Annotated in this window: 204 protein-coding genes and 6 pseudogenes (1 of these 210 cut by a window edge); 122 read left to right on the forward strand and 88 right to left on the reverse strand. The window is 66.6% G+C overall.

Going from position 1 to position 230686, the window contains the following annotated elements:
- Positions 1-379: 379 nt before the first annotated feature.
- Positions 380-850 carry an ATPase gene (locus KVT39_RS25455; protein ID WP_217590580.1) on the forward strand — a complete coding sequence of 157 codons (471 nt, stop codon included), beginning with the start codon at positions 380-382 and terminating at the stop codon, positions 848-850.
- 188 nt (positions 851-1038) lie between these two features.
- On the opposite strand, the gene KVT39_RS25460 is transcribed toward KVT39_RS25455, so the two are convergent.
- The 8 genes from KVT39_RS25460 to KVT39_RS25495 all read right to left on the reverse strand — a co-directional run bounded on the left by KVT39_RS25460 (position 1039) and on the right by KVT39_RS25495 (position 12076).
- Positions 1039-1725, reverse strand: a complete 687-nt coding sequence (locus KVT39_RS25460; RefSeq protein WP_131949425.1) for a DUF429 domain-containing protein — start codon at positions 1723-1725, stop codon at positions 1039-1041.
- Between the two features lie 9 nt (positions 1726-1734).
- The gene (locus tag KVT39_RS25465; protein ID WP_034182569.1) at positions 1735-2259 is read right to left on the reverse strand and encodes an HD domain-containing protein; all 525 of its coding nucleotides are present in this window, start codon (positions 2257-2259) and stop codon (positions 1735-1737) included.
- 121 nt (positions 2260-2380) lie between these two features.
- Positions 2381-5851 carry a YhaN family protein gene (locus KVT39_RS25470; protein ID WP_217590466.1) on the reverse strand — a complete coding sequence of 1157 codons (3471 nt, stop codon included), beginning with the start codon at positions 5849-5851 and terminating at the stop codon, positions 2381-2383.
- Positions 5852-5854: 3 nt separating this feature from the next.
- The gene (locus KVT39_RS25475) at positions 5855-7105 is read right to left on the reverse strand and encodes a DNA repair exonuclease (protein WP_131949423.1); all 1251 of its coding nucleotides are present in this window, start codon (positions 7103-7105) and stop codon (positions 5855-5857) included.
- A gap of 54 nt (positions 7106-7159) precedes the next feature.
- Complete coding sequence (locus KVT39_RS25480; protein WP_162631812.1) at positions 7160-7252, reverse strand: CbrC family protein; 93 nt, start codon at positions 7250-7252, stop codon at positions 7160-7162.
- 386 nt (positions 7253-7638) lie between these two features.
- On the reverse strand, positions 7639-8418 hold the full coding sequence (locus tag KVT39_RS25485) for a hypothetical protein (RefSeq protein ID WP_034182566.1): 780 nt from the start codon (positions 8416-8418) through the stop codon (positions 7639-7641).
- A 375-nt stretch (positions 8419-8793) separates the two neighbouring features.
- Positions 8794-9357: a hypothetical protein gene (locus KVT39_RS25490; protein WP_217590467.1), complete on the reverse strand. Its 564-nt coding sequence runs from the start codon at positions 9355-9357 to the stop codon at positions 8794-8796.
- A gap of 733 nt (positions 9358-10090) precedes the next feature.
- Complete coding sequence (locus KVT39_RS25495) at positions 10091-12076, reverse strand: gamma-glutamyltransferase family protein (RefSeq protein ID WP_131949422.1); 1986 nt, start codon at positions 12074-12076, stop codon at positions 10091-10093.
- On the opposite strand from KVT39_RS25495, the gene KVT39_RS38540 reads away from it, so the two are divergent.
- Positions 12013-12468, forward strand: coding sequence for a DUF2165 family protein (locus KVT39_RS38540; RefSeq protein ID WP_279608111.1), 456 nt, complete (start codon positions 12013-12015; stop codon positions 12466-12468). The two genes, KVT39_RS25495 and KVT39_RS38540, sit on opposite strands and share 64 nt — an antisense overlap.
- Before the next feature lie 136 nt (positions 12469-12604).
- Positions 12605-13543, forward strand: a complete 939-nt coding sequence (locus KVT39_RS25505) for a site-specific integrase (protein ID WP_217590581.1) — start codon at positions 12605-12607, stop codon at positions 13541-13543.
- A gap of 38 nt (positions 13544-13581) precedes the next feature.
- Here KVT39_RS25505 and KVT39_RS25510 read toward each other — a convergent pair whose 3' ends face one another.
- From KVT39_RS25510 to KVT39_RS25520, 3 genes and pseudogenes are all read right to left on the reverse strand, one after another.
- On the reverse strand, positions 13582-14061 hold the full coding sequence (locus KVT39_RS25510) for an RES family NAD+ phosphorylase (RefSeq protein ID WP_034182563.1): 480 nt from the start codon (positions 14059-14061) through the stop codon (positions 13582-13584).
- The gene (locus KVT39_RS25515; RefSeq protein WP_034182562.1) at positions 14058-14513 is read right to left on the reverse strand and encodes an antitoxin Xre/MbcA/ParS toxin-binding domain-containing protein; all 456 of its coding nucleotides are present in this window, start codon (positions 14511-14513) and stop codon (positions 14058-14060) included. Before KVT39_RS25515 ends, KVT39_RS25510 begins: the two co-directional genes overlap by 4 nt.
- Positions 14514-14839: 326 nt before the next feature.
- Positions 14840-14932, reverse strand: a pseudogene (locus KVT39_RS25520) (catalase); the annotation flags it as partial.
- Between KVT39_RS25520 and KVT39_RS38545 the strand changes: the two are divergent.
- From KVT39_RS38545 to KVT39_RS25535, 3 genes and pseudogenes are all read left to right on the forward strand, one after another.
- Positions 14931-15077 (forward strand): annotated as a pseudogene (locus KVT39_RS38545) (helix-turn-helix domain-containing protein); the annotation flags it as partial. The pseudogenes KVT39_RS25520 and KVT39_RS38545 sit on opposite strands and share 2 nt — an antisense overlap.
- A 324-nt stretch (positions 15078-15401) precedes the next feature.
- Positions 15402-15713 carry a DUF4148 domain-containing protein gene (locus tag KVT39_RS25530; RefSeq protein WP_175749322.1) on the forward strand — a complete coding sequence of 104 codons (312 nt, stop codon included), beginning with the start codon at positions 15402-15404 and terminating at the stop codon, positions 15711-15713.
- A 344-nt stretch (positions 15714-16057) separates the two neighbouring features.
- Positions 16058-16771 carry a dienelactone hydrolase family protein gene (locus KVT39_RS25535; RefSeq protein WP_217590468.1) on the forward strand — a complete coding sequence of 238 codons (714 nt, stop codon included), beginning with the start codon at positions 16058-16060 and terminating at the stop codon, positions 16769-16771.
- A 468-nt stretch (positions 16772-17239) separates the two neighbouring features.
- Here KVT39_RS25535 and KVT39_RS25540 read toward each other — a convergent pair whose 3' ends face one another.
- Together KVT39_RS25540 and KVT39_RS25545 are read right to left on the reverse strand one after the other, a co-directional pair.
- On the reverse strand, positions 17240-18181 hold the full coding sequence (locus KVT39_RS25540) for a LysR family transcriptional regulator (RefSeq protein WP_034182559.1): 942 nt from the start codon (positions 18179-18181) through the stop codon (positions 17240-17242).
- A 299-nt stretch (positions 18182-18480) separates the two neighbouring features.
- Positions 18481-19779, reverse strand: a complete 1299-nt coding sequence (locus tag KVT39_RS25545; RefSeq protein ID WP_105393174.1) for an adenylosuccinate synthase — start codon at positions 19777-19779, stop codon at positions 18481-18483.
- Positions 19780-19919: 140 nt separating this feature from the next.
- On the opposite strand from KVT39_RS25545, the gene gcvA reads away from it, so the two are divergent.
- Positions 19920-20825, forward strand: coding sequence for a transcriptional regulator GcvA (gcvA, locus tag KVT39_RS25550; RefSeq protein WP_217590469.1), 906 nt, complete (start codon positions 19920-19922; stop codon positions 20823-20825).
- 180 nt (positions 20826-21005) lie between these two features.
- Here gcvA and KVT39_RS25555 read toward each other — a convergent pair whose 3' ends face one another.
- On the reverse strand, positions 21006-21317 hold the full coding sequence (locus KVT39_RS25555; RefSeq protein ID WP_034182556.1) for a hypothetical protein: 312 nt from the start codon (positions 21315-21317) through the stop codon (positions 21006-21008).
- A gap of 781 nt (positions 21318-22098) precedes the next feature.
- Between KVT39_RS25555 and KVT39_RS25560 the strand changes: the two genes are divergently transcribed.
- Together KVT39_RS25560 and KVT39_RS25565 are read left to right on the forward strand one after the other, a co-directional pair.
- Positions 22099-22389, forward strand: a complete 291-nt coding sequence (locus tag KVT39_RS25560; RefSeq protein ID WP_217590470.1) for a hypothetical protein — start codon at positions 22099-22101, stop codon at positions 22387-22389.
- 1527 nt (positions 22390-23916) lie between these two features.
- Positions 23917-25233, forward strand: coding sequence for a replication initiation protein (locus tag KVT39_RS25565; protein WP_034182555.1), 1317 nt, complete (start codon positions 23917-23919; stop codon positions 25231-25233).
- Positions 25234-25326: 93 nt separating this feature from the next.
- On the opposite strand, the gene KVT39_RS25570 is transcribed toward KVT39_RS25565, so the two are convergent.
- Complete coding sequence (locus KVT39_RS25570) at positions 25327-26358, reverse strand: ParB/RepB/Spo0J family partition protein (RefSeq protein ID WP_034182554.1); 1032 nt, start codon at positions 26356-26358, stop codon at positions 25327-25329.
- Positions 26351-27046 (reverse strand): ParA family protein, encoded by a 696-nt coding sequence (locus tag KVT39_RS25575; RefSeq protein ID WP_006759638.1) that lies wholly within the window; start codon positions 27044-27046, stop codon positions 26351-26353. Before KVT39_RS25575 ends, KVT39_RS25570 begins: the two co-directional genes overlap by 8 nt.
- Positions 27047-28463: 1417 nt before the next feature.
- Between KVT39_RS25575 and KVT39_RS25580 the strand changes: the two genes are divergently transcribed.
- Positions 28464-28628 carry a hypothetical protein gene (locus KVT39_RS25580; RefSeq protein WP_217590471.1) on the forward strand — a complete coding sequence of 55 codons (165 nt, stop codon included), beginning with the start codon at positions 28464-28466 and terminating at the stop codon, positions 28626-28628.
- A gap of 454 nt (positions 28629-29082) precedes the next feature.
- On the opposite strand, the gene KVT39_RS25585 is transcribed toward KVT39_RS25580, so the two are convergent.
- Entirely contained in the window at positions 29083-30210 is a 1128-nt protein-coding gene (locus tag KVT39_RS25585; protein ID WP_105393176.1) for an MBL fold metallo-hydrolase, read from the reverse strand.
- Positions 30211-30293: 83 nt separating this feature from the next.
- Here KVT39_RS25585 and KVT39_RS25590 point away from each other — a divergent pair, with 83 nt between their 5' ends.
- Entirely contained in the window at positions 30294-30947 is a 654-nt protein-coding gene (locus KVT39_RS25590) for a TetR/AcrR family transcriptional regulator (protein ID WP_105393177.1), read from the forward strand.
- Positions 30948-31145: 198 nt separating this feature from the next.
- A complete protein-coding gene (locus tag KVT39_RS25595) occupies positions 31146-31637 on the forward strand; it encodes a flavodoxin family protein (protein WP_034182550.1) in 492 nt (163 codons plus the stop codon).
- 99 nt (positions 31638-31736) lie between these two features.
- Here the strand turns inward: KVT39_RS25595 and KVT39_RS25600 are convergent, their stop codons facing one another.
- Positions 31737-32318: a DUF2889 domain-containing protein gene (locus KVT39_RS25600; RefSeq protein WP_105393178.1), complete on the reverse strand. Its 582-nt coding sequence runs from the start codon at positions 32316-32318 to the stop codon at positions 31737-31739.
- A 754-nt stretch (positions 32319-33072) separates the two neighbouring features.
- On the opposite strand from KVT39_RS25600, the gene KVT39_RS25605 reads away from it, so the two are divergent.
- Positions 33073-33759: a ProQ/FinO family protein gene (locus KVT39_RS25605; RefSeq protein WP_217590582.1), complete on the forward strand. Its 687-nt coding sequence runs from the start codon at positions 33073-33075 to the stop codon at positions 33757-33759.
- 263 nt (positions 33760-34022) lie between these two features.
- Here KVT39_RS25605 and KVT39_RS25610 read toward each other — a convergent pair whose 3' ends face one another.
- On the reverse strand, positions 34023-34271 hold the full coding sequence (locus KVT39_RS25610; protein WP_217590472.1) for a hypothetical protein: 249 nt from the start codon (positions 34269-34271) through the stop codon (positions 34023-34025).
- On the opposite strand from KVT39_RS25610, the gene KVT39_RS25615 reads away from it, so the two are divergent.
- The gene (locus KVT39_RS25615) at positions 34257-35318 is read left to right on the forward strand and encodes a DMT family transporter (protein WP_217590473.1); all 1062 of its coding nucleotides are present in this window, start codon (positions 34257-34259) and stop codon (positions 35316-35318) included. The genes KVT39_RS25610 and KVT39_RS25615 overlap by 15 nt on opposite strands.
- Before the next feature lie 135 nt (positions 35319-35453).
- Here the strand turns inward: KVT39_RS25615 and KVT39_RS25620 are convergent, their stop codons facing one another.
- The 10 genes from KVT39_RS25620 to KVT39_RS25665 all read right to left on the reverse strand — a co-directional run bounded on the left by KVT39_RS25620 (position 35454) and on the right by KVT39_RS25665 (position 45821).
- Positions 35454-35819 carry a bleomycin resistance protein gene (locus KVT39_RS25620; RefSeq protein WP_217590474.1) on the reverse strand — a complete coding sequence of 122 codons (366 nt, stop codon included), beginning with the start codon at positions 35817-35819 and terminating at the stop codon, positions 35454-35456.
- A 56-nt stretch (positions 35820-35875) separates the two neighbouring features.
- Complete coding sequence (locus KVT39_RS25625) at positions 35876-36478, reverse strand: nitrogen fixation protein NifQ (protein WP_217590475.1); 603 nt, start codon at positions 36476-36478, stop codon at positions 35876-35878.
- 86 nt (positions 36479-36564) lie between these two features.
- Positions 36565-36990: a molybdopterin-binding protein gene (locus tag KVT39_RS25630; protein WP_034182544.1), complete on the reverse strand. Its 426-nt coding sequence runs from the start codon at positions 36988-36990 to the stop codon at positions 36565-36567.
- Positions 36991-37180: 190 nt separating this feature from the next.
- Positions 37181-38689 carry an efflux transporter outer membrane subunit gene (locus KVT39_RS25635; RefSeq protein WP_217590476.1) on the reverse strand — a complete coding sequence of 503 codons (1509 nt, stop codon included), beginning with the start codon at positions 38687-38689 and terminating at the stop codon, positions 37181-37183.
- On the reverse strand, positions 38686-39663 hold the full coding sequence (locus KVT39_RS25640) for an HlyD family secretion protein (RefSeq protein WP_175749277.1): 978 nt from the start codon (positions 39661-39663) through the stop codon (positions 38686-38688). Before KVT39_RS25640 ends, KVT39_RS25635 begins: the two co-directional genes overlap by 4 nt.
- Before the next feature lies 1 nt (position 39664).
- Positions 39665-39877, reverse strand: coding sequence for a DUF1656 domain-containing protein (locus KVT39_RS25645; protein WP_034182541.1), 213 nt, complete (start codon positions 39875-39877; stop codon positions 39665-39667).
- A 34-nt stretch (positions 39878-39911) separates the two neighbouring features.
- Positions 39912-42044: an FUSC family protein gene (locus KVT39_RS25650; RefSeq protein WP_175749276.1), complete on the reverse strand. Its 2133-nt coding sequence runs from the start codon at positions 42042-42044 to the stop codon at positions 39912-39914.
- The gene (locus KVT39_RS25655; protein ID WP_217590477.1) at positions 42041-42520 is read right to left on the reverse strand and encodes a MarR family winged helix-turn-helix transcriptional regulator; all 480 of its coding nucleotides are present in this window, start codon (positions 42518-42520) and stop codon (positions 42041-42043) included. Before KVT39_RS25655 ends, KVT39_RS25650 begins: the two co-directional genes overlap by 4 nt.
- A 204-nt stretch (positions 42521-42724) precedes the next feature.
- A complete protein-coding gene (locus KVT39_RS25660) occupies positions 42725-44425 on the reverse strand; it encodes a dihydroxyacetone kinase family protein (protein ID WP_217590478.1) in 1701 nt (566 codons plus the stop codon).
- A 238-nt stretch (positions 44426-44663) separates the two neighbouring features.
- A complete protein-coding gene (locus KVT39_RS25665; RefSeq protein WP_217590479.1) occupies positions 44664-45821 on the reverse strand; it encodes a sigma-54-dependent Fis family transcriptional regulator in 1158 nt (385 codons plus the stop codon).
- A gap of 595 nt (positions 45822-46416) precedes the next feature.
- On the opposite strand from KVT39_RS25665, the gene msuE reads away from it, so the two are divergent.
- Positions 46417-46977, forward strand: coding sequence for an FMN reductase (gene msuE / locus KVT39_RS25670; RefSeq protein WP_217590480.1), 561 nt, complete (start codon positions 46417-46419; stop codon positions 46975-46977).
- 35 nt (positions 46978-47012) lie between these two features.
- Positions 47013-48116: a dimethylsulfone monooxygenase SfnG gene (gene sfnG, locus KVT39_RS25675; protein WP_034182536.1), complete on the forward strand. Its 1104-nt coding sequence runs from the start codon at positions 47013-47015 to the stop codon at positions 48114-48116.
- A 60-nt stretch (positions 48117-48176) separates the two neighbouring features.
- Here the strand turns inward: sfnG and KVT39_RS25680 are convergent, their stop codons facing one another.
- Complete coding sequence (locus tag KVT39_RS25680) at positions 48177-48824, reverse strand: LysE family translocator (RefSeq protein ID WP_105392027.1); 648 nt, start codon at positions 48822-48824, stop codon at positions 48177-48179.
- A 106-nt stretch (positions 48825-48930) separates the two neighbouring features.
- Between KVT39_RS25680 and KVT39_RS25685 the strand changes: the two genes are divergently transcribed.
- Complete coding sequence (locus tag KVT39_RS25685; protein ID WP_034182535.1) at positions 48931-49782, forward strand: LysR substrate-binding domain-containing protein; 852 nt, start codon at positions 48931-48933, stop codon at positions 49780-49782.
- A gap of 28 nt (positions 49783-49810) precedes the next feature.
- Here KVT39_RS25685 and KVT39_RS25690 read toward each other — a convergent pair whose 3' ends face one another.
- The gene (locus KVT39_RS25690; RefSeq protein ID WP_217590481.1) at positions 49811-50698 is read right to left on the reverse strand and encodes a LysR substrate-binding domain-containing protein; all 888 of its coding nucleotides are present in this window, start codon (positions 50696-50698) and stop codon (positions 49811-49813) included.
- Positions 50699-50850: 152 nt separating this feature from the next.
- Here KVT39_RS25690 and KVT39_RS25695 point away from each other — a divergent pair, with 152 nt between their 5' ends.
- Complete coding sequence (locus KVT39_RS25695) at positions 50851-53898, forward strand: FAD-binding and (Fe-S)-binding domain-containing protein (protein ID WP_217590482.1); 3048 nt, start codon at positions 50851-50853, stop codon at positions 53896-53898.
- 93 nt (positions 53899-53991) lie between these two features.
- Here the strand turns inward: KVT39_RS25695 and KVT39_RS25700 are convergent, their stop codons facing one another.
- The 3 genes from KVT39_RS25700 to KVT39_RS25710 form a co-directional block, all read right to left on the reverse strand.
- Positions 53992-54294, reverse strand: a complete 303-nt coding sequence (locus KVT39_RS25700; protein ID WP_034182532.1) for a hypothetical protein — start codon at positions 54292-54294, stop codon at positions 53992-53994.
- Between the two features lie 87 nt (positions 54295-54381).
- A complete protein-coding gene (locus tag KVT39_RS25705) occupies positions 54382-55536 on the reverse strand; it encodes a branched-chain amino acid ABC transporter substrate-binding protein (RefSeq protein WP_034182531.1) in 1155 nt (384 codons plus the stop codon).
- A gap of 633 nt (positions 55537-56169) precedes the next feature.
- Positions 56170-57069: a DMT family transporter gene (locus KVT39_RS25710; protein WP_105391971.1), complete on the reverse strand. Its 900-nt coding sequence runs from the start codon at positions 57067-57069 to the stop codon at positions 56170-56172.
- Positions 57070-57126: 57 nt separating this feature from the next.
- On the opposite strand from KVT39_RS25710, the gene KVT39_RS25715 reads away from it, so the two are divergent.
- From KVT39_RS25715 to KVT39_RS25730, 4 genes are all read left to right on the forward strand, one after another.
- A complete protein-coding gene (locus KVT39_RS25715) occupies positions 57127-58113 on the forward strand; it encodes a LysR substrate-binding domain-containing protein (RefSeq protein ID WP_105391972.1) in 987 nt (328 codons plus the stop codon).
- Positions 58114-58282: 169 nt separating this feature from the next.
- Entirely contained in the window at positions 58283-58945 is a 663-nt protein-coding gene (locus KVT39_RS25720) for a hypothetical protein (RefSeq protein ID WP_034182528.1), read from the forward strand.
- A 113-nt stretch (positions 58946-59058) separates the two neighbouring features.
- Positions 59059-59520, forward strand: a complete 462-nt coding sequence (locus KVT39_RS25725; protein ID WP_217590483.1) for a sodium:proline symporter — start codon at positions 59059-59061, stop codon at positions 59518-59520.
- A 223-nt stretch (positions 59521-59743) separates the two neighbouring features.
- Positions 59744-60235, forward strand: coding sequence for a hypothetical protein (locus KVT39_RS25730; protein ID WP_217590484.1), 492 nt, complete (start codon positions 59744-59746; stop codon positions 60233-60235).
- A 150-nt stretch (positions 60236-60385) separates the two neighbouring features.
- Here the strand turns inward: KVT39_RS25730 and KVT39_RS25735 are convergent, their stop codons facing one another.
- Together KVT39_RS25735 and KVT39_RS25740 are read right to left on the reverse strand one after the other, a co-directional pair.
- Positions 60386-61558 carry a porin gene (locus KVT39_RS25735; protein WP_105391974.1) on the reverse strand — a complete coding sequence of 391 codons (1173 nt, stop codon included), beginning with the start codon at positions 61556-61558 and terminating at the stop codon, positions 60386-60388.
- 237 nt (positions 61559-61795) lie between these two features.
- Positions 61796-63652: an ABC transporter ATP-binding protein gene (locus KVT39_RS25740; protein WP_217590485.1), complete on the reverse strand. Its 1857-nt coding sequence runs from the start codon at positions 63650-63652 to the stop codon at positions 61796-61798.
- Between the two features lie 285 nt (positions 63653-63937).
- Between KVT39_RS25740 and KVT39_RS25745 the strand changes: the two genes are divergently transcribed.
- The 6 genes from KVT39_RS25745 to KVT39_RS25770 all read left to right on the forward strand — a co-directional run bounded on the left by KVT39_RS25745 (position 63938) and on the right by KVT39_RS25770 (position 68219).
- Positions 63938-64504: a TetR/AcrR family transcriptional regulator gene (locus tag KVT39_RS25745; protein WP_217590486.1), complete on the forward strand. Its 567-nt coding sequence runs from the start codon at positions 63938-63940 to the stop codon at positions 64502-64504.
- A gap of 223 nt (positions 64505-64727) precedes the next feature.
- On the forward strand, positions 64728-65153 hold the full coding sequence (locus KVT39_RS25750) for an organic hydroperoxide resistance protein (RefSeq protein WP_105391976.1): 426 nt from the start codon (positions 64728-64730) through the stop codon (positions 65151-65153).
- Positions 65154-65210: 57 nt separating this feature from the next.
- Positions 65211-66245 carry an alpha/beta hydrolase gene (locus KVT39_RS25755; protein ID WP_217590487.1) on the forward strand — a complete coding sequence of 345 codons (1035 nt, stop codon included), beginning with the start codon at positions 65211-65213 and terminating at the stop codon, positions 66243-66245.
- Between the two features lie 338 nt (positions 66246-66583).
- Positions 66584-66955: a CidA/LrgA family protein gene (locus KVT39_RS25760; RefSeq protein WP_034182620.1), complete on the forward strand. Its 372-nt coding sequence runs from the start codon at positions 66584-66586 to the stop codon at positions 66953-66955.
- The gene (locus tag KVT39_RS25765) at positions 66952-67686 is read left to right on the forward strand and encodes an LrgB family protein (RefSeq protein ID WP_105391978.1); all 735 of its coding nucleotides are present in this window, start codon (positions 66952-66954) and stop codon (positions 67684-67686) included. The genes KVT39_RS25760 and KVT39_RS25765 overlap by 4 nt, the downstream gene beginning before the upstream one ends.
- Positions 67687-67913: 227 nt before the next feature.
- The gene (locus KVT39_RS25770; protein WP_131949396.1) at positions 67914-68219 is read left to right on the forward strand and encodes a hypothetical protein; all 306 of its coding nucleotides are present in this window, start codon (positions 67914-67916) and stop codon (positions 68217-68219) included.
- A gap of 120 nt (positions 68220-68339) precedes the next feature.
- Here KVT39_RS25770 and wrbA read toward each other — a convergent pair whose 3' ends face one another.
- Together wrbA and KVT39_RS25780 are read right to left on the reverse strand one after the other, a co-directional pair.
- Positions 68340-68942 carry an NAD(P)H:quinone oxidoreductase gene (wrbA, locus tag KVT39_RS25775; RefSeq protein ID WP_034182519.1) on the reverse strand — a complete coding sequence of 201 codons (603 nt, stop codon included), beginning with the start codon at positions 68940-68942 and terminating at the stop codon, positions 68340-68342.
- Between the two features lie 61 nt (positions 68943-69003).
- Positions 69004-69729 carry a pirin family protein gene (locus KVT39_RS25780; RefSeq protein WP_217590488.1) on the reverse strand — a complete coding sequence of 242 codons (726 nt, stop codon included), beginning with the start codon at positions 69727-69729 and terminating at the stop codon, positions 69004-69006.
- 128 nt (positions 69730-69857) lie between these two features.
- On the opposite strand from KVT39_RS25780, the gene KVT39_RS25785 reads away from it, so the two are divergent.
- The 4 genes from KVT39_RS25785 to KVT39_RS25800 all read left to right on the forward strand — a co-directional run bounded on the left by KVT39_RS25785 (position 69858) and on the right by KVT39_RS25800 (position 73387).
- Positions 69858-70775, forward strand: a complete 918-nt coding sequence (locus tag KVT39_RS25785) for a LysR family transcriptional regulator (protein WP_105391979.1) — start codon at positions 69858-69860, stop codon at positions 70773-70775.
- 93 nt (positions 70776-70868) lie between these two features.
- The gene (locus tag KVT39_RS25790; RefSeq protein WP_208448938.1) at positions 70869-71990 is read left to right on the forward strand and encodes a Fic family protein; all 1122 of its coding nucleotides are present in this window, start codon (positions 70869-70871) and stop codon (positions 71988-71990) included.
- A gap of 30 nt (positions 71991-72020) precedes the next feature.
- The gene (locus tag KVT39_RS25795) at positions 72021-72185 is read left to right on the forward strand and encodes a hypothetical protein (RefSeq protein WP_217590489.1); all 165 of its coding nucleotides are present in this window, start codon (positions 72021-72023) and stop codon (positions 72183-72185) included.
- Positions 72186-72382: 197 nt separating this feature from the next.
- Positions 72383-73387: a lysozyme inhibitor LprI family protein gene (locus KVT39_RS25800; protein ID WP_254640640.1), complete on the forward strand. Its 1005-nt coding sequence runs from the start codon at positions 72383-72385 to the stop codon at positions 73385-73387.
- Between the two features lie 34 nt (positions 73388-73421).
- Here the strand turns inward: KVT39_RS25800 and KVT39_RS25805 are convergent, their stop codons facing one another.
- The gene (locus tag KVT39_RS25805; protein WP_217590491.1) at positions 73422-74513 is read right to left on the reverse strand and encodes a LacI family DNA-binding transcriptional regulator; all 1092 of its coding nucleotides are present in this window, start codon (positions 74511-74513) and stop codon (positions 73422-73424) included.
- Between the two features lie 241 nt (positions 74514-74754).
- On the opposite strand from KVT39_RS25805, the gene rbsK reads away from it, so the two are divergent.
- The 4 genes from rbsK to KVT39_RS25825 all read left to right on the forward strand — a co-directional run bounded on the left by rbsK (position 74755) and on the right by KVT39_RS25825 (position 79317).
- On the forward strand, positions 74755-75681 hold the full coding sequence (rbsK, locus tag KVT39_RS25810; RefSeq protein WP_105391982.1) for a ribokinase: 927 nt from the start codon (positions 74755-74757) through the stop codon (positions 75679-75681).
- A 60-nt stretch (positions 75682-75741) separates the two neighbouring features.
- On the forward strand, positions 75742-77061 hold the full coding sequence (locus KVT39_RS25815; RefSeq protein ID WP_131949391.1) for an MFS transporter: 1320 nt from the start codon (positions 75742-75744) through the stop codon (positions 77059-77061).
- Between the two features lie 43 nt (positions 77062-77104).
- Entirely contained in the window at positions 77105-78052 is a 948-nt protein-coding gene (locus tag KVT39_RS25820) for a dihydrodipicolinate synthase family protein (RefSeq protein WP_034182513.1), read from the forward strand.
- Between the two features lie 617 nt (positions 78053-78669).
- Positions 78670-79317 carry a hypothetical protein gene (locus KVT39_RS25825; protein WP_034182617.1) on the forward strand — a complete coding sequence of 216 codons (648 nt, stop codon included), beginning with the start codon at positions 78670-78672 and terminating at the stop codon, positions 79315-79317.
- Positions 79318-79372: 55 nt separating this feature from the next.
- On the opposite strand, the gene fliD is transcribed toward KVT39_RS25825, so the two are convergent.
- Entirely contained in the window at positions 79373-80884 is a 1512-nt protein-coding gene (gene fliD, locus KVT39_RS25830) for a flagellar filament capping protein FliD (RefSeq protein ID WP_217590492.1), read from the reverse strand.
- Between the two features lie 1070 nt (positions 80885-81954).
- On the opposite strand from fliD, the gene KVT39_RS25835 reads away from it, so the two are divergent.
- The 6 genes from KVT39_RS25835 (at position 81955) to KVT39_RS25860 (ending at position 88256) form a co-directional block, all read left to right on the forward strand.
- Entirely contained in the window at positions 81955-82368 is a 414-nt protein-coding gene (locus KVT39_RS25835) for a DoxX family protein (protein WP_034182511.1), read from the forward strand.
- A 250-nt stretch (positions 82369-82618) separates the two neighbouring features.
- A complete protein-coding gene (locus tag KVT39_RS25840) occupies positions 82619-83584 on the forward strand; it encodes an SDR family oxidoreductase (protein ID WP_217590493.1) in 966 nt (321 codons plus the stop codon).
- A 400-nt stretch (positions 83585-83984) separates the two neighbouring features.
- Positions 83985-85334, forward strand: coding sequence for a reverse transcriptase family protein (locus KVT39_RS25845; protein WP_254640641.1), 1350 nt, complete (start codon positions 83985-83987; stop codon positions 85332-85334).
- A 363-nt stretch (positions 85335-85697) separates the two neighbouring features.
- Positions 85698-86027 carry an H-NS family nucleoid-associated regulatory protein gene (locus KVT39_RS25850; RefSeq protein WP_034182616.1) on the forward strand — a complete coding sequence of 110 codons (330 nt, stop codon included), beginning with the start codon at positions 85698-85700 and terminating at the stop codon, positions 86025-86027.
- A 336-nt stretch (positions 86028-86363) separates the two neighbouring features.
- Positions 86364-87611, forward strand: a complete 1248-nt coding sequence (locus tag KVT39_RS25855; protein WP_217590494.1) for an MFS transporter — start codon at positions 86364-86366, stop codon at positions 87609-87611.
- A gap of 78 nt (positions 87612-87689) precedes the next feature.
- Entirely contained in the window at positions 87690-88256 is a 567-nt protein-coding gene (locus KVT39_RS25860) for a DNA-binding protein (protein ID WP_175749253.1), read from the forward strand.
- An 89-nt stretch (positions 88257-88345) separates the two neighbouring features.
- Here the strand turns inward: KVT39_RS25860 and KVT39_RS25865 are convergent, their stop codons facing one another.
- The gene (locus KVT39_RS25865; RefSeq protein WP_244099614.1) at positions 88346-89053 is read right to left on the reverse strand and encodes a pentapeptide repeat-containing protein; all 708 of its coding nucleotides are present in this window, start codon (positions 89051-89053) and stop codon (positions 88346-88348) included.
- Between the two features lie 124 nt (positions 89054-89177).
- Complete coding sequence (locus KVT39_RS25870) at positions 89178-90158, reverse strand: helix-turn-helix domain-containing GNAT family N-acetyltransferase (protein ID WP_217590495.1); 981 nt, start codon at positions 90156-90158, stop codon at positions 89178-89180.
- A 332-nt stretch (positions 90159-90490) separates the two neighbouring features.
- On the opposite strand from KVT39_RS25870, the gene KVT39_RS25875 reads away from it, so the two are divergent.
- Positions 90491-90865 carry a S26 family signal peptidase gene (locus tag KVT39_RS25875; protein ID WP_217590496.1) on the forward strand — a complete coding sequence of 125 codons (375 nt, stop codon included), beginning with the start codon at positions 90491-90493 and terminating at the stop codon, positions 90863-90865.
- Between the two features lie 208 nt (positions 90866-91073).
- On the opposite strand, the gene KVT39_RS25880 is transcribed toward KVT39_RS25875, so the two are convergent.
- Both KVT39_RS25880 and KVT39_RS25885 read right to left on the reverse strand, forming a co-directional pair.
- The gene (locus KVT39_RS25880) at positions 91074-93509 is read right to left on the reverse strand and encodes a PEP-utilizing enzyme (protein WP_217590497.1); all 2436 of its coding nucleotides are present in this window, start codon (positions 93507-93509) and stop codon (positions 91074-91076) included.
- A 327-nt stretch (positions 93510-93836) separates the two neighbouring features.
- A complete protein-coding gene (locus KVT39_RS25885; protein WP_034182503.1) occupies positions 93837-94931 on the reverse strand; it encodes an AraC family transcriptional regulator in 1095 nt (364 codons plus the stop codon).
- A gap of 252 nt (positions 94932-95183) precedes the next feature.
- Here KVT39_RS25885 and KVT39_RS25890 point away from each other — a divergent pair, with 252 nt between their 5' ends.
- The 3 genes from KVT39_RS25890 to KVT39_RS25900 are packed head-to-tail and all read left to right on the forward strand — an operon-like array spanning position 95184 to position 99490.
- On the forward strand, positions 95184-96575 hold the full coding sequence (locus KVT39_RS25890; RefSeq protein ID WP_217590498.1) for an APC family permease: 1392 nt from the start codon (positions 95184-95186) through the stop codon (positions 96573-96575).
- A gap of 49 nt (positions 96576-96624) precedes the next feature.
- On the forward strand, positions 96625-98022 hold the full coding sequence (locus KVT39_RS25895; protein WP_217590499.1) for an aspartate aminotransferase family protein: 1398 nt from the start codon (positions 96625-96627) through the stop codon (positions 98020-98022).
- Positions 98023-98050: 28 nt separating this feature from the next.
- A complete protein-coding gene (locus tag KVT39_RS25900) occupies positions 98051-99490 on the forward strand; it encodes an aldehyde dehydrogenase family protein (RefSeq protein WP_217590500.1) in 1440 nt (479 codons plus the stop codon).
- A gap of 19 nt (positions 99491-99509) precedes the next feature.
- Here KVT39_RS25900 and KVT39_RS25905 read toward each other — a convergent pair whose 3' ends face one another.
- Positions 99510-100364 (reverse strand): FadR/GntR family transcriptional regulator, encoded by an 855-nt coding sequence (locus tag KVT39_RS25905; protein ID WP_034182499.1) that lies wholly within the window; start codon positions 100362-100364, stop codon positions 99510-99512.
- 229 nt (positions 100365-100593) lie between these two features.
- On the opposite strand from KVT39_RS25905, the gene KVT39_RS25910 reads away from it, so the two are divergent.
- From KVT39_RS25910 to KVT39_RS25945, 8 genes are all read left to right on the forward strand, one after another.
- Positions 100594-101802, forward strand: coding sequence for an ABC transporter substrate-binding protein (locus KVT39_RS25910; RefSeq protein WP_034182498.1), 1209 nt, complete (start codon positions 100594-100596; stop codon positions 101800-101802).
- Positions 101803-101871: 69 nt separating this feature from the next.
- Positions 101872-102732: a branched-chain amino acid ABC transporter permease gene (locus KVT39_RS25915; RefSeq protein ID WP_059835207.1), complete on the forward strand. Its 861-nt coding sequence runs from the start codon at positions 101872-101874 to the stop codon at positions 102730-102732.
- Positions 102729-103772, forward strand: a complete 1044-nt coding sequence (locus KVT39_RS25920; protein ID WP_131949378.1) for a branched-chain amino acid ABC transporter permease — start codon at positions 102729-102731, stop codon at positions 103770-103772. The genes KVT39_RS25915 and KVT39_RS25920 overlap by 4 nt, the downstream gene beginning before the upstream one ends.
- Complete coding sequence (locus KVT39_RS25925) at positions 103769-104536, forward strand: ABC transporter ATP-binding protein (RefSeq protein WP_034182495.1); 768 nt, start codon at positions 103769-103771, stop codon at positions 104534-104536. The genes KVT39_RS25920 and KVT39_RS25925 overlap by 4 nt, the downstream gene beginning before the upstream one ends.
- Positions 104533-105234: an ABC transporter ATP-binding protein gene (locus KVT39_RS25930; RefSeq protein ID WP_217590501.1), complete on the forward strand. Its 702-nt coding sequence runs from the start codon at positions 104533-104535 to the stop codon at positions 105232-105234. The genes KVT39_RS25925 and KVT39_RS25930 overlap by 4 nt, the downstream gene beginning before the upstream one ends.
- A 34-nt stretch (positions 105235-105268) precedes the next feature.
- Entirely contained in the window at positions 105269-106567 is a 1299-nt protein-coding gene (locus tag KVT39_RS25935; protein ID WP_217590502.1) for a Zn-dependent hydrolase, read from the forward strand.
- Positions 106564-108072: a M81 family metallopeptidase gene (locus KVT39_RS25940; RefSeq protein ID WP_217590503.1), complete on the forward strand. Its 1509-nt coding sequence runs from the start codon at positions 106564-106566 to the stop codon at positions 108070-108072. Before KVT39_RS25935 ends, KVT39_RS25940 begins: the two co-directional genes overlap by 4 nt.
- 122 nt (positions 108073-108194) lie before the next feature.
- Positions 108195-109382, forward strand: coding sequence for a YncE family protein (locus KVT39_RS25945; protein WP_217590504.1), 1188 nt, complete (start codon positions 108195-108197; stop codon positions 109380-109382).
- A 162-nt stretch (positions 109383-109544) separates the two neighbouring features.
- Here KVT39_RS25945 and KVT39_RS38550 read toward each other — a convergent pair whose 3' ends face one another.
- Positions 109545-109679, reverse strand: a complete 135-nt coding sequence (locus KVT39_RS38550) for a hypothetical protein (RefSeq protein WP_006405345.1) — start codon at positions 109677-109679, stop codon at positions 109545-109547.
- 399 nt (positions 109680-110078) lie between these two features.
- On the opposite strand from KVT39_RS38550, the gene KVT39_RS25950 reads away from it, so the two are divergent.
- Both KVT39_RS25950 and KVT39_RS25955 read left to right on the forward strand, forming a co-directional pair.
- Positions 110079-110546 carry a hypothetical protein gene (locus tag KVT39_RS25950; protein WP_217590505.1) on the forward strand — a complete coding sequence of 156 codons (468 nt, stop codon included), beginning with the start codon at positions 110079-110081 and terminating at the stop codon, positions 110544-110546.
- 89 nt (positions 110547-110635) lie between these two features.
- On the forward strand, positions 110636-111448 hold the full coding sequence (locus tag KVT39_RS25955; protein ID WP_217590506.1) for an alpha/beta fold hydrolase: 813 nt from the start codon (positions 110636-110638) through the stop codon (positions 111446-111448).
- Positions 111449-111503: 55 nt separating this feature from the next.
- Here KVT39_RS25955 and KVT39_RS25960 read toward each other — a convergent pair whose 3' ends face one another.
- The 3 genes from KVT39_RS25960 to KVT39_RS25970 are packed head-to-tail and all read right to left on the reverse strand — an operon-like array spanning position 111504 to position 115560.
- Positions 111504-113492, reverse strand: coding sequence for a DUF4034 domain-containing protein (locus KVT39_RS25960; RefSeq protein ID WP_254640642.1), 1989 nt, complete (start codon positions 113490-113492; stop codon positions 111504-111506).
- A gap of 14 nt (positions 113493-113506) precedes the next feature.
- Positions 113507-114289 carry a DUF1266 domain-containing protein gene (locus tag KVT39_RS25965; protein WP_105392033.1) on the reverse strand — a complete coding sequence of 261 codons (783 nt, stop codon included), beginning with the start codon at positions 114287-114289 and terminating at the stop codon, positions 113507-113509.
- Positions 114283-115560: a hypothetical protein gene (locus KVT39_RS25970; protein ID WP_217590508.1), complete on the reverse strand. Its 1278-nt coding sequence runs from the start codon at positions 115558-115560 to the stop codon at positions 114283-114285. The genes KVT39_RS25965 and KVT39_RS25970 overlap by 7 nt, the downstream gene beginning before the upstream one ends.
- 61 nt (positions 115561-115621) lie before the next feature.
- On the opposite strand from KVT39_RS25970, the gene KVT39_RS25975 reads away from it, so the two are divergent.
- Together KVT39_RS25975 and ampC are read left to right on the forward strand one after the other, a co-directional pair.
- Entirely contained in the window at positions 115622-115912 is a 291-nt protein-coding gene (locus tag KVT39_RS25975) for a hypothetical protein (RefSeq protein ID WP_217590509.1), read from the forward strand.
- A gap of 242 nt (positions 115913-116154) precedes the next feature.
- Complete coding sequence (gene ampC / locus KVT39_RS25980; RefSeq protein WP_217590510.1) at positions 116155-117324, forward strand: class C beta-lactamase; 1170 nt, start codon at positions 116155-116157, stop codon at positions 117322-117324.
- A gap of 30 nt (positions 117325-117354) precedes the next feature.
- On the opposite strand, the gene KVT39_RS25985 is transcribed toward ampC, so the two are convergent.
- Both KVT39_RS25985 and shc read right to left on the reverse strand, forming a co-directional pair.
- Positions 117355-117726, reverse strand: coding sequence for a cupin domain-containing protein (locus KVT39_RS25985; RefSeq protein WP_051983775.1), 372 nt, complete (start codon positions 117724-117726; stop codon positions 117355-117357).
- A 55-nt stretch (positions 117727-117781) separates the two neighbouring features.
- Positions 117782-119836 carry a squalene--hopene cyclase gene (shc, locus tag KVT39_RS25990; protein ID WP_217590511.1) on the reverse strand — a complete coding sequence of 685 codons (2055 nt, stop codon included), beginning with the start codon at positions 119834-119836 and terminating at the stop codon, positions 117782-117784.
- A 53-nt stretch (positions 119837-119889) separates the two neighbouring features.
- Between shc and KVT39_RS25995 the strand changes: the two genes are divergently transcribed.
- The 3 genes from KVT39_RS25995 (at position 119890) to KVT39_RS26005 (ending at position 122164) form a co-directional block, all read left to right on the forward strand.
- Complete coding sequence (locus tag KVT39_RS25995; RefSeq protein WP_217590512.1) at positions 119890-120594, forward strand: TetR/AcrR family transcriptional regulator; 705 nt, start codon at positions 119890-119892, stop codon at positions 120592-120594.
- Between the two features lie 45 nt (positions 120595-120639).
- On the forward strand, positions 120640-120930 hold the full coding sequence (locus KVT39_RS26000) for a hypothetical protein (protein ID WP_175749238.1): 291 nt from the start codon (positions 120640-120642) through the stop codon (positions 120928-120930).
- A gap of 106 nt (positions 120931-121036) precedes the next feature.
- Complete coding sequence (locus tag KVT39_RS26005; RefSeq protein WP_217590513.1) at positions 121037-122164, forward strand: aminotransferase class V-fold PLP-dependent enzyme; 1128 nt, start codon at positions 121037-121039, stop codon at positions 122162-122164.
- Between the two features lie 98 nt (positions 122165-122262).
- On the opposite strand, the gene KVT39_RS26010 is transcribed toward KVT39_RS26005, so the two are convergent.
- The 3 genes from KVT39_RS26010 to KVT39_RS26020 form a co-directional block, all read right to left on the reverse strand.
- The gene (locus KVT39_RS26010; RefSeq protein WP_034182480.1) at positions 122263-122487 is read right to left on the reverse strand and encodes a hypothetical protein; all 225 of its coding nucleotides are present in this window, start codon (positions 122485-122487) and stop codon (positions 122263-122265) included.
- 283 nt (positions 122488-122770) lie between these two features.
- Positions 122771-122974 (reverse strand): cold-shock protein, encoded by a 204-nt coding sequence (locus KVT39_RS26015; RefSeq protein WP_027780910.1) that lies wholly within the window; start codon positions 122972-122974, stop codon positions 122771-122773.
- Positions 122975-123533: 559 nt separating this feature from the next.
- Positions 123534-124979, reverse strand: coding sequence for a DEAD/DEAH box helicase (locus KVT39_RS26020; RefSeq protein WP_217590514.1), 1446 nt, complete (start codon positions 124977-124979; stop codon positions 123534-123536).
- A gap of 389 nt (positions 124980-125368) precedes the next feature.
- On the opposite strand from KVT39_RS26020, the gene KVT39_RS26025 reads away from it, so the two are divergent.
- On the forward strand, positions 125369-125779 hold the full coding sequence (locus tag KVT39_RS26025) for a VOC family protein (protein WP_105392007.1): 411 nt from the start codon (positions 125369-125371) through the stop codon (positions 125777-125779).
- A 307-nt stretch (positions 125780-126086) separates the two neighbouring features.
- Positions 126087-127652 carry a methyl-accepting chemotaxis protein gene (locus tag KVT39_RS26030; protein ID WP_217590515.1) on the forward strand — a complete coding sequence of 522 codons (1566 nt, stop codon included), beginning with the start codon at positions 126087-126089 and terminating at the stop codon, positions 127650-127652.
- 139 nt (positions 127653-127791) lie between these two features.
- Here KVT39_RS26030 and KVT39_RS26035 read toward each other — a convergent pair whose 3' ends face one another.
- Positions 127792-128199 carry a DUF3224 domain-containing protein gene (locus KVT39_RS26035; RefSeq protein WP_217590516.1) on the reverse strand — a complete coding sequence of 136 codons (408 nt, stop codon included), beginning with the start codon at positions 128197-128199 and terminating at the stop codon, positions 127792-127794.
- A 156-nt stretch (positions 128200-128355) separates the two neighbouring features.
- Between KVT39_RS26035 and KVT39_RS26040 the strand changes: the two genes are divergently transcribed.
- Positions 128356-129000, forward strand: coding sequence for an HD domain-containing protein (locus tag KVT39_RS26040; RefSeq protein ID WP_217590517.1), 645 nt, complete (start codon positions 128356-128358; stop codon positions 128998-129000).
- A gap of 121 nt (positions 129001-129121) precedes the next feature.
- Positions 129122-130366, forward strand: a complete 1245-nt coding sequence (locus tag KVT39_RS26045; protein ID WP_217590518.1) for a trans-acting enoyl reductase family protein — start codon at positions 129122-129124, stop codon at positions 130364-130366.
- Positions 130367-130447: 81 nt separating this feature from the next.
- On the opposite strand, the gene KVT39_RS26050 is transcribed toward KVT39_RS26045, so the two are convergent.
- Positions 130448-131326: a LysR substrate-binding domain-containing protein gene (locus KVT39_RS26050; RefSeq protein ID WP_217590519.1), complete on the reverse strand. Its 879-nt coding sequence runs from the start codon at positions 131324-131326 to the stop codon at positions 130448-130450.
- 132 nt (positions 131327-131458) lie between these two features.
- Here KVT39_RS26050 and KVT39_RS26055 point away from each other — a divergent pair, with 132 nt between their 5' ends.
- Positions 131459-132091, forward strand: coding sequence for an FMN-dependent NADH-azoreductase (locus tag KVT39_RS26055; RefSeq protein WP_217590520.1), 633 nt, complete (start codon positions 131459-131461; stop codon positions 132089-132091).
- Positions 132092-132172: 81 nt separating this feature from the next.
- Here KVT39_RS26055 and KVT39_RS26060 read toward each other — a convergent pair whose 3' ends face one another.
- Positions 132173-132790, reverse strand: coding sequence for a LysE family translocator (locus KVT39_RS26060; RefSeq protein ID WP_105392014.1), 618 nt, complete (start codon positions 132788-132790; stop codon positions 132173-132175).
- 67 nt (positions 132791-132857) lie between these two features.
- Here KVT39_RS26060 and KVT39_RS26065 point away from each other — a divergent pair, with 67 nt between their 5' ends.
- The 6 genes from KVT39_RS26065 to KVT39_RS26090 all read left to right on the forward strand — a co-directional run bounded on the left by KVT39_RS26065 (position 132858) and on the right by KVT39_RS26090 (position 137980).
- Positions 132858-133781 carry a LysR family transcriptional regulator gene (locus tag KVT39_RS26065; RefSeq protein ID WP_217590521.1) on the forward strand — a complete coding sequence of 308 codons (924 nt, stop codon included), beginning with the start codon at positions 132858-132860 and terminating at the stop codon, positions 133779-133781.
- Positions 133782-134208: 427 nt separating this feature from the next.
- On the forward strand, positions 134209-135213 hold the full coding sequence (locus tag KVT39_RS26070) for a MerR family transcriptional regulator (RefSeq protein WP_217590522.1): 1005 nt from the start codon (positions 134209-134211) through the stop codon (positions 135211-135213).
- Between the two features lie 53 nt (positions 135214-135266).
- Positions 135267-136124 carry an alpha/beta fold hydrolase gene (locus KVT39_RS26075; protein ID WP_217590523.1) on the forward strand — a complete coding sequence of 286 codons (858 nt, stop codon included), beginning with the start codon at positions 135267-135269 and terminating at the stop codon, positions 136122-136124.
- A gap of 189 nt (positions 136125-136313) precedes the next feature.
- Positions 136314-137060 (forward strand): MipA/OmpV family protein, encoded by a 747-nt coding sequence (locus KVT39_RS26080; protein ID WP_165948170.1) that lies wholly within the window; start codon positions 136314-136316, stop codon positions 137058-137060.
- A 181-nt stretch (positions 137061-137241) separates the two neighbouring features.
- Positions 137242-137514, forward strand: a complete 273-nt coding sequence (locus KVT39_RS26085) for a hypothetical protein (protein WP_217590524.1) — start codon at positions 137242-137244, stop codon at positions 137512-137514.
- A 133-nt stretch (positions 137515-137647) separates the two neighbouring features.
- Complete coding sequence (locus KVT39_RS26090; protein ID WP_217590525.1) at positions 137648-137980, forward strand: cupin domain-containing protein; 333 nt, start codon at positions 137648-137650, stop codon at positions 137978-137980.
- Positions 137981-138142: 162 nt separating this feature from the next.
- On the opposite strand, the gene KVT39_RS26095 is transcribed toward KVT39_RS26090, so the two are convergent.
- Positions 138143-138442, reverse strand: a complete 300-nt coding sequence (locus KVT39_RS26095; RefSeq protein WP_034182467.1) for an H-NS family nucleoid-associated regulatory protein — start codon at positions 138440-138442, stop codon at positions 138143-138145.
- 283 nt (positions 138443-138725) lie between these two features.
- On the opposite strand from KVT39_RS26095, the gene KVT39_RS26100 reads away from it, so the two are divergent.
- A complete protein-coding gene (locus KVT39_RS26100) occupies positions 138726-139214 on the forward strand; it encodes a RidA family protein (RefSeq protein ID WP_217590526.1) in 489 nt (162 codons plus the stop codon).
- Positions 139215-139258: 44 nt separating this feature from the next.
- Here KVT39_RS26100 and KVT39_RS26105 read toward each other — a convergent pair whose 3' ends face one another.
- The 8 genes and pseudogenes from KVT39_RS26105 to KVT39_RS26135 form a co-directional block, all read right to left on the reverse strand.
- Positions 139259-139663 (reverse strand): cupin domain-containing protein, encoded by a 405-nt coding sequence (locus KVT39_RS26105; RefSeq protein WP_217590527.1) that lies wholly within the window; start codon positions 139661-139663, stop codon positions 139259-139261.
- A gap of 4 nt (positions 139664-139667) precedes the next feature.
- On the reverse strand, positions 139668-140147 hold the full coding sequence (locus KVT39_RS26110; RefSeq protein WP_217590528.1) for a carboxymuconolactone decarboxylase family protein: 480 nt from the start codon (positions 140145-140147) through the stop codon (positions 139668-139670).
- A gap of 192 nt (positions 140148-140339) precedes the next feature.
- Positions 140340-140462 (reverse strand): annotated as a pseudogene (locus tag KVT39_RS38095) (peroxiredoxin); the annotation flags it as partial.
- 82 nt (positions 140463-140544) lie between these two features.
- Entirely contained in the window at positions 140545-141549 is a 1005-nt protein-coding gene (locus tag KVT39_RS26115; RefSeq protein WP_217590529.1) for a DedA family protein/thiosulfate sulfurtransferase GlpE, read from the reverse strand.
- A gap of 291 nt (positions 141550-141840) precedes the next feature.
- Positions 141841-143112, reverse strand: coding sequence for a patatin-like phospholipase family protein (locus tag KVT39_RS26120; protein ID WP_034182462.1), 1272 nt, complete (start codon positions 143110-143112; stop codon positions 141841-141843).
- A gap of 10 nt (positions 143113-143122) precedes the next feature.
- Positions 143123-143905 carry a 3-hydroxybutyrate dehydrogenase gene (locus KVT39_RS26125; protein WP_034182461.1) on the reverse strand — a complete coding sequence of 261 codons (783 nt, stop codon included), beginning with the start codon at positions 143903-143905 and terminating at the stop codon, positions 143123-143125.
- Between the two features lie 15 nt (positions 143906-143920).
- Positions 143921-144700: an acetoacetate decarboxylase gene (locus KVT39_RS26130; protein WP_217590584.1), complete on the reverse strand. Its 780-nt coding sequence runs from the start codon at positions 144698-144700 to the stop codon at positions 143921-143923.
- A gap of 318 nt (positions 144701-145018) precedes the next feature.
- A complete protein-coding gene (locus KVT39_RS26135; protein ID WP_131949356.1) occupies positions 145019-146020 on the reverse strand; it encodes a bestrophin family protein in 1002 nt (333 codons plus the stop codon).
- Positions 146021-146396: 376 nt separating this feature from the next.
- On the opposite strand from KVT39_RS26135, the gene KVT39_RS26140 reads away from it, so the two are divergent.
- The gene (locus KVT39_RS26140; RefSeq protein ID WP_175749227.1) at positions 146397-147605 is read left to right on the forward strand and encodes an NAD(P)/FAD-dependent oxidoreductase; all 1209 of its coding nucleotides are present in this window, start codon (positions 146397-146399) and stop codon (positions 147603-147605) included.
- A 103-nt stretch (positions 147606-147708) separates the two neighbouring features.
- Here the strand turns inward: KVT39_RS26140 and KVT39_RS26145 are convergent, their stop codons facing one another.
- Entirely contained in the window at positions 147709-148209 is a 501-nt protein-coding gene (locus KVT39_RS26145; RefSeq protein ID WP_034182457.1) for an Ohr family peroxiredoxin, read from the reverse strand.
- A gap of 391 nt (positions 148210-148600) precedes the next feature.
- Entirely contained in the window at positions 148601-150121 is a 1521-nt protein-coding gene (locus KVT39_RS26150) for a PLP-dependent aminotransferase family protein (RefSeq protein ID WP_105393305.1), read from the reverse strand.
- A 193-nt stretch (positions 150122-150314) separates the two neighbouring features.
- On the opposite strand from KVT39_RS26150, the gene KVT39_RS26155 reads away from it, so the two are divergent.
- The 3 genes from KVT39_RS26155 (at position 150315) to KVT39_RS26165 (ending at position 152970) form a co-directional block, all read left to right on the forward strand.
- Positions 150315-151058 carry an SDR family oxidoreductase gene (locus KVT39_RS26155; RefSeq protein WP_034182456.1) on the forward strand — a complete coding sequence of 248 codons (744 nt, stop codon included), beginning with the start codon at positions 150315-150317 and terminating at the stop codon, positions 151056-151058.
- 102 nt (positions 151059-151160) lie between these two features.
- Positions 151161-152267 (forward strand): LysR family transcriptional regulator, encoded by a 1107-nt coding sequence (locus tag KVT39_RS26160; RefSeq protein WP_254640643.1) that lies wholly within the window; start codon positions 151161-151163, stop codon positions 152265-152267.
- 451 nt (positions 152268-152718) lie between these two features.
- Positions 152719-152970 (forward strand): hypothetical protein, encoded by a 252-nt coding sequence (locus KVT39_RS26165; protein ID WP_034182455.1) that lies wholly within the window; start codon positions 152719-152721, stop codon positions 152968-152970.
- Positions 152971-153066: 96 nt separating this feature from the next.
- On the opposite strand, the gene KVT39_RS26170 is transcribed toward KVT39_RS26165, so the two are convergent.
- Positions 153067-154224, reverse strand: coding sequence for a histidinol-phosphate transaminase (locus KVT39_RS26170; RefSeq protein ID WP_217590530.1), 1158 nt, complete (start codon positions 154222-154224; stop codon positions 153067-153069).
- 489 nt (positions 154225-154713) lie between these two features.
- Here KVT39_RS26170 and KVT39_RS26175 point away from each other — a divergent pair, with 489 nt between their 5' ends.
- The 6 genes from KVT39_RS26175 to KVT39_RS26200 all read left to right on the forward strand — a co-directional run bounded on the left by KVT39_RS26175 (position 154714) and on the right by KVT39_RS26200 (position 161362).
- Positions 154714-155805, forward strand: a complete 1092-nt coding sequence (locus tag KVT39_RS26175; RefSeq protein ID WP_217590531.1) for a helix-turn-helix transcriptional regulator — start codon at positions 154714-154716, stop codon at positions 155803-155805.
- A gap of 459 nt (positions 155806-156264) precedes the next feature.
- Positions 156265-157251, forward strand: a complete 987-nt coding sequence (locus KVT39_RS26180; RefSeq protein ID WP_217590532.1) for a TRAP transporter substrate-binding protein — start codon at positions 156265-156267, stop codon at positions 157249-157251.
- Positions 157248-157820 carry a TRAP transporter small permease gene (locus KVT39_RS26185; protein ID WP_217590533.1) on the forward strand — a complete coding sequence of 191 codons (573 nt, stop codon included), beginning with the start codon at positions 157248-157250 and terminating at the stop codon, positions 157818-157820. Before KVT39_RS26180 ends, KVT39_RS26185 begins: the two co-directional genes overlap by 4 nt.
- Before the next feature lie 4 nt (positions 157821-157824).
- Positions 157825-159177 (forward strand): TRAP transporter large permease, encoded by a 1353-nt coding sequence (locus KVT39_RS26190; protein ID WP_217590534.1) that lies wholly within the window; start codon positions 157825-157827, stop codon positions 159175-159177.
- A gap of 101 nt (positions 159178-159278) precedes the next feature.
- Entirely contained in the window at positions 159279-160370 is a 1092-nt protein-coding gene (locus tag KVT39_RS26195) for a lactonase family protein (protein ID WP_217590535.1), read from the forward strand.
- Between the two features lie 167 nt (positions 160371-160537).
- Positions 160538-161362, forward strand: coding sequence for an alpha/beta fold hydrolase (locus KVT39_RS26200; protein ID WP_217590536.1), 825 nt, complete (start codon positions 160538-160540; stop codon positions 161360-161362).
- 60 nt (positions 161363-161422) lie between these two features.
- Here the strand turns inward: KVT39_RS26200 and KVT39_RS26205 are convergent.
- Positions 161423-161830 (reverse strand): annotated as a pseudogene (locus KVT39_RS26205) (MFS transporter); the annotation flags it as partial.
- A 7-nt stretch (positions 161831-161837) separates the two neighbouring features.
- Positions 161838-162095: a DUF4148 domain-containing protein gene (locus KVT39_RS26210; RefSeq protein ID WP_175749223.1), complete on the reverse strand. Its 258-nt coding sequence runs from the start codon at positions 162093-162095 to the stop codon at positions 161838-161840.
- A 200-nt stretch (positions 162096-162295) separates the two neighbouring features.
- Between KVT39_RS26210 and KVT39_RS26215 the strand changes: the two genes are divergently transcribed.
- Entirely contained in the window at positions 162296-162973 is a 678-nt protein-coding gene (locus KVT39_RS26215) for a heavy metal response regulator transcription factor (RefSeq protein WP_034182609.1), read from the forward strand.
- On the forward strand, positions 162970-164460 hold the full coding sequence (locus KVT39_RS26220) for a heavy metal sensor histidine kinase (RefSeq protein ID WP_217590537.1): 1491 nt from the start codon (positions 162970-162972) through the stop codon (positions 164458-164460). The genes KVT39_RS26215 and KVT39_RS26220 overlap by 4 nt, the downstream gene beginning before the upstream one ends.
- On the opposite strand, the gene KVT39_RS26225 is transcribed toward KVT39_RS26220, so the two are convergent.
- Genes KVT39_RS26225 through KVT39_RS26235 form a run of 3 tightly spaced genes read right to left on the reverse strand, consistent with a single transcriptional unit; the run spans position 164426 to position 170663 of the window.
- A complete protein-coding gene (locus KVT39_RS26225) occupies positions 164426-165991 on the reverse strand; it encodes an efflux transporter outer membrane subunit (protein WP_217590538.1) in 1566 nt (521 codons plus the stop codon). The genes KVT39_RS26220 and KVT39_RS26225 overlap by 35 nt on opposite strands.
- Before the next feature lie 31 nt (positions 165992-166022).
- Positions 166023-167384 carry an efflux RND transporter periplasmic adaptor subunit gene (locus KVT39_RS26230; protein WP_034182444.1) on the reverse strand — a complete coding sequence of 454 codons (1362 nt, stop codon included), beginning with the start codon at positions 167382-167384 and terminating at the stop codon, positions 166023-166025.
- Between the two features lie 48 nt (positions 167385-167432).
- On the reverse strand, positions 167433-170663 hold the full coding sequence (locus KVT39_RS26235; RefSeq protein ID WP_034182443.1) for an efflux RND transporter permease subunit: 3231 nt from the start codon (positions 170661-170663) through the stop codon (positions 167433-167435).
- A 269-nt stretch (positions 170664-170932) separates the two neighbouring features.
- Here KVT39_RS26235 and KVT39_RS26240 point away from each other — a divergent pair, with 269 nt between their 5' ends.
- From KVT39_RS26240 to yjfF, 6 genes are all read left to right on the forward strand, one after another.
- Entirely contained in the window at positions 170933-171208 is a 276-nt protein-coding gene (locus KVT39_RS26240; protein ID WP_034182442.1) for a DUF4148 domain-containing protein, read from the forward strand.
- Positions 171209-171223: 15 nt separating this feature from the next.
- Positions 171224-171448: a hypothetical protein gene (locus KVT39_RS26245; RefSeq protein ID WP_034182441.1), complete on the forward strand. Its 225-nt coding sequence runs from the start codon at positions 171224-171226 to the stop codon at positions 171446-171448.
- A 389-nt stretch (positions 171449-171837) separates the two neighbouring features.
- Positions 171838-172800 carry an ABC transporter substrate-binding protein gene (locus KVT39_RS26250; RefSeq protein ID WP_034182440.1) on the forward strand — a complete coding sequence of 321 codons (963 nt, stop codon included), beginning with the start codon at positions 171838-171840 and terminating at the stop codon, positions 172798-172800.
- 61 nt (positions 172801-172861) lie between these two features.
- On the forward strand, positions 172862-174376 hold the full coding sequence (locus KVT39_RS26255) for a sugar ABC transporter ATP-binding protein (protein WP_034182608.1): 1515 nt from the start codon (positions 172862-172864) through the stop codon (positions 174374-174376).
- A complete protein-coding gene (locus tag KVT39_RS26260; RefSeq protein WP_217590539.1) occupies positions 174373-175413 on the forward strand; it encodes an ABC transporter permease in 1041 nt (346 codons plus the stop codon). The genes KVT39_RS26255 and KVT39_RS26260 overlap by 4 nt, the downstream gene beginning before the upstream one ends.
- Positions 175410-176498, forward strand: coding sequence for a galactofuranose ABC transporter, permease protein YjfF (gene yjfF / locus KVT39_RS26265; RefSeq protein WP_034182438.1), 1089 nt, complete (start codon positions 175410-175412; stop codon positions 176496-176498). The genes KVT39_RS26260 and yjfF overlap by 4 nt, the downstream gene beginning before the upstream one ends.
- A 131-nt stretch (positions 176499-176629) precedes the next feature.
- Here yjfF and KVT39_RS26270 read toward each other — a convergent pair whose 3' ends face one another.
- Entirely contained in the window at positions 176630-177718 is a 1089-nt protein-coding gene (locus KVT39_RS26270; protein ID WP_034182437.1) for an aldose epimerase family protein, read from the reverse strand.
- Positions 177719-177745: 27 nt separating this feature from the next.
- On the reverse strand, positions 177746-178939 hold the full coding sequence (locus KVT39_RS26275) for a DNA-binding transcriptional regulator (RefSeq protein ID WP_034182436.1): 1194 nt from the start codon (positions 178937-178939) through the stop codon (positions 177746-177748).
- Between the two features lie 273 nt (positions 178940-179212).
- Between KVT39_RS26275 and xylA the strand changes: the two genes are divergently transcribed.
- The 7 genes and pseudogenes from xylA to KVT39_RS26310 form a co-directional block, all read left to right on the forward strand.
- The gene (xylA, locus tag KVT39_RS26280) at positions 179213-180535 is read left to right on the forward strand and encodes a xylose isomerase (protein ID WP_034182607.1); all 1323 of its coding nucleotides are present in this window, start codon (positions 179213-179215) and stop codon (positions 180533-180535) included.
- Positions 180536-180539: 4 nt separating this feature from the next.
- On the forward strand, positions 180540-182030 hold the full coding sequence (gene xylB, locus KVT39_RS26285) for a xylulokinase (protein ID WP_217590540.1): 1491 nt from the start codon (positions 180540-180542) through the stop codon (positions 182028-182030).
- A gap of 90 nt (positions 182031-182120) precedes the next feature.
- Complete coding sequence (gene xylF / locus KVT39_RS26290) at positions 182121-183149, forward strand: D-xylose ABC transporter substrate-binding protein (RefSeq protein ID WP_217590541.1); 1029 nt, start codon at positions 182121-182123, stop codon at positions 183147-183149.
- 60 nt (positions 183150-183209) lie between these two features.
- Complete coding sequence (xylG, locus tag KVT39_RS26295) at positions 183210-184769, forward strand: D-xylose ABC transporter ATP-binding protein (protein WP_217590542.1); 1560 nt, start codon at positions 183210-183212, stop codon at positions 184767-184769.
- The gene (locus tag KVT39_RS26300) at positions 184766-185968 is read left to right on the forward strand and encodes a sugar ABC transporter permease (RefSeq protein ID WP_217590543.1); all 1203 of its coding nucleotides are present in this window, start codon (positions 184766-184768) and stop codon (positions 185966-185968) included. The genes xylG and KVT39_RS26300 overlap by 4 nt, the downstream gene beginning before the upstream one ends.
- A gap of 35 nt (positions 185969-186003) precedes the next feature.
- Positions 186004-186333 carry a hypothetical protein gene (locus KVT39_RS26305; protein WP_217590544.1) on the forward strand — a complete coding sequence of 110 codons (330 nt, stop codon included), beginning with the start codon at positions 186004-186006 and terminating at the stop codon, positions 186331-186333.
- Positions 186334-186549: pseudogene (locus KVT39_RS26310) on the forward strand (ArsB/NhaD family transporter); the annotation flags it as partial.
- Between the two features lie 30 nt (positions 186550-186579).
- On the opposite strand, the gene KVT39_RS26315 reads toward KVT39_RS26310, so the two are convergent.
- Entirely contained in the window at positions 186580-188685 is a 2106-nt protein-coding gene (locus KVT39_RS26315; RefSeq protein WP_217590545.1) for a TonB-dependent siderophore receptor, read from the reverse strand.
- A 680-nt stretch (positions 188686-189365) separates the two neighbouring features.
- Positions 189366-190067 carry a FadR/GntR family transcriptional regulator gene (locus KVT39_RS26320; RefSeq protein WP_034182412.1) on the reverse strand — a complete coding sequence of 234 codons (702 nt, stop codon included), beginning with the start codon at positions 190065-190067 and terminating at the stop codon, positions 189366-189368.
- Between the two features lie 233 nt (positions 190068-190300).
- Here KVT39_RS26320 and KVT39_RS26325 point away from each other — a divergent pair, with 233 nt between their 5' ends.
- The 6 genes from KVT39_RS26325 (at position 190301) to KVT39_RS26350 (ending at position 196850) form a co-directional block, all read left to right on the forward strand.
- On the forward strand, positions 190301-191845 hold the full coding sequence (locus tag KVT39_RS26325) for a sugar ABC transporter ATP-binding protein (RefSeq protein WP_217590546.1): 1545 nt from the start codon (positions 190301-190303) through the stop codon (positions 191843-191845).
- Complete coding sequence (locus tag KVT39_RS26330; protein WP_034182410.1) at positions 191838-192869, forward strand: ABC transporter permease; 1032 nt, start codon at positions 191838-191840, stop codon at positions 192867-192869. The genes KVT39_RS26325 and KVT39_RS26330 overlap by 8 nt, the downstream gene beginning before the upstream one ends.
- Positions 192870-192907: 38 nt before the next feature.
- Positions 192908-193855, forward strand: coding sequence for an ABC transporter substrate-binding protein (locus KVT39_RS26335; protein WP_175749198.1), 948 nt, complete (start codon positions 192908-192910; stop codon positions 193853-193855).
- 73 nt (positions 193856-193928) lie between these two features.
- Entirely contained in the window at positions 193929-194945 is a 1017-nt protein-coding gene (locus KVT39_RS26340; protein ID WP_217590547.1) for an aldo/keto reductase, read from the forward strand.
- Positions 194942-195817 (forward strand): amidohydrolase, encoded by an 876-nt coding sequence (locus KVT39_RS26345; protein ID WP_217590548.1) that lies wholly within the window; start codon positions 194942-194944, stop codon positions 195815-195817. Before KVT39_RS26340 ends, KVT39_RS26345 begins: the two co-directional genes overlap by 4 nt.
- A gap of 22 nt (positions 195818-195839) precedes the next feature.
- Entirely contained in the window at positions 195840-196850 is a 1011-nt protein-coding gene (locus KVT39_RS26350) for a zinc-binding alcohol dehydrogenase family protein (RefSeq protein ID WP_175749195.1), read from the forward strand.
- 115 nt (positions 196851-196965) lie between these two features.
- On the opposite strand, the gene KVT39_RS26355 is transcribed toward KVT39_RS26350, so the two are convergent.
- From KVT39_RS26355 to KVT39_RS26395, 9 genes are all read right to left on the reverse strand, one after another.
- Entirely contained in the window at positions 196966-198924 is a 1959-nt protein-coding gene (locus tag KVT39_RS26355; RefSeq protein WP_217590549.1) for a phosphatase PAP2 family protein, read from the reverse strand.
- 189 nt (positions 198925-199113) lie between these two features.
- Positions 199114-200700: a methyl-accepting chemotaxis protein gene (locus tag KVT39_RS26360; protein ID WP_175749309.1), complete on the reverse strand. Its 1587-nt coding sequence runs from the start codon at positions 200698-200700 to the stop codon at positions 199114-199116.
- 362 nt (positions 200701-201062) lie between these two features.
- Positions 201063-202574 carry a sensor domain-containing diguanylate cyclase gene (locus tag KVT39_RS26365; protein WP_217590550.1) on the reverse strand — a complete coding sequence of 504 codons (1512 nt, stop codon included), beginning with the start codon at positions 202572-202574 and terminating at the stop codon, positions 201063-201065.
- A gap of 162 nt (positions 202575-202736) precedes the next feature.
- The gene (locus KVT39_RS26370) at positions 202737-203717 is read right to left on the reverse strand and encodes a M14 family metallopeptidase (RefSeq protein ID WP_217590551.1); all 981 of its coding nucleotides are present in this window, start codon (positions 203715-203717) and stop codon (positions 202737-202739) included.
- A gap of 43 nt (positions 203718-203760) precedes the next feature.
- Positions 203761-205233 (reverse strand): NAD-dependent succinate-semialdehyde dehydrogenase, encoded by a 1473-nt coding sequence (locus KVT39_RS26375; protein WP_217590552.1) that lies wholly within the window; start codon positions 205231-205233, stop codon positions 203761-203763.
- Between the two features lie 88 nt (positions 205234-205321).
- A complete protein-coding gene (locus tag KVT39_RS26380) occupies positions 205322-205813 on the reverse strand; it encodes an Lrp/AsnC family transcriptional regulator (protein WP_034182400.1) in 492 nt (163 codons plus the stop codon).
- Positions 205814-205921: 108 nt separating this feature from the next.
- The gene (locus KVT39_RS26385) at positions 205922-207322 is read right to left on the reverse strand and encodes an aspartate aminotransferase family protein (RefSeq protein WP_217590553.1); all 1401 of its coding nucleotides are present in this window, start codon (positions 207320-207322) and stop codon (positions 205922-205924) included.
- A gap of 161 nt (positions 207323-207483) precedes the next feature.
- Complete coding sequence (locus KVT39_RS26390; RefSeq protein ID WP_217590554.1) at positions 207484-208410, reverse strand: glyoxylate/hydroxypyruvate reductase A; 927 nt, start codon at positions 208408-208410, stop codon at positions 207484-207486.
- Positions 208411-208422: 12 nt separating this feature from the next.
- The gene (locus tag KVT39_RS26395; protein WP_217590555.1) at positions 208423-209283 is read right to left on the reverse strand and encodes a GNAT family N-acetyltransferase; all 861 of its coding nucleotides are present in this window, start codon (positions 209281-209283) and stop codon (positions 208423-208425) included.
- 399 nt (positions 209284-209682) lie between these two features.
- Between KVT39_RS26395 and KVT39_RS26400 the strand changes: the two genes are divergently transcribed.
- Together KVT39_RS26400 and KVT39_RS26405 are read left to right on the forward strand one after the other, a co-directional pair.
- Complete coding sequence (locus KVT39_RS26400; RefSeq protein ID WP_034182395.1) at positions 209683-210351, forward strand: haloacid dehalogenase type II; 669 nt, start codon at positions 209683-209685, stop codon at positions 210349-210351.
- Positions 210352-210560: 209 nt separating this feature from the next.
- Positions 210561-212099 carry a methyl-accepting chemotaxis protein gene (locus tag KVT39_RS26405; protein WP_217590586.1) on the forward strand — a complete coding sequence of 513 codons (1539 nt, stop codon included), beginning with the start codon at positions 210561-210563 and terminating at the stop codon, positions 212097-212099.
- 53 nt (positions 212100-212152) lie between these two features.
- Here KVT39_RS26405 and KVT39_RS26410 read toward each other — a convergent pair whose 3' ends face one another.
- A complete protein-coding gene (locus KVT39_RS26410) occupies positions 212153-212497 on the reverse strand; it encodes a cupin domain-containing protein (RefSeq protein WP_217590556.1) in 345 nt (114 codons plus the stop codon).
- Between the two features lie 496 nt (positions 212498-212993).
- Here KVT39_RS26410 and KVT39_RS26415 point away from each other — a divergent pair, with 496 nt between their 5' ends.
- The 16 genes and pseudogenes from KVT39_RS26415 to KVT39_RS26490 form a co-directional block, all read left to right on the forward strand.
- Positions 212994-214580, forward strand: a complete 1587-nt coding sequence (locus KVT39_RS26415; protein ID WP_217590557.1) for an ABC transporter substrate-binding protein — start codon at positions 212994-212996, stop codon at positions 214578-214580.
- 79 nt (positions 214581-214659) lie between these two features.
- A complete protein-coding gene (locus KVT39_RS26420; RefSeq protein WP_034182392.1) occupies positions 214660-215613 on the forward strand; it encodes an ABC transporter permease in 954 nt (317 codons plus the stop codon).
- A gap of 30 nt (positions 215614-215643) precedes the next feature.
- Positions 215644-216600, forward strand: coding sequence for an ABC transporter permease (locus tag KVT39_RS26425; protein WP_105392569.1), 957 nt, complete (start codon positions 215644-215646; stop codon positions 216598-216600).
- Positions 216600-218471 carry an ABC transporter ATP-binding protein gene (locus KVT39_RS26430; protein ID WP_217590558.1) on the forward strand — a complete coding sequence of 624 codons (1872 nt, stop codon included), beginning with the start codon at positions 216600-216602 and terminating at the stop codon, positions 218469-218471. Before KVT39_RS26425 ends, KVT39_RS26430 begins: the two co-directional genes overlap by 1 nt.
- Before the next feature lie 248 nt (positions 218472-218719).
- Positions 218720-219175, forward strand: coding sequence for a helix-turn-helix domain-containing protein (locus KVT39_RS26435; protein WP_254640644.1), 456 nt, complete (start codon positions 218720-218722; stop codon positions 219173-219175).
- Between the two features lie 313 nt (positions 219176-219488).
- Positions 219489-220223, forward strand: coding sequence for a cupin domain-containing protein (locus KVT39_RS26440; RefSeq protein WP_034182390.1), 735 nt, complete (start codon positions 219489-219491; stop codon positions 220221-220223).
- A 2-nt stretch (positions 220224-220225) separates the two neighbouring features.
- Positions 220226-221551: an FAD-binding oxidoreductase gene (locus tag KVT39_RS26445; protein ID WP_217590559.1), complete on the forward strand. Its 1326-nt coding sequence runs from the start codon at positions 220226-220228 to the stop codon at positions 221549-221551.
- Positions 221552-221686: 135 nt separating this feature from the next.
- Positions 221687-222964 (forward strand): FAD-binding oxidoreductase, encoded by a 1278-nt coding sequence (locus tag KVT39_RS26450; protein ID WP_175749187.1) that lies wholly within the window; start codon positions 221687-221689, stop codon positions 222962-222964.
- Positions 222961-224418 (forward strand): aldehyde dehydrogenase family protein, encoded by a 1458-nt coding sequence (locus KVT39_RS26455; protein WP_175749186.1) that lies wholly within the window; start codon positions 222961-222963, stop codon positions 224416-224418. Before KVT39_RS26450 ends, KVT39_RS26455 begins: the two co-directional genes overlap by 4 nt.
- A gap of 68 nt (positions 224419-224486) precedes the next feature.
- Positions 224487-225671: a M20 aminoacylase family protein gene (locus tag KVT39_RS26460; protein WP_217590588.1), complete on the forward strand. Its 1185-nt coding sequence runs from the start codon at positions 224487-224489 to the stop codon at positions 225669-225671.
- 75 nt (positions 225672-225746) lie between these two features.
- Positions 225747-226124: pseudogene (locus KVT39_RS26465) on the forward strand (aldehyde dehydrogenase family protein); the annotation flags it as partial.
- A gap of 108 nt (positions 226125-226232) precedes the next feature.
- Complete coding sequence (locus KVT39_RS26470) at positions 226233-227510, forward strand: FAD-binding oxidoreductase (protein WP_217590560.1); 1278 nt, start codon at positions 226233-226235, stop codon at positions 227508-227510.
- A gap of 74 nt (positions 227511-227584) precedes the next feature.
- Positions 227585-227893 carry a (2Fe-2S)-binding protein gene (locus tag KVT39_RS26475; protein ID WP_034182384.1) on the forward strand — a complete coding sequence of 103 codons (309 nt, stop codon included), beginning with the start codon at positions 227585-227587 and terminating at the stop codon, positions 227891-227893.
- Positions 227875-229299: an NAD(P)/FAD-dependent oxidoreductase gene (locus KVT39_RS26480; RefSeq protein WP_217590561.1), complete on the forward strand. Its 1425-nt coding sequence runs from the start codon at positions 227875-227877 to the stop codon at positions 229297-229299. The genes KVT39_RS26475 and KVT39_RS26480 overlap by 19 nt, the downstream gene beginning before the upstream one ends.
- Positions 229299-230450: an FAD-binding oxidoreductase gene (locus KVT39_RS26485; protein ID WP_175749182.1), complete on the forward strand. Its 1152-nt coding sequence runs from the start codon at positions 229299-229301 to the stop codon at positions 230448-230450. Before KVT39_RS26480 ends, KVT39_RS26485 begins: the two co-directional genes overlap by 1 nt.
- Before the next feature lie 11 nt (positions 230451-230461).
- On the forward strand, positions 230462-230686 hold the start of the coding sequence (locus KVT39_RS26490; protein WP_217590562.1) for a helix-turn-helix domain-containing protein. The gene runs 246 nt beyond the window's last position; only the first 225 of its 471 coding nucleotides appear in the window; the start codon lies at positions 230462-230464; its stop codon lies beyond the right edge, outside the window.

Below are 230686 nucleotides of genomic sequence, written 5' to 3' on the forward strand. Positions count from 1 at the left end.
CCTCTCCCGCGCCGCGTTTCCGTTAGCGCGAAAGAGGCGTGATTCTATGCACCCCGCACCCTTCGCGCAAGCCCCTTTGTGAAATTATTTTGAAACAGTCACCGTGCGCTATCGCGCACGGTGACTTGGGGCTCGACGGGCCCGGCATCACAGCGCGAGCCGCCCGCTATAGATGCGGGACAAGCCACTCTTTCTTCCTATAAATAGGAGACGAGCGGCATGACGCTCCCAAGCGCGCTCCGGGTTCACATCCCCGCCAATCACCGGGCCGCCGAACACGATGTCGCACCGACCGGCTGCAATATCGCGCGTTCACGCCTTCATCGGTTGCGCAACCCTCCTGCGGAACGGACAAGGAGACCTTACGCAGTCGAGTATCATGCCGCGACCGAACCACGCACTCACATCGACGATGGACAGCACCACTCAACCCGGCGACGCCGATCTTCGCGACGAATATGCAGCGCTGCGCGAGCGCGCCATCCTGCTCGAAGAACAGGTCCCGCCGCTTCTGCAACGCATCTCGGATGTATTGCCGCGGATCAGCGGCGAATCCGAACTCGCGGACGAGCATCGCGAACGGCTCATCGGCGCACGCAATGCGGCGCTGGTTTCGATCGAAAACTATCAGCAGGCGATTCCTTTCCTGCAGACGGCCGACTCGATCATCGAGCAGATGGACAAGACGCCCGAGCGCGACGAAGACATCGAGTGGCGTGAATCCCTGCTGCAACGGCTCGACGAACTGATCGACGTCGCGGTCGTGATGATCGACGATGCGGAAGGCTACTTCGAACAGGCGCAAGCCTGCGATCTGTCCAGCGTGCCGAAATCCATCCTCGAGGATTGAGCAGTGCCGCTCGGGACCGCGCGGCGCACCGGCGTCATGTCGTGTGCGCCCGCAATCCCGACGCGTGCCGACAGACAATCGCTGCCTGACACCTTCGTCGTCAGGCCTGCCGCACACCTCCCGCAAAAGCTCACCTTGTCGCAACGACAATCCTGCGATCTGCGCCCGCCCGGGGTCGCGCGTCGCAACTACAACGAGTCGAGCACGATCGTCTCGCTCACGATCGGCACACGGATATATCCACCCTCTGCATCGCCATATGCATGCGCGTTCCCGTCGATGACGTATTGCGCCGTCAGCGCGCAAAGGGTCGCGTCTCGCGCATCGACGGATAGCAGCGTCGACACGTCGATCCCCAGCCGCTCCAGCAATTGCCGGCGCTGGTTGCGCTTCTGCTTCGCCGATGCAACCGCCTTGCCCAGCATCGCGCAGGTAATCGCGTACGGATAGGTTTCGAAGCTCGCGCGCCCGCCCGCATAGTGCGCGCCGGTAAGCAACGGATAGGCATCCGCAAGCGCGCGGTAGACACGCTCTCCGATGAACATCCAGTCGAAGAAGCCCGACGTGCTCGCGACCGCCTGCTCCCGCGACGGCGTCGGAAAGCACGAGATTCGTTCGCGCGCGAGCGCCTGCTCGGCCGCCCGGCGCCCGCTTCCCGCCCACCACAGGCTCGGCGCGTCGACGCCAACGGCCATGACGTCATGGGCGAGGCACAGCGCAGGCAACGCCTCGGGCGCGATCCGCCGTTCGCGGCAAACGACCGTCGACCCGCGCAGGATCACGAGATCGCATAGCTTCCTGTCGCCCCCGACGTCGACACCCGCCACGGCAGCCGGTTGCCGTGCGGCGGATCCGACGGATCGGGCCGATCGCATGCGGACGCCTCAGTCCGCGGGCCGTGCGCCGTACGCGGCGTCGAAAATGGCCTCGAGACCGGGATGCACGCCGCGCATCGGATCGACGACCGACTTCGCCCAGTCGAAGTACGCCTGCTTGCGCTCGAGCGGCCAGTCCGCGGGCGGATGCCGCGCGATGTCGCGCAGGTTGCAGATCTTGTCGGCCAGCTTCACGAGCTTGGCGCGCCGGCTGATGGTAGCCGCATGCTCGACCTGCAGGCGCTTGCGCTCGTCCTTCGGCAGCGACTTGTCGTCCGTGACTTCCATTACGATGTCCGCCACGTCCTTGCCGAACAGCCGCAGCAGCTCCTGCTCGGTCGTCTCCGTATCCTCGACCGTGTCGTGCAGCACGGCCGCGACGATCACGCGTTCGTCCTCGACGCCGGCTTCGTTGGCCAGCACGTCGGCAAGCGCGATCGGATGATTGATGTACGGCGACGCTTCTTCGTCCTTGCGCCGCTGATTGCGATGCTTGTCCGCCGCGAACGCGATCGCGGCTACCAGCTTTTTCATGTTCCCCCCTCGTGTGGCCAGTCCCGCGACCGGCAGAACCGGCCGCGTGCATTTCGGAACCGCACATACTACCTGCTCGCGATGACCCTTCCCGTGTGCCGGCATCCCTGCGCGCCCCGCGTCACGCGCCGGCCGGCGCGCGCTGCAGCTCGACCACGTTGACCCGCGCGCCGAATACGTCCTTCACGAGCGGCAGCAGGTGGTCGTGGTGCGTCAGGAACAGCACCTGGGTTCGCGTCGACAGATCGCGCAGCGCGTCGAGCCCGGCCTTCGCGCGCGCGTCGTCGAAGTTGATGAACAGGTCGTCGGCAACGAACGGCAGCGCGGTCCTGCTGCCGAGCTGCAGCTCCAGCGCCGCGATTCGCAGCGCAAGGAACAACTGGTCGCGCGTTCCTTCGCTCAACCCTGCGACCTCGACCGACGCCCCCTTTATCCGCCGTGCATACAGCGCCGGCGGCGTCCGTTCGGTATCGACGGTGAGCTTCGCGAACTCGCCCAGCGTGAGCCCGGCGAAGATCTCGCCCGCCCGCCTGAGCATCGGCCCCTGCTTCTGGTCGCGATAGCGGTCCGTCGCCCACTTCAGCAAGCGGCTTGCGGTGGCCGCCTCCAGATACTGTTCGGCCGCGTCGCCCATCGCCGCGAGCGCTTCCTGCCGCTTCGATTCGGCGACGGCCGCGTTCGCCTGGCCGTCGATCGCGCCGAACGCCTGGTCGGCCACGACCTGCTGCTGCGCGAGCTCGTTCAACCGCTTGCCGACATCGCTCAGCGACTGCTTCACCGCCTCCAGACGCGCCGGCACGTCGGCGATGTCCTGTTCCGCGACCTCCGCCTCGACGGCCGAACGGGACAGCCCGTCGCCGTCGCGCACCAGCGCCTCGTGCGCGGCATCGACCGCCTGCCGAAGCTGGCGCTGTCGATCCGAGCGTTCGGCCAGCGGCAGCGCCGCGTCGATCGACGCCACGCCGGCCAATTGAAGCAGCGGCTGGATACGCGCATCGGCGCCCGCCACCGCCGCGGCCGCATCCGTGACCTTGCCGTCGGCCTGCCGCACGGCTTCGTCGGCACGCTCGATCGCGCGCGCGATTTCCTTCGCGGCCGCGAGACGCATCGCCAGCCTGCGTGCCACGTCCAGCCAGTCGCCGCTCGCCAGCCATTCCGGCGCGAGCGCTTCGGCAAGCCGCCGCGCGCCGGCCTCGAGCGCGGCCAGCTCGGCGCGGATCGCGGCGATGCGGTTGCGCGGCGCATCCGCATCGGCCAGTTCGGCCGTCACCGCATTCGCGAGCCCGAGCGCGCCTTCTGCCGCTGCCAGCGTCACCGCGCTCGCGGAAAGTTTCGCGTCGGCCAGCGCGTCGCGCCATTGCGCGTGCCACGCATCGTAGGCTGCTTGCGCATGGCCGACTCGCGACTGCGCCGTTGCGCATCCGCGTTCGGCTTCCCGCGCGCGGTCGTCGAGGCTGTCCTTCTGCGCGATCGCTTTCTCGGCCGACTGCACGAACGTCTCGGCGATGGCGACGAGTGCCGCCAGTCCGTCCGTCTCGCTGCCTCGCGACACCGTATGCAGCGCCGAACGCAACGCGGCTTCGGCACCGGCGCGCTCCGCGCGAATCGTGTCGAATTCGCGGCGCTGACGGTCGAGATCGGCCTGCGCAGCGAACACCGTATCGCGCTTCGCGAGCCAGTCGCCCATCGCCGCCAGCGGCATGCCGGGCACCGCGGCCGTCGTCGCGAGTTCGGCCCATGCGTCGCGATGCGCGGCCAGCTCGCGTTCGCGTTCGTCCGACGCAGCCTGCCTGCGCGCGACACCGGCACGCGCGGATTCGACCTGCTGACGCAGCGACTGCAGCGTCGCCGCCGCCTGCGTAGCGCCGAGCTGCGCATCGACGAGTTCGTCGGCGAGGCGAATCGCGTCGTCGACCGCCGGTGCGCCCGTCGCCAGATCGACGGCGCCGCTGCGGATCTCGCCCCAGACACCGTCGCGTCGTGCGCGCGCCGCCAGCACGTCGGCGGTCGTGACGACCTTGTGGTTCTCCGCGAAATGCTTCTCCTGCAATTCGAGCCGCTCGAGCTCTTCGAGCGCGCCGTCCCGCGCGTCGCGCGCGGCAGCGGCCGCGCTGGCGCGTTCGCTGTCCTCCTTGAGCAGCGCGCCGAGCCGCGCCGCCGACGGCACGTCGAGCGCGCGCAGCGTATCGACCGGCATGCGCCACTGGCCGAGCGCATCGAGCGCGCCGGACAGCGTGCGTTCGGCGGCAGCGATTTCATGTTCGAGCGCCTGTTCGCGTTGGCCGCTGTTGCGAAAGCCTTGCGCATCGGCGAGCGCCGCGCGCAGCGCCTCTGGCACGTCGGCGGTCGACAGGCGCGCCCGTTGCTCCTGCACCTGCGCAAGCTCGCGCGTGCGTTCGTCGAGCGATTCGCGCGCGCCGGCAAGCGCCTGATGCAGCGCGCCATGTTCGCGCAGCAGGTTCGCGACGGTCTTCAGCGACAGCGCCGTCGGCAGCGACGCGCGCAGCGTCGCTTCGTCCGTCGGCCAGTCGAGCTGCGCGGCCGCCGAAAATGCGGCGGACAGGTGCCGCTCGACGTCGGCGCCGAGCAGCAACAGATCCTGCGCGTGATTCATGCACGCGCCGCGCAGCCGATCGAGCGCTTCGATGTCGGCTTCGAGCGCCAGCGTATCGGCGTCGGCATCGATCGCATCGCGCGCCTGCCGTTTCGCAAGCAGGTCGGCACGCCGTTCTTCGAGCACCTTCTGTTCGGCCGCGAGATCGCCCTGCGCCTTCAGCAGGTCCGCATACGCGGTCGGCGGCAACTCGACGACCGCGCCCAGTTCTGCCAGCGCCGCATCCTTGACCGTCAGCTCCTTCAGGTATGGTGCCAACCGCCGAACGCGCTCGAGCTTCGAGCGCAGCGATTCGAGCCGGCGCTGCTCCGCGCGCGCGTGCTCGATCTGCTGTTCGACCGCTTCGCGCGCGTCCTTGCGATCGACCCAGTCGCGCGTGCGCACCTGGACCGTCTTCAGTTCGGTCACGGCTTCGTTGAACGATGTTTCTGCCAGCGCAAACGCGCTGCCGCTGCGGCGCGGTGCCCAAAGTTCGACCGAACGCGCGTCGAGTTCCTCGCGCACCGGCCCGAGACTGCCGACACCGGCAGCCGATTCGAACAGCACCTGGCCGAGCTTGTCGGATGCATCGAGAATACTGCGGCCGCCGTCGACCAGCCGCCCGTGATCGAGCCCGAACATCTGCTCGAAGAATTCGCGCGTCGCGCCGTCGAGGATGGCGGCCAGATAGTCGTCGGGAAGCTTGTCGTCGGCAGGCGTGCGCAACGGACTGCGTCCGCGCGCACGATGAAACGCGAACTCGCCCGTGCCGTTCTCGAGCACGCCGCCGATCCGCAGTTCAGGCGTGCTGTGCAGGAAATCGAGCGGCGTCTGCAGCTTCATCCCGAACAACAGCTCGGACACGGCCGTGCGGATCGTCGACTTGCCGGCCTCGTTCGGCCCCACGATCACATGAAAATCCTCGCCGGCCGACGGGAACCGCAGTGTTTCGTCGGTGAACTTGCCGTACTTGATCAGATCGAGCTGGCTGATGCGCATCGCTTACTCCCCCCTTGCCAGCCGCGCGAGCAGCGCGGGACCGACCTGCTCGACCAGCGCCGTGAGCTCGCCCGCGCGCGCCATCGTCAACAACGGCACTTCTTCCTTCACGTCGCTGCGGACCTTGCCGACGAACGGCTTCAGATCGCGTTCGAGCAGCGCGAGGAAATCCGGATCGTGCGCGGCTTCGGCCAGGATCTGCTTCAAATCCTCCAGCGCTTCAAGCTGCTCGCTCTCACCCTGCTGATGATCGGCGGCAGACGTCGCGAGCCGGACCTTCTCCAGCCACAGCCGCTCGTTGCCGATGATGCCGATCTGGTTCAGCACCTCCGCACGCAGCTGCGGCGCGCGGCCGAAAAAGAGCCCGTGCGCGGGCGTGCGCCCGGTGACCGTCACGCGCACCGCGCGCGGCACGTGGCCGTCGACGGTCAGCAGCGCCTCCAGCGACTGGCCGATCTTTCTCGACAAATCGGCGACCGTGAAGCAATCGGATGCGTCGACCGACACGGCTTCCCACCGCAGCACGTCGAGATACAGGCGCTCGACCTGCGTACGGCCTTGCTCGACCGTCACGAGCACCGCGCCGCGCCGGCCCGTCTCGCGGATATGGCGCCCCTGCAGGTTGCCGGGAAACACGACGGTGGACGGGCCCGTCCACTGCTGGAATTCGTGCACGTGGCCGAGCGCCCAGTAGTCGTAGCCTTTCGCGTGCAGTTCGGCCAGCGTGCACGGCGCATAGTTCGCGTGCGCCGCATAACCTTCGAGCGCTGTGTGCAGCACGCCGATGTTGTAGTGCCCGGGCACCGGGTCCGGATAGCCGATCGCGAGATTGTCGACGACGGCCTTGTCCTTGAAGCTCTGCCCGTGCAGCGCGACGTCGAATTCCGGCAGCCTGAAGGTTTCCGGCTTGCGGTGGCCGAACACGGTGACGTTGTCGGGCAGCGTCAGCTTCTTCGTCATCTCGCTTTCGGCATCGTGGTTGCCGCCGAGGACGAACGCGCGGATGCCCGCCTTGCGCAGGCGCCCCATCTGCTGGCCGAAGAAGATGCCCGTGTTGTGATCCTTCCAGTCGCCGTCGTACAGGTCGCCTGCGATCACGAGGAACGCGACTTCCTCTTCGATCGCACGATCCACGAGCTGCCGCAGCGCCTCGCGCGACGCGTTGCGCAACTGCGCGGCCGGCGCGTCGGGATACGCGCTCAGGCCGTGCAACGGGCTGTCAAGGTGAATGTCTGCCGCGTGGATGAACTTCACGAAGATTCCTCTGTTTCATGACGAAGGGCGGCGCCGCTCGCGCAGGCCCGGCCGTCAATCGCAATCCTGGTAGCCGCGCGCATCCGACCGGATCACGCTGCCGGTTGCCAGCGGGTCGGGATGGTACCTGAAAGCGGGTAACGACATGGGGTTCTCCGTCGGTCCGGATGGTGGAGAAAGCACGCGATGCCAATTCGAACGGCCATTGTGCCGTGGCGCGACTGTCTTACCGCCGTCGTGCGCGAGATATTTCCACCGAACGTCGTTGCCGGCCGGTGCGTCGTGGCCATTCGATCGCATGGCCGCTGGCGGGACGCACCGATTCGGGCGTCGGCGTTTGGAAACCGACAGCGCCAGCACCGCTGTCTTCAACGCAACCGATATCGTCCGGCGGTTTCGTATTCGCATGGATCGCGCGGGATCGCCGCGGGGTTCGTCGTATGCACCGGCGTGCCACCCGGGTAATACCGTTTCCGGATCGCGCCGCGTGCGTCGTTCGTCGAGACGAACGCGGCGCGATCCGCTGCATGCCATCACTCGCCGCGCGGCACGGGCGGCGGCGCAAAGCCATTGTCGTTGCCAGGGAACGGATTCGCGTTGCGGCGCAGCGCTTCCTCGTCGTTCTCCTTCTGCGCGAACAGCGCGACGCCGATCACGCCGACGTTCGCGGCATCGCCGTACTTCGAGTTCGCGACATAGCTGTCAGGTACCGCCGCGAAGCGGAACGCGGCGACTTCGTCGCGGCTCTTGCGGAAGCCCTCGATCGTCAGCGTGCGGCCCGGATACAGCACGTAACCGCCGTTCGTATAGCTGCCCGGCCGCCCTGACAGCACGTCGAGCCCGTCGACCGTCGACACGACTTCGAACGTGCGGCGCCCCTGGTTGCGCAGCACGATCATGTAGCGCGAACCCTCGACACCTGCCATGTGCCAGCGGCCGTTGTTGCGCGCGAGGCGCAGCGGCGCGCCCTTCTCGTCCGTAAACGACAGCGCGATGTCGCCGTTCGCGAGCGCGACGCGGGTCGGCAGCCGGCGCACCTGGGATGCGGGCAGATGTCCGGGCAGCGCGTCGTTGTAGTAGACCGACGCGAGATCCGTCGGCTTCGCCGGATCCGCGCGTTCGAATTCGACATTGCGGGTTTCGGATCGCACCGACTCGCCCCACGCGGTGCCGAGCCCGCGGCGTTCGCTGGCGTCCGGAACCAGCGGTGAAGCCGCAGACGCGCCGATACTGCCTGACGGCGGGGGCGGCGCTGCGCAGGCGGCCAGCCAGAGCGCGCAGGCGAGCGCGAGAAGACGGAACAGGATGGTCATGACGTGATGCCTCGGAATGTTATCGGGCCGCGCCGGGCGGGCCGGAACGGCGTTTTGGTGTCGTCTGTCGTCACGATGTCGATCGGACATGCTTGCCCGCGTCGGCCGGCGCTGCCATCGCGGCAGCCCGGCAACCGGGAGCCCCGCTATTTAAGCATGGCAGCCGGGTAATGGGCAGGGGCCGCGCGCGTCGCCTGTCGCGGGCTCGTGCCCGGGGCATCCGGTAGCGCACGTGCCCATCGCGCCGCCGGATTCGCGGCGAACGCCGATGCATCACTGTATTGCGACGAACATCGAACGGCGCGCTATGTGCGCCGATAAAAAACGGCCCGGCCCGCTTCGAAGCGGGCCGGGCCGTGATTGGATGCGTGCTGCTTACAGCGCGCCGCCTTGTGCCGAAGCCGAACCCTTCACGCCGACCGATGCGCCGCCCTGCACCGAGTTCGTCGCGCCTTCGAGCGCTTCGCCGGCCTTCGCCTTCGCGCCGCCCGCAACGTCGCCTGCCGTCGACACCGCGCCTTGCGCGTGGCTCTTTGCGGTACCTGCGACGTGCTTCACGTGCGACTTCGTCGAGTGTACGGCCGAGGCCGCGGCATCCTTCGCCGTGCCCGCTGCCGAACCCACCGCCTGGGTCGCGCCGCCCACCGCATTGCCGGCTGCCGCGCCGACGCCGCCGACCGTCTTGCCGACGCCGCCGACCGTCTTGCCGACGCCGTTCAGCGCGCCGCCGACGAGGTTGCCTGCGCCCGAACCCGAGCCTGCCGCATTCGCGCCGGCGCCAGCCTGCACGCCCACGCCGCCGCCGAGCAGCGGCGTCTGGACCTGTGCGCCGACGCCTGCGGAACCCTCTGCGCCGGTCTGGGCCGTCTGTGCGAAAGCAGCCGACGTCGCCATCGCCGTCAGAGCGGCACCCAGCAGAATCGTACGAATCTTGTTCATGGTCATTCTCCCCAAAGACGTTGTTGCTGCGAGCCGCGTTCGTGCGGCTTGTCGCATGCCTCGCCGCGACGTGCGGCAGGTGGAGCTAATGTAGCGGCGCCGACGCGCAAAACGATTGATTTGCAGGGACTGTTACTTCAGTTGCAAATGCTGACGATTGACTCACACTGTTTGACAATCGGGGGCTTGAGATGGGAAGACGGCGTACTTGCCGGCGAGCAGGTGCGAACCCGACGGCATGCGGCACGGGTCGCCCCGCGATCACGCTTCACCCGATCGTCGCGCATCGGGAAACCACGAAAGTGAAACGGCTAGCAGGGAAACCAGCCGTTTTTATAAGCATCCCAAAGTATGTGTGTCGACCGGCCGTCGGTGCGGCACGACAACCGACGCGGCGCGATCGATTCGATATCGTCGGACACGCACGCCGCCGCTCCGGGTTGTCCGATGCGCCGAAGGCGAGCTTGAATGCCTTTTCCCGCAATGCGTCTGCTGCCGGCTTGTCGATCGCCGTACCCGGATCGCCGTCGATTGCGTCGAACGGCTCGGCATCGCGACTGTCCAGCGCGCTGTCGCAATCGACATCGCCGAGGAAATCGAAAAGCCTGGCGCCGACAAGACTGCGTCCATTTCAAGCAGACGTGCGTGCGTCATTGCAGCCCCTTAAAGAAACACGGCCCCGATCGCCTGTTGGCAGATACAGGCAGATCGGGGCCGTGCGCGTTCCGCCCGGTTACGGCCGGAACGTATCGCCGAGCACGACGCCTTCGCGACGCGGATCGGTGCCGCCCTGCAACGCCGGCGACTGGCCAACCGTCACGCGCATCACCGTGTTGACGCCGCTCGCCTGCGCGGACGTCGACACCTTGTGCCCGAGCGCGAGGAGCCCCGTGATCAGCGGATCGTTCGCGCCGTTGTTCGCCGTGTTGACGTTCGGATGCTCGCCGCCGATCGTGGTGGTCGGGCTGTTGCTCGCGCCGAAGTCGACGAGCCCCGCCGACTGCTGCGCGTCGAGCCCCCAGTCGAGCGCGCCGACCAGCGTCTTGACCACGTATTGCGGAATCGTGCCGCCGCCCGGCGAACCGGTCGCCATCACGAAGTCGCCGCGCGAGCCGTCGGCAGCCTGCCCGAACACGATCGTCGGCGCCATCGAGCTGCGCGGCCGCTTGCCCGGCTGCAGGCGGTTCGCCACCGGATTGCCGGATGCGTCGAGCGGGTTCGCGGAAAAGTCGGTCAGCTGGTTGTTCAGCAGGAAGCCGTTGGTCATGTGGAACGAGCCCATGCTCGACTCGACCGTCGTCGTCGCGCTCAGCACGTTGCCGTCGCCGTCGACGATCGTGAACTGGTTCGTGCCGTGCTCGATCAGCGTCGTGTCGACACCGAGCGGCACCGCGCCGAAATTGCCGGGCTGTGCTGTGCCCATGCTCTTGGTCGTGTCGATCAGCGCCGCTCGCGATTTCAGGTACGGCTTGTTCAGCAGCGTGTCCCACGTGCCGCCCGGCAGCGGTACGAAATCCGTATCGGCCACGTACTTGTCGCGGTCGGCATACGCGAGCCGTTCGGCCTCGGTGACGAGGTGCACGCCCGCGACGGTCGGCTTGCCGCCCTCGAGATCGATCGCCGTCGGCTTCAGCGACTTCAGGTCGAAGTTCTCGAGAATGCCGAGCGCCGCTGCGACCGCGATGCCGCCTGACGACGGCGGCGGCATCCCGCACACCCAGTAGCTGCGATAAGTCGTGCATACGGGTTCGCGGCGCTTCGCCTGATACGCGGCCAGATCCGCGACGGTCGTCTTGCCCGGTGTGAGCGTCGAGCCGTCCGCGCCCTTCGTCGTGGCGATCTTCGCGACGATGTCCTGCGCGATCTGCCCGGTGTACAGCGCATTCGCACCCGACTGCGCCATCAGCGTCAGCGTGTGCGCGTACGCGGGGTTCTTCAGTACGGTGCCGAGCGTCTTCGGCGAGCCATCGGCATTCAGGAAATATGCGGCGGCCTCGGGGTCGCGCTTCAGGTTCGCGGCGTTTGCCGCGATCGCGTCGGCGAGCCGGCCGCCGATCGGGAAGCCGTTGGTCGCGAGCGTGATCGCATCGCCGAACAGGTTCTGCCACGGCAACCGGCCGTGATCCTGCTGCAGTGTCTCGATGAGCCGCGGCACGCCGATCGTGCCGATCGAGCGGCCGCTGGCGCGCGCGTTCGGCAGCGGCGCCGAATGGTCGGTCGTGTCGTCGACGTAGCGCAGGTAGTTCTCCGTCGCGGCGGCCGGCGCGGTTTCGCGGCCGTCGTATGCCTGCAGCGTCTTGCCGCGCGCATCGTAGTAGAGCAGCACGCCGCCCGACCCGAGGCCCGTCGCCTCGGGCACCGTCAGGCCGAGCACGGCCTGCACGGCGACCGCCGCGTCGGCGGCCGTGCCGCCTTTCTTCAGCACCGCGCAGCCGGCCGCGCTCGCGTAAGCGTTCGACGTCGCCACCAGGTAGGTCTTCGCATAGACGGGCTTCATCCCGGTGCGATAACCCGACGACGCTTCCGGCAGCGACGGATCACCCGGCTGGTTCGAGCCCACCACGACCGTCGCGCCGCTGTTGTCGACCGCGAGGCAGCTCGTATCGGTCGAAGGTGCCGGCGTGCGCCCCGCTTCGTTCTCGACGTCGCCGCCGCATGCGGTCAGCAGGGCAGCCGCGAGCAACGCGGACGCATACGGGAAAATCGCTGTTCTGTTCATTGTCTGTCGATGTTCTTTTAGGTCGTTGCGATGGACATCGCGCTGCCTGCAACCCCCTCGGTGCACAGGCAACGCGTTCGATAGTCCCACGAACAAATTTTTTTCCGCAACAAGGAAATGACGCGACGCGACTGGCCGTTGTATGTGCAGCGCCACCGCACCGGCATGAGGGTTCGCTTGCTGCACTGCATCGGCGCGCGCAGGCCCTAGCCCCGCGTCAGCGCGTTGTCGAAATCGCGTTGGACACGCCGCTCGCGCGGGCAATTCCTGCGGCCGTGGCCAGTGGCGAATGGTTCGGGATGTGGATGTCGAAGCAATGGAACGGCGTACCGGACGCGTTCCGGTTCTTCATCACGCTACTGCTCGTGCTTGTTTGCTTGTTTGCTTGTTGACCTGACGATGCACGACGACGGTATCGACGAGACGCGTGCCGCGCACCGACGCGCCGGTTGCATGGCACGAACCGGCCGGATTGGAATGGACATCGGGACGATTGCCGGCGTCACCGCGTCCGGCTATAAATCGTGGATGGATACGAATCGCTGGATTCACGATCCCGTCGGCGCCTTTCGCGCATGGCAGGAAACCACCGCGACCGGCGCCGGCCGCCGGCCGTTCGCGCCGCGCTCGGTCGTGCAGCACGTCGCGATGTTCGAACGGTTCCTGCGCCATCTGATCGCGCACCGCGTGTCGCTGGCCACGTTCGGGCCCGACCACGTCGCAGCCTTCCTGACGGAGCTCGAACGCACGTGCGCGCCCGGCACCTCGACCCGCGTGCGTTACGCGAAGCTGATCGACCGGCTGGGCCGGCATCTGGTCGACACCGGCGTGCGGACGATCCAACCGGCCGGCCGGACGACGCGCCATCTCACGTGGCCGGACGGTGAGCCCGAGCCGTGCTACCTGCCGCCCGACGCCGACGCGGCGCTGCAGCGCCATGTGCAGCCGCGATCGGACGACACGCCGGCCGACTGCCGGAATCGCGCGATCGTCGCGCTGCTGCTCGCGAGCGGCATCACGTCCGCCGAGATTCGCGCGACGACGCATGACGCACCCGATCTCGACGCGCTGCCGCCGGCGCTGTCCGTGCCGCGCGATCGCGCGCGGCCGGCGCGCCGGATCGAACTCGCCGCGTTCGCGCTGGCACCGCTCGCCGCATGGCGTGCGCGTTCGACAGACGCACCGGCATCGGTACTGCTGTTTCCCGCGCCGCGCGGCGGTGGCGCGATGAACGACATGTTTCTGCTGCTCGTGGTGCGCGACGCGCTGACCTCGATCGGCTTCCACGCAGCGGACATGAGCCCGCGCGTGCTGCGCAACACGTATGCGCGCCGCCAGTTGCTCGCCGGCCACGCGCACGCCGATGTCAGCGCCATGCTCGGTCTCGTCAGTACGCGAACGGTCACGCGCATCCGGCAGACGCTGCCGCCCGATGCTGCCGCGGATCGCGCCGCGCACGAGCGTTGAAGCAGCTCACGGCATGGGCCCTGCCCTGTTCTTTTTTCCTATTCGCCCGGCTTCGACTCGATCAGCCGCAGAATCCGGGTGTCGTACGGCGATTGCATGACTTCCGCGACGCGGATCTCGGGTGCGGCCGGGTGCAGCGGATTCAGCAGGAAGTTGTGCGCGTGCGGCACGACGACGCTCGGGACGCGCAGCAGCGCGCTCGGCTGCGTGTGCAGCCACTCGGTGCCGGCGCTGCGGGTCCAGTCCACGTTCGTTTGCCAGTCGTCCGGCGCGTCGCCTTCCGCGATCTCGGCGACGTCCACCGATTCCGGCACCTCGATACGAAGCAACTGGTATCCGCTCGGCAATTGCGCGACGGTGGCGATTTCGAAATGCACGAGCGTCTCGAGCAGCGCGAGTGCCGGATGCTCGGCGAGATACACGACGGGCTGTCCGGCAAAATGCCAGCGCCCGCCGGCGCGCAACCCGCCGATGCCTTTCAGGTCGGCGTAATTGCTGATCCGCCACAGCGTCGTCAAGCGAAGTACCCCTCGTCGATCTGCGTGAGCACCTCTTCGACGAGCCGCGCGCCATGCTCGGTGCTCGCCATGTCGAGCGACGTGCGGCCGCCGAAGCGCTGAAGCCCGTTGCGCAGCCACGCCATCGCCTTGTCCTGGTCGCCGAACGTGGCCGTCGCCTGCGCGACGATGCGCGCGAGGCGAATCGCCTTGTCGGATTCCTCGGGCGACAGGCGTTCGTGCGCCTGGCGACGGTGGCTCAGCGTGCGGCGCGGGATGATGAAGGCCAGCTCGTCCGATTTCAGCCCGCGCTCCGACAGCCGGTCGATTACCGAGACGTCGATGCGTGCGCTCGCCAGCTCGGCAAGATCCGCACCCGATCGGACGCGGATCGCCAGCAGCTGCTCGAGAATCGTGAATTCGGCCTGACGCGGATGCGCGATACCCGAAGGATGAAAAGCGATGGTGCTCATGACCTCTCTCCGGCAATTTGCCCAATCATTATAGGCGTTTTGCCGAGGACTTGTGGGAGCGAGGTTGGGAGAGCCGTTGTGGCCTGTCCGTCAAGCGTCGGCGAAGGAGCCAGCGGATGTGGCCGGCTGTCTGGGCAGCAGAATCCGGCGGTTGCGAATCGAAGATTCGCCTGGGTGAGGTGATGCAGTTATTCAGTATATAAAGTTAGAGAAACATCTGGTGATTGTTACGTAACAACTTTTTTACTGACTTAACGCGATTCCGCCCGCGGCGGTGCTCGCGAAGCGTTCTCGAGCACGCGTCGACGGAGCGTGGCCACCAAGAGACACTTCGGTGCGTTCACCGGAACCTGATTGAAATTGACGCCGAGACGGTAACGCTGCGCATCGCCGGCGAAAAACAGGCGCGCCTGCAACACGGCGGCTCGTCATTTGCTCGAGAACGCGCATGACACGCAGAAACAGGTCGCCGCGAAATGCGGCTTCGCGAATGTCGATACGCTCAGGCGGTCGTTCACTCGGCACGTCGGGATCACACCCGCCGAATATCGGAAGCGTCAGGCGGCCCCCGACCAAGTGACACGGAAGTGCATGGGCTATGCCGACCATCTCGCCCAAATACTTCGGAATGCGATTCAATTGATCGTCACGTGGCCGCCGGTCGATCGATCACTTCAGGCCCCGAATGGCTGTGTGCCGGGCCCATGCAGCGCGAGCCGACAGCCCGCAATCATCAGACAAAACCACCAATCCCCACGGATCGTTTACCCAGTTGCAATAATTATTCGCTGGAACGCGTATTTCCGACCGGTAACGCGATCGCTACGATGCAAATCAACCGCTGAACGCAACAAGCGAAGCGCGAAATCAACGAAACCGGAGGTCATCATGAAGTCGTTCATCTACGCTGTCGTCGCCGCAACCGCCCTGTCCGCCTCGTATGGCGCATTCGCACAATCGAACCCGTCGGGCCAGTTGACGCGTGCCCAGGTGCGCGCGGAACTCGTCCAGCTCGAACAGGCCGGCTACAAGCCCGAAGTCTCCGATCCGTACTACCCCCGCGCGCTGCAGACGGCACAGGCCCGCGTAACGAACGCCGATGAAACCGGTTACGGCGCACAAGCCGCCGCCGACGTGCGTGCCGGCCGCACAATCGCGGTCAAGCAGGATGGCCGCGACTCCGTGTATTTCGGCCAGTAAGCCCGACGCACACGCGCGTTCCGATCCGCGCGCGGCAAACGAAACACCCTGCTCTGAACTGCACCCCAAAAGTTGGAATTTGATCCGACCTTTGGGGTGTTCGCTTTTCGGTGATCCGCTCCGTGACCGAATCGCGACCGTCGATCGACACGCCCCCGCCGATCGCGCGCCGCGCGGCGCTGTTCACGCAGGCAGCCGGCGTTTGCGCATAGAATGGCCGCGTGGTCGGTGTCGGCCGAAATGAACGCGAGCGAAACCACGACGCCCTGCATGCCCGATCGTCACCACGCCCGCTGGCCGGCCCGCTGCCGTACTCATCGCATTTTTCGAAAAGGAGCGGTTTCATGTCTCAAGCATCCGGTTCCATGATCACGTTTCGCCGCCCGGACGGCCAGGAGCTGCAGGGTTATCTCGCCAGGCCGGAAAAGACCGAAGGCGCGCCCGCGGTCGTCGTCATCCAGGAATGGTGGGGGCTGAACGACCAGATCCGCGGCGTCGCGGATCGCCTCGCGCGCTGCGGCTACTTCGCGCTCGTGCCCGACCTGTATCGCGGCAAGTCGACGGTCGAGGAAGAAGAGGCACACCACCTGATGACCGGCCTCGATTTCGGCGACGCCGCATCGCAGGACATTCCCGGCGCCGTCACATATCTGAAGACGTTGGCTCCGCGCGTCGCGGTGACGGGCTTCTGCATGGGCGGTGCGCTGACGCTGTTGTCGCTGCAGTTCGCCGACGCGGACGCGGGCGTCACGTGGTACGGCTTCCCGCCGCTCGACTATCTCGATCCGGCGAAGCTCAAGGTGCCGCTGATGGGCCACTGGGCCACACAGGATGCATTCTTCGCGATCGACCAGGTCGACGCGCTGGAAAAGAAGCTGACCGATGCGAAGGTCGGTGTCGAATTCCATCGTTATCTCGCGCATCACGGATTCGCGAACGAAACGGCCGTCGGCCCCGGCCGCATCTCCGGCACGCAGTTCGATCCGGCGTGGTCGCAAGTCGCGTGGGATCGCACGCTTACGTTCTTCGGCCGCACGCTCTGGGCGAAGCCGCAGTAATACGCGATCGACGCGCTCGCGATAAGCCGGCGCAAAGAGAAACGCCACGGACTTTCATCCGTGGCGTTTTTGTTTGCCGGGTACCGTCTGCGCGACGGCGCCCGCCGCGATCGCCAGGCCGGCGTGAAGGAGCCCGCAGCGGGTTGTGAATTATCGATCTGCCATATCGTTTCAGGTTTGCTGGAGAGGGTGCGGCTTCACGCACGTGGGCTTCAGGTGCGCGAAGCCGCACACCGCCGCGCGAACGCGATGAAGCAGGTCGAACCGATTCCAGGAAGTTGGCACCGCGCATCGAACCAACGATGTTCGATATCGAAAGCAAGCGATTTCATAAGGACGTGCTCGTTGCCGTGGGCGTCGTTTCCCGGGTCGATCGCGATCGCATCGTCGACGTCTGTCTTAAATGCAGGATTACCGATTATTTTATTTTCCGGAGAAAACGCGCATACGAACAGCGGCAGTGCTGACTCAGGATTTGCAGGACGCGTTCAGCGCGGCCTCGTCGGCGGACAGCATTTCGGGCACGCATTCGCGCAGGAAATCGACGAACGTGCGAATCTTCGCGTCGAGATACTGACGCGACGCGTACAGCGTGTAGACCGTCAGCTTCTGCAACCGGTATTCGGGCAGCACGCGCACCAGCGCACCGCTCGCGAGCGCGGGCAGTGCGGACGACATCGGCAACGAGCCGATCCCGAGGCCGGCGCGCAGTGCGGCACCCAGCGCATCGGCGATGTTTACCTGGAAATCGGGCAACGGCAAGTCGAACGTCTCGTGACCGTCCGGGCCGTCGAGATGCCAGCGATCGCGCGGGAACACCGAAGTGACCATCTGCAGGCACGCATGCCCTTCGAGCTCGCGCACCGTGCGCGGCGTGCCGCGCTCCTTCAGATACGCGGGCGACGCGCACAGCACGCTGTGTACGTCGCCGAGCCGCTGCGACACGAGCCCCGAATCGGGCAGCTCCGTCGTGCTCAACTGCAGCGACACGTCGTAGCCTTCGTCGATGATGTCGGGCACGTGCTGCGACAGCGTCAGCTCGACCGCTACCGACGGATAGCGCTGCCGGTAGCGCACGACCGCGGGCACCACATACGCCTGGCCGAAACTCGTCGTCGCGTGAACGTGCAGCCGTCCGGACGGCTTCGCCTGTGCGTCTGCCGCCTCGGCTTCCGCTTCGTCGATATAACCGAGGATGCGCTGGCAACGATCGAGATAGCGCTGCCCGGCGTCGGTCAGCGCGATGCGGCGCGTGCTGCGGTTGAGCAGACGCGTGCGCAGATGCGTTTCGAGCTGCGCGACCGAACGCGATGCGTATGCCGTCGTGATGTCCAGGCGCTGGGCCGCGCTCGTGAAGCTGCCCTCCTCCGCGACCCGGACGAAAATGCGCATCATCTGTAACGTGTCCATCGGCCTGTCCCCGGGATTGAGATCACGGCGCGCCGCCGCGCGGCCGTGATGCCGGCGGCTCCGGCGCGGGCCGGTCTGGCGCGAAGTGTGCGGAACAGTACAGCAGCGCTGCAGGCGTGTCCAGTTCGCCGTATGCGGCGTGATCCGGACGCCGAACCGTATCGCGGAGCCGCCCTTCGCGCCGCGTCCGGGCCGGGCGTGTACGCGATCGAACACGCCGGCACGCAAACTACATCGGGTCGGCAAAAACTACCCGGCAACCACGATGCCGATCCGCGATTTACGTCATCAACGGCACGTTACGCGGCGGCCACCGCATCGAACGGATTACGCAACACGATCGTGTCGTCGCGCTCCGCACCGGTCGTGATCATCGATACCGTCGCGCCCGCGACCGCTTCGATGCGCGCGATGAAATCCTGCGCTGCGCGCGGCAGCGCCGTACGCTCGCGCACGCCCTTCACGGTGCCATGCCAGCCGTCGAATCGTTCGTAGACCGGCTTCGCGCGCGACTGCACATCGAGGCTCGCAGGCAGATGGTCGACCCGCGCGCCATCGAGTTCGTAGCCGACGCACAGCTCGATCGACTCGAAGCCGTCGAGCACGTCGAGCTTGGTGAGCGCCAGCGAATCGATGCCCGAGATCCTGACCGCCTGGCGCAACTGCGCGGCATCGAGCCATCCGCAGCGCCGCGGCCGGCCGGTGTTGACGCCGAATTCCTGCCCGCGTGCGCGCAGCGCTTCGCCGGTTGCGTCGATCAGCTCGGTGAGGAACGGGCCGCCGCCGACACGCGTCGCATACGCCTTGGTCACGCCCAGCACGTGGCCGAGCTTCGACGCGCCGAGGCCCGTGCCGGCCGCTGCCGCCGATGCGACGGTGCCCGACGACGTCACGAATGGATACGTGCCCCAGTCGATGTCCAGCATCACGGCCTGCGAACCCTCGAACAGGATGCGTTCGCCGCGATCGGTCGCGTCGTTGAGGTCGGCCCAGACGGGGCGCACGAACGGCAGGATCTTCGGCGCGAGATCGACGAGCGTCGCCAGCATCGCGTCGCGCGAACACTCGTCGAGTCCCAGGCCACGGAACCACGCGTTGTGATGGTCGACGAGCACGTCGAGCTTGTCGGCGAGCCGGCCGGGTTCCGCGAGATCGCCGATGCGCAGCCCGCGACGCCCGACCTTGTCCTCGTAGGCCGGCCCGATCCCGCGCAGCGTGGTACCGATCGGTTCGCGGCGCAGGCGCTCCTGTGCCTGGTCGATCGCGCGGTGAATCGGCAGCACCAGCGCCGCGTTCTCGGCGATCGACAGGTTGTCCGGCGTCACCGACAGCCCGAGCTCGGCCATCCGCGCGATCTCGGCGAGCAGCGCTTCCGGATCGAGCGCCACGCCGTTGCCGATCACGCCGCGCTTGCCGCGCACGATGCCGCTCGGCAGCAGCGCAAGCTTGTACGTCTTGCCGCCGACGACCAGCGTATGGCCCGCGTTGTGGCCGCCGTTGTAGCGTGCGACGAGGTCGGCCTGAGCCGCCAGCCAGTCCACGACGCGCCCCTTGCCCTCGTCGCCCCATTGGGCACCCACGACCACCACGTTCGGCATGCTCCGCACTCCATGTGAGAAATTCAGACACTCGTTCGGCCGAGCCGGCCGTTTGTGTGCCATATTGGCGGAGCTGGATCGCCCGATCAAACGATTAAACCTGAACTATCGCGTGAGTAAATTTCACGCGAAACGATGCAATGGCCCGACGTCTTCCTCCGTTGAATTCGCTACGCGCGTTCGAAGCGGCCGCCCGACTCGGCAGCTTCACGCTTGCCGCCGACGAGCTGTGCGTAACGCACGGCGCGATCAGCCGGCACGTACAGCAACTGGAGGCGTGGCTCGGACGGCCGCTATTCGAACGCCACAACCGGCGGGTCGAGCTGACCGATGCCGGCCGCGCGTATCTCGCCGAGGTCGGTGCGTCGTTCGACCGGATCGCGCTCGCCACCGCGCAGCACTTCGGCCACGCGCAGCAGCGCGTGCTGCGCGTCAGCGCGCCCGCGACGTTTTCGTTGCGCTGGCTCGTGCCGAAGCTGTCGTCGTTCCAGGTCGCCCATCCGACGATCGAGGTACGGCTGTCGACGTCGAACGAGCCGATCGAGAAACTGCGCGACAAGGTCGACCTGATCGTTCGAGGCGGCCCGCAGGCCATCGACGGTTACGTCGCGGAGGAATTCCTGTCCGAAGTCCGGCTGCCGGTGTGTGCGCCGAAGCTGCTGGAAGGCCGGCCGTTGCTTGCGCCCACCGATCTCGCCGGCTTCACGCTGCTGCACGCGGCGACCTATCCCGGCATGTGGCCCGAATGGCTCGCGGCGGCCGGACATCAGAATCTCGTGCCGCGACATTCGCTCACGCTCGAGCATTTCTACCTGACGCTGCAAGGCGCACTCGACGGACTCGGCGTCGCGATGGGGCCGATCGCGCTCGTCGCGGACGACATCGCCGAAGGCCGGCTCGTGCAGCCGTTCAGCGAACCGGCGCTGCCGCCGTGGCGCTACTTCACATACGTGGCATCCGCGCGCGCGGACGACGATGCGGTGCGTGCATTCAAGGACTGGCTGAAGGTGACGGGGAACGCAGCCGCATCGGACGCGGAGCACTGACCGTATCGACCATACCGGTCTTGCCCGCCATTCAATGCAGGATTCCGAATCAAATAGTGCGAACGTGCAGATCGGGTTTGCCGTCGTTCATGACGGGCATCCTGCTTTTGACGAGCATCGCGTGACCGCGATGCTCGCGGCAAGCCGCGGATCGTACCTTGGCTTGCTACCGAACGGCGCTTACTGGCTTGCGCCGGCGGCCTTCTTCTCCGCGTTCTGCAGGTTCTGCGGATAGTTCGGGTCGTTGGCCGCCGGCTTGTAACCGGCGTCTTCGAGTTTCTTCAGCTCGGCGTTGTTTTTCGCGCGCGCAGCCTTGCGCTCCGCTTTGCGTTGAGCCCTGGCCGCCTTGCGTGCCTGGCTCTTCGCCGCCTTGGCGTCCTGTGCAGCAGGCGCGCTGGCGGGATCGGTCTGGGCAAATGCAGGAACTGCCGAGCCGAACAGGAACGCGGCTGCGGTAGCAGCCAGCGTGAGTTTTCTGATCTGGATTCGCATCGCTGAACTCTCTTTTCTGATGATTATCACGGTTGGAAAGACCATCGAGATACCGCCCCTGTCCTGATCGGTCGTCATGTCGCGATCGGGACCTGTGCATCATAACCGCGTCGTGAAAAATGTGGCGCCAATGTGCAAACGGAGTTGGGGATACACGTATGGGAGAACACGTGGACGTTGCTCTACCGTCGCGCGGAAGAGGCAGGGACGGTACATTGCGTTTCGGCGCGCGTGAAGATCGCGCGGTCGAGGCAGCGGAAACGTCGGACGTACAGCACGCTTCGGTGATGAAGATCGATCACATGACGTGATGCGAGGCTGCGATTCCGATGACATTCGTATCGTCGTGTCTAGCTCGCATGCCGATTGCTGTTTCATAGGTGGTGTTGGCAGCACGCTCATGCTTGCCGTGATCTGCATCACACGAAGCGCAATCACCGCAATAGTTGTCGATCTGTGTGCAATGTTGCCGCTCGACGCGGCTCCAGCGACGGGTTCTCCCATAAACGACCACGATTCGGTTCGTCCGGTGATCGATGCGATCGTCTCGTGTTACCGCACCGGAAGGCGATGTGCATGGCTACCTTGGCCGGTGAAACTCATCGTCGTCTGGTGTGTATAGCGAAATGGGTAGACGCTCGGCGTAGGGTGAAGACGTTGACCAGCTCGCCCTCACGAATGCGCGAGGGTGAGCCGCACAAGCATTGCGATACTCCGTCCGGCACACGTTGCGCGTCGTGTTGAGCGGCGACAACACTGGTCAGTCGGCCCGATTCTGCTCATGAACACTTCAGGAAACGCGCGCGGGCCACAGATTTTTCATTCGACGATTTTGGCCGTCGAGTATCCCGTGCGGATGCCGCGGCTGCACAGCTTGCATATACCTGTGGGACGCGTCGCCGGTGAGCTTTTCCGGGATCAGGAAGTTTCTGACGGTGAGAATCTTCGGGATCGTCGTCCGAATTCGATTGCGGTGAGCTTCTTCAGCGGGCGCATCTTCACGTTGGCTCGTCACTCTCACGAGATCGGCCCAGGAGCCGGCGGCCTGTGCGGCTTGGGGGCGGGGAGGTGACTCTTGCTTCCGGGAGGTTGTGTTGGCCTCTCGTTGCCATCCTAGGGCACAGCGTTACTCTTCGGTCGATCCAAAGGTAGAAAGTTGCGGGACCTCGGGGCGGGGAGGCAAGCCGCGTCTATTTCCTCTGTGCACGGTCCACAGGCTAAATGTGACGAGAAGCGTCGATAGACGACCGGCAAAAAACTTGTCCACAGACCGGGAAGCATGAGTACAAAAAACCATTCGCGTGCCGTCCAGCATGATTTCGAACTGCTATGGGTGAAACTGACGATGTCCGTGCGTTCGGTCGCTGATCCGATTTGCCCGTCGATCACAGGAGTGCGGGTCGTCGCGGCTCTGGCTTTTTCGGTCCCATAGATGGGAACCTGAATGCGGAAACCGATGATTTCTGCCCGATTTCCTCCCATAGGTTTCTACTTTTAAGTGTTGTGAGTGGGCACTCACCTCTCCGGGAAGCCTTGTTGGGCTTGAGGCCTTGCTGCATCAAGGCCTCAGACTCTGTCCAGCAGGCCCGAATCGAAGCAGCGGGATGCTTAACGGACCACAGACGGATCCCATGGGTAGCGGTTTATGGGGCTTGTCTTTCTGTGGCAGCACACGTGTGTTTACATCTTTGGTAAACCACGTTTACTTCTTTAACTACTTTTAGACGGCTCACAGCCTTATTCCACAAGGGTTTGACCGGTGTTCGGTACCCATTTATGGGAGGACAGGTGGAAGGGTCTGGGGTTTCAGGTCTGTGGATTTGGGGTTTTGGGTACCGCGTTGTGGGGAATCGGGGCTGTGGATATGGGGCAAGCGTACCCGGTTATGGGAAATCAGCCTGAAATCGAGTTGGGTAGTCGTCTATGGGAACGCTGGCAGGTAGCCTTTTATGGGGTGCTTTTTTTGATCCGTAAGTGCTTGCTCGCACAGCGATTTTTTTCGGGTAGCCGGTTATGGGACCTCTCGATGGTAACCGTTTATGGGTGGTCAATCGGGCCGGTCGTGCGTGTTTCACCGAGACCCCTCTGCTGGCTGCTCCCATAGACAGGATCGATGTCGCGGACAGGTAACCTTTTATGGGATAACCAAATGGTTGCCGTTTATGGGTGCTATTTCTTCCTTCGAGGTTGAAAGTAATGCCATCGTCCATGTCGAAGGCTGCCGACAGGTAGCCTTTCATGGGAGACGATGAAGGTAGCAAGTTATGGGAGAAAAACGGCCGCGTGTTGCAAGGCACCACGAATCCGGTCGTCGATCGCGATTCCGCTCGTTTGCCCCCATGGATGGGTACCTTCCCTGGGGCAAATCTCGTGCCGGGTTTCTGTAGCCGGACCCGAAAGGTAGCTTCTTTTGGGAGGTTTTTTGGCCCAAAGGTAGATGGATATGGGGCCCCGCGCAGATCGCTTCATCACGAATTTCCCTTTTGCATCTGAAGGTTAGCCGTGATACTGCAAGTGATGCCGGAGCGAGGGCGTTGCTCTGCGGCGTGAGAAGGTATAAAGTCCGCTCTCAACAAGGTCACCTTATCCGGACATCACGATGCCGCGCAAGCCCGCAAGCAAAGGCTCAGACAAACAGGTTTCACTGTTTCAGACACCCGAGCCTCCCGACTTGCTGCGCAAGGCGGTCCAGGCGATTCATATCGCGCCCAAGTCGGGAAAGATCGGTCTGCAGCAGCGCAAGATGTTCAGTTCGCTGATCAAGAACGCGCTTCGGCAGGAGGCGTTCGAGCCGGGCCGGACGAGCTTCTCGATCTCGATCGCCTCGCTTTCGCACGAGAGCGGGTTGAACAGCAACAACACGAAGTACGTGAAGGACACGGTCAACTCGCTGATCAGTACCGTCGTCAACTGGGACTACCTGGCCGCGGACCGTTCGACGGTCTGGAAAGCGTCGGGCCTGCTCGCGGGCGCGGAGCTCGAGCAATCGGTGCTGAAGTACAGCTTCTCCGACCAGATTCGCAGCGAGCTGCTCAATCCGGAAATCTACGCGCTGATCGATATGCGGATCGCCCGCGAATTCCGGCGCTCGCACTCGCTCGCGCTGTGGGAAAACACGGTGCGCTACGAAGGGATCGGCATCACCGCGAAGATTCCGCTGCCGAAATTCCGCGACCTCATTCTTGGCCAGGACAAGGCGTCGCAGTCGTACAAGGAATACAAGCTGTTCAAGAGCAAGGTCCTGGTGCCGTGCATTCAGGAGGTGAACGAAGTATCGGATCACACGCTCGAGCTGATCGAACACAAGTCCGGCCGCAGCGTGGAGGCCGTTCAGTTCAAGGTGACGCGCAAGCAGAGTGCCGATACGGTCGAAGACGGCGACGTCAAGAACGAAGCGCTGGTCGAGGAGGTCGCGAAGTTCGGCATTCCGCGTTCGGAAGCCCGCCGGCTGATCACGCAATATGGCGTGCAGCGCATCAAGGCGGCGATCGCCTATACGCTCAATCGGACTACGAAGAAGAACGCGGCGCCGGTCGACAACGTGGCCGCGTATTTCCGCAAGGCGCTGACGCACGGCTACACGCTGGCCGACGGGCAGGGAGCCGAAGCGGCCGCACCGGCGAAGGAATCCGCGCAGAGCAAGCAGGAGCAGATTCGCGACAAATATCTGGCGGCGAAGGTTGAGGAAGCCGGCGCGTATTTCCGCGAGCTGGAGATCGACGACCAGACCAAGCTGATCGATCGCTACAACGAGACGGTGGCGGGCTCGAAGGATCTCACGCTGTCGCCGAAGAAGAAGGCGAGCAAGCTCGCGCAGACCAGCTTTTTCCGATGGCTGGCGCTGGATACCTGGGGCGAACCGACCTCGGACGACCTGCTGGAATTCCTGCTCAAAAGCAGTCTCGCAAGCAACTGAACAAGGCCTCGCAACCGGGTGGGCGTCGTGCGCCGGACTTCATCGTCCGGTTTCGCGGCGCAACGCGGATGCGAGGCCTTTTGCTTGGGCGCGTTACTTTTGCGTGGCCGCAGCCAGCTCGGCGACGTAGGCGTCGATGACGGTCTTGAGCCTGTCGGCGAGCGCTTCCTGGTGGGACGTGTCGACGCCCTTGAGCTGCAGGTCCAGACGCCCGTCCGGGTAGGTCTTCAACTGGCCGATTGCTTGCGATTCGAGCGCGAAGTCGTGACGAACGCTGTAGCGCGTGCGTCCCGCTTTCTTGTTGTCGTCACTCTGCGCACGCAGGAAATTCTCGAGATCGCGGACCGATTTCTTCCGGTCGATCACGGCCGTGAGCAGCCGGTCGGCCGTCGGTTCGCCCAGGCGCTCGAAGATCAGCTTCAGGAAGTACGCTGCCTGCAGGCCGACCACGTCGTTCGCGCTGGCCATCCGCTCCAGCAGCGTGTTGGGCAGTGCGTTGAGCGACAGCGTCTTGCTGATCGATGCCTTGTCCTTGCCGATCTTCTCCGCGAGCGTGTTCTGGTCCTGAAAGACCTTCTCGTCGAGGAGACGCTTCCATGCGACCGCATCGTCGAAGATCGTCTGGCGTTCGTGATCGTGGTTCGCCCGATACGCGATCGTATAGAGCTGCTCGGGCGTGTGGTCCGTGCGGAACGTGGCGTTGATGGTTTCATCGCCGTTGATGCTCGTCGCGCGCAGCCGGCGTTGCCCGTCGATCACGACGAGCTTGCCGGGAAACTCCGGGAGCCGCGTGACCTTGATCGGCTCGATCTGCCCTTCCCGTTTCAACGTCAGTGCGAGCTCGTGCAGGCTCGACTCCGAATAGAACACGCGCGGGTTGAACGGGTTCGGGATGCAGTCCTTGACCAGCACCTTCTGCGGCGCGCCAAGATCCGGTGTGCCGGCGGGTGCGGCCGCGGCCGGGGTCACGGCGGCGGGCGTCGCGTCGACGACGTTCGGTGCAGCCGGCGGCTCGGGCAAGCGGGTTTCCAGTGCAGCGTTTTCCTGCGCGAGCCCGCGCAACAGGCCGGCCGCGAGATGCAGGTTGCCGGTCGGCTTCTTGTCTTTCGATGTGTCCTTAGCCATGGGCGGCTCCGGTAGCGCGCGTCGACGCGATGTATTGGGCCATTTCCGTGACCAGCCTTTCGATTTCCGCGCGGGCTTCCTTCAGCCCCTTCAGGTACCGATTGTGATGATGGATCGTGGTGCCGAGTGCGAACGTCTGACGATAGACCTCGCGTTGCGCGATCTGGCTGTCGAGCAAATGCTCCCCTATTTCTTCAGCCCTTAGAATTTTTAAAATTTCTTCACGCATTTTAGTTTTTCCATTAACACTATTCAGCATTAATGCGGAAGAAAGATTCGGGTTGCGAACGGCTCGCATCGACTCGATCATGCGAATCATCGCGACGGTGCTGTACAGGTCCGCCGGCGATGGTGACAGCGGCACGAGGCAGAAGTCGGCGACTTCGAGCACGGACGCGATGCGCGGATCTTCGAGGTTGCCCGGACAGTCGACGACGATCACGTCGAAGTTTGCGTCCTGCTTCTTGATCTCGCCGCCGATGCCGCGACCAGCGGGGGCCAGCGAAAGGACCGTCATCGGCAAGGTGTTCTCACCGCTCGTCACCCACCGAACGGAAGTGCCTTGAGGGTCGGCATCGATCAACGCGACCTTGTTGCCACCGGCCTCGAACGCAGCCGCGATGTTGACGGAGATGGTTGTCTTTCCAGTACCACCTTTTTGATTACTGACGGCGATCTTGAAAGCCATTAAATTCCTCCAAGGAGTTTTGCGTAATATATTCAGTTGTTATCGAAATGTCCAGAAAAGTGTTCGGCTTGATGCATGTCTTGGAGATCGTTGTTGTTGTCACGTGACAAGTAGGTCAAACGGTTAACGAACCAATCGTGAATGGTGATCAAGCAAAAATAAAATTGTCGATTACGGTTACGAAGAATGCACAAAGGGTTGAAGAAAATTCGACTGTCATTGGCGTCGGCGATGAAGTTCGACCGCAGAGACTTGTGGGATGGCAATGCCTTCGGTGCTAACAGAATCCCTCGTGAATTTGATCGGCCGGTTCACGGATGTCGTCGAGGGGCGTAGTTGTCACGTGACAAGTCGCCAGGAATTGGTCGATGTCGCGTGTCGACAGAAGAGCTTGATTCGATCGGGATGTGGAGTTCGGTTATGTCAATCAACGCTCGATAGTAAGCGTAAGCCGATGGCTGGCTCGATTGCTTGCCTGGGGGAGTTGTCACGTGACAAGCAACTAGGCGGTAACGCAGCGGCGTTGCTAATTTCTCGATAGCAGTAACGATCGATCAAATTTAGATGCGTTAAGCGGATCAAAGCGGATCGAATTTTTAGGTAGTTTCTGTCGCTGCGTTCAGTTGGTATGTGTTCTGTCCGAGAAGTTGTCACGTGACAACAAAGGCAGCCCGGGCATCATAGAAAACGGCAGGACGGCAGGACGGCAGGACGGTCGTCGCAGTCGTCGGAGGCAAGTGTCTTCGCCGATGATTGAGGCGGCATTTGTCCCGACCGTCAGGACCGACGGCGGCGATGCCCGACATTCTCGTGGTGGCTGAATGCCTGATCGCTTGGTGAGTCGCCCTCAAGGGCAGGTGATTACTAGTGCGTCATGATGCGACCCTATTTAATAGCATGACCATCGCCTACGTGGTACGTGCATGGTCCGGCAGGGGAGGGGCGGGGTTTCGCTGTATCTTCTAGCTCCACAACCGGCGCAATGCCTTATCCCGCATTCCATATCTATTAGCAGCCGTGATAACGGATGGCACAGGAATGAAGGCAAATCCCCATGCCAAAGGCCGCCTGCCGGTACAACCAAGTCGAATCGTGAAACATTCTCAAAAAATGGGGCGTTGCCGGAAATCCTTATCCAGCAATGGCTTGCGCCATATTCTTCATGTTGTTTCACGCAAAATACGCGCGATCCGCCTTGGAATTGGGGGCGCATGAATTTTTCATGCGCAACTGACGTCGTCCAGGAGTTGGGTAGTGAATTGTGTTGTGATTGATACGTAATTGGTGGTTGTTAATACATTTCGCGCCGAGCGCTATCGTAGACGACGTCCAGTGGGTGTTGATACGGTGTGTGGCGATCGCTCGTCGAGTCATTGATCTGATGTCCCGCGCGCTAACATTCAACGCGAGTTGTCACGTGACAACGCTTTTCACCGATCGCGCGGTGCTACAAAGGATTGTGGAATTCTTGGAGCCGACCAACGGCTCATCGGCCTTTGCAAATCGGTTGAGCAGCCAGGTCGCATCTATTCTTCTGCGGGCTCATATCGGTGAGCTGGTGGAAGTAATGATGGAAGATTGAGCCGCCTATCTAAACTTGCGTGCGAACCCATCGACTCGTAACGACCTGTCGAGCAGAAGGCGGTTGAACTGGTCGATATAAGGTCAGCGCACTCGAACTCCCCGATTCTTGCCCAGAACGACGCGGCCGAGGCCGTGGGCAATCATGCAGCCTATCGGGTGTGTAGGCGCTTTCCTTCGATGGAAACGTAGATTCGAAAAGGCAGTAGCTAGGCACTCAACGGTTTCCGCTGAATTTGCAGATGAGATTTGCCGGCGTTTGCCAAAGCCCTCTGGTTGGTCAACCGGTGCCCCGTATTGTTGAGTGAAGCTACCGGCCGGCGCCGGGTGCATCATTCCCGAATCAGATGATCGGACTGGAAGACAAGCCGCCAACGGACAGCTGCCCCGAAAACGCCATGGCAGGAAACGCGGCACCGCCGCGCTTCCGCACGAAGACGCAACGACAGGCGAACCTATTTCGTCGCTTGCGACGCGCAAAATTGCCACCTGCGCGATTTCGTTGCCGCCGGCGCGTTCGCGTGCTCGTCTACCGTGCGCCACCACCGCTCGCCGCGATGCGGCTCGTCGAGATCGAGGCGCTCACCCATCCTGGGCGTGGACAACTCGATGCCACGCACGATCGACAACGCCGTTACTCGCTCGAACGGCTCGTGCCAGCGATGCATCGCGAGATCGAACGTACCGTTGTGGATCGGGATCAGACAGCGTCCGCGCAAATCGATATGCGCCTGAACGGTTTCTTCCGGCTGCATGTGCACATACGGCCATTGCGCATCGTATGCGCCTGTTTCGATCAGCGTCACGTCGAACGGCCCGAGGCGCTCGCCGATCGTACGGAAACCGTCGAAGTAGCCCGTGTCGCCGCTGAAAAACACGCGCAGGTTGTCGTCGACGATGACCCACGACGCCCATAGCGTGCTGTTGCCGTCGAACAGACTGCGCCCCGAGAAGTGCTGCGCGGGTGTTGCGGTCAGCGTCAGGCCGGCCACGTCGACGCTCTGCCACCAGTCGAGCTGACGGACCTTCTTCGCGTCGATGCCCCATTCGATCAGGCGGTCGCCGACGCCCAGCGTTGTCACGAACACGCCGGTGGTGGCAGCGAGTGCGAGCACCGTGTCGCGGTCGAGGTGATCGTAGTGATCGTGCGACAGGATCACGCCGCGCAGCGGCGGAAGATCTTCGAGCGCTATCGGCGGCGCATGGAAGCGCTTGGGGCCAACACTCCGAAACGGCGATGCACGCTCGGCAAACACGGGATCGGTCAGCCAGAATTCGCCACGCAACTTGAGCAGCAGCGTCGAATGGCCAAGCCGGTACAGGCTGCGATCCGGTGCCGCGTCGAGCTGTGCACGGGTCAGCAAATCGACTGGCAGCGCGCCAGCCGGCACGGTATTGCGCGGCTTGTTGACCAGCATGTTCCATGCGATCCCGAGCGTCTTGCCGATACCTTCGGCAGGACGCGGCGCGACATTGCTGAAGCGCTCGCCATTGTGCTGCGGCGAACCGCCGGACAGCGCGCGGCCGCGCCTGGCGGCTGCAAAACCCAGAATGCGGTGAATCAAAACAAGAGGCGATGCCATGTCGGTTGGTCCGAGGATAAAAGTACACTGAGCAGTGTAGTTTATTTTCGGGGTAAGTAAACTGCCCGGTGTAAAATTTCCGTATGGATACCAGCACTCTCCCTCAACGCCTGACCGATCGAAAGCGTGCGGCCATTATCGACGCGGCGATCGAGGAATTTCTCGCTGCAGGCTACGATGCAACCAGCATGGATCGCATCGCTGCGCGCGCGGACGTGTCGAAGCGTACGGTCTACAACCACTTTCCCGGCAAGGAAACGTTGTTCGCCGCGATCCTGCACAAGCTGTGGGATGCGACCCAAACCGGTAGCTCGCCGACTTATCGCACCGACTCGCCGCTGCGCGAGCAACTGCTCGCGTTGCTGGACCGCAAATTGCGCCTGCTGAACGACGATGCATTTCTCGCACTCGCGCGCGTCGCGATCGGCGCGGCCATTCATTCGCCGGAGCGTGCGCGCGACATGGTCGAACGCCTCGGCGAGCGCGAGGAAGACCTGACGGTCTGGGTGCGTGCGGCAGCGGCGGCCGGCCGCCTGTCGGTGACCGATCCGGTGTTCGCCGCGCATCAGTTGCATGGTGTCGTGAAGGCATTCGCATTCTGGCCGCAGGTGACGATGGGCCAGCCGCCGCTCGCGGCGCCGGAGCAACAGAAAGTCGCGGAATCGGCCGCCGACATGTTTCTCGCGTACTACGCGCGTCCGGACGACGGCGACGCATCACGCGTCGCGCCGGATTGACCGCACATCAGGAAGATCGTGTGCGAATCGAGGTCGATGTCATGTACGCGACCGATGCACGCTTGACATCGCTGAGCCGGCAAACCCGCTGATCCGCAAGAGCGAACACACAACCGCCCCCACACACGTGATGACTGGCCGTTCAACGGAAACCGGCGATACCCCGACCCACCTGAAGCCTGACGCGAGCGACTACGAATGAAGACGCTGTTGATCGTCTATCACACGATGACCGGAGGCACGCAACAGATGGCCGAAGCGGCGGCCGACGCGGCGCGGGAGCAACCCGGTGTCGACGTCAGGCTGCAGCGCGCGGACGCGACGAGCGCAGACGACGTGCTGGCCGCCGACGCATACCTGTTTGCGACGCCCGAGAATCTTGCGTCGATGTCCGGGCTGATGAAGGACTTTTTCGATCGCTGCTACTACGCGGCGCTCGATCGCGTGAACGGCCGTCCATACGCGGCAATGATTTGCGCGGGAAGCGACGGACAGAACGCGCTGCGCCAGATCGACCGGATCGCGACCGGATGGCGATTGAAGAACGTGGCGCCCGGCCTGATCGTCTGTACTCACGCGCAGACGCCTGAGCGCATCCTCGCGCCGAAGACGATCGACGACGATGATCGTGCGCGCTGCGCCGAACTCGGCGCGGGCCTTGCCGCCGGACTCGCGCTGGGCGTCTTCTGATTTCGGACCGGCAGCATTGGCGCTGGTCCGCGCAGACAACGCACGCATCCATGTGCGTCACCGATCCTGCAGACGCCGAACCGGCCGAATGCCGGGACCTTAGCTTCCTTTTGCCGTCACCGGCCGGTGGTATTCGGGCCAAAGACGTTTCACGAGATCGCGCGACGCGCCATACGCATGGCAACTGTCGATCTTGAGCGGCTTGCCTTCGCGGTCGCGGGCGTCGAGCGACGACCGCCGCACACCGACCATCGTTTGATAGGCCGTGGTTGCGATCGGGCCGAGCAATTCCTTCAGATGCGTGCACGTATCGCAGGACGGCAGACGCTTGCGAATCTCGCTGTTCCAGCCGGCACCGATGCTCAGTCCGACGAGCGCCTGCAGCGAGTCGCCGCCGCCCGGGCACTGTGCATACGGATGCGACCGGATGAACGTGGATACGGCGCGGACGACCATGTCGGCGTCGAAGACCAGCGTCACGCCGAGGTCGTGGATCGGCGACAGCGCAGCGACCGTCCGCGTGCCGCCCGGTGGCGTGAAATCGCGGGTCTTGCGGTCCGCGAGGCAGGCCGTCACTTCGAACAGGCCGTCGCTGCGCCGATAGCCGCGCATGTCGATCTGCCGATGGTGAATCTCCTCGCGCGTGATGCCGTCGTGCGGGATGTCGTGTGGGAGAACCATGTATCCGCTCCGCTTCGTACAACCGGTTCTTTAGCAGGCAAGAGGGATGCCGCCGACCGACCGGGGGCGCCGCGAGACGGGCCGAGGTACGCTGCCGACGACGTTGATCAGGCCATACTACGCATTTTCCGGCATCTTCGTACGCCACGCGATCGATGCGGACGCAACGAGTCGTGCATGGGTCCGGTGCAATCGATGGGCATATCGGGATGTCACGACAGGCTGTGTCGATCCATCGCCAAGTACGTCCCGTTGCCGCGATCGCCGATTCGGATGCAGCCGTCGGCACCGTCCGCGATCCGCAATCGTCTCCGTGGCCGGCGATGCGCTCGCGCGGCACGATCGTTTTCGGCTCCGCAATGCGCAACACCACGCGTCGGGCGTCGATCAGCCGCCGCCGGGCCGACCGTGCCACACGAGACTGGCCCGATTTCCGATGGGGGCCGTGAACGACGTGACTTCCGGAAACGTATCCATATAATGCGCAACACGGCCGCACGGACGCATTTTCCGCCCCCCGGATCGGGCAAATGCAGACCGGCGAGTCAGCCAGCCGTCGCGCGTACCGGTATACTTCCCTCCTGCCTTGTCCGGCATCGTGGCCGGGTGCCTGAAAACAGAGTGGCGTGCGCGATGCGGCCCCGTAGTGTTCCGCATCGGCGGCAGACGGGTCGCACGCGTGGCGGCGAAGCTTTTTTGCGCCGCGCGGAATGGCCGCACGAACCACACCTTATATTCCTGGTGGATTGAATTTATGGGTTTTGAACAACTTGCCGAATTGCGGGCGCAGCTCGCAGCGAAGGCCAAGCAGGAGCGCAACGCGAAGCGACCTGCAGCGCCGACGGACGCCGGCGCGAAGCCGAAGTCCGGCGACCAGCCGGCCCGCGGGGCCAAACCGGGTGCAGGCGCCAAAGCGCAGCACCGCGCGAAGCCCGCTTCGGCGAAGCCGTCGGCGCCGGTCGATCCGGTCATCGTCGCGATCGGCAAACTGCAGCGGAAGTTTCCGCGCGCGTTCCCGAAGAATCCGGCCCCCAAAGTACCGCTCAAGGTCGGCATCTGGGACGACCTCGCACGCGAGGCCCAGGCCGTGGGCCTCAACGAAGCCGAACTGCGTGAAGCGATGTCGACGTGGTGCCGCGGCAACCGCTACTGGTCGTGCCTTGTCGAAGACGCGGTGCGGGTCGATCTGCAGGGCAACGAAGCAGGGCGCGTGACGCATGACGACGCCGCGCGGGCGCGTCGGCTGAAGGCACGCCGTCCCGGCAAGGGTGCGGCGCAATCGTCCAAGGGCGCGCAGCAGCAGCCGAAGGCCGAGCAGCAGGCGGAGGCCGCAGCAGCAGCGCCGGAACCGGCGAACGCGGAAGCGCAGATCGACGCCGCGCCGCAAGCCGAGCAGCAGATCGAGCAGCAGATCGAGCAGCAAACGGCCGGAAACGAGTAACGCGCACTGCGCCGCCGTCGACTGCACGGCGCACCCGCATGCTCTCCGCATGCGGCGAATCACACGACAAACTGACCTGCCTCGAAAGAGGCAGGTCAGGACTGCCTCCACCGGCGGTTGACCCGCCGGCACTCTCCCTGCGACATCAGCCCGGCAACGCAACCGGACGAACGGATTCCGTCTAACGGCGCTGCATCTGCGATGCTTCGACTTTGAAGTTTGCGCACGGATAGTACGCATGCCTGATTGCGATGGCACTTCGATCACATAATTCGGTTTCCTAAAATAGTGATATCGGGATCGTCGATCGGCATGTGAACGATCCCGCCCGGCCATCGTGACACGAAGACGAGCGATAATCCCGGCTGGATCGTGATGCCACGCGCAGGTTGTTCGGCGCGATGCGGCTTGCATTTCGAAAGGTGCGGGAGGCTTGCACCGACACGAACCGACCCGAAGCCACGGCCACCGTTTTTTAACGTCAATTCAACCGGATCATGAACCCGAGACATTCCGCGATTCTCGTCGCGCTCGCCGCGGCCGCGCTGTTCGGCGCCGCGACACCACTCGCCAAGGCGCTGATCGGCGCAATGTCGCCGTTCATGGTCGCTGGCCTGTTCTATCTGGGCAGCGGCGTCGGGCTCGGCATCGGGATCCTGCTGCGCGGGTTGCGTAACCGCCGCGCACCGGCCGCGGATGCCGCGCCGCTGCAGCGCGCCGACCTGCCGTGGCTGGCCGGCGCGATCGCGGCGGGCGGCGTGGCCGGCCCGGCGTTGCTGATGCTCGGGCTGTCGAGCACGTCGGCTGCGACGAGCGCGCTGCTGCTCAATCTCGAAGGCGTGCTGACGGCCGTCATCGCGTGGGTCGTGTTTCGCGAGAACGTGGATGTGCAGGTGTTCCTCGGAATGGTCGCGATCGTCGCGGGCGGCGCGCTGCTGTCGTGGATACCGGGCCGTGCCGGCGTGCCGGTCGGCGCGCTGCTGATCGTCGGCGCATGCCTGTGCTGGGCGATCGACAACAACCTGACCCGCAAGGTCGCCGCGAACGACGCGATGGTCATCGCGTGCGTGAAAGGGCTGATCGCCGGGCCCGTGAACATCGGCATCGCGCTGGCGACCGGTGCAACGCTGCCCCCCGTGCCGGTCACGGCCGCCGCGATGCTGACGGGGCTCGGCGGCTACGGGATCAGCCTCGTGCTGTTCGTCGTCGCGCTGCGTCATCTCGGCAGCGCGCGTACCGGCGCATATTTTTCAATCGCGCCGCTGTTCGGCGTGGTGCTGTCGCTGCTGATCTGGCCCGCGCTGCCGCCCGCGACGTTCTGGATCGCCGCCGCGCTGATGGCACTCGGCATCTGGCTGCATGTGCGCGAACGGCACGAACACACGCATGCGCACGAGCGGCTCGAGCATACGCACCGGCATCGGCACGACGAACATCACCAGCATACGCACGACTTTCCGTACGATGGCAACGAACCGCACACGCATCCGCATGTGCATCTGCCGATCACGCATAGTCACGCGCATTTCCCGGACATTCATCACCGGCATCGGCATTGACTGCGTCGTAAGCGGTGAACGGCCACGACGCATGCGATGCGCATCGCAAGGTGACCGTTTATGGGGCGTGCGTCGAATCGTGCGCCCGTGCATTTCCATCGCCGCTCGATCGCGGCAGCGACAGTGGGTGCGAGCCTAGTCTTCCGTCTGGATCAACCGGATCAGCGAACCGTCCGGATCGATCAGTGCGCCGACCGTGCCGCCCCACGCTTCGCGTGCCGGCCGGTGCGCTCGCGGCCAGCCGGTCCTTTGCTCCGGAATGCCGGCTGCGAGCATGTCGTCGAAGAAGGCGCCGACATCCGCGAGCCGGAAACAGCAACTGAACCAGCTCGCGGCCGGATCGAGTTCGGGGTGCGGAAAGAATTCCAGCAACAGGTCGCCGCGTTTGAGGATCATCCAGCCGTCATCGCGCCACGTTTCGACGAACCCCAGTTTTTCGTAGAAGCGGGACGTGGTTTCGAAATCGCGCGACGGCAGGTTGGGGCTGGCAATGTCGGTCAAGGCGGTTTCTCCGGTTGGCGATGCGACGAAACGCGCGGGTAGCGCAGTCGCCGCGGCTATCGCGCGTGAGGAAAGCAGAAGCCGAAATCTTCGCAGCCCGGGCATCCGGGGGCGGGCCTCGGTGGTATGCCGAGCGATGCAGCCACTTCCTGCGCGAGGAATTTTTTCCAGCGCAGGTGAGTGACGTTGCGCGCGGCGAGCGCGGGGAAATAGCGATCGAGCATCGCCGATACCGCATCGCGTCCGTCGAGCCCGAGGTCGCGCCACAGATGGTCGGGGCGCAGGCATGCATGCGCGATGATCGACGCGAGGCAGTCGGCGTCGTCGCGGGTCGCGGCGGGGTTCGCGTCGTCCATCAGCCGCGCGTGCAGCGTCGTGACGAATGCCGCGTGGGCGAATGGCAGCAGCGCCATCGCAGCCGTCGACACGAGTGCGGCGGCATCGGCGGAAGGCAGGCGCGGAAACCGGCGGGCAAGCAGGCCAACCCACTGCGCATGCGACAGGCCGAGCAGCGCGAGTTCGTTGCGCCGTGCGCGTGCCGCAACGAGGGCGCCGAACAGGCGTGTGTCGGGCGTGTCGATGTTGGCCGCCGCGAGCAGCAGCGCCTGCAACGCCCGTTCATGAGAGGACGGTTCGGTGCGATCGTGTGCGGCGGTCATCGTGCGCACCCGCGTGACGGCCGGGCGACACGACCCGCGCGAATGCGCGGCGCAAACCGGATCACGATCGCGGCGCTCGTCACGCGTCACTCGACGCCGACGATCACGCTCGATGCCTTGAAGATCGCAGCCGCGACCGTGCCGCTCGCGAGGCCGAGACGATCGACGCTGTCGTTGGTCACGATCGCGACGATTTCGGCGCCGCCCGCGGCCTGGATCACGACTTCCGAATTGACCGCGCCCTTCGCGACCGACGATACGGTGCCCGCGACGCAGTTGCGGGCCGACACCTTGCTGCTGTCGACGTCGACCATCACGATGACCGACGATGCCTTGACGAGCGCGAACGCCTGCGTGCCGGCCGCGAGGCCCAGCGAAGCCGCGCTGCCGTGAGTGATCACGGCGACGATGTCGAGGCCGTCCTGCGTGCGCAGCGTGATTTCGTCGTTGACGGCACCGGGCTTGACGGCGCTGATCCGGCCGGCGAAATGGTTGCGGGCGCTGGTTCGCATGATGACTCTCCGAGGGGATGCCGCTGCCGGAGCGGCAGCGGAAGATGAATGGAAGTGCATCGGGTAGTTTACCGTCAACGCGGGCGTCCCGTCGTTCTCCGGATGCTATGGCGCGAATCAGGAAAACCCGTTTGCGCAAGGCGTTTCACGTAGCCGGCGCCATATACCGAGGCCTATGACGCTTGGGCCATTATTCGTTCGCCGCGGGGGGCGACGCGGCAGGGGCGGCACGCGCGGTGGCGGGCCGGGCATCCCGTGCGGTCGCCGCGTTGTCGCTGTCCCATCCGCCGCCAAGCGCGAGGAACAGCCGCACCTGATCGGCGGCGACCTGCCCTTCGGCCGCCGCGACCTGCGCCTGCACGCTCGTCAGCGTGCGCGTCGCGTCGAGGTCGGAGAGGAACGACTCGCGGCCGGCCGCGTAGAGACGATGGGTTTCGTCGGCGGAATTGCGTGCCGATTCGTAGGCCGTGCGCAGTGCATCGGTGCGCTGCACGTCGGCGGCATAGGTCGCGAGGCTCGACTGCGTTTCGCGCAGCGCGTTCAGCACGACACCGTCGAAGTGCGCGAGCGCGCCGCCCGTCGCAGCCTCGGCTTCGCGTACACGCGCACGCTGGCCGTTGACGGGAAATGACCAGCTGATCAGTGGTCCGAACGACCAGCGATTGGTCGTGGACGAAAACAGGTCGGCGGCGAGGCCGACCGAGCCGGCCGACGCGCCGATGCTGACCGACGGGTACAGCGCGGCGGTTGCCACGCCGATTCGCGCGGTTGCAGCGGCAAGTTGCCGCTCGGCTTCGCGAACATCGGGGCGGCGGCGCAGCAGCGCGGCGCCGTCGCCGATCGGAATCGGCTGGCGCAGCTTGGGCAGGCGTTCGCATTCGGCGACGGCCTTCGGCAGGTCGGCCGGCGAGCGCGCGAGCAGCGCGGCGAGCTGGTATTGCGCGACCTTGCGGCGGCCTTCGAAGCGCGGGATATCGGCGGCGAGCGTGCGCACCTGCGTCACGCCGCGCGTCACGTCGGTCTGGTTGCCGCGTCCGGCATCGCGCAACCGCTGCGACAGCGCGACGCGCTGCTTTTGCAGCGCGAGCGACTGCTTCGCGATCGCCAGCTCGTCGCCGGCCGAGCACGATTCGACGTACGCCCGCACGACGTCGGCGACGACCGTGATGCGCGCCAGGTCGCCGGCCGCCCTGACGGCTTCGCTGTCCGCGCGCGCGGCTTCGACGCCGCGCCGCAGCTTGCCGAACAGGTCGATCTCGTACGACACGTTGAAACCGACCGCGCCTTCGTTGACGATCGGCAGCTTGTTTTCGAGCAGGTACTGTTCAGCCGATTCCTGTGCGCGTTGCACGGCCGCCTCCGCACTACCCGAGAATCCGCCCTGTTCGTTCGCGACTTCGAGCGCCGCGCGCGAGCGCGCGAGGTTGGCAGCGGCGACGCGCAGGTCGGTGTTCGACTTCAGCGCGCTGCGCACGAGCTCGTCGAGCACGGGATCGTCGTATAGCTGCCACCAGTTACCGGGCACCGCATCACGCGATACGAGCATGCCGTTCGCGTCGTCGAGCGCATGGTTCGCCAGCGGCGCATTCACGTACGCCTGCTGCGGCAGCTTGTAATCGGGGCCGACGGACTTGCACGCGCCGAGTGCGAGCGCGAGCGGCGCGAGTGCCGCCGCGAGGCGCAGACCGTGCCGTTTCATCGCGATGCTCCAGCCGTGCTCGCGGCCGCACCGGAAGCCGCCGATACCGGCGCGACTGCCGACGTCGCGCTGGCGGCTGCCGGCTTCGCGTTGTCGCTGCGGCGCGTGTCGGCTTCGCGCATCGAAACCGTCGCGGTGCGGCCCGCGATCATCCGGAAGTCGTCGGGCACCTCGTCGAGCACGACGCGCACCGGCACGCGCTGCGCCAGCCGCACCCAGCTGAATGCCGGGTTCACGTTCGGCAGCAGGTTCGCACCCTGCGTGCGGTCGCGGTCCTCGATCGCGGCGACGATGCTCTGCACGTGGCCGCGCAGCGCATGCGGCTCGCCCATCACGACGATGTCGACCGGCTGGCCGATATGAATGCCGCGCAGCTTGGTTTCCTCGAAGTAGCCGTCGACGCGGAACGAATTGCGGTCGACGACCGACAGCACCGCGCGGCCGGCCGGCACGTATTCGCCGACGCGCGGCGCGCGGTCGTTCAGGTAGCCGTCGACCGGGCTCACGATCGTCGTGCGCTGCAGGTTCAGTTTCGCGGTGTCGAGCGACACCTGCGCATCGGCGACGGCGGCCTCGCCCTGTTCGACGCGCGTGCGGCTTTCCTCGACCTGTTCGCTCGCGACGAGGTTGCCGAGCTGCAGGTTGCGCGCGTATTCGCGCTTCGCCTGGGCGAGCGTCGCGCGGCGCTGCGCGAGCGTCGCTTCGGCGAGCCGTTCCGCGAGCGTGTAGCGGGCCTGGTCGATCACGAACAGCACCTGGCCGCGCCTGACCTCCTGGTTGTCGGCGACCTGCACCGACGTGATGAGGCCCGACACGTCCGGCGCGACCTGGATCACGTCGGCGCGCACGTGCCCGTCGCGCGTCCACGGCGAGAACATGTAGTAGTTGATGATCCGCCACAGCACGAGGCCGGCCACGACGACGACGATCAGGGTGAGCAGGATTTGCCCTGCCGAGAGCCAGGATTTTTTCACGTTAGGTAGCCGCGAGATGGTGGGAAACGATCACGACGGCGGCAAACACGAACACGTAGATGCCGAGGTCGAAGATCGAACGGTGCCAGACGAGGCGGTAGAAGCCGACGCGCTCGAGCACCGCGCGCACGACGATGTTGATCAGGTAGGCGATCAGCATCAGCACGAGCGGAGCCGGCACGAATACGCCGAAGATGTCGATTTCGCCGATCATGGTCGCGCTCGGAAAGACAGGTTGGAAAGCCGGATCATGCGCGTGCTCCGCCCGGTGCCTGCGGCGCTTGTGCGGCCGCGGCCGGATACAGCGACAGGCGCAGGCCGACGAGCGCGTGCAGCGTGTCGCGCAGCCGGCGGTGCGTGGCGGGCGTGGCCGGCGCCGCGGGCGCCGTGCCGCCGTCGGCCGGTGCGGTGCCCGGCAGGTTGCGGCCGGCCACGCGGTGCAGCGCATCGTCGATCGACGCGAGCAGCGCCGGCGGCGCGGGCTGGCGCGCGTTCGCGGCCGCGCAGCGCGCGTAGTGGTCGGTGACGCCGGCCAGCACGCGATCGATCGCGTCGGGCACGTCGCCCGACAGCCGGCGGCGCGAGCGGCGCAGGTCGAGCGCGTTCAGCGCGATGCGCAGGTCGCGGAAGCTTTCGATCGACGGGTGGCGGTGGTCGTCGGATGCGCCGAGACGCGGCAGCAGTTGCGTGACGCGATCGAGCATCCGCGATGCGTGGTTGCGCTGGTCGTCGAGCGGCTGTGTCGATGCGGAGCGCACGACGTCCTCCCAGCCCGAGCGCAGCAGGCGCCGCACCGCGAGTTCCGCGCCGAACGGCCGCGTCGCGCGTGTCCACAGGTACGCGAACAGCAGCCCGGCAACACCGGCGAGATTGCTGTTCAGGAACACGAAGAAGTCGGCTTCGTAGGCGCTCTGGATGCTGATGAAGGTGGCCGTATTCACCGCGACGAGCATCGTCACCATATTGAACTGCGGGCGCGGCAGCAGCGTGCCGATCAGGATGAACGGGCCCGCGAACATCAGCACGAGCATCGCGAAGTCGTGCACGTGCGGCAGCACGACGAACAGGTACAGGCCCGCGAACACGACGCTCGCGGCCGTCGACAGGAAAAACTTGAACACCAGCGGCGCGGGTTCGTCGAGCGCGGCGAAGAAGCTGCACGACACGGCCACGAGCGTGACGGCGGCCGCGCCGTCGTGCCAGCCGGACGAGATCCACAGCCAGCATGCGAACACGATCGCGAGCACGACGGTCAGCGTGGAGAACAGCATCATCCCGCGATCGAAGAAGCGCTCGGTGCCGCCGAGCCGCCAGTGCCGGTAGCGCGGCTGCCAGATGCCCGACTCGTTCGCGATCAGCGCGCGCAGCGAGCGGCAGTCCTGCCAGATGTCGATGACCTGGCGCAGCCGCCACAGCGCATTCGACAGCAGCGCACCGTCCCAGCTCGTCAGCGCACTGTCGGCGGGCTGCAGCGCGGCGATGCGTTCGCGCAGGTTGTCTGCGACCGGATCGTGCGCCATGTCGCCGTCGGCGCCGGATTTCACGGCCGGCAGCGGCGCATCGAACCACTTCGCGGCGTCGGCCAGCAGCGCGTCGAGCGCGGGCGGGCGGACGTGCAGGTCGCGCATCAGCGCGATCAGCGGATCGGCGAGCGCCGACATCAGCGGCAGGAACAGCTGCATCCGGCCCGCGAGCGCCTGCGCCCGCGCGAGGATGCTCGGATGCGCATGGTCGTAACCCAACTGGCTCAGCAGGAATTCGAGGCCGGTGATCGTCATCGCGAGGCGCTGCCGGCACGCGGACAGCGCCTTGCCGGCGAGGTGCCCGGACAACGTCTCGCGACCGTAGAACGCGGCATCCTTGAACCATGCGTCGGTGCGCTCGATCAGCGTCGGCGCGAGCCGGTTCGGGAACACGGCGCTGCCGACCACGCTCGCGCACACGATGCCGAGCACGATTTCCTCGGTGCGCGCGATCGCGACGTCGAATACCGTGGACGGGTCGGTCACGGTCGGCAGCGCGATCAGCGGCATCGTGTAACCGGCGAGCATGAACACGTAGCTGCGCGCGGTGCGGTCGGAGATCGCGAGGTAGAGCAGCGTGCCGCACCACGTCGCGACGATGATGCTGAACAGGATCGGCGTTTCGACGAACGGCGGCACGAAGAAGATCGCGGCGGCCGCGCCGAGCGCGGTGCCGAGCGCGCGATACAGCGCCTTCGAGCGCGTCGCGCCGACGAACGGGTTCGACACGATGTAGACGCTCGCCATCGCCCAGTACGGGCGCGGCAACTGGAAATACAGGCCGAGGTACAGCGCCAGCATCGACGCGGCGAACGTCTTGCCCGAGAACAGCCAGTCGCGAAGGCTCGGATAGGTCATGACGCAAAATCGGCGGCGTGGGGCGGGTGCGGCGCGGGCTGCGCCGCGTCGGACGCGTTGAAGGCGTTCAGCACGCGCAGCGTCGTTTCGAGATCGGCGCGCGTGACGCCCTTGAGCACCTGTGCGCGCAGCACGCGCAGGTCTTCCTCCATCTTCGCGGTGACTGCGCGGCCGGCGGCCGTCAGCGAGATCGTTTTCGCGCGGCGGTCGTGCGGATCCTCGTCACGGCGCGCGAGGCCGGCCGCGCACAGCTGGTCGAGCAGGCGCACGAGCGACGGCCCTTCGATGCCGACGTGTTCGGCGAGCGTGCCCTGCCGTACGCTTTCGCCGAGGCGGCCGGCGATCAACAGCGGCGTCGCGCAGGCTTCGGACACGTTGTACGCGTTCAGCACGCCGTCGCTGGTACGGCGCCACTTGCGTGCGGACAGCACGAGCAGGCTGCTGACGGCGAGGCGGAGGTCGTGCAGATTGGTCATGGGCGAGATGATAGGGCAAAAACATTCGATAGCAAACTATCGGTTTGTTGTCACCCGCGTGTCATGTCGCATCAGGATGGCTGGCTGACGATGCAGGCTACTGCGACCGTTGCATAGCGCACGCTCTGAGTTCCCTCCATTCATCGGCGACGCTGTTGCCCGGGCGGACGAGATAGCGCACGGTGAGCCCGGGCGCGTTTGCGCTTACCGCACGTGCGGCTGCAACGCGCGCACCCAGTACGACACCGCAACGGCCCCCCCATCCGGCGTGCCGATCGCGCGCTCGCCGAGATAGCTCGCACGCCCCGCGCGCGGCGTCATGCGCGCCGTTTGCTGCGCACCGTGTTCGGCGGCCTCGACGGCCGCCGTCCAGGCGCTCGCGGGATCGCGATCGCCGTCGAGCGCGCGGTCGAATGCATCGGCGGCCGGCACCAGCGCATCGAGCATCGTCCGGTCGCCGGCGTGCGCGCCGCCGAGTTCGCTGATCGAATCCACCGCACCGCGGAACGCCGCGGCCCAGTCGCGCGCCGACGGCTCCGCGATATCGGCCAGCCGGCGCGACGCGCGCAGCAGCGCGGTCGCATAGAACGGTCCCGAACTGCCGGCAATGGCACGGCGCAACGCGGCGCCGAGCGCCGCGAGCGCACCGGCCGGCGTGCCGTACACGGCTTCAGGCAATTCGAGAATCGCCTGTGCGGCACGCAGCATGCTCGCGCCGAGATCGCCGTCGCCGGCCGCCGCATCGAGGTCGGTCAGCGTCTGCTCGTGATCGATCAGCGTCTGCGCGACCGCATGCAGCGCCGGCTGCAGGCGCGCGGCCCACGCGCGGCCGGCCGCATCGAGCGGCGGCGGCGGCGCGTCGTGCAAGTCGGCCGCGGCCATACGGATGTGCGCATTCACGGCGCCGCCGCCCGGCCATGCACGCGCCTGCGTCGGCGCGTCGAGCAGCGCCGCGCGTTCTTCGTTCAGCCGCAGCACCGAGATCGAGCAGCCGGGCATGTTCAGCGCCGACAGGAACGTGCCGGCCCACGCGCGCGCGACGACGATGCCGTGCCGGCTCAGGTTGTCGTACGCGGCGCGCAGCACGATCGCGAGTTCCATGTCCGGCGTCGCGCCGAGACCGTTGACGAACAGTGCGACGCGCTCGCCGCCGTCGAGCACGAGATCGGCGACGATGCTCGACAGCAGCGTGTCGACCAGCGCGTCCGCGGGCATTGGCGCGCGGCGTTCGACGCCTTTCTCGCCGTGGATGCCGAGGCCGAGCTCGATCTCGTGATCGGCGAGGCTGAAGCCCGATTTGTCGGCGCCCGGGATCGTGCAGCCGTCGAGCGCGACGCCCATCGTGCCGAGCTCGGCCGCCGCTTCGCGCGCGATTCCCGCGACGCGGGCGAGCGGCAGCCCGCGCGCGGCGGCCGCGCCGGCGAGCTTGTGGATCAGCACGGTGCCGGCGATCCCGCGCCGCTGGCCGCGCTCGACACGGCTGCGCAGCGATACGTCGTCGGCGACGATGACGATCTCGACCGGAATGCCTTCCGCCCGCGCGAGCTCGGCGGCGAGCCCGAAATTGAGCCGGTCGCCCGTGTAGTTCTTCACGATCAGCAGCGCGCCGTTCGGGCCGGCGCTCGCGCGGATCGCGGCAAGCACGGCGTCGGTGGACGGCGACGTGAACACTTCGCCGCACACGGCCGCGCTCAGCATCCCTTCGCCGACGTAGCCGCCATGCGCGGGCTCGTGGCCGCTGCCGCCGCCGGAGAGGATCGCGACGGGCCGTTGCGCCGGCTCGGGCAGCGGCTGGCGGACGAGCACGAGCTCGTCGCCGAGGATCGCGAGATGCGGCGACTGCCGCGCGATGCCTTCCAGCATTTCTCGCACGACATCGGACGGGCGGTTCACAAGCTTCTTCATGGCGACGGTTCCTGACGGGTGAACGGGGCTCGGTCGGGCACGCGTGGGCGCCGGACGGCTTTCGTGCAGCGGATGATCGTGCGGGTGCCCTGTCGCAGGCAGGGTCGGCATCGCCGACCGGATGCGGCGACGGGCGCGCGCTTCGCGCCACGATACATCAGGTCGGGACGTCGCTGCACGGATCGCGGGCGCGATCGTGCCGTGCCGGGGCGAGCGATGGTCCGCCCGGGGGATGCTGCTACTTCGCCGCCGCGATCTCCTTCGCGCGAATCAGCCGCGCGCGCAGCACGTTGCGGCTGATGCCGAGCAGCCGCGCCGCCTGGATCTGGTTGCGGTGGCTGAACTCGAACGCGACGCGCATCACGGTGTCCTCGATGCGTTCGAACAGGTTGCCGTGCCCGTCGTCGAACAGGTCGAGGAGCGCGCGTTCGAGCGCGTCCTGCGCGGCGGCGGACGCATCCGGCGCGCGCGCGGCGGCCGCCGGCATGCACGGCGATGCAATGTGCAGGTCGGTGTCCTGCAGCGAATCGTGGCGGCTTACGAGCAGCGCATGATGGATCACGTTCTCCAGTTCGCGGATATTGCCGGGCCAGCCGTGTGCCTCGAGCCTGCGCTCGGCGCGCGGATCGATGCTGCGCGGCCCGTAGCCGAGGCGGCTGCGGTAGTCGTCGAAGAAGTGGCGCGCGAGCGGCAGGATGTCGCCCGGTCGCTCGCGCAGCGTCGGCACCGCGAGCTGCACGACGTTGAGCCGGTAGAACAGGTCGCCGCGAAAGTGCCCGGTCGCGACCGCCTGCTGCAGGTCGACGTTGGTCGCGGCGACCACGCGCACGTCGATCGGCATGCTCGTGCGCGAACCGAGCCGCACGACCTCGCGCTCCTGCAGCACGCGCAGCAGCTTGACCTGCATCGACAGCGGCAGGTCGCCGATCTCGTCGAGAAACAGCGTGCCGCCGTTCGCGGCTTCGAACCAGCCCGGTTTCGCGCTGAACGCGCCCGTAAACGCCCCTTTCTCGTGGCCGAACAGTTCGCTCTCGACCAGCGTTTCGGAGAATGCGCCGCAGTTCACGGCGACGAACGGCCCGTTGTTGCGGCGGCTGAGGCTGTGCACGTGGCGCGCGATCAGTTCCTTGCCGGTGCCCGTCTCGCCGACGATCAGCACGTTCGCATCGCTCGGTGCGACGAGGCGAATCCGCTCGAGCAGCGCGACCGAACGCGGATCGACGAACACCTGCGCGCGGGCGCGGATCGACGTCGCGAGCGCAGGCCGGTCGGGCAGCGTGAGGACGGGCGCGAGGCGTTCGGCTGTTTGCCTGGCGTCGGACGGGCCCGGCTCGTCGCGGGACGGCGTGACGACGCGCAGGTCGGCTGCGCGAGGCGATACGGAATGGGATGTCATGGCTGTGTAGGCATCGGGTCGCTGCGCGGATCGGTCAGGTTCGCGATGAACGTTGCTGACCGGGTGCTGCGTGATCAGCAGAGTGTTCAACGTTTTGCGCAACGCGGGAAACATCGATTTCTGATAACCAATGCCGGATTGCTGCGCTGGACGCAGTTGCGTAACGCGATGTCGCCCGGTTAAGCGAAATGCGGCGTGCGGACGTTGATAAAGCATCGGTTTCGACACTGCCGCAGCGATGTGCCGCGTTGCGGCGACACGCGATCGCTGCGAACGGGTGCCGCGTGCGTTCCGGATTCCAAGCGGAAACGGAAAGATGCCCAAGACATACATCGTGCTGCTGATCAGGAAGCAGCGAATCAGCACAGCTGTTTCCCGTGATTCATCTCGCTGCGGAATATGGTTGTGATGCGCCGGCTGGCACGCTTATCGACATGCGGTGATCGGCGAATACGCCGCGACAGGCTGTCGATTGCGACGCATTTCGTCATGCAGACGATCGTTTTTCATGGCGATCGCAGCATTGGCACGCTCCTTGCGGAACCATCACGTGACGGGTGCGTTGGCGCCCGACTCGACAATGGGAATGCAACCAATGAGCAATGCGATCAATGTGGTCGCGATATCGGGCGGCCTGCAACGGCCGTCGCGCACGCTGGCGCTGACCGACGCGATCGTCGCGGCGCTCAGCGCCGCGCTGCCGATCGATACGCGGCTGATCGAACTCGGCGAGATCGGCGGCCGGCTGGCCGGTGCACTGACGCGCGCGCAGGTGCCGGCCGACCTCGAAGCGCTGATCCGCGCGATCGAGACGGCCGACGCGCTCGTCGTCGCGAGCCCCGTGTATCGCGCGTCGTACACGGGCCTCTTCAAGCACCTGTTCGACCTCGTGCGTCACGACGCGCTCGTCGATGTGCCCGTGCTGCTCGCCGCCACCGGCGGCAGCGAGCGCCATGCGCTCGTGATCGATCATCAATTGCGGCCGCTGTTCAGTTTCTTCCAGGCGTGCACGCTGCCGATCGGCGTGTACGCATCCGAAAGCGATTTCGACCGATACGAAATCGCGAACCCGGCGCTGCGCGCGCGCATCGCGCTCGCCGTTGATCGCGCGGTGCCGCAACTGCGCCCGCATGCGCTTTCCGCCGCGGCCGCGTAAGCCGCTTCCGTTTTCCCTTCGACCAGGACACCTTCATGAGCCTTACCGACCCTTCCGCCGACGGCGTCAAATTCGCGTACTGGGTGCCGAACGTCAGCGGCGGCCTCGTCGTCAGCACGATCGAGCAGCGCACCGACTGGAGCCTCGAATACAACCAGCAGCTCGCGCGCACGGCCGAAGCGGCCGGCTTCGACTACGCGCTGAGCCAGATCCGCTTCACGGCCGGCTACGGCGCCGAATACCAGCACGAGTCGGTGTCGTTCAGCCAGGCGCTGCTGCATGCGACGACGAAGCTCAAGGTGCTCGCCGCGATCCTGCCGGGGCCGTGGCATCCGGCGGTGGTTGCGAAGCAGCTCGCGACGATCGATCACATCTCGAACGGACGCATCGCGATCAACGTCGTGAGCGGCTGGTTCAAGGGCGAATTCACCGCGATCGGCGAGCCGTGGCTCGAGCACGACGAACGCTATCGGCGCTCGAAGGAATTCATCCAGGCGCTGAAGGGCATCTGGACGCAGGACAACTTCACGTTCAAGGGCGATTTCTACCGCTTCAACGACTACACGCTGAGCCCGAAACCCGTGCAGAAACCGCATCCGGAGATCTTCCAGGGCGGCAGCTCGCGCGCGGCGCGCGACAACGCGGCGAGCGTGTCCGACTGGTATTTCACGAACGGCAATACGCCGGAGAACCTGAAGGCGCAGATCGACGACATCCGCGCGAAGGCAGCCGCGAACAACCATCGCGTTCGCATCGGCGTCAACGCGTTCGTGATCGCGCGCGATACCGAGGAAGAGGCGCGGGCCGTGCTCGACGACATCGTCCGGCACGCGCACGTCGAGGCCGTGCATGCGTTCGGCGATGCGGTGAAAGAGGCCGGCAAGGCGTCGCCGGAAGGCGAAGGCAACTGGGCGAAATCCACGTTCGAGGATCTCGTGCAGTACAACGACGGTTTCCGCACGAACCTGATCGGCACGCCGCAGCAGATTGCCGAACGGATCGTCGCGCTGAAGGCGATCGGCGTCGATCTCGTGCTGGCCGGATTCCTGCATTTCATCGAGGAAGTCGAGTACTTCGGCCAGCGCGTGCTGCCGCTCGTGCGCGAACTCGAGGCGCAGCGGCAGGCAGTCGCCGCGTGACGGATGCCGGCCGGCGCGCGGCTCGCGATTGCGTGAGCCCGCGCCGCGCCGGCGCGGCACTCACGCCACGCCCGCCATCTTCGATGCATCGACAACCATCTGCACGCCGAGGCTGCCGAGGATGAGGCCCATTGCCCAGCGCTGCGCGAGCAGCAGCGTCGGGCGCCCGTGCAGGAATTTCGCGATGCTGCTCGAACAGATCGCCACCAGCCCGTTTGCCGACGCGAACGCGGCGATCAGCAGTGAACCGAGAAACAGCGACTGGCCGAACACGCTGCCTTGCCGGTAGTCGATGAACTGCGGCAGCAGCGACACGAACAGCATCGCGAGCTTCGGATTCAGCACGCTGGTCGTCGCGCCCATCGCCAGCAGCCGCAGCGGCTGCTCGTTCGGCAGCGCCCGCACCTCGAACGGCGAACGCCCGCCGGGCCTGACCGCCTGCCATGCGAGGTACAGCAGGTAGGCCGCACCGACCGCACCCAGCACGCTGCCCGCATAAGGCACGCTCATGAACAGCGTCGTGATGCCGAACGCCGCGCCGAACATGTAGAACAGGTAGCCGATCATCACGCCGGCCAGCGAAATGAGCCCGGCCGCGCGCCCTTGCGCGATCGAGCGCGACATCACGTAGACCATGTTCGGCCCCGGCGTGACCGCGAGCATGCCGCCGATGACGAGAAATCCGTAAAGCGATCCGGACGTATGCATGTTTTCCGCTTCCTGCAACGAGTGCTGACGGGATTCATTGTCCGACCGTGGAGGCGAACAGTAAAACGGGATAAACTGAATCGATTGATCAGATTCTCTGAATAAAATGAAAAAGCTCGACCTCGATGTGCTGGCGATGGTGGTGGCTGTCGCGGAATCCGGATCGTTCGCGCACGGCGCGCAGGCCGTGCATCGTTCGCCGTCGGCGGTGAGCATGCAGATCAAGGCGCTGGAAGACGCGCTCGGCAAGCCGCTTTTCATCCGCGACACGCGCAACGTGACGGCTACCGACGACGGCAGGACGCTCGCCGAATACGGCCGCCGGATGCTGGCGATGCGCGACGAGGCGTGGGCATCTGTCGTGCGCCCGGAGATCCGCGGCCGCGTGACGATCGGCGTGCCCGACGACTACATTTCGTCGCTGCTGCCGCAGGTGCTCGGCAAATTCGCGGCGATGCACCCGCGCGTGGAAGTGCGCGTGATCGGCCAGCCGAGCAGCGCGCTCGTGCCGATGCTGAAGGACAACACGGTGGACCTCGCTTGCCTCACGCGGATCAAGGGCGTGACCGGCGAGCTGATCCGGCTCGAGCCGCTCGTGTGGGTCGGGTCGCCGAAACGCAACGTATGGGAGGAGCGGCCGCTGCCGGTGGCCTTCTTCACGCACGGCGGCAGCATGGCGCGCGATCACGCGGTCAAGGCGCTGAACCGGCGGAAGATCCCGTACCGGATGTCGTACGAAAGCCCGAGCCACCTGGGCCTTCTCAGCATGGTGGAGGCCGGGCTCGCGGTCGCGCCGCTGGCGCGCTGCTGCATTCCCGATCATCTCGTGCAGCTGTCGGAAAGCCACGGGCTGCCGCCGCTGGGCGAACTCGAGGTCGTGCTCGCGCGCAGCGCGCAGTCCGCGCGCCCGCCGTGCGACTACCTGGCCGAGCAGATTCTCGGCGAATGGCGTACCTGAGCCCGGGCGGCCCGCCGGCGGCCGTGTTTCAGCACGACGCCAGCAGCCATTCGCGGAACGCGACGAGCGAAGGCAGCGTCTCGGTCCCCGGCGGATAGACGAGGTAGTAGCTGCGCTGGCTGGTGATCGCGTCGCCGATCGACACGAGTTCGTTGCGGCTCAGTTCGTCTTCCACCAGCACCTTCGGCACCAGCCCGATCCCCATCCCGGCCCGCACGGCCTGGATCAGGTGCGACGTCAGTTCGAAGCTCGGGCCGATGCGCATCTGGCGATGATCGAGCCGATAGTGCGAGAACCACTCGGCCCACGCCTGCTGGTTGCTCGTCACGCCCAGCAGCATCTGTTTCGCGGCCCAGGCCGGCGAGCGCGCGCCGGCCTTGCGGCTGCCCGCATCGGGGCTCGCGATCGCAATCAGGAACTCGTTGTACAGCCGATGCGCGTGCAGGCCGGGCCAGTCGTCCGCGCCGACGGTGATGGCCGCGTCGAGGTCGTCGTTGAGGAAATCGATCGCGCCGATCCGCGAATGAAGATGCACGGTCACGCCCGGATGCGCGGCGTAGAAGTCGTGCAGGTGCGGCAGCAGCCATTTCGAGCCGAACGTCGGCAAGGTCGCGAGCCGCAGCGTGCCGGCGCCTGCCTGGTGGGACATGGCCTGCAGCGTCGCGCCGCGGATGCGCCCCAGTGCGCCGCTCAGCTCGACGAAGTAGCGGCGCCCGACTTCGGTCAGCTTCACGGAGCGGCCTTCGCGCCGGAACAGCGGCACGCCGAGCTGATCCTCGAGCGTCTGGACCTGCCGGCTGATCGCGCTCTGGCTCAGCGACAGTTCCTCGGCTGCGCGCGTGTAGCTTTCGTGCCGCGCGGCTGCCTCGAACACGAGCAGCAGCGACATCGACGGGGTGAGGCGACGGTAATTCATGAGTTTTATGCAATATTCGCCGGGCGAGAATTCGTTTGTTTCTCGCGGAATTTACAAAGATACTGGAATTCCCGGTTGCATGGAAACTTGCTCAAAACTCATGTTTCGAAGCACGCGAGCACACCGGTTCACCCACCTTGCGCCTTTACCCCATGTCGATCGCCCCGTTGCCCCGTCCCGCCAGCCCGCCCGCGAACGCGTACCGTGACTTTCTCGCCGCGCTGCAGGCCGCCGGGTTCGCCGGGGAAATCCGCGCGGACCATGCGAACCGGACGGTCCAGGCCACCGACAACTCGATCTACCAGCGCCTGCCGCAAGCGGTGATCTGTCCAGCGCATGCGGACGACGTCCGGCTGGTGGCCCGGCTGCTCGCGGAACCCGCGCACCGCGACGTCGCGGTGGCCGCGCGCGGCGGCGGCACGGGCACCAACGGGCAGTCGCTGACCGACGGCGTGGTCGTCGACCTGTCGCGCAACATGAACCGGATCCTCGAAATCGACGTCGAGCAGCGCTGGGTGCGCGTGCAGGCGGGCGTCGTCAAGGATCAGCTCAATGCGGCGCTGAAGCCGCACGGGCTGTTTTTCGCGCCGGAGCTGTCGACGTCGAACCGCGCGACCGTCGGCGGGATGATCAACACCGACGCGAGCGGGCAGGGCAGCTGCACGTACGGCAAGACGCGCGACCACGTGCTCGAGCTGGACTTCGTGCTGATGGGCGGCGAGCAATTGCACAGCGCCGCACTCGCTGACGACGAGCTGGAGCGCCGCTGTGCGCGGCAGGACCGCGTCGGCAAGGTCTACCGCACCGCGCGGCGCATCAGCGACGACAAGGCGGCGCTGATCGAAGCGAAGTTTCCAAAGCTCAATCGCTGCCTGACCGGCTATGACCTCGCGCACCTGCGCGAACCCGATGGCCGCTTCAACCTGAACAGCGTGCTGTGCGGCGCCGAAGGCTCGCTCGGCTTCGTCGTCGAGGCGAAGCTCAACGTGTTGCCGATCCCGAAGTATGCGGTGCTGGTCAACGTGCGCTACGCGGGCTTCATGGACGCGTTGCGCGATGCGCGCGCGCTGATCGAGCACCAGCCGCTGTCGATCGAGACGGTCGACTCGAAGGTGCTGATGCTCGCGATGAAGGACTTCGTGTGGAGCAGCGTGGCCGAATATTTTCCTCAGGACGACCAGCGGCCGACGCTCGGCATCAACCTGATCGAATTCAGCGGCGACGACGCGGACGACGTCGATGCGCGCGTGCGCGCGTTCGTCGACCACCTGCGCACCGATACGAGCGTGGAGCGCCTCGGCCATACGCTCGCGGCAGGCGACGATGCGGTTAAGCGCGTATATGCGATGCGCAAGCGCGCGGTCGGCCTGCTCGGCAACGTGCAGGGCGAGGCGCGTCCGCAGCCGTTCGTCGAGGACACCGCAGTGCCGCCCGAAAACCTCGCCGCGTATATCTCCGAATTCCGCGCGCTGCTCGACGGCCACGGGCTGCAGTACGGGATGTTCGGCCATGTCGACGCGGGCGTGCTGCACGTGCGTCCGGCGCTCGATATGAAGGATCCGCGGCAGGCCGCGCTGGTGCGGCCCGTGTCGGATGCGGTGGCCGAGCTCACGCAGCGTCACGGTGGCCTGCTGTGGGGCGAGCACGGCAAGGGCGTGCGCTCCGAATATGCGCCGGCGTTTTTCGGCGAGCTGTACCCGTCGCTGCAGCAACTGAAGGCCGCGTTCGATCCGCACAACCAGTTCAACCCGGGCAAGATCGCGACGCCGCCGGAGAACACGATGCGGCTGCTGAAGATCGACGAAGTGCCGACGCGCGGCGACCACGACCGGCAGATCGACGAGCGCGTATGGCAGAGCTACGGCACCGCGATGCACTGCAACGGCAACGGCGCGTGCTACAACTTCGATCCGGACGACGCGATGTGCCCGTCGTGGAAGGCGACGCGCGAACGCGTGCATTCGCCGAAGGGGCGCGCGTCGCTGATGCGCGAATGGTTGCGCCTGCAAGGGCAGGCCGGTGTCGACGTCGTCGCGGCGGCGCGCGCGCGGCAGCCGTTCCTGAGCGGCGTTGCCGCCCGCTGGCGCAACAGCCGCGCCGCGCGCAGCGGCGCGGCCGACTTCTCGCACGAGGTGTACGACGCGATGGCCGGGTGCCTCGCCTGCAAGTCGTGTGCGGGACAGTGCCCGGTCAAGGTCAACGTGCCCGAATTCCGTTCGCGCTTTCTCGAGCTGTATCACCGTCGTTATCAGCGGCCGCTGCGCGACTACCTGATCGGCTCGCTCGAATTCACGATGCCGTGGATGGCGCGGGTGCCCGCGCTGTACAACGGGCTGATGCGTGCGGGGTGGGTGCGCACGCTGCTGGAGCGGCAGGTCGGCATGGTCGACAGCCCGCTGCTGAGCCGCTTCGATCTCGCGGCCGTGATTCGGCAATGGCGCGTGAAGCCGGCCGACCCGCACGCGCTCGCGGCGCTGAGCGACGCGCAGCGCGCGCGCAGCGTCGTCATCGTGCAGGACACGTTCACGCGTTATTTCGATACCGAGCAACTGGCGACGCTGATCGAGCTGGCGGCGCGCGTGGGTTTTCAGGTGTGGCTCGCGCCGCTCGCGCCGAACGGCAAGGCGCTGCATGTGCAGGGCTTTCTGCGGGCGTTCGAGAAGGCGGCGATCCGCAATGCCGCGCAGCTTGCGGCGCTCGCGCAGTCGGGCGTCGCGCTGGTCGGCCTCGATCCGGCGATGACGCTCACGTATCGGCAGGAATACCTGAAGGTGACGGGGCTCACCGATGTGCCGAAGGTCGCGCTGCCGCAGGAATGGCTGCTGCACGCGCTGCCGGAAGCCGGCGCGGGCGGCGTGTCCGGTGCATACCGGCTGCTGCCGCACTGTACCGAGAAGACCAATGCGCCCGACAGCGGCAAGCAATGGGCGCAGGTATTCGCGCGGCGCGGGCTGCGTTTGCAGGTTCAGGCGACCGGGTGCTGCGGGATGTCCGGCACGTATGGGCACGAGGCGCGCAACCTGCAGACGTCGAAGACGATCTATTCGCAGTCGTGGGCCGCGCACGTCGATGCGCCGGAGGACCAAGGCGAAGCGCTGGCGACCGGGTATTCGTGCCGCAGCCAGGTGAAACGCATGTCGTCGACGCGGTTGCGTCATCCGTTGCAGGCGCTGCTCGATCACGTTCGTGCGCCGGGGTGACGATCGGGCGGCGCGCGCTGCGCTGCCCGTGTGACGGCATCGCGCATCGCGCGGCAATCTCAGTGCCGCCATCGACGCATGCGAAAGGGTCAGTCAGGAATCGGCTTTCGCGGTTTTCCGCGCACGCGGCTTGTCGGCCGCGGGAAACGCGCCGACGCCGCGCGGCCGTTTCGGTTCGATCCGCATTTGCCGGATCACGCGCCGGAAGTCGATCTCGTGCGCGGCCAGCGCGCCGATCAGCTTCGCGATGACCGCGAGGTGGGAGGGCACCGTGCCCTTGCTCGAATAGTTCGTGATCGAGCTTTCGTTCATCCGGATCAGACGCGCGAACTCGCGCGACGTCAGCTGCGCTTTTCTCAACTCCTGCTGAAATTCGGTATACGCCATTGCACACATGTTGCTTCGTCTCCGTGATTCAGAAATCGGCCCGCACGGCGCCGGCGCCGACGGGTGGCGTTCCCGTCGTGCCGGCGCCAACGCGGGTTACATCTTGACCTGGTCGAGGAAGGTCTTCTTGCCGGTCTTGTAGCCGTAGATCGAGATGATCCCGTGCGTCAGGTCGCCCTTCGCGTCGAACGTCGTCGTGCCGATCACGCCGTCGTATTTCGTCGCCGGCATCGCCGCGAGGATCTTCGCCGGGTCCGTCGAGTTCGCGCGCTTCATCGCGTCGACGGCGATGTAGACCGCGTCGTACGCGAACGGCGCATCGAACTTGATGCCCTGGTTGAAGCGCTTCTCGTACTTGGCGACGAACGCAGCACCGCCCGGCATCTTCTCGAGCGCCGCGCCGGCTTGCGAGCACAGCACGTTGTCGGCTGCCGGGCCGGCCAGCTCGGCCAGCGAGTCGGTGCACACGCCGTCGCCGGACAGGATCTTCGCGCGCAGGCCGAGCTGCTTCGCCTGCTTCGCGAGCGGGCCGCCGGTGGCGTCCATGCCGCCGTACATGATCGCGTCGGGGTTCTCGCCCTTGATCTTCGTGAGAATCGCGCGGAAGTCGACCGCCTTGTCGTTGGTCGCATCGTGCGACAGCACCTTCAGGCCGAGTGCCTTCGCCTTCTTCTCGAACTCGTTCGCGAGGCCCTGGCCGTAAGCGGTCGAATCGTCGATCACCGCCACGCTCTTCACGCCCTTCGACTGGGCGTAGCTCGCGAGCGCCGGGCCCTGCTGCGCGTCGGTCGCCACCACGCGGTACGTGGTCTTGAAGCCTTGCTGCGTGTAGGTCGGGTTGGTGGCCGACGGCGAGATCTGCACGATGCCCGCATCGCTGTAGATCTTCGAGGCCGGGATCGACGTGCCCGAGTTCAGGTGGCCGATGACGGCGACGACCTTGTCGTCGACGAGCTTCTGTGCGACCTGCGTCGCCTGCCGCGGGTCGGCCGCGTCATCCTGCGCGTCGAGCTGCAGCGTGATCTTCTTGCCGCCGATCGTCAGCCCCTTCGCATTGATTTCCTCGACCGCGAGGCGCGCGCCGTTCTCGTTGTCCTTGCCGAGGTGCGAAATGCCGCCCGTCGTCGGTTCGACGCTGCCGATCTTCACGACCTGGTCGGCCATCGCGGTCGACGCTGCCGCGAACGCAGCGGCGGCCAGTGCAACGGTGATCAGGGGTTTGCAGCGCATGCCGACAATGCTTCGTTCCATCTGCCATCTCCGAATTGAATGTCTTTCTTGGACGTCTCGACCGGCCGGCTGCGGGCCGGGGTGATCGGACGAGTCTCCATACCCATCATGGGCTTCAGTTGCATCGCGCCCGGCCGTGTGACGGGCCGCCCGGGCGAGCGGGCGGGCTATCGCCCGGCGCCATGCAATTCGTATGAATATATCCGAAGCCGATTTTGCGCGCTGCAGCGAACCGTGTGACGGGGCGGGCACGGCACGGTTCGGCGCCCGGATTTCGCGGATTCCGGATGCCGGAAATCGTGCGCCGTGGCGGGCCAGGCTGCGATTCGCTGTCGATGGCCTTACGGCCGCATCCATTATTCGGCCGGTTGCAGGGGCGAAGCCATGGACACTGATGGGCGGTCAGTCGGGAACTGTTCGGTCGATTTGTCTGCACAGTTTGGGCACTCGCAAGCGCGCAGCCGGGTTCTTGGAAATGCTTCATCGAGCGCGATATCTCTCACATGCAACTAACGGTCAAGTCCGGCGGCATCAACGAATTGGCGCAAGTCGACAGCCCGTACAATGCAATCGGCTTTGCACATGCCGGGGCTTGCCTGGACCGGCCGCTTCCAGACTGTCGGGCAGGTAATGCCATCCGATGCAACCGCGATCCTACGAACGTCCGCGCAATGCGACGAAGACCACGCCTGCAATCGCCAGCAGGCCGCCGCATAGCGTTTCGATGCCCGGCCGCTCGCCCGTCAGCATCATCGACAGGGCTGTCGCCACCGCTGGCGTAAGATAGAGAAAGTTGGCGGCGCGCGCCGCACCGAAGTAGCCGAGTGCGAAGGTCCAGGTCGCGTAACCGAGTGCCGCGGGAAATACGCCGAGGATCAATACCGCCAGCGTCGTGTCGTGCGACGCACCGCCGAGCGAGGCGAGCGCGCCGGGCAACCAGGGCGTGAGCAGCAGCGCGCCGGCCAGCAGCGTGTACGCGGCACAGGGCAGCGCGCCGTACACGGGAATCAGCCGCCGTTGCAACACGAAGTAGCTGGCCGAACACAGCGCTGCGCCGAGAATCAGCGTGCTCCCCGAGCCGAGGACAAGCCCGCCCGGTTGACCATGCGCAATCACGCCAATACCGGCAAGACTGACCAGCGAACCGAGCCACCCCCGGAGATGGAATCGTTCGCCGAGAAACACGGCGGCAAGCAGCGCCGTGAAGATCGGCAGCGTGTTCACGATGAAACTCGCCGCGCCGGCCGACACGGTTTGCTCGCCGGTATTGAGCAGTGCGTTATAGAGCGCGATGCCGAGGAAACCGCAGGCCAGGAAACGCAACGCATCGCGTTTCGCGGGCCTCGGAGGCCGCCGCCACGCAAGCCACGCGATCACGAGCAACGCGGCGGTGGCAAAGCGCGCCGCCGCGAGTTGCAGTGGCGCCAGGCCGTGCAGGCCGATTCGGATGAACGGGAATGCGGAGGCCCACGACACGATCGTGAAAGCGACCGCGCCTGCCGCGACCAGCGGTTGTCGCGCGCCGCGCGACGACGGTGAGGAAAGGGTATTCATGCGGCAATGGTGCGATGTTGCGAGATGTTAAGCTAGCGCACAGATCAACATCCGGATATGACCATGGCTCACAGCTCGGTGCGGCGGCGAGCCGACAGTCCGGCGCGTGCGCGTCAGGTTGCGGATGCGCTGCCGGTTGCAGCGCCGGCGCCTGGCCCGCGGCCGCCGCTTGCCAGCCTGGAGACCGTGTGCACGGTGGCGCGTCAGGGTTCGTTCCTGGCGGCCGCCGACGTTTCCGGCGTGACGCACGGCGCGATCAGCCGGCGGGTGGCCGCCGTGGAAAACTGGCTGGGCATGGCGCTGTTCGAACGTCATGCACGCGGTGTGCGCCTGACGCCGGACGGGCAGCGCTTCGTCGGCCGGATCGAACAGGCGTTCGCGATCATCGACAGCGCGGCCGACCAGTGGCGCTCGCCGCGTACGCCGCGACTGGTCCGGATGAGCGTGGTGCCGGCATTTGCGCAGCTCTGGCTGTTCGAGCGGCAGCATGCGCTCGAGAGCGAGGCTCCCGCGCTGCGCATCGAACTCGGCATCGAGCTTCGCAACGTGGATATCGCCGGCGGCGAAGCGGATCTGTCGATCCGGTATGGGCGCGGCAACTGGCGTCAGCTCGAAACCCGCGCGTTCATGCCGGAGCGGCTTTATCCGGTCGCGCATCCGCGGCTCGCCGCGCAACTGGCGAAGGCGCGCCGCCGGCACGGCGACGCCGCGCTGCTCGAGATGCCGCTGCTGCACGATTCCGACGTGACCGGATGGCGCACCTGGTTCGACTCGCTCGGCATTCCGTTCAAGCCGCGTGCGCAGGATCGCCGCTTCGAGGATTACAACCTGGTGCTGGCGGCAGCCGAAGCCGGGCTCGGCGTGGCGCTGGCGCGGACGCCGCTCGCGGACGCGTATCTGAAGCGCAGCGAGCTCGTCCGGGTGAGCCGCCACGAGGTCGATTCGCTGCTCACGTACCACTTCGTGCATGCGAAGGGGGAGAATCGGCCGGAGGTGCTCGCGTTGATGGAGCGGATGCGGGCGGCGTTGGCGCAGCAGGGTTAGGTGGTGGAGGCGTGGGGGCCTGCTTCGGCGGCGCGCTCGGGGCCTGTGCCTGTATACATGAAGATGGGCCGCGGGATCGTCGACATGCGACCGCGGAAAACGAAGAGGTTGGAGAGATGAACGCAAATCGAGAAATTTTGCAGCCGTTCGGATGCACCGGAGGTACACGATGAACAGACCAGACAAGTCGTCGAAAGCGCGTGCGGCGCTCGATCAGTTGTTCTCGGGCATTGCGCCCGCGGACGCGAAGAGTGCGTCACGCCCGGGCAATCCGTTCGAAGCGGCGGGAGACGATGTGTCCGTCGACGCCGACGGCCGCGTTGAAGTGACGCTGTCGACCAGAATCCAGTTGCGCGGCTATCCGGGTGCGGACGCGTTCATGAAGCGCATGGCCGAAGCGTGGGGCCTCGAGTGGGGAACGTACGACAGCGTTCAGGCCATCGCGAAGCTGCCTGCCGGATGGCGATCGCGCCGGCTTCCGGAAGTCACGCAGATCGTCGACGGACACGATGTGCTGCGCGCGGAGAGCAGCCTGCAGGGCGGCGAGATGTCGTATCTGAAAGTGAACCCGCGGTACTACATCGACGCACGCAAGGGGTTCGGCTGGGGAAAGTCGTCGAAGGCGTCCGACGATCCGGATCTCGACGGCCCCGACTGGAACTGCTTCGTGATCGATCGGGAAAAGTCCATCGAAGTGCACGAATTGACGACCTCGTCGTTGAAAGCCGACATGGACAATGCCCGCGCGACATTGCTGAAATGGCTTGACGAACACTATCCCAAACATCGCGATCCGTTTGCGTACTGGACGGACTGCGAAGGGGCATCCTGATTTTTGCGTGGCCGCCCGGTTCGGTATCGCGGGCACACGCTGCCCGACCGGAATCGGAGCGGACGGGGCGCACGCCGCTTCGATGCATCGGCCGGTCGCGATGGGGACGCCAATTGAAACAAACCAGTCCAGTGCCGATTCTCTGCGCAGCGTTTGGTGCGGCTGTCGGGTCGACCGTCATCGAGCTGCTGCTCTGGTCGATCGCCGGCGATGACGCCATGCGGAACCTGTTTCGCGACGCGCGCCTGACGGCAGCAATCGTGATGGGGCGCGGCGTGCTCGACACGTCCGCCGGCTTCGATCCGATGGTCATGGGTGTCGCGACACTCGTGCACGCCGCTCTGTCGCTTGCCTATGCGGCCGTGCTGGCGAAGGTGGTCCGGAACATGTCGCTCGGGTCCGCGCTTCTCGCAGGCGGCGCGTTCGGGCTCATCCTGTATGGCGTCAACCTGCACGCCTTCACGGCGATCTTCCCGTGGTTCATCCCGGTTCGCGGCGCGATCACGCTGGTGGCCCATCTGGTATTCGGGGTCACGGCAGCGGCCACCTATCACGTCGTCAAACGCCCGGTTTGACGCTGGCCGCGGCAACGATTGCCGACGGCGCCCGCTTCCGTCATTCGCATCCCGACCCCTGGAATAACCGGGCGTGCTGCTTCGTTTAGCCGTCAGGAGACCCGATAGAAGCGGTGGCCCGTTACCGCCGCGCGATGAATCTTGCGCAAGCAATCCAGCGTGCCGGGCGCCGCCCGTGACGCCGGCGGTCAAATGGTCGGGGGCAACAATGCAGGAGCCGATCGTGGGCAACATGTTTCGATTCGGGATAGGCATCGTCTGTCTTGGCCTTTCCGCGCCCGTCCTTGCGCAAATGGATGACGAATTACCGGACTACGGCACAAACTGCCGCGCGGTCGTCGCGCAAGCGGACATCGACGGTACGGAGCAGCAAATCGTGGGGCGTGCGTGTCTGCAAAGCGATGGCACATGGCAGATCGTGCAAAGTGCCGACGGCAGCGTGCTGTGGTACCCGGCGGCGGCCTATCCGTATGCCGACCCGTGGTATTGGGGGCCGCCGCTTTTCATCGGCGCGGGCGTGAGCTTTGTCTTCGTCGATCGTTTCCACCATTTCCACCACTTCGATCACTTCAATCGGATGGATCATCGCCACTTCGGCGTGCCGATGGGTGCAGGCTTTCACCGCGGCCCGTTCCTCGGTGGCGGCGGGCATGGGTTCGGCGGCATGCATCGGTTCGGTGGCATGAGCGGGGCTGGCGGAATGCGACGCCATTAGGCCAGCATTTCGACGCAAGGCAACCGCGTTGCCCGGTTCTGACGATAAGTTAAGCTGAACGTTTTTACGGGAACGCGGACAGTGTAAAAAACGGCGCAGGCGCGCACCATGCGTGCGCGCCTGCCTGGCTGTCGCGATGCGACGTCGCGATCAGAACTTGTGGCGAATCCCGACGATTGCGAGTTCCTGCGTATCGGTGCCGGAGTTCACGCCGTACGAGCCGACCGACGCGGCGGCTTTCACAGTCGCGCCGCTCGCGTTGAGCGTGTTGCCGCTTGCCTTCTGATAGCCGAACAGCGCGTACAGGTCGGTGCGTTTCGACAGCGCGTAATCCGCGCCGAGGTTCACCTGGTTGTAGTGCGCGGAAGCCGGGCCCGTCAGCGACGTGTAGTTGTAGCCGACGCCCGCGCGCAGCGCCGGCGAGAACTGCCAGTTGAAGAACGCCGAGCCGTTGTTGAACTTCGCGTTCTGGCTGAACGCCGACAGCGTGTCCGCGCCGTACTGCGTGTTCGAATACGCGAGGCCGAAGGTCGCCGGCCCGGCCACGTACTGGCCGGCCACGCGCACGATCTGGATCGACTTCGCGCTCGAGAAGCCTTGGTTGATCACGGTATTGAACAGCGTGTCCGAGCTGCTCGACCACGTGCGCACGCCATTGGCGACCGTCGAGCCGCCGTTCGCATAGAAATAGCCTGCGCCGAGCGACAGCGGGCCGTTCGCATAGCTCGCGCCGAAGCTGTACGTGCGGCCGTTACCGGTGGCGCCCGCAACGCCGCCGAAGCCGTACAGCGCCGCGAACTGGAAGCCCGAGATCAGCGGGCTCGTGTATTTCACCGAGTTGCTGACGCGCAGGCTGTTGTCGTAGTTGTCGAGGTCGCCCGGCGTCGAGAATACGCCGCCGAAGTAGTTGTCCTGCGTGAGGCCCTGCACGAGATCGACGACCGGATCGTACTGGCGGCCGAGCGTCACGGTGCCGTATGTGCTGCTCGCGAGGCCGACGACGGCCTTGCGGCCGAATTCGCGCTGGCCCTGGCCGAGCGCGCCGGTGCCGATGTTGAAGCCGTTCTCGAGCTGGAACAGCGCGGACAGCCCGCTGCCGAGATCCTCGATGCCGCGCAGCCCCCAGCGGCTGCCCGACAGGTTGCCGCTGCTGAACTTGACGAGGCTCGACGCGTTGCCGCCGCTCGCGTTCTGCGCGTTGTGCACGTAGGCGATGCCCGCGTCGGCGATGCCGTACAGCGTGACGCTGCTTTGCGCATGCGCGCCGGCGGCGCAGAGCGCGGCCGGCAGCGCGAGCAGTGCGAATGAGCGGATTCGTTTCATGGTTGGATTCCCCCGTTGGTCGATGTGTCTGACGAGTCGGTGAACGATACGGACAGCGCATCGTCAAGGGAACCAACAAATTTTCGAATCGTTATGAGGCGGCGCGACGGCGTCGCGATCGGTCGGCGCGCCGCTCGGTGTATCGCCGTATCGTTGTGTTGGCACCCGAGCCGCAGGGGCACGCCGTTTCAGGCGTCCGCGCCGTTGGGCACGACGCCTGGAGTTTCGACACGGCGCCTACTGCTCCGCCCCCTCCGCCTCCGCCGTCTCCCCGAGAAACCCGCCGCTCTGGTGCGCCCACAGCGCCGCATAGATGCCGCCCGCCTGCAGCAGTTGCTGGTGCGTGCCTTCCTCGACGATGCGCCCTTCGTCGAGCACGATCAGCCGGTCCATCGCCGCGATCGTCGACAGCCGGTGCGCGATCGCGATCACCGTCTTGCCGCTCATCAGGGTATCGAGGCTGCGCTGGATCGCGACTTCGACTTCGGAATCGAGCGCGCTGGTCGCTTCGTCGAGCACCAGGATCGGTGCGTCCTTGAGCATCACGCGCGCGATCGCGACGCGCTGCCGCTGGCCGCCCGACAGCTTCACGCCGCGCTCGCCGACCTCGACGTCGTAGCCGCTGCGCCCGTGGCGGTCGCGCAGCCGGTCGATGAACTCGGACGCTTCCGCGCGCACGGCCGCGTCCTGCATTTCGCGCTCGGTTGCATCGGGGCGACCGTACAGCAGGTTCTCGCGCATCGTCCGGTGCAGCAGCGACGTATCCTGCGTGACCATCCCGATCGCGCTGCGCAGGCTGTCCTGCGTCACGTGCGCGATGTCCTGCCCGTCGATCCGGATCGTGCCGCCGCCCACGTCGTAGAAACGCAGCAGCAGGTTCACGAGCGTCGACTTGCCGGCGCCCGAGCGGCCGATCAGGCCGATCCGCTCGCCCGGCCGGATCGTCAGGTTCAGCCCGTCGAACACCGCGCGGTCGTTGTCCTCGTGCGCGAACTGCACGTTGTCGAACACGATCCCGCCACGCAGCACCACGAGCGGCTTCGCATCGGGCGCGTCGACCACGCTGCGCACCTTCGTCAGCGTGTTGATGCCGTCCTGGATCGTGCCGACGTTCTCGAACAGCTCGGTCATCTCCCACATGATCCAGTGCGAATAGCTCGACAGGCGTAGCGCCATCGCGATCACGGCCGCGACGACGCCCGCGCTCGCTTCGCCATGCATCCACAGATACAACGCGAGGCCGGTCGAGCCGACCAGCAGCAGCGTCGACAGCAGGTGGTTGACGATCTCGAACGCGCTGACGAGCCGCATCTGCGCGTCACCGGTCGCCTTGAACGCCTCCATCGCACGGCGTGCGTGGTCGGCTTCCCGCCGCGTATGCGAGAACAGCTTCACGGTCGTGATGTTCGAATACGCGTCGGTGATGCGGCCCGTCATCAGCGCGCGCGCGTCGGCCTGCCGGCTGCCGACGGCGCCGAGGCGCGGCACGAAAAACGCGCACGCCAAGCCGTAGCCGAGCGCCCACAGTGCGAGCGGAATCATCAGCCGCCAGTCGAAGCTCGCCGCGAGCGCGAGGATGCCGATCAGGTACGCGGCAACGCCGATCACGACGTCGACCGACATGAACAGCGCATCGCGCACGGCGAGCGCAGTCTGCATGATCTTGGTCGTCACGCGGCCGGCGAATTCGTTCGCATAGAACGACAGGCTCTGGTCGAGCATCAGCCGGTGGAACAGCCAGCGCAGCCGCATCGGGAAGTTGATCGCAAGCACCTGGTGCTTGACCATCGTATGCAGCGCGATCAGCAGCGCGCTGCCGACGAGGATCGCCGCGAAACCGGCAAGCGTGCCGAAGTGACGGCCGCCGAATTCCGCCGGCGTCGCCGCCGACGACAGCCAGTCGACCACGCGCCCCATCATCGCGAACAGCGCGGCTTCGTACGCGGCCAGCGCGGCCGACGTCAGCGCGATCAGCAAAATCCAGCTGCGTGCGCCTTTCGTGCACGCCCAGACGAACGAGAAGAATCCCTTCGGCGGCGTGACGGGATCTTCGAGCGGGAAAGTCGGCAGGCGCCGTTCAAACCACGAGTACATCGACTGTTCTCCTTATACGGTCCGACGAAGCGGGCGGGCCGGTGATGCATGTGCCGGGCGCGACGCGATGTCGGGGCGCTGGCGCGCACATCCGAGCGACGATTGCGTCGTGGTCGCTTCGCCTGGCTGCGAGTGTCGCATCGATTCGATTGGGCTGCAGGCCGGTTGTAAGCAGCAGTGACCATGCGGGGCGGCGTTTGCCCGCGCTTCCGGTTTTCGAGGCTTTTCATTCAGCCCTAAAAAAAGTCCTTGACTGTCTATCTATGAGTAGATAAAGTTCGATCCATGGAAACGAAACCGACCGTCCGCGAACAGATTCTCGACCACGCGATCACGCTGATGATGCTGCGCGGTTACAACGGCTTCAGCTATCGAGACCTGTCCGACCTGGTGGGCGTGAAGACGTCGAGCATCCACTACTACTTCCCGTCGAAGGACGACCTCGTGCTGGAAGCGGTAGCGGCGTATAGCGACGAAGTCCTCGCGGCCATGCGGGCGATCGATCCGGCGTTGCCGGCCGACGTGAAGCTGAGCCTGTATACGAAGCTGTTCGGCCGGACGCTCGGCGACGGCAACCAGATCTGCCTGTGCGGGATGCTCGCGGCCGACATCGAATCGTTGCCGGAGAACGTGCGGCAGGCCGTGCAGGCATTCTTCAAGGCCAACGAGAACTGGCTCGCGGAATTGCTGGCGCAGGGCGCGAAGGAACGCACGCTGCAGTTCAGCGGCAAGCCCGAAACGGCGGCGCGCGCATTGTACGCGGCGTTCCAGGGCAGCGTGCTGGCCAGCCGGCTGTTTCACACACGGGCGCGTCTCGAGGATGTCGAGGCCGCCTGGAAAACCCGGTCCTGACGGACGGGGCAAGCGGTCAGGCGGTTCGCCGCCTTTTGTTGGGGTTTGTTGTCTATCTGTTGGTAGATAGATAATCGGGGCAGGTGGATCGACCGCCTGCATTTTTTGGGGATGTTTATCTATCTATGAGTAGATAAACAAACGTGACGTCGGCGGCAAGGCTTTCGGCGTGCGGTCCCGGGTTGGAAGGCTGTTTCACTCACTGATTGAAAAGGAGTCTGTCATGTCGATCGAAAAAGTGCTGTACCGCGCCCATGCAAAAGCCACCGGCGGCCGCGACGGCCGTGCCACGGTGCCCGAAAGCGGCCTGGACCTGAAGCTGACCACGCCGCGCGAACTCGGCGGCGCGGGCGGCGCAGGCGCGAACCCCGAGCAACTGTTCGCGGCCGGCTATAGCGCGTGCTTCATCGGCGCGATGAAGTTCGTCGCGGCCCGCGACAAGATCGCGATTCCCGCGGATGCCGCCATCGAAGGCAGCGTCGGCATCGGCGCGATCCCGAACGGCTTCGGCATCGAAGTCGAACTGAAGATCTCGCTGCCCGGCCTCGATCGCGACACCGCGCAAACATTGATCGACCGTGCACACATCGTCTGCCCGTACTCGAACGCGACGCGCGGCAACATCGACGTCACGTTGACGCTCGTCTGATCGCACGTACTACGAACCATTGATCGCCATTCACCGGTTAAGCCAAGGAGTTTCATCATGAAGATCGTCAAGCCGCTGCTGATCGCCGCCGCCGTTGCAGCCGCGTTGTCCACCGCGTCCGGCGCATTCGCTGCCGGCGCCGAAGCCGTCCGGCCTGATGCGGCGACGAGCGGGTTCCTCGCCGCGCTGAACGGCCAGAAGGGCCCCGGCCTCGAAACGTTGAGCCCCGCGAAGGCGCGCCAGGTGCTGGTCGATGCGCAGAACGGCGCGAAGGTCGACCTGTCGGGCATCGACGTGTCGAACCGCACGATCCAGCAGGACGGCTTGTCGGTGCCGATCACGATCGTTCGCCCGCAAGGCGCGACGGGCACGCTGCCGGTGTTCATGTTCTTCCACGGCGGCGGCTGGATTCTCGGCGACTTCCCGACGCATGAACGCCTCGTGCGCGATCTCGTCGTGCAATCGGGGGCGGTCGCGGTGTTCGTGAATTACACGCCGTCGCCGGAAGCGCATTACCCGGTCGCGGTCAACCAGGCGTATGCGGCGACGAAGTGGGTAGCCGCGCATGGTGCGGAGATCGGCGTCGACGGCAGCCGCCTCGCGGTGGTCGGCAACAGCGTCGGCGGGAACATGGCGGCCGTGGTGTCGCTGATGGCGAAGGACAAGGGCGGCCCCGCGATCCGCTTCCAGGGCCTGATGTGGCCCGTCACGGACCACAACTTCAACACGGGCTCGTACAACGCGTATCAGCAGGGCCACTTCCTGACGCGGCCGATGATGAAGTGGTTCTGGGATGCCTATACGAAGAACGAAGCGCAACGCAACGAGATCTACGCGTCGCCGCTGCGCGCGAGCACCGCGCAGTTGAAGGGCCTGCCGCCCGCGCTGATCCAGGTCGCGCAGTTCGACGTGCTGCGCGACGAAGGCGAAGCGTACGGCCGCAAGCTCGACGCGGCCGGTGTCGACGCGACGACCACGCGCTACGACGGCACGATTCATGATTTCGGTCTGCTGAACGCGCTGGCCACGGATGCACCGACGAAGGCCGCGACGAAGGCGCTGGCGAATGAAATCGCGACGCGGCTGAAGTAACGTGGCGGGTGGCATTCGAATTCGAAAGAATGCATTCGAATGCGAACGACGAAGCGGCGGGCTCATGCCCGCCGTTTTTGCATACGGACGACGGGCGCGGTGAATGGCGCCACCACTCGCGTCCGGACCGTCGCGCTATCGCTCCTTCGTCTCGCCCGGTTCCGCCTGATCTCTTGATCCGACCGGATTGAAACGACCGAAGCGCGATCGTGCGATTGCGCCGTCGCGACCGCTCGCAGGCATTGTTGGTACGATCGCGCATATCGTTCACGCCGGCGCCGCAAGCCGCCGGCCCGGCGGCCGCGCGGACTCGCGGCCACCTTCTGGAGAAGCGGTTCATGCTGCAGGCGTTCGCGGTCTTGCTGGTCTTCCAGTGTCTAGGGGAAGGCGTGTCCTATCTGTTCGCCCTGCCGGTGCCGGGTCCGGTGATCGGCATGCTGCTGCTGTTCGGCTTCGTGATGCTGCGTCCGCAGGTGGCCGACGCGATCGAGCCGACCGCGCTCGAGCTGCTGCGCCACCTGTCGCTGCTGTTCGTGCCGGCCGGCGTCGGCATCATGGTGTCGGCCGACCGCGTGCGCGGCGATGCGGTGGCGGTCGTCGTCGCGCTGGCGGTGAGCACCACGCTCGCGATCGCCGTGACGGCGCTCGTCACGCGAGCGCTGCTGCGGCGCCAGCGCCGCGCGGACGGCACCGCGGAGCGCACGCAATGACGGCGTTCCCGAAACTCGGCGCGATCTGGGTCTATCTCGCCGCGACCCCGCTGCTGGGCCTGACCATCACGTTGATCGCCTATCTGTTCGCGCAGGCCGTTTATGCACGGGCGCGCTTCAACCCGCTCGCGAACCCCGTGCTGATCGCGGTCGCGCTGATCGTCGTGCTGCTGACGATCACGCATACGCCGTATCCGACCTATTTCGAAGGCGCGCAGTTCGTCCATTTCCTGCTCGGCCCCGCGACCGTCGCGCTCGCGCTGCCGCTGTACCGGCAGTGGTCCAAGCTGCGGCGCAGCGCGCTGCCGCTGCTCGCCGGCCTGCTCGCGGGCTCGCTGACCGCGATCGTGTCGGCGGTCGGCATCGCCGCGCTGTTCGGCGCATCGCACCAGACGATCGCGTCGCTCGCGCCGAAATCGGCGACGACGCCGATCGCGATGGCCGTCGCCGCGGAGATCGGCGGCATTCCGTCGCTGACCGCCGTGCTCGTGATCTCGACCGGGATCTTCGGTGCCGTGTGCGCACGCGGAATCCTCAACGCGCTGCGGATCGACGAGCCGGCCGTGCGCGGCTTCGCGCTCGGCGTCGCGTCGCACGGGATCGGCACCGCGCGCGCGTTCCAGGTCAGCGAGGAGGCCGGCGCGTTCGCCGGGCTCGGGATGGGGCTGAACGGTGTGCTGACTGCCTTCGTCGTGCCGATCCTGCTGCCGGTGCTGTCGCGCTGGGTCTGAGCGCGGGCTGCTGCGGGGTTATCGGTTTCCCTGACGGGCGCGGACGGCATGCCGACCCGACGGCGTGCCCGGCGCCCATGTATCGCTGTCGTTATCAGGAGAATTCAGGAACGCACGCGGACATTTGCGCAGCGATCGGCTAACGTTGCATCGGCGCCGTTGTCGCAAGCCGTCGCGTGCGCGCTGATATTCGACCCACACCCAACAATCGACAAGGAGATCCGGCCATGAAGAAGTCTCGCGTGGTTTCAGTGGCAGCAGCAGTAACGGCGTCGTTCGGTCTGCTGTTGACCGCCGCGCCGGCGGCATACGCGCAGGATCCGGCGTCCGCGCCGACGCAGAAGCAGCTCGACAAGGCGCAGAAGAAGGCGGCGCGCAAGGCGGCACGGGCACGCCACGCGTCGGACCTGAAGGCGATCGGCACCGGCAGCGGCTACCGGCTGACCAACGACCAGAGCAATTATCCGCAGAACGCCGTGCAGAAGGCGCCCGCGATGAAGGCGGCGCCCGCCGCGCCGGCTTCCGGGCAGTAACGGCCGGCAAACACGCACGAACGGACGGCGCCGGGTTGCCCCGGCGCCGTCCGTTCGTGTGCGGTTTTCCGGGATTGTCGGACCGTGTGCGGCCGGCGGATTCCCGGATGGCGCGACGCGTTACGACGCGAGCTTGCTCGCGAGTTCCGCGACGTGCTTGCCCTGGTAGCGCGCGATTTCGAGTTCGTTCGCGCTCGGCTGGCGGCTGCCGTCCGCACCTGCGAGCGTCGTCGCGCCGTACGGCGTGCCGCCGGTGATTTCGTTCATGTTGACGAGCCCGCTGCACGCATACGGCACGCCTACGATCACCATCCCCTGGTGCAGCAGCGTCGTGTGGAACGACGTGATCGTCGTTTCCTGGCCGCCGTGCTGCGTGCCGGTCGACGCGAACACGCTGCCGATCTTGCCGACGAGCGCGCCCTTCATCCACAGGCCGCCGGTCTGGTCGAGGAACGTGCGCATCTGGCCGGCCATGTTGCCGAAGCGGGTCGGCGTGCCGAAGATGATCGCGTCGTAATCGGCGAGTTCGTCCACCGTGGCGACCGGTGCGGCCTGGTCGACCTTCACGCCGATCGCCCTGGCCTGGTCCACGGGGATCGTTTCCGGCACGCGCTTGAGCGCGACTTCGACGCCGGGCACCGATTTCGCGCCTTCCGCGACGTGTTGCGCCATCGTTTCGACGTGCCCGTAGGACGAGTAGTAAAGAACGAGTACCTTGGCCATGATGCGAATCTCCGATTAAAAGGGCCCCGCGTTCGGCGGGGCCCGGTTTCCCGAACGGGCGTTATGCCCACTCGGCCGTCACTTCGACCGGGCGCAGGTCGAACACCAGCACTTCGGCATCATTGCCGTCGGCGAGCGTCAGCGCCTGTTCGCCGCGGATGCGTGCGCCGTCGCCTTCGCCGAGCGTCACGCCGTTGACCGTCACGCTGCCGCGTGCAACGTGCACGTACGCGAAGCGGTCCGGTGCCAGTTCCAGCGTCGCGCTCTCATCGCCGTCGAACAGGCCCGCGTAGATCCGCGTGTCCTGCCGGATCTTCAGCGAACCGGCGTCGCCGTTCGGCGACACGACCAGCGTGAGCTTGCCGCGCTTGTCGTCGGCCGCGACGTTCGTCTGCTGATAACGCGGCTCGGCACCCTTTTCGGCCGGCCCGACCCAGATCTGCAGGAAGTGGACCCCGGTGTCCGGCGAGTGGTTGAACTCGCTGTGGCGTACGCCCGTGCCCGCGCTCATCAACTGCACGTCGCCCGGCACGATCACCGACCCGGTGCCCATCGAGTCCTTGTGTTCCAGCGCGCCGTCGAGCACGTACGACAGGATCTCCATGTCGCGGTGCGGGTGCGTGCCGAAGCCGCGGCCCGGTGCGACGCGGTCGTCGTTGATCACGAGCAGGTCGGAGAAGCCGACTTGCTTCGGATCGTAGTAATTCGCGAACGAAAACGTATGACGGGAGCTGAGCCAGCCATGCTCCGCACGGCCACGTTGGTTTGCTGCACGGATTTCGATCATGATTTCTGTCCTTGAAGTCGCCGGGCCTCGAAAGTGGGTCCGGCCGTTCGTTGAGATGAATCTTAGGTCAATCGATTTGACAAATAAATGGCTGAAGAGATAATGACTGTCGCTATGGAGTGGACAATATGGAACTCAACGACTTGCGGATCTTCGTCGCGACGGTCGACGCGGGCAGCTTCACGGCGGCGGCCGACCAGCTGATGCTGTCCAAGCAGTTCGTCAGTCGGCGCACGATGGCGCTCGAGGCGTCGCTCGGCGTGCGGCTTCTGCACCGCAACACGCGCAATCTCGCAGTGACCGAATCGGGGCAGGAGTTTTATGTACGGGCGCAGCGGATCCTTGCCGAGATCGCCGACGCCGAGCAGGCAATGTCGGTGCGCAGCACCGAGCTGCACGGTTCGCTGAAGATCAGCGCGCCGCTGTCGTTCGGGATCACGCATGTGTCGCCGCTGATCGCCGAATTCCTGTCCGCGCACCCGGCCGTGCGGTTGAATCTCGACCTGACCGACCGGCGCGTCGACCTGATCGGCGAGGGCTTCGATCTCGTGCTGCGGATCGGCTCGCTCGAGGATTCGACGTTGATCGCGCGCCCGCTCGGCGCGTGGCGGATGATCGCGTGCGCGAGCCCTGCCTATCTGAAGCGGCAGGGCACGCCCGAAACACCGGCCGATCTCGCCGGCCATACGTGCCTGCTGTACGGGCGCGAGCGGCGCGTCGGCTGGGAATTCCGCGTCGACGGCGCGGCGCGCACGTTCGACGTGCAGGGGCCGCTCGTCGCGAACAATGGCGAAGTGGTGCGCGACGCGGCAATCGCGGGGCTCGGCATCGTGCTGCTGCCGCACTTCATCGTCGGCGCGGCGCTCGACAGCGGCGCGCTCGTGCCGGTGCTCGATGCGTATGCGCCGTCGCCGATCACGCTCAATGCGGTGTTTCCGCAGCACCGCGAAGGATTCGTCACGCTGCGCACGTTCATCGGGTTTCTCGCGGAACGGCTTGGCGAGGCTGCGCCGGCGGCGAAGGGCGGGGCGGGCAGGCGGCGGTAGCGGGCAGCGTGCGGTGAATGGGGGCAATATTCTCCGCATAAATTGCGGAGAATATTGAGCCATGCGGTGGATCGGTGGGATAATCTCCGCATCATGAGCGGAGATTACACCTTCATCTGGGAGGCGGCCGACTGGCCCGCGTGGCGCTTCGACCTCCCGGCACTCGCCACGTTACTCGCCGACGTCAGCCGTGCGCAAGGCATGCTGGCCGGGCGGCTGGCGGATATCGGCCTGGCGCTGCGCGATGAGGCCAGCCTGGTCGCGCTGACGGAGGACGTCGTCAAGACCAGCGCCATCGAGGGCGAAAACCTGAGCGTCGCATCGGTCCGATCGTCGATTGCACGCCGGCTCGGGGTCGATATCGGCGCGCTGGCACCGGTCGATCGCCACGTCGAGGGCGTGGTCGACATGGTGCTGGATGCGACGACCCATGCGGCGGCACCGGTGACCGAAAACCGTCTGTTCGGATGGCACGCCGCCCTTTTCCCTACCGGCTATTCCGGGATGTCGCGGATCGCGGTCGGCGCATGGCGTACGGATGCAAGCGGGCCGATGCAGGTGGTGTCCGGGCCGATCGGCCGACAGCGCGTGCATTTCGAAGCACCGCCCGCCGCGCGTCTGGCGAACGAGGTCGGGCGCTTTCTCGCGTGGCTCAATGCCGCGCCGGTCGAGCCCTTGCTGATCCGCGCCGGCCTGGCCCATCTGTGGTTCGTCACGCTTCACCCGTTCGACGACGGCAACGGCCGTATCGCGCGAGCGCTCGGGGATCTGGTCCTGGCGCGCGCCGATCGGAGTCCGCAGCGCTTCTATAGCCTGTCGGCGCAAATCCAGCGCGAGCGTAACGCGTACTACGACGTGCTGGAGCGTACGCAGCGCGGTTCGCTCGACGTCACCGAATGGCTCGCGTGGTTCTTGAATGCACTCGGCAGGGCCGTCGATCACGCACACACGACGCTCGACGCGGTCCTGGTCAAGGCGCGCTTCTGGCAGCGATGTGCGGGCTTCGCGATGAACGAGCGTCAGGTCAAGGTCATGAATCGCCTGCTCGACGGCTTCGAAGGGAAGTTGACGACCACCAAGTGGGCGGCTCTCGCAAAGTGTTCGCAAGATACGGCGCTGCGCGACATCACGGAACTCGTCGAGCACGGTGTGCTGCGTCGCTCGTCGTCCGGCGGGCGGAGCACGAGTTACGAGGTTGTGCCGTTCGACGGCTGACGCCTGCTCGCACCGTAACCGGCTTCGACGTTGGATGCCGCGCAGGTGCCGCCTACCGCACCCGCGCACGAACGCGATGGCGTAATGGTGTTCATCGGGATCATCGATGCTGCCGTGGAAGCCGCATTGCGCGAAGGCATCGTGCAACGCAGCGTGGCCGCCGGAATGGTTGCGCTGGCATCGAACGTCGATTGATCGGCGTCGCGCATTCGGGTTACGCTTCGGCGGGCGACGGCATGCGTCGCATGTCGGGCCGGGCGTTTTTACCTTGAATGTCGCGTGCAGGTAGCTTCTACAGGCGCGCGACCCAGCGACGATCCAAGCCGATGACCATCCAGAACCGATCGAACGCGCGCGGGCAAACCGCGACTCCCGCAGGTGATGCGCGGTACATGCGCCTGCGATCCATCGCGGCGGCCGCGCTGCTGACGCTGTTGCCGATCGCCGCGCATGCGGCCGGCTTCGACTGTGCGAAGGCCGCTTCGCCGACCGAGAAGACGATCTGCGCCGACACTGCGCTGTCGAAGCTCGACGGCGACCTGGCGGCTGCGTGGAAGAAGGCACTCGCGAAAGGCGGCGATACGGCCGCGCTGAAGGCCGCGCAGTTGAAGTGGCTCAAGCAGCGCGACCAGTGCGGCAACGATGCACCGTGCCTCGGCGACCGCTATCGCGAACGGCTCGCGAGCCTGAACGGTACGCCGCTTGCCGCCGACCGCTGGCAGCAGACGTGGTACCTGACGAGCGACAACCCGTCGTTCGGCGGCGTGCTGACGTTGACCGGCACCGCACCTCGGCTGCATTTCGAATTGAGCGCCAACAACGGCGCGAATACCGGCGGGCTCGACGGCGACATCGTGCTGCACGGCGACAGCGGCACCTACCGCAAGGACAAATGCCGGCTCGATTTCGACCGGAAGGGCGGACGCATCCGCGTCACGCAACAGGGTGCGGATTTCGATTGCGGCGCCGGCGCGGGCGTCGTCTACGCGGGCGACTACGTGACTGCGTCGCAGTTCCAGGCCAAGCCGCAGGCCGACCTGCTGTCCCTCAAGGTCGTGACCGACGCGACGCAGAACGCGATCGCGCACAAGCTGCTTGGCGCCGACTACCCGACGCTCGTCGACATGGTCAATTACAGCGCCGACGAAAAGGATCTCGACGGACTCAACGCGCGCGTGAAGTCGTACTGGGTGCGCGGCATCGCGACGACGAACGCGGCGATCGTGATGAGCCGCGGCACCGATCTGTGGATCGGGCTGCTCGTGTTCGATGCGCAGAACAAGGTCCGGATGCGTTATTACTCGAACGCGCAGGCGTGGAAGAAAACCGTGCCGAAGACCATCCAGGCGTGGCACGACAATCTCGACAAGACGCTGCCGATCGACGTGATGCAGTGAGCGCGCGGGGCGGCCGGAGCCGCTCGACGCGTCTTCATTCTTTGCGCGATGCGCTCGCCTGCGCCTGCTTCGGCGGCGCGGCCGATTCCCGTATCCGCAACTCCGGCATGACGGCTCGACCGGGCCCCGTTGCACCGTTCTCGAGCGCGTCGAGCAACGCATGTGCGGCCTGCCGCCCGATCGCATCGGTGTCGACCCACATCGTCGTCAGCGGCGGCCGGATCTCGCGCGCGAGCGCGATGTCGTCGAACCCGGTGATCGACAATTGCGCGGGCACGTCGATGCCGAGCGCCTGCGCCTCGAGCAACGCGCCGAGCGCGAGCGCGTCGTTGCCGCAAATCACGGCCGTCGGCCGCGTCGCCGCGTCGCTGTCGGCGATCGCGCGCAGGCTCGCCCGCCCGAACGCGATCGTGGCCGCGCCTTCGTGCTGATGCACGGGGCGCACCGCGAGCCCGTGCGCGGCAAGCGTGTCGTGAATGCCGCGCAGGCGAGCCTGCACACGGTCGTTGTCGGCCGACGGCTGCATGATGATCGCGAAATCGCGGTGGCCGAGGTCGAGCAGGTGCGTGGTGAGCCGCGCGAACGCCGCGCGGTTGTCGAAGCCGATGCAGCAGTGCGGGCTGTCGTCGCGATACGCGTACGTGACGACGTACGGCACGCCGTGCATCGCAAGCAGTTCGAACAATTCCGGCGGATACGCTTCACCGACCAGCGATACGGCTTCGACGCCGCGCGACAGCATCGCACGCACCTGCGCCAGCGCCTGCGCGGGATCGTAGTTCGAGCAGCCGAGAAACAGCGTGATGCCGTGCTCGGCCATGACGGTCTGCATGCCCGCGACCTGCGACGCGAACACCTGGTCGTCGAGCGTCGGAATGATCGCGCCGGTGATGTGGGTGCGCGTGGACGCGAGCGCGCGGCCGGCCGCATTCGGAATCCAGTTCAGTGCGCGCGCCGCGTCGCGCACGCGCTGCTGCACGTCGGCCGACACCTTGCCGGGATCGTTGTAGACGCGCGAGACGGTCGCGGTCGACACGCCGGCCAGCTTCGCGACGTCACCGAGCACCGAGCGGCCGCTGCCGCGTCGCGCCCGCGTCGCGCCGCCGCGGGGCGGGGGCGTGCTCATCGGCCGTCTCCCGGCGTGGCGGTGGTGCCGACGCCGCGCGCTGTCAAAAGCGTCATTGTTTACCCTCGATTCATGGTGGTCCCGCTTGCATCCCGATTCGATCCTGTGAGAATGTAAGCGCTATCTTGATGCTGTTCCATATTATGTCAGACCCATACTTCATCCGTATTGCGGAATTTTCATCGACGACGGCCTTCCCGGCCGTTTTGTCCACCTCAAATGTAAGCGGTTACATCGAGAAATGAACAGCGCCCGTTCACCGCATATCGCTGTCGTCGGCAGCGTGAACATCGACCTCGTCACGCGTGCGCCGCGCCTGCCGGTGCCGGGCGAGACGCTGCTCGGCACTGAATTCCAGACCATTCACGGCGGCAAGGGGGCGAACCAGGCGGTTGCGGCCGCGCGCCTGGGTGCGTCGGTTGCGATGATCGGCTGCGTCGGCGACGACGCGTTCGGTGCGCGCCTGCACGGCGCGCTCGCGGCTGAACGGATCGACGTGACGCACCTGCATCGCATCGGCGGCACGTCGACCGGCGTTGCCGCGATCACGGTCGACGACGGCGGCGCGAACAGCATCGTCGTCGTGCCCGGCGCGAATGCGTGCCTCGATGCCGGCCGGATCGACGCGGCGCGCGAAACGATCGCCGGGGCGGCGCTGCTCGTATGCCAGCTCGAAGTGCCGATCGCGACGGTGGCGCACGCGATTGCCTGTGCAAGCGCGCACCACACGCCCGTGCTGCTCAATCCCGCGCCTGCGCAGCCGCTGTTCGACGCGTTGCTGGCGCGAGTCGACTACCTCGTCGTCAACGAAACCGAAGCCGAGTCGCTGACCGGCATCGCCGTCGGCGACGATGCGTCGGCCGTGCGCGCCGCCGATGCGCTGTGCGCGAAGGGCGTCGGCAACGTGCTGGTCACGCTCGGCGCGCGCGGCGTGTGCTGGCGCGGCAGCGCAGGGAACGGCCGCCATCGTGCGATGTCGGTGACGGCCGTCGATACGACCGCGGCCGGCGACACGTTCGTCGGCGGGTTCGCGGCCGCCCGCGCAGACGGCGCTTCGATGGACGACGCGATCGGCTTCGGTCAGCGTGCGGCCGCGATCAGCGTCACGCGCTACGGCGCGCAAACCTCGATCCCGACGCGCGAAGAAGTGACACGTATGGATACCTGAATTCCGCAAGCGACGGAATGGCCGGAACCGGCCGATACCCGAGACATGGAGACAAACGTAATGAGCGAAAACCAGACTGTTCCGCACGCGCCGCCGCGTATCCGGCGCGGGCAACGCATCGCGCTCGCGCTGTTGATGGCGAGCGGGATCGTCAATTATCTCGACCGCGGCACGCTGGCCGTCGCGAGTTCGGCGATCCGGGGCGATCTCGGCTTGTCGCTCGCGCAGATGGGGCTGCTGCTGTCGGCGTTCTCGTGGAGCTATGCGCTGTGCCAGTTTCCGGTCGGCGGGCTCGTCGACCGCATCGGTCCGCGCCGGCTGCTCGGCATCGGGCTGATCGTCTGGTCGATCGCACAGGCGGCCGGCGGCATCGTGTCCACCTTCGGCTGGTTCATCGTCGCGCGCATCGTGCTCGGCATCGGCGAGGCGCCGCAGTTCCCGTCGGCCGCGCGGGTGGTGAGCAACTGGTTCCCGCTGCGTGCGCGCGGCACGCCGACCGGGATCTTCAACGCCGCGTCGCCGCTCGGCACCGCGCTCGCGCCGTTGCTGCTGTCGATCCTCGTCGCATCGTTCGACTGGCGCTGGGCGTTCATTGCGACGGGCGCAGCGGGTCTCGTCGTCGCCGTCGTCTGGTTTGCGCTGTACCGCGATCCGGTGCGCGCGCAACTGACTGCGGAGGAGCGCGGTTATCTCGATGCCGATGCGCAAAGCGTCGTCGCGGCGCCGAAGCTGACCTTCGCCGAATGGCGCAGCCTGTTCTCGCACGGCACGACCTGGGGGATGCTGATCGGCTTTTTCGGTTCCGTGTACCTGAACTGGGTGTACCTGACCTGGCTGCCCGGGTACTTGACGATGGAGCGGCACATGAGCCTGATCCGCACCGGGTTTGCCGCGTCGGTGCCGTTCCTGTGCGGGTTCGTCGGCTCGCTGGTCGCCGGCTGGCTGTCGGACGTGGTTACGCGCCGCAGCCGTTCGCCGGTCGTGAGCCGGCGCAATGCGGTGGTGGTCGCGATGCTCGGGATGGTCGCGTTCACGATTCCGGCCGCGCTCGTGCAGAGCAATGCGGTTGCGCTCGCATGCATTTCGGTCGTGATATTTCTTGCCAACGCGGCGTCGGCCTCTTCGTGGGCGCTCGCGACGGCGGCCGCGCCGCCGAGCCGTGTCGCGTCACTCGGCGCGATCCAGAATTTCGGCGGTTTCATCGGCGGCGCGCTCGCGCCGATCCTGACGGGCATCATTGCGCAGAAGTGGTCGTTCGTGCCCGCGCTGCTGACCGCCGCAGCGATCGCGTTCGCCGGTGCGATGGCTTACCTGCTGCTGGTGCGCAAGCCGATTCCCGAGCAGGCGGCGAATGCCGCGCACGGACCGTTGCCGGCCTGAGCACGCAGCTTGTACACGCATTCACTGAAGGAAGGAGAAACAGATGCAACACCAGCAGCAAGCGAACGTGACCATCGAGGGGATCGTACCGGTGATGCTGACGCCGTTCGACGATGCCGGCGCGATCGACTACGCGGGGCTCGAGCGGCTCATCGAATGGTATCTGGCGCACGGCGCGGATGCGTTGTTCGCGGTCGCGCAATCGAGCGAGATGCAGTTCCTGAGTCTTGCCGAACGTGCGGAACTGGCGCGCTTCGTGGTCGAGCGGGTGGCCGGGCGCGTGCCCGTCGTCGCATCGGGGCACATCAGCGACGATCTCGACGCGCAGGTCGCCGAGCTGTGCGCGGCGGCCGAATCGGGTGCGCAGGGTGTCGTGCTCGTGACCAACCGGCTCGATCCGCAGCGCAAGGGCAGCGCCGCGCTGCTCGACCATCTGCACAGGCTGCTCGCACGACTGCCGTCGGATCTGCCGCTCGGCCTGTATGAGTGTCCGGCGCCTTACCGGCGGCTTCTTTCGGATGACGAACTGCGCGCATGCATCGACACGGGCCGGTTCGTGATGCTCAAGGACGTGAGCTGCGACCTCGAGACGGTGAAGCGGCGGGTCGCGCTCGCCGCGGGATCGCCGCTGAAGATCCTGAACGCGAACGCCGCGATTGCGTGGGACGCGATGAAGGCGGGGTCCGCGGGCTTCAACGGCGTGTTCACCAACTTCCATCCGGATCTCTACCGATGGTTGCGCACGCAAGGAGACGCGAACCCGGCGCTGGCCGACGAACTGTCGACGTTCCTGGTCGTGTCGGCGGTGTCGGAAGCGCTGGGCTATCCGGCGCTGGCGAAGATCTACCATCAGCGGATCGGCACCTTCGGGTCGATCAAATGCCGCGCGATCGATTACGATGTGCGCGAACGATTCTGGGCGCTCGATGCGGTACTCGACAAGATCGTGGCCGGTACCGAGCATTTCCGCCGGCGGATCGCCGCGCAATAGCGGATGCGGCGCGCCGTGTGGAGCATGCGGCGCGCGACGGGATGGCGTGCCGCGCAGTCGGCCGCTTTTGCACGCGTGCATCGAGACACGCGCGGCAGCGCCGCATGCTTGCCGCAAGAAAAATCGGCGTCTCGCGATGCATTGCGAATGCGTCGCGCCGTGCAATGCTGACGGCGTACCTGCAACGTCCCGGATGGTATGTACCCGGCGCGCGTCCGTGTCGGGCGCGCAACGTAACCAAACCATCTGGATTCCCGAATACATCGGTGGCGGCAATGCCGCCTGCCGCGACCACACCCCCACGGTAGCCGGCCGGGACGGGCACGATGCCCGTTGTCACGAACGGCGGCCCACCGCAGACACGCCGTCCGGCCTTCATCCACCGCATCACAAAATCGACCCGCCCGCGCTCCACGAGCGCGGTGCCGACGCGCGTCCGACTACCGCGCTGCGTACTGCTTCGGTGGGCGTCCGGTGACCTGTCCGGCACGCTCCGTCACCGCACGACAAAAGCATACAAATCTGCTCAATCCGTCTATCGGTTCTTGTAATGGTTCGTAATATTATGCCCCGGAGCGTTTTTTACCGATGAACCGTTGAATCCGTATTCGTTTCCGATGCAACCAGTGACGACGACTAGCCAGCCACCGATCCTGGCGGCGCCGGTAGATGCCATGCTGCATGCCGTGATCGACGAGGTCGTTCATCGGAGCGTATCGGAAGCGACGACGCGCAGCGGCTACATGCGGTGCGCCGACTACGCGATCGTCGGCGCGCAGGTGCTGACGCTGTTGACCGGCAAGGCTTACCGGCCGTTCGCGGGCGGCGAAGTGATGGATTTCGGCGGCGGCAACCTGTACGCGCTGTGCACGACGCGCGAGCGGCGCCGCACCGCGCGGCATCTGTCGCACCTCGCGCGGTATCACTGCTGGATCGAAGCGCGCCACGACGATGTCGGCGGCCGCGTGCGCAAGGAGATCGTCGACTTCACGCTGCGCCACGACGAGACCGTCGCGAACACTCTGGGGATGCCGTTCGCCCGCGCGTACCAGGCGTATTTCTGGGGCTGGGAGGACGAGCACGCGGTGCCGGCGGAGTTGCACGATCATCCCGTATTCGCGAAGCAGGGCCCGGTCTGGCGCTGGGCCGAGCGCGAATGCACGACGCTGCTGCGCGCATACGAGCGCGAACGGCCAGGCTATTTCGGGCGTCAGGTGTCGCGTGCAATCGATTTGTTCGCCGACCGCGTCGAGGGGCTCGGCTGACGGCTCGAACCATTGCGCGGAAACCGCCGAAGCGGTCACCGCGAGGCCCGGCCGTTCATCTTTTCGCCAGCGTGCCGTTGCTGTTTGCGCCGCCGAACAAACGCGTCAGGTACTGCGAGTTCGAGTTCATCCTGGCCATCAGCGTGTTGAGTGCCGTGAACTGCGCCTGGTACTGCCTGGTCAATTGCGCGGCGTAGTCGGACAGATCGGACTGCTGCTGCGTGATGCGCTTCAGATCGGCATTCAGTGCGGTCGTGCGCACGTCGATCATTCCGTTCTTCTTCGTAAATTGCGTGATCTGCTCGGTCAGGCGCGTGCCGATCCCGTGCGTCGGGTTGAACAGGCGCGCGACCGCCGTCGGGTTGGCGGACAGCGTGTCGCCGAGCTTCGCGCTGTCGACGCTCAGCGTGCCGTCCCGCTCGAGCTTGATGCCGATCGACAGCAGGTTCGCGTGCCCGCTGCCCTTCCCGGTGCCGCCGCTGTCGACGCCGCGCGCGACGCTCGATGCGAGCGAATTGCGGATCGTGTTCAACGTCGAATCGCCGATCAGCGCGCCTTGTGCGCTCGCGCCTTCCGTGTAGCTCGTCAGCGCGGCCATCGTCTTGACGACCGTGTTGTACAGGCTCACGAAATTCGTGATCGTCGCCGCTTGCGATTTCGTGTCGGTGCTGACCGTCAGCGTCTGCGTATCGCTCGCGCTGACCGCGGCTGCCGACAGGTTCAGCGTGATGCCCGTCAGCACACCCGACACCGCGTTGCTCGCGCTGGTCGACGCGATCCCGTTGATCGTGAACTTCGCATCCTGTGCGACCGCGCTTTGCCGCCACGCGGCCGCGCCGTTCGCCGATTCGATCTTCGACGCGCCGCCGGCCGTGTCGGCCGTCGACGTGACGCCGAGGCTCGACAGCCCGTTGTCGTTGGCCACGTTGCCGACCGCGACGCTGATCGCGTTCGCCGCGCCCGTCTTCGACGATGCGAGCACGAGGTGCGCGCCGTCGGTGCCGTTGATGACCGTCGCGCTGATCCCCGGGTTGTTCGACGCCGCGTTGATCGCGGCCGCGATGCCCGACAGCGTGTTGTTCGTGCTGCCGACCTCGACCTTGAACGACTGGCTGCCGAGCGACAGCGTCAGCGTGCCGGTGCCGAGTGCCTTGGTCCCGTTGAAACCCGCCGACGACAGCGCCTGCGCAGTCGCGATCTGCGTGACGCCGATCGTGTAGGTGCCGGCGACCGCACCCGCACCCGCCGTCGCGGTCAGGCCCTTGCCGCTCGCGACGGCGTTGAACGTCGACTGCAGCCCGCCGTTCGTCAGCGATGTCAGGCCCGCCTGGAGCGCGCCCAGCGCCGACGACAGTGCGCCGAATGCGGAAATCCGCGTGCTGCCGGTCGCTTGCGACGCGGCAAGCGTCGCGGCACGGCCGGCCGTCTTCGCGTTCACCAGCGTCTTGACCAGCGTGCCGACGTCCATCGACGGATTGCCGGTCGAGCCGTTGATGATCGATTGCGCCGCCTGTTGCATCAGGCTGTTCGCGTTCGCGCTGTTATTCACGGGCGTGTTCGTTGGCATGGGTGGGCTCCGGTTGAAAGGCGATCCTGCGACGAACGGCTGTCGAGTCCGCTCGCTATGATCCGGGCGGCCTCGTCGCGATTCGCCTGCATGCTGCCTCCCGCGCGACGCACTCCGGGGTTCACGGGAGGCGTCGGGGAAACGTAAGAACGAATCGGTGGGCCATCGTATATTTAAATCGGCGTTAATTCGTAATTTTTTGTAATGTTTGTTGGGGAAATTGTGGATGGGCAGATGGATGTGAGATGGTGAATTGCGATTTTTTATCGCAAGCGCACGATTTCAATCGTATTTGTTGGGGGATTTTTGATGGAATTAAAAACTTTCTGAAAGCGTGAATGTTTGATGAGGAGTTTTTCGTCCATGCCGCTAAACGTCAGGCGGAGCGGCTGCGTGGAGCAGGCGCCATGCTTGGTCGGTATCGAGCCGCAAACTTGTCAGGTAGGCGATATCACGCTACATGGGATATCGGGCCACGCGTACGTGAAACGTTTCCGGTTACCAATTTTCATTCCCGATCCGTGTGTCTTTGATCGAAAAAAAGATCACTGGCTGACTGTAAAGACGATCGAATTACTACACCGAATCAATGGCGAATGAACCGCGCGTAGAACATGTCGAAAAATAACTGTTGAGACGAATTGTTGTGACCGGCATGTGTCAATTGGCGCCAACAATATCAATTGAATAAGGTGGCCAGGAAGAAGAGGAACAGTTCTCCTGATCTGGAAACACGAGAACGGAGCGATCTGCACGGGGCCGAAAGTCGTTTGCGCTGCCCGTCATCCGCTGTGTAACGGCCTTGTTGCGTTCGATTGTCTACTTAATTGAGACAGCGAATCGCTTTATGGAGGATTGATGATTCCTGATGAGACAGTAGACTGCACCCGTGCTTCGCCAGAACCGATCCGGAGCGCGCCAGGAACGGCGCAATCGGACGGATTCTTCGGCGGCGGGCCGTCCGGTCCGCTGTCCGATCGTGCGAGGAGTGGTCCGTTGCCGACCTGGCGTGCCGATTCGGCGCGCATCGGCACCGGATGCATCAAACCGTCAATTCAAGGGTGATTGCTATGCGTTACGTTTCGCTGGAGTCGAAGAAGGACGAGCTGCTGCTGGCGGCTCGCGTGCTGTTGATGATCCTGTTCGTGCTGTTCGGCTGGCAGAAGCTGAACGGCTTCTCGGGCACGGTCGCGTACATGGCGTCGACGGGGAACCCGGCGCCGGAACTGGCGGCCGTGATCGCGGTGGCGGTCGAACTGGCCGGCGGCCTGCTGATCGCGATCGGCTTCTATACGCGTCCGCTCGCGCTGGTGTTCGCCGCCTATACGCTCGCGACCGCGCTGATCGGCCATCGCTACTGGGCGCTGCAGGGCATGGACCAGTACATGGCGATGATCAACTTCTACAAGAACGTCAGCATCATCGGCGGGTTGCTGTTGCTCGCGCTGACCGGGCCGGGGCGGTATTCGCTCGACCGGAAGTAAAGCGGCGCGAAGTTTCAGTGCAGTGTGGCAGGCCCGGCGCGCGGAAGTGTGCCGGGCTTTGTCTTTCGGGTGGCGGGCGAATCGCCGATGGCTCCGGAGTAGCGTGCGCCGGGTGGCGATTCCGCATAGTACGGTTCGAGGGTCGTTTGTCGTTGATCGGTTGCGCGCCTTTTCCGCTATCCTCCGGACGACCGCAGCGCGAACGCCGAACGCGACCTCGCGCCTCCCCACGTCACCGGAATCGCCGCCCATGCCAAGCCCAACTTCGTCGACCGAACTCCCGACCATCGTCGTCATCGGCGCCTCCGGCCTGCTCGGCCGCGCGGTTGCCGCGTCGCTGGCCCGCGAATCGTCGCTGACGCTGCTCGCGACCATCCGGAACCCGCAAAGCACAGGCGCAAAACTTCTCGCGCTGCCCCCGGAAAACATCGCCCGACTCGACGCGCTCGACCAGCCGGCCCTCGAACACCTCTTCGAAACCCGCAAACCGGCCGCCGTCATCCTCTGCGCAGCCGAACGCCGCCCCGACGTCTGCGAACGCGACCCGGCCGCCGCGCGCGCCATCAACGTCACCGCGCCGGCCCGCATCGGCGCGCTCGCCGCGCGATATGGCGCATGGACGCTGGGCATCTCCACCGACTACGTATTCGACGGCAAGGCGGCCCCGTACCGTGAAGACGCCACGCCGAACCCGCTGAACATCTACGGCCGCACGAAGCTGGAAGGCGAAGCTGCGCTCCTCGCCGCATCGCCGCTGTCGTGCGTGCTGCGCCTGCCGTTGCTTTACGGCCCGGTCGCCGACTGGAGCGAATCGGCCGTCACGAGCCTCGTCCCCGCGATCGTCGCTTCCGCGCGCCCGGGTGCCGACGCGGTCGGCATGGATGCATGGGCGATCCGCTATCCGACCTACACGCCGGACGTCGCGCAAGTCGTCCGCGACCTGACGCTGCGTCATCTCGCGGGCGCGTCCATCACGGGTATCCGTCATTGGTCGGGCGAGGAGCCGATGACGAAGTACGACATCGCGCAGCGGATCGCGGCCGCGCTCGGCATCGACGCATCGCTCGCGCCGATCGAGCAGCCGACCGATGCGACGCCGCGCCCGTACGACTGCCATCTGGACGCGTCGCGCGTGCGCGAACTCGGGATCGATTACGCGACGCCGTTCGATACCGCGTTGCGCACGGTGCTGCGCGATGCGCCGCAGGTGCCGTAGGATCGGGCGCCATCCGCGGCCTGCGGCGCACGCCCGACGCTGGCCTGCCGATTCGCCGCAAGTGCGAATCGCAAACACCGCGCGGCATCTCCCCGCGCACCCAGGCGCCAAGCCATGCAACTGAAATGGCTCGAAGATTTCGTCGAAGTCGCGCGCGCGGCTGCGGCGCGGGCCTGCCCGCCGGGTTTGACATCCCGTCGTCCCGGCCTTTAAAGTCCCGACGCGGGGCGGTGGGTCAAGCACACGCCCGGAACAGGCAGCCGATGTTCCAGGACTACGGGGCTACCCCGTGGATGAGATCGACACCCCGATGCGTCGCAAGGGGATCCGTTGCGCGTCGCGCAACGCAGCCCCTCGCAGTACCGGTCACGTTGACTCATCGTCCCGCCCATCTCTGGCTATGCACTCATTCCTGCGCGAAACCGTCCGCGTGATTGCCGAAGCGATGCTGGCCGGTTCGCCCGAACGCGGCGGCATCGTTGCGCGGATGGCGGTCGTACTCGGCGATGCGCCGCCGTGGGCGCACGAAACCGCGGATGCCGCGCTCGCGCGCTTCGGCTCGAACTGGGCCGACGCCGACATCGATGCGCTTGCGGCGGACCTGGCCGATGCGCCCGGGTTCGTGCGCGCGTGGTACGGCGACGACCGGCCGGCGGTGATCCGCGTCGTGCGTCGGCCGCCGGTCCAGCAGCCGTTGCCGGCACCGCTTGCCGGCTGCGACGTGCCGCAATGGGCGACGCCCGGCGATCTTGCCGGCTGGCTCGGCGTGAGCGTGCCGGAACTCGACTGGCTGTCCGACCACTGGCGCGTCGACGCACGCGGCGGCACGACGCCGCTGCATCACTACACGTACGTTGCGATCGACAAGCGCAGCGGCGGGTGCCGCGTGGTCGAGATCCCGAAGGGACGGCTGCGCGAAGCGCAGCGCCGCATCCTGCACGGGCTGCTCGATCGCATTGCGCCGCACGGCGCGGTACACGGCTTTCGCAAGGGGCGCGGGATCGTGTCGTTTGCGGCGCCGCATGCGGATCGCGACGTCGTCGTCCGCTTCGATCTCGCGGATTTCTTCGTGTCGGTGCGCGCCGCGCGGGTCCATGCGCTGTTCGTCGCGCTCGGGTATCCGGCCGAAGTCGCGCGCACGCTCACCGGGCTGTGCACCAACCGTGTGCCGTCGGCGCGGCTGCTCGCGCCGGACCTGCGCGACCGGCTCGACTGGATCGGCCGTCAGCGCTACCGCAACCGGCATCTGCCGCAGGGCGCGCCGACGTCGCCGGCGCTGGCGAACCTGGGCGCATTCCGGTTCGACCTGCGGCTCGCCGCGCTCGCGCGTTCGCTCGATGCGACCTACACGCGCTATGCCGACGATCTCGCGTTTTCGGGCGGCGGCGCGCTCGCGCGCGAAGTCGAGCGGCTGCAGGTCAGGGTTGCCGCGATCGCGCTCGAGGAGGGCTTCGCGCTGCAACTGCGCAAGACCCGCGTAATGCGGCGCGGCACGCGGCAGCAGCTGGCCGGCGTGGTCGTCAATCGTCATCCGAATCTGGCGCGCGATGAGTTCGATCTCCTGAAGGCCATCCTGACCAACTGCATCCGGCGCGGACCGGCGTCGCAGAATCGCGACGCACACCCGGATTTTCGCGCGCATGTCGCCGGACGCGTCGCGCATGCGGCCGCGCTGAATGCGGCGCGCGGCGCGAAGCTGCGCGCGCTGTTCGACCGGATCGCGTGGGATGCTGACGGCGTCGGCCGGTAAGGCGTCCTGGCAGGCATCGGCTTCGGCCGGCAAACGGCACTTCGGGCACGTCGTTCAGGCTCCGGCCCGCAACTCGTGCAACACGACGACGCGCACTGCTATCATTCGCGCCATGCCGCGCCGGTGTCAGGTGCGGCGCATGACCTGCCGCAGCCGTTCGCCGTGCATTCGTACGCGGCGTGCCGCGCGCTGCCGGCCCGACCCGATCTGTTTTTGACGTGCGACGTCGTTTCGTGCGCGTCGCGCAAACCATGCCGGCTCGGCCAAACGATTCGCATATGTGACAGCACCGATCGGCGGAACTTCGTGGTAGGTTCGGCCATCGGAGTTTTTTGCAAAAACATGCCCAAAGAGGATGAATACATGACCCAGGCTCTGCAGGAACTCGAAGCACAACTTCGGGACCTGAACATCAAGCTGTCGGACGCAAAGCAGAAGGAGAAGCAGGCCGCGCTCGCGGCCTTCAAGGAACAGGTCGAGCTTCTGGGAATCACGCAGCAGGAAGTGCTGAGCGCGCTCGGCTACATCGTCCAGCGAAAACGCAAGGCGCCTGCCAAGTACTACGATCCGACGACCGGCCGCTCGTGGTCGGGCCGCGGCCCGCGGCCGAAATGGCTCGAAGGCAAGGATCTCGACACGCTCGTCGTCGATCGCGAGGCCAAGACCTGGTGGCCCGGGGACGATCAGGGCTGAAGCCCGCCGCGGCGCCGTCCGGTTCGCGCGCGCGGGCCGGCCGGCACCACCCGGCCAGCACAATGTCTTTCGTTCGGTGTCCGGCCTGATCGCGACATCGCCGGCCTTGCCGCCGACACCGGATCGCCGTTTTCCCGTTCATTGCCCGCCGATTCCCGCTCTCCGTCCCGGAAAGCGGGCGCGCGGCGCATCCTGACTCGTCGCCGACCATGCGGGCATGACGGACGGGAGCGGAGGGCGACGCGCGCCCGCATCGCCGCGCATCGGCACGTTCGCCGGCCCGTCATGCGCGGGCACAGGCCTTAGAATGTCGCCGGACTTTCGTGGCAGGACACCATGGCAGCAAACATCAAATCCCCGGCGCTCGACGGCTCGTCGGCCCCGCGCCCGGAGCAGGTCGGCCCCTACGCGTGGAAGGCGCTGGCCGGATCGGCGATCGGCTATGCGATGGACGGCTTCGACCTGCTGATCCTCGGCTTCATGCTGCCCGCGATCACGGCGGCGCTGCACCTGACGCCCGGGCAGGGCGGCGCGCTGGTCACGTGGACGCTGATCGGCGCGGTCGCGGGCGGCATCGTGTTCGGCGCGCTGAGCGACCGCTACGGGCGCGTGCGCGTGCTGACCTGGACGATCCTGCTGTTCGCGGTCTTTACCGGCCTGTGCGCGTTCGCGCGCGGCTTCTCGGATCTGCTCGTCTACCGCACCATCGCGGGCATCGGGCTGGGCGGCGAGTTCGGGATCGGCATGGCGCTCGCGGCCGAAGCATGGCCGGCGAGCAAGCGTGCACGCGTGTCGTGCTACGTCGCGCTCGGCTGGCAGGCCGGCGTGCTGCTGGCCGCGCTGCTGACGCCGTTCCTGCTGCTCCACATCGGCTGGCGCGGCATGTTCGTGGTCGGCGTGCTGCCCGCGCTGCTCGCGTGGGTCATGCGCAACAAGCTGCACGAGCCGGAAGCGTTCGTGCAGCGCGCGGCGCAGCCGAAGGCCAACGCGTTCCGCATGCTCGTCGCCGACGGCCGCACAACGCGCACGAGCCTCGGCATCGTGATCCTGTGTTCGGTCCAGAACTTCGGCTACTACGGGATCATGATCTGGCTGCCGACCTTCCTGTCGAAGCAGATGGGCTTCTCGCTGACGAAGTCGGGGCTGTGGACGGCGGCAACCGTCGTCGGGATGATGATCGGCGTCTGGGTGTTCGGGCAACTGGCCGACCGGATCGGGCGCAAGCCGACGTTCCTGCTGTACCAGCTCGGCGCGGTCGCGACGGTCATCGCGTATGCGCGGCTGTCGGACCCGACGGCGATGCTGTGGGCCGGCGCGCTGATGGGGATGTTCGTCAACGGGATGGTCGGCGGCTACGGGGCGCTGATGTCCGAAGGCTATCCGACGGTCGCGCGCGCGACCGCGCAGAACGTGCTGTGGAATATTGGCCGCGCGGTCGGCGGCTTCGGGCCGGTCGCGGTCGGCGCACTGGCCGCGCACTACTCGTTCCAGACGGCCATCGCGTTGCTCGCCGGCCTCTATGTGCTCGACATGGTCGCGACGCTGTTCCTGATCCCCGAGCTCAAGGGCGTCGAGCTCGAATGAGCGCGGCGGGTGTGGGCCCGCTTGCGGTCGGAACCCGATGCGATCGCACCCATCGCAACGACATCACCGGAAACCACGATGCAACCAAAGAATAAAACGATCGGCGTGATGGGCTCGGGCAAGGACCCGTGGCTCGCGTTTTCGGAACCGCTCGGCGCGTGGCTCGCGCAGGCCGGCTTCAACCTGCTGACGGGCGGCGGGCAGGGCGTGATGCTGGCGGTCGCGCGCGCGTTCGCCGGCGTGCCGGGGCGGGCCGGGCGATCGATCGGCATCCTGCCGACGCAGGCCGATCCGCTCGCGGGCTTCGTGCCGCTCGACGGTTATCCGCATCCGTTCGTCGACATCCCGATCCTCACGCCGCTGCCGCGCCGCGAGCCGGGCGCCGATCCGCGGACGATCAACCGCAACTACGTGAACGTGCTGAGCAGCGACCTGATCGTCGCGCTGCCGGGTGGCCACGGCACGACCGAGGAGATTTCGCTCGCGCGGCGCTGGGGCAAGCCGCTCGTCTGCTTCGGGCCGGATGGCGCGTTTCGGGAGCTGGCTGCCGGCGCCGCATGCACGTCGTCGCTCGACGACGTGATCCGCTTCGTGGAAGACGCGTTTGCGCCGGAGCAGGCGCAGGTGGCGCACGCGCTGCGATAGTTCACGCGTTCGGCTTCGACGGCTTGCGACCTGCCCGCCGCGCGGCGACGAACCGGGCGCGAACGTGTCTGCGTGACCCTGCGTGGCCTCTACGCGACCCGAATCCCGAGATTCTCGATCAGCATCGCCGCCTGGTCATAGGAGACGGTCGCGCCGCGAAGGACGCCGGACGCGAGCAGTTTGGGCGTACCGCTGAGATCCACGTCGCGCAGGTCGGCACCATCAAACTTCACATCGTTCAGATGCGCGTTGCGCAGGCTGCCGCCTTCGAAAACGGCGTCGCGAAAGTCCGCACCGGCGAGATCGGCGTCCGAGAAGTCGAGTGCCACGAGGCGGGTCTTCCGGAATGAAAAGCGCCGCAGGTTTGCGCCGACCAGCAACGTATTCTCGAATTCGAGGCCGAGCGACTTGCATTCCTCGAAATCGGCCCCGGTCAGCCGGCATTCCTTGAAGCGGGCCGAGCTGAGCTTGCTGCGTCGCCAGCTCGTATTGTTGAGATCGCATGACTGGAACACGGCGTCCTCGAGATCCGACGATGCAAAGCTGGCCTGGCGGGCCCGGCACCGGATCCACACTGTCTGCGCCAGCGTGGCACCGACGAACGACGTTTCCGCGAGCGCGCATCGCTCGAATCGCGCGCCTCGCAAATCCAGGCGCGACAGGTCCGCGCCCTCGAGGTCGCAGTCCTCCAGATGGAGGGGGGCCGGCGAGCCTTCGACGAGATGCAGCAATTCGGCGCGATCCAGTGTGCGGCCGGTGATGGAGACTCCGCGGTTTGTCAGGTGATCCATGGTCATGTGAAGTGTTCGGGGCAAACAGTATCCGGATTTTGCGCTATCGCACGTTCGGTATCGCGCACCGCGAAATGTTGGTGCGCCGGGCGACGCCGTCGATCGACAGGCTGTCGATCCCGGTTGAAGTTCAGCAACCGGCCGGCCCCGGCCGGCTGAAACGCTGCTCGACCACCTCGGTTCCCCATTGCGTGCCCGCGGACTCGCCGGTCAGCGTAAAGCCGAACGACTCGTACAGATGGCGCGCCGAATCGAGGCCCTTGAACGTCCACAGGCAGGTTTCGCGAAACCGCTGCTCGTCGACGAAGCGCATGGCTTGCGTCATCAGCTGGCGCCCGATGCCCGATCCGCGCAACGTATCGTTCACGATGAACCATCGCAGATGCGCGACGCCGGTCGCCGGGTTGCCGTCGATCGCGAGCGACGCGAGTGTCCGCCCGTCCTCCTGGCAGAGCCAGAGCGCCTTGCCGTCGGCCGGCAGCGCGCCCGCGAACTCGGCAAGTTCGGTCGCCACGCGCTTTTCGAAAAAGGCGCCGAATCCCCAGTGCTCCGAATAGAAGCGCGCGTGCAGGCTCGCGATGTCGCCGATGCAGCCCGGCTGGTAGCCTTCGCGGATCTGCGGCGTGTCGGGTGCCGCGGCGGGCGACTTGGCGGCGTTGTCTTGCGCGAGCGCATCGGCGTACAGCGCGAGCGAGCGCAGCAGCGTCTGCTGGTCGGCCGGAACCATGCGGCGCAGCGCATTCGACACCTGGTCCGTCGCGAACTGGTCGATTCTTTTCCGGAGCTTTTTTCCTTCGGCGGTGAGGGTCAACTCGGTCGCACGCGCATCCTCGCTCGACACGCGGCGCTCCACGATACCGGCGGCTTCGAGCCGCGCGAGTTGCCGGCTCGTGTTCGATTTGTCCAGGCGCAGGATGTTGCCGAGATCCCGCGCGTTGATGCCGGGCGCCATCCCGATCTCGAGGATCGCGTGAACGGCCGAAGGCGCCCAGTCGCTGTCGGCCAGCGTCGCGCGCATGAAGCCGAGCTCGCGAACCAGTTTGCGGGAGAAGTCGCGAAGCTCGAGGATGGTCGCTTCGCGAGGCTTGGCGGGAGCGTCGATGAGATCCATGGTCTGCCTGAAAAGGTTGCGGGTCGCAATTGATAATAGTTGCGGGTCGCAACTTGATCAAGGTGGATTTTCGGTGAAGCGGTGGCCCGTTCGCTCGCCGTCGGGGGAGCGGCGTTGAAGTCGATCAAGGGGCCCGAACAAGCTGGCCGTTTGGGGCCGTGAATGGTATCGGCGCAGATGGCGGAGTGTCGTGACGTGGATGCATACTCGATGCATTTGGTCGACCTGCGGGCAGGGGGCGACCGATCGTCGATCCGGTTGCGCAGCCGCGGGCCATCAACCGGGCGGGATGCATCGTTGTCGATCCAGGTCCACGGACCACGGAGATCACCATGAACAAGCTGCTGCCGATGACGCTTGCGTTGCTTGCCGGATGCGCCATCAGCGCGGGAACGCTCCACGCTGCCGGCAGCATGGATGCGCCGCCCTGCAGCGCGGCGCATGCGGCGGACCAGGGCGGGAACGCCGCGATGCCGGGCACGTCGGTTCGCAGCTTTTCGACCGCCGGCTGTTCGGGCGCGGTGCTGCAGGGCGAACGGGCCACCGCGACGGTCGACGGCGATCGGGTCGAACTGCGGGACGGCATCGTCTATGTGAACGGCCGGTCGTACGGCGCCGTCACTCCCGCGCAGACGGTCGAATACGAGGCCGCGCACGACAGGCGCATATTGAAGGTCGACGGGAAAGTCCGCACGCCGCAGCGCTGAGCGCCGATTCCGGCTGTCGCCAACCGCGACGCGTCACGTCGTCTTCGGATCGCTGACTTCCATTCCCGCGCGCACGTCCTGCTGGATGCCGTACTGCGCGAACGGATCGCGCAGCCCGTTCCGCGACAGAGCGTCCATCCCCGCAATCGCCTGTTCCAGCGCATCCGGCGCCGGCCCCTTCAACACGCCGGCGGGCGGCATACCGCGCTTATTCGACCAGCGTCAGCCGGCCGTCGCTGAGCCGCACTTCGCGCCCGACCCACGCCGCGTCGACGCGCGGCAGCACGGCCGACGGCTTGCGCAGCTCGCGCAGCAGCGTCGCGCCGTGCGACAGCCGGCCGCCCATGCGCGCGATCACGGCGCGCGCGGCCTGGTACTGCGCGTGCCGGCCCGGGTCGAGCGTGTCTTCCAGCAGGATGTCGTGGCCGAGCACACCCTGCGTGTGGCCGGGATAGATCATGAAGCCGGTCGCCTCGTCGGTGCCTTCGCTGCCGTCCTGCCAGAAGCTGCCGTTGCGTTCGCGGCGCTCGGGATGAGGCGCGAACCACGCGTCGCGATCGGCGGCCGGCATCGCATGATGCAGGCGGAAGAACACGCGCATCAGGTTGTCGCGATACCACTCGCGCACCTGCAGATACCAGCCGCGCATGCCCGGCGTGCCGAGCGTATGGAGCACGCGAACCGGCAGCGGCCAGTCGGGAAACGCCTGCAGCGGCAGGTCGGTGGCCGCCGGCCGCGCGGTGCCCGGATCGGTTTCCCACGGCAGCCGGTGCGGGCTGTTGTCGAGCTGGCCGTACACGGTCGGCGGGCGCCCCCACAGTGCGCCGCCGCTGCTGGCGAGCGATGCCGCGATGCACAGGTTGCCCTGCACGACGAACACGTAGAAGCGCGTGAACCAGTCGGCCAGTTGCCGGCCGTCGGCGCGCTGCTCGACGAGCGTCGCGAGTTCCCGGTCGAAGCGCCGCAAGCCGTGCTCGAGCGTCGGCAGGTGCGTGCGCGCGACGCGCAGCATGCGCCAGAACACCGGCAGCGATCGCAGCAGGCGCAGCGGTCGCCAGCGCAGCGGCGGCGTCGCGCCGCCGATCTCGCCGCTGTAGTTGCCGGCCGATACGCCCCAGTCGGCGAGGCGCGCCAGGAACAGGTCGTTGTTGATGTACGACGCGCCGCCATAGAGCGCGGTGAACGGTTCGTTGTCCTGCAGCACGCGTGCGTCCCAGCGCGCCATGACGGCCGGGATGCTGCCGGCCGCGCGGCGTTGCGCATACTCGACCAGCCGGCTCGGCTGCGGCGGCAGGATCTCGGCGATGTTGGCCGAGGTCAGGTGCCGGTGCCAGCCGTAGCTGCTGATCGGGCGGTACTGCAGCAGCCACAGTTGCGTGCCGTCCCACGCCCATTCGACGTCGCCCGGCACGTAATGGAACGCGCGCAGCACGCGTTGCAGGAAGGTCCACAGTTGCGTCGCGGTCAACCCGTGCGCGGTCGGGAACGTGCCGCTCTGCCAAGGCTCGCCGAGCCGCGACAGGATCGCGCGTTGCGGGCTCGCCTGCCCGTCGGCGAGCGTTTCGAGGTGGCCCTGCACCCATTCGACTTCGACCGCGAGATGACGCACGAACGCGATACCGGACAGCACGGGCGTGACGAAGCGCTGCACGACCGCTTCCTCGAGTCCGCCGTCGAGCAGCTCGGCCACGCGTGCGGCCGCCTGCGACGCCGGCACGCGCAGGAACGTCGTGTGCAGGCCGGCGTTGGCCGCATCGGCCTGGTCTTCGCCGTGACTCGACGAGCGGATCGCCCACTCGGCATCGGGCTGGCTCGCGAGAAAGCCGGGCAGGCGCGGGTCGTCGGCGCGGGTGAGCGACAGCGCGGGCGGCACCGGCAGCCCGGCCATCGCGGCCAGCGCCAGGCGTCCGCCTTTCGTGTGCGCGACGAAACCCGCGTCGCCTGCTTCGAGCCACTGCGCGAAGGTTGCCGGCGCATCGATCCACGGATAGTGTCCCCAGCCGGCTTGCAGCGTGACGGTGAGGTCGGCGCGCGCGAGGATGGCCGACCACGCGGCGGCCTGGCGCACGCCGAGCACGTTGTCCTGGTCGCCCCACACGAGTTCGATGCGATCGGTGATCCACTCGAGCAGCGGCAGCGCGGTATCGGCGCGCACGAGATCCCAATGCGGCAGGAACGCGCGGCAGCGCGCATAACCGGCGCCCATGCGGCGGTACTGCGCAGGTGTCCAGGTCTGGTTCGAGAACTTGCGTGCGAACAGCGTCGGGTAGTGCGAGAGCAGCCAGTGGATCGCTTTGCGCAGCGGCTTCGGCGCCATCAGTTTCGGCAAACGCCGTTCCCACAGGAACGCACCGACGGGCGCGAGCAGCACGCTGCGGCTGAAGTGGCCGGGGTGCCGCTGCAACGCGTGCAGCACCAGCAGTGCATTCACGCCGACCGCCATGATCACGTGGCCCGGTTCGGTCGCGTCCAGCAGCGCTTGCGCGTAGGCGGCGAGGTCTTCGCACGGCGGCGCGGGATTGTCGCCGAAGCCCGGCAGTTCCAGCGGCACGGGTTGGTAGCGGCGGAAGTGGGGCAGCGCATCGTCCCACCAGTCGGCCGCGCTGCCGTTGCCGGCGAGGAGGTACAGGATCGGTTTGCTCATGGTGGCTTCGTCGGTCGACGATCGTCGCGGTTGCGCTCGCCCGATTACGCGGCGGCGTCAGCGGATGCCAAGGGCCTCTTTCGCATTGCGTCGACGCGAGCGGAATCGGAGCGTGGCCGCGTTCGGATTGATTGTTGCGGGCATTCTACGCGAGTCGATTCATTGCGATTTTCATTCCGGGGTTCGGATTTTTCGATGCGCGATCGATACGCGTTACCCGGTTGTCGATTGACCGACATGTCGAGCACGATTCCATTCAGGCGCGGGTCATGGATTTACGTGCGCAAAGAATCCCGATGCCGGCAATGAAGCCGTAACCGGTGCTGCTCACGCGTCGACGTCCGACTCGGCGCGCGGCGTCTTGCCCGTCCAGCGCCGGTACGCATGACGGAAGCTGCGCGGCTCGCTGTAGCCGAGACGTTCCGCGATCGCCGCGACCGTCAGCGTGTGGTCGTCGAGCATTCGCACCGCTTCGTCGTGACGCACTTCGTCGAGCAGCGACTGAAACGTGATGCCGTCCTTGTCGAGCCGCCTGCGCAGCGTGCGCTCCGTCAGATGCAGCGCATCCGCGAGCGACGTCATCGACTTGAAGCGCGACAGGTCGCGCGCCATCAGCTCCTTCGCGCGATCGGCGAAGCGCGTGCCGACCGACGCGGCCCACTGACGTTCGAGCGCTTCGCACTGGTAGTGCAGCGCGTTGAAGCTGACTTCGTTCGCGAGGCGCGGCGTTTCCGTGCCGTTCACGGACGTGAACACGAGACGGTTGTCGCCCGCATTGAACGCGACCTTGCAGCCGAAGTGGCGCGCATAGTCGGCCGCGTTGCGCGGCGTGCGGCGCGCGAGCTGCAACTGTTCGGGCCAGACCGGCTTGCCGACGAGATCGGACACGATCAGGCGCAGGCTGGACAGGCACATGTCGACCTGAAACACCTCGAGATCGGGCTCGCCGTTGTAGCGGCCGATCGTCACGCTCATGCCGTCCGCGTGCGCATCGATACGCACATCGAAATACAGCCCCATGAACAGCGGAAACTGGCTCATGCAGCGGAACGCCTGCATCACGGAGCCGCTGATCAGCATCGCGTAGCCGGCGAGGCCGAGCGTCGACACGTGCAGCCGCGCGCCGATCGACAGCCCGATCGACGGCACGCCGCTGCAGCGCAGCAGGTTGCGGAAACAGCGCTGCTCCTGGCCGCGATTCACGTGCAGGTTCGGCGACGCGACTTCGTCCGCGCCGAGCCCGGTGCCTTCGAGCAGCGCGGCGCCGTCGATGCGCCGCACGCGGCACTCGTCCAGCGCGACCGCGATCGCATGGACGGTGGCGGGAATGTCTTCCTGGCGTCCGGCCGGACGCGCGAGGCCGAGCGACGAACGCAGGCTGCGCTCGGCCCTGCTCTGGTTTCGATGGGAGCGGCTGTCCATGGTGCGGATGCGGCGACGGGTTCGCGTAGAACATAGCCGGAATGTCCGCAAAATGCCAGTGCGGCACAGCACCATTCATGACTGGCCGGCGCGACGCGCGGCGATGTGTCCGCAAATATCCCTCGATTACGTCCGCTTTTCTCATTCGTCGTCGATTTTTTGGCGCACCACACTCGTTTCCGAATCGTGCAATGCACGCGTTGCCGACGAAACGGGTGTTGACGTCATGAACGAAATCCACGTGAGGACAGCATGAACAACGACAGGCCAGGTCGATCCGCATCGGTCGCTTCGGCGAACGACTCGGAGCCGCACGCGCATCGATGCGACGCAACCGGACGACGCAACGCGCATCCGCTCGGACTGTTCACGCTGGTGATCTTCGGCCTCGCGTACATGCTGCCGATGACGGTGTTCACGACCTACGGGATCGTCACGAGCGAGACGAACGGGCATCTGACGGCCGCGTATGCGGTCACGCTGGTCGCGATGCTGTTCACCGCGCGCAGCTACGGCCACATGGCGCGGCTGATGCCGAGCGCCGGGTCGGCCTATACGTTCGCGAGCCGCAACTTCGGCACGTCGGCCGGTTTCATGGTCGGCTGGGCGCTGCTGATGGACTACCTGTTCATCCCGATGATCAGCTACCTCGCGATCGGCATCTACATGAAGCAGCTATTCCCGGCCGTGCCGGCCAGCGTGTGGATCGTCGCGAGCATCGCGCTGGTCACCGGGCTGAACATCGTCGGCATCCGGCTCGTCAACCGCGTGAACCTGATCCTGATCGCGAGCCAGCTCGTGTTCATCGCGATCTTCGTCGCCGCATCGGCGCGGGTTGCGAGCGGCGAAGGGCTGTCGATGGCCGTCGCGTTGCCGTCGTCGGGCGATGCGCGTGCGATCTTTGCCGGGTCCGCGATCCTGTGCCTGTCGTTCCTCGGCTTCGATGCGGTCACCACGCTGTCCGAGGAAACGCGCGAGCCGCGCCGCACGGTCCCGCGCGCGATCCTGCTCTGCACGCTCGCGAGCGGCCTGCTGTTCATGCTGATCGCGTACATCGGGCAAGTGGTGTTTCCCGACTGGCACGCGTTCAAGGATCTCGATTCGGCCAGCCTCGAACTGATGCGGCGCATCGGCGGCGGCACGCTGTCGGCGCTGTTCGTCGCGGTGTATGTGGCCGGCTGCTTCGCAAGCGCGATGGCCGGGCAGGCGAGCGTGACGCGCGTGCTGTTCGCGATGGGCCGCGACCGGGTGCTGCCCGAGCGCGTGTTCGGCCACCTGCATGCCCGGCTGCACACGCCGGTGCGCGCGACGCTCGCGGTCGGCGTCGTGTCGCTGTCCGCGCTGTTCGTCACGCTCGATCTCGCGTCGACGATGATCAGCTTCGGCGCGCTCGTCGCATTCGCGATCGTGAACCTGTGCGTGATGCGCAGCTATCTGTGCCGGCCCGAGCACCGCCATGCCGCGGGCTGGATCGCGTTCGGCGCGATGCCGGCGATCGGCTTCGCGATGAACGTGTGGCTCTGGGCGGGGCTGTCGCGCCAGACGTTCTACGTCGGCATCGGCTGGCTCGTGCTCGGGCTCTGCCAGCTCGTGTGGCTGACGCGCGGCTTCACGCGCCCGGCGCCGACGCTGTCGATGAATTAACGACCGGTCGCTCAATGCCGGTTTTGAAACCCTGAAGGAGGAACGACCCATGAACGCCGTTGACGTCAATCTCGATGCGGACCTGCAGGCGCTCGGCAAGCGCCACCTGCTGATGCACTTCACGCATGCCGATGCGTATCGCGACAACGCGCTGACCGTGTTCGACCGCGGCGAAGGCTGCTGGCTCGTCGACCGCAACGGCAAGCGCTACTTCGATGCGCTGGCCGGGCTGTACTGCGTGCAGGTCGGCTACAGCCACGGCGCGGAGATCGGCGACGCGATCCGCGAGCAGATGGTGCGGCTGCCGTTCGCCACCAACTGGGGTTATGGCCACGAACCGGCGATCCGTCTCGCGCACAAGCTCGCGGCGCTCGCGCCGGACGGCCTGAACCGCGTGTTCTTCACGTCGAGCGGGTCGGAGTCGAACGAATCGGCGATCAAGCTGGTGCGCCAGTATCACCAGTCGCGCGGCGAGCCGCAGCGGCGCAAGTTCATCGCGCGGCGCGTCGCGTATCACGGCACGTCGTTCGGTGCGCTGGCACTGAACGGGATGACGAACTTCCGCAAGCATTTCGAGCCGCTGATGTCGGGCGTGCGGCATGTGGGCAACACCAAGCGCTACGGCCGTCCGGCGGGCGAGACGGAAGCGCAGTTCACGCGCCACCTGCTCGACGAGATCGAATCGCTGATCGTGCAGGAGGGACCCGACACGGTCGCCGCGATCGTCGTCGAGCCGCTGCAGAACGCGGGCGGCAGCCTGACGCCGCCGGCCGGCTACGCGGCCGGGCTGCGCGACATCTGCGACCGGCACGGCGTGCTGCTCGTCGCGGATGAAGTGATCTGCGGGTTCGGGCGGCTCGGCGAATATTTCGGGTCGGCGCGCTACGGGCTGAAGCCGGACATCATCACGTTCGCGAAAGGCATCGCGTCGGGCTACGTGCCGCTCGGCGGCGTGATCGCGAGCGACGCGGTCGTCGACACCGTGCTCGACGGGCCGCAGCAGATGTTCCTGCACGGCGCGACGTACGGCGGCCATCCGGTCGCATGCACGGCCGCGCTCGCGAACCTCGCGATCATGGAGCGCGAAGGCGTGCTCGCGAATGTCCGCGACAACGAAGCGGTGTTCCGCCAGACGCTCGACGGCCTGCTCGAACTGCCGTGCGTCGGCGACGTGCGCGGCGACGGCTATCACTACTCGCTCGAACTCGTGACCGACAAGGCCGCGCGCCGCTGGTCGGCCGGCATCAGTGCGCAGGCGTTCGTGTCGACGCTGCTCGCGCCCGCGATCTTCGACGCGGGGCTGCTGTGCCGCGCGGGCGTCGATCACGAAGGCACGCCGATCGTGCAGTTCTCGCCGCCGCTCGTGATGTCGCGCGACGAGATCGTGTGGTTCGTCGCGCAGATCCGCGACATCCTCGTCGACACCTGTGCGCGTGCGATGCGCTGAGCCGACATCCTCATAACAGGAGCATTCGATGCGAACGTCACAACAGTCCTATATCGGCGGCCAGTGGCTCGATCCGGCCGATGCACGGTCGATCGACGTGATCGACCCGGCCACCGCGCGGCCGTATGCGCAGCTCAGGATCGGCGGCGCGGCCGACGTCGACCGCGCGGTCGGTGCGGCGAAGCAGGCCTTCGACGCGTACTCGCGCTGGTCCGTGGACGAGCGCGTCGCGCTGCTGCAGCGCATGCTCGAGATCTATCGGCGCCGCTACGAAGAGGTCGCGCAAACGATCAGCCAGGAGATGGGCGCGCCGATCGCGTTCGCGCGCGCGATGCAGGCCGCGGTCGGCACCGCGCACCTCGAACAGACGATCCGCGCGCTGCAGTCGTTCCGCTTCAGCACGCAGACCGATTCGCTGCTGGTGTCGCACGAGCCGATCGGCGTGTGCGCGCTGATCACGCCGTGGAACTGGCCGATCAACCAGATCGTGTGCAAGGTCGCGCCGGCGCTCGCGGCCGGCTGCACGATGGTGCTCAAGCCGAGCGAGATCGCACCGTTCAGCGCGATCCTGTTTGCCGAAATCTTGCACGAAGCCGGTGTGCCGCCCGGCGTGTTCAACCTCGTGCACGGCTACGGGCATGAAGTGGGCGATGCGCTGTCGCGGCACCCGGACGTCGACATGGTGTCGTTCACGGGTTCGACGCGCGCGGGCGTCGAGGTCGCGAAGGCGGCCGCCGATACCGTGAAGCGCGTGCACCAGGAGCTCGGCAGCAAGAGCCCGAACCTGATCCTGCCCGACGCCGATATCGACGATGCGGTCACACGCGGCGTGCGCAGCTGCTTCAGCAACAGCGGCCAGTCGTGCAACGCGCCGACGCGCATGCTCGTGCATGCGGATCACCTGGCGCTGGCCGAGCAGGCCGCGCGCCGCGAGGCGGAACGCACCGTCGTCGGCGATCCGCGTGCGCCGGAGACGGGCATCGGGCCGGTGGTCAGCCGCACGCAGTTCGACCGCATCCAGCACTTCATCCGGCTCGGGATCGAAGAGGGCGCGACGCTCGTCGCCGGCGGCCCGGGGCGGCCGGACGGGCTCGGCGACGGCTTCTACGTGCGGCCGACGGTGTTCTCGAACGTCACGCCGGGCATGACGATTGCGAACGAGGAAATCTTCGGGCCGGTGCTGTCGATCATGACCTACCGGACCGAGGACGAGGCCGTCGCGCTCGCGAACGATTCGGTGTACGGGCTCGCGGCCTACGTGCAGTCGAAGGATCTCGAACGCGCGCGCCGGATCGCGGCACGGCTGCGGGTCGGCAACGTCCACATCAACTATCCGGCGTGGAACCCGGCCGCGCCGTTCGGCGGCTACAAGCGCTCGGGCAACGGGCGCGAGTATGCGGAGTTCGGCCTCGTCGAGTATCTGGAGACGAAGGGCACGACGGGGTACACGGAAGGCGGCGCGCGATAAAGACGGCGTTTGCCGACGCTCAGCCCTCTTCGGGATCCGTTGCGGCCGCATCGGATCCCGCACCGTGAGCGGCGGCCCGCCTGCGGATCTCGGAGTCGAGGATCAGACGCCCGCGCAGCTTGCCTTTCATCCGCTTCACATGCTTGGGCGCCTCGGTCATGTGCTCGACCATCAGCGCACGGACGCGCTCGGCATCGCGCTCGCGTGCGGCCTGCAAGATCGCCTTGTGGATCGATACGTTCGCTTCGCCGAAGCGCTTGTGTTCGACGAGTGGCGTATCGTTCCGGAACTCGATCAACTGCCGGATCATCTCGTTGATCAGCTCGCAGCTGAATCGCAGGAACGGGTTCGGGTTCGCGGCCGCGAGGATGTCGTGGAACGTCGTGTCCTCCTGTCGCTGGCGCAGCATGTGGCCGCGGTCGTGCACGCCCGACGCGCCGTCGCAACACGCGATGTTCGACTCCAGCGCCGCGAAGTCGCGCTCGCTCAGGTGCGGCACGGCGCCCGCCGCCAGCTCGGGTTCGAGCAGCTTTCGCACCGTATAGATGTCGTCGATCGTCACGTCCTTGAAGAACAGGTAGTTCTGCAGGAGCTGCAGCGTGCGGTCGAGCGGCACCTCGACGACCATCCCGCCGCCCGACGGCCCGGTCGTGACCTTGATGAGCCCCTGCACCTCGAGCGACTTCAGCGCCTCGCGGATCGTGCTCTTGCTCACTGCATAGAGCTGCTGCAGCTCGGCTTCGCGCGGCAGGCGGTCGCCCGGCTTCAGGTCCTTCTCGGTGATCAGCCGCTTGATCTCCTCGGCGACCAGGTCGGCCCGCTTCGGCTGCTTGATTTCGACCGCGAGGCCCGCCCTGGCTCGGTCCATGACCATCTTCACGACTCCTTTGTCTGACTGCGCGCCGCGTCATCGTCGACGATCCGTTCCGGCGCAGGGTACGGAATTTTGCCTGATTGACACCAATTTTGATCAACTCTAGCATCAGGTTCATTCTATTTATCATGATAAATAGGATCAACCGGCGGCGCGCATCCTGCAGGGCGTGGGCACGGTTTGGCAGTCGGTCGCATCGCGTGTGTCCCCCTTTATCAGGAGCGTCAACTTGAATCGCCGAGAACTGTTGAAACTGGCCGCACTGTCGGCCGTGCCGGGTGCGCTCGGCAGCATGTCGTCCCGTGCCGCGTTCGCGCAGGGTTCGACCATCCAGCTTGCGTGCCCGGTGCCGATGTCGGGGCCGTTCGCCGCCAACGGCAAGTACGCCGATCTCGGCATGCAGCTCGCCGTCAAGCAATACGGCAAGGTGCTCGGCGCGCCGCTTGCCTATACGGCGCTCGACACCGAGGGCAAGCCCGCGACCGCCGTGCGGCGCGTGCAGGAGATCGCGCAGCAGAAGGGCGTGCGCTTCTTCGCGGGCGGCATCCTGTCGTCCGAATCGCTGGCGATGGGCAAGGAAGTCCAGAAGGCGGACGGCGTGTTCATCACGACGGCCGGCGCGGACGAAATCACCGGCAAGGATTGCAACGCCGCGACGTTCCGCTGGTCGGTGCCGACCTTCGGCGCGATCGAGCAGACGGTGCGCCCGTTGATCCAGATGCTGCCGAAGGCGAAGCGCTGGTACACGATCACGCCGCAATACGTGTTCGGCGACGGCCTGCTGTCGGCCGCGAAAGCGATCTTCAAGGAAAAGGGCATCGAGCATGTCGGCAACAGCTACCACTCGCTCGCCGAGAAGGAGTTCAGCGGCTACCTGACGAACGCAGCGGCCGCGCAGCCGGACGTGCTGCTGATCCTGAACTTCGGCTCGCAGTCGTCGGACACGCTGCGCCAGGCCGTCAGCTTCGGGATGAAGCGCAACTGCACGATCCTGCTCGCGTGGGCATCGGGCCTCGAGCAGTTCGAGGCGCTCGGGCCCGACATCTGCGACGGCGTGTATTTCGGCGCGCAGTACTGGCACGGCATCGATTCGCCGCTGAACCGCGACCTGGTGAAGCGCACGAACGCCGTGTTCAAGGCGAACCCGAACTACAGCCTCGCGGGTTCGTACATCTGCTCGAAGATCCTGCTCGACGCGATGGTGAAGGCCGGCAGCGCCGATCCGAAGAAGGTCGTTGCGGCGATGGAAGGCATGAAGTACGACGGCCTCACGGGCCCGGAGGAAATCCGCAAGGCCGACCACCAGGTGCTGAAGAACTACTACCTGCTGAAGGGCAAGCCGAAGGGCCGGATGAAGAGCGCGGACGACTATGCCGACATCGTCAGCTCGGGCCAGTCGTTCCTGCCGGTCGACAAGACGGGCTGCAAGCTCGCGTGACGCCGTGCATGCGTCCGCGGCCATCGTGCGCCGCGGACGTCCGTTACCTTCCTTTCCGACACGGAAGCCATGAACGTCTATCTGCTGCAGATCGTCAACGGCATCGGCGTGGGCATGCTGTATTTCCTGCTCGCCGTCGGCCTGTCGATCGTATTCGGCCTGCTGCGCTTCGTGAATTTCGCTCACGGCGCGTTCTACCTGCTCGGTGCGTATCTCTGCTACCAGGCGCTGCAATGGTCGGCGAATTTCTGGGTCGCGCTCGCGGTCGTGCCGCTCGTCGTCGGTGCGTTCGCATGGGGCGTCGAAAAACTCGTGCTGCGTCATGTGTACGCGCAGCAGCATGAATTCCACATCCTGGCGACGGTCGGGCTCGCGCTCGTGCTGCAGGAGTGCGCGATCCTCGCATGGGGCCCGCTCGGCGACAACGTCCCGCCGCCCGACGCGCTGAACGGCGTCGTGATCTGGGGCGGCTTCGTCTACCCGAAATACCGGCTGTTCGTGATCGGCTTCACGGCCGTGCTCGCCGCCTTGCTGTGGTGGGTGCTCGAAGGCACGCGGCTCGGCAGCACGGTGCGCGCGGGCAGCGAATCGACGGAGATGGTCTCGCTGCTCGGCATCAACGTGACGCGCGTGTTCAGCCTCGTGTTCGCGCTCGGCGCGGCGACGGCGGCGCTCGCGGGCGTGCTCGCCGCGCCGATCCGCGGCGTCGATCCGTTCATGGGCATCGAGGCGCTCGGCGTCGCGTTCGTCGTGGTCGTCGTCGGCGGGATGGGGAATTTTCTCGGCGCGCTCGTCGGCGGGCTGCTGGTCGGCATCGTGCAGAGCCTGATGAGCACGCTGTGGCCGGAAGGCGCGCGATTGATGATCTACGTCGCGATGGCGGCCGTGCTGCTGCTGCGTCCGAACGGATTGCTGGGGAGGGCTGCATGATCGAATCGTCGAAACCGCTGCCGCCGGGGGCGGCGGCCTCGCAACGCGCGCAGCCGTGGCGCGGCGTGCTGCAGCGGCCGGAAGGCTGGCTTGCGGTGGCCGTCGTGTGCGTGCTGCCGGTCGTGCTGAGTTCGGGCTCGCTCGCCACCGAAGTGCTGGTGTTCGCGCTCGCCGCGCTCGGCTGCAACCTGCTGCTCGGCTATACGGGGCTGTTGTCGTTCGGGCAGGGCATCTTCTTCGGGCTCGGCAGCTATGCGGCGGGGCTCGTGCTGACGCGCGGCGTTGCGTCGGTGAGCGTCGCGCTGCTGTCGGCCGCCGTGCTTGGCGCCGTCGCGGCGGCGCTCGTCGGCTGGTTCTCGATCCGGCAGCGCGGCACTTATTTCGTGATGCTGACGCTCGCGTTCGGGCAACTGTTCTACTTTCTCGCCTATACGACGCCGGACGTCACGGGCGGCGACAACGGGCTGCTCGACATCCCGCGCCCCGCGCTCGCCGCGTTCGGGCATCCGTTCGTTTCGCTCGATTCGCCGTGGCGCTACTACGGCTTCGTCGCGGTGCTGTTCGTCGCGGTGTTCTGGCTGCTGCTGCGCGTGTCGCGCTCGGTGTTCGGCCGTACGCTGCTCGCGATCCGCGACAACGAGGCGCGTGCGGCGGCGGCCGGCTACGACGTGAAGCGCTTCAAGCTCGCGGCGTTCGTGATCTCGGGCGCGGTCACGGGCCTCGCGGGTGCGCTGCACGCGTTGATGACGGGCATCGCGCCGCTGTCGAACATCGACTATCACACGAGCGAGATGATCCTCGTGATGACGGTGATCGGCGGCACGGGCAACCTGTTCGCGTCGGTGCTCGGCGCGGCGTTCTACGTGCTGTTCGCGGACTGGCTGTCGACGCTGTGGCCGCGCTGGCTGCTGCTGCTCGGCCTCGTGCTGATCGCGGTCAGCCTGTTCATGCAGCGCGGCTTGTGGGGGCTGGGCGAACGCGTCGCGGCGAAGCTGCGGCGCACCGAAGGCACGGCGGCTGATGCCAGGGAGCAGCAATGAGCGAAGCGATTCTCGAGGCGCGCGGCGTCGTCAAGCGCTACGGCAAGTTCACGGCGCTGGGCGGCGTCGACCTGCGGATCATGCCGCGCACCGTGCATTCGGTGATCGGCCCGAACGGTGCGGGCAAGACGACGCTGTTCCATACGCTGACGGGCACGCTGCCGATCACGTCGGGCTCGATCCTGTTCGACGGTCACGACGTGTCGCGCGAACCCGATCACAAGCGCGTGCGGCGCGGCATCGCACGCTCGTTCCAGGTGACGAGCCTGTTTCCGAACCTGAGCGTGCGCGAGAACCTGCGGGTTGCCGCACAGGGCGTCGAATCGCGGCGCGCGCTGAATCCGTGGACGCCGCCGCGCGGTGCGCTCGCGCACGGCGGCATCGTCGACGACGTGCTCGAGCGGCTCGGCCTGCAGCGCTTCGCCGACACGGCGGCCGGCGTGCTGTCGCACGGCCAGCAGCGCCGGCTCGAGGTCGGGATGGCGCTGGCGGCACGGCCGCGCGCGATCTTTCTCGACGAGCCGACGTCGGGCATGGGGATCGACGATCTCGACGACATGAAGGCGCTGATCCGCGGCCTGCGCGACGACTACACGGTCGTGCTGATCGAACACAACATGGGAATCGTGATGGACATCTCGGACACGATCACGGTGATGCAGCAGGGCCGCGTGCTGGTCGAAGGCAAACCCGACGCGATTCGCGGCGACGAGCGCGTGCGCAGTGCGTATCTCGGCAACATGATCACGGGAGGCCGCGCATGATGCTCGACGTGAAGGAGGTCCATGCGTGCTACGGCAAGAGCCACGTGCTGCAGGGCATTACGCTGAACGTGAACGAAGGCGAGACGGTGACGCTGCTCGGCCGCAACGGCGCGGGCAAGTCGACGACGCTCAAGACGATCGCGGGCGTCGTCGCGCCGACCGGCGGCACGCTGACGTTCGCGGGCCAACCGATCGCCGGGCAGCCCGCGCACCGGATCGCCGCGCGCGGCCTGTGCTTCGTGCCCGAGCATCGCGGGATTTTCCGGCTGCTGTCGGTCGAGGAAAACCTGCGGCTCGGCGCGCGCCGCGATTCGCCGTGGCAGCTCGACGACATCTACCGGATCTTTCCGCGCCTGAAGGAGCGCCGCGGCAACGGCGGCGCGCAGCTGTCGGGCGGCGAGCAGCAGATGCTCGCGATCGGCCGCGCGCTGATGAACCACCCGCGGCTGCTGATGCTCGACGAGCCGGTCGAGGGGCTCGCACCGGTGATCGTCGAGGAGATCGTCGAGCAGTTGAAGCGGATCAAGGCGGCCGGCGTCGCGATCCTGCTCGTCGAACAGAACCTCGAAGTGTGCACGCAGCTTGCGGACCGCCACTTCGTGATCGAACAGGGCGTGATCGTCTACGAAGGCAGCAACGCGGCGTTCGCCGCCGATCACGAGGTGAAGGACCGTTATCTGGGCGTCGGCGTCGCGTAAGCGCCGTGCCTTTTCATTGCGAGGAATTCCATCGATGCAAGTTCAGGATTCGACACCGGGCGTCGCGGCGTCCGGCTTGCGCGTCGACGGCGCGCGGCTGTGGGACAGCCTGATGCGTCTCGCGCGGATCGGCGCGACCGACAAAGGGGGCGTGTGCCGACTCGCGCTCACCGAACTCGATCGCGACGCGCGCAACCTGTTCGTCGCATGGGCGAAGGAAACCGGCTGCACGGTGCGGGTCGACGCGATCGGCAACATCTTCGCGCGGCGTGCGGGCGAACGCGACGACCTGCCGCCCGTGACGACGGGCAGCCATATCGACACGCAGCCGACCGGCGGCAAGTTCGACGGCAACTACGGCGTGCTCGCGGGCCTCGAAGTGCTGCGCACGCTCGACGATGCGGGCGTGCGCACGCGTGCGCCGCTCGAGGTCGCCGTCTGGACCAACGAGGAAGGCTCGCGCTTCGTGCCCGTGATGATGGGCTCCGGCGTATTCGCGGGCGCGTTCACGCTCGACCATGCGCTCGCGCAGTGCGATCGCGACGGCGTGTCGGTGCGCGACGCGCTCGTCGCGATCGGTTATGCGGGCGATGTGGACGACGCGGACGATGGGTGCGACGCGCATCCGGTCGGCGCGTATTTCGAAGCGCATATCGAGCAGGGGCCGGTGCTGGAGGCGCACGACACGACGATCGGCGTGGTCGAGGGCGCGCTCGGGCAGCGCTGGTATGACGTGACCGTGCACGGGATGGAGGCGCACGCGGGCCCGACGCCGATGGAGCTGCGGCGCGACGCACTGCTGGTCGCGGCCGATCTCGTGCGCGCGGTGAATGGCATCGCGCGCGCGCATCCGCCGCACGGACGCGGCACGGTCGGCTGGGTCGACGTGTACCCGAATTCGCGCAACGTGATTCCTGGCCGCGTGACGCTGACCGTCGACCTGCGCGCGGCCGACGATGCGACGCTCGCGGCGATGGATGCGGAACTGCGCGCGACGTGCGCCGACCTGGGCGCATCGGCCGGCATGCGAATCGACGTCGAGCAGGTCGTGTACTTTCCGCCGCAGCCGTTCGATGCGACGCTGGTCGAGCAGGTTCGGGCCGGCGCGAGCGCGCTCGGGCTGTCGTCGATGAACGTGATCAGCGGCGCGGGCCACGACGCCGTGTATCTCGCGCGCGTCGCGCCGACCGCGATGATCTTCGTGCCGTGCAAGGACGGGATCAGCCACAACGAGATCGAGGACGCCGATCCCGCGCATCTGGAAGCCGGCTGCAACGTGCTGCTGCAGGCGATGCTGGGCGCTGCCGGGATCGTGGAAGGTGACGCGCGATGAAGATCCTGATCGCCCGGATGAACCACGAGACCAACACGTTCTCGCCGGTGCCGACGCCGCTCGCCGCGTTCGGCCGCAACGGCCCCGACTGGGGCGACGACGCGTATCGCGCGAACCACGGGATGCGCACCGCGATGGCTGCGTTCATCGATGCGGCCGCGCGTGAAGGCGCTGAAATCGTGACGCCGGTGTCGGCGGCCGCGAACCCGAGCGGGCCGGTTGCGGCCGATGCGTATGCGGCGATCTGCGACGCGATCGTCGCGGCCGCGTCCGGCTGCGATGCGGTGATGCTCGACCTGCACGGCGCGATGGTCGCCGAGCAGAGCGCGGACGGCGAGGGCGACCTGCTCGCGCGCGTGCGCGCGGCGCTGCCCGACGCGCCGATCGCGGTCGCGCTCGACCTGCACGCGAACGTCACGCAGAAGATGATCGACCACGCGGACGTGATCGTCAGTTTCAAGACCTATCCGCACGTCGACATGTATGAGACGGGCGAGCACGCGGCGCGCGTGCTGCTCGACCGGCTTCATGGTCGCGCACGGCCGGTGCTTGCGTGGCGGCAACCGCCGCTGATGACGTCGACGCTGCGCAGCGCGAGCGCCGAAGGCGCGATGCGGCGCGCGGTGGAGGCCGCGCGCGCGGCCGAGGCCGAGGTCGGCGGCGTGCTCGCCGTGTCGGTGCTTTCGGGTTTCTCGCTCGCGGATATTCCCGCGCCTTGCATCAGCGTCGTCGTGGTCGGCGACGGTGACCGCGCGGCGGCCGATGCCGTCGCCGAACGTATCGCGCGGCAGATCTGGGACGCACGCGACGAATTCGTCTACCGCAGCGCGCCGCTCGCGGAATCGGTCGCGCAGGCCGCGGCGCTCGCGCGCGGCGCGGACCGCCCGGTGCTGATGCTCGATCACGGTGACAACTGCATGTCGGGCGGCCCGTGCGACACGATGGACCTGCTCGAAGAAGCGCTCGCGCAGGGGCTCGACGGCATCGTCAGCGGGCCGCTGTGCGACCCGCAAACCGTCGCGGCACTGATCGATGCGGGTGTCGGCGCGGCCGTCACGGTGCCGGTCGGCAACCGGCTGCCGTCGCACGGCGGCGTGCGGCGCGAACCGTTTCGCGCGACCGGCGTCGTGCGCGCGATTACCGACGGCGAATACGTGATCACGGGGCCGACCTACACGGGCCAGCGCGCATACATGGGCCGCACGGCCGTGCTCGACATCGGCGCGGCGACGCTCGTCGTCACCGAGCGCACGCAGGAGCCGTGGGATCTCGGCGTGTTCGAGAGCGTCGGCGTCGACCCGCGCCGTGCGCGCTTCCTGCTGCTGAAATCGCGGATGTATTGCCGGCCGGTGTTCGTGCCGATCGCGGCTGCGCTGGTCGAATGCGACAGCCGCGGCGTGACGGGCTCGGACTACGGGCTGTTTCGCTACGAGCGGCTTGCGCGGCCCGTGTATCCGCTCGACAACGTCGATCGGTGGGGGCCGGGCGCGTCACCGGCGGCCTGACGGAGCGGGGCGCGAGACGCCGGATTTGCATGCTTTCGGGCATCATGCGATGGCAGCGGCCCGTCGAGCAGCAGGGTCGTGCAATCCATTGCGTCCGCAACCGATCCGGAGAATCGACCGCCATGCATTCGAATCCTTTCCGCCTGCGCAGCGCGCGCCTGCTCGCCGCGCTGACCCTCGCCACGACGGCCGTCGCCGTGCACGCCGCCGACTGGATCGTGTCCGGCAACGACGGCAAGTACCAGCGCGTCGAGGGCCGCGACACTTTCCTTGCGTCGCCGCCCGCCGACACGCTGACGCTGCTCGATGCCAGCACGTTCCCGCCGAAAGTCGCATTGCAGGTCGACGTCGAGAACGGCATCCAGGGGCCGCCGCAGGCCGTCGCGATCACGCCCGACGCGAAGCTCGCGCTCGTCGGTGCGCCGACGCGCTACGACGCGGCCGCGAAGCAGCTCGTGTTCGACACGTTCCTGCAGGTCGTGAATCTCGACGCGGCACCGCCCGCAATCACGCGCATCGAGCTCGGCACGCATCCGCAAGGGATCGCGATCGACCGGTCGGGCCGGCTCGCACTTGTCGCCAATGTCGACGGCAGCGTATCGATCCTGCGCATCGACGGCACGCACGTGATGCTCGACGGCAACCTGAAGATCGGCAAGAAGCGACTCGCGGGGATCAGCTTCACGCACGACGGCAAGCATGCGCTCGTGTCGCTGCGCGACGAGCAGGGCGTCGCGGTGCTGAACGTCGACGACGGCAAGGTGACCGACAGCGGCGCGCGTCTGAGCACGGGCGTCGCGCCTTACACGATCGACGTGTCGAGCGACAACCGCTGGGCGGTCGTCAGCAACGTCGGGCTCGCGGGGCTGCCGGGCTATACGGGCACGCTCGCGGGCGACGCCGATACGGTCGCGCTGATCGACGTGTCGCGCGTGCCGTTCCGGACGGTCCAGTACCTAACGGTGCCGTCGCTGCCGGAAGGCGTCGCGATTTCGCCGAACGGGAAATGGATCGCCGTGCAGGCGATGGACGGCTCGAACCTGACGCCCGACAATCCGGGCCGCCGCAAGCTCGGCAAGGTGCTGCTGTTCGAGATCCGCGACGGGCAGGCCGTGCAGACCAGCGAGTTGCCCGGCGGCGAAGCCGCGCAGGGCATCGTGTTTACCGCCGACAGCCGGCACGTGATCGTGCAGTTCAATGTCGAGCGGCAACTGGCGCTTTACGCGGTGGAAGGCGGCAAGCTGCGCGATACGGGCAAGCGTATCGCGTTGACCGGCGGGCCGTCTTCGTTGAGGACGTTGCCACGCTGACGCGCGGGGCGCCTGTCGATGCGCGACCTGCTTCGACGCCGCTGCAACGCAGCAAGCGGCGGGTTGCACGATCGAAGACGACGTGCAGCTCCGGGGTGAACGAGCCGAATTCAAGCCCGTGATGTTGCGCGAGCAGCGTGCGCGCCGTCGTCGCGATGCGCGTTACGGCCGCAGCAGATCGAACCCGCCGAATACGACGACACCGCTGAGCGCAATCATTGCAACGGAATGCTGGCCGAAGTAGAGAATCGCGGCGGCAAGCCACGTCGTGATGCAGAAGGCGCCGATGCGGGCCATCGTGTGTTCCTCGAATGCGTAATGAAGTGAGTGCCGCACGGCGTTCGCCGCTCGACCGGCGAGCGGTGCACGAAGGCGGACGGAGAGGGCGACCCGCGAAGCCGCGACGGCAGCGCGGCACGCGCACGTGCCGCGCCCGGAAGGGCGGGAGTCGAACCCGGCGGCGTTGCGCGACCGTGCCCGCAGGCCGTCGACGCGCGGATCCGCCCGGCAAAGCGGCAATTTTACCAGCGTCGTTTTGCTGCCAATCTGGCCCTTTCGCGACTTGAGTGCTGCGATCTATCGAAGAATCCGTCCGACCCCGATGCTCAAGTTTCGTATGACGAATGCCGTAAACGAGTCGGAAGGCATTTCATGCCACCCCGTCACGATTTGTTTACCGACATACGGACCGACACGATGCAGATCGATTTTTCCACGACCGCGCGATCCCCGCTGGCGGACGGCAGCGTTACAGCAAACAGCCCGGGCGCATCGGCCGCGACGTCATCCGCCGACGGCTCAACGGATACCGCTGGCACCACCGGCACCACGAGCACCACCGGCGCGAGCGGCACGAAGGGTTCGACCGGCGGCACCGGCGAAACGCTCGGCGCATCGGGCGCGTCGTCGGAAAGCCCGGCAGTCAGCCAGTTGAAGGCGCTGATCGAGCGGTTGCAGAAGCAGCTCGCGACGCTCGAGCGGCAGATGGCGAGCGCGGCCCAGCGCGCGAAGGACGACCCGGCCGCGGCGGTCGAACAGCAGTCGCTGAGCGCGGAAGCCAGCGCGATCTCGGCGGCATTGGCGACGGCGATCTCGCAGCTCGCGGCGGCGATCGAGAACTCGGGCGGCTCGTCGGCGGGCGGGCTGGTGTCGACGCAGGCCTGACGGTTTCCGGCTGCGCGCGGCCGTCGATGCCGCGTCGGCCGCGCGCATTACAATCGCAAGCTCGTCTCCCTCGAAAGGACGGCAGAACGATGCATGCGGAACTCGACGACGACGAACTCGTCCGCTTCGACGCGCACGGCGGCGCGCCGCTGCCTGCGGCCGATGCCGAAGGATGGCTCGAACACGACGGCGCGCGCATCTGGCACGCGTCGTTCGGCCACGGCCCGCCGGTCGTGCTGCTGCACGGCGGCCTCGGCCACGGCGGCAACTGGGGCAACCAGGTGCCGGCGCTGCTCGCGGCCGGCTACCGCGCGATCCTGATCGACAGCCGCGGCCACGGCCGCAGTACGCGCGACGACCAACCGTATTCCTATGAACGCATGGCGTCGGACGTGCTCGCGGTCCTGGACGCGCTGCACGTCGACCGCGCGCGCTTCGTCGGCTGGAGCGACGGCGCATGCACCGCGCTCGTGCTGGCGGCCCGCGCGCCGGAGCGCGCGGCCGGCGTGTTCTTCTTCGCGTGCAACATGGACCCGGGCGGCACGAAGGAAATGGTGCCGAGCCTGCTGATCGACCGCTGCTTCGCGCGGCACCGGAAGGACTACGCGCAACTGTCCGCAACGCCGGACCAGTTCGACGCATTCGTCGCGGCCGTCAGCGAAATGATGCGCACGCAACCGAATTACAGCGCACAGGATCTCGCGGCGATCGCGGTGCCGGTGACGATCGTGCAGGGCGAGCACGACGAATTCATCCGGCCCGAGCATGCGGCGTATCTGGCGCGCACGATTCCGGGCGCGACGCTGACGATCCTGCCCGGCGTGAGCCACTTCGCGCCGCTGCAGCGGCCCGCACGATTCAACGCGGCGATGCTGGCCTTCCTCGACCGGCTGCCGGGCTGACCGCTCGTACGGCCCGCGCGCGCCGTCGATGGGCGCGCGCGTTGGTCGCCCGTGCTCAGACCATCGCGTTGTCGTTGCCGGGGATCTCGTGTGCCTTGATCTGCTTGCGGTGCAGCTTGTACAGCAGCTTGCCGAGCATCCCGTCCTCGTGACGCAGGCGCGTGATGTTGCGCACGTATTCGTCGTCCGGCGCGATCGCCTGGGCGCCCATGATCCAGCGCACGCTTTCTCGATAGTTGTAGAGCGACTTGTCGCGGCTGTCGGCCAGGATCGACGACAGCGCAGCCATTGCCGCCGGATGGCCGCCTTCCGCATGGCGGCGCAGTTCGTCGACGTAACGATGGCGCGACGGGAGATCGTCGACGTCGGCGATGAACATCAGCATCGTCTCGAGGCCCTCGGTATGCCCCATCTCGTGCGCCATGCGCGCGGCTTCGACGGCTTCGACCTGCATGCGCGATCGTTCGGCTTCGTCCTTGCTGGCGCCCGCGATGTGATAGTACGCAAACGCGAGCTGGTACGCGGCCATGTTGCCGCCGTCGTCGACCGACTCGCGGAAGTAATGGGCGGCGCGATACAGATCCTGCGCGACGTGCATGCCGTCTTCGTAGAAGCAGCCGAGCAGGTAGCCGCACGAATCGCCGCCCGCTTCATAGCCGAGTTCGCACAGCGCGACCGCATCGGCGGGCCGACGGCCTTCGTCGCGCATCGCCGACGCGAGCTGGTTCCATGCGAGCGAGCCCGGCTCGTTCACGCGCGCGGCTTCGAGCCACGCATCGCCGCGTGCGTCGTCCTGCGCGAAGCCGAACGTGCCGGTGCGATGGGCATAGCCGCGCAGGATCATCGCCGACGTGCATGCGCGCGCATCCGATGCGCGCTCGATCGCGCCGGTCAGCCAGGTGCCCTGCGGATCGAGGTCGAGCGCGAGCCGTACGCCCATTGCCATCGCGTGGTTGTCGTTGATCGGTTGATCGCGCTCGGCTTCCTGCAGGCGCGCGTAAGCCTGCTCGTATTCGCTGCGCATGAAATGACTGTGCGCGAGCCAGTGCAGCGTTTCCCAGCGGTGATACGGATGCAGCGCGGCCTTGGCGCGCGCGAGCGTCGCGGCCATTGCGCGGCGTGCATCGTCGTCGTCGTCATTCGAATCGAGCGTATTGCCGATATGGTCGTCGCGCCAGATCTCGTGGCGCAGCCGGTCCTTCTCGACCGCGTCGAGGTGCGCGCACGCGTCGGAATCGACGAACGCGCGGACGTGGTCGTGCGAGCCGCCCCAGCGCGGCTGCATGTACCAGATGAAGGTGCGCATCGAGAAAAACTGGTGCGGGTGAATGTGCAGCGTCGCTTCCATCCAGTACCACTTGCCCTTGCGCAGCTTCCTGCCCTGGACGGGGCCGGGCAGCGCTTCCGGAAATTCCGCCGGGCAGGCGACGGGTACGTCGGGGTTCAGCCCCGAACGCGCGAGCATGCCCTGCAGTTCGGCGCGCGTGGCCTCGTCGTGGGCGCCGACGTTCAGGTGCAGCTCGGTCACGGGCCAGCGGCGCTGTTGCACGAGCTGCGTGAGCCACTCGGGTTCGTCGAACGACGACACGCTCGTGAAGATCACCTTCGGCGCGCTCCACATCGTCGGCGCGAGCACGAGCGCGCGCAGCGCGGCGACGATCGTCAACGTTGCGCACGCATGCGCGCAGATCCAGCCGGTTTCGGTCACCGTCCCGGCCCAGCCGGAGCCGCGATACTCGTACGCCCAGTGGTGCCAGTAATGCGCTTCGCACAGCCACGCGTGCGCGGATTGCGGGTTCGCGGCCTGCCAGGCGCGCAGGCGCGCGAGGCCTTCGGCGCCGGCTTCGATGCACGGCTGCACATCGGCCGGCAGCGCGTCGACGTACAGCGCCTCGGCCGTGCGGTCGGCGAAGCTGGCGGCGAGCGCGGCGTCGAGCTGCGTGTCGAGCGCGGCAAAATCGCCCGCGCGCAGCAGCGCGTCGACGTCGCAGATGAACCATCGGGACTTCGCGGGCGGAATCAGGGCGGCGGGAGCGGAGGACATGTCGGTGTCGGCGGTCATGACGAAACGGGTTGGGGATCGAAGATGCGGTAGCGCTTCCACGGCAGCGAAAGCCAGTTTCCGGACGGATTGCGCAGGTGCTCGCGCACTTCCTGCGTGGCGCGCGACGACGCGGGGCCGTCCTGGCCGCTGCCGCGCAACCAGTGCTGGCGCGCCCGCGCATACGCGAGGCCGAAGTCTTCCCAGCTGTCGAAGCTGTCCTGCGCGCGCTGCGCATTGAGCAGCAGCACCACCCACGCCTGCGGTTCGGACGCCCAGCCGAGCAGCGCGATGCAGCGCACGAGAAACGCGGTGCGCGCGCAATCGAACGCCAGCGCGTCGCGCACGCGCCCGACGGCCGCAAGCTGTTCGTAGAAGCCTTCGTGCGAGCGGCCGACGCCGCGTATCCAGCCCGCGAGGATCGGTGGAACGCGCTGCACGATCTGCCACTCGGGCAGGTCGGCCGGCAGGTCGAGTTCGCGCCGCAACTGGCGGGCGAGCTGTTCGCGCTGTGTGTCGGGCAGCGTGTACACGAGGTCGTCGCAATCGCAGCGCAGCCCGTTGCGGATCAGCAGGATGTCGGCGAGCGCGAGCGACCAGCGGCGGCGATTCGGCGGCGCCTGGTCGGCGAGCGTGCGGGCGAGCGAAACCGCGGCGGTCTGCCGGACCGGCACCGCGCGGTCGGTGCCCGCGGCCTGGTCGGCGTCGACTTCGCGCACCATCCGCGCGGCGATCCGCAACGAACGCCACACGTACCACACGAGCCACAGCGCGGCCGCGCCGATCAGCAGTTTCAGCATGACGGGCTCCCGGCAGCCGTCGCTGGCAGCGCGAACGCCGCGCACAGCGCGGGATCGATCGGAATGCCCTCGATCGAGAAGGCGGCCGCGGCCCGAGGTGTATCCGGTTCGCGCGCGGCCGGCAGCGCATCGTCCGGCAACGCGTGGCGCGCGGCCGCCGCGACGGCCGGATCGATTTGCCGGAGCTGGCCGAGCGCGTACGGCGCGTTGCGCAGCAGCAGCCATTGCAGCACGGCCGGCGGCTGCGCGAAATGCTCGATCAGGTGGAAGTTCTCGCTCATCACGCTCAGCAGATGATCGGGCGAGCGCACGTCGGTGACGAAGGTCCATTCGCCGGTGGCCGCGCCCGGCGTGTCCGGCTCGAACACGAGGCCCATGCCCTCGCAATCCGGATGACGCTCGCCGCGCGGCGCGAGCGTGCGCAGGAACTGGCGCACGTCGTCCGCGTAGCGGCGCACCGGATGGCGGTTCTGCTTGCCCTTGATCTGGTCGACGCGCAGGCCGTCGCCGGTCACCGACAGGCTGATCGTCACGTGCGGCTGGTTGCCCGCGCCGCGCAGCGTGAACAGGCGCAGCCGGCCGTCCTGCGCGGCTTGCGCATACTGCTCGCCGTATCCGCCGCGCAGCCGGCGGCGATCCGCGAACTGGCCGAGACAGTGCTGCATGTAGTACGACTCGTAAGCCAGCTCCTCGCGCAGCGCCGCATGATCGCCGGCGAATTCGAAGACGATCCCGTTCGGCGCGCGCAGCACCTCGCGCAGCGCGAGGCCGCTGCTCGGCACCCAGCCCTTGTCGCGGCGCGCCTGCATCCGCTGGTGTTCGCGCTCCCACATGTCGAGCGCCATCGCGCACGTGATGCGCTGCAGTTTCTGCGCGAGCCGCGTGCCGGCGCGCGAGCGCAGGAATTCGACCAGCACGCGCTCGCGGTCGATCAGCAGCATGTGCTCGGGATCGATGAAGTAGAGCGGCTTCGGCTCGACCGCCGCGCCGATGGCGCCGCCGGATGCCGGTTGCGTGCGGAATCGGCGCACGAGCCAGTCGGGCGCCGGCCGGTCGGCGCCGACGAGCGCGCGGTAATCGGCGAGCGAATCGAGCGGCTGCGCCTGCTCGAACGCGCCGACGACCCAGCGGAAGAAATGGTTGCCGAGCCACGCGCGGATGTCGGCCGGATCGCCGCGCTCGGCGCTGCGGCGCGCGATGGCCGCCTTGATGTCGGGCGCGTTGACGACATCGCGCGGCCGATAGGCGGACGCGGCGACGGTTTCGGTCACGGGGTCACTCTCCGGTCAGGCAGGGCGTCCGCGGGCGGCACCCTGGAGGTTTTTGGCTTGTATGCTGGAGGGCATGCGGGCGCGATACGCGGCGGTATCGCGGGTGCCCGATGCAGGTCGGTCGACGCGTGAAGATCACGCGGCCGCGCAGCGGCCAACGACGCGGGAGCGGGCGATCGAGGAATGGCGATTCATGGTTTCTCTCAGGATGGATTTTATTTTTTGCTGCCGCGAGTTTACTGCGATCCGCGCGGGCGAATCAATCGCGCGGCGCGCCGGCGGTTGCCGATCTGACAAGACTTATCTCTTTTTCATCGATTTTCGGTGCAGCGCCATTCGGCCGTCGGATTGAATGCTGTTAAAACCGACAGGTTTTTACGGCAAGCAGGCGAACGGCTCGCGATTGCCGCGTTGCAATCCGGCGCTTCGCGTATCTCATAAGTTTTTCTTTAGGCTCGCGCAACATATCGTCGATTGTTCGCGGCCGGCCGGTAATGGATAGTCCTGCTTCGACAGGCCGGCCGCCGTGATTTCCGCGCGGCGCGGCCGAATCTGTTGTCCATGCAACCATCCGATATCGAAGGAACCGCAACCATGCGATCCAACGCGACACGCTTCGCCGCGACCCTGTTGGTCGCCGCGTGCGCCACCGCCATGGCCGGCCGCGCGGCCGCATTCACGCAGAACGACATCCACGCAACCGTGACCCGCCACGTCGCGCCGCTGATGAAGCAGTACGCCATTCCCGGCATGGCGATCGGCATCGTCGCCGACGGCAAGCCCTACGTGTTCGACTACGGCGTGATGTCGACGCAAACCGGCAAGCCCGTCACCGGCGACACGCTGTTCGAGATCGGCTCCGTCAGCAAGACACTGACCGCGACGCTCGCGTCCGACGCGCAGGAGGGCGGCGAGCTGTCGCTGTCGGACCCTGCGGCCAAGTACCTGCCCGCGCTGCAGGGCAAGCCGTTCGGCGGCGTGACGTTGCTCGAGCTCGGTACGCACACGCCCGGCGGCATGCCGCTGCAGGTGCCCGACAGCGTCCGCGACGATGCCGGCCTGATCCGTTATCTCGACGCGTGGCGGCTTGCGTATGCGCCGGGCACGCGCCGCACGTATTCGAACGTCGCGATCGGGATGCTCGGGTGGCTCACCGCGAAGGCGATGAACCGCGATTTCTCGGTGCTGATGGAGCAGCGGCTCTTTCCCGCGCTCGGGATGACGCACACGTATATCAACGTGCCCGATGCGCGCACGGCCGACTATGCGCAGGGCTATACGCAGGACGGCAAGCCGATCCGGATGACGGGCGGCATGCTGTGGCAGGAAGCATACGGCGTCCGGACCACGGCGGCCGACCTGCTGCGTTTCGTGCAGGCGAACATGGGGCTGGTCGAAACGGCGCCGCGGCTGCAGCGCGCGATCGAGCGCACGCACACCGGCTATTTCCGCGCGGGGCCGCTGACGCAGGATCTGATCTGGGAGCAGTATCCGTATCCGGTCGCGCTGCCGACGCTGCTCGAAGGCAACGCGCCGAAGATGCTGTTCGATGCGACGCCGGCCAGCGCGATCAAGCCGCCGCTCGCGCCGAACCCTGACACATGGATCAACAAGACGGGCTCGACCAACGGCTTCAGCACGTATGTCGCGTTCGTCCCCGCGAAGCGGATCGCGATCGTGATGCTCGCGAACCGCAGCTTCCCGATCGAGGATCGCGTGAAGACGGCATACCGGATTCTCGAGTCGCTCGGCGACGGCCGGTAACGCTTCCAGCGACGGACGAAGCGCCGCCGCTTACTCGGGCGGTTGCTCGTCGTACGCGACGAAGATCTTGCGCGTGCGCTCGACGACTTCCCACGTGCCGCGAAAGCCCGGCGGAATCACGAAACGATGGCCGGCACGCAGGGTCTTCCTGTTGCCCTCCAGGTCGGTGATCACGGACGTGCCTGCCAGGATCTCGCAGTATTCCGCTTCGGTGTAGGCGACATGCCAGCAACCCGGCGTGCTTTCCCAGATGCCGGTCGAGAAACGGCCGCACGGGCTCGCGAAGCCGGGCGTGAGCGTTTGCAGCGGATCGCCCGAAATCAGCTTCTCGGGCGACACGCGGTACTGCGTCGGCTCGCCGCTCGGGGTGAGTGCGTCGGTAATGGATGAAACGTCGATCATGATCGGCATGCTTCGTCGAGTTGGGTGGAGTGGAGCGCGCCGGCGCGGCAGTCGCTCAGGCGACTGCCGTGTCGGTTGTTTCCACTGCCATCGTACCGCGCACGGTCGAGCCCGGCGATGACGCAGCGCCCGCAAGCCGCCGATAACGCGCAAGCGCCCACAGCGGGAAGTACGCGGTATAGCCGTGATACTTCAGATAGAAGATGCGCGGAAAGCCCGGCGCATTGTGCGAGCGGTGCCACCAGAAACCGTCGTCCTGCTGCACCGACTGCAGATACGCGATGCCGCGCTTCACCGAATCGGATTCGCAGTCGCCGAACGCCATCTGCGCGAGTAGCGCCCACGCGGTGCAGTTCGACGTGCTCTCGCCGGAATTGGTGCCGGCGAGCTTCGGGTCGATGTAGCTGTCGTTCGTCTCGCCCCAGCCGCCGTCCGCGTGCTGCCGTGCGCGCAGCCAGTCGAGCGCGCGGGCGATGTACGGCTGCGACTTGTCCTCGCCGGCGAGCGCGAGGCCGGCCAGCACGCTCCACGTGCCGTACAGGTAGTTCGTGCCCCAGCGGCCCCACCAGCTGCCGTCGGGCTGCTGCGTGCGCTTCACGTAGTCGATGCAGCGCGCGAGCGCCGCACGGTCGTCCGCGCGTTTCGTCACGCCGAAGCACAGCAGCACGCGGCCCGACACGTCTTCGGTCGGCGGATCGAGCAGCGCGCCGTGATCGGCGAACGGGATCGCGTTCAGGTACATGCGGTCGCAGTCGGCGTCGAAGGCCGCGAAGCCGCCGTTGCGCGATTGCAGCCCGCGCATCCAGTCGAGCGCGCGCACGACGCGCGGCGCATACGGGTTCGTGCCGTCGGCGTCGCAATGCGTGCGGCCGCGGCGATCGAGCATCGCGGTGACGAGTGCGCTGTCGTCAATGTCGGGGTAGTACGGGTTCGCGTACTGGAAGGCCCATCCGCCCGGCGCCGTATCGGCCGGCGCGTTCTCGATCCAGTCGCCGCGCAGGTCGTTCACCTGGCGCCCGGCCAGCCAGTCGTACGCGCGCGCGATCCGTTCGTCGAGTTCGCGCAGCGCGCCGGCCGGCTCGCCGCCTTCCGGCACTGCCACGCCGCGCGCCTGCTCGAGCGCCATCGTGCTCCATGCGGTGTCCCATACCGGCGACAGGCACGGCTGGCAATACACGCTGCCGTCGGGCCGCGTGACCAGCAGCTTTTCCAGCGCGTTTTCGCAATCGCGCCGCAGCGGATGATCGTCCGGGTAGCCGAGTACTTCCATCATCTGGTAGCTGTATACGATCGGCGGGAAGATGCCGCCGAGCCCGTCCTCGCCGTTCATGCGTTCCGCGCACCACGCCTCCGCGCGGCGGATCGCGCGCCGGCGCAGGCGCATCGGCATCAGCGGCTCGAGATGGCGGACCGTGCGGTCGAGCGCGAGGAACAGCTTGCGCATGCCGCGCGCGGGCGGGAAGTAGTGACGCTCCTGGTCCGGCGGCGTGACGAACAGCTCGCGGATCGAAACGTTGCGCGGATTGCGGGCGCGCGCCTTCAGCGAGCACAGCACGAGCAGCGGCACCATCGTCGTACGCGCCCAGTACGCGACCTTGTACATCGAGATCGGTACCCACTTCGGGAACAGCACGAATTCGATCGGCATGAACGGCGCCGCGCGCCACGGCACCTGGCCGAACGTCGCGAGCAGGATGCGCGTGAACACGTTCGAGCGCGCCGCGCCGCCGAGCTTCAGGATCGCGTCGCGCGCGCGGACCATGTGCGGCGCGTGTTCGCTGTCGCCGGCCGCCTTCAGCGCGAAATATGCCTTCACGCTGCACGACACGTCCGGTGCACCGTCGACGTACAGATCCCATCCGCCATGCGTGTCGAGCCGCTGGTTCGCGCGCAGGTAGCGCGCCATCTTCTGCTGGCGGACGTCGTCGATCCTGTCCATGAAATGCATCATCAGGATGTATTCCGCGGTGATCGTCGCGTCGGATTCGAGTTCGAAGCACCAGCTGCCGTCGGGCTGCTGAAGACGCACGAGCGCGTCGCGTCCACGGGCGATGGCGGTGTCGAGCGCGGACCAGGGGGATGGGGCGGGTTTGTTCATGCAGCGGATCATACCATCCAGCCGGAATGTTTATATCGAGACCCCCGGGTGCTAACATCCGCACCATGAAAAAACGCCTTGAACCCGCGCCACACGACGTGTCCGCGCCTGTCGAACCGGCTGGAACGGCCGCTGCACGGGCATCCGAAGGATCATCTACTCCGGTGGCTGTCGCCGCTGCCGGCGTGCGGCGGAAAAAAGCGCCGGATCAGGTGCGCGCGCAATTGCTGGCGGCCGCATCCGAGATTGCGACGCATCACGGCGTGGCTGCATTGACGCTCGATGCGGTGGCCGAGCGTGCCGGCGTGACGAAAGGCGCGCTGCAATATCACTTCGCGAACAAGCAGGGGCTGCTGGATGCGCTGTTCGGGCAGGCGACCGAGCGGTTCGCCGCGCAAATGGCCGCGCGGACGGCGGCGGATCCCGGCGGCGACGGCGCGGCGGCGCGGGCTTATCTGCATGCGGTGCTCGACGCGGCCAATCCGGCGGCGAGTACCGACGTGCTGCGCGTGCTGGTCGCGTCGATGATTACCGAGCAGGAGACGCGCGCGCGATGGTCGGTGCCGATGCGGGAATGGACGCGGCCCGATCCCGTGCCGCTGGAGCGGGCGGCGACGCTGATGATCTGCCGGCTTGCGGCCGACGGGCTGTGGATTTCGGAATTGCTCGACAGCGTCGAGGTATCGGCCGAGTTGCGTTCGGAGATCGTCCGGCAGCTGGATGCGATGAGCAAGGGGGTGTTTCCGAAGGAGAGTGGTGGGGCGGCGTGACGTGGACGCGTTGGAAGAATGGTGTGGTCGCGTTGTCGCGCGGCCTTGGCCTCAAACCCGCTTGCTCGCCTTTATCCGGGCGAGATTCTGTCGATCGACGACTATGTTCGATGTGCAACGCGCATCAAGAATGTGATCGCCGATCACGTCCGCGCCGTGTTGCAGGCCGGCGTCTCGGTGGTTCTCGATCTCCCGTTCAATACCGTCGCTGCGCGCGCATGGGGGCGCGCCGTTTCGCAGGCCGCCGGCGCTTCGCTCCGGCCGCCGCCGCGCAACTTCAAGCGTGCGCGAGAGACCAGACAAAATATGCGCCAAGTTGCAGGCGGCCTTCGTTAGAATCGGCTTTCATCGAGAAAAAAACGAATTTGCATCGGTGCAGCGGTACCCCGTCACGGATACGGCTCGCCCCGACGCCATTGTTCATCTTGTATCGGAGACGACCATGCCAGGCTTACTTCCCGATGTCGACCGCGACGGGCTCCTCGAATATTCCGTGGTCTATACCGACCGATCGATCAATCATATGTCGCAGCTCTTCCAGGGCGTCATGCACGACATTTCCGCTTCGCTGAAAAAGGTCTACAACGCGAAGTCGGTCGTCGTCGTCCCGGGTAGCGGCACGTTCGGCATGGAATCCGTCGCCCGGCAGTTCGCGACGAACAAGAAGTGTGTGGTCATCCGCAACGGCTGGTTCAGTTTCCGCTGGTCGCAGATCTTCGACATGGGCAGCATTCCGTCCGAAACGACGGTGCTGAAGGCGCGCCCGGTCGAACAGGGAAGGCAGGCTGCCTATGCACCGGCCCCGATCGACGAAGTGGTCGCCGCGATCAGGGAGCACAAGCCGGATCTGGTCTTTGCGCCGCATGTCGAAACCGCATCCGGGATGATGTTGCCCGATGCGTATTTGCGCGCGGTGTCCGACGCCGTGCATGCCGTCGGCGGCATGTTCGTCCTGGATTGCATCGCCTCGGGTACGGTCTGGGTCGACATGCAGGCCAGCGGCGTCGATGTCCTGATCAGCGCGCCGCAAAAGGGCTGGAGTGCGCCACCCTGCTGCGCACTGGTCATGCTCAGCCCGCTCGCCCGCGAAAGAATCGATGCGACCACCAGCACCAGCTTCGCGTGCGATCTGCGCAAATGGCTGCAGATCATGGAAGCGTACGAGAACGGCGGGTTCGCGTACCACGCGACGATGCCCACGGACAGTCTCGCGACGCTGCGAGACGTGATCAAGGAAACCGACGCATACGGTTTCGACAACGTGAGAGCGGAACAGCTCGAGCTCGGCAAGCGCATTCGTGCGCTGCTGGCCGACAAGGGTTTCAGTAGCGTGGCGGCTGAAGGTTTTCAGGCGCCGGGTGTCGTGGTCTGCTACACGGACGACGACGGCATTCGATCAGGCAAGAAATTTGCCGATGTCGGCTTGCAGATCGCGGCCGGCGTTCCGCTGCAATGCGACGAGCCTGAAGATTTCAAGACCTTCCGCATCGGATTGTTCGGCCTGGAAAAACTGCATGACGTCGAAGGTGCGGTTGCAAGGTTCGCCGACGCGCTGGAGCGCGTTCTTTAGGTCGACTTCCGATCGGCTCGAGTGATGTTTGGGCGCGCTTTGTCGAGCGCGCCCCGGTGCGTCAGATGCGTTGGGCGTCCGGCACTGGGGCGCTGCCTTCAACCGCGCGTGTCGACCCAGTTGCGTGCCCAGCGTGTCGAGTGCTGCAGCGCCTGCGCTTCGCTCGTGAAGTAATCGAGCGAATAGAACTGGTAGCGGCCTTCGGCGCGCGAGCTATCGGTGCGTTCGAGCAGCAGGTTGGATGAAAAACTACCGTCGGGCAAACGATGCGCCGAGGGTTGGACGGCATAGCCGTTGTATTGTTGAATTCGTTTGTTTTGCATTTTAATTTTAATAATGATGTGCGAATGCGCGCATGCCGTGCGAAATATGCACGGGTGCGCCGATTCAAAGCCATTGCGAGCTGAATCTGAAGCAGTCGGAAAGCGAAAAAAGGGCCTTGCAGCCAGAGGGGAGAATGAAGTGCAACGAGGCGTGTGGCGCTTGGCAAGCTGCTGAATAAACAGATGCAGCTAAGAGCGATCGCGCCAACTTTGGGAGAAAAAGGCTCCGCGAGGGTGTCGCTGCAACCCGGCGTCCGTTTCGGGAGGCCGGGTTCTTCAAACTTTACAGCGGCTGGATGTTGGCCGCTTGCAGACCCTTCGGGCCTTGCTTCGTTTCGAAGCTCACCTTCTGATTTTCAGCCAGCGTCTTGAAGCCGTCGGTCCGAATTTCGGAGAAGTGTGCGAACAGGTCGTCGCCGCCCTTGTCCGGAGTGATGAAGCCAAAGCCTTTGCTGTCGTTGAACCACTTGACGATACCGGTATCCATGAAGAATCCTTGAGAAAAAAATACGGAGATTTGCTCTGTTGAAGAGCGCATGAAGCGTCAAGGAGGGAGAGGACAACGAATACCGCTGAGGAGCGAGCAATTGATGAACAGCAATCGAACTTCTTGAACTTCGATGCACACACTAACCGCCGGATAGTGCCAGCGTCAATAATTATCTTGTAACTGTGTTGCCGGGCGGTCCGTCTTGCGGGTGAAGCGATGTGGCCCTGCGTGGCTGCGCGCCATGCCTGGCATGGCGCGCAGGTTAGGAAGAGCCTAAGCCGGTCGGTGATTCCGAACGACCCGAAGCGGTAGTTCGCGATGCCGATCAAATGACGGCTTCCGTGTGAGAAGCGGCCACATTCGCCGGAGACGGCCTCGATCGGGCGCTCGCTGCGCACGATTTCAACGTCCGTTCGGCCGCGAAGTTGTTGCGAATCCTGGATACAGTGTGCCGTTATCCGTCGACCCGATGCGCGCCGAAGCCGCGCCGCGGCCTGCCAGCGGGGGCCGCAAACCGCCGGCCTGTTGCGAGGCTGGCGTGACTCATCCCAACGAATCAGGGTTGACGCTTGCCGCGGCCGCCAGCGGGTTTGCCAGCCGGCTTGCGTGAACCCGCAGCCGGTTTGCCGGCGGGTTTGCTGCGTGGCTTCTGCGCGCTGAATGGGTTGCCGCTGGACGAACTTGTACCTTTCCCCGCGGCTACAGCACGCTGCGCCGCCGGCTTGCGCTTGTTTTCGCCACCTTGCGGGCGCGGTTTTTTGCCGGGCGCCTGCATGGCGCCCGGCGCAGCTTGCGGCACTTTGGGCTTCTTGGGCTTTTTGGGTTTCTTGATGATCTGCCCCGTTGCGCTGGTTTCCGGCACGCGGTGTTCGGCTTCGAAACCCGGCTCTTCTTCACGGGGCAGCGTTTGCCGGATCAGCGCTTCGATTGCGGCCAGTTGCGGCGCTTCATCGGCACACACCAGGGACACCGCCACGCCGCTGGCGCCCGCGCGGCCGGTACGGCCGATACGGTGCACATAGTCTTGCGCCACGATCGGCAGATCAACGTTGATCACCAGCGGCAGGTCGTCGATATCCAGCCCGCGCGCAGCCACATCGGTGGCGACCAGCATATTGACTTCGCCCGTCTTGAAGCGCTCCAGTGCACGCAGGCGCGCGGGTTGCGGTTTGTCGCCATGGATGGTGTCGATCGCATAGCCCGCTTCATCCAGCATGGCCGCCAGGTAATCCACGCCTTTGCGGGTCTTGACGAACACCAGCGCGTGCTCCCAGTTGTTCTCGGCCACGAGGTGCATGAAGAGGTCGGGCTTGTTCCTTTTATCCACCGGCACCACCCATTGCTTGATCTTGCTGGCCGTGGCATTGGGCGGGCTGACGCTGATATTGACCGGGCTGCGCAGAATGCCCGCCGCCATCGTGCGGATTTCGTCTGAAAACGTGGCTGAGAACAGCAGGGTCTGGCGCCGGGCGGGCAACGCGGCAAAGACGGCGTCGAGTTCGCGCGCGAAGCCCAGATCCAGCATGCGGTCGGCTTCATCCAGCACCAGCGTCTGTACCTGATCGAACTGCACGGCGTTCTGGCGATTGAGATCCAGCAAACGGCCCGGCGTGGCAACGAGCACATCCACGCCTTTGCGCAACTTCATCATCTGCGGGTTGATACTCACACCGCCGTAGGCGGCCAGAAATCGCAGGTCGAGGCCCTTGCCGTAATCGATAAAGCTTTGCAGCACTTGATCGGCCAGTTCGCGCGTGGGCACCAGCACCAGAACACGTGCGCGGTTGCTGGACACCGCCGGGCCGTGTTGCACCAGCCGTTGCAACAGCGGAAGCGCAAACCCCGCCGTCTTGCCGGTGCCGGTCTGTGCCGCGGCCATGACGTCCTTGCCACCGAGCACAGCAGGAATCGCCTTGGCCTGCACCGGCGTAGGTGTCTGGTAATTGAGGTCCTGCACATTACGCAGCAAGGGATCGATCAGGCCAAGCGAGGCAAAAGACATGGGCGTATTCCGGGCTAAAACCGCAATTCTAGCGGTTAGCGCGCCGATTGAACCGCGCACATCGATGGTCAACGAGATCGGTGTCGATTGCTACTGAAAAACGTAGCGGTGCCGGGCGCCGCGTGCCGCGCACCCGCATCGCCACCAACTGCCCGAAACGAGGCCGGAGGCTCGCCGGGCCATCCGTGATCGAATCTGTCGCGGTAACGAGAATCAGGAGAAGTCGAGGCGGTACGAATAGGAATGCTTATTTCGCAAGATCGTGGAACCGACAGGCGACTGAACCATGCCGGTTGCCGACGAACGCAATCGGCCGTTGCCTCTCCCTTTGCAGACCTTCGGCGCCCGGAGGACAATACCCCGGGAAATCTCGTCGGAGGCAGCGCGACATGACCAAATTTCAGCCCGATGGATGGCATACCATCACGCCTCGAATCGTCGTCCGGGATCCGGAGAACCTGATCGAGTTCATCCGGACGGTGTTTCGCGCACAGGGCGAATTCCGCGCCGGGCTGCCTGCCGAAATCCGGATCGGCGATTCCGTCGTGATGATCAGCGGCGGAGACGGCCTGCGCGATCCGATGCCGGCGTTTCTGTACGTCTATGTCGAGGATGCCGATTCGACCTATCGGCGAGCGATGGCAGCGAATGCGATCTCGCTCGAAGTTCCCGCCGACATGCCGTACGGCGACAGGCGCGCGATGGTGAAGGATCCGTGGGGAAACACATGGCAGATTGCCACGCACCAGCGCGACTTCCCGGTTGACGGGATTCGTTCAAGGCTGGCCAACGACGGATAGCCGATGGTAGCGGTGCAGCGCGCGCTCCGAGGGTTCCGCTTTCCGTCCGCAGTTGCCCGAATTCTGCCCGCGGCGCTCCGCCATCACCGCTTCGCTCGACAGCGAACGCACCGGCTGCACGCAGCTTCCGCGCCCAATTTGTCGCAATCGTCAAGATTCGCGTCGCGTGCAGATAAAACCTTCCCGCAGACCCCGCCGTTAACCCGTTCGTAGCCCACGCGCCGCGTGTTGCGATGCAGCGCTCGTCTTTCGTGATCCGGAATCCACATCCGCCGCTGGCCGCGCGTGGTCGGCGCAAGGGAACGTCATGCGAAAACAATTCACCATCCGTGGCGGACTCGTCGCGACCATCGCCGGCTATACCGTGCTGCTCGTGCTGGTGGTCGGCGCATGCATCGCCGGCCTCTACGTGAGCAATGGCTCGCTCGAGGCGATGTACCGCGACGATACCGCGTCGCTGCTGCACCTGAAGACCAGCTCCGAGCGGATGCTCGTGCTGCGCGAACGCATGAGCGACGTCGCGCAGATCATCAGCGCGGGCCAGCCGGCCAAGGCGGAAATCGCGCAACTGCATACGCTCCTCAAGCAGAGCAACGACGAACTGGACGCCTACACGCGCCTGCACGTGCGTGACGCCAATGAGCAGGCGCTGTTCGACACGCTGCAGAACCGCCGCCGCGCGCTGCTCGAGCGCGTGTTCCTGAAGGCGCTGTCGCAGCTCGACGGCGACGACGCGTTCAATTTCCTCGATACGCAGCGCACGGCGCCACCGGCGCTGTTCGCTGCGTACCAGGATGCGATCGACGCGCTCGAATCGTTCCAGGTCGCACGCGAAAAAGCCCGCTACGATGCGGCCGGCGTCAATTTCCACCGGATCGTGTGGGGGATGGCGGCGGTAGCGGTGCTTGCGCTCGTCGTCGGCTTCTTTGCGCAGCGCGTGCTCGCGAAGGCGATCATCGAGCCGATCAATCTCGCGGTCGATCAATTCGAAAAGATCTCGAAAGGCGACCTGACCGGAACGGTCGTCATTCCCGGCGCAAACGAAATGGCCTATCTGCTGAATGCACTGAAGCGGATGCAGGACGGCCTCGTCGACACCGTGAACCAGGTGCGCGCGAGCACCGAGACGATCGTCGGCGACGTCCGCACGATCGCAAGCGGCAACGTCGACCTGTCCGCGCGCACCGAGCAACAGGCGGTGTCGCTGCAGCAGGCGGCGGCGAGCGTCGAGCAACTGACGGCGGCCGTGCGCCAGAATGCGGACAACGCGCGCGATGCCCGCAGTTACGTCGAGGGCGCGGCCGGCATCGCGTCGCGCGGCGGCGACGCGATGCGGCGCGTCGTCGAGACGATGTCCGAGATTTCGCACAGCTCCGCGCGGATCTCCGGCATCGTCGGCGTGATCGAGAGCATCGCGTTCCAGACGAACATCCTCGCGTTGAACGCTGCCGTCGAGGCCGCACGTGCCGGCGAGCAGGGGCGCGGTTTCGCGGTCGTCGCGACGGAAGTTCGCGGGCTCGCGCAGCGTTGCGCGTCGGCGGCGAAGGAAATCAAGGATCTGATCGGCAATTCCGCGCGACGGGTCGAAGACGGCAGCGGCCTCGTCACGCTGGCCGGCTCGGCGATGACCGAACTCGTCGCCGCGGTCGAACGCGTGAACGCGATCATGAGCGAAACGAGCAATGCCTTCGAGGAACAGTCGTCGGGCATCGAGCAGGTGAACGCCGCGGTCATCCAGATGGAGCAGACGATGCAGCGCAACGCCGCGCTGGTCGAGGAAGCGGCGGCCGCGGCGCTGTCGCTCGACGAACAGGGTTCACGGCTGAGCGCGGCGGTCGCGCAGTTTCGGCTGCGTGACGAGGCGGTCGCGTGACGTACTGATGTCCGCGACCGCAGCCGGGTTGTCGATGTCGATTGCTTTCGTGACGCGCTGATGAATGAGGCCGCTGCTTTCCGTACGGCGCGCGAGAGGCTGGAGCGCGTCATCGTCTAGCGGCACTCTTGATGTCGATTCACTGCGGTGATTCGGGCAACGCGTAGTCGAAGATGTACGAATGCCGGCCGTTGTCGATGTTGATGATCATCGAGCCGGAGAGCCCCAGCAATTCTCCCGCTCCGGAATCGGGCACGACGGTGATCGATTGCTTCGGCTGCCCACGGGTCATGGTGGAGCTGTGCTGCAGGACAAAGCTGCCTTGGCGGCCACCCAGCGTGCCTTGCACGGTTTCCATCGCGACGTAGCCCGCGGAGCCCTGAACACTGCTTCGAAACGCGAGCATCTCGCCGTGGCTGACGGCTTCGAGGTCGCCGTGAAATTGCTTGTCGAGCGACATGCGGCCGAGCCCGGTGTTTTCCGCGACGCTACTCAGCGATTCCGGATTCAGCTTCACTTCAAACGGACCGTTGGCCTGCAGTTTCATTGCAAATCTCCTCGTCGAATGGGCACTCCGCACTATAAGCCAATCGGGTTCCGTCGGACGGAACGGTTTGCTTTATGCACTCGCATCGACCGCGGATCGTGTGCCGCGTCGCGCTTGCGGCGATAATCGGCATTCAGTCTTTCATCATCCGCACCCGTGACGACATCTGCGTTTGCCCCCTTTCAGGATTTGGCCGAGACCTTGCTGGCTCACTGGAACGACGCCAACGGCGACGGTTCCCATGACACTTCGCATCTGCAACGCGTGTGGAAGAACGCGGCGGCGATCCATGCCGTCGAGGGCGGAGACGCCGAAGTGCTGTTTGCGGCAACGCTGCTGCACGATTGCGTCGCGGTAGAGAAAAACTCCCCGCTTCGGCCGCAGGCGTCGCGGCTGTCGGCGGAAAAGGCCAGGTTGGTGCTGAAGTCGCTGGATTGGCCGGACGCGAAGATCGATGCGGTCGCGCATGCGGTCGAAGCGCATAGTTTTTCGGCCGGTGTTACGCCGATGACGCTGGAAGCAAAAACGCTGCAGGATGCCGACCGGCTCGATGCGATCGGCGTGCTGGGTGTCGCACGTTGTTTTTATGTCGCCGGCCGGATGGGCAGTGCGCTGTATGACCCGGCCGATCCGCACGCCTCGGCACGCGAACTCGACGACACGCGATTCGCGATCGATCACTTTCGCACGAAACTGCTGAAGCTGGCGTCGGGTTTTCAGACTGCGACCGGTGCCCGTTTGGCGAACATCCGCCATGATCGCTTGCGCCGGTTTCTTGATGAGTTTGCCGACGAGATTTGATTGTGCCGACGGTGGCCTCAGATCCTGAACCTGCCGACGCCCTTGAAGGCCTTCGATGAACCCGGAAAGCAACGCTAATGGCACGAACGCTCGCGACACGCCCACGCCGAAGGAACCGTCCATGACCCAGCCGACGCTCGATCTCGTCGTATTTGGCGCCACCAGTTTCGTCGGGCAGATCCTGACCCGCTACCTGTCCGAATACCTGTCGGGCGCCGGCGAGACGCTGCGCTGGGCCATTGCCGGCCGTTCCGAAACGAAGCTCAGGCAGGTCAGGGATTCGCTCGGCGCGGCGGGACGGTCCGTGCCGATCATCGTCGCCGACGCGGCCGACGAAGCGCAATTGCGGGCGCTCTGTGCGCAAACGCGGGTGGTCGTATCGACTGTCGGACCCTACGCGCTTTACGGGGAGCCGCTGGTCAGGGTCTGCGCGGAAACCGGCACCGACTACTGCGACCTTACCGGCGAGACGCAGTGGATCAAGCGGATGATCGAAAAATACGAGCCCGCGGCCCGGCAATCGGGCGCGCGCATCGTTCATTGCTGCGGGTTCGATTCGGTTCCGTCGGACATGGGCGTGTTCTTCCTGCAGCAACAGGCAATGCAACGGTGGGGCGTGCCGGCCGGGCAGGTGAAGATGCGCGTCCGAACGCTGAAGGGCGGCGCGTCGGGCGGTACCGTGGCGAGCGTGATCAACGTCGTCCGGGAAGCTGCGGCCGATCCCGCGTTGCGCAGAGAACTGCTCGATCCTTATTCACTGTGCCCGAAAGGGCATGGCTTCACGGTGCGGCAGCATGCGGTTCGATCGGCTGAATTCGATCGCGACTGCGACGCGTGGATCGCGCCCTTCGTGATGGCGGCGATCAACGAGCGTGTCGTGCATCGCTCCAATGCGCTCGCGGGCAATGCGTACGGCAGCCGGTTCACCTATGACGAAGCCGTGATGACCGGTACGGGCCTCAAGGGCCGCCTGGCCGCGCTGACGATGGTGGCGGGCCTCGGCGCGTTCATGGTGGGCGTCGTCATCAAGCCGGTGCGCAGCCTGATGGAGCGCTTCCTGCTGCCGAAACCCGGTGAGGGCCCGAGCGCCGCGGCTCAAATGGCCGGCCGCTACGACTTGCGTTTCTTCGGCCGCACCGACGACGGGCGAACCTTGCGCGTAAAAGTCACCGGCGACCGCGATCCGGGTTACGGCTCCACCGGCAAGATGCTGGGCCAGGCCGCGATCAGTCTTGCGCTGGATTGCGGCAGGGACGGCATCAAGACCGGGCGCGGCGGCGGTTTCTGGACGCCCGCGACGATGTTCGACGAGCGCTTTGTCGAGCGTCTGGTTCGCCACGCGGGGTTGCGTTTCGAGGCGATTTGAGCGCGATTCCTGTTGCCACCCGGCGTTATAGGGCACCTTCTTCGCGGCGCCGGCCTGCGCATCAGGCGCGAAGGAAGCTCGCTACGGCCGGTTGCGCTTGCCTGCCCCCGTGCGAACCGCGGCTTCATCGGAAATCGTCGCGGCGAATTCGACGGCGGCCGGCATCCGGGCGTCATGCATCATCACGAATTCCGTGTCCGGCAGTTCCGGCAACCCTTCGGGCCCGGCCAGTTCGCGAAGCGTGTCGTCGATCGCACTGCGTGGCACCGGTGCGATCGCGATGCCGGCGCGCGCGAACGTCAGGATGCCGGTGACGCTCGGGCTTTCGCATGCGATCCGGTAGCGCATGCCGGCCAGCGCGAGCGCCTTGATGGCGGCACCTCGGTACGGACACGGATCGGGAAAGCATGCGAGCGGGACATCGCCTTCCGGCAGCGGCTCGTGGCGCGCAAATGCCCAGACGAGCGGTTCCTGCCACAACGTCGCGCCCTGGCCCGAGTGCGAACACCGGCTGCCGATCACGAGATCGAATTCGCCGTTGGCGTGCCGTCGAAACAAACTGTCGCCGATGTCGACCGTCAGATCGAGCCGCAAGCCGCGTCGCGCGGCGCTGTAGCGGCGCATCGCGTCGGGTAGCCAGCCTCCCGCGAAATCCTCCGATGCGCCGATACGCAGCTTGATCTCGACTGCGCCGTCGGGCCCCAGCCTGGACCGGGCTTCCTCGCTCAGGTTGAGCATCGCGCGAGCGTATCCGAGCAGCGTCTCCCCATGCGCGGTGAGCGTGACGCTGCGCGTATTGCGCACGAGCAGCGCACGGCCGACCTGTTCTTCAAGACGAATGACCTGGGCGCTGACCGCGGATTGGCTGAGATTCAGCCTGCGACCGGCGCCGGTAAAGCTCCGCATGTCGGCGACCGCCACAAACGTATGAAGCAGCGCCGTGTCGAGGGGATGGCTCATTGATCACCAGATCGGGTTAATTCAATCAATTAATAGCGTTTCAAAATTATAGGCCGATTCGATAATCTGCGAATCGTAGTGGGCGGCCGCGCATCCCGCGCGTCGCCGTCACTCTTGGCGAGGACAGGCTCCATGACACGCGTGCTCTATATCGAAGGTTCACCCAACAAGGCCTATTCGGCGTCCATCGAAGTGTGTCAGGCATTTCTCGATGCATACCGGCACGCACATCCCGATCACGAGATCCGGAAGCTCGACATCTGGGATCTGGCGATGCCCGAGTTCGACGCAGCCGCGCTGGCCGCGAAATACGCCGGATTGAGCGGAACTGCGTTGACGCCGGAACAGGCCGCGGCGTGGCAGCAGATCGAGCAGCTCGCGGCGCCGTTCCATGAAGCGGACAAGTTCCTGTTCGGTGTGCCGCTGTGGAATTTCAGTATTCCATACAAACTCAAGCACCTGATCGACGCGATCTCGCAGAAGGACGTGCTGTTCACGTTCGACGGTTCGGGTTTTGCCGGCAAGCTGGCCGGGAAAAAGGCGGCGGTCGTCTATGCGCGCGGGCTCAGCTACGAGTCGCCGGGTTCGTTTACGCCGGCCGCCGAGTTCGACCTTCAGCGCCCGTACATGGAAACCTGGCTGAAGTTCGTGGGCGTGAAAGACATCACCGGCATCGTGGTCGAGCGCACGTTGTTCGGTCCGGACGGAAAGGTCGATCGCAGCCGTGCGATCGACGAAGCCCGTGCGATTGCGCGCGCGTTCTGAATAAGGCAGCCGCGCTTCGCATCCGGCGCGTCAGCGGAACATGCCTGACGGCCGCCTGGAAGCGCGGACCGGACACGCGAATCAGCGGCCGCCACGCGCGATGGCGAGCGCGACGCCGAAGCCCACGAGCAAGCCTCCGAAGGTGCGGTCGATCCAGTGACGCAGCGACAGCAATCGCTCGCGGACTGCCGTGGCGGAGAAGCAGACGGCCACCAGGCTGAACCAGCCCGCATGCGCGAACGCGATGAAGGCGCCGTAGCCGATCTGCACGATCAACGGCGTGTCGGGCCGGACTGCCTGCATGAACAGGCTGACGATGAATACCGTGGTTTTGGGATTCAGCACATTGGTCAAAAAACCGGTGCGCAGCGCCGCCAGATCGGACAGCGGCGCCACATTTACGGTGGGTTGCCCGGTGTCGGCCTTCGCCATGAGCATCTTTGCGCCGAGGTAGATCAGGTAGATCGCGCCGACGAGCTTGACGGCATTGAAGAGCCACAGCGATTGGCGGATCAGCAGGCCCACGCCCAGCAGCGTGTAGCTCACGTGGACCGTCACGCCGAGCCCGATGCCCAGCGCAGTGAGCAGGCCCGATCGGCGCGACAGCATCAGGCTGTTGCGCGTGACCATCGCGAAGTCCGGCCCGGGGCTGATGACGGCCAGCAGCGTAATGGTGACTACAACTATCAGTTCCGTCATCGCGTCGTCCTTTCGATTGATGTCGTCATGGCACAATCTTAGAGACCGTATTCCATCCGGAAAAGCGATGATTTCTGACCAGAATGGTGAGATTGACTCACAACAAGTCCGTACAAACCTGCCGTCGCTGATGGCGTTGCGCTGTTTCGAGGCGGCGGCGCGTCACGAGAATTTCAGCCGTGCCGCCGACGAACTGTGCGTGACTCACGGCGCGGTCAGCCGTGCGGTGCGTCTGCTCGAAGACGACCTGGGTGTGGCGCTGTTCCAGCGGCGCAGCCGTCGTGTGTTCCTGACCGACGCGGGCCGCAAGCTGGCCCAGGCGGTGCATGACGGCCTGGGCCTGATGCGTCACGCCGCGCACGAATTGCGCACCGAGGCCGCCCGCGCGCGGCGTTGGGTTCTGTCGTGCGAGCCCACGCTGTTGATGCGTTGGCTGATCCCGCGCTGGCCGGATTTTCAGGCCCGATACGCGGGCGTCGATATCCACCTGGCCGCTGCGGGCGGGCCGTTTTCGTTCGACAGCGGCATCGACATGGCTATCCGCCGCAACGACTTTGCGTGGCCAGCCGGTTATCACGCCGAGCGTCTGTTTACCGAGAGGGTGGGGCCGGTTTGTCGGCCGGACAAAGTCGATGCGTGGTTTTCCAGTGGCCGCGGTGGTTACTTGTTGAAGCCGGATGCTCCGCAATTGCATACGCGGACCAGGCCGGACGCGTGGAAGGAATGGGCGGTGGCCGCGAATCGGCCGGCGGGGAGCGGGCGGCGGCAGATGTTCGACCATTTCTATTTCAGTCTGCAGGCGGCTGTCGCGGGGCTGGGGGTTGCCATCGGCCCCTGGCATCTCGTTTGCGACGATCTGGAAAGCGGTGTGCTGGTCGCGCCGATGGGTTTCGTGGAAGACGGCTCGCACTACTGCTTGTTGACGCCGGAACCCGTGACGGCCGGAAGCGCGCAGTCGGATCTGCTTGCGTGGTTGAAGGCAATGGTTTGACGGGTGCGGAAGGGTGCTCGGAGATGGTCGGCTAACGACGAACGCGATCGGCTGCTTCCGGCTGCAGATTCAATCGGTCGTGACCTCGGGCATCTGGCCGAAAGGCGAACTTCACGCTCGCACGTCCGGGCCGCTGGTAAACTCGGGCGGCCAAGACAACTTTTCCCGGTCACATGAGCACTCGACGCACCGACGCACCTGCCAACGTCACTTCAATGATGCGCAGGCCTTTGCGCCTTGTGTGACGAGGCTGGAATCAGAAAGCTGCGCTGGAACCTACGCCAGCGAATTTCTGAAAGCCGTTGCTGTGTGTTCAGGAGCAGAAATTCGCCCGGAACGCGCCAGTCACGGCCATCGAGCAATTCCCACTTCCCTATCCGCCAGACTCCATATTGTTGACGGAATTTCTATGCCATTAACGGTTGGCATGCTTGCCCGACGTTGCGGCATTACCGTCCGCGCGTTGCACTACTACGATCAGACAGGTCTGCTGAAGCCGATCGGCCGCTCTACGTCAGGCTATCGGTTGTACGACGAGGCCAGCGTATCGACGATCAGGACGATCCAGGCGCTGCGTGGTCTGGGCCTGACACTGGATGCGATCGCGCAGATGCTGCGCAACCGGCAGCTCGCGCTGGCGGAAGTGATTGCCGAGAGCCGGCGCGCAATCGACGCTGAACTGACAAGGTTGAATGCGCTGAGCGAGCGGCTCGGGGTGCTGCAAGCGGCCTCCGATTCGGGCATGACCTGGCGCGATGCGGACTGGCCGGACACGCTCGCGTTGCTCGATCGGTATCGGGAACACTTCAACACGTCGGAAATTGCGACGATCCTTGCGCGTTGGAAGGACATGGAAGCGGCCTTGTCGACATTGTTTTCGGACGTGCGCGACGCAATGGATCGGCATGTCCCGCCGGACTCCCGCGAAGCGCAAAAGCTCGCGTATCGCTGGCTTGCCGCCGCGATGAAATGGATGGACGGCGACATCGGTATCACGCGGCGCTGGCGGCAGTTGCATGTCGGCGCGGCGCCGGCTCCCGACCATGCAGGGCTCGATCACACGCTGATCGCCTATATCGAACAGGCGACCCGTCTGCATCTGGCGGCCTGGCGGCGCCACCTGACGGACGACGAACTCCAGCGCCTCGACAAGACGCTGTCGGCCGAATGGATCACGCTCGGTGCAGACATCAGACGGGCGATCGCCTGCGGCGCCGACAATGGAGATTCCGCTTCGCTCGCGAGCCGCTGGCACTCGCTGCTCGAACGAACGGCGCGCGGCGACGTCGCGCTACGCCGCAAGCTGCAACAGGCACTGCGTGACGAGCCCATTCTGCAAGCCGGCCATCCGATCGATTCCGACGTACTCGCATGGCTGCAACGTCAGGGAGCCGTCATTGCCGACGACGGCAACGATGAGTTTGGCGCTTGACCCTCACGTGGACGTCAGGGTTCATGCTGGCGTCTTTTCATCGGAGGAAGCGCATGGACCCCATACCGGACGAACTGAACGAGTTCCGGATCGGTGCTCGTCCCGTTCGAGCAATGCGGCTGGACGGCGGTATCCTGGCCGCGCAAGTGGGTAGCGGACCGCCAGCGGTCGTCGTACTGAATGGCGGACAAGCCTTCGTCTCGAAGGCGACCCCGCGTCGGCTGCGGCGCGACCTGCGCCGCGTTGCCGGCATCCTACCGCCCGACACGCCGTTCGTACTGCTTGGATATCCCGACAAGCCCGGCGCGCAATACCGGATCACCGACATCGTTGCGCATATCGCGCGCGCGATCGCCACGCATTGGCAGTGCACGACGCTCATCGGCATCTCGTTCGGAGGCGTCGTCGCGGCGCGCCTTGCGGCTGCCCATCCGGAACTCGTCTCACGACTCGTGCTGGTCTCGAGTGCGCATCGCCTGGCTCCGGACGGCTGTCGACTGGTCGAGCAGCAAATCATTCACGCTACCCGCTCCGAGTTCGTACGCCTGCTCGATACGATGTCCGGATGCTTCCGCGCGGGCTGGCGCAACCTGCTCCTGCGCGCTGCGTTGCTCGGCCGACGCCGCAGCGTCGCGTCGTCGGTCAACGCCAGACACGTCATAGTCCGCACCCTGCGCGCGTTGCGTGACGACGCACACGACGGTTCGCCGTGGCCCCGCCAGATCCGCGCAGATACGCTGATCGTCGGCGGCACCGCCGACCCGATCTTCGCCGACGCGGCGCGCGAAACGTCCGCGTGGGTGCCGTCGGTCACTCATCATGCGCTGCCAGGCGAAGGACATATGGTGATGATCGAGCGCCGGAGGCAGGTTGCCCGGCTCGTCCGGGACTGGCTCGATCCGCGATCCTGATCTTCGCGTTCACGGTACACGTCCGGGCTCGATCGTCTCGTTGATATCCACGAGGCCAGCCCACTGTCTTGGGGATCCGTGCGTCCCCGGATTGCCGTCGTCCCCTCATGGGATTTCTGAAACGGCTTTATAGACCATCTATTTCGTCAAAGAATCAAAATAATGTCCCAGATTTTCAGCCGCTATTGCATTCCGCTCGCCACGCTGACCTTTGCTGTCACCGCACATGCCGAGAACGAATATACGCTTTCGCTTGGCGGTGGCATCGCGCCGCGCTATCAAGGCAGCAATCAGTATCGAGGCGTCATCGGGCCGTCGTTTTCCGCCGTATTTTCCGACGGCTTTTTCATCAGCTCCACAGGCGGGGCAGGCTACCGCTATACATCGCCGCACGGCATGTTCGTGTCCGCATCGATCGGCTACGCGGGCGGGCGCAAGGATTCGAACCGTTTTAGCGGGGATGGTTCGGATTACCTGAAGGGCATGGGCAACGTGCCCGGTTCGGTGATCGCACAGTGGCGGGCAGGCGTGCGCGACAAAGAGGGCGTCGAACTGTCGGTGACGATCGATGCCCCGATCACGCACACATCGCGCGGGTTCGCCGGACACATCGATCTGGCGGTGCCGCTGCTGCATGCGGGCAAGAATCAAATCGTCTTGACGGGAGCCGCACACGCGGCGACAGGCCGTTATATGCAGACATTTTATGGCGTGACGGATGCGCAGGCGGCGTCAAGCGGATTCCGGCCGTATTCATTGACCGGCGGATTTCATGGCGCGTCGATGTCGTTCGCGTGGACGCACGCCGTGTCGCAACATTGGTCGGTTGTTGCAACGGCCGGGACATCGCGAATCCTTGGCCGCTACGGCGACAGCCCCATCGTGCAGACGCGGAGCAATTACTATGGGGGCGCAGGCATCAATTTCCGATTCTGAAAGAGGCCGGGAAATTTCCCGGTTTTTACACTGCTGTCGAATGTCTCAAAGTGGCCGGCGGCCATCTGAAGTGTTTCAGAACGGGACTTTGGCTTGGTGATCCCGAATGGGTGCCGTGAACTTTCGCGTCCGCACTTGATGTTGCGGATTCGATCGTGCAGCTGAATGTTGGCGGGTCGATATGATGATCGAACCTGGAACGCGCGAATGGTGGGCCTACAAGCGGGATCCGTCGATCAAGCGATCGCGTGCCGAAATGGTGATGCGAACCGCCGACGATATCCCGTATCTGAATCCGTCCGCGGTACTGCTGTTCAAGGCCAGGGATAGGCGCCCCAAAGACCAACAGGATTTCGATAGGGTATTGCCGAAACTGCCGGTTGGCGAACGCGCCTGGCTAAAAGGCTGTCTCGACGCTCTTCACCCCGGTAATGAATGGGCGCAGGCGCTGTAACGGCCATTCGTCATCTTTTTGCGTGCATTCATCGACGCGTTTTTAAATAATGATGTCCGTTGGACTGCAGTGAACATTCCCGGCACCATTGAACCTGCTTTCTTCAAACGAAGGTCAGCGACGAGGTCAAATCATGCAACTTCAAACCGGCAACCTGTTCAGCGTCGAAGGGCAGCGCGGCGGCGACGAGCGGATCGACATCCTCGTCACGGGGCAGCGCCTGAATGTCGAGCGGATCGTGTCGATGGGGCACGCGAGTCCCGACGGGTTCTGGTATGACGACTCGCGCGCCGAATGGGTCGTGCTGCTGTCGGGGGCGGCCGTGCTCGAGTTCGAAGAGGGTTCGACGCGGCACGACATGCGCCCCGGCGATTACGTGCTGATCGAGCCGCATTGCCGCCATCGCGTCGCGTGGACGCATGAAGAAGAGCAAACCGTCTGGCTTGCGATCTATTACGAACGCTGAAGAAAGTATCGGCGCGCGACGCAATCTGGCGATGAGCCGGCGCGCCACGCGCTGAATGAGACAAATCGCCATCAACCCGGAGCGGTCTTTGAATACCGCCGGTACCGATGCCCAATATGCCGGACAGCGCGCTGAACCGCGCGCCGGTGCGCGTCGAGAACCTTATTCCTGAATCAGGAATCGATTGCGATTCTTCGCATCCTTGATCCATGCGGGCGCACGGCCACGGCCGGACCAGGTTGCCCCGGTCTTCGGGTCGCGATACTTGGCCTGCACGGGGGCGGCTGCTTGCTTGGCCGACCGGCCTCGACGTACGCCGAAAATGTCCTTCTCGGTAATGCCGAATTCCGCGACCTTGGCGCGGATGTCGTCGACGATCGACTGGAATTCCGCGGCGCGCGCTGCTTCGGCTTTCTCGGCCAAAGCTTCCATTTGAGCTTTCAGTTCCTTGTAAGTTGCCATATATCGCTCTTGGGGTTGTGTGTTCACACATGATAGCGGTTTCAATCGGAAATGATGAGGAAATTCTCTCCGACTACGAATTCCACCGGCGATATGGCGCACAAGACTGCTTCGAACACCTGAAAAGTGCGTCGCATTTGGCGAACGCGTACATGATTGCCGAGAAGCACAAACGGTCTGGTCACGTCTCTTTGGCCGTTCGAGGCGGAGCCTATCCTTCGGGACACACCCCTGAGACTCAATTATTCTTTATCTTTTTTCGGAAGAATCGGGGAATTCACTGATGAACAGAGACGATAAGCTGCGGCAGGTGGCGGCCGAATTTGGATTCGATCCGGACGAGGAGATCAGGATCGGCGGAAAGTACACGCCCGTTCTGGTCGACGGGCGCACGGCCTATATTGCCGGCCAGATTCCCCGGGTGGGAGAAGTGGTGCATTTCGTCGGCGTGGTGGGTGAAACCGTTTCGCTGGACGACGGTCGCCGCGCGGCCGGAATATCGGCGCTGCGAGCGCTGTCGCTGATCGGAAAGTATTGCGGCACGCTCGATGCGATATCGGCTGTTCCGCGCATGACCGTGTACGTGCGAAGCGCGCCCGGCTTCGCAATGCAAAGCGAAGTGGCCGACGGCGCGTCCGACGTTTTGTACGCGGTGCTCGGCGACGCGGGAGTCCATACGCGCTCTTCCGTCGGCGTGCTGCAATTGCCCAAGGGCGCGTCGGTGGAAGCGGATTTCATTTTCGCGCTGCAGCGTAGCAATACGGGAAACTGATATATCCACGACCCGGCATGGCCGGGCCAAGGCGAGCGACTGCGCTACTGCACGGGCGTAAGGACCGGTGCACCTTTGTTCTTGATCAGGAACACGACGAACCTTGCCGGCTTTGTGCTGCTGGCATTTCGTCCGACCGTGTGCACGTCTTCCGGGCCTTCGTGGAACGTGTCGCCGGCGTGGAGGGTGATCTCCTTGCCGCCGTTCAGGCCCATCACGATACTGCCGTCGAGCACGTAGACAAAAGCGTGCGCATCGTGACGATGAACGGGATCGACGCTGCCGGGCGGATAATCCACGACGATCATCTGGACTTCCTTGCCCGGATACTCGGGCAACGACTGTGTGGTCAGCGGCGTGACCTTCGCTTGCGGTGCGGCGGCGACCGGCTGAACGGCCATCAGCAGCGACGATACCAGCGGCGCAAGAACAAGCATGATGCGTTTCATGTCGTCACTCCAGGTTGGCCTTGTCGAGCCCGAACATCTTGTCGAACGAGCCGGGCGCGATGCGGAACGCGACATTCAGCCGGTTCCAGCTGTTGATTGCGCCCACGAGGAAAGTGAGATCCGACAACTCCTTCTCGGAATAGTGCGCACGGACGCGCTCGTAGAGGTCGTCCGGCACGCCATGCGTGGGGAGGTGGGTCAGTGCGTCGGTCCATTCCAGCGCGGCACGCTCGCGCGGCGAAAACAGGGGCGACTCGCGCCAGATCGCGACGTGATGCAGGCGCAATTCGCGCTCGCCGTGGATTTTCGCCATCTTGATGTGCATGTCGACGCAGAATGCGCAGCCATTGAGCTGCGATGCACGAATCTCGACGAGCTCGCGGACCGGCGCCTCGATCGTCGTCTTTTGAAACAACCCTTCCAGCTCGACGAGCTTCTTGGTCAGTTCCGGCGATTGCTGAAAGTAGTTGATACGTTGCGTCATGATCTGTTCTCCTGATCTGTGGAAGTGCTACTGCCGAACCTGCGTATGACGATTCACCGCAGGAACTGCCTGGCAACCATCGTAGTCGCGTGCCTCAGGGGGCAGTAGTGCCGGGAACGTGTGCACTATGTTGTCGCTTCGGCACCAATCGCTCGTCGGGGCAGCTGTCGACTGCACATCGTTGGCGTGCAGTCATGCCGACACCGTGATGACACTGCAGATTCCCTGTCGCGTCATCTTCGTATAGGGGCACAGGCGTTCCGTGTCGCGGACAAGACTTTCCGCGACATGCTGGTCGACACCCGGCATGACCACCGCTGCGTGGCGGCGCGCCAACCTGATGGGGTGGAGTCGCGCGGTGCACGGATACTCGGGCACGTTTCGGACGCGACTGCCATCAAGGCGTGAAAAGCGTTCGCTCTGCTCCGCTGATTGCCGCGTCATTCATCGCCATGACCGGCTCGACGTCGAAACCTTCGACACGCCATGCATCGATCCCGCCAGTGAGCGGCAATGCAAGCTTGACGCCGGACAGTCGCAACTGCCTGGCCACCGATGCCGCAGACACTTCGTGCGGGCACGCACAATAGATGACGAGCGTCCGGTTCGCCCCATAGCGTTCCATGATCTGCCCGGGCTTGCGTTCATCGGCAATCACGGCGCCAGGAATGACGAACGGATCGCGCATGCGTCGTTCGGTGGAGCGGATATCGATCACGACCGGCCGCGGATTGTTCGCGAGCAACGCATGCAACTCACCCGCGCTGATCCGCGCCTTCCCGAGCGCATTTGCCAACGTAAATCGCCGGCAGTAGCGATACGCGACATACAGCAGCGGTGCAATGCCGACGACGATAAGCGCATGCCAGCCGAGACGGGCGACGAGGGAAAAGATCACGTCGACCTGCGAAGCGAATATGGCGCCGATGGCCAGGCCGACCGATGCCCAAAGCGCAACGCCGGCGCAATCGTGCAGGACGAAGGAGCGCAACCTGACGGCCATCGCGCCGCACAGGGGAACGGCAACGAGCGACAGGCCAGGTACGAACCGCGCAACGACCAGCACGCGGACGCCCCAGCGCCCAAAAAAGCGCTCCGTCGTCCGCACGCACGTTTCACGCGACTGCGACAATTTGCAAACTGTATGAAGCGTGCGCTTGCCGTACCGCTTGCCGCCCTGAAACCAGACCAGGTCGCCGAGCACGCCGCCAATCACGGCGGCGCCCAGTATCGCCGCGAAATGCAGCAACGTCGCCGATGCAACGTGTGTGACGAGCGCAATGCCCGCTCCCACCATGATCAATGTCGGTATGGCAGGCAAAGGCAGGCCCAGCGAAGATCCGAGCACGTTCAGGAATACGACCAACGTGCCATACCGTGCGATCAGTTCATGCGAAATCATGATGCTCTCCTTGTGGCATGCACGTACCGGTCTCGAAAGTCGTTCATTGTGCTGCCGCAAACTGCGGTGTCCGACGCTGCCTCCGGACTTGCCGTCATCGAAACAGTCCGACATATCGAGTCGGCAACGGAGACAGCCGGACCGCACATCGGAAGACGCCCGGCCCGGGAAAGTACCGTTCGCTCGCATGCTGGAAAACGCGGCGGCGCCGTGCGCCGAGGTTCTCCGCCTTCGCCGCGGCCATGCCCGACCAACTCGAATGGAATGACCGGGGGAAGAAGCCGATACGCGCTACCTGGCGGCGGACGGCTCTTTCTCCGGCAAGTGTTTTGATGGCGCAAGCGTGTCCTTGCCGGGCCCGGCAGTTTCATTGGCATCCTGTCGATAGCGGTGCACGTCGCGCGTGACGAAGCCGATCTCGCGGCTCGGAATCTCGAACCACTCGGGGTGTCCGAACGAACGGCGAATATCCTCGAGACCGCTCGCCCAATGCTCGCGCATTGTCTCCTTGCTGAATTCGTAGTCCTTGTAGTGCCCCTCGAACGACTTGTTCTTGTAGATCAGGTGCACGACATTCACCGCGCTGCCGTCCGCCGTTTTCTGCGCCTCCTGCAACAGAGGGTGCGCAAGCCGCACGTGTTCTGGTATGTGTTCGAGCAGCGCCTTGATCATCTGCGCGTGCTTCTGGTTCTGCGACATGAACGCGGTGATGGCTCGCGTGCGGCTCGAATATTGAATGTCCTTGGTGCGCTCGCTGACATCGAGGAAATCGCCCGGCAGCTTGCCTCGCGAGCTCCACAGGTCGATCTGGAAAACGAGCGTGTCCTTGTGCTGGCTTTCTCGGATGATCTCGGTGAGCGGCGTGTTGGAAACCAGCCCCCCGTCCCAATAGAATTCGCCGTCGATCTCGACGGCCGGAAAACCCGGCGGCAGCGCACCGGAGGCGATGAAATGCTCCGGTGCAAGACGCATTTTCGAATTGTCGAAATAGACGAGATTGCCCGTTCGCACGTTGACGGCGCCAACGGATACGCGAATGTTCCCGTCGTTGATGCGATCGAAGTTTGCGTACCGCAAAAGCGTTTCACGCAACGCCGACGTGTCGTAGTGGCTGACCTGGTCGGGGCGCTTCCGGCCGATCCCGGCGAAAGGCACATGCATGCGCGGGGAGAAGAACCCGCTCTGACCTTCCATCAGCGTGCGCGTTGCGGCCCATGCGCTCGACCACTTGCGACCGATGTGTTCGAGCCCGGGCCATGTCGGCATGAACGCGCCGATGTGCGAGAGCGCATCGGCCGGCTGACTGATGGTGTTCCAGAAGCCGCGTAACGCTTCCGCTCGATCCGCGGGCGCATTGCCGGCGATGATCGCCGTATTCAGCGCACCGATCGATACCCCGGATATTCTCGTCGGCTCCACGCCGACTTCGGCCATGCCTTCGTATACGCCGGCCTGGTATGAGCCAAGTGCGCCGCCGCCCTGCAGCACGAGCCCGATTTCGTCGTAGGCGGGGAGATCGATGCGATGGGGGTGCTTCAGCTTGTTACGCTGGCTCGAATACATGGTTTTCTCCTTACTGCATGAACCAGCCGTGGCTGACGACGATCGATTGTCCGGTGAGCGCGTTCGATTCGACGCCGGCGAGGAAGGCAACGGTGTTCGCGACATCGGCCAGCGACGTGAATTCACCGTCGACCGTCTCCTTCAGCATCACGTCCTTCACGACCTGCTGTTCGGAGATTCCCAGCGCCTTCGCCTGTTCGGGGATCTGCTTGTCGACCAGCGGGGTTCGGACGAAGCCCGGGCACACGACATTGGCGCGCACGTTACGCGGCCCGCCTTCTTTCGCGACAACCCGTGCGAGACCGAGCAACCCGTGTTTCGCGGTCACGTAAGCCGACTTGAGCTGCGAGGCTTCGTGCGAATGCACCGAGCCCATGTAGATCACCGAGCCGCCCTTGTTCGACGCGTACATGTGCCGGATCGCGGCCCTGGTCGTCAGGAATGCACCGTCGAGGTGAATGGCGAGCATCTTCTTCCAGTCGGAGAATGCGTAGTCCTCGATCCGGTTGACGATCTGGATGCCGGCATTCGACACGAGCACATCGATGCCGCCCAGCCGGTCCACCGTTTCGGCCACACCCGCATCGACCGCTTCCTCGCTGGTTACGTCCATCGCGACCGCAAGCGCTTTCCCGCCATCGGCAACGATATCGTCGGCGACCTTTTTAGCGTTCGCGAGATTCAGATCCGCAATTACCACCGCTGCGCCGTCTTTCGCGAGCTTGCGCGCGCACACTTCGCCGATACCGCTTGCCGCACCCGTCACGAGTGCAACCTTGTCGTTCATTGACATACGTCCTCCGGGAGGTTACTGGTTGACCGCGAGTTTCAACGACTCGGCAGGGGCGAGATAGTCATAAGCCACTTCGCCGATATCGAGCGTGAGATTCGCAATGACGTGACGTGCGCCGATCACCTTTCGAACCGGCAGATCGGCGACCGATGCGAGTGCATGGGGATGCAGTTCGAGCGCTACAGGCCCCTCCCAGGCACCGATCACGTCGACATCGCGCAGGAAGAAGCGCACGAGTTCGCAGATGCGCGCCGAACCATCGACGTGCGGAACGACCTTGAGCAGATAGTTGGGCGTATCGGCGAGCTTGCGGCGTTCAGCCGCCGTGTCGAGGGCGCGATACTTGTAACCCATCGTTCCGGTGGCGATGCGCTGCGTGCCGTAGTCGAGCGTGCCGAGCAGGGTGTCCTTGCCGTCGATGCAGAGCTTCGGCGAAGCCAGCTTCTTGGGAAAGCCCCAGATTTCGCGTCCGGCTGCGATCGGGCCTTCGTCGTCCAGATACATCGCGTGCGTGAAGTTGGCGCGATTGCCGTCCTCGTCGAGCACGGAGATCACCTGGCCGCTTTCCGTGTAGTCGCCGAATCCCGACGAATCGGGCATGCGGATGAACTCGTAATGGACGATTGCGTGGTCGACCGTCAGGGGCTCGGGGACGACGGCCCGAAGCGCGTCCATGTCCGTCTCGTACGAGATGATGAAGTACTCCCGGTTGATGAAGCGGAAGGGCGGACGCGGATACGCCGGGTTGTGCACGGGCATCGCAAAGGCGTTGTTGCGGATATCTTCTTCTGTCACGGATCGTTCCTCGCTTGGTGAGGTGCTGCGTAACACCCGTCGCCACGGCTTTTGCTGCCGCGGCGAATGACGAGCGATCGCGCAAGGCAATGAGGACTCGCCGCGCGCGTTCGCACGTTTCTCTCTTACGGTGTCGCGTCGTTTCCCGGATCGCATCGGGCAGCGCGAGCGGCCACCGTCAGGACCAAGCGTAGGTGATGTCGTGTTGCGGCAGTAGCCCTGAAAAGGACCTCACCGTGTTGTCTCGGCGACAACAATCAACGACAGGAGGGCAGATGCACAACGATGAAACATGCCGGCCTGAATACACCGGATTCCCTATAACGCGATGACCGTCTGGCTCGACGGATCGCCGGCATGTTCTCCGAGGATATTCTTCAGATCGCGCTCGATCGAGCTGCACATCGTCGAGATGGGAACGTCGTTTGCGCCGCCCTCGAACGGATTTTCCGTGCTTTCCCCAACCTGTTCGAGCGATGTGTACATCCACGATACCGCGACGCTGCACGGCACGACCAGCCACACCATGTTGCCGTGCATGAAGCCGCTCACGCCGTCGTTCAGTCTGTCGAATTCGTGAAGCAGTCCGAACGGGAAGGAGAAGCAGAAGAACCTCACGAACAGCGAGCTGACCGTCGCATACTGGCGTGGATAGGGAAAGTTCTTGAAACGTTCCGATTTCGACTGGAGATCGATGAAATCGCCGACAAGCTTTTGAAGCTCCATATAGAAGCTTGAATTCAGGTGTCCTGCCCGGTGAAGCATCCTGAGCGAGCTCCCTTGCAGGCTCAGCACGCATGTCGGGATCGAGGCGGAAGAAAGCGCTTGAGCCGTTTCGGACGGAGACAGATATTCCGGCAATAACTTGCCGAGATCCTTTTCCCACTCCGGAACACGATAGAACCGGCGATATTCGGCGTTGTAGCGTTTGCTCGTGCTTTCCCAGACAAGCGGTCGACGCAGGTCGTATCGCAGCGCGGTCAGCCAGGCCAGGTGCCGGTACACCAATTTCCGGGCAATCGCTTCATCTTCGACCAGGTCCCGTGTGAGCTGGCCCCAGCGGCGGCTTTTGCTCAGTATGTCGGTCCAGATGTCCAGGGCGTCCATTGCCCTGTTGTACGTTTGAACGTTCTTGAAGCCGACGATGAACGACGTTGCCGTTCCGAGCAGCACTACGATCGTAAGGGGTACGGATAACCATGTGAATGAGAAGAACTTGTAAAGCACAACCGGGACGGAGCCGCAAATAAGAAGTTCGTAAATTTTCCAGCGAGTCCAGATCAGGAACTCGGAGAATTTATACGATTTTCCAAGATGCATTTTTTGTGCCTCGGGATATTGAAGGTGACGGTGAAAACGGTTTGCCGACAACGTGCGCGGCCGCGCGAATCCCCGCTCCGTCCGACCACGGCAGGACCGCTTCCCGGACGCTGCGCATTCGGTCTTCGTGACGTATGGGCGGAAGATCTTCGGTTATGCATGATGCCCGACGCTTGATTCGGCGGAACAGAATTGATTGGTGCCGAAGAGGCAACACCATGAGCCCGATCGCAGGTCTACCGGGCCAAACCGTGCCGACCTACGATCACTTCGGGCGGCGCTCGTGAAGAATCGCCGAGTAACGAAGCAGGCACCCGTTGCATCGAGTTCGGTGCCTGTCGTCGATCTTGCAGTTTTCCAACCGAAGGCAAAAATCATGTCTCAGAAAATCTTGATCGTGGGTGCCGGCTTCGCCGGAGTGTGGGGTGCACTGGGTGCGGCTCGCGCACTTGACAAGGCCGGTGCGGGAAGCAGTGACGTGGAAATCACGTTGATCTCCCCGAAACCCGAATTGCAGATCCGGCCGCGGCTGTACGAAAGCGAGCCGCAACGGATGGCCGCACCGCTGCTGCCGCTGCTCGATGCTGTCGGCGTGAATTTTGTCGAGGGCAGTGTCGAGGAGATTTCCGTCCGCGAGAAGACGCTCAGCGTTGCCCTTGCCGATGGACAAAAGCGTTTGCTGGCGTATGACAGGTTGCTGCTGACCAGTGGCAGCTCGTTGAGCAGACCGCCGGTTCCGGGGCTGGCGGAACACGCGTTCTCGGTCGATCGTATTGAAGACGCGGTAGCGCTCGACGCGCATTTCGCAGCGCTGGCGAAGCTGCCGGATTCTCCGGCACGCAATACGGTCGCCGTTGTCGGCTGCGGCTTTACGGGTATCGAGGTCGCCACCGAATTGCCGAAGCGCTTGCGCGAGTGGTTTGGCGCCGACGTTGCGAGTCGCGTCGTCGTGATCGGAGCGCAGGACGATATTGGTCCCGATCTCGGCCCCAATCCTCGGCCGTACGTATCGGAAGCCTTCGACTCGCTGGGCATCGAAACCGTACTCGGATCGCGCGTCGTGTCGGTCGGGGCAGACGGCGTTCGCACCGAGTCGGGCACCCATGTCGAAGCGATGACCGTGATCTGGGCCGGCGGCATGCGTGCGAGCTCGCTGACGGCGCAAGTTTCGTCGCATCTTGACCCGCTCGGGCGCGTCGAGGTGACGCCCGATCTTCGCGTGGCGGAAGCCCCCCACGTGTTCGTGGCGGGAGATGTGGCGCGCGCCCGGAGCGACGATGACGGGCACTATGCATTGATGTCCTGTCAACACGCGATCGTGATGGGGCAATTCGGCGGGCACAACGTCGCCGCCGATCTGATCGGGTTGGCCACGCTGGAATACCGACAGCCGTTCTATGCGACCTGCCTCGACCTTGGCGAATGGGGCGCGGTTTACTCGGAAGGCTGGGATCGTCAGATCAAGCTGACGCACGCGGAAGGAAAGGTGCGCAAACAGGTGATCAACACGCAGTGGATCTACCCGCCGGCGCCGAATCGTGCCGAAGCGTTGGCAGCGGGTAACCCGCAAGCGTCGTTCGATTGACCCGTTCGCGCCGCCTGAGCGGCTGCGATATGCGCAGCCACTCAGGCGGGCGGCAGCGATGAGCGTCTTCGACAGACTATCGCGTCGCCCGCCGGGCGGCGAGTCAGTCGACGACGGTCACGATATTGACCGACCCTTGTCTGGCCATCTTCGCATACGGGCACAAGCGTTCCGCAGTTCGAACCATCTCTTCCGCCGTGCTTCGATCTACACCAGGCATCCGGACCCGCGCATCGATGACCAGTGCATAGCCGCCATCCATCGGATCGCGGCCGAACGACACTTGCACCTCCACGACCGTGTCGGCGATCTCCATTGCGGCGCGCTTCCCGATCAGGTTCAGCGCCCCATGGAAGCACGCGGCAAAGCCCGCCGCGAACAGCTGTTCGGGATTGGTGCCGTTGCCGGGGCCGCCGAATTCGGCGGGCAGCCGCAGATCCACGGCAAGGTTCCCGTCATCCGAGCGTGCCACGCCGGATGCGCGGCCGTGCCCCGTCTCGCCGCCGGAAACCGTGACGGTCGTCGTATAGAGGGGATGGAAATCCCGGCCCCGATACCGGTCGAGGAGGGAAAGCGGGGGGGCTTGCAGCTTCTTGTCGTGCATGATGCATTCTCGAGTTCAAGGACGCGCATTCCGATCCCGCTGATCGATTCGTCGAAGCGTCTTGCGCAGACGTGCCGCACTGCCCGGGCAGACATCGTCTTCGGGAAATGGCATGGAATGAACGGTCGTATTAGGAATGCGGCAATCGCGTGGTGCAGCCCGATTCCCGGTGAGTCCGCGGGACAAAGACGCCCCATGCTAAAGGAGTACGGGGGGCGGCGGTATGGTTGCCGACGGAGACATGATGTTTCCCGTTCGACACCAATCCGGACCGACAGCGCCTGGCTGTCGCCGGGGCGCTTCATGACGATTGCGCCGATCCCGTTCGCCAGCCCCGGCAAAACGCGGGTGCGGGCTCGTACCGCCGAGTGCGACGGCCGCGTGCCGGGCTTCAGCGATCCACGCACGCGCGCAGCGTGTGCGCGAGGCGACGCGCTTCGCCGGCATCGGCGATGTTCGCGAATCCGATGACGAGGCCGCGCGGCGTTTGCCGCGTGCGGCTGTTCGCATACCAGATGGACAGCGGCAAGATCGCGAGCCCCGCGTCCCGCGCGCGCGCGGCAACGGCGACGTCGTCGACCGGGCCGTCGGGCCCTTCGGGGAACTGCACCGCGAACTGGATGCCGCCGGCTGGCAATTCGACGATCAAGCGCTCGCCGAACGCCTGCTGCAACGCGTGCACGATCAGCGTGCGTCGCTCGCCATACAGCGTGCGCATCCGCTTCAGATGGCGGGCAAAGTGGCCCTGTTCGATGAAATCCGCCATGGCCGCCTGCAGGAGTGTCGGCGAGCCGGCGTTCATGCTGCTCGCGACCCGTTCGACGCGCTCCACGGCGCGCTCGGGCACGATCGCGTACGCAAGCCGCAAACCGGGATACATCGCCTTGCTGAACGTGCTGCAATAGATCACGTGATCCCGCCGGTCGAGACTCTTCAGCGCCGGCAGCGGGCGGCCCAGATAGCGAAACTCGCTGTCGTAGTCGTCCTCGACGATCCAGCCCGACGCTTTTTCGGCCCAATCCAGCAGGGCGATGCGCCGGGCAAGCGACAGCGTATGCCCGAGCGGGCTCTGATGCGACGGCGTCACCAGCGCGAAGCGCGCCCGTGCGTCCAGTTGCATGCCGCGCTCGACGTCGATCCCTTCGGCGTCCACCGGCACCGGCACCAGCTGGACACCGGTCTCGGACAGAAAACCGCGTGCGAGCAGATAGCCGGGATCCTCGAACCATACACGGTCGTCCGGGCGCGCGAGGCTGCGCAGCACGAGTTCCAGCGTCGCGCGGTAGCCGCCGGTGACGAACACCTGTTCCGGCGAGCAGGTGACGCCGCGCGACAGGGTCAGATAGGTGGCGATGTGCTCGCGCAGCGGCCGGTAACCGAGCGGATTCGGGTAGCCGAGCAGCGCGCGGTCGCTGCTGCGCGCGCGCAGCGACACGAGCCGGTGCCATACCTTGCGCGGAAATGCGTCGAGCGCCGGGAGCCCGGGCTGCAACGGACGCGGCTCGCCGCTCAGCGCGACGGCGATCGGCTGCGGGCGCGGCGGAGCTTGATTGCCGGGCGGCATGTCCGACGCCGGTTGCGAACCGGCGTCTGCGGCGCGCTGTGCCGGTTCGACGGCCCGCGCGGGCAGCGAACCCGTCAGCGATATCGGCAGGGACGGCGACACGAATGTGCCTGCCGCGCCGCGCATTTGCAGATAACCCTCGTCGACCAGGATCGCGTAAGCCTGTTCGACGGTGCCGCGCGCGGTGTTCAACTGCGTCGCCAGGCCGCGCAGCGCGGGCACGCGATCGCCGGGACGCAGATGGCCCGCGGCGATCGCGGTTCTGAACCGCTCGCAAATCTGCAGATAGACCGGCAACTGATGGTGCCGGTCGATTTCGATGGTCAGGGCGGGCGTTGACGCGGACATCATGGCCTTGTGGATCGCGGGAACGGACACGGCATGGACTAGTTTGATCGCCGATTCTTGGCTCTTATCGATAGGACATGATACTTCCACAATTGCGCCATGCGATGTGACGGGTATGACCTGCTTCGTCGGAGACGGCGCCCGTCACGCGCCCCACGCATTCAAACGAAATCCTTTCGTCAGGAGATTTGCGATGAAGATCGTTGTCATCGGCGGCTCGGGCCTGATCGGCTCGCGTGTCGTCACGCTGCTCGGCGAAGCGGGCCATCAAGCGCTCGCCGCATCGCCGCGCACCGGCGTCAATACCATCACGGGCGAAGGCCTGACCGACGCGTTGACCGATGCGGACGTCGTCGTGGACGTGGCGAATGCACCATCTTGGGAACCACAGGCGGTGCTGGACTTCTTCCGTACTTCGGCGCGCAATCTCGGCAAGGCCGAAGTGGCCGCAGGCGTGCGCCATCACGTCGCGCTGTCGATCGTCGGCTGCGACCGGATGCCGGAGAACGGCTATTTCGCGGCCAAGGTCGCGCAGGAGCAGGCGATCGAAGCAGCGGGCGTGCCGTACACGATCGTGCGCGCCACGCAATTCATGGAGTTCATCGGCGGTATTGCGGATTTCGGCACGGAAGGCGGTACGGTGCGCATCGGTGACGGGCTGTTTCAGCCGATCGCCGCGGAAGACGTCTCGGCGCTCGTCGCACAGATCGCGCTTGCCGGGCCGCTGAACGGCACGGTCGAGATCGCGGGCCCGGACCGCGCGCCGTTCGCGGAGATCGTCGCACGCTATCTGAAATCGGTCGGCGACACGCGCGCCGTGGTGACCGATCGCGACGCCCGCTACTACGGCGGCCGCGTCGAGGAAAAATCGCTGGTGCCGCTCGGGAATGCGCGACTCGGTCGCATCGGTCTCGACCAGTGGCTCGCAAGAGGCTGATTCGCGTTTCGCAAGGAGGGCGGTTCGCAGGCGTACGCGTGCGACGTGCAATCGGGATGAGCGGGATGAGCGGGATGAGCGGGATGTCTGGGGGCAGCGGAAATGAATCAATCGGATACATCGGAGCACGGCGTTCGTCGTGACTTGCCAGGCCGCGCCGACGCTTTGTCAGCGAGCTTCGGTGCAAGCTATGCAGGCATCCTTGCGTTCGTCGCGGTGGCGAGCGAGGGGAGTTTTACCAAGGCCGCCGAACGTCTCGGCGTCGGCCGGCCGGCCGTGAGCCGGAACGTCCAGAAGCTGGAGGCGCAGTTGAGTACGCGGCTGTTCCAGCGGACCACGCGCATGACCGAACTGACTTGCGAAGGCCAGCGATTCTTCGAGAACTGCCACCAGGGCGTCGCGCAGATCGTGGAAGCCATGAACGACATGCTGGAACTGCGGGAGGGACCGCCGCGCGGCCTCATTCGTATCAGTTCGGCGGTGGGATTCGGCAGGAAAGTCGTTGCGCCGCTGCTTGAATCGTTTGCGAAGGCCTACCCGGACATCGTTATCGATCTACTGCTCGACGACCGGCCGATCGACCTGGTCGCGGAACGGATCGACGTGTCGTTTCGCAACGGACGCATCGAGGACTCCAGCATCATTGCCCGGCAACTGATTCCGATGCAGATGGTGCTGTGCGCGGCGCCGTCGTACGTGGCGAGGCACGGGCTCCCGAAGAGTCTGGCGGATCTCGACCGGCACGAGTGCATCAACTTTCGATTTGCGAGCGGCCGCATCTTCGAATGGGAATTCAACGTCGACGGCCGAGTACAAAAGTACTTGCCGACGTCCCGCCTCACGTTCAACGACACGGATCTGGTGTTGCGTGCGGTTCTGAGCGGATCGGGCATTGCGCAGATGGCGGGCTATCAGATTCGCGACCATCTCGCGTCGAACGAGCTCGTCGTCGCGCTGGCGAAGCATGTGCCCGACGATCGCGGGCACTATATCTGCTATCTCAGCCGGCAACATCTTCCGACGCGCATTCGAATTTTCGTCGACTTCATGACCGAGCAGATACGTGCACTCGACCTGAACTGCATGACGCAGTTCAACCCGGACAGCCCCGATGCTTCGTCAGCCGAACTGGCAGCACGACGAAGCGGTGAAGGAGGGCCGTCCGGGCCCGTGCACGCGGCCCCGCATCCGATTGCGCTCCGCCGTTGATCCCGCACCGAGATCCGTTCGTACACGCTGAAAATCCCCGTTTCCGACTCGCCCGACAACAGCGCACCGGCGGCAGGCCGTTCGAGTCGGGCGCGATCGCGCCGCAGCGCCGGCGAGCAGCCGCGTGCTCGCCGGCCATTCCGCTTCCCGTCATTTCCCGAAACCGCCGCTTCCCCGATTTCGGCCGGCATCCCCACTTTTGGGGATGCCGGCGCCGGACAGTCCGCCTACGATTGGCAGCAGGGCATCGGGGGATGGATGTAACCGGAACGCACGGGCAGGGTTGCCATTCCGTGTCGAACGCCGGGAATGCCCACGCAGTTGACTGACGCAGGCCGGGCGTACGCTGACGGGCAACGTGTGCGGGGCATCGATGCCTCACTGCATCGCCGCACGATGGCGCGTTGATGACGGAAAGCCAGCTGTCGCATTTCGGGGAATTTCAATCAATATGCTGGCACGAGACTATGTAGAACGGGAGCTTTCTCACATCCAGAGAATGGTGGCTCTCCTGGACAGCGAGACGATCGCTGACGACGTGTCGATGTCGGGCGCCGGGCGCGTGAGGCACCCGAGTTACTGGCGAGGGCGGATCGAGGAACTGCTGTCGACGCCCGATGTGCCGCGTCACCTCAGAAAGCTCAGCGAAACGGTGCTCGCGAAGATCGACGAGATGGAATCGCGATACGTGGCGATGAAGTAAGCGCATCGTTGGTCATTGCGCCGACACGCACCGACACGCGCCGGCCGCCGCGATGGACGGCGCGGCCGGCACGGCGCACCCGAACGGGCGCGATCATCAAACGTCGCCCTCCATCGCGCCATCGACCGCATGGTCCGCTGCCGGTTCGTTCGCCGTCACCGCAAGCAACGCCGCACGAAACGCGGCCATCTCCGCCGCGGTGCCGATGGACACGCGCAGGTATTCCGGTGGGCCGGACTCGCGAATCAGGACGCCGTGGCGCAGGAGCCCGCTCCAGATCCGATGGCGATCGGCAAACTTGCCGAACATCACGAAGTTGGCGTCCGAATCGGCCACGGTGAAGCCCTGGCTGCGCAGCCAGCAAACGATTGCATCGCGCTCGGCCTTGATCGCGTCGACCTGCGACAGCATCTCGTCACGCGCGACCAGCGCCGCGCAGGCGGCCGCCTGCGTAAAGGCGGACAGGTGATAGGGCAGCCGAACCAGCTTCAGCGCTTCGACGATCGCAGGCACGCATGCGCAATACCCGACGCGGCCGCCCGCGAACTTGAACGCCTTGCTTAGCGTGCGGGTAACGACGAGCCGCGGATGGTCGGGCAGCAGCGTCACCGCGCTGCGCACGCCGTGGCGCCGGAACTCCGCATACGCTTCGTCGACGACCACCACGCCCGGCGCGATGTCGAGAATGGCGCGGATATCGTCGACGGGAAGCGCGGTCCCGGTCGGGTTGTTCGGCGACGTCAGCAGAATCACGCTCGGCCGATGCTCGCGGATGCTGTCGATCGCCTGATGCAGATCCAGCGCGAAATCCTCGGTACGCGGCAACGTATGCAGGCGCGTGAAGGTCGTGCGGCAGTATTCGCCGTACATCGGATACGCGGGCGTAAAGGCCAGCGCCGCTCGCCCCGGGCCGCCAAACGCCTGAAGAATCTGCTGGATCACTTCATTCGAACCGTTGGCCGCCCAGACGCTCGACGCGTCGATCGTCACGCCGGTGTCGTGCGTCAGATAGGCGGCCAGATGCGCTCGCAGCTCGGCAAAGTCGCGGTCGGGATAACGGTTCGCCTGCCGCGCCGCGTCGGCCACGGCAGTCGCGATGCGCTCGACCAGCGATGGCGACGGCGGATACGGATTCTCGTTGACGTTCAGGCAGACCGGCACGTCGAGCTGCGGCGCCCCGTACGCGTGCTGCAACCTGAGATCCTCCCTGAGCGGCAATTCCGACAAGGACACTTCTTTCCACGGTCGTTGCATTGAAAAACACTCCGTAAGTTATCGATTGATCGGCGCAGCAGGTTTTTAAGGCGGCAAAAAACAAAAAAGGCGCCGGAGGCGCCTTGGTCGTCGTCTTGATCGGGGCAGCGCCCGATGCAAGTGCTAGATGCGAAACGAACCACGGCGCAACAGAGGGCGTCCGTGGTGATGGTGCAGGTGGGTCGTCGCGTTTCGGATCTTCATGCGCTGCATCATGACATACGCCGATCCTGATGAATAGCCGGTGTCGTGATGAATTCCGCGGAATGCGCGCTGCAATCCCGATCGGCGTTGTCGAGCGCCAGGGTCCCGATCTTTGATGCGGAAAGGAACCGAAAGCTTGTTGAGAATGGCCATTACGTCTGACGATAAGCGGTAGCAAACGGGGTATTTCAAATTAAATGCGCACCGGTAATTTGAACAATGCCGCTGGTTGAGTAAGATTCGCGCAAGACGTTCGACAAAAACGCACGGCGCGGGGGTAGCCAGATGCAATGGAACGGATTGATTCCATCGGCATGGATCGATGACATCTACGCTGCGGCACTGGGCGATCAACGATGGGAAACGGCGCTGGACGGGCTGCGATCGACGGTCGGCGTGCGCATGGCCACGCTGCTGTCGTTCGACGACGCGGCGCGGGTGCCGGCGATCGAGCAGGCGGCCGGCGACGACGCGTCGTGGGTCGCCACCTGTTACCACACCTACAACACCGAGTTCTACCGGTACGACCCGGTCGTGCCGGTCGCCAGCAACTGGCCGGCGGGCCGCTGGTTCGAGGACGTCAAGCACCTGTCCCCGCGGCAGCGCACACACGGCGTGTTCTATCAGGAATTCCTGCGTCCTTACGGGCTCGGCAGCATCTCGGGCCTGTACATCCATCGCGAAGCGGGGGCCGGCGCATTCCTCAGCGTACAGGGCGGCCCGGAATCGCAAGGGCTATCCGGCGATCAGCGCCGCACGATCGAAATCATGGGTACGCATATCAGCCGCGCGCTGCGGATCCACGCGCGCATCGGGGAACTCGAGGCGCGCGTGGCCGCCGCGGAATCGGCGCTCGATGCGATTCCGGTACCGGTGTTCCTGCTCGGCGAACATCGCGAACTGCGTTATACGAATCGCGCGGCCGATCAACTGATCGCGGCGGAACCGGCAATGCGGATCGTGAACGGGCGCTTCGCGCCGGAAGGCTGCGTCGACGATGCGCAATGGCGGCACGCGTTCGCGTGCGGCGGGTTGCTGCTGCGCCGTGCGACGGGCGAACCGTTGTCGCTTGCGCTGATGCCGATTCCCGAACAGTCGCGCCTTCTGCGTGAACGACCCGGCGTCGCGGCACTGATGACGGCCGCCGACCTGCGTTCGCCGGCGGCCCGCGCGCAGCGGCTGCGCGTGTTCTACGGGCTGTCGTCGGCCGAAGCCGATCTCGCCGTGCTGCTGTGCTGCGACGGGCTGTCGCCGCAGGAATGCGCGGCGCTGCGCGGCGTGTCGATCGGCACGGTCCGCGCGCAGATCAAATCGATCTACGCGAAGACGGATGTGACGCGCGCGGCGCAACTGACGTCGCTGGTCATGCAGACGTGACGGCGCGGCGAGCGCCCGCGCCTGCACGGATTCCTCCCGAACCTTCGTCGTTCCGCCGCACACGATGCGTGTGCCGGCGTGTGCTCTTGGCCGCGTGCCGGCGTGCTTGTGTCGTGGTCAGTCATCCTATAACAAATCCAACCGAAGCGAAGGATTGCTTTCCGGCGCCGGGAAACCAGCTACGCGGGCACTCGATTCAAACGCGGACCCGTTTCCGGAAAACGTTTCTCTGAAAATCGCCGGGACAGAGAACGCGATTCCCGGACTGATGCCTAAAACCCTTGTCTGCAGTGCTTATAGGGGTATGCACCAAGTGAGTTAAACGATTAACCGACGTACATTCGCGTCAACACATCATACGACGTATGACTCTGCGGCTCAGGGGAGAGCGCATCGCCGACGAATGCGCATGCCGACGGATCGCCGCACAACAACGAACGACCATCAAGGAGACTCACCATGAAGCACCGATTCACCGGTTCCCGTACCGCACTGGCCGTCGCGCTGCTGGCCGGCTTCGCGATGTCCGCGCAGGCGCGCGTGTTCCGCTCGGCGGACGTGCACGGCGACAACTTCCCGACCAACATGGCGGTGAAGTTCATGGGCGACGAGCTGTCGAAGCAGACGGGCGGCAAGGATTCGATCAAGGTGTTCGGCAACAGCGCGCTCGGCTCCGAGAAGGATACGGTCGACCAGGTCCGGATCGGCGCGATCGACATGGCGCGCGTGAACGGCGCGTCGTTCAACGAGATCGTGCCGGAATCGCTGATCCCGTCGTTCCCGTTCCTGTTCCGCGACGTCGATCATTTCCGCAAGGCGATGTACGGCCCGGCCGGCCAGAAGATCCTCGATGCGTTCACCGCGAAGGGGATGATCGCGCTGACCTTCTACGAGAGCGGCGCGCGCTCGATCTACGCGAAGCGCCCGGTGCGCACGCCGGCCGACATGAAGGGGCTGAAGGTGCGCGTGCAACCGTCCGACCTGATGGTCGACGAGATCAGGGCGATGGGCGGCACGCCGACGCCGATGCCGTTCGCCGAGGTGTACACCGGTCTGAAGACGGGCCTCGTCGACGCGGCGGAAAACAACCTGCCGTCGTACGAGGAAACCAAGCACTACGAAGTGGCGCCCGATTACTCGGAGACGCAGCACGCGATGACGCCGGAAGTGCTGGTGTTCTCGAAGAAGATCTGGGACACGCTGTCGCCGCAGGAGCAGGCGGCGATCAGGAAGGCGGCGGCCGATTCGGTGCCGTACTACCAGAAGCTGTGGACCGCGCGCGAGGCGTCCGCACACCAGTCGGTGACGAAGGGCGGCGCGAAGATCCTGCCGGCCGCGCAGATCGACCGCGCGGCGTTCGTGAAGGCGATGCAGCCGCTGTGGACCAAGTATGAAAAGACGCCGCAGATGAAGCAGATCGTCGACGAGATCGAGGCGACCAAGTGACGCGTCGCACTTCCCTGAACAGCGCGGTCGCCGCGGATTCGCCGGCCGCCGCCCCGGACGGCGCGGAGCCGGCGCGGCCGCACGCCGCGCCGTTCCTGCGCTGCGTGAACGACGTGCTGTTCCGCGTGCTGGCCGTGATCGCGTCGGCCTGTCTCGCGGTGCTCACGGTGCTGGTGTTCTACGCGGTCGTGATGCGCTACGTGTTCGAGAACGCACCGGATTTCGTCGAGCCGATCGCGCTGCTGCTGGTGATCGTGATCGCGATGTTCGGCGCGGCGATGAAGGTGCGCGACGGCGGCCATATCGGCCTCGATTCGCTCGTGCGCCGGCTGCCGCCGAACGCGCGCACCGTGGTCGTCGCGATCCAGCACCTGAGCCTGATCGCGTTCGCGATCGCGATCATGGTCGGCTGCGGCAGCATGGCCGCCGAGACGATGGGCGATCGCATTCCGATCATCGGGCTGCCCGAAGGCGTGCGCTACCTGATCACGATGCCCGCGGCGGTCGCGATCATCCTTTTCTCGCTCGAGCACCTGCTCGCGCTTCGTCGTTCTTCGTCGGGACAATAACGCCATGGAACTCGCGATCCTGTCCGTCAGTTTTCTGATTTTCCTCGTGCTCGGCGTGCCCGTGTCGTTCGCGCTCGGGATAGCCTGCGTGCTGACCTATATGGTCGAAGGCCTGCCGATCGCGACCGCGATGCAGGCGATGATCTCGGGGATGAATGCGTTCTCGTTCCTCGCGGTGCCGTTCTTCATTTTCTCCGGCGAGCTGATGCTGCACGGCGGCATCGCGGACCGGATCCTGCGCTTCGCGCAGGCGACCGTCGGCCATTTCCGCGGCGGCCTTGGGATGGCGAACGTCGTCGCGTGCACGCTGTTCGGCGGCGTGTCGGGCTCGCCGACCGCCGATACGTCGGCAATGGGCGGCGTGGTGATCCCGCTGATGAAGCGCGAAGGCTACAGCGCCGCGTACGCGGTCAACGTGACGACGCATGCGTCGCTCGCCGGCGCGCTGATGCCGACGTCGACCAACATGATCATCTACGCGTTCGCCGCGCAGGGGATCACGGGGATGCTGCACGGCCAGCCGGTGAGCGGCGTGTCGATCGGCGACCTGCTGTTCTCGGGGCTGCTGCCCGTGTTGTGGGTGATGGGCTTCGTGCTCGCGGCCGCGTACTGGCAGGCCGTGCGTCACGGTTATCCGCGCCGTCCGGACGGCTCGTCCGCGCTGCCCGTGTTTCCCGGCTGGTATGCGGTGCTGCGCAGCTTCGTCGGCGCGGTGCCCGGGCTGATGGTGATCGCGATCATCCTCGTGTGCGTCGCGAAGGGGATTGCGACCGCGACCGAGGCGGCCGCGATCGCCGTCGTGTACTCGCTCGTGCTGACCGCGATCGTCTACCGCACGCTGACGGTCGCGAAGCTGCGCCGCGCGCTGTCGCATGCGGCGCGCACGACGGGTGTCGTGCTGCTGCTGATCGCGGTGTCCAACATGCTGCGCTTCCAGATGTCGTACCTGGAGATTCCGGATGCGATCGAAGGGCTGCTGAAGCAGTCGACCGCGGCGCCTTGGCTGATGCTGCTGTACATCAACATCATCCAGGTGTTTCTCGGCACGTTCGTCGACATGGCCGCGCACATCCTGATCACGACGCCGCTGTTCCTGCCGATCGCGATGGCGTGCGGCGTCGGGCCGGTGCAGTTCGGGATCATGCTGCTGCTGAACTGCTCGCTCGGCCTCGTGCACCCGCCGATCGGCTCGGTGCAGTTCGTCGGCTGCGCGATCGGCAACGTGTCGATCGGCGAGACCACGAAGATGGCGTGGCCGTATTACCTCGCGATCTTCAGTGCGATCAACATCGTCACGTACATGCCGTTCTTCTCGACCTGGCTGCCGAGTTTCATCAGCGGGCACGCGGTGTTCTGATCGCGCGCTTCGCCTGTCTTCGCCCGTCGCGGCGCCGGACGACCGAGGTTGTCCGGCGCCGCAGTTGCATGTGTCGTTCCCTTTCCTTCACCTGAAGACTCATGAATACGAAAACACTCCGGCGCGCCGTTGCGGCGGCCGTATTCGGGATGGCCGCGTCGCTCGTGCACGCTGCGACGTATGCGTACGTATCGAACGGCGACAGCCGCGACATCTCGGTGTTCGGCGTCGACACGTCGAACGGCGCACTGACCGCGATCGAAACCGTGCCGGTCGGCGGCGCCGCGATGCCGATGACGCTGTCGCCCGATCATCATCGCCTCTATGCGGCGCTGCGCTCGACGCCGTACCGCGTCGTCAGCTTCGCGATCAACCCGCTCGACGGACGGCTGATCGAGCTCGGGCGCGCGCCGCTCGCGGACAGCATGGCTTATGTGTCGACCGATGCGTCGGGCCGCTATCTGTTTTCGGCGTCGTATGGCGGCAACCTGCTCGCCGTGAACCGGATCGGCGAGAACGGCGTCGCGGGCGACGTGCAGCAGACGGTGAAGACCGGCCCGATGGCGCACGCGATCCGCCAGTCGCCGGACGGCCGCCACGCGTTCGCGTCGGTGCTCGGCGCCGATGCGTGGCTGCGGCTGCCGTTCGATGCGTCGACGGGGACGCTGACCGACGTCGCGACGCCGGCGTACCGGCTGCCTGAGAAATCCGGCCCGCGCCATTTCGTGTTTTCATCGAACGGGCGTTTTGCATACCTGATCGACGAACTCGACGGCAAGCTGCACGTGCTCGCGCTGTCGCACGGCGGAGCCGATGTACGGCCGATCCAGACCGTGTCGATCCTGCCGCCGGATTTTCATGGCGACAAGCCGTGGGGTGCCGACCTGCATCTGACGCCGGACGGACGATTCCTGTATGCGTCGGAGCGCACGTCGAGCACGCTCGCCGCGTATCGCGTCGACGCCGCGTCGGGCAAGCTCGCGCGGATCGGCACGTTCGCCACCGAGAAGCAGCCGCGCGGCTTCGGCATCGACCCGTCGGGCAACTATCTGCTCGCGGCCGGGCAACTGTCGCCGACGCTTGCCGTCTATCGGATCGACCGCGGCACGGGCCGCCTCGACGAGATCGGCAAATACCCGGTCGGCAAGGGCGCGAACTGGGTGGAGATCGTCACGTACGACGGGACGAACTGACTGGCGGCGTACGGTGCGGCGTTTTCGTCGCGGCGCGACATGCGGGTCGTCACACGCACGTCCGCTACCTGTGCGATGATGCGCCGCTTTGCGTTCGTCGCAGCACGCCGCGGATCGCGGCGCCCGCTTCCGGGCGGCTGCCGATCGTGTTGACATCCGGAGACGACATGCCCGCACACACCATTCATGGCAGTACGCTGCATTACCAGGACCACGGCACCGGATTTCCGGTGTTGCTCGGGCACAGCTATCTGTGGGACGCGGCGATGTGGGCGCCGCAGATCGACGCGCTGTCGCGCAAGTATCGCGTGATCGTGCCGGACCTGTGGGGGCATGGCGCATCGGGCGCAGTGCCGGAAGGCACGCAGACGCTCGACGATCTCGCCGCGCACGCGAGTGCGCTGCTCGACGCGCTGGAGATCGAACAGTGCGCGGTCGTCGGGCTCAGCGTCGGCGGCATGTGGGGCGCGCGGCTCGCGTTGCGCGAACCGCAGCGCGTGCGCTCGCTCGTGCTGATGGATGCGTCGCTGGAGGCCGAGCCCGACGCGACGCGCATGCGCTACTTCGGCATGCTCGATGCGATCGCCGCCGCGGGCCGCGTCGCGCCGCCGCTGCTCGATGCGATCGTGCCGCTGTTCTTCCGGCCGGACGCTAATCCGGCGGACCCGGTGCCGACCGCGTTTCGCGACGCGCTGGCGAACCTGCCCGCCGATCGGCTGCGGCAATCGATCGTCCCGCTCGGCCGCTTGATTTTCGGCCGGCCCGACACGCTGTCGGCGCTCGCCGGCCTGGACGCCGAGCGCACGCTGCTGATGTGCGGCGCGGGCGACATGGCGCGCCCGCCGTCGGAAACCGTGAAGATGGCGAGCGTGATCGGCTGCGCGCATGCGCTGGTGCCGGACGCCGGCCACATCTCGAATCTGGAAAATCCCGCGTTCGTCACGCGCGCGTTGCTCGACTGGCTCGAAGGGCAGCGGTTGTCGTCGAACTGAAGCACGCGTGGGCGACGCCGGCGGCACCTGCCGCGCGGCGTTGCATCACGCCGGACCGCGTCACGCGCGTTCGCTGACCGGCGTGAATTTCCTGCCTGGCACGCGGGCTTCTTCGGCACCGCCGCGAACGAGGCTCAGTGCTTCCGCGCGGCTCGACACGCACGGCCCGGAACCGGGCAGCGGCTGACGCGCGGTCTCGCGCAGCGCGAGCACCGACACGATGCCGATGAACGACGCGCCCATCAGGTAGTAAGCGGGCATCATCAGGTCGCCGGTGCGATCGACCAGCCACGCGGTGACGAGCGGCGTCGTGCCGCCGAACAGCGATACCGACACGTTGAAGCCGATCGCGAGCGCGCCGTAGCGGATCCGCGTCGGGAACAGCGCCGGCAGCGCCGACGGCATCACGCCGGTGAACGTCGACAGCAGCGTGCCGTAGATCAGCATCCCGCGGAACACGGGCAGCATGCCGCAATCAATTTCCGGCCGACGCCGTCGCGATCGGCGTCGCGTCGTGATGCTGGGTCGCGTAAATCTGGCGATTTCGCGCGATCTCCGCGTGCGACGGCGGATAGTCGTTCCGGTTCGACGGCAGCAGGCCGTCGGCTTCGGCATCGATCAGTTGCTGGCGCACTTCGGCGCGCGTGAGCGGCGCCTGCGTGGACTGGGCGAAGGCCTGCGTGCCGAACGGCAGGCTCAGCGTGGCAACGACGACAGCGGCGACGAGTTTCATGATGGCTCCTGGGCAGATGAATGAACGGGCGAGTGGGGATGGGCCCACGCTTCGAATTCTGGTCGCCGCGGCCGTCACCACCCTGACCCGCCGATTACAGTTTCGTAATCCGGCCGGGTCGAGCACGCGCGATGCGGTCCGCCCGCCCGGTTTCCCGGTAACATCGGCGCATGTCACCACCGAATGCGATGGAGCCGATCATGCGCATCCTGATAGTCGAAGACGAACCGAAGACCGGCGCGTACCTGAAGAAAGGGCTCGAGGAATCCGGCTTCAGCGTCGATCTCGCGAAGGACGGCGGCGAGGGCCTGACGCTCGCGCAGGAAGAAAGCTACGACGTGATCGTGCTCGACGTGATGCTGCCCGTGCTCGACGGCTGGAGCGTGCTGAAGCGGCTGCGCGACACGCACGCGACGCCCGTGCTGTTCCTGACCGCGCGCGACGACGTGCAGGACCGCGTGCACGGGCTCGAACTCGGCGCGGACGACTACCTCGTGAAGCCGTTCGCGTTCGTCGAGTTGCTCGCACGCATCCGCACGCTCGCGCGCCGCGGGCCGCCGCGCGAGACGGAGCGCATTTCGGTGGGCGACCTGGAGATCGACGTCGTGCGCCGCCGCGTGAAGCGCGGCACGGTGCGGATCGACCTGACGCCGCGCGAATTCTCGCTGCTGCAACTGCTCGCGCGCAGGCAGGGCGAAGTGCTGAGCCGCACGCAGATCGCGTCGTACGTGTGGGACATGAATTTCGACAGCGACACCAATGTCGTCGAGGTCGCGATTCGCCGGCTGCGCGCGAAGATCGACGACGATTTCGCGATCAAGCTGATCCATACGGTGCGCGGCGTCGGTTACGTGCTCGAACCGAAGGACGCCGCATGACGCTCGGCCGCTCGCTCGGCGCGACGCTCGCGCTCGCGTTCGGCGCGACCATGCTCGCCGTCTTTGCGCTCGTCGGCGCGTACGTGTATACCGGCCTCGAGCGGCAGGTGAGCACGCAGGACGACCTCGACATCGTGCTCGCCGCGCGGCATACGCGCCGGCTGGCGGGCGAACTCGATTCGCTCGACGCGGTGCGCGCGCATGCGGACCGGCTGACGAGCCAGGTGCTCGGCAACGAGGCGCTGTCGATGGCCGTCGTCGACGGGCAGGGCAACGTGCTCGCGCGCCACAACGTCGAGCGGACCGAATTCGAGGATCTGCCCGGAACGGCCGCCGGTGCATCGTCGCCCGCGCTGCCTGCGCTGCGTACGTTACCCGACGCCGAACTGTTTCCGCCGCACGCGACGCCGGTGCCCGCGAACGAACGGATTACCGCCGACCGGATCGCGACGTGGACCGCCGACGGCGGCACGCCCGTGCGCGGCGTCGTCGCCGAGGCCGCGTTGCGCGACCGCACGAAGATCCGGATCGCGATCGCGCGCAACATGAGCGATCGCGCCGAACTGCTCGACGGCTACCGCGACAAGCTGAAGATCGCCGGCGGCCTGGGCGCGCTGTTCGCGATGCTGCTCAGCTACTGGCTGATCCGCAAGGCGCTCGCGCCGCTGCGCGAGATCGTCGCGAACACGGGCCGGATCACCGTCGACAAGCTCGATACGCGGCTCGATGCATCGCGCGCGCCGCGCGAGCTGACGGCGCTGGTCGACGCGCAGAACGCGATGCTCGGCCGCCTGCAGCAGGCGTTCGGGCACCTGTCGCAATTCAGCGCGGATCTCGCGCACGACCTGCGCACGCCGCTGAACAACATGCGCGGCGCGACCGAGGTGGCGCTGGCGCGGCCGCGTTCCGCCGACGAATATCAGGCGCTGCTCGAATCGAATCTCGAGGAATACGACCGTCTCGCGCGGATGATCGAGAACGTGCTGTTTCTCGCGCGCGCCGAGCATCCCGGCTTCGTCACGCGGCAGCGCGCATTCGACGTGCACGACGAACTGGAGCGCATCGCCGGTTATTTCGAAGGGCTCGCCGACGAAGCCGGTTCGACGCTGCGCGTCGACGGGCACGGCCGGCTGACCGCCGATCTCGAACTGTTCCGCCGCGCGGTCAGCAACCTGCTCGCGAACGCGCTGCGCTATACGCCGGCGGGCGGCGTGATCGTGCTGCGCGTCGACGAAACGGCGGACGCGGTGTACGTGGTCGTGTCGAACCCGGGCGAACCGATCGATCCCGCGCTGCTGCCGCGCATCTTCGACCGCTTCGTGCGCGGCGACCCCGCGCGCAGCGGCGGCGTGCCGGGCGGCACGGCCGGGCTCGGCCTCGCGATCGTGCGTTCGGTGATGGAACTGCACGGCGGCACCGCACGCGTCGAGAGCGATGCGGCCGGCACGCGGTTCATCCTGACGTTCGCCAAGACGCCGACGGCGTAGCGGCCGGGTGCGCGGCGGCGGTTGCGTCCGCACCCGTATCTGCACCGGCATGCCAGCCGCCGCCCAGCGCGGTCAGCAACCCGACCGCGGCCTCCATCCGGCGCGCGGCGATCTGGTCCGACAGGCGCCGGTTCGTCAGCGCGATCGTCTGCGCGGTCACGACGTCGAGGTAGCTGACGGCACCCGCGTTGAAGCGGTTGGTCGTCAGCCGCAGCGACAGGTCGGCCGCATCGGTCGCGCGCTGCTGGCTGCCGGCCTCCGACGCGAGCGCATCGAGCGTGGACAACTGATCCTCGACCTGCTGGAACGCGACCAGCACGGTTTGCCGGTAATCGGCGACCGTACTGTCGTATTGCGCATGCGCGCCGCGCAGCGACGCGCTGCGGCGGCCGCCGTCGAACAGCGTGCCGGCGAGCTGCGAGCCGAGCGACCAGAACAGGCTCGGTGCGGTGAGCCAGGGCGCGAAGAACCCGCTTTCGAGCCCCGCGCTCGCCGACAGCACGAGATCGGGAAAGAACGCGGCGCGAGCCTCGCCGATCTGCGCGTTCGCGGCCGCGACGCGGCGCTCGGCCGCCGCGATGTCGGGCCGCCGTTCGAGCAGTTGCGACGGCACGCCGGCCGGGATCGCCGGCACGTCGAACGCTTGCACGCGCGGCGGCAGCGCGAACGTCGACGCGCTTTCGCCGACCAGCGTCGCGATCGCGTGCTGGAGCTGCGCACGCGACGCATCGATGTCGGTGTCCTGCGTGCGCGTCGCTTCCAGTTGCGTCTCGGCCTGCGCGACGGCCGACGCGTCGATCGCGCCGGCCGCGAGCTGCTGTTTCAGCAGCTTCAGCGCGTCCGCATACGCATGCACCGTATCGTCGAGCAGCTGCTTCTGCGTATCGAGCGAGCGCAGCGCGAAATAGTCGGTCGCGAGCGTGGCCGTGACCGACAGCTTCACGGCCTGCAGGTCGGCCGCGCTCGCGTCGGCGTTCGCCTGCGCACCCGTCACCGCGTCGCGCACGCGGCCGAACAGGTCGGGTTCCCAGCTCGCGGCCACGCCGGCCTGATAGTCGGGCGTCGTCTTGCCGGCGAGCGACGAGCCGAGCCTGTTCTGCGACAGGCGTGCTCGGCTCTGCGCAACGCCGGCCGTGACGGTCGGCAGGAACCCCGCATGCTGGTAGTCGACCATCGCGCGCGCCTGCTGGAGATCGGCGACGGCTTTTTTCACGGTCTGGTTCGAGATGTCGACCCGCGCTTCGAGCGCATTCAGGCCGGCATCGTCGAAGACGGTCCACCACGCGCCGCGTGGCGCGGCGTCGGCCGGCGCCGCGACGTTCCAGCCCGGTTGGGCGGTGGGGGCGTTCGAAGCCGGTACGCCCGAAGCCGGTATTCCCGCCGCCGGGACGCCCGCATAGTGCGCGGGCACCGCGACGGTAGGCGGCGAATAGGCGGGCAGTGTCGAGCACGCGGACAACGCGGCCAACGCGGCGGCGACGCCGAGCGCGACGACGCGGCGGGTGAACGGAAGCGGACGAACGAAGCGCATGACGGATATCTCGCGGGTTTTCATGGGCGGATCAACCTCGGGCGTGTGTAGAAGCTGCTGCTGGCATCGAAGCCGGTACCGCGACGGCGACGGGCGTCGACGCAGCCGCGCCGGGCGCTGCCGTCGCACCGGCTGCCGCGCCCATCTGCACCGCCGGTGCGGCCGACACGATCTTCACGGTCTCGCCCGCGGCAATCGAATCGCCCGGGTTGTCGATCACGCGATCGCTCGCGGCGAGCCCCGACACGATCTCGACGCGCGTGCCGAAATCGCGGCCGATCTGCACGGTCTTCAGCGCGGTGGTGCCGTTCGCGGCGACGGTCGCGACCGTCACGCCGTTCGGCCGGAACAGCAGTGCGCTGACCGGCAGCTCGAACGCCGGGGCCGCGCTCGGCACGAGCAGGTGCGCCTGCGCATACGCGCCGGGCAGCAGCGCGCCGTCGCCGTTGTCGACGTCGATCTCGACGCGCAGCGTGCGCGTGACCGGATCGATCGCGCCGGCACTGCGCGCGACGCGCGCGGCGAAGCGCCGCCCCGGATACTGCTGCGTGGTCAGGTAGACGGCGGTCCCGGTCGTCACGCCTGCCGCGCTGTCCTGCGGCACGTCGACGAACACGCGCAGCGTGCCGGTCTGTTCGAGATGGAACAGCTCGCCGGACAGGCCGGGGCTGCCCGGCGTGCCGCCCGCGGTGACGAGCGTGCCGACGTCGACGTTGCGCGCGGTGATCACGCCGTCGAACGGCGCCGCGACCGATTCGTACGACACCAGCTCGGTCAGGTGCGCGACGTTCGCCTGCGCGGAGGCCAGCATCGCGCGCTTCGCGTTCATGTCGGCGACCTTCGTGTCGGTGTCCTGCTGCGATACCGATTGCGTCTTCAGCATGTCCTGCCAGCGCTGCGCGGTCGATTTCGCGTAGTCGTAGTTCGCCTGTGCGGTCGCCGCGTCGGCGCGCGCCTGCCGCAACTGCGCGTCGAGGTCGGGCGCCGTGATCTGCGCGAGCGTCTGCCCGGCTTTCACGTGCGCGCCGATGTCGGCGCTCCAGTGCGCGATATAACCGCTCGTGCGCGCATAGATCGATGCCTCCGCGTACGGCATCACCGCGCCCGGCAGCGTCAGCGTCTGGTCGGTGGGTGCCGCGCCCGGCAGGATCACCGATACCGGCAGCGCCTGCTGCGCGGCGACCTGCACGCGCTGCGCGGCGCGCGCGTCGATGCGCGGCACGATACCGGCGGCCAGCAGCGCGGCGACCGCCGCGATCGCGACGAGCGGGACGGCCAGCTTGCGGCCGCGACGGGGCGGCGAGGTGTCGGGCGCCGCGTTGCGCGCGGTTGACGGTGCCGTGTCCGCTTCGGCGGCCGGCGGCGGGGCGAGAGGTTCGGTCGTGTCGTTCATGATGGTTCGAGGTCGGGCGAGTCGAAGGGAGTCGAGGTGAAGCCGCGATCAGCGCAATGCCGGCGTGTCCTGTGCGCGGCGCGCGGCAGCCGCGTCGCGGCGCCGGTCGAGCCATGCGTGGATGAAGCCGAATACGACGGGCACGAACAGCAGCGTCGACAGCGTGCCGAACGCCAGCCCGCCGATCACCGCGCGGCCGAGCGGCGCGTTCTGTTCGCCGCCGTCGCCGAGGCCCAGCGCCATCGGCAGCATGCCGATCAGCATCGCGAGCGCGGTCATCACGACCGGGCGGAAGCGGCTGAAGCCCGCGTCGAGCGCGGCCTGCCACGGCGGCGCGCCGCCCGCGATCAGCTCGCGCGCCGCGTTGACGACCAGGATGCTGTTCGCGGTCGCGATGCCGATGCACAGGATCGTGCCGGTCAGCGCGGGCACCGACAGCGTCGTGCGCGTGGCGAACAGCATCCATGCGATACCGGCGAGCGACGCGGGCAAGCCGCCGACGATCGCGAGCGGGTCGAGCCACGACTGGAAGTTGACGACCATCAGCAGGTAGACGAGCGCGATCGCGAGCGCGAGGCCGCCGAGCAGCCCGGCAAACGATTCGTGCATCGCCTGCACCTGGCCGCGCAGCACGATCGACGAACCGGGCGGCAACTGCGCACGTGCGGCGTCGACGAGCTGGGTCACGTCGGCCGTGACGCCGCCGAGATCGCGCCCCTGCACCGACGCGAAGATGTCGAGTACCGGCTGCACGTTGTAGTGCGATACGACCGCCTGCTGCGTCGCGCGCGAGAAGCTGCCGAGCGAGCCGAGCAGGTTCTGCGCGGGCGCGCCGGCCGCCGGGCCGCCGGCCGGCGTCTGCGGCGAACGCGCGGTGCCTGCCGGCAGCGGCACGTTCGCGAGCGCCTGCAGCGAATCGACAGAATACTGCGGCGACTGCACCAGCAGCGGATAGCTGACGCCGTTGCGCGGGTCGAGCCAGAAGTTCGGCGTCGTCTGCGAGCTGCCGGACAGCGCGATCAGCAGGTTCTGCGCGACGTCGCGCTGTTCGAGGCCGGCCTGGATCGCCTTGGTGCGGTCCACGTTCACGTTGATCGCGGGCTCGTCGCCGGGCTGCTGGATGCGCGCGTCGACGAGGCCGCGCACGCCGCGCAGCTTCGCGAGCAGCGCATTCGCGACCGCGCGGTTCTGGTCGAGCTTGTTGCCGACGATCTGGATGTCGATCGGCGCGGGCAGCCCGAAGTTGAGGATCTGGCTGACGATGTCGGCCGGCAGGAACGCGAACGTCACGCCGGGGAACGACTGCGCGAGCAGGTTGCGCAGCTTCGCGACGTATGCGGCGGTCGGCGCATGGTCCGGCTTCAGCGTGATCATCACGTCGGCATCCCCGGTGCCGATCGGGTCGGACGAGTCGTACGTGAGGTTGATCCCGCTGACCGGCACGCCGATGTTGTCGAGCACGCTCGCGATGTCGTTCGCGGGAATCACGTCGTGGATGCGCGCTTCCACTTCGTCGGTCAGGCGCGCGGTTTCCTCGATCCGCGTGCCGGTCGGCGCGCGCAGGTGCAGACGGATCTCGCCGGTGTCGATCGACGGGAAGAAATCCTGGCCGGCGAACGCGAACAGCGCGGTCGATGCGGCGCACGCGAGCAGGAAGGCCGCCGCGAAACGGCGGCGGCGCGCGATCGCTGCCGACAGCAGCGCGCGATAGCGCAGCCGCACGGCCTCGAAACGATGCTCGAACGCGGCCTGGAAGCGTGCGATCCGAGCAAACACGCCGCGCGGCGGCCGGCCGTGCCCCTTCGCGCGCATCAGCGCCATCGCGAGCGTCGGCACCAGCGTGCGCGAGAAGAAATACGACGCGACCATCGCGAAGATCACCGCCTCGGCCATCGGCACGAACAGGTAGCGCGCGACGCCCGTCAGCAGGAACATCGGCACGAACACGATGCAGATCGACAGCGTCGACACGAAGGTCGGCACCGCGATCTCGCCCGCGCCGGTCAGGATCGCGTCTTCGAGCGGCGCGCCGCGTTCGAGGTGGTGCGTGATGTTCTCGATCGCGACGGTGGCATCGTCGACGAGGATCCCGACCGCGAGCGCGAGCCCGCCGAGCGTCATGATGTTGATCGTCTGGCCGAGCGCGGCGAGCGCGAGCAGCGACGTCAACACTGCGAGCGGAATCGACACCGCGATGATCAGCGTCGCGCGCCAGCTGCCGAGGAACAGCAGGATCATCAGCGCGGTGAGGCACGCGGCGATCAGCGCCTCGCGCACGACGCCCTGGATCGCCGCCTTCACGAACACCGACTGATCGCCGAGCGCCGAGATGTGCAGCGCCTTCGGCAGGCCGGCCGCGATCTTCGGCAGCATCGCCTTGACCTGGTCGATGATCGTCAGCGTCGACGCGCTGCCGGTTTTCTCGACGGTCAGCAGCGCCGCGCGCTTGCCGTCGGCGCGCACGATGTTGGTCTGCGGCGCGTAGCCGTCGCGAACGTGCGCGACGTCGCGCACATACACGACGCTGCCGCCGATCGTCTTCACCGGCAGGTTGTTCAGCGCGGCGACCGTCTGCGTGCTGCCGTTCATCTGCACGTTGTACTCGCGCGTGCCGATTTTCGCGGTGCCGCCGGGCAGGATCAGGTTCTGCGCGTTGATCGCGTTCACGACGTCGATCGGCGCGAGCCCTTTCGCCTGCAGCGCGCGCGTGTCGAGATCGACGACGATCTGGCGGATCTTGCCGCCGAACGGCAGCGGCACGGCCGCGCCCTGCACGGTCGCGAGCTGCGTGCGGATGAAGCTGTTGCCGAGGTCGTACAGCTGCTGCTCGGCGAGCGTGTCGCTCGACAGCCCGAGCTGCAGGATCGGCACCGTCGATGCGTTGTACGTAATGATGTTCGGCGGCAGCGTGCCGGGCGGCAGGATCCGCAGGATCGACGCGGAATTGCTCGCGGCTTCCGCGATCGCGCGATTGATGTCCGCGCCGGGGTGGAAGAAGATCTTCACGACCGACACGCCGTTCAGCGACTGCGATTCGATGTGCTCGATGTCGTCGACGTCGGACGTGAGCGCGCGCTCGTAGTTCGACGTGATGCGCTTGGCCATGTCCTCGGCGGAGAAGCCGTTGTACGACCAGACGATGCTGACGACCGGGATGTCGATGTTCGGAAAGATGTCGGTCGGCGTGCGCAGGAGCGCGAGCGGTCCCGCGATGAAGATCAGCAGCGCGAGCACGACGAACGTATAGGGCCTGCGCAACGCCAGCCGGACGATCCACATGATGTTTTCCTCGAAGCAGGGCAGGGGCGCCGCATTCGATGCGACGAGCGTGCAGTCTGACGATGCCGCGTTGACCCGGCCCTGACTCGAAGATTACGAAGCTGTTATCTGCGTGCGGCGCGGCGGATTTCAGAATTGTCATCCGGCGGTCAGCGTCGCGCCGGCCGCGATCACCAGAATGAACGTGTCAGGCGGCGAATCGCATCCGCGGTTCCGCCGGCGGCGCATCGACGATGCGTCTTCATCGAACCGTTCTGGGGAGTTTCATCATGAATCGCAGACTGATCGCAGCCGCCGCGCTGCTCGCACTCGCAATCGGCACGCCGGTCGCCGCTTTCGCGCAGACTTCGTCGGGCCCGACCCGCGCCGACGTGATCGCCGATCTGGTGCAGGCGCAGCGCGACGGCACCGTGCCCACGTCGAACTGGGACTATCCGCCGAGCACGCGGACGATCGCGCGCAATCGCGAGCTGTATGCGATCGCACACGGCGAGCAAGGCACCGCGACCGCGTCGACGTCCGTGCCGGCCGTCAGCGTGCAGTGAAACGGGAGTCGGGTGATGAAGGATCTTTCCCGACTGGCGATCGCCGCGCTGCTCGCGGCGGCGGTCGCGCCGGCGTTTGCGCGCGGGACGCCGCAACTGCCCGATGACGACGGCGGGCGCGCCAGCGTGCTGCGCGAGTTGAACCCGACGCTGGCGAATGGTGATGCGCGGGCGCATGCCGCCGGCGTCGCGTCTAATTCGAACGGCGAGACTGACAGGAAGGCGGCCCGCCGGAACTGAGTTTTGTCGAGCGCCGAGGCGACGGCCGTCATGGTTCCCGATTTCGGGGCGACGCGTCGTCCGCCGCTGCCTGTGTCGTCAACCCTTACGCGGCCGACGCATTGCCCGAATGCGCGGGCCTTCACGCCTTCAAAACGACTCGGCCGGCCCGACGCCGGCACCACGCCAGGCGCACCCGCGCGTTTAGGTGTTTATACGTATGCCGATTCCGATATCGCTTCAATCCAAGATTTCATTGGAAGGTTATCGGACTTGTTCCTAGACTGATCCGGGGCATGCATACCGGGCCGACCCGGCCGGACACGCTGCCCGGCACAGCCCTGAACCGCGCGCGCCAAGCAGAAACAGAACAGCGCCGCGGCATACAACGACATCATCGGAGACGGACCATGACATTCATCAGGAAGCTGGCGGCCGGTGCGATCGTCGCCGCGGCGACGGTACTCGCGCCCGGCGCATTCGCGCAGCAAAAGCCGATCACGCTCGGGTTCTCGCAGGTCGGCGCGGAAAGCGCGTGGCGCACCGCGAACACCGTGTCGGTGAAGGGCGCGGCGAAGGACGCCGGCATCAACCTGAAATTCTCGGACGCGCAGCAGAAGCAGGAGAACCAGATCCGCGCGATCCGCTCGTTCATCGCGCAGAAGGTCGACGTGATCGCGTTCTCGCCGGTCGTCGAATCGGGCTGGGAGCCGGTGCTGACCGAGGCGAAGGCCGCGCACATCCCGGTGATCCTGACCGACCGCGCGGTCGACGTGAAGGATCCGTCGCTGTACGTGACGATGATCGGCTCGGACTTCCTCGAGGAAGGGCGGCGCGCGGGCCACTGGATGGAAGAGCGCTACAAGAACGACGCGGGCCCGATCAACATCGTCGAGCTGCAGGGCACGGTCGGCTCGGCGCCGGCCAACGATCGCCGCGCCGGCCTGCTCGAAGTGATCAAGAGCAATCCGAAGTTCAAGGTGATCGCATCGCAGAGCGGCGACTTCACGCTCGCCGGCGGCAAGCAGGTGATGGAAGCGTTCGCGAAGACCTACGGCAAGCAGATCAACGTCGTCTACGCGCACAACGACGACATGGCGCTCGGCGCGATCCAGGCGATGGAAGAGGCCGGGATCAAGCCCGGCAAGGACGTGAGCGTCGTGTCGTTCGATGCGACGAAGGGCGGCTTCCAGGCGATGATCGCCGGCAAGATCAACGTCGACGTCGAATGCAGCCCGCTGCTCGGCCCGCAGCTGATGAGCGCGGTGAAGGACGTCGTCGCCGGCAAGCCGCTGCCCAAGCGCATCGTGACGAACGAGACGGTGTTCCCGATGAGCGTCGCGGCGCAGGTGCTGCCGACCCGCAAATACTGACATGGTCCGCACGGGCGGCGGCGCGGCGGCCGCCGCCGGCGACCGCTTCGAGGGAGGGTTCATGACGAGTCCGCCGGTGGTCGAGATGATCGGCATCGACAAGTCGTTTCCGGGCGTGAGCGCGCTGCAGCGCGTGAACTTCCGGTTGTTTCCGGGCGAGATCCACGCGCTGATGGGCCAGAACGGCGCGGGCAAGTCGACGCTGATCAACGTGCTCACCGGCGTGCATGCGCACGATGCGGGCGAGATTCGCGTCGGCGGCGAGCCGGTGCGCTTCGCCGCGCCGCGCGAGGCCGAGGCGGCCGGGATCCAGACGCTCTATCAGGAAGTGAACCTGTGCGCGAACCTGTCGGTTGCCGAGAACATCTTCGCGGGCCGGCAGCCGATGCGGCGCGGCGCGATCGACTGGAACGCGATCCATGCACGGGCGCGCGCGGCGCTGGCCGAACTCGACCTGTCGCTCGACGTCACGCGCTCGCTCGACGCGTATCCGATCGCGGTGCAGCAGATGGTCGCGATCGCGCGCGCCGTTTCCGTCGATGCGCGCGTGCTGATACTCGACGAGCCGACGTCGAGCCTCGACGACGGCGAGGTCGCGCGGCTGTTCGACGTGCTGCGCCGGCTGAAGGCGTCGGGCATCGCGATCCTGTTCGTCACGCATTTCCTCGAGCAGACCTATGCGGTGTCCGACCGGATCACCGTGATGCGCAACGGCGAGCGCGAGGGCGAGTACCTGGCGCGCGACCTGCCGGTCGACGTGCTGGTCGCGAAGATGACCGGCCGCGAACGAATGTCCGACACGCTGCAGGCGGGCGCTGCCGCGGTCGAGCGCGCGGCCGGCGCGGCCGCGCCGTTCCTGTCGATGCGGCAGGTCGGCCGGCGCGGGATGATGAGCCCGCTCGATCTCGACGTGCGGCCCGGCGAAATCGTCGGGCTGGCCGGGCTGCTCGGCTCGGGGCGTACCGAAACCGCGCAGCTCGCGTTCGCCGCGGAGCGCACCGACACCGGCGCGATCGAGATCGACGGCGCGCGCAAGCGGCTGGCGTCGCCGCACGATGCGGTCCGGCACGGGATCGCGTATTGCCCCGAGGACCGCAAGAAGGAAGGCATCGTCGCCGCGCTGTCGATCCGCGAGAACATCATCCTCGCGCTGCAGGCGCGGCGCGGCTGGTGGCGGCTGATCGGGCGCGCGCGCCAGCGCGAGATCGCCGAGTCGTATATCGCGCGGCTCGGCATCAAGGCGCGCGACGCGGAGCAGCCGATCGGGCTGCTGTCGGGCGGCAACCAGCAGAAGGTGCTGCTCGCGCGCTGGCTCGCGACGGCCCCGAAGCTGCTGATCCTCGACGAGCCGACGCGCGGCATCGACGTCGCCGCGAAGTTCGACATCATGGAGCGCGTGCTCGCGCTGTGCGCGACCGGGCTCGCGATCCTGTTCATTTCGTCGGAGATCAGTGAAGTGGTGCGCGTGAGCCACCGGATCGCGGTGCTGCGCGACCGGCGCAAGGTCGCCGAACTGACCGGCGCCGATGCGTCCGAAGAGCAGGTTTACCGGCTGATCGCGGGAGGCCAGTCATGATGCGTGTACGCACGCTGTTTCGTCATCCGCTTGCGTGGCCGGTGCTGACGCTTGCGCTGCTGTTCGCGCTCGACGTCGCGCATCGTCCGGGCTTCCTGTCGATCGCGCTGCTCGACGGTCACCTGTTCGGCGCGCCGATCGACATCCTGAACCGTGCGGCGCCGCTCGTGATCGTGTCACTCGGCATGACGCTCGTGATCGCGACGCGCGGGATCGACATTTCCGTCGGCGCGATCGTTGCGATCGCCGGCGCGGCCGCGGCGATCGTGCTCGAAGCCGATCCGTCGCGGGTCGGCACGGCGCTGGCCGCCGCGCTCGGCGTCGGGCTGCTCGCGGGCGCGTGGAACGGCCTGCTCGTCGCGTTCGTCGGGATGCAGCCGATCATCGCGACGCTGATCCTGATGGTGGCCGGCCGCGGCATCGCGCAACTGCTGACGGGCGGCCAGATCATTCCGATCGGCGCGCCCGGCTACCTCGCGCTCGGCGGCGGTTATCTGGCGATCGTGCCGTGCTCGGTGTGGATCGCGCTCGCGACGATCGCCGCGACCGCGCTGCTGGTGAACCGCACGGCGCTCGGGCTGTTCATCCGCGCGATCGGCGTGAACCCGGTCGCCACGCGGCTCGTCGGGCTGCGCTCGGGCGCGGTCGTGTTCGGCGTGTACCTGTGCTCCGGCGTGATGTCGGCGGTCGCCGGCATCCTCGCGAGTTCCAACGTGCGCAGCGCCGACGGCAACAATGCGGGGCTGCTGCTCGAACTCGACGCGATCCTCGCGGTGACGCTCGGCGGCACGTCGCTGCTCGGCGGCCGCTTCAGCCTCGCCGGCTCCGTGCTCGGCGCGCTGATCATCCAGACGCTGACCTACACGACCTACTCGATCGGCGTGCCGCCGGAGGCGACGCTGGTCGTCAAGGCGGTCGTCGTGATCGTCGTGACGCTGATCCAGTCGGACGCGGCGCGCGCGCTCGTGGTCCGCCACGCGTCGCGGCTGCTGCCATCCGCGCGTTCGCGCGCCACCTCCGGAGCCACGCCCCGATGACCCGATTCCTTGGCCGGCTCGCCGACCCGCGCACGCTGCCGATCGTCGTGACGATCGTGCTGTTCGCCGCGCTGTTCGGCTTCGGATCCGTGATGTACACGGGATTTTTCTCGATGCAGGTATTGACCGGCCTGCTCGTCGACAACGCGTTCCTGTTGATCGTCGCGATCGGCATGACGTTCGTGATCGTGTCGGGCGGCATCGACCTGTCGGTCGGCTCGGTCGTTGCGCTGACAACGATCTTCTGCGCGGTCGGCGCCGAGCGGTTGCACTGGCCCGTGTGGGTGATCGTGCCGCTGGTGCTCGCGTTCGGCGCGCTGTACGGCGCGGCGATGGGTGCGCTGATCCATTATTTCCGGCTGCAGCCGTTCATCGTCACGCTGGCCGGGATGTTTCTCGCGCGCGGCGCGTGCTTCCTGATCACGACGCAGTCGATCACGATCAACGAACCGACGTTTCATGCGATCGCGGGCATCAGCGTGCCGGTCGGCGGCGGCACGCTGAGCGCGGGTGCGCTGATCGCGCTCGCGACGCTGGCCGTCGCGATCTACGTCGCGCATTTCACGCGCTTCGGCCGCAACGTGTATGCGATCGGCGGCAACGAGCGTTCGGCGCTGCTGATGGGGCTGCCGGTCGCGCGCACGAAGATCGGCGTCTATGCGCTGAGCGGGCTGTGCTCGTCACTCGGCGGCGTGGTGTTCACGTTGTACGTGCTGTCGGGCTACGGGCTGCAGGCGCAGGGGATGGAGCTCGACGCGATCGCCGCGACCGTGATCGGCGGCACGCTGCTCACGGGTGGCGTGGGCTACGTGATCGGCTCGGTGTTCGGCGTCGGCATCCTCGGCACGATCCAGGTGCTGATCACGTTCGACGGCACGTTGAGTTCGTGGTGGACGCGGATCGTGATCGGCGCGCTGCTGTGCGTGTTCTGCGTGCTGCAGCGGGTCATCGAGCGGCATGCAACGCGGCGGCGCACGGGCGGCACGGGGCTCGGCGCGCAGCAGCCGAAGCGTGACACCGCACACGCGCGGCCGGCCGAGCCCGGCGAGGACGCGGCGCTGGTGTCGACGATGCGGCGCGTGTAGTGCGTGTAGTGGTGCGCACGGCGCGCGCCGCGCAGTGACGGGCAGCGGGGCAACCGGGCAGCGGCACGCGCGACGTACGTGGCCGATGCCTGGCCGCCGGCGCCTGTTGTCGAAGGCGGCCGGTGCGCGCGTTACGCGCGAACGGCCACCCGGTACAGGGTCGTTTGACGATAGACGGCGCCCGGATGAAGGATGACGTCGTCGCGCAGGTCGGCCATGTTGACCTGGTCCGGAAAGCCGCCGGCTTCGACGCACAGCGCGGCGTGTTGCGCGCAACGCGTACCGCCCCTCACGCGCAAGCCGTCCAGATAGTTGCCGGTATAGAGCTGGAGGCCGCGCTGATCGGTCGACACGATCAATTCGCGGCCGCTTTCGGGATCGTAGATGCCGGCGACGGGCCTGACCGTGCGCGCGCCGTCGCGCAGCGCGAAGCAGTGATCGAAGCCGCGCGCCCTTGCAAGTTGCGCATGCGGCCAGTCGAGGCGCGCGCCGAGCGGCGCGCTGTGCCGGAAATCGAACGCGGTGCCGGTCACGTCGGCGGTGCCGGTCGGGATCAGCGCGTCGTCGACTTCGAGGAACGCGTCGGCGTCGATGCTCAGCACGTGGCCGCGCACGTCGCTGCCCGCGCGGCCGCTGAGGTTGAAATAGCTGTGATTCGTGAGGTTGAGCGGCGTGGGCGCGTCGGTGACACCGGTGTAGTCGATCGTCAGCGTGCCGTCGTCGTCGAGCGCGTAGCGAACCTGCACGCTCACGTTGCCCGGAAAACCCGCGTCGCCTTCCGGCGAATCGAGCCGCAGCGTCAGGCCGCCGCAGTCGTCGACGACTTCCCAGCGCTGCCGGTGAAAGCCGCTCGCGCCGCCGTGCAGCAGATTGCCGTTCTCGTTGCGATCGAGCAGGTAGTCGACCCCGTCGAGCGTGAAGCGCGCGCCGGCGATCCGGTTCGCCCAGCGGCCGACCGTCGCGCCGAGGTAGGCGCCCGATTCGACATACTCAGCGGGCGTATCGTGCGCGAGCACGATATCGGCGAAGCGTCCGGTGCGGTCGGGTGCGAGCCACGACACGACGGTCGCGCCGAGGTCGCTGACGACGACGCGCATGCCGTGCGTGTTGCGCAGCGTATAGCGCCGCACCGTGTCGCCGTCGGGCAGCGTGCCCCACGGCTCGGAAGGCACGCGTGCGACGCCGGGCGTCAGATGGGAGGAATCGGTATCGATGTGCATAGGATGATTCGATGTGAACGGCGGGCTTCAGTGCGCGGCGATCGCGCGTTCCTGGTATTCGCGCGGCGTGCAGCCCAGCTCGCGCCGGAACACCGCATACATGTACTGGAGCGACGTAAACCCGCAGCGGATCGCGACCTCGGCGCTCGACGCCTGCCTGCCGGCGAGCAGCGCCTGCGCCGCTTCGAGCTTGTGGCGCAGGATTTCCTGGTGCACGGTGCGCTGCAGTTCGCGCCGGAAGTGCTCTTCGAGCAGCGAGCGCGACACGCCGACGTAGTCGGCGACCTGCTCGGTCTTGATGCCCTGGCACGCATACTGGCGAATGAAGTGACGGGCGCGCATCACGTGCGGGCTCGCGAGCGGCTGGTGGCGGGTCGATTCGAGCACGTTGATCCCGACGGGCGGCACGAGAATCCGCCGGTCGGGAAAACGTGCGCCGCGCAGCATCTGGTGCAGCAGGTGCGCGGCCGTGCGGCCCATTTCCTCGGTGCCCTGGATGACCGACGACAGCGGAATGCGCGTAAGCGTGCGCGTGAGCGGATCGTTGTCGATGCCGATGATCGCGACCTGTTCCGGCACCGCGAGGCCCGCGATCAGGCACGCCTGCAGCAGGTGCCGCGCGCGCGCGTCGGTCACCGCGATCACGCCGACGGGTTTCGGCAGTGCGTGCAGCCAGCCGATCAGCTGCTCGATCGCGTGGTTCCAGCCCGACGCGCTCGTCGACAGCCCGCGGTAGATCGGCGCATCGACGCCGTCCGCGCGCGCGAGGCCGTCGAACGCGAGCTCGCGCTGCTGCGCCCAGCGGTTCTGCTGCGCGACGGGCAGGCTGTACATCGCGAAGTGCGGCAGCCCGGCGCCGATCAGGTGCGTGTACGCGAGCGATACGAGTTTCGCGTTGTCGGTCGCGATATACGGCACGCCGTCCGGATACTGCGCCGGATCTTCGTACGACGAACCGAGCGCGACGATCGGCAGCGGCGAGCCCGCGAGCGCGTCGGCGACGGCCGGATCGTCGAAATCCGCGATGATGCCGTCGCCGTCGAAGCGCTCGATGCCGGCGAGCCGGCAGCGGAAATCGTCCTCGAGGAACAGGTCCCATACCACGCGCGTCGAGCGCAGGTACTGGCCGATGCCGCTGATGATCTCGCGGTCGTAGACCTTGTTGGCGTTGAACAGCAGCGCGATGCGGTGCGGCGTTTGAGTGGAAGGGGCGCGGTTCATCTCGGTCTCGAAGCGCGCGCCGTCCGGGGCGTCGCGCCGTTGTCTCCGGGCGCGCGGGCAACGCCGCGCGGCTGTCTGATCTGTCTGGTGTCCGGCGATTGTAGGACGGAACGCGTGCCGTGCGCAGCGCGCTGGCAAGAAACGTTAAGCGTGCTGCGCAATTTCGCAATTGCGGGCGACGGGGCGCGCGGGCACGATCCAGCCAGATCGAATTCGGCCAGCATGCCAACGCGATGCACGCCGCACTGCAACAAGAAACCGGACGGAGACGCCATGTCGTATTTCGAACATATTCCCGCGATTCGCTACGAAGGTCCGCAGTCGGACAACCCGCTTGCATACCGCTATTACGACCGCACGAAGGTGGTGCTCGGCAAGACGCTCGAGGAGCACCTGCGGATCGCGGTGTGCTACTGGCACACGTTCGTGTGGCCGGGCCACGACATCTTCGGCCAGGGCGCGTTCCAGCGGCCCTGGCAGCAGCCGGGCGACCCGCTCGAGCGCGCGCGCCAGAAGGCGGATGCGGCATTCGAGTTCTTCACGAAGCTCGGCACGCCGTTTTATACGTTTCACGACACCGACGTATCGCCGGAAGGCGACAGCCTGCACGCGTACGTCGAGAACTTCGCGCGGATGACCGACTACCTGGCCGAGCGCCAGCAGGCGACGGGCGTCCGGCTGCTGTGGGGCACCGCGAACCTGTTCTCGCATCCGCGCTTTGCGGCGGGCGCGGCGACCAACCCGAACCCCGACGTGTTCGCGTGGGCGGCCACTCAGGTGCGCCATGCGCTCGACGCGACGCATCGGCTCGGCGGCGAGAACTACGTGCTGTGGGGCGGCCGCGAAGGGTACGAGACGCTGCTCAATACCGATCTCGTGCGCGAGCGCGAGCAGTTCGCCCGCTTCCTGTCGATGGTCGTCGAGCACAAGCACCGGATCGGCTTCAAAGGGGCGCTGCTGATCGAGCCCAAGCCGCAGGAGCCGACGAAGCACCAGTACGACTACGACGTAGCGACCGTACACGGTTTCCTCACGCAATACGGATTGCAGAACGAAATCCGCGTGAACATCGAGGCGAACCATGCGACGCTCGCCGGCCACTCGTTCCATCACGAGATCGCGAACGCGTTCGCGCTCGGCGTGTTCGGCAGCGTCGACGCGAATCGCGGCGATGCGCAGAACGGCTGGGACACCGACCAGTTCCCGAACAGCGTGGAAGAACTGACGCTCGCGTTCTACGAGATCCTGCGCCACGGCGGCTTTACCACCGGCGGCATGAACTTCGACGCGAAGGTGCGGCGCCAGAGCGTCGATCCGGAAGACCTGTTCTACGGCCATGTCGGCGCGATCGACGTGCTCGCGCTCGCGCTCGAGCGCGCGGCCGTGCTGGTCGGCAACGACCGGCTCGACTCGCTGCGCCGCCAGCGCTACGCGCAGTGGGACAGCGCATTCGGCCGCGAGATCCTGTCGGGCGGCTACACGCTGGAGTCGCTCGCCGCCGACGCGCTCGCGCGCGGCGTGAACCCGCGGCATGCGAGCGGCGCGCAGGAACGGCTCGAGAACATCGTGAACCAGGCGATCTACGGGCTGCGCTGACGCCATGTATATCGGACTCGATCTTGGCACGTCGGGCGTGAAGGCCGTGCTGCTCGACCGCGACGGTGCGGTGCGAGCCAGCGCGAGCCGGCCGCTGTCGGTGAGCCGGCCGCGGCCGTGCTGGTCCGAACAGGCGCCGCTCGACTGGTGGGACGCGGCATGCGGCGCGCTGGCGGCGCTCGTCGCCGACGCGCGTGCGGCCGGCATCGATCCGCACGACATCGGCGCGCTCGGCCTGACCGGGCAGATGCACGGCGCGACGCTGCTCGATGCGCACGGCGACGTGCTGCGCCCCGCGATCCTGTGGAACGACGGCCGCGCCGATGCCGAGTGCGCGGAGCTCGAGCGGCTCGCGCCCTCGCTGCGCGCCGTCGCCGGCAACCTCGCGATGCCCGGCTTCACCGCGCCGAAGCTGCTGTGGGTGCGCCGTCACGAGCCGGACGTGTTCGCACGGATCGCACACGTGCTGTTGCCGAAGGATTATCTGCGCTACCGGCTGACCGGTGCATTCGCAACCGATCCGTCGGATGCCGCCGGCACGCTGTGGCTCGATGTCGCGAAGCGCGATTACGACGACACGCTGCTCGCCGCGTGCGGGCTGTCGCGCGAACAGATGCCCGCGGTGTTCGAGGGCAACCGCATCACCGGCACGCTGCTGCCGGCCGTCGCGCGCACGCTGGGGCTGCGCGAGATCCCGGTCGTCGCGGGCGGCGGCGACAACGCGGCCGGCGCGGTGGGCGTCGGCATCGTGCGGCCCGGTGACGCGCTGCTGTCGCTCGGCACGTCGGGCGTTTATTTCGCGGTGTCGGACGGTTTCCGCGCGAATCCCGAATCGGCGGTCCACAGCTTCTGTCATGCATTGCCGCATACCTGGCACCTGATGTCGGTGATGCTGAATGCGGCCGGCTGCATCGATTTCACCGCGCAGCTGGCCGGCTACGACGGCGTGGCCGCGCTGCTCGCCGACGCCGAGGCGAACGCGCGCCGTGACCGCCCGTGGTTCCTGCCTTATCTGAGCGGCGAGCGCACGCCTCACAACGACGTAAATGCGAAGGGCGTGTTCTACGGGTTGACACCCGACACGCAGCGCGCGGATCTCGCGAACGCGACGCTCGAGGGTGTCGGCTTCGCGCTGCTCGACGGAATCGACGCGCTGCATGCGGCCGGGCTCGCGCCCGACGGCATCACGGTGATCGGCGGCGGCTCGCGCAGCGCGTACTGGACGCAGATGCTCGCCGACCTGAGCGGCCGCGCGCTGACGCTGCGCGCGGGCGGCGAAGTCGGCCCGGCGCTCGGCGCCGCGCGGCTCGCGCATCTTGCGCTCGAACCGGATGCGCCGCTCGACGCGGTGTGCCCGCAGCCGCCGGTGGTGGCCGTGCGCGAGCCCGACATGGCGCGCCACGCGTGGTATCGCGACGCGCGGCGGCCGACGTTTCGCGCGCTGTATCGCGCACTCGAACCGGTGTTTTCGGCAGGCGCGGGTCGTACCGCATAACGCCGTGCCGTGTGGTGGCCAGACAAAGGGCGGCGCGTTTCGGCGGCCGCCCGGCGTTCATGGGGTTGTCCAATAAAGAGGAGTGGAGACATGAAATCCGTAACGCGTCGTACCGTATTGAGTGCGCTGGCAGGCGCCGCCACGTTGGCGGCTCTCACGCTTGGCGCGCCGCTCGCGCATGCGAGCAAGGACAAGCCGGAAATCGGCTTCTGCATCGACGACCTGCGCGTCGAGCGCTGGTCGCGCGACCGCGACTATTTCGTGGCCGCCGCCACGCAGCTCGGCGCGAAAGTGTCCGTGCAGTCCGCGGACGCGAGCGAGGCGCGGCAGATCTCGCAGATCGAGAACCTGATCTCGCGCGGCGTGGACGTGATCGTGATCGTGCCGTTCAATTCGAAGACGCTCGGCAACGTCGTCGCCGAAGCGCGCAAGGCGGGCATCAAGGTGGTGTCGTACGACCGGCTGATTCTCGACGCCGACGTCGATGCCTACATCTCGTTCGACAACCAGAAGGTGGGCGAGCTGCAGGCGCAGGGCATCTACGACGCGAAGCCGAAGGGCAACTATTTCCTGCTCGGCGGCGCGCCGACCGACAACAACGCGAAGATGCTGCGCGAAGGACAGCTGAAGGTGCTGAAGCCGGCGATCGACCGCGGCGACATCAAGGTGGTCGGCCAGCAGTGGGTGCCGGAGTGGAGCGCGTCGACCGCGCTGCGGATCGTCGAGGATGCGCTGACCGCGAACAACAACAAGATCGATGCGATCGTCGCATCGAACGACGGCACCGCGGGCGGCGCGATCCAGGCGCTCGCCGCGCAGCATCTGGCCGGCAAGGTGCCGGTGTCCGGGCAGGATGCGGACCTCGCGGCGGTCAAGCGCGTGATCGCCGGCACGCAGACGATGACCGTCTACAAGCCGCTGAAGCTGATCGCGAGCGAAGCGGCGAAGCTCGCGGTGGATCTCGCGAAGGGCACGAAACCCGCGTTCAACGCGCAATACGACAACGGCAAGAAGAAGGTCGACACGGTGCTGCTGCAGCCGACGCTGTTGACCAAGCGCAACGTCGACATCGTCGTGAAGGACGGCTTCTATACCCAGGCGCAGCTGGCGAGCCAGTAACGGCGCGGCGCGCGGACGGCCCACCGGTGCGTCCGCGCGCATACTGCGAGGCATGAGCGAATGACCGAACCCTTGCTGACGATGCGCGGCATCGTCAAGGATTTCGACGGCGTGAAGGCGCTCGACGGCATCGACCTGACGGTGCGGCCGGGCGAGTGCGTGGGGCTGTGCGGCGAGAACGGCGCGGGCAAATCGACCTTGATGAAGGTGCTGTCGGGTGTTTATCCGCACGGCACGTGGGACGGCGAGATCCGCTGGGAAGGCGCGCCGCTCGTCGCGTCCGGCGTGCGCGACACCGAGCGCGCGGGCATCGTGATCATCCATCAGGAACTGATGCTCGTGCCCGAACTGTCGGTGGCCGAGAACATCTTCCTCGGCAACGAGATCACGCTGCCGGGCGGCCGCATGCACTACGCGGCGATGGTCCAGCGCGCCGAGGAGCTGCTGCACGAGCTGCGGATCGACTCGATCAACGTCGCGCAGCCGGTGATGAACTACGGCGGCGGCCACCAGCAGCTGATCGAGATCGCGAAGGCGCTGAACAAGCGCGCGAAGCTGCTGATTCTCGACGAGCCTTCGTCGTCGCTGAGCGCTTCCGAAACGCGCATCCTGCTCGACATCGTGCGCGACCTGAAGCGCCGCGGTGTCGCGTGCGTGTATATCTCGCACAAGCTCGTCGAGGTCGAGGCCGTGTGCGACACGGTGTCCGTGATCCGCGACGGCCGCCATGTCGCGACCGAGCCGATGCGCACGCTGACGACCGACCGGATCATTTCGATGATGGTCGGCCGCGAGATCCGCGACCTGTATCCGCGCGAGCCGCACGAGATCGGCGACGTCGTGCTGGAAGCGCGGCACGTGACCTGCCGCGACGTGACGAACACGCGCCGCAAGCGGGTCGACGACGTGTCGTTCTGCGTGCGGCGCGGCGAGATCCTCGGCGTCGCCGGGCTGGTCGGCGCGGGCCGCACCGAGCTGATGCAGGCCATCTTCGGCGCGTATCCGGGCGCGTGCACGGCGACCGTGCTGATGAACGGCCGGCCGCTCACGATCCGCTCGCCGGCCGACGCGATCCGCGCCGGCATCGCGATGGTGCCCGAGGATCGCAAGCGCCACGGCATCGTGCCGCAGCTCGGCGTCGGCCACAACATCACGCTGGCGGTGCTGCGGCGCTTCGCGGCGCGCGGGCGGATCGACGCGGCCGCGGAGCTGGACGCGATCCGCACCGAGATGCAGCGGCTGTCGGTGCGCGCCGCGCACCCGTTCCTGCCGATCTCGAGCCTGTCCGGCGGCAACCAGCAGAAGGCCGTGCTCGCCAAGATGCTGCTGGCCGAGCCGCAGGTGCTGATTCTCGACGAGCCGACGCGCGGCGTCGACGTGGGCGCGAAGGCCGAGATCTACCGGCTCGTGTTCGCGCTCGCGAAGCGCGGCGTCGCGTTGATCGTCGTGTCGTCGGAAATGCCCGAGGTGCTCGGGCTTGCCGACCGCGTGCTGGTGATCGGCGAAGGCGAGCTGCGCGGCGATTTCGTCAACGACGGCCTCACGCAGGAACAGATCCTCGGCGCCGCGCTGAAGCCCGCGCGGCGTCCGACCGAACCCACCGTATCGAGTGCGATATGAATTCCGAACTTTCTTCCTCTACTCCGGCGGCGCCGGACGCCGACGCGCGCGGCCGTCCAACCGGCCGTCCGCTTCGCCAGGTCTTCGTGCGCTACAAGATCCTCGCGCTGCTGTTCGCGGTCGTCGCGATCTGGGCGTTTTTCTCGGTGCTGACCGACGGCGCGTTCGTCACGCCGCGCAACGTGTCGAACCTGCTGCGGCAGATGTCGATCACCGGCATGCTCGCGTGCGGGATGGTGTTCGTGATCATCGCGGGCGAGATCGACCTGTCGGTCGGTTCGCTGCTCGGGCTGCTCGGCGGCGTCGCGGCGATCCTCGACGTGAACCGCCACTGGCCGGTCGCCGCGACGGTGCCGGCCGTGCTCGCGCTCGGCGTGCTGATCGGGCTCTTCAACGGCTGGTGGTCGACCTACCGGCGCGTGCCGTCGTTCATCGTCGGGCTGGGCGGGATGCTCGCGTTTCGCGGGATTCTGCTCGGCGTGACGGGCGGCTCGACGATCGCGCCGGTGTCGGACGGCTTCGTGTTCCTCGGGCAGGGCTATCTGCCGCGCGTGGCCGGCGACGGCCTCGCGCTGCTGCTGTTCGCGCTCGTCGTGCTGCTGGTCGTGCGGCAGCGCGGCACGCGGCGCCGCTACCGGCTCGCGGTCGCGCCGCTGTGGCAGGACGTCGTGAAGATCGCGGGCGCGGGCGCAGTGCTGCTCGCGTTCGTCGCGACGCTCGACCGCTACGGCGGCATTCCGGTGCCGGTGCTGCTGCTGCTCGCGCTGCTCGGCATCTTTTCGTGGATCGCGACGCAGACCGTGTTCGGCCGGCGCATCTACGCGGTCGGCTCGAATCTCGAGGCGACGCGGCTGTCGGGCGTCGATACGGATCGCGTGAAGCTCGCGATCTTCGCGCTGATGGGGCTGATGTGCGCGTTCGCCGGCATCGTGAACACCGCGCGGCTCGCGGCCGGCTCGCCGTCCGCGGGCTCGATGGGCGAACTCGACGCGATCGCCGCGTGCTTCATCGGCGGCACGTCGATGCGCGGCGGGTCGGGCACCGTCTACGGCGCGCTGATCGGCGCGCTCGTGATGGCGAGCCTCGACAACGGCATGTCGATGCTGGACGTCGACGCGTACTGGCAGATGATCGTCAAGGGCGCGGTGCTGGTGCTGGCGGTGTGGATCGACGTGGTGTCGCGCTCGAACCGGCGCTGACGCGGCGCCCGGCCGCCGGTCAACGAGAGGACGACATGAAACGGAACCCGGTTCCCATGCCCGGTGTCTCCGCGCTGGCGGCTGCGCCGCTCGCGAAGCCGGACGTCGAACAGCACTACGGGCCGGTGCTCGGTCTGGACGATCCGCGCGACCGCCGCGTCATCACGGATGCGCTGCGCGCGCTGCTGCGCGAGCGCTCCGAAGCGCTCGCGTTCGCGATGCGCATCGCGGACGAGCGCAACCAGCCGAGGCCCGATCCGAACGATTTCGCGCTGACCGACATCATTCGGCTGGCGCGTGTCGTCGAGCGCGCGGAGCGATGCGGCGACGCCATGCGCGAGGCCGCGCCGGTCGGCGCGCGCTGACACAGCCCGCAAACGGTGATCGACGCGATACTCATCGGCGTCGACCTGGGCCCGAACCTGTCCGTCACCGGATCGCTCGCGACGATTCTGTGGCTCGCGGCGATCCGGCGCGAAGGGCAGCGGGTCGGCTTCGGCGAGTTTCTCGCAGTCGGTGCGTGCGTGATGTTGCCGGCGTTGCTGCTCGCGCTGGCCGCGCGGCTTGCGCTCGGCGCCTGACGCGCGACCCTCGCCAGTCGACCGAATCGACTAGAACGAGTAGGAGAGCGACGCGAACAGGCTGCGCGGCGCGCCCGGTGTGACCCACAGGCTGTTGTACGAGCTGACGTAGGTCGTGCGGTTGAACAGGTTGTTCAGCACGACCGACGCGCGCAGGTGCTTGTCGACCTGCACATAGCCGTTCAGCTGCACGGTCGCATAGGCCGGCAGCTCGAAGCCGTCCTGCGTGTTCGCGGTGTTGCCGGCGCGGCGCCCGACATAGATCAAGCCCGTGCCGATGCCGGCCTTGTCCGCGAACGGCAGCGCGGTTTCGTACATGAGCAGCGCGCTGCCGCTCAGCTTCGGAATGTCGACGAGGCGCGCGCCGGGCGTCAGCACGGCATCGTGCGTGACCTCGGCATCGACGTACGCAAGGTTGACGATGCCGCGCAAGCCGTGGCCCAGGTCGCCGTTCCATTCGAATTCGACGCCGCGGCTGCGCACCTCGCCGGCCGCGCGCGAGAAGCCGGCGTTTGCCGGATCGGCGGTCAGCACGTTGCGCTTGTTGACGTAGAACGCCGCGACCGTCGCGAGCCAGCGCGTGCCGGCCCATTTCGCGCCGGCTTCGTAGCCGTGCCCCTTCTCCGGGTCGAACGCGCGGCCGTTGGCATCGGCGCCGTTGTTCGGCCGGAACGAATACGCGGTGTTCGCATACAGCGACAGCGCGGGGCTCATTTCGTACACGACGCCGAGGCGCGGACTCAACGCGGTCTGCAACTGGCTGCTCGTCACGCCCTTCAGGCGGTTCTCGATCGACTGGTGGAAGCGATCCCAGCGCAGCCCGGCGAGGATTTTCCAGTGCGGCCCGAACGCGAGCGTGTCCTGCGCGTAGGCGCCTTGCCCGTCGTCGCGCTCGAGCAGGTTGGTCGCGGTGCGCAGCGCGGGCGTCGGCTGGCCGTAGACCGGATCGAAGATGTCGATCGCATACGGCGCGGCGGCGCTCGGCGTCGAGCGCGCGACGAACTGGTCGTAGTTGAAGCGATACGCATCGACGCCCATCACGAGCGTGTGGCCGATGCCGCCGGTGCGGAACTTGCCGGTCGTTTCGAGGCGGCCTTGCAGGTCGTTCGAGTGAAACGCGACTTGCCGGTAGCGGCGCCACAGCGTGCGCCCGTCCGGCTGCAGCGCGAACGCTTCGGACGAGCGGCCGGACAGGTCGGTGTCGCGCTGCGCGAAGCCGGCATTGATCGACCAGTTCGCATCGACGCGATGCTCGAGCGTGAACTGGTGGCCCGTGTTGCGCACGTCGTAGTCGCCGTCGCGCGGCTCGCCGAGGAAGCGCGATGCCGGAATCGCGCCGAGCTGCCCGTTGACCGCGACCACGCCGCGATCGAGCGGCGCGCGCTGGCGCACGCTTTCGAACTCGTAGTGGAGCGTCGTGTCCGCGCCGATGTCCCACGTGAACGACGGTGCGAACAGGTAGCGTTTGCTCGACACCGTATCGCGGAAGCTGCCGTTGTTCTCGTTCATCGCGACGAAGCGGTACGCGAGCGATTTCGTGACGGGCCCGGTCGAATCGAGCGTCTGGCGCAACGCGCCGTAGCTGCCGGCCGATACGCCGATGGTGTTCGAGCGCGCGAACTGCGGCTGTTTGGTCGTGTAGCTGATGAGGCCGCCCGGATCGCCGCGGCCGTACAGCGCGGACGCAGGCCCCTTGAGCACTTCCATGCGCTCGAGGTTGGCGGTGTCGCGCGGCACGCTGATCCCGCGATTCCACGAGAAGCCGTTGACGAGGTAGTCGGTGCCGGACGTGTTGCCGTCGCCGGCAAACCCGCGCACCGCGTAGTTGTCCCACAGGCCGCCGAAGTTGTTCTGCCGCGCAACGCCCGCGACCCAGTCGTACAGGTCTTCGCCGCGCGTGGCGGCGACGGTCTGGGCCAGTTTCGCGTCGACGCTGCTGACCGCGAACGGGATTTCCATCACGTCCGTCTCGGTGCGCGTCGCGCTCGTCGATTCGGGCGCGCGAAACGGCGCGGTCGCGCGCTGCCCCGAGACCTCGATGGCGGGCAGCGACAACTCCTGCGCATCGGCGGCGCTCAGGCCGGCCGTGCCGACGACGATGGCCATCGGTGCGGCCGCCCAGTTCTTCCTGCTCATACCCCGTCCTTTGATGTGGTCTGCGTCCGGGCATGGCGGATGGCCTCGCGCCGACGTCGGTGTTCCAAACAGTACATTCGCGCCGAAATTTAATGCAAATGAGAGGCATTTGCAATCGTAAGTTGGTGGTGTTGCTGCGGGGGATGCGAAGCGGCCGGAAACGGGGCAGCGACCGTAGGCGCTTGTGCGGCCATTGGTGCTTGTAAATGCCGAATTGCGGGAATTTAGTTAGATCTGGGCGAGACGTGAAGCGCTGGGGCGGCGGCGTTTTGTGCCGGAAATGTGCGGCGAGAATCGGGTAAATGTGGATCGAATCGGCCGAATGGCGGCATTTTGGATGTTTGACAAATATCTCCCGGAAGCTGCCGTGCAGCCCGACCAGTCGTGCCGACGATCATATCCAGGAAAAAACGTCGGGTGACGTGTCGGCAAGACGCCGTTGCCCGGGGCGCGTCACCTGTAAACGTTGCGTCGCGGATAGCGACGGGTAAGCGCAAGGAAAATGATAAAAGCCCGAAATGCGTGACAGGCCGGAGAATGGATTGTGATGTTTCGCGGAATGACTTACTGAAATCCCTCTATAAAGGATTTGATTTAATGTCGGACCGGGGGTTTACACACGGTGCCGCGCGACGCGTTGCGCGAAGGGCGACAAGGGCGCGAAGGCGCCCGTATGCCGCTTAATCCGGGTCGGATTTCAGGCCACCGTCGATCCATCGCGCTTCGGACGCGCGAAGATGCGCGCGGATGGCCGTCTGGGCCGCAATCGGGTCGCCGGCCTGCAACGCGTGGAGTATGTCCTCGTGCTCCCGCACGGCGACGGTCCAGGTCTGAGGATTCTCCGCGTGGCCGCGCATGGCCGCGGCGATCGGGTCGTGGCGGCTGTCGAACAGCTCGCCGACGAAGCGGGTGAGCACCGAATTGCCGGCGGCTTCCGCGATCAGCATGTGGAACTGCCGGTCGGCTTCGACGGGCGATTTGCCGGCCTCCGCGAGCCGCTTCATGCGCTGCACCGTGCGGCGCAGGCGATCGAGCATCGCGGCCGTCATCCGCGCCGCGGCCAGCGCGGCGACGCTGCCTTCGATGGCCGCGCGCGCCTGCATCAGTTCCGACGGGCTGTCGCCGAGCGTGCCCATCGTGCCGACGTCGTCGGCCGCCGTGTCGCGCACATAAACGCCGGAGCCCATCCGGATCTCGATCTGGCCGCCGATTTCCAGCGCGATCAGCGCCTCGCGAAGCGACGGACGCGATACGCCGAGCGTCAGCGCCAGCTCGCGCTCGGGCGGCAGGCGTTCGCCGACCGCGAATTCGCCCTGACGAATCAACGCGACGATCTGGGCCGCGACCGATTGGTAAAGCCGCTTGGGTTCTGTCGATTTCATCCGATGGATCTTGGTCAATGCGCTTTCCGCGCAAGCGCGCGTCGCAAAGTCTATCACGCTCGCCGTGTCGCCCTGAACGGCAGCCCGTTCGTGCGGATGTGCGGGTTTTCACTATTGGTAAGAGCGGATTGAGATATATAAATTGGCTTGACCAAAAGTGGCTGGATTGATGTAATTCATCGAAATTGGACTGACCAGACGAAAGCCAGGTCGGCCCTTCCCAAGGAGACGCAATGGCAATGCCTCGCAATCTGCCCGGTCAGGCCGCACAGCACGAAGCGGACCGGGAGATCCTGCGCCTGGAGGGGATTCGCAAGCGCTTCCCGGGCGTCCTCGCGCTCGACGGGATTCGCCTCGACCTGCGCCGCGGCGAGGTGCATGCGGTGTGCGGCGAAAACGGCGCGGGCAAGTCCACGCTGATGAAGATCATCAGCGGTCAGTACCTGCCCGACGAGGGCGTCGTCCACTATCGCGGCGCGCCGGTGCGGTTTCGTTCGGCCTCCGAAGCGCAGGCGGCCGGCATCGCGATCATCCACCAGGAACTCAATCTCGTGCCGCACCTGAGCGTGGCGGAGAACCTGTACCTCGCGCGCGAGCCGCGGCGCGGGCCGTTCGTCGACACGAAACGGCTCAATGCGGATGCGGCACGCTGCATCGCGCGGATCGGCCTGAACGTCGCACCGACGACGAAGGTCGGCGTGCTGTCCATCGCGCAGCAACAGATGGTCGAAATCGCGAAGGCGCTGTCGCACGACGCGCGCGTGCTGATCATGGACGAGCCGACGTCGTCGCTGACGGAGTCGGAAACGGTGCAGCTGTTTCGCATCATCGAGGAACTGCGTGCCGACGGCGTGGCGATCCTGTACATCTCGCACCGGCTCGACGAAATGGCGCAGATCGTCGATCGCGTGACCGTGCTGCGCGACGGGCGCCACATCTCGACCGACGATTTCGCCGACGTGAGCATCGACGAAATCGTCGCGCGCATGGTCGGGCGGACGCTCGACGACGCGTATCCGGCGCGGCAGTCGACCCCGACCGGCGAAGTGCTGCTCGACGTGCGGGAACTGCGCCGCGACGGCGTGTTCGGGCCGGTGTCGTTCATGCTTCGCAAGGGCGAGATCCTGGGCTTTGCCGGACTGATGGGCGCCGGGCGCACCGAAGTCGCGCGCGCGATCTTCGGCGCAGACCGCCCGGACGGCGGCACGATCGCGCTGCACGGCCGGCCCGTGACGATCCGCTCGCCGCGCGAGGCGATCCACCACGGCATCGCGTATCTGTCGGAGGACCGCAAGAAGGAGGGGCTTGCGCTGCCGATGCCCGTCGCGGCGAACCTCACGCTCGCGAACGTGCGCGGCATCGCGTCGCGCCTGGGCTTCCTGCGCTTCGACGACGAGCTCGACGTGGCGCGGCGCTACGTGCAGGACCTCGCGATTCGCACGCCGTCGGTGCAGCAGGTCGTGCGCAACCTGTCCGGCGGCAACCAGCAGAAGGTCGTCATCGGCAAATGGCTGTACCGCGGCTCGAAGATCCTGTTCTTCGACGAGCCGACGCGCGGCATCGACGTGGGCGCGAAATTCGCGATCTACGGGCTGATGGACCGGCTCGCCGCCGACGGCGTCGGCGTGGTGCTGATCAGTTCGGAGCTGCCGGAGCTGCTCGGCATGACCGACCGGATCGCCGTTTTTCACGAAGGTCGATTGACCGCGTTTCTCGACACCCAACACACCAGTCAGGAGGAGATCATGCACTATGCGTCGGGGCGTCCCCATGCTTGAAATGACATCGGATCGAAGCCAGGCCGACGAACGGGCGGCGCGACAGCGGCGGCGCGACCTTATCCAGAAGTTCGCGGCGCTGGGCAGCCTGGTCGTGCTCGTGTTCGCGTTCTCCGTCTCGAGCGCGGCGTTCTTCTCGGTCGACAACCTGATGACCGTCGGCCTGCAGGTGACCTCCATTGCGTATCTCGGCGTGGCCGCCACCTGCGTGATCATCACCGGCGGCATCGACCTGTCGGTCGGCTCGGTACTCGCGCTGGCCGGCGTCTCGTCCGCGCTGCTGGTCAAGGCGGGCGTGCCGGTGCCGGCGGCCATGGCGGCCGGGATCCTGGTCGGCGCGCTGTGCGGGTTCGTCAACGGCATCTGCGTGACGCGCATGGGCCTGCCGCCGTTCATCGCGACGCTCGGCATGATGCTCGTCGCGCGCGGCATCGCGCTCCAGATCACGGGCGCGCGGCCGGTATCGGATCTCGGCGACGCGTTCGGCGCGCTGGGCAACGGTGCGCTGCTGCGCATCTCGCGCATCGGCGCGGACGGGTTCCCCGACACGACGTTCCCCGGCATTCCGTATCCGGTCGTGATCATGGTCGTGCTGTTCGTCGTGGTTTCCGTGCTGCTGTCGAGAACGTCGCTCGGCCGCCATATCTACGCGGTCGGGTCGAACGCGGAGGCGGCGCGGCTGTCGGGCGTGAACGTACAGGGCGTGAAGCTCTTCACCTACGTGCTGTCCGGCGCGCTCGCCGGCGTGACCGGCTGCGTGCTGATGTCGCGGCTCGTCACCGGGCAGCCGAACGAGGGCGTCATGTACGAGCTCGACGCCATCGCCAGCTCGGTCATCGGCGGCACGTCGCTGATGGGTGGCGTCGGCACGATTTCCGGCACGGCGATCGGCGCGTTCGTGATCGGCGTGCTGCGCAACGGCCTGAACATGAACGGCGTGTCGAGCTTCATCCAGCAAATCATCATCGGCGTCGTGATCCTGGGCACGGTCTGGATCGACCAGTTGCGCAATCGCCGGCACTGACCGGCAGCAGTTCCCACCAACGAGAAGCGGAGCGAGACATGAACAAATCCATCCTGCTGGCAGCATCGGCATGCCTGTTCGCGGCATGCAACAGCGGTGCGTACGCGGCGGGCGGCGAGATCGCCGTGATCGTCAAGACGGTCAACTCGAACTACTGGCAGAACGTGCAGAAAGGCGCGAAGGCAGCGCTCGACGGCGCCAAGGGCTATACGATGACGTTCCAGGGCCCCGCGGCCGAGTCCGACATCAGCGGGCAGGTCAACATGGTCGACAACGCGGTCACGCGTCATGTGGCGGGCATCGTGCTCGCACCGTCCGATCCCGATGCGCTCGTGCCCGCGATCAAGAAGGCGTGGGAAGCGCACATTCCGGTCGTGCTGATCGACTCGGCGATCTCGGACGCCGGCAAGCCGTATTACCAGGCGTTCCTGTCGACCGACAACGAGAAGGCGGGCGCGCTGTGCGCGAAGGCGCTGATCGACCGCGTCGGGCAGTCCGGCAAGATCGCGATCATGTCGTACGTGCCGGGCGCGGGTTCCGAAGTCAGCCGCGTCGGCGGGTTCCGCAAGTACATCGCGAGCCATTCGAAGCTGCAGATCGTCGGCCCGTACTACTCGCAGTCGCAAATGGCGAACGCGCTGAACCAGACGACCGACGTGCTGTCGGCGAACCCCGACCTGAAGGGCATCTTCGGCGCGAACGAGCCGACCGCGGTCGGGATGGGCCGCGCGCTGAAGCAGTCGGGCAAGGCGGGCAAGGTGGTGGCGATCGGGTTCGACGGCAACGAGGATCTGCAGGGCTTCGTGCGCGACGGCACGGTGCAGGCGATCGCCGTGCAGGGTTCGTGGCAGATGGGGAACCAGGGCGTGCGCACGGCGCTCGACGTCGTCGAACGCAAGCCGGCGCCGAAGCTGATCGATACCGGCGTCGTGATGGTCGACAAGCAGAACCTCGATTCGGAGGCGGCCAGGAACGTCCTGTACTGAGCGGCCGCGCAAGCCGCCCGCGCGCGGGCGGCGATTGCGCGCCGCGCCTCTTTCCCGCATCCAGTCACCACTCATGAACGCAAACGAAATGCGCGCATTGCCGCGCAGCGGGCTGACGGTGTCCGCGCTCGGCCTCGGCTGCTCGCAGCTCGGCGGCCTCTATCGCCCGATGTCGGCCGCCGATGCCGATTCGCTCGTCGAAGCCGCGTGGGCCGCCGGCCTGCGCTACTTCGACACCGCGCCGTATTACGGCTACACGCTGTCCGAGCGGCGCGTGGGCGCGGGGCTCGCCCCGCGCGAGCGCGGCGCGTTCACGCTCAGCACGAAGGTCGGGCGCCTGATGCGCGCCGACGCGAGCGTGCGCCCCGGCGACGACGGCTGGGCCGAGCCGTTGCCGTTCCGGCCCGTCTACGACTACAGCTACGACGGCATCATGCGGTCGCACGACGACAGCCGGCAGCGGCTCGGGCTCGCGCGGATCGACATCCTGTACGTGCACGACATCGGCGCTATGACGCACGGCGATCGTCACGCGCACTACTGGGAACAGCTGACCCGCGGCGGCGGGTTTCGCGCGCTGGACGCGCTGCGTGCGGGCGGCGAGATCGGCGGGTTCGGCCTCGGCGTGAACGAATGGGAAGTCGCCGCCGATGCGCTGAACGAAGCCGCGCTCGATGCCGTGCTGCTGGCCGGCCGCTACACGCTGCTCGAACAGACGGCGCTCGAACCGTTGCTCGACGCGTGCGGCCGCGCGGGGACGGGCATCGTGGTCGGCGGCGTGTTCAATTCCGGCGTGCTGGCCGGCAACGGCAAGTTCAACTATGCGGATGCAAGCGCCGACGTGATCGACAAGGCCGCGCGGCTCGGCGCGCTGTGCAAGCGCTTCGACGTCCCGCTGCCCGCTGCCGCGCTGCAGTTTCCGTTCGGCCATCCGGCGGTCGTGTCGTGCGTGGTCGGCGCGCGCAGCGTGGCCCAGCTGCAACAGAACCTCGAATGGTTCGAGCGCCCCGTGCCGGCCGAACTGTGGGCCGCGCTGCGCGACGAAGGGCTGATCGCGGCGCGCGCACCGGTGCCGGGAGCGCGCGCATGACGGCACGCATCGACGCCCATCAGCACTACTGGCGGATCGGCGCGCGGGCCGGCTGCTGGCCGCCGGCCGAACTCGACGCGATACACCGCGATTTCGGCCCCGCCGATCTGGCGCCGCTGCTCGACGCGGCGCGCATCGACCGCACCGTGCTCGTGCAATCGCTGCCGAGCGACGCCGACACGCGCTTCCTGCTCGATCTCGCGGACGACACCCCGACGGTCGGCGCGGTGGTCGGCTGGGTCGACCTGAAGGCCGCCGACGCGCCGGCGCGGATCGCGGCCTTTGCGGCGGCGCCGAAAGCGCGCGGGTTGCGCCCGATGCTGCAGGATCTGCCCGACGATGCGTGGATCGACGATCCGGTGCTGGATCGCGCGGTCGCCGCGATGCTCGAGCATGCGCTGCGTTTCGACGCGCTGGTGATGCCGCGCCATCTCGATGCGCTGCATGCGTTCGCGCGGCGCCACCCGGATCTGCAGATCGTGATCGACCACGGCGCGAAGCCGTTCATCGAGCGCGGCGAGCTGCAGCCGTGGCTGTCGGCGATGTGCCGCCTCGCGAGCCTGCCGAACCTGCACTGCAAGCTGTCCGGCCTGTGGACCGAGGCCGGGCCGCCGGCCGGCGCGGACGCCGTGCGAGCGCGCACGCGGCCTTATGTGCATGCACTGGCCGACCTGTTCGGGCCGGCGCGACTGATGTGGGGCAGCGACTGGCCGGTGCTGCGGGTCGCGTCGGCGTGCGGCGGCTACGGCGACTGGCTGGCCGCGTGCGAGGACGACTGCGCGCAGTTGCTCGGCTCTGCGGCGCTTGCCGACCTGTTCGGCGGCAACGCGCGCCGCTTCTACCGGATCGACGCCGCGCGCGGCGGCGCATGACCCCGATCGACAGGAATCCGACATGCTCAGCGTGATTTGCGAATCCCCCGGCGTGCTGCGCGTGCAGCATCGCGAACTGCCCGTGCGCGGCAGCGGCGAAGTGTTGTTGCGCGTGCAACGCGTCGGCATCTGCGGCACCGACCTGCACATCTTTACCGGCACCCAGCCGTATCTCGAGTATCCGCGCGTGATGGGCCATGAACTGTCCGCCGTCGTGGTCGAGGCGGAACCCGAGTCGGGGCTCGGCGCCGGCGATGCGGTGTACGTGATGCCGTATCTGTCGTGCGGGCACTGCGTGGCATGCCGTCACGGCAACACCAACTGCTGCGTGAACATCAAGGTGCTCGGCGTGCATCGCGACGGCGCGCTGGCCGAATACCTCAGCGTGCCCGCGCAGTTCGTTCACAAGGCCGACGGCATTTCGCTCGACCAGGCGGCGATGCTCGAATTCCTCGCGATCGGCGCGCATGCGGTGCGGCGCGCGGCGGTCCGCCCCGGGCAGCGGGCGCTGGTCGTCGGCGCCGGGCCGATCGGCATGGCCGCGATGATCTTCGCGAAGCTGCGCGGCGCCGACGTGACGTGCCTCGACACGCGGGCCGACCGCCTGGCGTTTTGCCGGCAGCACCTGGGTGTCGACGCGGCGGTGGAGGTCGGGCCGGACGACGCGGCGCGCCTCGCGGCGCTGACGGACGGCGAGTATTTCGATGCGGTGTTCGACGCGACCGGCAACCTCGATGCGATGAATCGCGGTTTCGAATTCGTCGCGCACGGCGGCAAATACACGCTGATCTCGATCGTGCGCGGGCACGTCGCGTTCTCGGATCCCGAATTCCACAAGCGGGAAACTACCTTGCTTGCGAGCCGCAATGCGACGGCCGAGGATTTCGCGACCGTGCTCGACGCGATGCGCGCGGGGCGCATTCCCGACCGCGCGCTGAACACGCACCGGATGCGGCTCGAGGACGTGCCGGATGCGCTGCCGCGTCTGCTGGACGCGGGGCAGACCGTCGTGAAGGCGCTCGTCGAATGCTGATCCGCCGCCCGTCGGGCGAAGCCGGCATGCGCGACGAACGGCCTGCCTCCGGCCGTTTCGCTTGACCGGCGCCGCCACGGGCGGCGCCGGTCCACGGATCGATGCCTGTTGGCGGTTATGACGCCGACAGCGTGATCGACACGCCCGTCGCCGTATAGACCGGCGTCGCCTTGAAGCCGTCGACCGTCACCGTCGAGAACTTCGCGGCGCCTGCTGCCGCGTCGATCAGCGCGATGGTGTCGCCGGCTTTCGGCGTATAGCCGTTCACGAACTTCACGTGCAGCGTGCCGCCCGCGACGGTGAACGCGCCGCCCACGCGCAGGCGGCCGCCGCCGTTGCCGTCGATGTCGAGTTCGAGCGTCGTGTTGTCGAGCTGTGTGTAGCGGGTCGCGATCGTCACGGGTGCGCCGGCCGCGATCCGGATGCCGCCGCCGGAACCGACATACACGTCGCCGTTGCCGAACGCCATCGTGGAAGCGGCGGCGAGCGTGCCGCCGCTGACCTGCGTGCCGCCCGTATAGCTGTTGTTGCCCGCCAGCGTCAGCGTGCCGCTGCCTTGCAGCGTCAGCTTGCCGGCGCCCGCGATGTCGTTGCGCCACAGGTCGGCGGCGTTGAGGCCGCCCTTCGACGCGTCCATCGCGACGGTCACGTTGCCGTTGAATGCACCGTAGCCGTCGGCGGCGGCGAACAGGTTCAGCCGGCCCCAGCCTTCCGCATCGTCCATCACCGGATAGCCGGACGGCAGTTCGGTGGTCTTCAGCACGACGCGCCGCTGGTCGGCGCCCAGGTACGGGAAGCGCGTCTGCAGCAGGATCTCCGCGCCCTTCGGCACGACCGGCGGCGCGCCGGTCGCGTCGATCGCGCCGAAGCCGTACGTCATGCGGCGCGTGAACGCCGCCTTGTTCGTCGCGTAGTCGGCGAACCGGTCGGTCGCCGTCGTGCCCGAGCGCGCGAATGCCGGGAAGGTCGCATCGGTGGTGCCGGTGAGCTGCTGCAGCGTCTGGTGCGCCTGGCCGTAAGCGGCCTGCGCGTCGCTCGCGTACGCGGCGAGATTGGCCGCGCTGACGGCCAGCGCGAGCATGCGGCCGCCGATCACGTCGAGCGGCGAGTGCATGCCGGCGAGGATCCGGTTCTCGCCGAGCTCGAGGCCGCGGCCGACCATTTCCTGGAAGCGCTCGGGCACGAGCCACGCCATCGTCACCGCATCGCGCATCGCTTCGGCCTGGTGGCCGCTGATGAAGCCGCCGTCGGTCGCCGGCGTCGTGCTTTCCGCGGGCACGAGCGTGGGCGCGACGACGACGCTCGAGCTCCAGCGATACGGCCGCGCATACTTGTAGAAGCGTTTCGCGGGTTCGGTCGACGCGTTGTTGCCCATTTCGTTGAGCAGGTCGACGACTTTCCCGAAACTCGCGTTGCCGCTGCTGCCGACGCCGACGTTGTTGCCGCTGTCGTTGTACAGCACGGTCGTGGCGTCGGCCGGCACGCTGGTGATGCTGGTCGTCTGCTGGGCCGCGGTGCGCCATGCCGCGGTGAGCGGCCCCATGCCGTCGGTCACGCTGTAGCCCTTGCCGCGCCGGTCGTCGTAATAGGCGGCGTCGGCTTGCTGCGGCGTGCGCGCGGTGGTCGCGTTGACCACGTATTGCACGTTCGCCGACAGCACCGCGTCGTTCAGGCTCGTGCCGCACGGCGTGCCGTTGCCGGGCAGCCCCGTGCAGGCGGAAGGCGAGATGGCCGGAAACGCGCCGTTGGCCGGCGCGGTCACGCCCGCATCGACGAGCATCGTCGACGGCTGCCACAGGTCGAGGAAGCGGCTCACCACGCGCACGGCGGCGTTGGTCGACAGCGTTGCATAACGAGCGTCGCCGCGCTGGTTGGTCGCGACGTTGTCGACGAACGCGGGCACGCTCGGAACGGGCGCGCTGTCGACGAAGCCGGGGTCGGCCGGCGGTGCCGGGACCGCGGCGTTCGTCGAGCTCGTTGCGACGACATCGTCGCCGCCGCCGCAGGCGGCCAGTAGGATCGCGGTCGACAGCGCTGCGACGTGCAGCGGGAGACGGCTCGGTGACGCAAACATGCAAACTCCATCATGAGGGTAGAAGACGGAGCATTGTGGTGGCCGATCGTGACGCGATGGTTACGAAACCGCTTCACGTCATTCGGCGCGATCGAGAGCGTCCCGCTTTCGGCGGATGATGTTCAGTTTGTGTTCCTAAACGGGACGGATATCGAAAGCAAGATGAATGCCGGTAGCGGTGCGACGCGGCTACGCGTGCGATGTGCTCGCCTCCAGCCGGAACAGGGATACCGACTCGGAAAGCTGATTTCCCTGTTCCTCGAGCGACTTCGATGCGGCGGCGGCCTCTTCGACGAGCGCCGCATTCTGTTGCGTGACTTCATCCATTTGCGTGATGGCCAGGTTGACCTGCTCGATGCCGCGGCTCTGCTCGCTCGATGCCGCCGCGATCTCGCCCATGATGTCGGTCACGCGCGCCACCGCCTGCGTCACCTGGTCCATGGTGTCGCCCGCATTGTGCGCGAGCCGCGAGCCGTCCTGGATCTTCTGGACCGATTGCGTGATCAGTTGCCGGATTTCCTTCGCGGCAGACGATGAACGTTGCGCGAGACTTCTCACCTCGCTGGCTACCACCGCGAAGCCGCGGCCTTGTTCGCCCGCGCGTGCCGCTTCCACGGCCGCGTTGAGCGCGAGGATGTTCGTCTGGAACGCGATCCCTTCGATCATCCCGGTGATCTCGGCGATTTTCGTCGAGCTGTTGCTGATGTCCGTCATCGTTTCGACCACCAGGCCGACCGCGGTGCTGCCGCGCTGCGCGACTTCCGATGCGTTATTGGCCAGCGAGCTTGCCTGCTGCGCGTTGTCGGCGTTCAGTCGCACGGTGGACGTCAATTCTTCCATGCTGGATGCGGTTTCCTGCAGCGATGCGGCCTGCTGTTCCGTGCGCGACGACAGGTCCTGGTTGCCGGACGCGATTTCGCTCGCGCCCGTCGCGACGTTGCCGGACGCGATGCGGACCTGCGAAATCAGCCGCACCAGATTGGCCTGCATTTCGCGCATGGAAGCCAGCACGCTGCCGCGCGGCGCGTCGACGGTGGCGGACCCGGCGGCGAGGTCGCCGCCGGCGATGCGCTGCGCGATGTCGCTGAGCGTGGCCGGCTCCGTGCCGAGCGAACGGGTCAGCCCTCGAACGATGATGACGCCCGCCGCCACCGCGCCCGCGACGGCGGCGAGGCAGATGACGATGAGCAGCAACCGCCTCGACGCATAGCGGTCTTCCGACTCTTTCACCATCTGCAGGGAGCTTTCGCGTGTGTACAGCGCATAGGCCTGTGTTGCGTCGACCAGTTGCGCCAGAAGCGGTCGACATTGTTCGTTCATCATCGTGATGGCCTGATCGCGCCGGTTGTTCAGCGCGGCGTCGACGATCGCCCGCGCCACCGGGCCATACGTGGTTTCGATCTGGTTGATTTTCCGTACCAGCTCGCGCGCCTTGTCCGTCGCGTCGGTGCCTTCACCAACGGCGTTCCTGAGTTCGGCGAGCCGCGCGCTGACATCGCGGTCGGCCTGCAGTGCGGCTTCCTTCTCGATCTCCGTATCGCGTGGCGTTGTCACGAGCACCAGGTTGCGCGCCGCGATGGCGCGCCGATCGACGGCGACGCGTACTTTGTCCGTCAGGTCGGCGCGAGCGTTGAGGCCATTGACGTAATTCGCGAATACCTCGTTCGCGTTGCTGAGCGATACGATGCCGAGGAACGAAACGAGCAGCACCACGCATGCCAGAAGGCCAAATGTAAGGGTGAGTTTCGTGCGAACCGTTAGCTGTTTGCTATGCATCATTCAGGATCCGTTGCGTTGATGTTGGGTAGCGTTCCTTATTATCGGACTGGTTAAAAAAGTATTTAGGGTGCTTGAAAGGCGCAATCGTTTGCGGGGCGAGAAACTTCGAAATGGTCAAGAACGCACTGTTCGGAGCGTTCTCGCGAGAGGTTTTTACGTCAGACGTTATCGAGTGCGTGATTTCGGAAGCGACATGGTCGTGAAACTGTCACTATCCGCCTGGATGACCATGAGATTGTCGATCGACGCGGGTTCGCCAGCCCGGAATGGAAGGCGTTTCACGTTCCGCGCGCGAAACCGCCGGATTACCGGAACCGTCGAACGGCGGCAGCGGCACGATCGCGCGGCCGGCGAGCCGATTACGCAAGCGATCCCGAGTCGCCGCGGCACACGCGGTTTCTACCGTGGCGCTTCGCCGTATACAACGCGAGGTCTGCCTGATGCATGAGCGCGTCGATGGACGCCGGGCGTGCGCGATGCCCGGTCGCGTATCCGATGCTGACCGTGAAAGCCGGAACCGTCTCGGCGAATCCGGCGAGCCGGTTGCGTTCCACTTCCGCGCGAATGGCCTCGGCGACCTTCGCGGCGCCGCTTTCGTCCGTATCCGGCAGCACCGCGACGAACTCTTCGCCGCCGTAGCGCGCGGCGATGTCGGCGCGCCGCCGCGTGTGAGTCCGGATGCATTGGGCCAGGAACCTCAGTGCCGTGTCGCCCTGCGCATGCCCATATCGGTCGTTGTACTGCTTGAAGTGGTCGGCATCGATGAACAGCACCGACAGGCTGCCTTCATTGCTGCGCTGGAGTCGCTTCCATTCGTCGGCCAGCGCGACGTCGAGCGCACGGCGGTTGTGCAGGCCCGTCAGCGGATCGGTGCGGGTGAGGTCGGTCAGCAGCGTCTGCTTGCGGAGATTGTCCCGCAATGCGAATGCGAGCAGCCAGACGACGGCGCAAAAGAGCGCGCAGATGAACGACGCCGACACGCCGACCGACCATGACATGCGCGTGAAGCCGGCCAGCACGTCGCGCTTGGCAGGGGCGACGACGGCAATCAGCGGTGTACCGGGCACCCGCTGGAACGTATAGAGCCGCAAGGTTCCGTCGATGCGCGAGTAGGCCTCATAGAACCCCGAATCCTGGTTCAGCATGCGATCGAAGGTCTTCGATCGGCTCAGGCGAACCATCTGGTGTTCGCTCAGCGGCGGATTTCTGGCCAGGATGGTGCCGTCCGTGCGCAGGATCGCGCCGATGCCGTTCGGGCCGACGTTCAGTCGGGCAAGCAACTGATCGAAGTAGGCGATGTCGATGGCAACGATCGCGATCCCGTTGAACGCGTGGTCCGGACCTTCGACGCGCCGGGACAGCGCGATGGACTCCTTGCCGTTGCGCGAGCGCGCGCGATAGGCCTCGGATACGTAAAGGCCGACGTTCGCCGAGTCGCGATGGACCTTGAAGTAGTCGCGATCGCTGAAGTCCCAGTGGTGTGACGGGCCGCAGCACCCGTCTATCAGGAGGCCGTTTCGGTCCGTCACGCCCATGCCGGTCATGTATTGCGCGGCCGCGCGCTGGAACAGCAGATCGTGCCGCAGCCCGGCGTCCATATTCCGGACCTCCGGCTTGCCGAGATCGGATGCGAGTGCGCTCAGCGCGTTGTTGGACGTTTCGACGGTCCGCGCGATCTCGCTGACCAGCACGGCGGCGACGTTGCGCGAAGTCTCGTGCGCGTGTTCGACGACGCCACTTCTCATGGCCCACAGCGTCATCGCGCTGATGCTCAGCGCGGCGAGCGACATCAGTGTGCCGAGCGCGCCGACGACAAGATGGTTTCGTCCCGCCCAGTCGGCGATTTTCTCGATGGAAGTGGATGCGGACATGCTCGCGCTCGTAGGGAATGCCCGGTGCGATGACCGTGGCGCGCTCAAATCCGGGTTAACGGCAGGTATGCGAGGAAATGGAGGCCTGCATGCGAAGCGAATCGGCGCGGCGTTGCCGCAAAAGTGTGCGGCAGCCGCGCCGGTTGCGCTGAAGCCGATCCGTCAGGCGGGCGCGCCGGATTCGTCGACGAGCCGCCCGAGCCGGACGACGGTGACGCCGGGCCGCAATTGCCGCAGCGACGGCATCACGAGCACGCAGTCGGGATAGGGCGTCACGACCGCGACCTCGTTCGACCAGCCGATCACGGTGCCGGCGTCCGGGAAATGTTCGAGCCCGGTGTAGTCGCCCGCGAAACGAAACACGCCGTTCGTCGCGACCACGGGCTCCGTCACCTGCACGACGCGCATCGTGTCCGGCAGCGGCAGGAACCAGTCGGCGGGCAGGTCGTCACGCTCGACCACGCCGGACGCGACCAGGAAGCGGGCCGTGGTGTCGCGGGCGACGTCCACCGCGCGTGCTTCCCAGTGCTGCCCGCATTCGACCAGCATCGCGCATTTCGGGCTGCCCGGTTCGCCGAATCCCGCGTAATCGCGCATCCGCGTGCCTTCCGGGTGGCCTTCGTCGCGGATCACGGTGGCCGGCGCGCCGACCCGGCGCGCGAGCGCGACACCCTTGTCGAGCGGCCCCGCGACGATCAGCGGCGCACTGCGCTCATGCATCGAATGCAGGTCGAGCAGCCAGTCGGCCGCGTCGACGAACGGGCGCAGCGCGCGGGCGCGATCGAGTTCGACCGAACGGGCCGACGGATCGTCGAGCACGGCGGGCGTCCACACGCGGTTGAAATCCTGGTCGACGAAGCGTGCCGCGTCCGGCTGCGCGGGATTGAAGCGTGCGTAGGCCGCGACGTTCGCGAACGACAGCGTGAGCGTGCCGCGGCGCGGCCGCACGCCGAGCGCCAGCAGCGCGTCGACGACGATCGCGCCGCAGACTTCGTTGCCGTGCGTGAGCGCGTTGACCATCACGTTCGGGCCGGCCTCGCCGGATGCGAAGCGATAGACGTGCTCGACGCCGGTATTGCCCGCGCGGTGCGGCGCGAGGTCGGGAAACGAAACTTCGATCGGGTACGGAGTGAAAGCGGTCATGGCGGCGTACCGGGTAACGAAAACGTAAGGAAGGCGCGTGCGATCAGTCGAGCCCACCCTGGCACAGGTACTTGATCGACAGGTAGTCGTCGAGGCCGTAGCGCGAACCTTCGCGGCCGTAGCCCGATTCCTTCACGCCGCCGAACGGCGCGGCCTCGCTCGCGAGCGCGCCCTCGTTGATGCCGACGATGCCCGTTTCGAGCCGCGCCGCGACGCGCGCGATCCGCCGGACGTCTTGCGTGTAGAAATACGCGGCGAGCCCGAACGGCGTGTCGTTCGCGGCGCCGACGGCTTCGTCCTCGGTATCGAACGGAAACAGCGCGGCGACCGGCCCGAACGTCTCCTCGCAACCGAGCTGCATGCCGGCGGCCGCATCGGCGAGCACGGTCGGCGCGTAATAGTTCGGCCCCAGTTCGGGCAGGCGCCTGCCGCCCGTCAGCACGCGGGCGCCGCGCTCGAGCGCATCGTCGACATGGCGCGCGATCTTGTCGACCGCGCGGGCGTTGATCATCGGGCCGATCTGCGCGGCGGGGTCGGTCGCGGGCGCGACTTTCAGCGCACTGACCCGCGCGGCGAGCTTCGCGGCGAAGGCGTCGTAGATGCGGGCCTGCACGTACACGCGGTTCGGCGACACGCAGGTCTGGCCGCCGTTGCGGAACTTCGCGGCCATCAGCCCGTCGACCGCGGCGTCGAGTTCCGCATCGTCGAACACGATGAACGGCGCATTGCCGCCGAGCTCGAGCGACAGCTTCTTGAGCGTCGCGGCCGATTCGCGTGCGAGCAGCTTGCCGACGGGCGTCGATCCCGTAAACGTGATCTTGCGCACGCGGCCGTCGGCGAGCCAGTCGGCCACCGCGTCGATGCCGTGCTCGCGCGATGCGGCGATCACGTTCAGCACGCCGGGCGGCACGCCGGCTTCCTGCGCGAGGAACGCCAGCGCGAGCGCCGTGAGCGGCGTGTCCTCGGCCGGCTTCGCGACGACCGTGCAGCCGGCCGCGAGCGCGGGCGCGATCTTGCGCGCGATCATCGCGAGCGGGAAATTCCACGGCGTGATCGCGGCGACGACGCCGATCGGCTCCTTGACCGCAGTCAGCCGCTTGCCGCGCTGCTGTTGCGGAATCAGGTCGCCGTAGGTGCGGGTCGCTTCCTCGGCGAACCACAGCACGTACGACGCGCCATACGCGACTTCGCCGCGCGCTTCGGCGAGCGGCTTGCCCTGTTCGCGCGACATCAGTTTCGCGAGATCGTCGGTGTGCGCGACGATCGCCGCATGCCACGCGCGCAGGATCGCCGCGCGTTCGCGGGCCGGCGTCGCGCGCCACGCGGGCAGCGCGCGCACGGCTGCGTCGGTCGCGGCACGTGCGTCGGCGGCGCTGCTGTCGGGCACGTCGGCCACGCGGTCGAGCGTCGCCGGATCGGTGACCGTGAAGCGACTGCCGTCGAGTGCGTCGCGCCACGCGCCATCGATCAGGTTTGCACTGCGAACGAGTTCGGTGCGGGAGAGGGTAAGCGGCATGGTTGGTCCTTGAATGATGTCGGCTCGACGGCGGCAGGCGGGCGCGTCGCGACGACGCACGTACGGCGCGGCGGCCGCCTGCCGCTCGTCAGTGCCGTTCGCCGAACAGCGATTCGAGCGGATAGTGCCGCTTGACGAACGGCGACTTGATGATCACGTAGCTGAAATACTTCTCGATGCCGATGTTCTGCTCGAGCAGCCCTTCGACGATCGTCTGGTAGTGGCTCACGCTGCGCGTGACGAACTTGAGCAGATAGTCGTAGCCGCCGCTCGCGAGATGGCACTCGACGATCTCGTCGACATCGCGGATCGCCGCGACGAACCGGTCGAAATCCTCGCGCCGGTGGTCGGCGAGCGTGACCTCGGTAAACACCACCTGCACGTCGCCGAGCTTCTCGAGCTGGATGTGCGCGCCGTACCCGGCGATGTAGCCGGCTTTCTCGAGCCGCTTCACGCGGATCAGGCACGGGCTCGGCGACAGTCCGACCGCATCGGCCAGTTCGACGTTGGTCATGCGCCCGCGCTTTTGCAACTGGGAAAGAATGCGCAGGTCGATCCGGTCTAGCTTGCTGTCCGTCATGTTCGCGTGAGAAGGCAGAAATGGAATGTCCGGTTACTTTAGAGTCGAACGGTAGCCGCCACAAGTCCGGCTTTCCCTCGCCCGCTTCATGGCTGACTCATGCCCGACTCACGCCGGCTGCGCATGGGCGGCGTCGAGCGCGCGCTGCACGCCCGCGTCGGCCAGCACGTCGTCGAGCGTCTTGCGCACGCGCTCGAACATCAGGTCGAACTCGCCGGCCGTGAAGCTCAGCGCCGGCGCGAAACCGAGCACGCCGTCGCCGAACGCGCGGAACACGATGCCGTTCGCGTACGCGGCCGCCGTGATCCGGTCGGGCAGGTTCAGCGCCGGGTCGAAGCGCGTCTTGCGCGCCTTGTCGGCCACCAGCTCGAGCGCGCCGAGCAGGCCCGCCGAACGCGCCTCGCCGACCAGCGGGTGGTCGCGCAGCGCGGCAAGGCCCGCCGCGAAGCGCGGCGCCATCGCCTGGCCGTTCGCGAGCAGCCCGCCTTCGTGATAGAGCCTCAGCACCTCGAGGCCGATCGCGGCGCTGACCGGATGCGCGGAATACGTGTGGCCGTGCCCGACCACCGCGGACTCGGTGCGGCTGCCCGCGATCCCTTCATAGATTTCGTCGGACATCAGGACCGCGCCCATCGGCGCATAACCGGCCGTCAGGCCCTTCGCGACGGTCATCAGGTCCGGCTCGACGCGTTCGGTCTCGCACGCGAACAGCGGGCCGGTGCGGCCGAAGCCGGTGATCACCTCGTCGGCCACGAACAGGATGCCGATGCGCCGGCATGCGTCGCGCATCGCCTTCAGCCAGCCTGCCGGCGGCACGATCACGCCGCCGGAGCCTTGCACCGGCTCGCAGAAGAACGCGGCGACGTTGTCCGCGCCGAGTTCCGCGACCTTCGCTTCGAGCGCGGCGACGGACGCGGCGATCAGCGCCTGCGGATCGTCGCCGAGCGGGTGGCGATACGGGTAGGGCGACGGAATGTGGTGCTGGTCGGCGCGCGGCAGGTCGAAATGGCGGTGGAACGCGGGCAACGCGGTGAGCCCGGCGCCGATCGACGACGAGCCGTGATAACCGCGCTCGAGCGCGATCATGTGCTTCTTCGTCGGGCGGCCGGTCGCGTTGAAATAATGCGTGATGAAGCGCACCGCGGAATCGACGGCGTCCGAGCCGCCGAGCGTGAAGTACACGCGGTTCAGCGACGCGGGCGCGAGCGCGGCGAGCCGCTCGGCGAGCTCGATCGCGGGCTGCGACCCGAAATGGAAATAGCCGGTGGCATAGGGCAGCTTCGCCATCTGCTCGGCCGCCGCCTTCACGATGCTGTCGCGGCCGTAGCCGACGTTCACGCACCACAGGCCGGAAAATGCGTCGAGCAGCGTGTGGCCTTGCGCATCGCGCAGGAACACGCCGTCGGCGGAGTCGAGCACGGTGACGCCGCGCGCCTCGTGCGTGCGGTAATTGACGACCGGGTGGATCAGGTGTTGGCGATCGGCTTCGATCAGCGCGGAGTAGGTCATGGCAGGGCGGGACTCTCGTCGGGTGTCAGCGATGGAGTCATCCTAACGAGCGAGAAATGCGCGCGTGCCTTCAATTTGCCGGCTGAAACGTACGGGCGCGGCGTTTGCACGGCGCGCTTCGGCATTTTCTGCTGCGCCCGCGCGCCGGTGCGGATGAGCGGTCAGTAGCCGCGCGCGCGATCGACGACGCCGATCATCGGCTGGCCCGCGCGATGGCGCGCGAGGTTCGCCAACACGGCGTCGACGGCGGTGTCGGGCCGCGTCGCGCTGGCGATGTGCGGCGTGATCCGGATGCGCGGATGGGTCCAGAACGGGTGTCCGGCCGGCAACGGTTCGGGGTCCGTCACGTCGAGGATCGCACTGTCGAGCCGGCCGCTGTCGAGCGCCGCGAGCAGCGCGGCCGCGTCGAGCTGCGGGCCGCGGCCGACCTGCACGAGCGACGCGCCGGCCGGCAGCGCGTCGAACACGCGCGCGCCGAGCAGCCCGCGCGTGCCGTCCGTCAGCGGCAGCAGGCAGATCAGGATGTCGGTGCGCGCGAGAAACGCGTCCAGCGCCGCCTCGCCCGCATGGCACTCGACGCCGTCGAGCGTGCGCGGCGTGCGGCTCCAGCCGGCGCACGGGAAGCCGAAGCGCCGCAGCATGTCGAGCACGGCCTGGCCGAGCGTGCCGAGCCCGAGCACGCCGATGCGGCGCGATGCGGCCGCGCGCACCGGCCGCTCGTGCCATACCTGCGCGCGTTGCTGCGCCGCGTAGTCGAACAGGTCGCGATGGATCGTCAGCACGGCCTGCGTCACATACTCGACCATGCCGTCGACGATGCCGGGCTCGATCATCCGCACGACCGGGATGTGCGCGGGCACGCGCGACAGGTCGAACTGGTCGATGCCGGCGCCGACGGAGAACACGATCTCGAGGTTCGGCAGCAGCGCGACCGGATCGTCGGGCGGCTGCCACGCGGCGAGGTAGCGCACCGCGTGCGGATCGCCGATGTTCGGCCAGATCCGGAACGCGAGATCGGGTGCTTGCTGGGCGAAACGGTGCGCCCATTGCGCGCCGCGCACCGGATCGGCCTTGTAGAGGAAGCTCATCGGATGCGTGGCTCAGCCGAGTGCTTGATTCACGATCGCGAACGCGCGCAGCGCCGGGTCGCGCGCGGGCGCGTCGCCGCGCGCCATCGCGACGACCGTGTCGACGCGCGGTAGCCCGAGCCCCTGCAGCCAGTCCGACAGGCCGCTGTCGCCCGGCACGTCGAGCCGCACGAACATGCCCTCGTGCAGCGCGAGCCAGTGGCTGATGAGCGCCTGCGCGCGCAGCGTGTCCGGCGCGATCACCGGCCCGATCGCATGGCCGCGGCCGAACCGGCGGAACAGCGCGAAGCCGAGCAGTTCGCCGTCGCGGTCGAGCGCGATGCCGTTGGCGACGTCGAGCAGCGCGTCGGTCACCGCGTCGCGCGGATAGCCGGCCGCGCGCGACGCGAGCGCCGCGAGGCGCGGTCCGTCGTTCGTGCCGAGCGGCCGCAGCCGTTCGCCGGGCGGTAGCGAGATCAGCGGCGGCTGGAATACGGTGCCCTGGTGCTGGTCGATCGTGCCGATCGCGTGGAAGCCGAACTTCGCGTACAGCGGCTCGCCGGCCGGCGTCGCATGCAGGAACACCGTGCGCGGGCCGAAGCCGTCGACCAGCCGCGCGAGGAGTTCGCGGCCGATGCCGCGGCCCTGGTGCTCGGGCGACACGATCACCATGCCGAGCGACGCGTGCGACTCGCCGAAGCGCCAGCCGAGCGCGGTGCCGACGACGCCGGTTTCGTCTTCGGCGACGAAGCCGCTGCCGAGCTGCAGCACGAAGCGCCAGTCGTCGACCCGATGCGGCCAGTTGAACGCTTGCGACAGCCGATGCGCGGCGGGCAGGTCGCTTTCGGCGAACGGACGATAGATAAGCGTGCGGGAAGGATTGAGGTCGGCCACGCCGGACTCCGGATTGGTAGGAATGACGCATCCACTCTGCCAGCGGCGGCACGGTGCGGATAGGACGATTCGCCTGTTTTTCGGCGATCGCGGCCCGTCGCGCGAAATCGACGCAAACCGGCTCGAACGGCACGGCGCAACGCGCGTTCCGTGCCGGCGCGGACGGTCAATCCGGCAACTTCTGCTGCATGAACGCCCGTACGATTGAAGCAGCGCAGCGTGCTCGCCGCCCGCCGGGATCGCGCCGCAGATCGTGCCGTGCAGGCCCGGCAACACGCGGCGATCGTGCGTTTCGAGCGGTATCGAACGATGCGCGAAGGATTTATTGCCCTGATTCAATTGCATTCAACCCAGCCCGTCCCCGGCCCTGCCGGGGCTTCACACCGACAGGACGTCACCATGATCCAATTTGAACCGAAATTCATCACGTTCGACTGCTATGGCACGCTGACCCGCTTCCGGATGGGCGACATGGCGCGCGAGGTTTACGCCGACCGCCTGTCGCCGGTCGATCTCGAGGAATTCGTGCGCGTGTTCGCCGGCTATCGCCTCGACGAAGTGCTCGGCGCGTGGAAGCCGTATCGCGACGTCGTCGTCAACGCGATCCGCCGCACCTGCAACAGGCTCGGCGTGAAGTTCGACGAAGCCGAAGCCGAGCGCTTCTACTTCGCGGTCCCGACCTGGGGCCCGCATCCGGACGTGCCGGCCGGCCTGTCGCGGCTCGCGACGAAGTACAAGCTGGTGATCCTGTCGAACGCGTCGGACGACCAGATCATGAGCAACGTCGACAAGCTCGGCGCGCCGTTCCACGCGGTGTTCACCGCGCAGCAGGCGCAGTCGTACAAGCCGCGCATGCAGGGCTTCGAATACATGTTCGACAAGCTCGGCTGCCAGCCGCAGGACGTGCTGCACGTATCGTCGAGCCTGCGCTACGACCTGATGACGGCCGAGGATCTCGGGATCAAGCACAAGGCGTTCGTCAATCGCGGCCACGAGCCGGGCACGCCGTTCTACAACTACTACGAAGTATCCGACATCGGCCATCTCGCGACGCAGCTCGGCCTGTAAGGGGCGCATCGGGGGCGCGCGCACGGGTCGTGCGTCGCGCCGCCGCCCGGGCACGCCCGGGCGAATCCACGGAGCGGCCGGCCCGGCCGCTTCGTCGTGCGCGTACGATCAGTGCACGGATCGAGGGTAAATACCGATGCGATGACGTTCAAGGTGGGGCCGCCAGCGCCGATATATGTACCGAATGGTTAATATCGCGAGGCTCCCGCATGAAGTTGTCCACGAAACTGCTGATGCTCGTCGCGGCCGCGCTGCTCGGCGTCGTATTGCTCGCCGCGATGTCGCTGCAGACGCTGCGCGGCGCGCTGATCGACAGCCGTCGCGAAGAGATCGTCATTCTTTTGACGAAGGCCGAACATCTGGTCAATTCGTACCGCGCGTTGCAGGCGAGCGGTACGCTCACCGCGGATCAGGCCCAGCAGCAGGCAAAAGCCGCGCTGTCGGCGCTCAACGCGGATACGAAAAGCTACTACTGGGTCACGACTGCCGACGGCGTCAACCTGGTTCACCCGAACGCGAAGTTCGTCGGCACGCGTGCCAAGGGCAACCGCACGACCGGCGGCCTGACCGATAGCGAGGCTTACCGCGCCGGGATGGCGCAGGCCCATTTCGCGCTCGTCGACGTGCTGGTCAAGCGCAGCCCCGACGCGGATGCGGTGCCGAAACTGCAGGGCGTGGTCGCCATTCCGGACTGGAACTGGTGGATCGGCACGGGATTCTTTTACGACGATATCGACGCGGCCTTCACCCGGCTCGCGATGGTGCTGGGCGCCATCGCGCTCGTCATCGCCGCGACGCTGGCGGCAATCGCATGGGGCGTCCTGCGCAGCGTCAGGCGCACGCTGGGCGGCGAGCCGGCGCACGCGACGCACATCGCGGCGCGCATCGCCGCCGGCGAACTGGACGTCGAGTTCGATGCGGCCAAGGCCGCGCCGGGCAGCCTGCTCGCGGCGCTCGGCGAAATGAAGGCGCGCCTGACCGAGACGATCGCCGAAATCCAGACCACGACCCATTCGATCGCCGTCGGCACCGGCGAGATCGCGCAAGGCAACCTGGACCTGTCGCAACGCACCGAGGAACAGGCCGCGTCGCTGCAGGAGACGGCCGCCAGCATGGAACAGATCACGTCGACGGTCCGGCAGAATGCCGAGAATGCGCGTCAGGCCAATGCGCTCGTCACCACGGCCAAGGAAGCGACCGAACTCGGCGGTGCCGCCGTGCAGGAGGTCGTCGAAACGATGCGGCAGATTTCCGAAGAGTCGGTGCGGATCGCCGACATTACCGTCGTGATCGAAAGCATCGCGTTCCAGACCAACATCCTTGCGCTCAACGCCGCGGTCGAAGCGGCGCGAGCCGGCGAGGAAGGGCGCGGGTTCGCGGTCGTGGCCTCGGAGGTCCGCTCGCTCGCCCAGCGCAGCGCCGCGGCGGCGAAGGACATCAAGGGGCTGATCGAGGTGTCGGTCGAGAAGGTCGGCAGCGGCAGCCGGCTCGTCGAGGCGGCGGGGACGCGCATGACGGAGATCGTCCGGTCGATCGACCGGGTGGCCGATATCATGGGCGAGATCTCCACGGCCTCCGCCGAGCAAAGCACCGGCATCGAACAGGTCGGCAAGGCGGTGTCGCAAATGGATGAAGTCACGCAGCAGAACGCCGCGCTCGTGGAGCAGGCTGCCGCTGCCGCTTCGTCGCTGGACGAACAGGCGGCACGGTTGAGGTCCGCGGTAGCGGTGTTCCGGCTGGCCGGCTGAGCAGCCGCCCGGGCGAGCAACCGGGCGCGGCGCGCATGCGCGGCCCGCCCGCGTCAGAAGATCACATACATCTTGCGCATCGTCTCGCGCACGTCCCGCAGCCCTTCGGTGTTCGCGGCGAAGAACAGCGTGTCGCCCGCGCCGAACTCGATCGCTTCCTCGCCATCCGGCGCAAACGTGCCGGCGCCGGCGAGGAAATGCATCGCCTTCGCCTCCTTCACGCCGCGCCGGTAAGTGCCCGGCGTGCATTCCAACACGGCGGTGTCGAACGCCTCGCTGCCCGGGATCACGACCTGCCGGCCCGACACGCGTGCGGGCTCGGTGCCGGGCAATCCGGCCGTGCCCCAGTCTTCGGGCAACGCGGTGTCGACTGAGCGGGAAATCTTCTGAACTTTCATGCGTGGGTGTCCTCGCGGTGACGGGAAATCGCCCCGGCGCAGCGGCTGCGAGGGCGGCGCACTGTCGCACGCGCGCGCGGCCGGCGACCAGGACATTTCGCTCGTTTCGATCTGCATCGGCCCACGCACGCGCAATCGACGCAAAACATGCGGTTTGGGGCCGCCGAACGCGTTTCGGATGCCGAACGGGCAATTTTGTCGGTGCAATCTGCGGCGGCCGCCGCTTTACGATTCTGTTTGTCACGCATCTGTCGCGAATGGATCAGGAAGGTGCGGCGGCACACGCGGGCGCGCAGCTGATCATGCTGCGCGGACGGCCCAAAACGGTCGAATCGTGTCGTGCAGGCGCCCCGAATCGCGACAACCGCCATTTTGGCGGTGCTTAAATGAACTCAATGCGTACGACGTTGCACTCGCTACCAGCACGCGGGCGCGGCGGGAATCACGAACCACGCTGGACCCCAGGACCCACTTTCCACAGTCAGGAGCAGTTCGGATGAGCGACGATATCGACAACGGCGGAGATCACCGCGGCTTCACGCGCCGCGACATGATGCGGACCATGGCGGCGGCCGGCATGATGGCCACCGGCGCCGGCGGACTGCTGATGGGCGCGCAGCCGGCGTTCGCCGCGCCCGCGCCGAAGCGCGGCGGCAAGATCCGCGTGGCGAACGAATCCGGTTCGACGGCCGATACGCTCGACCCGGCCAAGGGCTCGACGGGCGCCGACTACATCCGCTTCTTCATGTTCTACAGCGGCCTCACGCAGCTGGATGCCAGCCTGACGCCGCAGATGAACCTGGCCGAATCGCTGCGGACGACCGACGCGAAGACCTGGGTCATCAAGCTGCGCAAGGGCGTCACGTTCCACGACGGCAAGACGGTCGGCCCGGCCGACGTCGTGTTCTCGCTGCTGCGTCACAAGAACGCGGCCACGGCTTCGAAGGTCAAGACGATCGCCGACCAGTTCACCGACGCGAAGGCGACCGGGCCCGACGAAGTCACGCTCACGCTCGCCAGCGCGAACGCGGACCTGCCGGTGATCCTCGCGACGCCGCAGCTCGTGATCGTCAAGGACGGCACGACCGACTTCACGACCGGCATCGGCTGCGGCCCGTACAAGCTGAAGACGTTCAAGCCGGGCGTGTCGACGGTCGGCGTGCGCAACGACAGCTACTTCAAGCCGGGAATGCCGTATCTCGACGAGATCGAGCTGATCGGCATCAGCGACAGCGCCGCGCGCCTGAACGCGCTGCTGTCGGGCGACGTGCACCTCGTGAATGCGATCGATCCGCGCTCGACGCAGCGCGTCGCGTCGACGCCCGGCTATGCGCTCAGGGAAACCAAGTCGGGGCTCTATACCGACCTCATCATGCGCAGCGAAAGCCCGTTGACCGCGAACCCGGATTTCGTCGAGGGGATGAAGTACCTGTTCGACCGCGAGCAGATCCGCTCGGCGGTGTTCCGCGGCTACGCGGTGATCGGCAACGATCAGCCGATTCCGCCGGGCCATCGCTACTTCAACGCGTCGCTGCCGCAGCGGCCGCACGATCCGGACAAGGCGAAATTCCTGTTCCAGAAAGCGGGCGCGCTGGGCGTGACGCTGCCGCCGATCTACGCGACGTCGGACGCGAACGGCTCGATCGAGATGGCCGTGCTGCTGCAGCAGGCCGGCCAGAAGATCGGACTGAACCTGCAGGTGAACCGCGTGTCGGCCGACGGCTACTGGTCGAACCACTGGATGAAGCATCCGCTCGGCTTCGGCAACATCAACCCGCGCTCGAGCGCCGACGTGCTGTTCACGCAGTTCTTCAAGTCGGATGCGCCGTGGAACGAGTCGGGCTGGAAGAACGCGAAGTTCGATCAGCTGCTGCTGGCCGCGCGTTCCGAGACCGACGATGCGAAGCGCAAGCAGATGTACGGCGAGATGCAGGTAATCGTCGCGCAGCAGGGCAGGGTCGGCATCCCGGCGTTCATCAGTTTCCTCGACGGCTACGACAAGCGCCTCGGCGGCCTTGGTTCGATCCCGACCGGCGGGATGATGGGCTTCATGTTCGCCGAGAACGTGTGGTGGAACGCGTGACGCCGTTGCCCGTCGCAGCCGCGTTGCCGGTGCGGGTTGCCGCGCCGGCAACGCTCGAACTTTCCCTGAGGGCCGCGCCATGAACCGCATTCTGCTCGGACTGATCGGCCGCCGCATCGCGGTCACCGCGCTGACGCTGCTGATCGTGTCCGTGATCATCTTCGCGATCACGAACCTGCTGCCGGGCGATGCCGCGCAGGCCGCGCTCGGCCAGTCCGCGACGCCGGAAACGGTGGCCGCGCTGCGCCAGCAGTTCGGCCTCGACATGCCGGCCCACGTGCGCTATGTGCACTGGCTCGCGGGCCTGCTGCACGGCGACTTCGGCCGTTCGCTGTCGAGCGACATGCCGGTGTCCGACATGATCGGCGGGCGCCTGCCGAAGTCGCTGACGCTCGCGGCGATCACGACCTGCGTATCGGTGCCGATCGCACTGGTGCTCGGCATTCTCGCGGCGGTCAAGCGCGAGTCGGCGATCGACCGCGCGATCAGCCTCGGCACGCTGTCGCTCGTCGCGACGCCGGAATTCCTGATCGCGACGGTCGCCGTGCTCGTGCTGGCGGTGAAGCTGCACTGGCTCTCCGCGCTGTCGTACAGCGGCCCGATCGAAAGCGTCCACGATTTCCTGCGCGCGTATGCGATGCCGGTGCTGACGCTCTGCGCGGTCGTGATCGCGCAGATGGCACGGATGACGCGCGCCGCGGTCATCGAGCAACTGAGCGCGTCGTATGTCGAGATGGCCGTGCTCAAGGGCGCGAGCCCCGCGCGCGTGGTGCTGCGCCATGCGCTGCCGAACGCGATCGGGCCGATCGCCAATGCGATCGCACTGAGCCTGTCGTATCTGCTCGGCGGCGTGATCGTCGTCGAGACGATCTTCAACTATCCGGGCCTCGCCAGCCTGATGGTCGATGCGGTCGGCAACCGCGACTTCCCGCTGGTGCAGGCGTGCACGCTGATCTTCTGCGTGGCCTATCTGACGCTCGTGCTGTTCGCCGATCTCTGCTCGATCGTGTCGAACCCGAGACTGCGGACCTGACCGTCCCGTCCTTCTCCCGAGATGCCGAACATGCACCCGACCGAACCCGTACAACGCAGCAGCGCGCTGCCGCCGCCCGGCGATCCGCGCCCGTCGCGGGGCGACACGTCGCCTGCCGCACCTTCTCCCGAGCAGCCGCGCAAGCGCCGCGCGATGCGCCCGGCGCTGACCACCGGCGGCTGGATCGGCCTGTCGATGGCCGGCCTGATGCTGTTCGTCGCTGTGTTCGCGCCGTTCCTCGCGCCGCACGAAGTCGGCACGATCGTGACGCCCGACGTGTTCGCGCCGTTCAGCGCGAAGCTGCCGTTCGGCTCGGACTTCCTCGGCCGCGACATGCTGAGCCGGATCCTGTACGGCACGCGGCTGACCGTGCTGCTGGCGCTCGCGGCGGTGCTGCTCGCCGCGCTGACCGGCACGACGCTCGGGCTGCTCGCGACGGTGTCGGGCCGCGTGGTCGACGAAACCATGAGCCGCGTGCTCGATGCGCTCACGTCGATCCCGTCGAAGATGTTCGCGCTGATGATCGTCGCCGCGTTCGGCTCGTCGCTGCCGCTGCTGATCGTGACGGCCGCGATCAGCTACATGCCGGGCTCGTACCGGATCGCGCGCGCGCTGGCGGTCAACATCAGCACGCTCGAATTCGTGCAGGTCGCACGAGCGCGCGGCGAGAGCGCGCTGTACATCGCGTGCGTCGAGATGCTGCCGAACATGATTCACCCGATGCTCGCCGACACGGGGCTGCGCTTCACGTTCGTCGTGCTGCTGCTGAGCGGCCTGAGCTTCCTCGGGCTCGGCGTGCAGCCGCCGTACGCGGACCTCGGCTCGCTCGTGCGCGAGAACATCGCCAGCCTCGGCGACGGCTCGGCCGTCGCGATCATGCCCGCGGTCGCGATCGCGATCCTGACGGTGGGCGTCAACCTGTTGATCGACGGCTTGCCGCATCGCGGCCGCCGCAAGGGTGCGGCGGGCGCCGCGGGAGCACACTGATGCGACACGAATCGAACCCGCTCGTCGAAGTGCGCGGGCTGCGCGTGGTCGGCGGCCGGCCGGGCGGTGCGGAAACGACGATCGTCGACGGCGTCGACTTCGACGTCCGGCGCGGCGAGGTGCTCGCGCTGATCGGCGAATCCGGCTCGGGCAAGACGACCATCGCGCTGTCGCTGATGGGCCATGCGCGCGCCGGCTGCCGGATCGCCGGCGGCTCGGTCAAGCTCGACGGGGCGGACGTCTGCGCGCTGTCCGCGCAGGCGCTGACCGCGCTGCGCGGCCGCCGGGTCGCGTACATCGCGCAGAGCGCGGCCGCCGCGTTCAACCCGTCGCGCACGATCCTCGACCAGGTGATCGAGAGCGCGCTGATCCACCGGACGCTGACGAAGCGCGACGCGCAGGCGAAGGCGGTCGAGCTGTTCCGCGCGCTTGCGCTGCCGGAGCCGGAGACGATCGGCAAGCGCTATCCGCACCAGGTGTCGGGCGGCCAGCTGCAGCGTCTGATGGCGGCGATGGCGCTGATCACCGATCCGGAGCTGGTGATTCTCGATGAGCCGACGACGGCGCTCGACGTGACCACGCAGATCGACGTGCTGCAGGCGTTCAAGAGCGTGATCCGGCGCTACGGCATGAGCGCGGTGTACGTGTCGCACGATCTGGCCGTCGTCGCGCAGATGGCCGACCGGATCATCGTGCTGAGCGACGGCGTGATCCGCGAGTCGGGCGACACCGAACAGATCCTGCATGCGCCCGTGCATCCGTACACGCAGAGCCTGATCGCGGCGGTCGCGCCGAGCGATGCCGAACCGGCGGAGAAATCCGCGCCCGCCGCGCCGGAGCCGCTGCTCGACGTGCGCGGCGCGATCGCCGGCTACGGCGGCCGCACCGCGAAAGGCTGGCCGGCCAAGGTGATCCTGCACGAAGTGGACCTGCGCATCGGGCGCGGCCAGACGGTCGGCGTGATCGGCGAATCGGGCTCGGGCAAGACCACGCTCGCGAAGGTGATCGCGGGCCTGGTGCCGGCCACCGGCGGGCAGATCCTGCTCGACGGCGAGCCGCTCGCGCTCGACATCGGCAAGCGCACGAAGGAGCAGCACCGCCGCGTGCAGATCGTGTTCCAGAACGCGGATACCGCGCTCAATCCGGTGCATACCGTCGAGCGCACGCTCGCGCGACCGCTCGCGTTCTATCACGGGATCAAGGGCGCGCGCGCACGGCGGCGTGTCGCGGAACTGCTCGAGCTCGTGCGGCTGCCGCAGGCCGTCGCCGGGCGGCGCACGGGCGAATTGTCCGGCGGGCAGAAGCAGCGCGTGAACCTCGCGCGCGCGCTCGCGGCGGAGCCCGACCTGATCCTGTGCGACGAAGTGACGTCGGCGCTCGATACCGTGGTCGGCGCCGCGATCATGGATTTGCTGCGCGAACTGCAGGCGAAGCTCGGCGTGTCGTACGTGTTCATCACGCACGACATCGCCAAGGTGCGCGCGATCAGCGACGACATCGTCGTGCTGTACGCGGGCCGCCGCGTCGAGACGGGCAGCCGCGACGCGCTGTGCGCGCCGCCTTATCACCCGTATTCGCACCTGCTCGTGTCGTCGGCGCCGGAATTGCGCGCGGGCTGGCTCGACGATGCGGCCGAGCGTTGCCACCGGCCACTGGTGCCGATCGGTGCGAGCGCGGACGACGCCGGGTTGTGCCCGTTCCTGTCGCGCTGCCCGATGCGGGTGGACGGCGTATGCAATCAAACGGCACCCGTGCTGCGCACCCTCGACAACGGTGCGCTGGTGCTGTGCCACCGCAGCGAGGACGACCTGACGCGCTTCCAGGCGGAGCCGGCGGCGGTCGTCGCGCCGGTGCAACCGGTGCGCCTGTAGTGGGCCGCACCATTGGTTCACCGCGCTCGCGCAGGCCTGCGATCGGTTTTCCGCACAGGCTGCTGCGGCAGTCGCGTAAAACGGTGGATTGTGCGTGCGCCGTGCGCGAATATGCCGCAACTGCGCTTCTTGACGGTGATTAAACCGATCGACACCGGCGCGACCGGCACGCCGATCGAGTCGTTCGCGATCGCGCGCTTCGTCGCGCCGGTAACGGCCGCGCAGGCGGCCGCATGAGGATGGCGAACATGGTCGCTCTGTTCCACGATTCGGTCGAAAGTGCGGCGCTCCGCGCTGCTGGCGTCGGGCTGCCCGTATCGCCGGCCATCGGCGACGTGCTGCGCACGATCGATGCGTCGTTCGCGCAGCCGCTGAATCTCGATACGCTCGCGGCGGTGGCCGGGTTGAGCGTGTCGCGTTTCACCGCGCGTTTTCGCAGCGAAATCGGGCTGTCGCCGCATCGGTATCTGTGTCTGGTGCGTGTTCGGCGTGCGCAGGACTTGCTGCGCGGCGGCGTGGCGCCGTCGGTCGTGGCGACCGAAGTCGGTTTCTTCGACCAGAGCCATCTGTGCCGGCATTTCCGGCGGGTGCTCGGGATTACGCCGCGCGATTACGTGAGCGCGCGGTCGGGCGGGGCGCAGGGGCGAACGTCGTCGCTGCGCACGCGCGATGAACGCCGCGGCGCGTCCTGCCAGGCCGCGTAGGCGAAAGCGGAGCGGGCGCGCGGCTGCGACCGGCCCTGGCTGCTCGGTGAAGCCGCCTGCCGGCCCGTGGCTTGCGCATTAAACCGTATTTAACGATCGATTTTCTGGAAGTTAATCAGTCGGGAAGGTCCGAGAAGCATAATTGCAGGCACGAACCATCAGCCGCGCGATTGAATTATTTCGCAACGAATACGCTTTATCCAACAGATCAATACTCCTGACGGTTTCCGGAAACGAAGTCGCGAGAACGACGATTTCCGGTACCGCCCGAGGACATTTCAACAAGATCGTCGCGCAATGCGCAGGAGCAGAAATGACCGTAGCATTCGTGTTGCACCGTGCCGACGGCACGCCTTTGTCAACCGTCTTCCGCAGGGAGTCATTCGGCGAGAACGACCCTTTCGGGCGACATCGGGAGATCGCATGGGAAGGCCCCGACTCGATGGCCGCGGGCCGTATCGGCTTCGTGGGCGAGCTCGACGTGCCGAGCTTTCCGCACATTGAAACCATCGTCGTCGTGGAAGGAGAGCTTACGCTCGAAGTGCCCGGAGCGGCGCCGTTGGTGCTCGGCCCGCAAGCCGGGGCGGTCATCGGCAGCGGCACAACGGTCCGCGTCAGTGCAGCATCGCCGGTGCTTTTCATGTTCTGCGCGGCGGCTTGCAGGAATCCGACGAAACGCGGCCTCTTTGCGCTGCGCGCCGATGCCGACTTCAAGCCGTCCGCATCGCTGCCGGCCGACGTGCTGCTCGGTCCTGCTCCGCAATGCCGCAGTGACAACGTCTTCACCGACGACGGCGCAGGTTACTGCGCGGGTACGTGGGATTCGACGCCGTACCATCGGATCGTTCGCCCGCATCGCGTGAACGAGTTCATGCAGCTGCTGGCCGGCAGCGTACGGTTCGCCGCGCCTGATGGCAGCGTGCTGTCGGTCGGCGCCGGCGATGCGCTTTTCGTCCCGCAGGGCGCATCGATCGGATGGGAAAGCAGCGATCGCGTGGCGAAGTTCTACGTCGTGCAAGACGTCCGGTCTTCAACCGGGCAACATTGATCATGTCGCCTCCACTGCAGCACATACAAACTTCGCCCACGCTGCCGGCCGCGGCTGACGTCGTCGTGATCGGAGGCGGGATCATCGGCGTCTTTACCGCCTACTACCTGGCCCTGCGCGGGGTTTCGGTCGCGCTGGTCGAGAAGGGCAGGATCGGCGCCGAGCAGTCGAGCCGCAACTGGGGCTGGTGCCGGCAGCAAAACCGCGACGCGCGCGAGTTGCCGATGGCAAGCAAGAGCCTCGATCTCTGGGAACGATTTGCCGCCGAATCCGGCGAAGACACGGGTTTTCATCGTTGCGGGCTGTTGTATCTGAGCAATGACGAAGCCGAGTTGTCGCGTTGGTCCCATTGGGGCGAGTTCGCAAAGACCGCGGGCGTGACGACGTACATGCTCGACAGCCGGCAAGCGAGCCAGCGCGGGCAGTCAACCGGTCGGCCCTGGAAGGGCGGCGTCTTCTCGCCGAGCGACGGCACCGCCGACCCGGCGAAGGCCGCGCCGGCCGTGGCCGCTGCACTGATGAAGCTCGGCGGCAGCGTCAACCAGCACTGCGCGGCCCGCGGCATCGAACTCGAGGGCGGGCGGGTTTCCGGCGTCGTGACGGAAGCCGGGGTGATCAAGACCAGAACGGCCGTGCTCGCCGGTGGCGCGTGGGCGTCGTCGTTCTGCCGCCAGCTCGGCATCCGTTTTCCCCAGGCCTCGATTCGTCAGTCGATCCTGAGCGTGTCGCCTGTCGAACAGCGCTTGCCGGATGCGCTGTACACCTCCGGCGTGTCCGTTACGCGTCGGAGCGACGGACGCTACGCACTGGCCATCAGCGGCCGCGCGCGCGTGGATGTGACGCCGCAGTTCCTGCGATTCGCGCCGCAGTTCGTGCCGATGTTCGCGAAGCGCTGGCGCAGCCTTCTTCCGGGAGGCCTCGAAGGTATGCGCGGCGGTCACGAATCGCTGAAGCGGTGGCGACTCGATGCGCCGACACCGATGGAGGCGGTGCGCATTCTCGATCCGAAGCCCGATATGCCGACGGTCAACGAAACGTATCGTCGTGCCGTCGAACTGCTGCCCGAACTTCGTGAAGCGACGATCACTCACGCCTGGGCCGGGTTCGTCGACAGCACGCCGGACGGCGTCCCGGGTATCGGCGAAGTGCCGGGCGTGCCGGGCTTGATCCTGGCGGCAGGCTTTTCCGGGCACGGCTTCGGCATCGGCCCGGGCGCGGGTCACTTGATCGCGGATCTCGCCACCGGTGTGCGGCCGATCGTCGACCCGCTACCGTATCGGCCCGGCCGATTCGGCGAATCCGCGTGGGGCAAGGTCGCTGACTTTTAGTTTGCGGCCGTCACGCGGAAGGCGGTGGCGGCGTTTGAATGATGCGCTTCGGTTCGGATCGTGCGCGACCAACCGGATCGGTGCGGCGAATGCCCGCCGGCTTTCCAGCCTGGTGCGCCAGCTTTGGAGTGTGTGATGCGTTTCAGTTCCTACTGGCTCGATACGTCCGAGCCATTCGTGAGCAGCTCGCCGGATCTGCCTGACGGAAGTTGCGACGTGGTCGTGGTGGGCGGCGGAATCACGGGTTCGGCGGCTGCACTGGCGCTGTCGAAAAAAGGCGCACGCGTCGTCGTCTGTGAAGCCGGCACCGTGGGGCAGGCGGCGTCGGGACGCAACGGCGGCATGTGCAACAACGGCTTCGCGCAGGATTACGCTGCACTGTCGCAGCGCATCGGCACGGAACTGGCCAACCGCTTGTATCGTGCGTTCGACGCGGGTGTCGACACGGTCGAGCGGCTGGTCAGGGAGGAGTCGATCGACTGCGATTTCGTGCGCTGCGGAAAGCTCAAGCTCGCGGCGAAGCCGGAGCACTACGACAAGCTCGTGCGAAGTCAGGCGCTGCTCGCCGCGAGCGTGGATCCGGACACGCGCGTGGTGACGAAGGCGGAACTGCGCGACGAGATCGGCTCGAACCGTTATCACGGCGGGTTGATCTTCGAGAAGAGTGCCGGGATGCACGTCGGCCGCTATGTGCGCGGCCTTGCGAACGCCGCGCAAGCGCGCGGTGCGCACATCCTGGAGCGCGCGCCGGTACTCGGGTTAAAGAGGGAGGCGGGTGGCGCATACGCGTTGCGAACGCCGCTCGGCGAGATCCGTACGCGCCAGGTTCTTCTGGCGAGCGGCATTTCGCAGGTGGGGCCGTTCGGCTGGATCCGACGCAGGATCGTGCCGGTCGGCGCTTTCATCATCGTCACCGAGCCTTTGCCGCGCGAACTTCTGGACCGGCTGCTGCCGACTCGCCGGATGGTCACCGACACGAAGAACTTCGTGAACTTCTTTCGCGTCACGCCCGACAACCGGATGCTGTTTGGCGGGCGTGCGCGTTTTGCGACGTCCAACCCCCGTTCAGACGAAAAGAGCGGGTTGATCCTGCGACAGCAGATGGCCGCCGTGTTTCCCGAACTGGCCAGCGTGCGCATCGACCATTGCTGGGGCGGCATGGTCGACATGACGGCCAACCGCCTGCCGCGCGCGGGCCAGCGACGAGGTATTTATTACTCGATGGGCTATAGCGGCCACGGCACGCACATGGCCACGCTGATGGGCACGCTGATGGCAGAGATCATGGACGGGCGAGCCGATCTCAACCCGTGGAACAGTTTCGACTGGCCCGCTATTCCCGGCCACTTCGGCAAAGCATGGTTTTTGCCGTTCGTGGGCGCGTGGTACCGACTCAAGGACACCCTGCAATGAATTCACCTGTTCGTCACCTGATGCAAGCCGGAAGGCTGAATCGATTCTTCATCGACGGAGACTGGGTCATGCCCGACGGCGGCGATCGGTTCGCGGTCGTCTGCCCTTCCACTGAAGACACGCTGTGCGAAATTCCACTTGGGAACGCACGCGACGCCGACCGCGCAGTGCAGGCCGCGCGCGACGCTTTCGAACGCTGGGCCGCGACGTCGCCGCAGCAGCGCGCCGCGCTGCTCGACCGCGTTCATGCGCTGATACTCGAGCGTGCCGAACTGTTCGCCACGGCGCTCACGATGGAAATGGGCGCGCCCATCAGCTATGCGCGCGGTGCCCATGTGCCGCTTGCGGCCGAACATATCCGGGTCGCGCGCGACAATCTGGCCAGCTACCCGTTCCGGACCCGGCGGGGGACGACCGCGGTCGTGCGCGAGCCGATCGGCGTGTGCGCGCTGATCACGCCGTGGAACTGGCCGATCTATCAAATCACGGCGAAGGTCGGCCCGGCTCTCGCAGCGGGCTGTACCGTGGTCCTGAAACCTAGCGAGCTGTCGCCGCTCAGCGCGTTGCTGTTTGCGGAAGTGATTGCCGATGCGGGCGTGCCCGCGGGCGTATTCAACCTGGTGAGCGGCAGTGGAATGGAAGTGGGCGCGGCGCTCGCATCGCACCCGGAGGTCGACATGGTTTCGATCACGGGGTCGACGCGTGCGGGCGTACTGGTTGCGCAAGCGGCGGCTCCGACCGTCAAGCGCGTTGCGCAGGAGCTCGGAGGCAAGTCGCCGAACATCGTGTTGCCCGATGCGGACCTGTCGCGCGCCGTCGCGCCGGGCGTTGCCGCCGCGTTCCGGAACATGGGGCAGTCGTGCAGCGCGCCGACCCGTATGATCGTACCGCGCAGCCTTCTGGATAGCGTCGAAGCGTTGGTCGTCGCGGCAACGGAACGGATGGTCGTCGGCGATCCGTTCGCCGAAGCGACGACGCATGGCCCGCTGGCCAATCGCGCGCAGTTCGATCGTGTCGGGCAGATGATCGACGCGGGCATCGACGAACGGGCGAAGCTCATCGCCGGTGGGCCCGGACGGCCCGCGGGTTTCGATCGAGGCCTTTATGCGCGGCCGACCGTCTTTTCCGATGTCCGCACCGACATGACGATCGCGCAGCAGGAGATCTTTGGTCCGGTCCTCGCGATCCTTCCTTACGACACCGTCGAAGAAGCCATCGCTATCGCGAACGATACGGTTTACGGGCTTGGCGCACATGTGCAGGGCACCGACAAGGAACGCGTGCGCGAGGTGGCTGCGCGCATCCGGTCGGGTCAGGTGCATCTGAACTACCCGGCATGGGACCCGCAGGCTCCGTTTGGCGGGTACAAGCAGTCGGGGAACGGTCGCGAGTACGGGATCGAAGGGATGGAAGAGTACATGGAGATCAAGTCGATCCTGGGTTTCCATGATTGAAGCAGCTGCTGCGCGCGATGCGGCGGCAGTACACATTTGAATCCGTTTGCTTGGTAAAGGTGCCGAGATTGGAAATCCCCGTCATCCCCGAGGCGTCGCTGAAAACGCATCACGCGCACTGGGCGGCATTGCGCCGCGATCTGCATGCGCATCCCGAGTTGCGATTCGAAGAGCACAGGACGGCCGACGTCGTCGCCCGTGAGCTTGAAGACCTTGGCTACGCGGTTTCACGTGGGATCGGAGGCACGGGAGTCGTCGCGAGCCTGCCCGGTGCGAATCCGGGCCGCGGCATCGTGCTCCGCGCCGATCTGGATGCGTTGCCGATCCAGGAAGCCAATGACTTTGCGCACGCGTCGTGCGCCCACGGGGTCATGCACGCGTGCGGGCATGACGGGCATACCGTCATGTTGCTCGGGGCCGCGCGAATCCTGAAGGAACTACGGCAGTTGCCGGGCACGGTTCATTTCGTGTTCCAGCCCGGAGAAGAGGGGGGCGCGGGCGCGCGGAAGATGATCGACGACGGGCTGTTCGAGCGATGTCCGACGGAGGCGGTATTCGGCATGCACAACTGGCCCGGTTTGCCTGCCGGGCATTTCGGGTTGCGTACCGGCCCGATCATGGCCGCGGGCTCCCGGTTCAGGATTACGGTAACGGGCAAGGGCGCGCATGCGGCGCAGCCGCATCTGGGCGTCGACCCCGTCCCCCTCGCGTGTTCGATGGTGCTGCAGTGTCAGACCATCGCTGCGCGGCACAAGGATCCCGTGGATCCCGCCGTCATTTCCGTCTGCATGTTCCATGCGGGAACGACGGACAATGTCATTCCGGACAGCGCCGAGTTGCGTGGCACGATTCGCACGCTATCGTCGGCATTGCAGCAGAAGCTGCAGCGCGACGTCCAGCTCATGTGCGAGGGGCTGGCCCGTGCCTATGGCGCGCAAGTCGAGGTCGCGTTCTTTCAGTACTACCCCGCGACGGTCAACACGCCGGTCGAGACGGCGCTCTGCGAAACGGTCATTCGCGAGACGTTCGGCGACGCACGCCTTTACCGCGACGTGCCGCCGAACATGACGTCCGAAGACTTCGGCTTCATGCTGGAGGAGCGGCCCGGCGCTTATGTGCTGATCGGCAATGCGCCGGCCGGACCGGCCGCGCCGGCTCTGCATCACCCGAAATACGATTTCAACGACGACATCATTCCGGCCGGCGTCCGGTATTGGGTCGCCTTGGCGCAGCACTACTTCGGGACCGTTTGACGCGGCGGTTCGATCCATCGTGACCCGGATCGATTCGTCGAGCGCACCCGGTTGCGGAACGGCGCCATTTGGAAGGCGTTTTATGCGCCGACGATCCTGACCGGCGTGACGACCCAGTCGCCTGCCGTGCGCGATGAAATCTTCGGGCCGGTATCGACGGTGCGGACGTTCGACGACGAGGACGAAGCGCTCGCGCTCGCCGCGCACGACAAGTACGGGCTCGCGGCAGGCGTGCATACGGCCGACCTCGGCCGCTATGCGTACGAGGCGAACCTGCGCTTCAAGAGTGGGGGCGTGACGAATGACGCCGGCGCGTTCCATGACCGGATCGGACGGCATTCGGCCGGTGCGCGCGGGCTGCCGCATGGTGTGCTGCCGCGGCCGCGCAAAACAGCGGATGATGCGTGCGCCGTGCGCGAATACGCGGCAACTGCGCTTTTTGTCGATGCTTAAATGGTATTCACCGGGCGGCCATCGCCCGGTCGCGAACCTGCGGCGACAGGCGGGCCGGCGCTCCGCATGCGCGTCATGCGCGGCGCCCGATTGCTCACGAAGGATCCGATGAAATTCGAATCGTACTGGCTGGATACCCGCCCCGACTTTCGCGCCGGCAGCGAAGGGCCCGTCGAAGGGCGTGCCGACGTGGTCGTGATCGGCGGCGGTTTTACCGGGTTGTCGGCGGCGCTGGCGCTCGCGCAGCGCGGCGTGTCGGTCGTGGTGCTCGAAGCCGCACAGGTTGCGGCCGAGGCATCCGGCCGCAACGGCGGCCAATGCAATACCGGCGTCGCCCAGGACTACGCGTCGCTCGCCGAACGACTCGGCGCCGAGCAGGCGAAGCAGTTCTATCGCGCGTACGAGAGCGCGGTGCGAACCGTCGAAACGATCGTCGCCGAACACGCGATCGACTGCGATTTCCGGCGCGCCGGCAAGCTGAAGCTTGCCGCGAAGCCGCAGCATTTCGAGGGGCTCGCGAAGACCTTCGACGCATTGCGGCGCGACGTCGATCCGGACATCGAACTGATCGAGCCGTCGCGGATTCGCGACGAGGTCGGCTCCGACGGTTTCCACGGCGGCCTGCTGCAGCGCAACGGCGCGCAGATGCACATGGGCAAGTTCGGCGTCGGGCTCGCGCAAGCCGCGGCGCAGGCCGGCGCGCGCATCTACGAGCATGCGGCCGTCACGCAGCTCGAGCGGCTCGATGGCGAGCGCCACACGATCACCAGCACGCGCGGCACGATCGTGGCCGATCGCGTGCTGGTCGCGACCGGCGCATCGCAGCAGGGGCCGTTCGCGTGGTTCCGGCGGCGCATCGCGCCGGTCGGCAGTTTCATCGTCGTCACCGAGCCGCTTCCCGACGAGCAACTGAACCGGCTGCTGCCGCACCGCCGCGCGTACGTGACGTCGCGCCATATCGGCAACTACTTCCGCGTGACGCCCGACAACCGGCTGCTGTTCGGCGGCCGCGCGCGCTTCGCGATGTCGAGCCCGCGCTCCGACGCGAAAAGCGGCGACATCCTGCGCGCCGGGATGGCCGAGTATTTCCCGGCGCTCGCGAACGTGCGGCTCGACTATTGCTGGGGCGGGCTCGTCGACATCACTGCCGACCGCCTGCCGCGCGCCGGCCAGCACGACGGCGTCTATTACTCGATGGGCTACAGCGGCCACGGCGTGCAGATGTCGGTGCACATGGGCCGCGTGATGGCCGACGTGATGTACGGCGCGGCCGCGTCGAATCCGTGGCGTGAGCTCGACTGGCCGGCGATGCCGGGCCATTTCGGGCATGCGTGGTTCCTGCCGTTCGTCGGCGCGTACTACCGGCTGCAGGACATCCTGCACTGAACGATGCAATCGATGAAAAGACGCCCGACGGGCCGGCCGGTGGGCGGCGCGCTCGCGCGACAGGAGGGTTGGATATGACAGGGCGATTCGTTCGTCTCGCCGAAACCGGGCGCCGTCCGGTCGCGTTCCGCGTCGACGGCCGCACGGTGAACGGGCTCGAAGGCGATACGCTGCTCGTCGCGATGCTGACGCAGGCCGGCCACGTGCGGCAGTCCGAGTTCGGCCCCGAGGCGCGGGCCGGTTTCTGCCTGATGGGCGCGTGTCAGGACTGCTGGGTCTGGACCGCCGACGGCGAGCGCCTGCGCGCGTGCACGACCGTCGTGCAGCCGGGCCTGGACATCGTCACCCGCCAACCGGAGGCGCAATGGTCGAGCCTCGCGTAATCGTCGTCGGCGCCGGGCCGGCCGGCGTGCGCTGCGCGCAGACGCTGGTGGAAGCCGGCGTGCGGCCGCTCGTGATCGACGAAGGCCGGCGCGACGGCGGCCAGATCTACCGGCGTCAGCCCGACATGTTCTCGCGCCCGTACGACAAGCTGTACGGCACCGAGGCCGCGCGCGCGAAAGACCTGCACGACACGTTCGAACGCCTGCGTGCTTCGCTGGACTACGCGCCCGACACGCTGGCCTGGAACGTGTCCGGCGGCGCGCTGTACACCGCGCACGACGGCGTGTCGGTGCGCCGCCCGTACGACGCGCTGGTGCTGTGCCCGGGCGCGACCGACCGGCTGATGCCCGTCAAGGGCTGGCAGTACGCGGGCACGTACAGCCTCGGCGCATCGCAGATCGCGCTGAAGGCGCAGGCGTGCGCGATCGGCGCGAACGTCGTGTTCATGGGCTCGGGCCCGCTGCTGTATCTCGTCGCGCACCAGTACGTGCAGGCCGGCGCGAAGGTCGCGGCGGTGCTCGACACGTCGCCCGCGGCGAACCGGCTGCGCGCGCTGCCGAAACTGCTCGCGCGGCCCGACGTGCTCGCGAAGGGCATCGCGCTCACGCGTGCGCTGAAGCGTGCCGGCGTGCGCATCGAGCACGGGATCGAGCCGCTCGAGATTCACGGCGATCCCGAGCAGGGCGTGTCGGCCGTCAGGTTTCGCACCGCCGCCGGCACCGCCGCGCTCATCGATTGCGACGCGGTCGCGCTCGGCTACCACCTGCGCGCCGAGACGCAGCTCGCGGATCTGGCCGGCTGCGCGTTCCGCTTCGACGGCGACACGCGGCAATGGCTGCCGCAGCTCGACGACATGGGGCGCAGCTCGGTCGCGGGCGTCTATCTGGCCGGCGACGGTGCGCGCGTGCTCGGCGCGGACGGCGCGGAAGCGGCGGGCCGCCTCGCGGCGCTCGCGCTGCTGACGGATCTCGGGCGGCCGGTCGACGCGCGCGCGGTCGCCGCGCTGCAGCGCGAACGCACGAAGATGGACCGTTTCCGCGCGGGGCTTGCGCAGGCGTTTCCGTGGCCCGCGCAACAGGCCGCGACGCTGTCCGACGACACGATCCTGTGCCGCTGCGAGGGCGTGAGCGTCGGCGAGCTGCGCCGTGTGATCCGCGACGAGGGCGCGTGCGACGCGAATCGCGCGAAGGCGTTCAGCCGCGTCGGGATGGGGCGCTGCCAGGGCCGCTACTGCGGCCACGCGGGGGCCGAGGTGATCGCCGCCGCAGCCGGCGTGCCGCTCGAGGCGGTCGGTCGCCTGCGCGGGCAGGCGCCCGTGAAGCCGCTGCCGGTCGCGCTGCGTGCGGCGGCGGGCGAGCCTCCCGCGCCGCGTGACGAAGCCGTGACGATGAAGGGGGACGAGTGATGCGGGCCGATGCGGATGTCGTGATCGTGGGCGGCGGCTTCATGGGCGCCGCGGCCGCGTTTTTCCTGCGCCGGCGCGGCCGCTCGGTGATCCTGCTCGAACGCGGGCTGATCGGGCAGCAGGCAAGCGGCGTCAATTTCGGCAACGTGCGGCGCCAGGGCCGCTACCTGCCGCAACTGCCGCTCGCGAACCGTTCCCGCGAGATCTGGAGCCGAATGCCCGAGCTGATCGGGCACAGCGCCGAATTCCTGCAGGTCGGGCACGTTCGCGTGTGCTACCGGCAGGAGCAGGACGACATGTTCGAGGCCTATGCGCGCGATGCCGCGCAATACGGGCTGAAGCTCGACCTGTATCGCGGCGCGGCGATGCGCGCGAAGTTTCCGTTTCTCGGCCCCGAGGTGCTGAGCGCGTCCCATTCGGCGCTGGACGGCCATGCGAACCCGCGCCTCGCCGCGCCGGCGTTCGGCCGCGCGGCGGCGCGCGCGGGTGCGCGGATCGAGGAGAACACCGCGATCGCGACCGTCGAGAAGGACGGCGACACGTTCCGCGCGACGAGCGCCGACGGCCGCGTGTTCTGCGCGCCGAACCTGCTCGTGACGGCCGGCGCGTGGGGCAACCAGCTCAGCACGCAGTTCGGCGAGCCGGTGCCGATCGCGGTCAACGGGCCGCAGATGTGCGTGACGGAGCCCGTGCCGTATTCGATCCTGCCGTCCGTCGGCGTATCGTCGCCGCATATCGAGGAAGTCGTGTACTTCCGGCAGGTCGAGCGCGGCAACATCGTGATCGGCGGCTGCGCGCGCGCGCCGGCCTATCTCGACGAACGGCGCGCGAAGGTGCTGCCCGAGAGCACGCTGCTGCAGTTCACGCAGCTTGCGCGCGTCGCACCGGCGCTGACGCGGCTGAACATCATTCGCGTGTGGAGCGGTGTCGAGGGCTACATGCCGGACGACCGGCCGATCATGGGGCGCAGCGCGAAGGTCGACGGGCTGTATTACGCGTTCGGCTTCTGCGGGCACGGCTTCCAGCTCGGCCCGGGCGTCGGCGACACGATGGCGGAGCTGATCGACACGGGCGCGACGAGCACGCCGATCGAGCCGTTCGCGATCGGGCGCTTCGCGATGCCGGCCGACGCGACGCACGCGACGACCTGATGGAGCCTCGCATGGGAGACGTTTTTCGTCACGCGATCGATCATGACGCGATTCGCCCGTTCGGCGTTGCGCAGCCCGTATCGCACGCCGTCGGCGGCGCGCTGCGCATCATCGAGACGTCGTACGCGCAGCCGTTGAGCATCGAGGCGCTCGCGGCGGTGGCCGGGCTGAGCGTGTCGCGTTTTGCCGCGCGCTTTCGCAGCGAGCTGGGCGTGTCGCCGCATCGCTATCTGTGC

The organism is Burkholderia sp. GbtcB21 (assembly GCF_019091065.1).
Taxonomy (GTDB): Bacteria; Pseudomonadota; Gammaproteobacteria; order Burkholderiales; family Burkholderiaceae; genus Burkholderia; species Burkholderia pyrrocinia_C.

Bases quoted from the DNA above. Each gene is read 5' to 3' on its own strand.
- KVT39_RS25455 (WP_217590580.1), top strand. From the start codon at position 380: ATGCCGCGACCGAACCACGCACTCACATCGACGATGGACAGCACCACT.
- KVT39_RS25460 (WP_131949425.1), bottom strand. From the start codon at position 1,725: ATGCGATCGGCCCGATCCGTCGGATCCGCCGCACGGCAACCGGCTGCC.
- KVT39_RS25465 (WP_034182569.1), bottom strand. From the start codon at position 2,259: ATGAAAAAGCTGGTAGCCGCGATCGCGTTCGCGGCGGACAAGCATCGC.
- KVT39_RS25470 (WP_217590466.1), bottom strand. From the start codon at position 5,851: ATGCGCATCAGCCAGCTCGATCTGATCAAGTACGGCAAGTTCACCGAC.
- KVT39_RS25480 (WP_162631812.1), bottom strand. From the start codon at position 7,252: ATGTCGTTACCCGCTTTCAGGTACCATCCCGACCCGCTGGCAACCGGC.
- KVT39_RS25485 (WP_034182566.1), bottom strand. From the start codon at position 8,418: ATGACCATCCTGTTCCGTCTTCTCGCGCTCGCCTGCGCGCTCTGGCTG.
- KVT39_RS25490 (WP_217590467.1), bottom strand. From the start codon at position 9,357: ATGAACAAGATTCGTACGATTCTGCTGGGTGCCGCTCTGACGGCGATG.
- KVT39_RS38540 (WP_279608111.1), top strand. From the start codon at position 12,013: ATGCGGTCAGCAGGGCAGCCGCGAGCAACGCGGACGCATACGGGAAAA.
- KVT39_RS25495 (WP_131949422.1), bottom strand. From the start codon at position 12,076: ATGAACAGAACAGCGATTTTCCCGTATGCGTCCGCGTTGCTCGCGGCT.
- KVT39_RS25505 (WP_217590581.1), top strand. From the start codon at position 12,605: ATGGATACGAATCGCTGGATTCACGATCCCGTCGGCGCCTTTCGCGCA.
- KVT39_RS25515 (WP_034182562.1), bottom strand. From the start codon at position 14,513: ATGAGCACCATCGCTTTTCATCCTTCGGGTATCGCGCATCCGCGTCAG.
- KVT39_RS25530 (WP_175749322.1), top strand. From the start codon at position 15,402: ATGAAGTCGTTCATCTACGCTGTCGTCGCCGCAACCGCCCTGTCCGCC.
- KVT39_RS25535 (WP_217590468.1), top strand. From the start codon at position 16,058: ATGTCTCAAGCATCCGGTTCCATGATCACGTTTCGCCGCCCGGACGGC.
- KVT39_RS25540 (WP_034182559.1), bottom strand. From the start codon at position 18,181: ATGGACACGTTACAGATGATGCGCATTTTCGTCCGGGTCGCGGAGGAG.
- KVT39_RS25545 (WP_105393174.1), bottom strand. From the start codon at position 19,779: ATGCCGAACGTGGTGGTCGTGGGTGCCCAATGGGGCGACGAGGGCAAG.
- gcvA (WP_217590469.1), top strand. From the start codon at position 19,920: ATGGCCCGACGTCTTCCTCCGTTGAATTCGCTACGCGCGTTCGAAGCG.
- KVT39_RS25555 (WP_034182556.1), bottom strand. From the start codon at position 21,317: ATGCGAATCCAGATCAGAAAACTCACGCTGGCTGCTACCGCAGCCGCG.
- KVT39_RS25560 (WP_217590470.1), top strand. From the start codon at position 22,099: ATGAACACTTCAGGAAACGCGCGCGGGCCACAGATTTTTCATTCGACG.
- KVT39_RS25565 (WP_034182555.1), top strand. From the start codon at position 23,917: ATGCCGCGCAAGCCCGCAAGCAAAGGCTCAGACAAACAGGTTTCACTG.
- KVT39_RS25570 (WP_034182554.1), bottom strand. From the start codon at position 26,358: ATGGCTAAGGACACATCGAAAGACAAGAAGCCGACCGGCAACCTGCAT.
- KVT39_RS25575 (WP_006759638.1), bottom strand. From the start codon at position 27,046: ATGGCTTTCAAGATCGCCGTCAGTAATCAAAAAGGTGGTACTGGAAAG.
- KVT39_RS25585 (WP_105393176.1), bottom strand. From the start codon at position 30,210: ATGGCATCGCCTCTTGTTTTGATTCACCGCATTCTGGGTTTTGCAGCC.
- KVT39_RS25590 (WP_105393177.1), top strand. From the start codon at position 30,294: ATGGATACCAGCACTCTCCCTCAACGCCTGACCGATCGAAAGCGTGCG.
- KVT39_RS25595 (WP_034182550.1), top strand. From the start codon at position 31,146: ATGAAGACGCTGTTGATCGTCTATCACACGATGACCGGAGGCACGCAA.
- KVT39_RS25600 (WP_105393178.1), bottom strand. From the start codon at position 32,318: ATGGTTCTCCCACACGACATCCCGCACGACGGCATCACGCGCGAGGAG.
- KVT39_RS25605 (WP_217590582.1), top strand. From the start codon at position 33,073: ATGGGTTTTGAACAACTTGCCGAATTGCGGGCGCAGCTCGCAGCGAAG.
- KVT39_RS25615 (WP_217590473.1), top strand. From the start codon at position 34,257: ATGAACCCGAGACATTCCGCGATTCTCGTCGCGCTCGCCGCGGCCGCG.
- KVT39_RS25610 (WP_217590472.1), bottom strand. From the start codon at position 34,271: ATGTCTCGGGTTCATGATCCGGTTGAATTGACGTTAAAAAACGGTGGC.
- KVT39_RS25625 (WP_217590475.1), bottom strand. From the start codon at position 36,478: ATGACCGCCGCACACGATCGCACCGAACCGTCCTCTCATGAACGGGCG.
- KVT39_RS25630 (WP_034182544.1), bottom strand. From the start codon at position 36,990: ATGCGAACCAGCGCCCGCAACCATTTCGCCGGCCGGATCAGCGCCGTC.
- KVT39_RS25635 (WP_217590476.1), bottom strand. From the start codon at position 38,689: ATGAAACGGCACGGTCTGCGCCTCGCGGCGGCACTCGCGCCGCTCGCG.
- KVT39_RS25645 (WP_034182541.1), bottom strand. From the start codon at position 39,877: ATGATCGGCGAAATCGACATCTTCGGCGTATTCGTGCCGGCTCCGCTC.
- KVT39_RS25650 (WP_175749276.1), bottom strand. From the start codon at position 42,044: ATGACCTATCCGAGCCTTCGCGACTGGCTGTTCTCGGGCAAGACGTTC.
- KVT39_RS25655 (WP_217590477.1), bottom strand. From the start codon at position 42,520: ATGACCAATCTGCACGACCTCCGCCTCGCCGTCAGCAGCCTGCTCGTG.
- KVT39_RS25660 (WP_217590478.1), bottom strand. From the start codon at position 44,425: ATGAAGAAGCTTGTGAACCGCCCGTCCGATGTCGTGCGAGAAATGCTG.
- KVT39_RS25665 (WP_217590479.1), bottom strand. From the start codon at position 45,821: ATGACATCCCATTCCGTATCGCCTCGCGCAGCCGACCTGCGCGTCGTC.
- msuE (WP_217590480.1), top strand. From the start codon at position 46,417: ATGAGCAATGCGATCAATGTGGTCGCGATATCGGGCGGCCTGCAACGG.
- sfnG (WP_034182536.1), top strand. From the start codon at position 47,013: ATGAGCCTTACCGACCCTTCCGCCGACGGCGTCAAATTCGCGTACTGG.
- KVT39_RS25680 (WP_105392027.1), bottom strand. From the start codon at position 48,824: ATGCATACGTCCGGATCGCTTTACGGATTTCTCGTCATCGGCGGCATG.
- KVT39_RS25685 (WP_034182535.1), top strand. From the start codon at position 48,931: ATGAAAAAGCTCGACCTCGATGTGCTGGCGATGGTGGTGGCTGTCGCG.
- KVT39_RS25690 (WP_217590481.1), bottom strand. From the start codon at position 50,698: ATGAATTACCGTCGCCTCACCCCGTCGATGTCGCTGCTGCTCGTGTTC.
- KVT39_RS25695 (WP_217590482.1), top strand. From the start codon at position 50,851: ATGTCGATCGCCCCGTTGCCCCGTCCCGCCAGCCCGCCCGCGAACGCG.
- KVT39_RS25700 (WP_034182532.1), bottom strand. From the start codon at position 54,294: ATGTGTGCAATGGCGTATACCGAATTTCAGCAGGAGTTGAGAAAAGCG.
- KVT39_RS25705 (WP_034182531.1), bottom strand. From the start codon at position 55,536: ATGGAACGAAGCATTGTCGGCATGCGCTGCAAACCCCTGATCACCGTT.
- KVT39_RS25710 (WP_105391971.1), bottom strand. From the start codon at position 57,069: ATGAATACCCTTTCCTCACCGTCGTCGCGCGGCGCGCGACAACCGCTG.
- KVT39_RS25715 (WP_105391972.1), top strand. From the start codon at position 57,127: ATGACCATGGCTCACAGCTCGGTGCGGCGGCGAGCCGACAGTCCGGCG.
- KVT39_RS25720 (WP_034182528.1), top strand. From the start codon at position 58,283: ATGAACAGACCAGACAAGTCGTCGAAAGCGCGTGCGGCGCTCGATCAG.
- KVT39_RS25735 (WP_105391974.1), bottom strand. From the start codon at position 61,558: ATGAAACGAATCCGCTCATTCGCACTGCTCGCGCTGCCGGCCGCGCTC.
- KVT39_RS25740 (WP_217590485.1), bottom strand. From the start codon at position 63,652: ATGTACTCGTGGTTTGAACGGCGCCTGCCGACTTTCCCGCTCGAAGAT.
- KVT39_RS25745 (WP_217590486.1), top strand. From the start codon at position 63,938: ATGGAAACGAAACCGACCGTCCGCGAACAGATTCTCGACCACGCGATC.
- KVT39_RS25750 (WP_105391976.1), top strand. From the start codon at position 64,728: ATGTCGATCGAAAAAGTGCTGTACCGCGCCCATGCAAAAGCCACCGGC.
- KVT39_RS25755 (WP_217590487.1), top strand. From the start codon at position 65,211: ATGAAGATCGTCAAGCCGCTGCTGATCGCCGCCGCCGTTGCAGCCGCG.
- KVT39_RS25760 (WP_034182620.1), top strand. From the start codon at position 66,584: ATGCTGCAGGCGTTCGCGGTCTTGCTGGTCTTCCAGTGTCTAGGGGAA.
- KVT39_RS25765 (WP_105391978.1), top strand. From the start codon at position 66,952: ATGACGGCGTTCCCGAAACTCGGCGCGATCTGGGTCTATCTCGCCGCG.
- KVT39_RS25770 (WP_131949396.1), top strand. From the start codon at position 67,914: ATGAAGAAGTCTCGCGTGGTTTCAGTGGCAGCAGCAGTAACGGCGTCG.
- wrbA (WP_034182519.1), bottom strand. From the start codon at position 68,942: ATGGCCAAGGTACTCGTTCTTTACTACTCGTCCTACGGGCACGTCGAA.
- KVT39_RS25780 (WP_217590488.1), bottom strand. From the start codon at position 69,729: ATGATCGAAATCCGTGCAGCAAACCAACGTGGCCGTGCGGAGCATGGC.
- KVT39_RS25785 (WP_105391979.1), top strand. From the start codon at position 69,858: ATGGAACTCAACGACTTGCGGATCTTCGTCGCGACGGTCGACGCGGGC.
- KVT39_RS25790 (WP_208448938.1), top strand. From the start codon at position 70,869: ATGAGCGGAGATTACACCTTCATCTGGGAGGCGGCCGACTGGCCCGCG.
- KVT39_RS25800 (WP_254640640.1), top strand. From the start codon at position 72,383: ATGCGCCTGCGATCCATCGCGGCGGCCGCGCTGCTGACGCTGTTGCCG.
- KVT39_RS25805 (WP_217590491.1), bottom strand. From the start codon at position 74,513: ATGAGCACGCCCCCGCCCCGCGGCGGCGCGACGCGGGCGCGACGCGGC.
- rbsK (WP_105391982.1), top strand. From the start codon at position 74,755: ATGAACAGCGCCCGTTCACCGCATATCGCTGTCGTCGGCAGCGTGAAC.
- KVT39_RS25815 (WP_131949391.1), top strand. From the start codon at position 75,742: ATGAGCGAAAACCAGACTGTTCCGCACGCGCCGCCGCGTATCCGGCGC.
- KVT39_RS25820 (WP_034182513.1), top strand. From the start codon at position 77,105: ATGCAACACCAGCAGCAAGCGAACGTGACCATCGAGGGGATCGTACCG.
- KVT39_RS25825 (WP_034182617.1), top strand. From the start codon at position 78,670: ATGCAACCAGTGACGACGACTAGCCAGCCACCGATCCTGGCGGCGCCG.
- fliD (WP_217590492.1), bottom strand. From the start codon at position 80,884: ATGCCAACGAACACGCCCGTGAATAACAGCGCGAACGCGAACAGCCTG.
- KVT39_RS25835 (WP_034182511.1), top strand. From the start codon at position 81,955: ATGCGTTACGTTTCGCTGGAGTCGAAGAAGGACGAGCTGCTGCTGGCG.
- KVT39_RS25840 (WP_217590493.1), top strand. From the start codon at position 82,619: ATGCCAAGCCCAACTTCGTCGACCGAACTCCCGACCATCGTCGTCATC.
- KVT39_RS25845 (WP_254640641.1), top strand. From the start codon at position 83,985: ATGCACTCATTCCTGCGCGAAACCGTCCGCGTGATTGCCGAAGCGATG.
- KVT39_RS25850 (WP_034182616.1), top strand. From the start codon at position 85,698: ATGACCCAGGCTCTGCAGGAACTCGAAGCACAACTTCGGGACCTGAAC.
- KVT39_RS25855 (WP_217590494.1), top strand. From the start codon at position 86,364: ATGGCAGCAAACATCAAATCCCCGGCGCTCGACGGCTCGTCGGCCCCG.
- KVT39_RS25860 (WP_175749253.1), top strand. From the start codon at position 87,690: ATGCAACCAAAGAATAAAACGATCGGCGTGATGGGCTCGGGCAAGGAC.
- KVT39_RS25865 (WP_244099614.1), bottom strand. From the start codon at position 89,053: ATGACCATGGATCACCTGACAAACCGCGGAGTCTCCATCACCGGCCGC.
- KVT39_RS25870 (WP_217590495.1), bottom strand. From the start codon at position 90,158: ATGGATCTCATCGACGCTCCCGCCAAGCCTCGCGAAGCGACCATCCTC.
- KVT39_RS25875 (WP_217590496.1), top strand. From the start codon at position 90,491: ATGAACAAGCTGCTGCCGATGACGCTTGCGTTGCTTGCCGGATGCGCC.
- KVT39_RS25880 (WP_217590497.1), bottom strand. From the start codon at position 93,509: ATGAGCAAACCGATCCTGTACCTCCTCGCCGGCAACGGCAGCGCGGCC.
- KVT39_RS25885 (WP_034182503.1), bottom strand. From the start codon at position 94,931: ATGGACAGCCGCTCCCATCGAAACCAGAGCAGGGCCGAGCGCAGCCTG.
- KVT39_RS25890 (WP_217590498.1), top strand. From the start codon at position 95,184: ATGAACAACGACAGGCCAGGTCGATCCGCATCGGTCGCTTCGGCGAAC.
- KVT39_RS25895 (WP_217590499.1), top strand. From the start codon at position 96,625: ATGAACGCCGTTGACGTCAATCTCGATGCGGACCTGCAGGCGCTCGGC.
- KVT39_RS25900 (WP_217590500.1), top strand. From the start codon at position 98,051: ATGCGAACGTCACAACAGTCCTATATCGGCGGCCAGTGGCTCGATCCG.
- KVT39_RS25905 (WP_034182499.1), bottom strand. From the start codon at position 100,364: ATGGTCATGGACCGAGCCAGGGCGGGCCTCGCGGTCGAAATCAAGCAG.
- KVT39_RS25915 (WP_059835207.1), top strand. From the start codon at position 101,872: ATGAACGTCTATCTGCTGCAGATCGTCAACGGCATCGGCGTGGGCATG.
- KVT39_RS25920 (WP_131949378.1), top strand. From the start codon at position 102,729: ATGATCGAATCGTCGAAACCGCTGCCGCCGGGGGCGGCGGCCTCGCAA.
- KVT39_RS25925 (WP_034182495.1), top strand. From the start codon at position 103,769: ATGAGCGAAGCGATTCTCGAGGCGCGCGGCGTCGTCAAGCGCTACGGC.
- KVT39_RS25930 (WP_217590501.1), top strand. From the start codon at position 104,533: ATGATGCTCGACGTGAAGGAGGTCCATGCGTGCTACGGCAAGAGCCAC.
- KVT39_RS25935 (WP_217590502.1), top strand. From the start codon at position 105,269: ATGCAAGTTCAGGATTCGACACCGGGCGTCGCGGCGTCCGGCTTGCGC.
- KVT39_RS25940 (WP_217590503.1), top strand. From the start codon at position 106,564: ATGAAGATCCTGATCGCCCGGATGAACCACGAGACCAACACGTTCTCG.
- KVT39_RS25945 (WP_217590504.1), top strand. From the start codon at position 108,195: ATGCATTCGAATCCTTTCCGCCTGCGCAGCGCGCGCCTGCTCGCCGCG.
- KVT39_RS38550 (WP_006405345.1), bottom strand. From the start codon at position 109,679: ATGGCCCGCATCGGCGCCTTCTGCATCACGACGTGGCTTGCCGCCGCG.
- KVT39_RS25950 (WP_217590505.1), top strand. From the start codon at position 110,079: ATGCAGATCGATTTTTCCACGACCGCGCGATCCCCGCTGGCGGACGGC.
- KVT39_RS25955 (WP_217590506.1), top strand. From the start codon at position 110,636: ATGCATGCGGAACTCGACGACGACGAACTCGTCCGCTTCGACGCGCAC.
- KVT39_RS25960 (WP_254640642.1), bottom strand. From the start codon at position 113,492: ATGTCCTCCGCTCCCGCCGCCCTGATTCCGCCCGCGAAGTCCCGATGG.
- KVT39_RS25965 (WP_105392033.1), bottom strand. From the start codon at position 114,289: ATGCTGAAACTGCTGATCGGCGCGGCCGCGCTGTGGCTCGTGTGGTAC.
- KVT39_RS25975 (WP_217590509.1), top strand. From the start codon at position 115,622: ATGCTGGAGGGCATGCGGGCGCGATACGCGGCGGTATCGCGGGTGCCC.
- ampC (WP_217590510.1), top strand. From the start codon at position 116,155: ATGCGATCCAACGCGACACGCTTCGCCGCGACCCTGTTGGTCGCCGCG.
- KVT39_RS25985 (WP_051983775.1), bottom strand. From the start codon at position 117,726: ATGATCGACGTTTCATCCATTACCGACGCACTCACCCCGAGCGGCGAG.
- shc (WP_217590511.1), bottom strand. From the start codon at position 119,836: ATGATCCGCTGCATGAACAAACCCGCCCCATCCCCCTGGTCCGCGCTC.
- KVT39_RS25995 (WP_217590512.1), top strand. From the start codon at position 119,890: ATGAAAAAACGCCTTGAACCCGCGCCACACGACGTGTCCGCGCCTGTC.
- KVT39_RS26005 (WP_217590513.1), top strand. From the start codon at position 121,037: ATGCCAGGCTTACTTCCCGATGTCGACCGCGACGGGCTCCTCGAATAT.
- KVT39_RS26010 (WP_034182480.1), bottom strand. From the start codon at position 122,487: ATGCAAAACAAACGAATTCAACAATACAACGGCTATGCCGTCCAACCC.
- KVT39_RS26015 (WP_027780910.1), bottom strand. From the start codon at position 122,974: ATGGATACCGGTATCGTCAAGTGGTTCAACGACAGCAAAGGCTTTGGC.
- KVT39_RS26020 (WP_217590514.1), bottom strand. From the start codon at position 124,979: ATGTCTTTTGCCTCGCTTGGCCTGATCGATCCCTTGCTGCGTAATGTG.
- KVT39_RS26025 (WP_105392007.1), top strand. From the start codon at position 125,369: ATGACCAAATTTCAGCCCGATGGATGGCATACCATCACGCCTCGAATC.
- KVT39_RS26030 (WP_217590515.1), top strand. From the start codon at position 126,087: ATGCGAAAACAATTCACCATCCGTGGCGGACTCGTCGCGACCATCGCC.
- KVT39_RS26035 (WP_217590516.1), bottom strand. From the start codon at position 128,199: ATGAAACTGCAGGCCAACGGTCCGTTTGAAGTGAAGCTGAATCCGGAA.
- KVT39_RS26045 (WP_217590518.1), top strand. From the start codon at position 129,122: ATGACCCAGCCGACGCTCGATCTCGTCGTATTTGGCGCCACCAGTTTC.
- KVT39_RS26050 (WP_217590519.1), bottom strand. From the start codon at position 131,326: ATGAGCCATCCCCTCGACACGGCGCTGCTTCATACGTTTGTGGCGGTC.
- KVT39_RS26055 (WP_217590520.1), top strand. From the start codon at position 131,459: ATGACACGCGTGCTCTATATCGAAGGTTCACCCAACAAGGCCTATTCG.
- KVT39_RS26060 (WP_105392014.1), bottom strand. From the start codon at position 132,790: ATGACGGAACTGATAGTTGTAGTCACCATTACGCTGCTGGCCGTCATC.
- KVT39_RS26065 (WP_217590521.1), top strand. From the start codon at position 132,858: ATGATTTCTGACCAGAATGGTGAGATTGACTCACAACAAGTCCGTACA.
- KVT39_RS26070 (WP_217590522.1), top strand. From the start codon at position 134,209: ATGCTTGCCCGACGTTGCGGCATTACCGTCCGCGCGTTGCACTACTAC.
- KVT39_RS26075 (WP_217590523.1), top strand. From the start codon at position 135,267: ATGGACCCCATACCGGACGAACTGAACGAGTTCCGGATCGGTGCTCGT.
- KVT39_RS26085 (WP_217590524.1), top strand. From the start codon at position 137,242: ATGATGATCGAACCTGGAACGCGCGAATGGTGGGCCTACAAGCGGGAT.
- KVT39_RS26090 (WP_217590525.1), top strand. From the start codon at position 137,648: ATGCAACTTCAAACCGGCAACCTGTTCAGCGTCGAAGGGCAGCGCGGC.
- KVT39_RS26095 (WP_034182467.1), bottom strand. From the start codon at position 138,442: ATGGCAACTTACAAGGAACTGAAAGCTCAAATGGAAGCTTTGGCCGAG.
- KVT39_RS26100 (WP_217590526.1), top strand. From the start codon at position 138,726: ATGAACAGAGACGATAAGCTGCGGCAGGTGGCGGCCGAATTTGGATTC.
- KVT39_RS26105 (WP_217590527.1), bottom strand. From the start codon at position 139,663: ATGAAACGCATCATGCTTGTTCTTGCGCCGCTGGTATCGTCGCTGCTG.
- KVT39_RS26110 (WP_217590528.1), bottom strand. From the start codon at position 140,147: ATGACGCAACGTATCAACTACTTTCAGCAATCGCCGGAACTGACCAAG.
- KVT39_RS26115 (WP_217590529.1), bottom strand. From the start codon at position 141,549: ATGATTTCGCATGAACTGATCGCACGGTATGGCACGTTGGTCGTATTC.
- KVT39_RS26120 (WP_034182462.1), bottom strand. From the start codon at position 143,112: ATGTATTCGAGCCAGCGTAACAAGCTGAAGCACCCCCATCGCATCGAT.
- KVT39_RS26125 (WP_034182461.1), bottom strand. From the start codon at position 143,905: ATGTCAATGAACGACAAGGTTGCACTCGTGACGGGTGCGGCAAGCGGT.
- KVT39_RS26135 (WP_131949356.1), bottom strand. From the start codon at position 146,020: ATGCATCTTGGAAAATCGTATAAATTCTCCGAGTTCCTGATCTGGACT.
- KVT39_RS26140 (WP_175749227.1), top strand. From the start codon at position 146,397: ATGTCTCAGAAAATCTTGATCGTGGGTGCCGGCTTCGCCGGAGTGTGG.
- KVT39_RS26145 (WP_034182457.1), bottom strand. From the start codon at position 148,209: ATGCACGACAAGAAGCTGCAAGCCCCCCCGCTTTCCCTCCTCGACCGG.
- KVT39_RS26150 (WP_105393305.1), bottom strand. From the start codon at position 150,121: ATGTCCGCGTCAACGCCCGCCCTGACCATCGAAATCGACCGGCACCAT.
- KVT39_RS26155 (WP_034182456.1), top strand. From the start codon at position 150,315: ATGAAGATCGTTGTCATCGGCGGCTCGGGCCTGATCGGCTCGCGTGTC.
- KVT39_RS26160 (WP_254640643.1), top strand. From the start codon at position 151,161: ATGAATCAATCGGATACATCGGAGCACGGCGTTCGTCGTGACTTGCCA.
- KVT39_RS26165 (WP_034182455.1), top strand. From the start codon at position 152,719: ATGCTGGCACGAGACTATGTAGAACGGGAGCTTTCTCACATCCAGAGA.
- KVT39_RS26170 (WP_217590530.1), bottom strand. From the start codon at position 154,224: ATGCAACGACCGTGGAAAGAAGTGTCCTTGTCGGAATTGCCGCTCAGG.
- KVT39_RS26175 (WP_217590531.1), top strand. From the start codon at position 154,714: ATGCAATGGAACGGATTGATTCCATCGGCATGGATCGATGACATCTAC.
- KVT39_RS26180 (WP_217590532.1), top strand. From the start codon at position 156,265: ATGAAGCACCGATTCACCGGTTCCCGTACCGCACTGGCCGTCGCGCTG.
- KVT39_RS26190 (WP_217590534.1), top strand. From the start codon at position 157,825: ATGGAACTCGCGATCCTGTCCGTCAGTTTTCTGATTTTCCTCGTGCTC.
- KVT39_RS26195 (WP_217590535.1), top strand. From the start codon at position 159,279: ATGAATACGAAAACACTCCGGCGCGCCGTTGCGGCGGCCGTATTCGGG.
- KVT39_RS26200 (WP_217590536.1), top strand. From the start codon at position 160,538: ATGCCCGCACACACCATTCATGGCAGTACGCTGCATTACCAGGACCAC.
- KVT39_RS26210 (WP_175749223.1), bottom strand. From the start codon at position 162,095: ATGAAACTCGTCGCCGCTGTCGTCGTTGCCACGCTGAGCCTGCCGTTC.
- KVT39_RS26215 (WP_034182609.1), top strand. From the start codon at position 162,296: ATGCGCATCCTGATAGTCGAAGACGAACCGAAGACCGGCGCGTACCTG.
- KVT39_RS26220 (WP_217590537.1), top strand. From the start codon at position 162,970: ATGACGCTCGGCCGCTCGCTCGGCGCGACGCTCGCGCTCGCGTTCGGC.
- KVT39_RS26225 (WP_217590538.1), bottom strand. From the start codon at position 165,991: ATGCGCTTCGTTCGTCCGCTTCCGTTCACCCGCCGCGTCGTCGCGCTC.
- KVT39_RS26230 (WP_034182444.1), bottom strand. From the start codon at position 167,384: ATGAACGACACGACCGAACCTCTCGCCCCGCCGCCGGCCGCCGAAGCG.
- KVT39_RS26235 (WP_034182443.1), bottom strand. From the start codon at position 170,663: ATGTGGATCGTCCGGCTGGCGTTGCGCAGGCCCTATACGTTCGTCGTG.
- KVT39_RS26240 (WP_034182442.1), top strand. From the start codon at position 170,933: ATGAATCGCAGACTGATCGCAGCCGCCGCGCTGCTCGCACTCGCAATC.
- KVT39_RS26245 (WP_034182441.1), top strand. From the start codon at position 171,224: ATGAAGGATCTTTCCCGACTGGCGATCGCCGCGCTGCTCGCGGCGGCG.
- KVT39_RS26250 (WP_034182440.1), top strand. From the start codon at position 171,838: ATGACATTCATCAGGAAGCTGGCGGCCGGTGCGATCGTCGCCGCGGCG.
- KVT39_RS26255 (WP_034182608.1), top strand. From the start codon at position 172,862: ATGACGAGTCCGCCGGTGGTCGAGATGATCGGCATCGACAAGTCGTTT.
- KVT39_RS26260 (WP_217590539.1), top strand. From the start codon at position 174,373: ATGATGCGTGTACGCACGCTGTTTCGTCATCCGCTTGCGTGGCCGGTG.
- yjfF (WP_034182438.1), top strand. From the start codon at position 175,410: ATGACCCGATTCCTTGGCCGGCTCGCCGACCCGCGCACGCTGCCGATC.
- KVT39_RS26270 (WP_034182437.1), bottom strand. From the start codon at position 177,718: ATGCACATCGATACCGATTCCTCCCATCTGACGCCCGGCGTCGCACGC.
- KVT39_RS26275 (WP_034182436.1), bottom strand. From the start codon at position 178,939: ATGAACCGCGCCCCTTCCACTCAAACGCCGCACCGCATCGCGCTGCTG.
- xylA (WP_034182607.1), top strand. From the start codon at position 179,213: ATGTCGTATTTCGAACATATTCCCGCGATTCGCTACGAAGGTCCGCAG.
- xylB (WP_217590540.1), top strand. From the start codon at position 180,540: ATGTATATCGGACTCGATCTTGGCACGTCGGGCGTGAAGGCCGTGCTG.
- xylF (WP_217590541.1), top strand. From the start codon at position 182,121: ATGAAATCCGTAACGCGTCGTACCGTATTGAGTGCGCTGGCAGGCGCC.
- xylG (WP_217590542.1), top strand. From the start codon at position 183,210: ATGACCGAACCCTTGCTGACGATGCGCGGCATCGTCAAGGATTTCGAC.
- KVT39_RS26300 (WP_217590543.1), top strand. From the start codon at position 184,766: ATGAATTCCGAACTTTCTTCCTCTACTCCGGCGGCGCCGGACGCCGAC.
- KVT39_RS26305 (WP_217590544.1), top strand. From the start codon at position 186,004: ATGAAACGGAACCCGGTTCCCATGCCCGGTGTCTCCGCGCTGGCGGCT.
- KVT39_RS26315 (WP_217590545.1), bottom strand. From the start codon at position 188,685: ATGAGCAGGAAGAACTGGGCGGCCGCACCGATGGCCATCGTCGTCGGC.
- KVT39_RS26320 (WP_034182412.1), bottom strand. From the start codon at position 190,067: ATGAAATCGACAGAACCCAAGCGGCTTTACCAATCGGTCGCGGCCCAG.
- KVT39_RS26325 (WP_217590546.1), top strand. From the start codon at position 190,301: ATGGCAATGCCTCGCAATCTGCCCGGTCAGGCCGCACAGCACGAAGCG.
- KVT39_RS26330 (WP_034182410.1), top strand. From the start codon at position 191,838: ATGCTTGAAATGACATCGGATCGAAGCCAGGCCGACGAACGGGCGGCG.
- KVT39_RS26335 (WP_175749198.1), top strand. From the start codon at position 192,908: ATGAACAAATCCATCCTGCTGGCAGCATCGGCATGCCTGTTCGCGGCA.
- KVT39_RS26340 (WP_217590547.1), top strand. From the start codon at position 193,929: ATGAACGCAAACGAAATGCGCGCATTGCCGCGCAGCGGGCTGACGGTG.
- KVT39_RS26345 (WP_217590548.1), top strand. From the start codon at position 194,942: ATGACGGCACGCATCGACGCCCATCAGCACTACTGGCGGATCGGCGCG.
- KVT39_RS26350 (WP_175749195.1), top strand. From the start codon at position 195,840: ATGCTCAGCGTGATTTGCGAATCCCCCGGCGTGCTGCGCGTGCAGCAT.
- KVT39_RS26355 (WP_217590549.1), bottom strand. From the start codon at position 198,924: ATGTTTGCGTCACCGAGCCGTCTCCCGCTGCACGTCGCAGCGCTGTCG.
- KVT39_RS26360 (WP_175749309.1), bottom strand. From the start codon at position 200,700: ATGCATAGCAAACAGCTAACGGTTCGCACGAAACTCACCCTTACATTT.
- KVT39_RS26365 (WP_217590550.1), bottom strand. From the start codon at position 202,574: ATGTCCGCATCCACTTCCATCGAGAAAATCGCCGACTGGGCGGGACGA.
- KVT39_RS26370 (WP_217590551.1), bottom strand. From the start codon at position 203,717: ATGACCGCTTTCACTCCGTACCCGATCGAAGTTTCGTTTCCCGACCTC.
- KVT39_RS26375 (WP_217590552.1), bottom strand. From the start codon at position 205,233: ATGCCGCTTACCCTCTCCCGCACCGAACTCGTTCGCAGTGCAAACCTG.
- KVT39_RS26380 (WP_034182400.1), bottom strand. From the start codon at position 205,813: ATGACGGACAGCAAGCTAGACCGGATCGACCTGCGCATTCTTTCCCAG.
- KVT39_RS26385 (WP_217590553.1), bottom strand. From the start codon at position 207,322: ATGACCTACTCCGCGCTGATCGAAGCCGATCGCCAACACCTGATCCAC.
- KVT39_RS26390 (WP_217590554.1), bottom strand. From the start codon at position 208,410: ATGAGCTTCCTCTACAAGGCCGATCCGGTGCGCGGCGCGCAATGGGCG.
- KVT39_RS26400 (WP_034182395.1), top strand. From the start codon at position 209,683: ATGATCCAATTTGAACCGAAATTCATCACGTTCGACTGCTATGGCACG.
- KVT39_RS26405 (WP_217590586.1), top strand. From the start codon at position 210,561: ATGAAGTTGTCCACGAAACTGCTGATGCTCGTCGCGGCCGCGCTGCTC.
- KVT39_RS26410 (WP_217590556.1), bottom strand. From the start codon at position 212,497: ATGAAAGTTCAGAAGATTTCCCGCTCAGTCGACACCGCGTTGCCCGAA.
- KVT39_RS26415 (WP_217590557.1), top strand. From the start codon at position 212,994: ATGAGCGACGATATCGACAACGGCGGAGATCACCGCGGCTTCACGCGC.
- KVT39_RS26420 (WP_034182392.1), top strand. From the start codon at position 214,660: ATGAACCGCATTCTGCTCGGACTGATCGGCCGCCGCATCGCGGTCACC.
- KVT39_RS26425 (WP_105392569.1), top strand. From the start codon at position 215,644: ATGCACCCGACCGAACCCGTACAACGCAGCAGCGCGCTGCCGCCGCCC.
- KVT39_RS26430 (WP_217590558.1), top strand. From the start codon at position 216,600: ATGCGACACGAATCGAACCCGCTCGTCGAAGTGCGCGGGCTGCGCGTG.
- KVT39_RS26435 (WP_254640644.1), top strand. From the start codon at position 218,720: ATGGTCGCTCTGTTCCACGATTCGGTCGAAAGTGCGGCGCTCCGCGCT.
- KVT39_RS26440 (WP_034182390.1), top strand. From the start codon at position 219,489: ATGACCGTAGCATTCGTGTTGCACCGTGCCGACGGCACGCCTTTGTCA.
- KVT39_RS26445 (WP_217590559.1), top strand. From the start codon at position 220,226: ATGTCGCCTCCACTGCAGCACATACAAACTTCGCCCACGCTGCCGGCC.
- KVT39_RS26450 (WP_175749187.1), top strand. From the start codon at position 221,687: ATGCGTTTCAGTTCCTACTGGCTCGATACGTCCGAGCCATTCGTGAGC.
- KVT39_RS26455 (WP_175749186.1), top strand. From the start codon at position 222,961: ATGAATTCACCTGTTCGTCACCTGATGCAAGCCGGAAGGCTGAATCGA.
- KVT39_RS26470 (WP_217590560.1), top strand. From the start codon at position 226,233: ATGAAATTCGAATCGTACTGGCTGGATACCCGCCCCGACTTTCGCGCC.
- KVT39_RS26475 (WP_034182384.1), top strand. From the start codon at position 227,585: ATGACAGGGCGATTCGTTCGTCTCGCCGAAACCGGGCGCCGTCCGGTC.
- KVT39_RS26480 (WP_217590561.1), top strand. From the start codon at position 227,875: ATGGTCGAGCCTCGCGTAATCGTCGTCGGCGCCGGGCCGGCCGGCGTG.
- KVT39_RS26485 (WP_175749182.1), top strand. From the start codon at position 229,299: ATGCGGGCCGATGCGGATGTCGTGATCGTGGGCGGCGGCTTCATGGGC.